The sequence below is a fragment of the Acinetobacter sp. AG3 genome, assembly GCF_022343575.1.
GTDB lineage: Bacteria > Pseudomonadota > Gammaproteobacteria > Pseudomonadales > Moraxellaceae > Acinetobacter > Acinetobacter guillouiae.
In genome coordinates this window covers 2,997,791-3,228,476 of the sequence record NZ_JAKQZD010000001.1, presented here as the reverse complement: position 1 = coordinate 3,228,476, position 230,686 = coordinate 2,997,791, and the positions used below count along the sequence as shown (strand labels likewise).

Here is a 230,686-nt window from a genome sequence, read left to right as displayed (position 1 = left end):
GCTTATGTACATATACTGAATGCTCTAACTCAGGTGATTGCGGCAAGTTAAAATTCGGTGTTACACAGTCGAGCAGTGGAATAATTGCTTGACCTTCAGGTGTTAGATCTAGACCTAAAGAAAGTTCTAAGCGATTTAAGGTGTCATGCAAAAATTGTGGCGCTCTGACTTCACGAAGGCAAATAAACTCAATATAGCGTTTGAGCATGGTGGTGCCTTCACTCAAAGCGATGACTTCTTGAGTATTGATCTCATGTGGGTTTTGCATCACTTTACGCATCACCGCTGCTGAGAGTTGCGCAATTTTAGCAACATGCGGCATATCGATGAGCATCAGCACATTTACACATTGTTCAAATTGAAGCAAAGCATCATCAATACCGAAGGGTAAAGTTTGGTCTTCAACTAAACTACTGACAGCAGATTCTACCTGTAAAATTGAATTATCGACTTCTTTTTTAATAATAAGTAATGCTGTCGGATCAAAATGTATAGATGTTTGGTAAGACATTGATCTGCACCTATCCTGGGTATCTGAATGTTTTATTTCATAGCCTCAAAATGAGGCTAATTTTCTAAGTTTTAATATAGCCGAAGAAGACCATCTTTACAGAAAAAATAGCCATCAATTTCAAATTTTATTTTGCAAAAATGCAGGCTTCCCCATGTTTTTCTTGAAATTGTTTGACCCAGTTCTCATGTGCTTCTAATTCTTCATCTGAAGGCAAAATGATTGGGGCATTGATTTCAATTTTTTTCCGAGTTGTATTTCTTTGCGCCTGATCAGTATGTGCAGAAAGAGCATCCATGTCAAAGGATACTTGGCCGCCTGTCATGGCAAGATAAACGTCAGATAAAATTTCAGCATCGAGTAAGGCACCATGGAAAGTACGATCTCGTTGCGGAATTTCATAACGGCGAACTAAGGCATCCAAAGAGTTCTTTTGTCCGGGATGTTTGCTTTTCGCCATTGCCAAGGTATCAGTCACTTCACATACTTCTGAGAGTGCCTGTAGACCACTGCGCTTGAACTCCATATCTAAGAAGTTCATATCGAAGCTTGCATTATGCGCAATAATTTCACTGCCTTTTAAGTAGTCAAATAAAACTTGCGCAATTTCGCTATATTTTGGCTTATCTTTTAAAAACTCATCGGTAATACCATGAATGGCTTCTGAATCGCCAACTGGTTTTTCTGGATTAATATAGATATGAATCGAACTGCCAGTCAGTTTACGATTGACCATTTCAATTGCGCCAACTTCAACAATTCGGTCACTGTCCTGATAATAGAAACCGGTGGTCTCGGTATCCAGAATAAACTGTTTAGGACCATGTAACTGGACCGTCGCAGGTGTAATCACAATTTGTGGATGAATATCTCGCATTGCGGGTTGGCTCATTGCTGGCTCATCATTTTCATTGATATCTTGGTTAGATGGTTCTTCCATCACAATTTCATGAGCTGGCATAACATCCTGCTGAGGGCTAATTTCCGATTCTATCATTTCATCTGATTCAATCAGGTCAAATCCAAAGGGATCGTCAAGCAGCCAGTCTTTTTCATGTTTTTTTTTATCATCAGCCACTGCCATAGGTTCAGTCAGTTTGGTTGGCGCAGTGGTGTTTTTTTTTGCGTCGAGTATTTGCTGTGTACCTAAATTCGCCAATTGATCTGCCATTTCATTGCCTGCATGTCCAGCATGGCCTTTAATCCAGTTCCATTCAATTTCGCGACCTTGGCAGGTTTGATCGAGTTTTTTCCAAAGATCTGGGTTTTTTACATCTTTCCAGTTTTTCTTTTTCCACCCTTCAATCCATTCGGTAATGCCACGTTTTACATAGTTGGAATCGGTCCAAAGCACTAATTTTGCTTCGGTTGGGCAAAATGCGATCCCTTCAATGGCTGCGGTAAGTTCCATGCGGTTATTGGTTGTATCCAGTTCACCACCACACAACTTATGTTCTTCTGTTTCAGTGATGATATAAGCGCCCCAGCCACCAGGACCCGGGTTGCCTTTACAAGCACCATCGACATAAAGTGTGATTGTTTGTGACATAGTAATAACCAATGAAAGTGAATTAAGAGTTGAACATCGTGGTTTAAGAATTTATTGTATACGCAAATCGGCGTTTTCTACGCATGAACTGAGATTTTTTTAATTTCTTGTAACATTTGTATGCAATTCGCATTCAAAATTTGCCTTGTAAGCGCGTTTAGCTCTACTAAAATGGCAATGATAAAATAATTTACTAAATGTTGTTCGGAACTCTTATGTTTAAACCTACCACAATGGTGTGGCAACCTACTGCGACTGTTTTCTTTAAATTATCCTTATTAACATCTGCATTCGCAGCATTAGGGTTGACTGCAGGGTGTTCTTCGACGTCGACAACATCAAAAGTTCAAACATCAAAGTCAGCAGGTATGTTGGATGCCAGCAGTCTGGATTCTTTAGAAGATCTACTTTCTGCAACTGATATACGCGCGGTAGAGGGCGATCGCCTATTGATTTTAAAACATGGTGACGTATGGAAGCGGATGTCAGTCGGTTTTAAAATGGATGAAAACCATTGGGATCCTCGTATCGATGCGCAACGGAGCTGGTTTGTTTCACGCCAACCCTATATTGACCGTCTCAGTGCCCGTGCATCACGCTATCTTTACCATACCGTGAAAGAAGCTGAACGTCGTGGTTTACCTACTGAATTAGCACTGTTGCCGATTATTGAAAGTTCTTATGACCCAGCAGCAACCAGTAGTGCAGCAGCAGCAGGGATGTGGCAATTTATCCCAAGTACAGGGAAAATCTATGGTTTAAGACAAACCAGTTTATACGACGGGCGTCGTGATGTGGTTGAATCAACACGTGCCGCTTATGAATTTTTAGGCAGTTTATATAATCAATTCGGTTCTTGGGAGTTGGCTTTGGCTGCCTATAACGCAGGCCCAGGGCGTATCCAGCAAGCAATTAACCGTAACCAAGCTGCGGGCTTACCAACAGACTATTGGTCATTGCGTTTACCGCAAGAAACCATGAACTATGTACCACGCTTTTTAGCCGTGGCGCAGATTATTAAAAGCCCATCTAAATATGGGGTGAGCTTACCGCCGATTGCCAATCGTCCGCACTTTAGAGAAGTTGCAGTTCCACCGGGCGTACAACTCAATCAAATTGCTTCAATTACCAATTTAAGTCGTGCTGAATTATATGCTTTAAACCCTGGTCATCGTGGTGAATTTGTTGACCCTTCGAGTACCTTACGTATTTTGATTCCTGCGGATCTTAGTCCAACCGTCGATGCAAAACTAAGAGCGTTAAAACCGGGTTCTGATAGCGGTTTATGGGCAAGCAATACTGCGCCAACCACAGCTACACGAACTTTAACGCCTACAGCGGTCACCTCGACAGTGACTCAATCAATTACACCAAGTAAAGCGACGCCACCTGCTTTAACAACAGCAAAAACCACCACGACAACCACAGGTTCATTGAGCACGCTCAAAAATACACCACAAGGCTCGGATGCATTAGCGCAATTTGCTGCCAATGCTGATATTCCAAGTGCGCCACGTATTCCTGTTGCTGTGACCAATGCAGCCAATGTGAAACCTGTTGCCGCAGAGCCGCCAATTTCTGCACGTGAAAAAGCACAAATTCTTGCCGCAGTAAAAGCTGAAGGTGAAAAAGAAACGGTTAAACAAGTTTTAGAACCTCAAGCCACCCAAGCTGAAAAAGAAGAAGTGGTTAAAGAGATTAAGGCGATTGCACCACAAGGGACAGAAGTGCTTGACCCGTATGATGGTAAAATTAAGCTGACTGCAATTCAAACCAGTCAATCGGTTGCAGAGGTTCAAGGTAAAGAAAATACGGTTGGATTCTCATATCCTAAAGGTTTAGCAGATACCACACCTGCAAACTCGGAAGAAGCCAAACTGAATCAAGATAAGAACTTTAAGAAAACTGAAACTGAAGTTGTGGTTGAACCACCAAGAGGTAAACGCAGTACTTATACCGTTTTGGCAGGGGATACTTTAGCAACGATCGCTTTAAAGAATGGCGTAAATTGGCGCGATATTGCCAAATGGAACCAAGTTGATCCAAACGGAACTTTATTTGTTGGGGCGACTTTGTATTTATATGATGCCAAACCACAAATTGATACCCCTGTGGTTTCTCGCAAAAGCACGGATTCAGCTCCAGCCAACTATGTGGTTAAACCAAATGACAGTTTAACCAGTGTGGCAAATCAGTTTGATTTATCTGTTTCACAATTGGCAAATTATAATAATCTGAATACCAACAGTAATTTATTTGTCGGTCAGAAATTAAAGCTTAAAGATGCTTCAGATGATAAATTATCTGAAATCAATAAAGCAGTGGTTCGTGCAGATACCTCTAAGCCTGTTGCTAAAATCAAGACCAAGGCTTATGCAGTTAAACGCGGCGAATATCTTAAAGTGATTGCCGATCGTTATGCTTTATCTGTACATGAACTCGCTGATTTGACTCCAGGGCTAGATACTTCAGGTAGCTTATTTGTGGGGCAAAAGATCAATGTACCACTCAATGAAGTCAATGAGCCAGAAGCTAAACTTGACTCTAAAGTGATTGATCAAAGTAAGTTTAAGAATGTGAAAGCTGAAACAAACTATAAAACTGAGAACTATAAAGTTCAAAGTGGCGACAGTTTATCCAGTATTGCAGTTCAGTCTAAATTAAGCTTGGCAGAATTAGCCGAGTTAAACAAAATTTCGACATCTAAAAACTTGCTTGTGGGTCAAATCATTAAGATCCCTGCTGGAACATCAACACCAGAAACCTATACTGTGCAATCTGGTGATAGCCTGATTGCGCTGGCAAATAAATATAATTTGCAAGTTAACCAAATAGCCGATTTAAATGGTTTAAAGAGCACATCTGGTTTGTTTGTTGGGCAGAAATTGAAATTGACTGGCACGCCTGAAACCAGCAGCAAAGAGAAAGCACAAGCGAGAAATGAGTCGAGATCAGAAGGCGCTAGCAAAGATATTCATGTGGTCAAATCAGGTGAAACACTGGCAAGCGTTGCAAAAAAATATAAACTGCAATTGTCTTATTTAAGTGAATTAAATGGTTTGTCGCGTAATCAGGCTTTGGATATTGGACAACGCTTAAAGCTTGATGGGGAATTACCCAGTAAATCCACGCTATCTAAAGAAAAAGAAGACCTAAAGGCGACTGCGAAAGCAACAGCTAAAGCTTCGAGTAAGAATACTGAAAGCTATGCGGTGAAGTCAGGTGAGTCGTTAAATGCGATTGCAAATCGTGTTGGCATGTCAGTTCAAGAACTGGCTGAATTGAATGATCTGAGTCCACGTGCGGGTTTACAACGTGGACAATCTATTCGTATTCCTAAAACAGTGACTGAATACAAAGTGAAAAGCGGTGATTCATTGATTCGTTTAGCCAGTAAATTTGGGATTGATACCAGTGCACTTGCTGAGATGAATGAATTAAAACCAAACGCATCATTACGCATTGGCAGCATTATTAAAGTTCCGAATCTTTAAGCGCCATTTTATTGGAGTGACGTTTAAAGCTTAACATTTCAAAAACTTTTTTGAATAAAGGAAAATAGGGGAATGCGCCTAAGTTTTGCATGTGTCAGCCCGATCGGGCTGGCATTGGGATTATGTGTTGCAAGCTTAAATGTTGATGCTGCTCTACAGACAACAGCATATATTGCTGTACATAATGCTCCACAGTATGACAAAGCTCAGGCAATGCCTTATGCCAATAGCAATGCACCCAAAGGCGGCTATATCAGTACAGCGAGTATAGGCACCTTTGATAATCTCAACAGTATGAATGGCAAAGGCAGTTCAACTGAAGGGATTAATTATCTGTTTGATAGCTTAATGGATAGCTCACTGGATGAGCCGGGTGTGTTATATCCGCTTCTCGCTGAAAAAGTCACTTATGATCCTGTTAAAACCAAATTTGTTATTTTCCATTTAAATCCTAAAGCCCGTTTTAGTGATGGTTCACCTGTCACGGCTGAGGATGTTAAATTTAGTTTTGATACCATTCAAAGCAAAGCCAATCTGGGCTTTCAAATGTATTTGTCTGATTTAGCCAAGACTGAGGTATTGTCTAAATACCAAGTGAAAATGACATTTAAATCAGACCACAATGCAGATATGCCCTTTATTTTGGCAAAAATTGCGATTTATTCAAAAGCAGATTGGAAAAATAAAGACTATAGCAAAGTGACCTTGCAGCCGATTTTAGGATCGGGGCCTTATCTGATTGAGCATATTGATTCTGGGCGCAGTATTAGCTATAAGCGCAATCCAAATTATTGGGCAAAGGACTTAGCCATCAATCGTGGTCGTTATAACTTTGATCACATGAAATATGTTTATTATCGAAGCCCTGAAATCGCTTTTGAAGGGTTTAAATCTGGACAATATCGCTTTTATCAAGAAAAAAATGCCCGTAACTGGGTCACTGAATATAATTTTCCTGCGGTAAAACAAGGTTTGGTGAAAAAATATATTTCTAAGATTGAAACACCAGCGCTCACGCAAAGTTTGGTTTTTAATACCCGAAAGGCGCCATTCAGTGATCTCAATTTTCGCCAAGCATTAACCTATGCTTATGATTTTGAATGGATCAACAAAGCATTGTTATATGGTCAAAATATTCGCTTGCAAAGCCACTTTCAAAACAGTGAGCTTGCTGCGACTGGAAAACCAAGCGCGAAAGAACTTGCAATTTTAACGCCTTATTTAAAGCAATTGCCCGCATTACAACGGCAAGGTGTATTGGCAGATTGGAAATACCCAGTTTCAGATGCCAGTGGTTTTAACCGACAGAATTTATTGATTGCACGTTCGATGCTATTAAAGGCGGGTTATCGTTTTCACAATGGACTATTGGTGGATAGACAAGGTCGCCCCATTCAAATTGAATTTCTGATTCATCAAGATGGTGCACTACGGACTTTGTTGCCTTATATTCGTAATTTAAAAAAACTTGGGATTCAGGCAAATATTCGTCAAGTCGATTTACCGCAATATACAGAACGTATGCGCCGTTTAGATTTTCAGATGACTGCTATCGATATGCCGCAATCCTTAACACCGGGTGCTGAACAGGCACAGATGTGGGGCAGTAAAGCTGCCGATGAAGTGGGCAATTACAATTATGCGGGTGTCAAAAGCCCAGTGGTCGATCAGCTGATTCAACAGATTATTTACGCACCGAACCGTGAACAATTGGTGCTTCGTACCCGAGCACTGGATCGGGTATTACGTGCAGGCTATTATCAAATTCTGACTTATGGCAATGATAAAAACTGGTATGCTTATTGGAATATGTATCAGCAACCCAAAGTTAAACCAAAATTATCCCTCGGTTTAGAATATTGGTGGGCAGATGCAGATCAAGCGAAAAAAGTAGAGCAATATTTAAAAAATCGAGCATTTTAAAAGCATAATTTTAAATCTTCATGGTTAAAACATCAGTGGCTCAACGTGAGTGATGTTTAAATTGACATATCTACCCTCATGAGGTCATAAGGAACATCGTTTCAATGGGCACATATATACTCAAAAGGCTGTTACTGATCATCCCGACATTGTTCTTTGTTCTCTTGATCAATTTTGTTGTGGTTCAAATTGCACCTGGTGGGCCTGTTGAACAAGCGATTCAACAAGCGGAAAACTTACAAGGGGTCAATATGACTGCTGGGGGGCTATCATCTTCGGTAAATAACCATGAGTATCGTGGTGCACAGGGCTTAAGCGAAGATATGGTCAATAAAATCAAACAGCAATATGGCTTTGATCGACCTGCACATGAACGATTCTGGTTGATGTTAAAAAACTATTTAGCTTTAGATTTTGGCACAAGTTTTTTTAAAGATAAGCCAGTGACTGAGCTGTTATGGGAAAAAATGCCAGTCACCATTTCCTTGGGTGCGTGGAGCACTTTTTTAATTTATTTAATCTCAATTCCTTTAGGGATTAAAAAAGCCAAACAACATGGCTTATTTTTTGATAAATCAACCTCATTACTTTTGGCTGTGGGCTATGCCGTTCCCGCTTTTGTATTTGCAATATTGTTGATCGTATTTTTTGCTGGCGGTTCTTATTTACAATGGTTTCCATTACAAGGCTTTGTTTCAGACAACTTTCACAGTCTCAATTTATTTGAAAAAATAGCAGATTATTTTTGGCACATGGCTTTACCTTTGCTGGCCATGGTGTTGGGCGGATTTGCAAGTTTAACCTATTTGACAAAATATTCATTTATGGAAGAGCTCAATAAGCAGTATGTGCTTGCGGCACGAGCAAAAGGCTTAACTGAAAATGATGTGTTATATAAACACGTGTTTCGCAATGCATTGTTGGTGATTGTTGCTGGCTTGCCTGAAGTATTGGTTGGGGTGTTCTTTGTTGGAAATCTACTGATTGAAATTATTTTTAACTTGGATGGCTTAGGCTTGCTGGGTTTTGAAGCCGTGCAACAACGTGATTATCCAGTGATTTTTGGTGCTTTGTTCTTTCTGACCTTATTTGGGCTGATTTTACGTTTAATCTGTGATGTGGTTTATCGTGTGATTGATCCGCGAATTGATTTTGAATCGAGAGGTGCAAAATAATGTCACCGATCATGCAAGCTCGAATACAGAAATTTAAGAAGAATCGCTTGGGTTTTGTCTGTTTCATCGTATTTATCGTTTTATTTATCCTTTCAATTTCTGCCGAATTTATTGCCAATGATAAGCCCTTATTGGTCAAATACGATCAGCATTATTACATGCCAGTTTTAAAGGCTTATCCTGAAACACATTTTGGTGGGGTCTTTGAAACAGAAGCTGATTATCGTGATCCGGTGGTTCAGCAGTTGATTGATGAAAAAGGTTGGTCGATTTGGCCACTGGTTCGTTATTCCTACCAAACTCCCAATTTAGATTTAGCCGTTCCTGTTCCATCACCACCCACCGCACAAAACTGGTTAGGTACAGATGATCAAGGGCGTGATGTATTTACCCGTATTCTTTATGGTCTACGCATATCACTGTTGTTTGGTTTGGCATTGACACTATTTGCTGCATTTATTGGAATTATTGTTGGGGCGATACAGGGCTATTATGGCGGATGGGTAGATTTAATTGGGCAACGTCTGCTTGAAGTTTGGGGTGGTTTGCCGACTTTATTTATGGTGATCATCTTGGTCAGTATATTTACCCCGAGTGTCTATTGGCTATTTCTGATTATGTTGATTTTTGGCTGGACAGAGTTGGTCGGTATAGTGCGCGCTGAGTTTCTTCGTGCCCGTCATTTAGATTATGTTCAAGCAGCACGTGCATTAGGGGTGAGTGATTTGATGATTATGTTCCGACATATCTTGCCCAATGTGATCAGTTCAAGTTTATCTCAACTTCCATTTATGCTGACTGCAAATATCACCGCACTTACTGCATTGGATTTTTTAGGTTATGGGCTTCCACCAGATGCAGCCTCCCTCGGTGAATTATTACTACAAGGTAAAAATAATTTAAATGCGCCGTGGCTGGCTTTATCCGGATTTTTTACTTTGGCCTTGGTGCTATCTTTATTGATTTATATTGGGGAGGCGACACGCGATGCATTCGATCCAAGACGTCAAAAATGATCAATCTTTGTTGTTGTCTGTCCAACATCTGCATATTGAAAATGAGCGTAAAGAGGTGCTGGTCAATAATCTTAACTTTGACCTACATGTTGGGGAAACTGTTGCGATTGTCGGGGAGAGTGGTTCAGGCAAATCAATTAGTGGTTTGGCATTGCTTGGCTTGCTTCCTGAAAATTTAACTGTGACTGGGCAAGCGTTATATGATGAGCAAAATCTATTGTCTCTTAATCAAAATGCGCAGTTGGCGATCCGTGGTAAAAAAATTGCCATGATTTTTCAAGAACCGATGACTGCACTCAACCCGCTACACAAGGTTGAGCGGATTATTGGTGAGACTTTACTTTTAGACGGGATGTCCAAGGAAAAAGTCAGAAAACGTGTCTATGACTTATTGTGTGATGTCGGAATGGATGAACCTGAGGATAAGTTGAATCGTTATCCACATGAGTTATCGGGTGGTCAGCGACAACGTGTTTTGATTGCATCGGTTTTGGCACAAAAGCCTGAAATTATTATCGCGGATGAGCCGACAACAGCCTTAGATGTCACATTACAATCGCAAGTTTTAAACTTATTACAACTGCTTATTCTAAACCATAAAATGGCCATGATTTTGGTTAGTCATGATTTGAATTTGGTACGTAAATATGCCAATCAAGTGATTGTGATGAATCAGGGGCAGGTTGAAGAAAAAGGCACAGTTCGAAATATTTTTCAAAACCCTAAAGCCAGCTATACCCAATATTTATTGGATCATGATTTTGGTGAAGCCAATGCTTTACCGCATAAACGTAATTTAGTTTTATCTCTACATCGTGTTGGGGTGAAATTTCCAATAAGAAAGGGCATATTTAATCGAGTTAAAGATTATTTTGTTGCCGTTCAACCACTCAATTTACGTTTAGATCGCGCTGAGTCCATCGGTATTGTCGGAGAAAGCGGTTCTGGTAAAACCTCTTTGGCGCTGGCAATTGCACGGCTTATACAGTGCTCAGGCAATGTTTTTCTACTCAATCAAGACTTGAACAGATTGAGTCAGCGTAAATTACGTCCGCTTCGATCCAATTTTCAAATTGTATTCCAAGATCCGTTAAGCAGTTTAAATCCACGTATGACTGTCGACCAGATTATTCGAGAGGGCTTGGCGTTACAACATCTAAAAGAAGCTGAAATGTTGATTCGTATCAATGAAATTTTAGATAAAGTAGAGCTCCCGATAACAGTTAAACAGCGTTATCCGCATGAATTGTCTGGCGGTCAACGGCAACGTGTGGCTTTAGCCCGTGCAGTGGTATTACGCCCTAAATTACTGATTCTCGATGAACCAACCTCAGCTCTTGATCGAACCACACAACGTGCGATTGTAAAATTACTGCGCCAGTTGCAACAGGATTATCAAATGAGTTATTTGTTTATTAGTCATGATTTACAGGTGGTAAAAGCACTTTGTCAGAAAGTTTTGGTATTAAAAGATGCTAAAGTTATCGAGTTTCAAGACACTCAAGCCTTATTTGATAAACCTTTAAATGACTATACCAAGCGATTAATTGCAGCGAGTCAGTATTAACGCTGTATAGATGGTTGTGGTTCAAAAAATATTCACATTAACAAAGTTGACAAAATGCATTGTCAGATTTACGCTTGAACTATTATAAATTTAAATTAGAGTAAAAGCTCTAATCACTAAAGAGATTTGACCATGAGCCATCTTGCACAAGCATTAGAAATAAAAAACACGCGATTTAAAAACCGAATCATTAAAGGTGCAATGAGTGAAGCATTGGCCAATCATGCAGGGCAACCGAACCAATTGCATTTAGGTTTATATGATGCTTGGGGGAAAGGCGGCTTGGGTTGTGCCATTACGGGTAATGTAATGGTGGATTTCCGTGCGAAAAATGAGCCGGGTGTTGTTGTAGTTGAAACGGAACGTGATCTTGCCAAACTGACTGAATGGGCAAATGTAGGTAAAAAGCACGGGATGGTACAATTGATTCAGTTATCACATCCAGGTCGCCAATGTCCAAAAGGACTCAATAAAGAAACAGTGGCACCTTCAGCAGTGCCTTTTAGTCCAATGCTGGCAACGACATTTGGTACACCACGTGCACTCAATGAAGCAGAAATTTTAGATATCATTCAACGATTTGCTGAAGCTGCGCGGATCTGTGAAAAAGCAGGTTTTGAAGGTGTACAATTACATGGCGCACATGGTTATTTAATCAGTCAATTTCTTTCACCATTGACCAATAAACGTCAAGATCAATGGGGCGGTTCGATTGAAAACCGCATGCGTTTCTTGTTAGAAATTTATGCTGCAGTGCGTGCTAAAACCTCAGAAAACTTTATTATCTCAGTCAAACTGAACTCTGCAGATTTCCAGCGTGGTGGAATCACAGAAGAAGAAGTGGTTCAAGTATTTAAAGCCATTGATACAGCAGGGATCGATTTGATCGAAATTTCTGGTGGTACCTATGAAGCACCAGCAATGGCAGGCGCAAAAGCGGATAAACGTAAGCAAAGTACGATTGCACGTGAAGCATATTTCTTGGATTTTGCAGAAAAAATTCGTAAAGAAGTTAAATGTCATCTTATGGTGACAGGTGGTTTCCGTACAGCACAAGGTATGAACGCGGCTTTAGACAGTGGTGCGTGTGAATTTATTGGGATTGCACGTCCTCTTGCGGTAGAACCTGAAGTCAGCAACAACTTGATTGCAGGTCAGGACGTTCGATACGCAGTAGAACAGATCAAAACAGGTATTCCTTTTGTTGATAAAATGGCGATCATGGAAATCCTGTGGTATGCCGCGCAGTTTAAAGCGATTGGAGAAGGGAAGAAGCCAAATCCTAAGCTTTCTCCACTCAAGGTTTTCTTTAATTATGCAAAAAATAATATCAAAGCGGTGATTCAAGGACGAGTAAACTCGCGAAAATCAGCTTAAGGTCATCGAGTATTGATCATTAAAAAGACCATTGTGAAATGGTCTTTTTAATGTGTGAACTTTTTTATTTAAAAAGATAAAGACTGAATAGTGAATTTTAAAAAAGCTGCCATAAGCACGATTGTCTGGCAGCTTTTATTGACCGTTTTTGAATCAATAGCACTGAGATTCAGCTCAAATTAATGCGCACAAAAAGCCATATTAAAATATTCAAATAATTCAGGCGTGTTCAACCACAGCATACTTGACAGCCCGAACAGAACAACAATAACCAACCAGATACTGAGCTTGAACCACGAGAATGAGTTAGTCATTAACCACAGCCTCTTCATTGACAAAGAAATGCACAATAACGCCGACTACACACAAGGCAATTGAGCATCCCCAAATGATGTTGTAGTTACCCGTTATATCATGATTTAAACCGCCTAGCCATCCACCAAAAAAAGAACCGATTTGGTGAGTGAAAAACACCAGACCGCTTAGCATGGTTAAGTATTTTACACCAAGCATATTGGCCACAATACCGTTGGTTAGAGGTACAGTCGAAAGCCATAAGATTCCCATAACGATACCAAAGGCGTAAACAGTCCAAATACTCAATGGCAGCATCAGAAATGCAACAATCGCAACGCCACGTAAACCATATAAACCCATAAGCAGATGCGGTTTGGAATACTTACCACCAAGCCAACCTGCGGTATAGGTTCCGATAATATTAAATAGACCAACTAATGCAAGAAAGATCGTTCCAGTGGAGGCATCAAAACCATGATCAATCAAATAACCTGGCAGGTGAATGCCTAAAAAAACCACTTGGAACCCACATACTGAGAAACCAAAGGCCAACCATAAAAAGGGTTTATGCTGAAAGGCAATTTTAAGAATCTGTTTAAAGCTTAAATTGGGTTTTATCGCTTGTTTAATTGCGTTTGGTGGGACATACATGGGGGCTTTAAGCATCCATGCCAATGGAACAATCAACACGATCAGCATTGCTGTAATGACCAGCGCAGATGACCAGCCGAAGTTTTTAATGAGAAGCAGGGTGGTTGGCAACATAATGAATTGCCCAAATGAACCTGCTGCACTGGCAATACCCATTGCCATACTGCGCTTGCTTGGATGCGCTGCTCGTCCTACGGCTGAAAGTAATACCGAGAATGAGGTTGCAGAGAGGGCTAAGCCGATAATTAAGCCGACACTGATATCTAGTAACAGTACATTTGAACTGATGGACATTAACAATAGACCAATGGTGTAGAGCACCCCGCCTATTGCAACAATCTTCTTACTCCCATATCTGTCTGCAAGCGCACCAGTAAAAGGTTGTACTGCGCCCCAGAATAGATTTTGTATGGCAATGGCTAAACTAAAAACTTGATGACTCCAACCAAACTCATGGCTCATGGGCACAAGATAAAGCCCAAAACCGTGACGTACACCTAAAGAGAGTGCCAAGATAAAAGCACTTCCAATAAGCATATAAATGAGTGGTTTAGAGAAACGCGTGTCGTCCTGTTGTACTGACATAAGCTATCCATTGAATCATCATATGAGAATTGTAGATGATTCAATGGGACTTAGCGATAGAATAAAAATTTATCAATCGATAAATTTTAGTGATCAATCAACACATTTTAATGAAAATAAATTTAGCTTTTAGAAACGATAACCCACACCGACATAAGTAATCAGAGGATCAATATCAATTTTGGTTTTAGCACCGATGAGCGATTTCCCTGTATTGTTGTCAACGACAGTGATTTTGACATCACCACTCATTGGTGCATAAGTGACAGAGCCTACTCCAAACCAACGATCATTAAAATCATAGGTTGCACCCAACGTAGCCATAGGCGCTATGGCATCGTCGGCTTTTACTTTAACGCGAGGATCAGCTGATGATGTTTTTCCTTCTAATGCTGCACCTGCCTGACCATCAAGAACATTTTGAACCATGTGGCCTGCAGCAATTAAATCTTTGTTGATACCAGAGTCAATTTTTACATTGGTAAAATGCGCATACATGACACCGACGCCGACATAAGGTCTAAGTTTATTTACACCAGATTTACCAAATTGATAATGTATTTCTGCGGCAGGTAACCATGCTGTTGCAGATGCAGCTTTTTTCGATTGCTCTAAATTGGTAATCGGGATTTGTGTATCTAAAGGAATACCACCAATGCCATTAATTAAGCCATTGGCAATTCCGCCAATGATCGGTGTATCCAGCTTACCTTCAGGTGTCGCAATACCAAGTACAGGGGCATTAATTTGGCCTTGTCCTTTAATATCAACTTTAGGGGGAATACCTGCTTTAAATTCTAATGAAATATTATCGGTAAAGAAGTAATTTGCCATGATCCCTAAGGTATCAACATTATCTGCTTTCAGTCCTGCATCTGCATTATTCCAGCTTTCTAAACTGGTAATATTGGCTTTACCACTCATGTTTGAGGTTAATGTTCCATTTTTAATTAAGCCTAAAGTTTCACCAAGTTTTGCCACACCCAATAACTTTTCTTTTTTGGCGGCACCTTCTTCGGTATTGGCAATTGCATTGGTCACAGTGTCAAGTTGCACATCACCAACCGCATAATCGCCTTTCTTAACACTGGTATTGATGTTTACACCATTGGGATTACCTTGCGGCATTGCATGTAGCCAACCTGCTGAAACAGAAAAGCGTTTAAATCCATCACCATCTTTCAGACTAAAATAGGGTGAATCTGCATGGGCCATCATCGGTAAAGTCATGCATGAGGTCATGATGCAAAGTAATGATTTTTTCATAGGTTTGGACTCCATGTCCGTAATTGATACTAATTTTTATGCGTTTTTATTATTAGAAGTTTTTGCTGTTAATTAATGTAGTCTTTACAAAGGCTTTTTTTAAGTGAATGTTCTTTTTTTAATGTTTTATTTATCATAAGTTTATAAATGTAATACAACTGTAATCGTGTTGTCATGATATTACATGCTAAAAATAGGCCATGATCTCGGTTAAAAATAACCATAAAACATTGACTTGGCAGATAAGGAAAAACTCAAGCCATAAAAAAAGGCCATATAAATATGACCTTTTGTTAAGCAGCATAAGTCATTTTAGTCAATGACTTTCGTTATTTTTGAAAACGAGATAGATCTTCTTCAGGGCGCGCAGTTAAAACTTCTACACCGTCTTTGGTCACCAGCAGGGTATGTTCATATTGAGCTGAAAGACTATGGTCTTTGGTCACCACCGTCCATTTATCACCCATTAAACGTGTTTGCCAAACACCCGCGTTGACCATTGGTTCAATGGTAAAGGTCATACCTTCTTCCAAAACCATACCTGAATTAGGTTGACCATAGTGAAGGACTTGTGGCTCATCATGGAATACTGTACCAATACCATGACCACAATATTCACGCACCACACTAAAGCGTTCTGATTCAACATATTTTTGAATCGCTGCGCCAATATCACCAATGGTTGAGCCCGGTTTCACCGTTTCCATACCACGGTACATTGCTTCTTGAGCAACTTTACATAAACGTTCAGCAATAATCGATGTTTCACCACCAACCACATACATCATATTGGTATCGCCGTGATAACCATCTTTAATCACAGTGACGTCAATATTGAGAATATCGCCTTTCTTTAAAATTTTACTTGCAGATGGAATACCGTGACATACCACATGATTTACAGATGTACAAATCACATGTTGGAATGCAGGGCGACCAGGTGCAGCGCCATAACCTAAACATGCAGGTATAGCGTCTTGTTTGTTGACAATATAGTCATGACAAATCGTATCCAATTCAAGTGTACTGACACCTGGTTTGATATGCGGTTTGATCATATCCAAAACTTCTGCAGCCAATCGACCTGCAACACGCATCTTTTCAATTTCATCTGCGGTTTTGATTAATCGACGTGGTGCTTCGTAAGTACTGTTCATGATCTTTAAAAACTTTTGGAAATTTGTATGTGACTATGGTATAAATAGCCGCCCAATTTATCAAATGCTTTCTGTGACTTTCTTTGTGAATGGTTTATGGAAATATTGATAAGGGTAATTTAAAAATCCGCACATATGTCGTCACATTACTCTGGGTGCCTGAAAGGGTGGAGAATGCGGACATATGGAGGCCTAACCCAAACTTTTAAGGTAAAGAAAATGGCAGATTACAACGTAAGCATGCGCGACCTTCTTCAAGCTGGCGCGCACTTTGGTCACCAAACTCGCTTCTGGAACCCAAAAATGCGTCAATACATTTTTGGTGCGCGTAACCGTATTCACATCATCAACCTTGAACATACTGTTCCTGCGTTAAATGATGCTTTGAATTTTGTTAACAATCTAGCAAGCAAAAAGAACAAAGTATTGTTCGTTGGTACAAAACGTGCTGCTTCTAACATCATTCGTGAACAAGCTCAACGCGCTGGTCAGCCTTATGTTGATCACCGTTGGTTGGGTGGTATGTTGACTAACTGGAAAACTCTTCGTCAGTCAATCAACCGTTTGAAAGATCTTCAAACTCAATCACAAGATGGTACTTTTGCTAAACTTACTAAACGTGAAGCATTAGAACGCGCTCGTGAAATGGAAAAACTTGAACGCTCTTTAGGCGGTGTTAAGAACATGGGTGGTTTACCTGACGCATTGTTCATCATCGACGTTGATCACGAAGCAATCGCGATTAAAGAAGCTAAAAACCTTGGTATTCCAGTAATCGGTATCGTTGATACAAACTCTAACCCAGATAACGTAGATTTCGTTATTCCTGGTAATGACGATGCGATCCGTGCTGTTACACTTTATGCTTCTGCAATGGCTGATGCAATTCTTGCTGGTAAAGAATACGCTCAAACTCAAGCGAATGCTCAAGCTAAAGGCGAAGAAGCTGCGAAAGAAGCTCCTGAGGCTTAATGCGTTTTGACGCAAGCTTGTCATTTTTGTGATTTAAAATGATGACAAATTGAGCGTCGAGAAAGCAAAACGGCCCAGAGGAACCTTTGGGCCGTTTTTGTTGAACAGATTCATATTCTACCGTATTTAGGAGAACAACATGACTGCAGTTACTGCGAGCATGGTAAAAGAATTACGTGACCGTACTGGTCTTGCAATGATGGAATGCAAAAAAGCATTAACAGAAGCAGACGGTGACATCGAATTAGCGATTGATAATCTTCGTAAATCAGGTCAAGCAAAAGCAGCTAAAAAAGCTGGTAACATTGCTGCTGATGGCGCGATCACAATTGCTCAAGAAGGTAACAAAGCAATTCTTTTAGAAGTAAACTGTCAAACTGACTTCGTTGCTAAAGACGAAAACTTTGCTGGTTTCTCTGCGAAAGTTGCTGCTGCTGCACTTGCTGCTGGTGTAACTGATGCTGCTCAAATTGCTGAATTGAAACTTGAAGATGGTTCAACTGTTGAAGAAGCTCGTATTGCGCTTGTTCAAAAAATCGGTGAAAACATCCAAGTTCGTCGTGCTGCAATTGTTGAAGGTGAAAACCTTGCAGTTTACAAACACGGTTTAAAAATCGGTGTTGTTGTTTCTTACACAGGTTCTGCTGAAACTGGTAAAGGTATTGCAATGCACGTTGCTGCGTTCAACCCAGTTGCTGTAACTGCTGAAGATGTTTCTGCTGATCTTATCGCGAAAGAGAAAGAAATTGCAGAAGCTAAAGCGATTGAATCTGGTAAGCCAGCGAACATCGTTGAAAAAATGGTGACTGGTTCAGTTGAAAAATACTTGAACGAAGTTGTTCTTGAGCGTCAACAATACGTAATCGACAACGACAAAAAAGTTGCTGAAGTATTGAAAGCGACTGCAACAACTGTAGCTCAATTCGTTCGCTTCGAAGTGGGTGAAGGTATTGAGAAGAAAGCTGAAATGAGCTTTGCAGAAGAAGTTGCTGCTGCTCAAGCGGCTGCTAAATAATTTTTACTCACTGAGTATAATTATTGAAAACCCCTCTTTTGAGGGGTTTTTTTTATCTGTAATTTAATTGAAGTAGATTTAGAAGAATTAATTCATACATATCTAAAAGATTATTCTTTTATAATTCCACCATGAACATTGATTAGACTCAAACTTTATGGCAAATAAAACACAACTTGGTATTGGTGCTGTAATTGCAGTGATCGTCGCAGCTTATCTGGGTGTTGATCTCAATCAACAAAAAAATCAAGCAACTGAACCCTCTAAAGTTGAATCGATCGATCAGCAAAACAATCATTCACAAGACAATACACAGCATGTGGATGAGCAGGGTAAAGATAACCAATTTAAAGATAAGCCGTCTGCCAATAGTCAAAATCAAAATGGTCTTGAGGTTATTCGAAAAGCCTATGATGCAAAACTCAGTAATGTTCAAGTACAATCCATCGGTCGAGTAAAAGCCGTGTTGCGTGATGATAATGAAGGTTCACGTCATCAAAAATTTATTCTTGCACTGGATAATGGCTTAACTGTATTGGTTGCACATAATATTGATTTAGCACCCCGTATCGATAATTTACGCAAAGGCGATACTGTTGAATTTTTTGGCGAATATGAATATAGCAACCAAGGTGGCGTAATGCACTGGACACACCATGATCCAAAGCGTCGTCATCAAGATGGTTGGCTAAAACATAATGGAAAAACCTATCAGTAATCTATTGGTTATTTTCTTATGTGCACAAAAGATCTTTGTATTTTCCATGTCTAATCGTATAGATAGCAATTTTGTTCTATACGCTTTTTATAAACATGCTATTTTAAAATTATTATCAAAAGTCTGAATAGAAAAAATGCAGGAGTGGGCAAGCTACTTTCACCTAAAAGAATTGGGTGGATTAGAGTTGTTAAAAGCACAGTATCACCATAAGCAATTTTCAAAGCATGTGCATGAAGGTTATTGTATTGGTGTGATTGAAGATGGTGCACAGAGTTTTTATCGGACTGGGCAGTTACATACAGCACCGAAGGGCGACATTATTTTAGTCAATGCTGATGAAATTCATACAGGTTCATCTGCTGTCGAGTCAGGCTGGAAATATCGTGCAATTTATCCAACGCCAGAAATGTTGTTAGATGCAGGGCAAGATTTTTTTAGTGTTAAAAATAGCGTACCGTGGTTCCCACAAGCAGTTGTGCAAGATGTTGGATTGGCACAGCAACTTTGTTTACTTTTTGATTTATTAGAACAAAAAGAAAATACTTTACTGAAAGAGAGTATGTATTTATCCACTTTAGCCCGCTTAATCAGTCGTTATGGTCGTGCCAAATTAACACCTGCTCAATTACCAGAAGCACAACGGAAAGTTGAAATAGTCAAAGATTTATTAAGCAGTTTTCCTGAGCATGATTATTCGCTCACTGATTTGGCGACATATGTAGGATTAAGCCCTTGGCATTTTTTACGTGAATTTAAAAAATATACGGGCTTACCACCGCATAGTTGGTTGGTTCAGGTCCGTTTACAGAAAGCGCGCCAATTATTAAAACAAGGTCAGAGTATTGCAATGACTGCCCAAAATAGTGGTTTTTCAGATCAAAGTCATTTTAATCGGCATTTTAAAAAAGCAGTCGGGGTTACACCTTCTCAATATTTAAGTACCTTAAATATTTAATAAATGTATCCGGGAATAGCCATTTAAACGTTTACAGCTCCTGACCAAATAGCAATTTCATTCAAGCGATCACTGAGCATTTATAAGATACTGCTTAAATTCTTAGATTTGGATTTTGCAAATGAGTGATCAATTTGAATCTTATACTGCCGAGATTGAGCCGAAGTCTAAACAAAATAAAAAGGCATTTTTCCAAGGTGTGGTCGATATTTTACCTTTATCTATTGCCGTACTGCCTTGGGGTATTCTGGCTGGATCAATGGCAATCAATGCTGGATTAAGCTTTGCACAAGCATTCTCAATGTCCGCTGTTGTATTTGCAGGTGCAGCACAGTTAGTAAGTTTAGGTTTAGTCATGTCACATGCATCGGCCTTGACGATTATGATTACGGTATTTTTCTTAACCAGTCAGCATTTAATATATGCGCTTAATTTTCGTCAAGATGTCAGTCGTTTTCCGTTTAAGCAACGTATATTAATTGGCTTCTTGCTGACAGATGAACTGTTTGCTGTCGGTATTGGCAAAGATAAACAACGCAGCTTTGCTTATTTGTTTGGTGCTGGGCTGTGTTTTTATTTGGCTTGGTGCCTATTTAGTGTGTTGGGTATTGTACTGGCTAAATCAATTCCAAATTTAGAAAGCTTACATTTAGATTTTTCAATTGTTGCGGTATTTATTTTGATTATTGTGCCTATGGTGAAAAATAGCGCAACTTTGGTAGGCGTTATGTGTACCTTGCTATCTGCCTGTATTTTTAAATATTTTCAATTTGAAGGGGGCATTGTGCTATCAGGGATTTTGGGGATGTTTAGTGCGATGTGTATGGCAAAGATCGTCGGAGTAAAAAATATAGGCGTAGCAAAATGACATGGACTTTATTGTTAACGTTGGCAGCCATTGTATTGATTAACCGCTACTTTTTCTTGGAACCTAAAATCGCCCTGAAATTACCTCGTGTGATTGGAAATATGTTGCAGTATTCAGCGCCATGTTTGCTGACTGCAATTTGTGCACCCATTGTATTTTTTAATGGAGATCAATTCCGTGCATTGCCTTTGGATGCCTATTTTTTAACAGCAATGATCTGTGTTGTTTTAGCGCTTATTTCTAAGAAAATTCTAGTCAATTTAGCTTTAAGTTTATTGTGCTTTTACGGGTTATTTTATCTGTTAAATTGAAAAAAATGGAGGGAAAAGCCGAATTGGATTTTCCCTCTGGTTTATTTGCGCTAAAAAGCCAGTTTCTGGCGTGTTTTCCATTTGGGTAGTACTTTACCAAGATAGGCATCCATACACCATACAGGGCCAATGAGGAGGAATTGAAGGTCTTTAAAGAAAGAAGGCTTTTTACCCTCGACTTTGTGACCATAAAATTGACCAATCCAAGCTAAAATAAACACCCCAATATAGAAACCAACACCAACAGGAAGTAAGTAAATGATCCATGCCATGACTGCAATTAATGCGGTCATTGCTACAGCAAGAACAATATCTAAACGGGCATAGAAAACGAGGGTAAGAACCAGAAGCAGTGCGGTAAGCAAGGCACTAAAATGTGCAAGAATCCCAATGATGGCAAATAAAATCGCGGGGACACAAGCCCAATGTATGGCTTTATTGGTTTTGTTTTGATGACTTTCGCTATATTCATCGAACCATTCGGTGATTGTTTTCATTTGGCGCTCCATGCATGTGGTTGGCTATATTTATTTTTGCTGAAAACAATATAAATCAGAATAATGTTTTGGTCAAAATAGCGGCTTTAAATAAAACCAAGTGCTGGTCAGGAGGATTTCAATGTGTGGCCTGATAGAAATTTAAAATATCACGTGCCCAAGTTTGATGTTCTGGTTTAAGTGTAACTTTGATTTCCTGAAAATTGGTGACATCGTTGCCATCACTTTCATCGGCATAATAGGCAATCCCATGTGTTTTGTTGGGATAGTTGGGAATTTGATAGCTAAAATACACTTTATTTTTATTGGCTTTGACGATGTTTAACAGATGGTTTTTATCTTCAATGGCTCCAAATTCATTGTCTAAACTGAGTTTTTTCACATTTGGGAAATATAAACTTGCGCTATGCATGGCACAGCCAGCACACGCGGATGAATTATAAATGGTGATGACTTCATCTTTTTTACGGCTTGCCAGCACAGCATACGCAACGCCAGAAGGTCCCATATCCGTGCTGATCACTTGCCATGATAGGGGGACAAGTACAGGACCAATACCGGGCAGTAAGATGATTTTAAAGTTTTTTGCTTGAGTTGCAGATAATGTATAACTGAACTGACATTTCACTTGTTGGGTATTGTTGATCTTACAGACGGCATCATCTTTGTAGAATCCTGTATCGTTAAAAGGATTGGGAATTGCAGCAATATAGGTATCCACGGTTACATTATTGCTGAGTGTGGCTGCGGGAAGTTGTTCAAGTTGGTGTTGTGGGTGAGGTGCTTGGTTGGTTTTTAGATCAGGAAAAGTGGCTTTGAAAATAGCGATATCTGCATAAGTAAAACCACTCAGGCCCAATAGTATGATTAAAAATTTCGAATTAAGCATGTCCTATCCCGACTATCCCTTACTGATCCTTATTGGGGACTTTGATAAATCAATTGACCTTCTTTATAGGTTGCCAATATTTTGATGTCTTTAATCTTTTGAGTGGGCACTTTTAATGGGTCTTGATCTATCACCACAAGATCCGCCAATTTGCCTTTTTCTAAGGTACCTTTGTCTTTTTCTTCAAAGTATTGGTATGCAGCCCAATCTGTGACTGATTTTAATGCAATATAAGGACTGACTTTTTGATCCTCACCTAATACATCTCCAGAACGGGTGGTACGATTGACGGTTGCATCAATTACCATCATATTTTTAGGAGGGATAACTGGAGCATCGTGGTGCTCAGTAAAAATCATATTTTTTCTTAATGCAGAACCTGTAGGGGAAATTCGGTTGGCACGTTCTGCGCCGAGTGTTTCGTGTTTATGCCAATCGCCCCAGTAATAAGTATGTAATGAGAAGAACGAAGGAATAAGCCCTAATTTCTTGGCTTGATCTAATTGATCCTCACGCATGGTTTGCGCATGAATAATCACATTGCGGCGATCTGCTTGGCCATATTGTGAATTGGCTGTTTCAATAGTTGCGAGATATTGGTCAATTGCAGCATCACCATTGGCATGTGCAAGAATTTGCCAATGATTCTTATAAGCCAGATTAATTGCATCTTGAACCATTTTTGTATCTGGGTAGGCTGGATAACCACGATAGTCTTTAGGTTTTCCCTCTGGTGGGATGAAGTAAGGCTGCGTTAGCCATGCGGTTTTGCCTTGTGGGGAGCCATCTAGGCTGATTTTAACCCCACCAATTCTAAAATGATTTTGATAATTGAGACTACTGCCATTTTTCAGCATGTAATCTTTTTCATTGATGATATCTGGATAAACCACGACATCAATATTCAATTGATTGATAGCCGCAAAACTTCGCCATAATTCAGCAGTACCATGATCTGCACGACCTTCTTGTACAGTGGTATAGCCATTTTTGATATAGGTATTCAGTGCTGTTTTTGCCATATTTTGCATGATTTCAGGTGGAACTTTGCTAAACGCAGTTGCCATTGCTGAAAAAACAGCAGCTTCTTCAAGTACACCATTGGGTTCTTGAGAATTTGCTTTACGACGAATAATCCCGCCAGTTGGATTTGGGGTATTTTTATTGATGTTTAAACGTTCAAGAGCCTTATGATTTACAGAGGCTAAGTGTCCTGACTGATGTAAAACAATAATCGGGTGATTGGTGGAAACCAAATCTAAATCATCTGCTGTAGGATGCCGTTTTTCTTTAATTTGGGCATCATCATAACCATTTCCAATAATCCAACCTGAGGTTGCTTTGATAAAGTCAGGATTGTTTTGTTGCCATAATGAAAGTTCATGAATCAATGATGCAATATCTGAAACGTTACCATCGGGCGTAGGGTAGAGATTTGCCACAGTTTGCTGTAGACCGACACTATTTAAATGGCTATGTGCATCAATAAAACCAGGCAGCAGGGTATGATGGTTTAAGTTAACCTCTTGGGTATTTTTTTGTTTTAACTTTTGCGCTTGTTTTAAATCACCTGCAAAGACAATTCTTCCATCCTTGACCAGTAGCGCTTCGACATAATGGGGTGACATGCCTTGCATGGTTAAAATTGAGCCACCGTAAAATAGCGTGTTTGTTTGCGTCAATGTTGCAAGATCAGCGGGTGTATTCGTGTTTGTTGGAGATACTGTGGTACATGCGCTAAGCGAGCCAAGGCCAATTACGCAGATGATGGGTGCAATTGCACGGACAAGTTTTGATGGGCTACTGATTTGAAACATGAATAATCCCCAAATTTGTTTTATTAAATATTGCTCAAAACAGATGAATTGAATTGTTTATTTTATTCAAACTAGCAAAGATTTTGATCTGCGTATAGGTTTGATATGTGTTTAAAAATGATAAGTGTTTTTACATTTGAACAATGATCTTGATTTATCCTAAACGATTTTTTATTTATATACAGCCTAAATAAATCTTTTTCTAAAATAAATCACAGATAACAGCGCCAGTGCTAAACCAATAAATGAGGGACCATAACCGATAGGAGCAGCAAGTAAGCCAACAATTACAGCTCCTGCTACAGCCCCGCCATAATTAAAAATATTCACCCGTGCGATAATTTCATCGCGTCGATTTTCATCTAAACGACCTGCTGCTGAAAATGTCAGCGGGACTAATGCGCCTACCGCAACACCAGCCATTGCAAAACCAGCAATGACAATCGCCAATGAATGTCCTAAGCCAGCTATGGCACAGCCTGTTGCACCAATCAGCGTTGTGATGAAGGCAACCCATGCAGCGCTTTTAAATTTTAAAAGATAATCCAGACTTAAACGGGTGAGTAAAATACCCATTTGGTATGCGGCATAACCCAATGGGGCGACTGTGGCTGAGCTTGCTAAAATATCTTTAAGATAAATTGAACTCCACGTGCTGATCGCTGAGTCGACAGTAAAGGCGATGAGAATGATCACACCAAAAATAAGCAATTGTTTATGCGGAATTGGTGATCGTTGTTGAGGATGTAGGGCAGCATTTTCTTTTTGTTGAAATAACCAACGTTTTGACACTTGCGATGTAATCAAACACATCATGACAGCAATGCACAATGCCGCAGTTGCCCCAAGTGTGGTTGAGACTGTCGCGGACATGATTAACGCACCAAGGAAAGCAGCAGCGGTATAACAGGCAAAGAAACCGCCCAAGGCGCTTTTTCCAAGTTTCTGTTCCATCATGACAGCTTGCATATTCAATGCCGCATCTAAACATCCGAGTCCAAGCCCATAAAGTAAAAAACTAGCGACCATGATCATGACACTGGGACTAAATGCTGCAATTGCAATACCGATGGCTTCAAATAGCAAGCCGATAACAATAGCCAGCCTTGAACCTAGTTTGACGGCAAGTCGATCTGCCAAAATAGAACCCAGTGCTGCGACAATACAGACGCCAAGGATAATAATCGACAGTTGATCATCTGAAAGTCTGAATCTGCTTTTGATTGTGGGAAGCGCGGTCATAACGCTGGCATAACCCAAGCCTTGCGTGGCAAAACCAAGTGCGATTACTTTTTGGGTTTTGCTGAGGGATGTATGCGCGAAGTTTGGCGTTTTGCTGTTCACGTCCATGCATGGCTCACTTTTTTACTTTTAGAATTTAAACTTCGGTTTTCGTTTTGCTGTTTAGTGATACATCCTGTATCGACTCGCATTTTATTTTATCTGGAATGCATTGAAAGAAAAGGGGCATAACTGGAAAGTTAAGGGGGCAATTCGGACATCTGTATTTTTATTTTTACAATAAAAAAGCCACTGGAAAGTGGCTTTTGTTAAATGCATGCAGTGATTTACGAGTTTGGACCATCTACGCGTTCAATATTAACGCGTGCTGTTCCTGAATTTGTAATACCTAAACGCTTAGCAGCGCCGTAAGAGAGGTCAAGTACACGGTTACCATGGAAAGGACCACGATCGTTGACTTTAACCACTACGCTTTTACCATTGTCTTTATTGGTTACACGAATAAAGCAGTTTAATGGCAAGCTACGGTGTGCAGCAGTCAAATCATTCATATCGAATGTATCACCGCTTGCGGTTTTACGGCCGTGGAACTGACGACCGTACCAAGATGCAACACCAGTTTGGCTAAATTTGCGAACTGTGTTTGAAGCAACTTCATTAAGTTTATCAATTACTGAAGGCTCATCTTCAGGAACTTGAATCTTTGCTGCAATAGTTTGACGACGGACTTGATCGCCAGAACGTTCAGTAATTGACAAACTGTTTAGGTTTGAAAAATGAGAGTTGAAATTTGTTGAATCTTTGCTAATCACACGAGAAGCTAGACTCGAACTATCCGAATCATTGTTTAAGTATGATGACTGAACCATTTCTGAGTTGACCTGCGTCATACTCAGACCCATGGTCAGGGCCATCATATATTTTAGTGAAGCATGCATCGTTTAACTCCTTGGAACCTCAATTTTAACTTTCTAAGTCGCTGAAAATTAACCATAGAGGTCTGTAAATTCACTTGTGCAACTGCATTTAACGGAAAGGATAATATTCAAGCTGGAATAAATGTGTCTAGCATTATTTAAGAAACAGTTACAAAAAGGACAAATTCTTACAGGTTTTGATTAAAAAATAACCAATATTGTAACAAGGTGTGAAAAAAGTATTAAATGTGATCAAATTAACATAAAAAAATCTTGACTTATTTATTGTTTAGGAGATTGCAAGTCTTAACGACTTACAATTTCGGTGCCTAAAAGCCATAAAGCGGTGGCATACATACGGCTTCTATTATATGTCGAAATCACTTGAAAATTAGGATAAGTAATATAATAAATAGGGCCATTGCTGTCCTGTAATTGGATCACATTAACCAAATCTAAGTCATCAATTTTGACGATTGGATTTAATGGAGAAATCCCTAAATTTTTAAGTGATCCATAGGGAACAGGCTGAGTTAAATCTTTTGCAATAACCGCTTCAGGATTGTTCCCTGTATAACGCGCTAAAAATGCAATAGGGCGATCACGCTGCCAGCCATGTTGAGCCAGATAGTTGGCAATTGAACCAATCGCATCGACCGCAGAGTTACGTAAGTCAACATGACCATTTCCGTCGTAATCCACGCCAAATTTAGACACATTACTTGGCATAAATTGCGGATAACCTACTGCACCTGCATAAGACCCAACAATCGAATTGGTTGGAACGCCATCTTTATATGACCATGCAATTAAAGCACCCAACTCATCTTGGAAATATTGCGCACGGCGGGGATAACCAAAACCGAGGGTTGCAAGTGCATCACGGGTGATAAAGGAGCCCTTATTTGAGCCATAACCTGTTTCCACCCCTAGAATGCCTAGGATGATTGCTTGAGGCACCCCAAACTGCTGTTCTGCGCGATTTAGTGTATCTGCATATTGTTGTTTAAAACGCACACCACGTTGGATGGTGCCTTCAGCTAAAAAATTAGTTTTGTATTGATACCAAGGCTTACTTTCACCTGGTCGTTCCATAATGCTGATGATATTGGGTAAATTGCGTGAGCCGTTCATTGCCCAATCAATTTGTTCGCTACTTAAACCATAGGTTTGCATGGTTTTGGCTTTAAAATTATTGTATTCAGGGTTGCTGGCAAAATCATTGGCTTGGCAGAAACTGGTCAGTGAAAATGCAGCTGCACAAAAAGTGATGTTTTTAACCTTCTGTAAAAGCCCAAAAGTAAACATAGGTTATATTTCCTAATTATTTATGATAAAAAAATTAACGATGTGTATGTATAGACATCACAATGCCAAAAGTGGCCATTAAAGTAATAATTGCAGTACCACCATAACTCATAAAAGGTAATGGCACACCGACTACAGGTAAAATACCACTGACCATGCCCGCATTTACAAATACATAAACAAAAAATGACAAAGCAAAAGTACCAGCAACCAAGCGCCCAAAATTATGGAAGCATTGTAGACTCATTTGAAAGGTTCTAAAGATAATACAAAAGTAAATGATGATCAGAAGTAGGATACCAATCAGACCAAATTCTTCAGAAAATGCGGCAATAATAAAGTCCGTATGACCTTCAGGTAAAAAATGTAAGTGCGATTGAGTACCTTCTAAATAACCTTTACCCATAAAGCCACCCGAACCAATCGCTGTTTTAGACTGAATAATGTTCCAGCCTGTGCCTAAGGCATCGGCTTCTGGATTAAATAAAGTTAAAACACGTTGTCGTTGATAGTCATGTAGTAGAAATTCCCAAGCGACTGGAATTACCACTGCAACAGCACTCACTGCACCTAAAATCATTTTCCAAGAAAGACCACTCAGAAATAGCACAAAAATCCCACTGGCTAAGATGAGCAGTGATGTACCTAAATCGGGTTGTTCTGCAATCAGGATAAAAGGAATGCCAATCATGATCAGTGATAAAAACACATTTTTAAAACTAGGCGGTAGAGGATTACGAGATAAAAACCATGCAATCATCAATGGCATACCAATTTTTAAAAACTCACTGGGTTGTACACTGCCAAAACCCGGAATCCCAATCCAGCGTTGAGCACCCATACGAACCTCACCAAACACTTTAACTGCGACTAAGCAAACCAGTCCAAACAAATAAAAGTAAGGTGCAAAAGCTTGATAAACTTTAGGGGGAATTTGGGCTAAACCACACATGACAAGAAAACCGATACCAAAGCTCATGGCTTGTTTGGAAACCAGCCCCATATCTTGTGCAGACGCACTATAAAGGACGGTTAAACCGAGCATCGCGTTTAAAATTAGAAATAAGCTCAACCAAGGGTCAATATGGAGTTTTTGCCAGCGTGAGGGGATCATGGCAGTACTTAGACCATCACGAGGAGATTGACGTAAAAATTTATATTGAGAGCTTGGTGCCATTGGTCTATTTTGTGCGGGAAATGTGTTTTGCGCATGCTATCACAATCCCCCCCGAAGGCAATGAATATCAATACTTTGCAACAAAATTATGATCTGAATTTTGTGATTATTTTGAGCGTGAAATATTTAAATTAGAAAATAGTGGGTTAAATAGATTGAATTAAATGGTTTTGAATTTGAAAAGGTCTTAGATGGATCTAGGGATAGTATTTTATATTGATTTTAAGTTTATGAATTTAATGGTTAATTACTACAGCTAAAAAGTATAACTCGATAAATGCAAAAAAAATGCCCTTACCAAGAAGGGCATTTTTTATATTTAAAAATCCAATTGAATTTTAACGATCAATTAAAAAATAAAGTATCGTAATATTCTGCAACAGCTGTGATTTCATCTTTATTTAAATTTGGAATCAACTTATCAATTGCCATATGCACTGCTTTGCCTACAGCAGATGCGCCAATATCCGCAGCCTTACGTTTGATCATACCCAAATCCAGCGTTTTATTAAAATCACGCATAAAATGGTTAATCGTCGCATCTGAGAATTGTTTGAATTGTTCAGACAATACAGCGCGATTTACATCCCCATTTGCTTGAACTTCAGCAAAACTATTTTTGAGATTGGTGACTAAACTTGCGTCTAAATTCACACCGACACGGAATTGGCCTTGTGGATCTTTAAATAGACTACGTTCTGAAAACTCTACAGACTGACGAACCACATCATTGTCTGCCTTACTTAACAATTGTTTAAGTAACACAGCAACAGTCGATTTGACATAGCCTGCTAATTTTTCAGCAGTATCTCGTTTGTCACTTGCAGGGAAGCGACGAACAAGTTCAATCAAAAGCGTATCAATAATTTCTTCATTAATGAGTAAGGCAGTTTGATCACGTAAAGGATAAAGTGGTTCGTTAGAGTTTTTTTTCTCAATACCGGTCTGAATGTTCTTTAATAGTTCTTCAGAAGGTACAAAACCAAAAAAAGGCATGTTTTCAACCTCAATGTTTATTGTCGCGCCAATCGAATTGGGCTTGGCATCCATGATTCATCAGATACACGACATGGGTTAATATCTAAACCGCCACGACGTGTATATGTTGCATACACCATCAGCTTTTCAGGTTTTAAATTTTGCCAAATATCGGCAAAAATTTGTTCCACGCATTGTTCGTGAAAACCGTTATGCTGACGATACGAGATAATATAAGCTAAAATACTACGATAACAAGGTTTTTCGCCTTGGTATCGGATAAAAACAGTGCCCCAATCAGGTTGTCCAGTCACAGGGCAATTGCTTCTCAATAAGTGTGAATACAGTTGAATTTCAACGCTTTCACCGTGTTGTGTATTTTCTTGATCAAAGGCCAAAAGGCTTGCATTTGGATGATTGACCAGCTGGTCAGGTTCTTGATCATCAATACAAATACCCGTTGGTTTGCTAATCTCTAAATCATCAACTTGAAATAAAGTTAGCGTCACTGGGGCTTGTGCAGCAGCAGATAAGTCTTTTTCAACGGTATTGATAAAAGCTTGATGAGAGTCAAACTGGGTAAAGTTCATACTATTAAAGTAGAGCTTTAACGACTTTGATTCAATCAAATTTGGTGATGTTGCTGGGAGTGCAATACGCCCAATGGCAACTTGCGGGATCCCTTTGCTATTGAGCCAAGAAATTTCGAATACATGCCACCAATCTTGACCTTTATATATACCCGCTACATCCGCATATTGCTCACGCGCTTGTGCACGCGCGATCGGGAAAAGAACTTCGGGTTGATAGGTAGTTGGGTAATCGGTTTCTTTACCCAATAAAGATTTTTCAACAGACATTATTCACGCATTCCTGAACCACGAGAAAGTAAATAGTAAGCAATCGCATACAGTACGCCACAGAATAGAGTCACAATAAGTAAAGACAATGAAACATTGACATCACTATGACCTAAAATTCCGAAACGGAAAGCATTGACCATATATACAATCGGGTTAATTAAAGACAGATTTTGCCAAAATGGACTTAAAGCACTAATCGAGTAAAACACACCGCCTAAGTAGGTGAGGGGTGTTAATACAAAGGTTGGGATAATCGAAATATCATCAAACGATTTTGCATATACAGCATTGATAAAACCACCTAAAGAGAACAAGAGTGAGGTAATAATAACGGTATATATCGTGACGAAAATATTATGGATATAAAGGTCAGTAAAGAACAAACTCATTGCAGTGACAATTGCCCCAACAAGAACACCACGAGCAACACCACCAATCACATAACCACACAAGACCATATGTAATGGAACTGGGCTCATGATCAGTTCTTCGATGCTTTTTTGGAATTTAGCACTAAAGAAACTTGAAGATACATTGGCATAACTATTTGTAATCACCGCCATCATGATGAGACCCGGCACGATGAATTGCATATAGCTAAATCCACCCATTTGCCCAATACGAGAACCGACCAAATTACCAAAAATCACAAAGTACAAGCTCATGGTGATCGCAGGCGGTAATAAGGTCTGCGGCCAAATGCGCATAAAACGGCGGATTTCTTTTTGAACTAATGTATAGAGTGCAATACGTAGTTGAGTAAAATTCATTCTACAACTCCTTCAAGATTTTTCTCAACCAGTTTCACAAATAACTCTTCAAGACGATTTGATTTATTGCGCATACTGCGAACACGAATGCCTTGCGCTTCTAAAAGTTGAAATAAATCATTTAAAGAATGCGCTTTATCCATCGTGACTTCTAAGGTCATGGGGTCAATCAGATTAAATTTCACACCAATGATATCAATCATGATCGGTTCAATCGGATTTTCTAAATCGAAAATAAAAGATTCTTCACTCAATTGGTTTAAGAACGCTTTCATCGAGGTATCTTCTTTGATAACACCACGGTCAATAATCGCAATCTGACGACAAAGCATTTCTGCTTCTTCTAAATAATGCGTGGTTAAAATGATCGAAGTGCCTTTTTCATTCATTTCTGTAAGGAAATCCCACATTGAACGGCGTAACTCGATGTCTACACCTGCAGTGGGTTCATCTAAAATCAAAAGTTTAGGTTCATGCATCATGGCACGCGCAATCATTAAACGGCGCTTCATACCACCAGACAACATACGCCCTTGAGTATTACGCTTATCCCATAAACCTAATTTTTCTAAATATTCTTCAGCACGTTGTTGTGCAATTTTAGGCGGAATACCGTAATAACCCGCTTGAGTGACTAAAATGTCAAAGATCTTTTCAAATTGACCGAAGTTAAATTCTTGAGGAACAACACCTAGACATTGCTTTGCATGTGAAGGATGGGTATCTAAATCATGACCAAAAATTTCCACAGTACCCGAGGTTTTCCGCGCCAAGGAACTGATAATACTGATTGTTGTCGATTTACCAGCGCCATTTGGTCCTAAAAGTGCATAAAACTCTCCTTCTGGAACAGTCAAATTGATTCCTTTGAGTGCTTGGAATCCATTTCTATAGGTTTTAGATAAATCTCTTAACGTCAGAGCATCAGTCATGAAATTCTCACTTGGTTTATGGAGTGTGTATTGTGAGCGATCTTTTTAAATAAACCAAGTAAGTTAGGAGGAATTCTGCATTGCAAATATGCAACATTGCTTAAAGCATGAGCATCAATCAAAAGAGTTGTTTTATAAATGCTTTACCTCGCGGTTTTTTTTGTTATGATGTGCCTTCTCAATTTAAGCGCCCATAGCTTAACTGGATAGAGTGCAGGTTTCCGAAGCCTGTGGAGTGGGTTCGAGTCCCGCTGGGCGTACCAGATTTATAAATAAAATCAATAGTTTAGTGAATATCTTGGCGTAAAATTGGCACATGATCACTGAAATCTCGTGATACGATAAGAAAATAATTCAGGAATTTCTTGCTCATATAAAATTTCTTGCATAGCCAAGCGACTAATTAAAGGCGCGAGAGTGACTGCTGCATGCATTGAAATGAGATAAAGTCCAGAGTCATCATTCATCGTACCAACAATGGGCATATCATCGAATGGGATAGGGCGCATTCCTACAGCCACGTGATCAACAGTTATAGATGATGCTAATGCTGGTGCTATCGTATTAAAATGTGCCTGAATAGTTTTTAAAGCATTTAGAGCGATCAGTTCTGGCGTATTGACTGCTGTGTCATCGATATAATCTTCTGCCGCTAAAAAATGTTCTGAATCAATCGAACGAATCTCCATCTCTGGTGTTGAGATAATATGCTGTGCGAATTGATCTGATTTTTCATGCTTAAAGCGAATAATAATAGCTGGCAAAGATGCTAAAGGTAATTCGATATTGATGGTTTGCAGTAAATCCTTATTAACCACTCCCGCTGTTAAAACGACTTTATCCGCAACATAATCCTTATCTTGAGTACGCACACCGATCGTTTGACCTGATCCATTTTGTAATATTTTAGAAACTTCCGTTTCTGGACAATAAGTTACACCTTTTTTAATGGCATCCTGAAGCAGCGTTTGAATCACCCAGATAGGATCTATCGCACCTTCTTCGCCAGCAAATGCAACCACATTCGGCGCTTTATCAAGCAAAGGTTCTTTTTTTGCAAGATTCTCTTTTGTTAAAGATTCGACATTAAAAGACTGCTCACTGTGGGATTGGATAAATTGTAATGTCTCTGCATTCGTTTCCTGCCAACTAATGGCACCTCGCCAATGAATTTTCAATGCGCCACGCATCTCTGCATCTAATCTTCGCCATTCATTCAAGGATTGTGATCGTAGTTTTTGGTAGGCATCAGGACGCCCATATGAAACATTAAGCCATGCAAAAGAATGTTGGGAAACACCGCTTCCTGCCTGCTTTTGATCTAATAATGTCACTTCTGCATCAGAATAAGTGACGAAATACCATGCTAGAGTAACGCCAACAATACCAGCACCAACAATAACAATCTCTTTTTCTTTCATTTTGAGCTTCTGTCGCATTAATAAATCAAATTTCATATTATTTTGAATATGATAAAATGATTCTATCAAAGAATTAAAAAATTGGAGTGATTTCATTCTTTGCGTTATTGGTTGCATTACAAATATTTTTATGAATTATTAAATAGTTATTTTTTTATTAATAGACTTCTTTTATAAGCCCATTTTAAAACATAGATCGAGATAAAATCCCCCTCATCCTAGCCTTCTCCCAGTGGTAGAAGGAACTTTCAATACCAATATGATTCACTCTACATGATCATTTTTTGATTTATGAAAGTTCTTTAATGTACCGTAAAATAAAATTGCATTGTTAAGTAGGTACAAAGATAAGAATATAAATCTCAGCTTATAAGAAAAATCCAGAAAAGCTAAAAAATGATGGCGGCGGCTTATACCTTTATAGATGGCTGAATTAGAAGATGAAGATATTGCCATTTTGACTATATAAGCCTTATCAAAAAAAATACACCATTCTAAGTATTTATATTTCCTCCAAGCTTTATTTGAACACTTACTTAAAAATCCAGTGATGAATATCCTGAGTCATATAGCTCATATCAATTAGCCAAAGCTATGTAAACAAAAATATTTATACCTCAATGTGGTGTACAGCAAAAAATTTTTACAGATAAGACATTGTTGTAGATGGATTGGAAATCCACTTAAGAGGGCAAAGACATGAACTTAGTCAAAATTTGGAATAAAGCAATCAAAGGTAAGCTCTATGTAGTGGGTGATATTCATGGTTGTTACGACTTGCTGATGAGTCGCTTGATTGAGATAGGCTTTAACTTTGAAAACGATTTATTGGTTGCTGTTGGTGATCTAGTTGATCGTGGTATTCAAAATATTGAGTGTGTGAATTTAATCGATCAACCCTGGTTTACTTCAATTCGAGGGAATCATGAAGACTTATGTATTAAAGGTTTGTTTAATGAGTCCTTTGGCCGTTGTCATATTGCCAATGGAGGAGAGTGGTTTTATGATTTGGATGCTCAAACTCAACATAAAATTATAAATAAATTTAATCAGTTACCGATTGCACTTGAAATCACACATCAAGGTCGTAAGTTTGGTTTTGTACATGGGCATATTGAGCAAAATGATTGGGATTTGTTTAAGTATAATCTTAATCATTTTGATGCTGTCAGATATGCAATTGAAGCTAAGCGATTACCTACAGACGCTGCAATGTGGGGCAGAGAACGCTTTGATTTAAAGAATCCAAAATATACTAAAGTTCAAGGTGTGGATCTGGTCATCATGGGGCATACCGTCACAACAACGCCCATCAAGCGAGATAATTGCTACTACATTGATACAGGTGCAGTGTATTGCGGAAGTCTGACAATTTTAGATTTGAGTAAGATTTAAGAGATGAGGATCGACATCACCATGAATATTATGGCTTGATCAATAAGCCTTTTACAATAGTCAAAAAATAAGCAGTTATAAAGGGTGATTTATAAGAGTTTAGTGTTATGCAAAACTTTCAAAAATCATACTTTTGCAAGAGCACGATGAATTTGTCATGGTAATTATTAACTTAATTGATTAAAATATGCACATAAGATCTGAAGTGGAGATCGGTTAATTATGTCTAAATCTAAAGTTCGCCATGTAGAGGTCAAAAAGGCTGCTATTGGTGAAAATGCAGATGTAAAAATTCGATACAGAAGAAATAAAAATCGTTTTTCTACAGCGTTGAGTTTGGCATTACAAGCAGAAAAACTTTCAAAATCTTTTCATGCAGAAAGAGCTATGCTTAAGGCAGTCACTTGCAAAGATTTATTTTCTAATTCATTTGACGTAAATGTACTATTTGATGATGAGGCTAAAGTTTGGGTGGCTCAATGTGATAGTTTGAGCTTGGTCACAGAGTCAAAAACATTTGAAGAATTAATAAGTAATGTAAAGCTTTTAGCTGCGGAATTGATAGAATTAAATGATATCTCCGTCGAATCAAACAAATTCACACTGAATTATAAAATAACAGAGTCTGTGGTGCTTTAATATGGGTGCTGGGTTCTACGATAAAGTTATTGAAATACTATTATTGTATGGTTGTAATTTTGAAAGACAAGGCAAAGGTAGCCATGAGATTTGGTACAGTCCAATAACAGATAGAAAATTCCCAGTAGCAGTTACAATTGAATCAAGACACACTGCAAATGGTATTTTTAAACAAGCGGGCATCGATGAAATATATCTAGTACTAACCCACTTAACCAAGTGGGTTTTTTATTGGAGCTAATTTTTGAATAATAAAAAATTCACACATCTTTGTGATTTAAATGGTCACTCAGCCAATTAAAATTTAAATATTTTGACTTAGAAATTTGCAGCTGCTTAAGAGGAGAATATCTCAGTAGGCAAAAACAATAGAAAGGTATGATGGTCGTATCAAAGAACATCAATCAAAGACGCGATTTTACAAAATAAAGCCTCTTATTCACCTTCATATTGAGTATTTTTCACCAATTAAAAGCAAGCTATAGCACTTGTTATATATTGCCACTGACAAATAAAATGAAACCCTAGTAAAATAGTAGGTATTCCTCCTATTACCGAATAATCGGTTTTTGCCTGCATTCTTTCCCCAAAGATGCAGGTTTTTTTTGCCTTAATGCTTCAATTATTCATAGCATAGCCTTAGTGGGCTGTTTTTTTAATAAAATCCTTAAGCGGTTAAGGATTTTGAATTTTGCTCAAAGTTCATAAAATAGAGCTGAATGCGGTAGTATAGTGATTAACGACAAGAGTAATCATTACGATGAATGAAACCTTTACATATTTGTATACCCACGTGGGTATATTTGGGTCCTTACCTACACACAAAGTATTTACCAGCGATAAGAGCAATAGAACAAAATTAATTTTTGCTGATAACACATTTATTTACAGTTTAATTTCTTCTTGGGCCTTAAGTAACTCTGATTTTGATAGTGGAAAAGTGACATGGAAAGAAGAGCCACAAGGCTATCTAGAAAATGAAATAAAAAAATTAGCGATTTATAAAGCGAATCATCCCTTATTTATCACTGAATCATAAGTTGATGTAGTCACTAGAGTGAAGTGACCGCTATTTTAAATATTGATGAAAGATAGAGCAAAATATTGAAGAATACCTTACAGAAATGTGAGGTATTTTTAATCGCTTAATTTTTCTTAACTCGCCAAAAAATGTCATAAATGAGTGTTATATTGTTTAAAACAATTGAGGGGAGCCAACATGGGTATCGATCTAAAAGAACTCAATAAGCAAATTGATGATTTTAAAGAAAGTAAGGATCCACAAAGATTAGTTATTGGTTATAAAACTTATTCTAAATTAATGAAAGAGAATAAGTTTTTAGATAAGATCAGCAAAGATGTGAATGACCCAATGATTAGATATTATAAAGAAATAAAGATAAAAATAGTCACAGAAAAGCATTTTTTTGAGATTGAGTAGCTGAATAAGCAATATAAGTTGAAATGAGTGGTAAATAATGAAGTTTGTGGTGAGGCGCTTAAAGCGTCTTTTTTTATAGCAAAAAATTGTTATAGATACTAAGAGGTATTTATAGACAGGGAAGTATCGATAAGAAAAGGTAAGAGAGAAGTAATTATTGCAAAATGTTTTACTATTTAAGCAGCTTACTAAGCGATAGATTTTAATGTGATTTATTTATCCATATTAATGATTGAAAATTTCACGTTATTAGTGTATAAAAAATCAACAACAATAAAATAAGGGTGATTACATGATATCTAAATCTATAAACATCGCATTCTTCTTTTCTATGTTTATTGTTCTTACTTTACTTATCCATTTATTTGGTAATATCCCTTTAGGGATATGGGTGTATAAGTAAATACAAATGGACCTAAAAGCTCATCACAAGGTGGGCTTTTATGAATTTTAATATGTTGAAATGTGTTGAAAATAATTTTTCTATTATGTTGCGGATCATATATTGATAGATGCTTAGAGATGCTTTGCTCTTTAACAACTTGGGTCATGGCATAAAAATTAACGATGTCTGGTGTTAAATATGATGTTGTGGATTTGGCAAAAGAGATTCAATCTAATCACTCCAAAATTCTCTGTTCTTATATTTTTCTATGCATACACAAAAACAATGCATAAAAGTATAAATATTGTGTGAATAGAATACTTAAATAGGGCTTTTTGAGATATATATTGAATAAAGGTTGTATTACTTGCCTTTAAGGCGTATAAAGTCACTTCGTTGATGCGGGATGGAGCAGTCTGGTAGCTCGTCGGGCTCATAACCCGAAGGTCGTTGGTTCAAATCCAGCTCCCGCTACCAACGAAAAAAGATTCAAAGTTTATAGCCTAGTTTGCTTCATGCTTACTAGGTTTTTTTATACTTAAAATTTATTGCATTGAATTTAAGCGCTTTAGAATAGCAAAGATATAAAAAGCGCACTCAATCAATCTGCTTATTTATGCTGGGTATTTGAAGATAAGTAGAATAGTGTTATTTAATGAGTTTTCACTTTTAGCTTAAGTATTCTATGGCTCAATCTAATCTATATAAATTACCTGCTAAATATTGGATGGGCCGAATAGCAATTGGATATGGCATTGGCTATTTTGAGGGAGCTGTTGGTGATAACTCTCCACATCGTCATCACGCACATCAGTTAAGCTTTGCAAAACAACAGGGAGAGCGGATTCAAGTTATTGCTGATGATTATTGTATATGGAGTAGTGGGGTCTATATCGCAGCAAATACTTTACATCATTTGCAACCAGGAACTTACTGTTCGATCTATATTGATCAAACACATTTTCTTGCTGATGTCATTCAGCATTATTTACAAGCTTACCTACAACCAGACTCGTCGATTATGATATTGCCTGAAAGTTTGGTGGCTATTCTTAGAGCATGTTTTATAGAACAAAATCAAACATTTGAATCTTTCCAAAAGCTTTTAAGTTATTGCAGTGAATCTAATTTCAAAGCTCAGTCAGTTAGAGAAGAGCGTCTTGCAAAATTTCTTATTCTCAACCATCAACAGAATTTGACAGTGAAACAAATCGCCATACAATTCAATCTTTCAGAAAGTCGTTTTAGTCATTGGTTTAGTGACAATTTTGGTATTTCTTATCGTAGTTATCGGAAATGGTTACGCTTATTACAAAGCTTTCAAGCCATAGATCAGGATATTAATTTAACCAGCATCGCTCACCACGCTCATTTTTCTGATCAGGCGCATTTTAGTCGAACCTGCAAACAAATGTTTGGCATTCAACCTTCACTATTAAAATTTATTCCATCCATTGAGCAAATGCCAATATTACTTTTGTCATATTAAAAGCTATAAGTGATATAGCGGTTTCGTTCAATTTTTCTATCCAGCCAGTCAGCATACTCCTAAAACGTATTCTGTTGAATGGAGTTATAAATGAGCGCTTTTGTTAAAATATCTCTGCGATATTTATTTTATCCGCTTTGTATGCTGTTAACCGTATGGATGATGATGTTCATCGTCTCAGGGCAAGTTCCGTATTGGCCAAGTTCAATATTATTCATCTTGCTAAGTGGCGTAGTGATTGCATGGGTTGAGTATTCTTTGCCTTATCAAGCAAAATGGCTGGATACACATCAAGATTTTGTTACAGATATCATCCATGCAATTTTTAATTTATTTTTGATCGTTTCTGTCTCAAAAATTATTGAATGGTTTGATCTTTTCCGATTTGTTCCACGATTATGGCCCGACCATATTTCGGTATTTTGGCAGATATTGATTGTTGCTGTGGTGATTGATTTTGGACTATGGTTCATGCATTACCTAAGCCACAAGTATCGGTTTTTATGGAAATTGCATGCGATTCATCATCAATCACGCCGTTTATATTGGTTAAATGCTGAAAAGCGGCATCCCCTGAGTGCAATCGTACTTGCTGGACCTAGTTTGATCATCCTCGCGCTTTTTGGGGCTCCAAGTTTGCTGATTGGTTGTTGGATGATATTTATGGCCGTGCATTTGTTTTTTCAGCATGCAAATATTGATTATCGTGTTGGTCCTTTCAAATATATTTTTGCTGTAGCTGAAGTACATCGCATCCATCATAAACATGGATTTGGTCGTAAGAATTTCGGAGAAGTGTTCATATTTTGGGACATCTTGTTTAGAAGTTTTCACTATGAAGATCAAAAAATTAAAGATGATCAAGTTGGTGTGCGTAGTCAAATACCCAACCAATATTTGGCTCAACTCCGCTGGCCATTTAAAAAGTAACCCTAAAGTAAGCATAAGAAAAATTGATGTATAGAACATTGGTATTTTTTTCTTGTGAAATAGAAAGCCAATTGGTTTTCTATCAATGATCGAGAAAGTAAGTTATTTGAGAAAGCTCTCAAATGAGAGCTGTTCTAAATAGATAAGTCATTCTTTATCCATAATAAAGTTAAATATGTATAAGAAGGCTTGATTATTTATTTTTTTCCTGTAAAGTAAAGCCAACTAGAAAAAAGTCATGTTTTGGTAAATCTTCTCTAAGTATCGCAGTTTTAGTCATAATCCTTCGTTTTATTCAGATTTTAAGTTCAATTCTTTATTATTTTCGACGTTATCACTAGTCATAAAATGGCTTAAAATTTTTAAATCTCAGTAGGATTGATTATGTCAAACTCAAATGTTGTTAAAGGTACAGTTAAATGGTTCAACGAAACTAAAGGTTTCGGTTTCATTCAACAAGAATCAGGTCCAGACGTTTTTGCTCATTTCAGCGAAATCGCTAACTCTGGCTTCAAAACTCTTGCTGAAGGTCAACAAGTTGAATTCAGTATCACTCAAGGTCCTAAAGGTCCTAACGCTGTAAACATTACTCCGCTATAATTCAGAGTAAGTTGTAAAAAAAGCACGATATCGTGCTTTTTTTAACGCTAAATTTTTATTTTAATTCATATTTATACATTTCAATTATTTCTATAACTTTTTATCCTAGTGTCAAAGCTATATTTATACTGAAACACCGGACCTATTTAAAAAATCCATCATTCACCTATCAGCAAAAAATTTAAGCAAATCTAATCAATTGCTGTGTAAAGCTTGCCTTTTCTATGCGGGGGGACTGTGTGGCTGCTGTGCTATTTCTAGATCAATAAACAAAAAGAAACCCGCATCATGCAGGTTAGTAGGGCCTTTCTTTATTGTCTATAGACCACTCTCTCCAATGGTCACGGATACTATACATCTGTTCTTTAATAATAAAAACGCAGTAAAATAGTCGAGATAAATGTATAGCGTCTTTCTGGTTGAATATGATTGATAAACCATAATAATTTAGATAAGTGAATAGAATCTAGTAGACTTTTCTTTGATGCCATATTTTAAAACGATTTAATTAAAAAATATTTAAAATCAGTTATATAGAATTTAATTTTTATCCTTCTTTGCGCGTAGCATTGGCTGGTGTTTTTCATTGTTTTATAGAGGCTGTATCTGTGAGCATACGAAGTCTCGATCATTGAGTGAATAAATTCTGATATTTGTAATATTGTAAAATTAAATAGCCGATGAATGGTATTGAAAGTGAGACTCTTGTTATGTAAATTAAGTTTAGCTAAACATATGTCACAAGTTTATATACCCACTTACTCTATCGGTGGGTATTTTTTTATACAGACAATGGAAGGGTTGACGATAATTTAATTTTAAAGTAAATTTAAATTGTTATTTTACTAATAATAAATAACAAAAATCCTTAGTCAGCGCAAAATTAAGGTAAAGCCTTACAGAAATGTAGGGCTTTTTTTATCAGCTCAGCGCAAGTTTAGAATAAATCCGTTTTTGAGGCTGATGATTGGTCTACATACTAGAGTGGACATTGGTCTTTAAAGCAGCTTTGCAAGTACCGAAGCAGGGGATTGTTTAATTGTATTCAAGTAAATGAGTATTATTGTTGAAGTATCAATATTGATGCATTTGCACTAATAGAAGCCAAAAGCTAGCGTACATCTGAACCAACTTAAGTAATGAATATTTTATTGATATGACAAGTAAAAATGAATTTGTTAAATTAAGTGAACGATACAAAGGATGGTAATGTGATGAAAAAATTAATTTTAGCTGGGAAGCTGGTTGAGGCAACCTTAGAGGGTGACCATGTCACAAGATTACTCATCGGAAATTTAGTCAGTTTTCTAATAAAAAATGGAACAGTGAATTATGAAGACTATTTTCAATTTACCCAACAAACAAAAAAATACTTGATTGAAACGTCTGAGGATAGCAGTGAATCCAAAGTAAAAATGATTGAAAGTATTTTTGATCTTCATCTTGATGATTTAAAGGAGATAAAAGCAATAGATCCTAAAAAACCTGTGTAGCATCAAGACGCAATCTTTTTGATAAGCACTTAAAATGTAAGTAAATAAAAATTTTTATAATAATTTACTGTTTTTGCAGTATATTGAATTGCGTTTGATGTACAAGCATAAATTTAATAATCATTGAATGTTTTGGTTAGCAGTTTTAGCTGTTTTTATTTAATTTTTTAAGGTGTTTTTTATGAATAAACTCGACATAAATGTAAAGGATCAATTTGGAAAGTGTTACGCAGTTGAGGCAACATTAGATGATGTTGTGATAAATCCAAATAAAACTCATGAACGTATCAAATATATTATTGTTGAAAATGAACTTTTGCGTCCTAACTTCGAAATGCTTTTTGAAAGCAGCAAGAATGGTAAAATTTATAAGATTTTGGAACCTATGATTTAAATCGAGCCACCTACGGGTGGTTTTTTAATCGCTTCAAGTTATATAGCGACTAAGGCAAATCTTCGCTGTTGATTTGAACATTGTATTGCAGCACGCTTTGGCTAATTTTTGTTACATAGTTTAATTTAATTAATAAATAAAGGCTGATATACTTTTTTTGAATTGCTGTGCGACTCACACATCATTCATGCGCCTCCAAAAAATAAGCCCACTTTTTAGTGGGCTTTCTAATGCTATATTAATGACTGGTTGAATTAAATTATTATTTGGGTAAGCGCTAAAGATGCCTTGATGAAGATAAAAGTATAATAGATCGCTATCGAAATATTAGGTTTTTAATCTTAAGTAAAAGGTTAAGCTGTTGTGTTTTGAAGTTAAAAGAGCATACGATAATCAGTCAACAATGAATGGTTTTAGCGTGTTCTGGATGCTCATCAATAATTCTTTTAAACATATATAGAATAAAGGTTGTATTCCTTGTCTTTAAGGCGTATAAAGGTGCTTCGTTGATGCGGGATGGAGCAGTCTGGTAGCTCGTCGGGCTCATAACCCGAAGGTCGTTGGTTCAAATCCAGCTCCCGCTACCAACGAAAAAAGATTCAAAGTTTATAGCCTAGTTTGCTTCATGCTTACTAGGTTTTTTTTATGCTTTTAAATCAGTTAGCTTTAGAAATTTATAATCAAAGCGCGGATAAATACCGTGAAAAAATGACAATTGAAGGCGCATTTCAACTTTGTTGTCTAAGTTAAAATAAAAATAATATGTAAAGTATGCTTTACATGGTGCGCTATTTGATCTAAATTTGTGTAAAGCTTACTTTACATGATTGCCGTATGAAAAAATATAGATCTCTGATTGAGTTTAGTGCATCAATACTGCTTTATGTTGTTGTGCTTATTTGTTCATTAAATTATTTAAAGAATGACGATATCCGTTATTCAACACAAATTTTTGTGACATTATTGCCGATAATTCCCTGTATTTTGGTGGGCTGGAGTGTACTCAGGCAATTAGCACGCTTAGATGAAATGCAACAACACATCCAATTACAAGCTTTTGCGCTCGCATTCGTAGGTACCGCACTGATTACATTTAGCTATGGATTTCTTGAAAATATTGGCTTTCCACATCTTTCTATGTTTTTTGTATGGCCTCTAATGGCAACGTTGTGGGGTGTTGGTATTGCAATTGGGAGCTGGCGTTATCGATGAAAAATATCTTATCTGAATTGAGAGCGCAGCAAGGTTGGTCTCAGCAACAATTAGCAGAATATTTGGGAGTCTCTCGCCAGACGATCAATGCGATTGAAAAACAGCGCTATGATCCTAGCTTACCTTTGGCATTTAAAATTGCGAAATTATTTAACCGATCAATTGAAGCAATTTTTAAAGATGAAGAAAGTTTTGACAATGAAAATGACGTTATAAAAGCAGAAAATTCTGCCGCTAAAAAATAGTGTATTTGAATATTTTTTTTAATATTATTTTATCGATTTGAGCAAGTACTACTAAGAAATGACCAATTTTTCTTATTGGGTTTAGTCAGTGAAATGGGCATAAGTGGTCCAGCTGAGCATAAATTTTTAAGTAAGCCTCCACTTCAGGAGGCTTGCTTTTGAGCAGACTTTCATTTGAAGCACATGAGTTTGACATGTGTATCTATAGTTACACTTTATAAAAAAATCAGTGAGCTATGGCTTAAAATCAATTGATTCCTAAAAATTGAAATGGCTTTGATGTTTTAAAATAAGCATTTGATTTCCCTGAATAGGTGATTGCTTGGTCTTTACCTAAGGTCAATTTTTTGGTTTGTCCATCTTTGAAATTAATCTCTTTTAAATCCACCCAAAATACATTGGGTGATACTGCAGATTCAAAAAAGTAAAGGCTTCTCTTATGGTCAACCACAGTACGCCAACGTGTAGAAGAAATATTTGGTTCTTCCGCTGTATTTAATCCAAAGGGTACAGAGACATTTCTGATTACACCAAAAACACTGGCGATAGAATGCTCAGGTGAAGCATTTTTAGGTATTGCATTGATATAAAATGATGCTCTTGCAAAGCGATCTGAGGCACGATTGGTTCCCGGTAGCATGACGGTTCCGCCGATTTGTTGCCAATAACTGTTCAGCGCCAATTGCTGATCAAAGATTGGGGAATTGGTCATCACCTGATATTTGCGGTTATGATGAATCACTTGCTTACCGTCAATGTACTCAATAATAGCACTATCACCAGATGCATCAGAAATAGAGAGGTGCAGGGTAGTGAGTCGTGTATCACCTGGAACAGTATCTGTAACAACAATAAAAGGCTGTTTTTCTAAAGCACGTACAGCTTCATCTACAGTTGCATAGTTGTCTAAAACATATTGTGCCCACAGTGAAATGCTCAGTGGTGGTTTGTTGTTCTTTTTCGGATCTGGATAATCAGATTCGACTAACCAGAGTAAGTTAGCCACTAATCCTTTTTCATTTACTCCATCTGTTGTGGATACGCCATAACCTGTTGCCACAACACTCCCATATTTAGACGCCCACTGAATAGAATTTGGACCAGCTAAGCCTGTACGTTTGACATTACTGGGTAAAATCCATAAATCTGTCCCTACGTCTTGTTTCCAGTCCATAGAGCGTGCAGTAATGACCTCATTATTGTCACCTAGATACACTACACGTGTACATGCAGTGCTGACTTCTGCTGCGACTAGAACGCCCGCAGCAAGTAATATCTTTTTCAAAGCATTATTCATTATCATTCCCTCTCAAAAAATTGGTAAATAAATGCCCAGAACAGGGCCTTGTTGTGGAATATTCCAATGAAAGTTATTGGATTTATAATTTTTTTCAAAAGCAAAGGCAGGTAAATTAATATTTAACTTTGTCGTAACATCAAAAGAATTGCTGAAGCATTTTGCAAAAGCAGGCTGATTCAAAATAATACCAATCGTTATAAATAAATATTTATTAAAGTTCATAAAATTTCACATTTTTTCTATGTGCTTAATTATTATACTAGCACTGATTTTTATATTTTAGATAGAAATATTTTAAAAAATTGTCCCCGCTAAAAAGGCGCTGACTTTATTGAATTTAAGATCTTTTAGCTTTATTGATTAATTTGTTCTATATTTATTATTTTAAATTACAGTAACTTGTGCGGATTCTGTGCTGTACATCTCTAGATGTTCAAGCCGATAGAAAAATCAAAATGTACGACATGATAAGTCGCTCTAAGATTGAAAAAGCACTGAATAAGTATTGTAATGGGCTCTCGTTATTTTCAGAATAAAGACTATGGCTAAAAAGCAAATAATTACATTTGATGAGTTTACGCGTGAACAGTTAATTTTTTCATTGAAAAAATATGCCTTAAAGGAACTAGACTTGGATCTAGGCAACTTTCCAGCACAGTTTTTATTTGATTTTATTGTAGACGAGTTTGGCCATCATTTTTACAATCAAGCGCTCAATGATACCCATGAATGGTTGGCAGAAAGATTCGCTCATTTAAATGAAGATTTATTTATTTTGTCTAAAGAAAAAGTAAACAAAGCAAAATAAACAACATCTTAGAAATCGTATCCAGCATGATTTCAGTACTTGATGTTATAAGGTCAGCAGTAAGGTTTCACTGATTTATGATCATTCATGCTGAGACGCTTTTAGAAAGCCCCATCTAAGTATTTTTGCATAGTGCTTACTCGGTTCTTTCGATAGAAGATTTATTAAGCCGATATCTGAAAAAAAGCTGATTGCTTATAGTGATCGCACCATCCAATTTAAATCCGAGTGGATAGAACCCTGTTCACTTTTTCCGTGTTGGCGTTAATAAAATCATGATCGAGTCAAAGCTCACCTCGTTAAAGGTCTGATTTATAATTTTATTAAAAATTTGTTTATCCATTCCTCAATATCGAGACTAACACTAAAGCGAAGTCGGCATCTCCATGTTCATTCTGTAATCCTCCCTAGATTGCTGGATCGCAAATATAGCGAGCAAGTGATGTTGCTTTTAGTTCTAGCCGATGTGCTCGATGAAGGCTTCTATTGACTCTCTAATTTTACTTTAAGCGCATGATTCATTCGTTCAAAACCGGGCTTGGTTTTGGTCTGTAAATTCTTTAGAAATGGTTTGACTAAAATGCCACTAAACGCTTCACTATGGATCAATTTGGTTTGATTATTGGATATTTGTTCTAATCTAAATTTATGTTCTCCATCAAATATTCCCTTCACCAATAATTTTCCGCGCCAGCTAAATTGTTTATTTTCCTGATTTTCAAGCACAAGCGCTTTAAAAGACATTTTACTTGTCGCATCATTTTGTATAGTGACATTGATCTTGCCACCTTGATGGGTTTCTCCTGAAACATTGATGATAAATGGATTCCAATTTTTATAATCTTCAAAATTTGTGAGGGTTTTCCAAACAGTATCAATGGGTGCATTGATTAAAATTTCTGTGGTTATTTCAAATTTCATATTTGCTCTTTTGACTCGCTTGTATTTTATCCAATATACACTTATTTCAACTTTGAATATCGCTAAAATTAACCTTACTTTGTTAAGAGGTCGGTTATATTAAGTTATTGAATAAAATGATAGTTGTTGGATTTTTCTGCATTGTTCTAAGCTACGTCTTGATATGATTCATTTTTTATACTTAAAAAGCAATCAGCATAAAGAATAAATTCAATATTTTAATCAATAAAAAGTAGCTTCGTTTAAAAACTATAAATTGTTGAGCACCTTATATGATTCTGCTCATAAAAGACTTTTAATTTATTGTGATATATTTCACTGAATTTTTTATTAGTTTGAATCGTGACTTGTTTTTGTGTAAACTAGACAGGTGATTTAGTGGTTTTATAGAGGTAATTATGATGATTTTTTATGATGGAGAGCATATTTTCCCAGAGCGTGCCAACGAATTTAAAAACTTTTTAAAGAAATACTTGATGGAACATCAAGCTGAATATTTATTAGAACAAAAAACATTTGTATACGATAGTGACTGTGACGAGTTTTTAGAGTCAGACATTCAGGAATTTTATAAAATTTGGTTGATGGCTTAATACATAACATCCTATTAAGTGAGTTCCAAAAAACTTAGCTTGTCAGAAAAGTGTAAAGTTTGTTCTTTAGGCTTGGGTTTTTACAATGACATAGCCACATCGTCTATATTTTAAGCATCATATTTTTTAATATGAAAATAATATTGATCTTAGGCCATCCTAAATATATAAATGAAAAGAAATATAATAAATACCTTAATAAATATTGTATATATCTGAAATAGTAAAGATTTAAAATATTTCGTGGTTAATTTCCCTGTAAATTAGAGTTTTATAATAAATATTTGTATTTAAATTATTTTATTCCATATTGTTAATTTTTCGTGTTTTAATTTATCGAAAAACAAGTCATTTATTCACATTTATATTCATACTTTTTTATACAGAATTAAAATTTAATCAGTGCTTTTTATGCCAGATAAAACATTTTAATTGTAGATTAATACTGGCCTAATCCTTTGTTTAAATTAAAAAAAGTTACAAATTATTATCATAAAATAATATTATATTATAATTTCATGATACTTTTTAAACATGAGGGTGCTTTAAAAGCGACTCATATTATCTCCACTTAATAAAAGGCATATATAAATGGCTAAAATTGACTTAACACCTTTAACTGAAATTGATGGGTTCACGGCAACAGCACTTGTTGATAGCACAAGTGGGTTATCATTGGCTTCTTATGGAACGGGAATTGATTTGGAACTTGCGGCTGCTGGAAATACGGAGGTTTTAAAAGCAAAAATGAAAACAGCAGAAGCTTTAAATTTACGTGATACGATTGATGATATTTTAATTACCTTAGGAAAACAGTATCACTTATTAAGACATCTAGATAAGAACAGTAACTTATTTTTATATTTAGTCTTAGATCGCCAAAAATCTAATTTGGCAATGGCACGACATGAACTCAGAATTTTTGAAAAAGAATTAGATTTCTCTTAAGTATCAATGTTTGGCTATTGCATCGCGTTGTTGTAATAGCCTTTTAGGTACTTTTTCGTTTTAAAATAAAAATATTCAATAACATTCACAATAATTTATAGCTGATTTATTGCTAAAATCAGAAAATAAGTAATTTAAATTCAATGGTATATATTGAGAAGTGTGTGTTATGTGATAAAAATTATCATTGAAAAAAATTTAAATGTTATTACAATTTTATTTCTAATAAATTTAAGGGAATAAGCTATGGAAAACAAAACAGCAAGATTAACAATTTTAATTGATCCAAATAAAAAACAAGCTTTTGAGGACTTATGTAATCGTCAGGATTTAAAGCCATCTCAGGTTGTTCGTCAATTGATCCGTGAATATTTAGATAAGCATGATGTTGAATATTCAACTCAATTACCCATAAAAAAAAGCAAATAGAGTACAGCTTTCTCTGTTTATAAATATTTTATCGAGCCGTAAGGTTTGTTTGATCTTTCTAATTTTTTTTAGCGCATAAAAATAATGCTTTAAAACGAAAATTATCATTGCGTGCGCCATATTTTTTTGATGATTAAAATTTTTAAGCAATCATATAGAATAAAATGAGCCACGCCCAAAAGTGGTATAAGCTGTTGAAAAATTTTAGTTGACAGACCTGTATATTTATTTTGCTTTAAAAGATCAGCGCATGTTAACTCCCTTATTTGTTATCAAATTATTTTTAAAAATAAAAATAAAAAACAGGAAAGTTTAAGCTAGGATTAGCTTCATCATGTTCTATAAATTTAGCCACTCATGGTCAAGCAAATCATCCATTATAAAGGTTTAATCTTTTTTGCCATGCTTATTGCATTTGGTCTTGGTATTTTGCTCAGTAAAGCAGAGCTCCCTTTATCACAAAAAGGAAATATTGAGACGGAATGTTTCGGTATACATATTCCTGAAAATTTAAAGTACACGCAGTCTAGACAATATTGTAGGTGTTTTAAAAGCAATTTGAATTACAGCAATAAAAGTAAAATCGAGAAAATGTGTTTAGATAAATAGAGGGAGAAGGGGGCTATCAATACCAATATGATTTACTCAACATGATTGCTTTTTGATTTATGAAAAGACATCTAATACTGCTGATGATATATAAATTTTAATGATGATCAATGCTATAGATGATCTCGTGTGGCAGATTTATAGGTTATTTTTATAAAATAATTTTTACGGGTTCGTTTTTATTTAATGTTATTTAGATTTTTTAAGGTTGATCAATATTAAATTATAGTCAATCAAACTTATCTATTATCTACCAATTAAAAAAATATTCAATTTCAAAATTGCTGTGATATCGTTCAATAATGTTACTGCATCTTGCAGATCAAAGCGCATCTGACTATATTAAAACTACAGTAGGTCGCTAAGACGCTACGAAGTAGTTGGACAGATCAATGACGGCTTGTTGAATTTGTGACTCCAGTTCAAATAAAAAATAAGCACTAGCTTTCCAACATAAAAAGCTCGCAGAAATGCGGGCTTTTCTTTTTCTGATTTTTGAAACGTCATGAAATAATTGAATCAAGCTGTATTTACACAAAGTATTCAAAGTAACTCTATATTTTATAAATAAAAAAAATAGTAATGTAGCTAATTTTTAACATTGCCATAAAATCTAACAACTTTAAGCTAATTTTTAGTTTGGCGCATGCTATAAGAAAACAGTATATAAAAAAGAGGACAGAAAAATGACTGAAATGATTACAGTAAGGGTCAAGGATCAATATAGTAATGAGCTGAATGCGATGGCTTGGTTAAATAAGCTGCAAGAGCATGAAGACACAGATAATTTATCATTGTTCCAAAAAATTGATCATATCGTTGTGGATGGTGAGAAAATCTTACCAAGTATTGAGTTGCTTTTTGAAAGCAAAGAAAGTGACAGTATTTATCGTGTGATTGAACAAGTCAGCTAATTTTTATCATCAATTAAAAAACGTGTTGGGTGAAAAAGCCCAACACGTTTTATTTTTAATCAGTTTAAAAGGCTTTGTGAATATTAAGCAGCTTTAAAATGATCGAGTGTAACGGCAACAAGATGATATAAGGCCAAGCGGTTTTTGTTTGCATGCTCAATTGCATTTTTTTCAATTTTAAACTTATCTTGAAGTGTCCCTCGAGAATAGCTTTCAACCAAAATATGTTGAGATGAAATAGGATCGCTTTTGATACGTAAATCTTTTTGATATTTAATATTGGATACAGCATTTAAACATTGTTCAAACGTTGGATAAAAATTTGAAAGTTCTAAAGCTGTTTGGTTGGTCGATTTTGTAAGGTATTGAGTCATAATTGTCTAATTGTTTTAAATCATTGGCGTGCCCATAATTCTACCGAATGCGTCTAAAACAGACAATGTGATTTTGTAAAGAGATATGAATGTCTGGGAATACGCTTAAGTCGGTTTAAAAATTAATCGGTATTTCTCTCATTTAAAATTGCAAAGTCGGGATAACATTGGCCTTTAAATCATCTCAATATACATAAAACTTTGATTTATTGGCGTTAGCTTATTTGGCTTTAAGATTTTGATATTCGGAAATAAATCAAAAATACCCTTAAATAAAAAGACTTAGAATGACTTTAAAGCACTTCATTTGTCATTCTAAGTGGATAAATTGAAATAAATATTTAGGATCGATTTAAGATGATTGTAGATGTTGGAGTGAATAATTAATTTGTTGCATGGTTTGGTTTAATTCTTGGGGAGAAATTCGACTTTCTTGAAGTGCGGTAATCCACTGCATTTGGCAAAATTTAATATCTCGAATTGATTTTGCCTGCTGTATTTGCATGACCAATTGTTTGGTCATCAAGCCGCAATGCGTCTGTAGCAGGGTAGACATTTTGTGTTTGATGTCATCAAAATTTATATAATTCAGCTCTGGCGTCGTTTCGGCATGCGCTACCAGTGTAGGTGTGACAGTGCTAACGCTTTGCTGGATGGGGTTTGGATCTGCTGATTTTGTATTTTGACTGGCCTGGGTATCGCTAATAATTGTTGGATTTTCAACTGCTTTAGGCGACGGTTTAAAGCCAATTTCAGTTGTCAGATTTGAAGGGGTGCGCTGATTTGATTGTTCAATCTTGGACGATTCTGATGTTATTTTTGACTTAACTTGAGGCGCACCATTCACTTGATTCTGAAAAATTAGACCAAGCTCTTCTAATTGTTGAATAAGTTCTGGTGTTGCAAGCCGTTGCTTTAGTGCACTATTCAAAATTTTAAAATCATCTGTGCCAATAAGAAGCAATAATTGTCTTTGGCGAGCAGTGAGTTGAATTGAGCGGTGTTTTAAAGTCTGAATTCCCAAGTCAGTTTTAAAATAGTGATCCATGAGTCAAATTATTCCCCAATAAATTGACCCTAGAGTAAAGAATGAAAATTACACTAATATGACTTTATTGTTACAAATCATCAGCTTAAAGTGTGACGATGTTTGCATTCTCTAAAGCTTTGCGTAAATAAGGATCAAGTTCATCTTGACGAAGTAACCATTGCACATAGTCTTTGGGTAATTCTGCAATCGCTGTTCCACGATGCTTGCCAAAGTTAATACTGCGTGGGATACGCGCATCTTCTGAGGCTTTATATAATTCTTCAATGCTTTGAATTTTGAGTTGATAAACAATATGCATGAGAATATTTGCAGTTAAAATAATATCGGCATCTGCACGATGCGCACCTTTTAACATTTCACGTGCTTTCTCACTGCCTTTACTGATCATATAAATCAGTGCTGATATATTGTGCGCTTCAGCATCAGGCCAAACAAGACGAGCAAGTGCCAGCGTACAAATGGCTTTGATATGAGCAGTATCTACGCCACATTGTTGGATCGCGCGAATATCATAATCAATATTATGCCCAATGATATACTGGGTGTGCTGAGGAAGTTCAAAGCTGGAAAAATCAGGTTGCCCGACAAGATCAGATTCTAGGATATGGTGAACCGCCATTGAGCCAAAAGAAACTTTTTCATTACCAATACTATAAAGTTGATCGAACATTTGTTCACGATCTAAGCTTAATTTCCCTTCTTGAATTTGAATCGGTGCATAAGCAATTTCAATGGGCAATCCATTGAGTGTATGAGTTTCAGTATCTAGAATAATTGCTTGCATACCTTTGTTCCTCAACAAATAGATAAGAAAGAGCGCCTTATTAAACTAGCTTTTTTAGACGCCAAATACAAATGAAACCCATCTAAAATCCAGATAAGTGCTGGCTTTTGCTTAAATCACACGCAGAATCAGTTTTTTTAGTGTGAATTGTCTTAAAAATACTTAAAATAAGTACTTAAAAATTGATTGAAATTTAAATCATGAAATTCATCATTGATAAGAACCCACTCATTGTTAAAACTGTGAAAAATATATTAAAACCTGAATATTATGAAATTAATTTATGCTGATTGGTCTATAAAAACCACATTAAATTCAGTTGATTAATAAATAAAAAATTGGATTGATGAGATAATTTAATATGTTTTAAAGATTAAATCTCATTTGATAAATTTATATTTATGACTTAATTGTAATAAAGCCTAGCTTAAAGATTGCCAGGTATTATGAAGTAATAACAACATAAACATTAAATTAAGATGAGTGATCTATTGGATCAGCGCTGGCAAACGATGGGTTGACCCTGCTGACGTGATAGAAAAAAGATAAAAAGGAAGAATTATATGAAATTAAAATTACTTTCAGTGTTATTGACTGGATCTACGCTATTTCTAACTGCATGTGGTGGTGATGACGATAAAAGTGATCATTCATCGGCAGGTTCAGATGTAGATGTAAACAATATTCAAAATCCAGTGGTCAATACACCAGTACCCTATAATATTAAAAATGATGTTCTTCCGCCCAATGCGGATGAGAGTGTGGTGATGACTTATAAAATGAAAGGCATCACGGGACAAGAAACTCAGGCAACTGCATTGGTCTTTACCCCTAAAACTGCACCGCCTGCTGGAGGTTGGCCAATTGTGGCTTGGGCACATGGAACGACTGGTGTTGCTGACAAGTGTGCACCGAGTAAAAATAAATTATTTGTGCCTATAGCCGATGTGCATACTCAAAAAATGGTCGATGACTTTGTTAAAGCAGGTTATGTGGTGGTTGCGCCAGATTATGAGGGTATGGGAGAACCGAGCGAGAAGGAGATCCATCCATTTTTAAATTTAAAAAGTGAAGCTTATTCAATTACCGATGCTGTGGTGGCAACCAAAAGTTGGTTAGGCAATAAAGCGTCCAACAAATGGGCGGTTGCTGGGATCTCGCAAGGTGGTCATGCAGCATTAGGTGCGGCACAGTATGCCGCCCGTGCCAATATGGACTATAAGGGTGCAGTTGCAATGGCACCAGCAAATAATCTGGAATTGATCGAAAACCTGTCAGAAATGGCTTTAGCAGATGCGGATGGGTTAATTCAGATCGGCGGTTATGCTGCACTGGATACTTTAACAGCTTATATGGCAGCGGGGATAAAGGCAGTCAATCCAAGCGAGGCTGTATACAGTATTATATTTAAAACACCAACAGATAAAATTGCTGAAAAAGCAGAAAGAGAATGTATTGCAGCAATGGGAACGGCTTTTATATTGCCAATGACTGCTTATAATATTAAGAACGGAAGTCTTAAAGGTTATCCGCGTAAAAAAGAAGGCTATAAGAATGATCCAATCGTAAGACAATTTTTGACTAAAGATTCACAACCGTTACAAACGCTGGTTAAAACCCCAATTATTATTTATCAGGGTGGTAAAGATACTGTTGTATTACCACAAGCAACGGATGCTTTGGTGGCTCAGGCACGTGCTATAACCACCAAAATTGATTATAGAACCAATTCGAGTTGGGATCATACGGGTTCATTTACCGCCAATGTTGATAATGGACAACTGCTAGAGGATATTAAGAGCATGCTTGCCAATTAAATTTTGTGTGTTTCAGTTCGAATAATAGGCTGCTTTTATCAGTCCTTTTTAAAAGCATAGACCAACAATAAATCCCCCTCATCCTAGCCTTCTCCCGTAAAGGGAGAAGGCACCTTCAATACCAATATGATTCATTTAACAGGATCATTTTTTGACTTTTAAATCCTCTGCTTTGCAAAGTGAATACTGCTTATTTTTTTAGAGAAAGGCGTTTTCTATGGCTAATCTGAATTGAGTCTGGTAAAAGTGACATTTTTCTGGTTTAGGCTTTGAGGAAAGGGAATGCTTTATTACCGGAATATCCAATCAAAAGAGGTTATGGTTTTGAATTTAATTGTATTTGGTCTCAATTTTTTTATGTATTTCCCTTGATAAATCTAAAGATTAACCAACTTGAATTGCTTGAAATTTAAACATGTTTTGTAACTATTGTTAAGATTTTTTTAAATTTAAACAATCAAAAGTATCTATTCTTACCGTCATAATTCACAATATTTACATAAAATGTGAATTGTAAATAAATTCTTTATAAATAAAAAAGTGAGTATAAGGCTATATGAATACGACAGTATTTTCGTGAATTTATAAGCAATTACTTAATTTTTTTAAATATTTTAAAATACTTAAAGGTCAAATGTAACTTGCTAAATTTTTATTTATGGCTAAATTATAATAAAGCTGAGCTTAAATATTGTGCAGTAGTGACGTAATTTAAAAAGTCATCAAGCAAAAGATCAGCGATCAAGGGGATCGTGTTAACAAATGATTTGTTAGCAATAAAGTGATAGAAAAAATGATAAACAAGGATGAATCATATGAAATTAAATTTACTCACCGTAATGTTGCTGGGATCTGGTCTATTTCTCACTGCCTGTGGCGGTAGTGATAACAAGGGGGATAATTCGACCACAAGTACAAATGTCAATGCAGATGTTAACAACATTCAAAACCCAGTGGTAAATACACCAGTGCCATATGTCCTTGAAGATTATGATAAGGAATATTATACCGTACCGAATGCAGAAGAAGGTGTGGTAATGACTTATAAAATGCAAGGTATCAAAGGGCAGGAAACTCAAGCTACCGCATTGGTCTTTACCCCTAAAACAGAACCACCCGCTGGAGGGTGGCCAATTGTGGCTTGGGCACATGGTAGTGTGGGGGTAGGAGACGATTGTGCGCCAAGTAGAAATCCAATTGTGAGAGGGGGCTTACTCCCAGATGTGCATACTCAAAAAATGATCGATAGCTTTGTTCAAGCAGGCTATGTTGTGGTTGCTCCCGATTATGAAGGGTTGGGTGAACCGAGTGGAACGGAAATCCATCCGTTTTTACATTTAAAAAGTGCAGCCTATTCAATTACCGATGCGGTGGTGGCAACCAAAAGTTGGTTAGGCAATAAGGCATCCAACAAATGGACAGTTGTTGGTGTCTCACAAGGTGGGCATGCGGCCTTAGGCGCGGCACAATATGCAGCCCGTGCCAATATGGACTATAAAGGCGCAGTTGCATTGGCACCCGCAAATAATCTGGAAATGATTGAAAGCTTATCAGATATGGCGGTGGCAAATAATAAGGATGTACAAGCTCAAATAAATAGCTATATGATACTAGATACCTTAACGGCCTATATGGCAGCTGGGATGAAAAGTGCTTATCCGACTGAGCCTGTCTATAGTATCGTATTTAAATCACCGACGGATAAAATTGCTGAGAAAGCTGAAGGTGGAAATCAATGTCTTATATTGATGGCTCTTAATTTTAGGGGACCAATGAGAACTTATGCTAGGAATAATGAAGGAAGTCTAGTTGGCTATCCTCGTAAAAATGAGGGGTATACCCAGCATCCGATTGTAAGGCAATTTCTGGATAAAGACCTACCACCACTGCAAACGCTTATTAAGACACCAATTATTATTTATCAGGGAGACAAAGACCTGATTGTATTACCGCGGGCAACAAATGCGATGGTGGCACAGGCACGTGCTCTAACCACTAAAATTGATTATAGAACCCATCCTGATTGGGATCACCTCACCGTATTCAGTGCCAATGTTGAAAATGGACAGTTGTTAGAAGATGTTAAAAACCTGTTAGCTAAGTAATTTTTGAGTGTGATTTAGTTCTAACAACAGACTTCTTTTATCAGTCATTTTTTAAACGATTGATCAACAATAAATCTCCTTATCCTAGCCTTCTCTCTTTCAGAGAGAAGGCACTTTCAATACCAATATGATTCATTTAACAGGATCATTTTTTGATTTTTAAATTCTCTGCTTTGCAAAGTGAATATTGCTTATCTTTTTTAAAGCAAGGCATTTTCTATGGTTAATCTGAATTGAGTCTCGTTAAAGTGGCATTTTTCTGGTTTAGAGTTTGAGGGAGGAGCTTTAATGCAGAAATATCAAATTGAGATAGGTTATGGTTTTGAATTTAATTGTATTTAGTCGCAGTTTCTATATGTTTATCTCAGATAAATCTAAGGATTAATCATCTTAAATTAGTTGAAATTTAAATATGTTTTATGGATATTGTTAAGATTTTTTTAAATTAAAACAATCAAAAATATATTTTCTTAACGTTATAATTTGCAAAATTTAGATAATGTGTGAAATATAATACACTTGCATATAAATGTAAAAGCAAGTGTAAGGTTGTAAAAATATAGCATTATTCTAGTGAATATGGTGCTAATTACCTAATTTTTTTAAATATTTCAGAATGCTTGAAGATCAAATTTCACTTGCCATATTTTTATTTATGGCTAAATTATAGTAAAGCTGAGCTTAAATATTGTGTAGTTGTGACGTAATTTAAAAAGTCATCAAGCAAAAGATCAGCGATCTAAGGGGATCGTGCTAACACATGATTTGTTAGCAATAAAGTAATAGAAAAAATGATAAACAAGGATGAATCATATGAAATTAAATTTACTCACCATAATGTTGCTTGGATCTGGTCTATTTCTCACTGCCTGTGGTGGTAGTGATAACAAGGGGGGCAATTCATCTACAAGTACAAATGTCAATGCAGATGTCAACAACATTCAAAATCCAGTGGTCAATACACCAGTAGCATATAAGTTTACACAAGACTACCCACCAAATGCAGCAGAAAGTGTGGTGATGACTTATAAAATGCAAGGTATCAAAGGGCAAGAAACTCAAGCAACTGCATTGGTCTTTACCCCTAAAACAGAACCACCCGCTGGAGGTTGGCCGATTGTGGCTTGGGCACATGGTACGGTGGGAGTAGGAGACGATTGTGCGCCAAGTAGAAACCGATTAATCGTGGAGGGTCTCCTCCCGGATGTACATACTCAGAAAATGATTGATAGTTTTGTTCAAGCAGGCTATGTGGTGGTTGCACCCGATTATGAAGGGCTGGGTGAGCCGAGTGGGAGAGAGCTACATCCCTTTTTAAATTTAAAAAGTGAAGCCTATTCGATTACCGATGCGGTGGTAGCAACCAAAAGCTGGTTAGGCAATAAGGCATCGAATAAATGGGCAGTTGTTGGTGCCTCGCAAGGTGGTCATGCAGCATTAGGTGCAGCGCAGTATGCAGCCCGTGCCAATATGGACTATAAAGGTGTTGTCGCTTTTGCTCCCGCAAATAATCTGGAAATGATTGAAAGCTTATCAGATATGGCTGTGGCACAGAGGGGGCTGTTTAATCAAATTTTAAGTTATTCTGTACTAGATACTTTAACTGCCTACATGGCGGCAGGGATGAAAAGTGTTTATCCGACTGAGCCTGTCTATAGTATCGTATTTAAATCACCGACGGACAAAGTTGCTGAGAAAGCGGAATCAGAATGTATTCTGGACATGGCTAATAGTATGTCGAACTCAATGTTTACATATTTGGGTAAAAACGAGAATTTAGAGAATTATCCACGAAAAAACAAAGGTTATACCCAGCATCCGATTGTAAGGCAATTTTTGGATAAAGACCTACCACCACTACAAACTGTGGTTAAAACCCCAATTATTATTTATCAGGGAGACAAAGATGTGATTGTATTACCACGGGCAACAGATGCTTTGGTGGCGCAGGCACGTGCTTTAACCACCAAAATTGATTATAGAAAAGGTCCTGATTGGGATCACCTCACTGTATTCAAGGATAATGTTGAAAACGGGCAATTGCTAGTGGATATTAAGACCTTGCTTGCTAATTAATTTTTGTGTGGGTTTTGCTTCTAACAATAGACTTCTTTTATCAGTCCATTTTAAAACGATTGATCAACAATAAATCCCCTCATCCTAACCTTCTCCCTGAAAGGGAGAAGGTACTTTCAATAGCGATATGATTCATTTAATAGGATCATTTTTTTATTTTTAAATTGATTGAAAATTAAATAATAAAAATAAATTCGGATTTAGCTCAGAACTATAGATAGGTAAATAGGCTAACCTGACTTGATATTTACTTGCGAGCGCTTCTACTTTATGTGACCAGCCTATTTTTTAAAGCATACAAAATATTTGGATAAGAGATAGCATAGCCAAAATTCTGCTCAAAAAGTGGCTCAAGGTCTTTCGCTTGAATAAAGGGCATCGTTTCTACAAAGCATTTTAAATGCTTGCACGTCTTTAAATTTATAAGGTCGATCTGCTTTTCAGAATACGGTCGCTTGGTATTTTTTTGAGATTTTCAAGTTGAATTCAATCATTTCGGGTCGTTCTTACGATGTTAAAGATGGCACAAGTTTTAGACTTATTCTGGCCTTTTTTATAGTCTAGCAAGCTTTTTACTCTTAGCTATATATTATTAAAATTTTTGAATAAATTAGTTCTTTTGGACGATTTAAGTTTATTCAATTTTGTTATCAAATATTCATTCAAAATACTAAAAAATATTATATGCAAGGATGAAATAAATGAAATTAAACTTACTCTCAATCATGTTGATTGGATCAGGTCTATTGCTGAGTGCCTGTAATGGTAGTGATGATAAGAGCGATAATCCATCTACAAGTTCAAATGTAAATACAGATATAAACAAGATTCAAAACCCAGTGGTGAACACACCATTACCCTATAAGTTTACAGAAGATTATCCGCCAAATGCCGCAGAGAGTGTGGTGATGACCTATAAAATGCAAGGTATCAAAGGGCAAGAAACTCAAGCAACCGCATTGGTATTTACCCCAAAAACTGTACCACCCGCTGAAGGTTGGCCGATTGTAGCTTGGGCACATGGTGCTGTAGGTGTTGCCGACAATTGTGCACCCAGTAGAAATCGATTAATCGTGGGAGGGTTTCTTCCAGATGTACATACTCAGAAAATGATCGATAGTTTTGTTCAATCAGGCTATGTGGTGGTCGCACCCGATTATGAAGGTTTAGGTGAACCAAGTGGTCAAGAAATACATCCATTTTTGCATGTAAAAAGTGAAGCCTATTCGATTACCGATGCGGTGGTAGCAACCAAAAGCTGGTTAGGTAATAAAACATCGAATAAATGGGCAGTTGTTGGAGCCTCGCAAGGTGGTCATGCAGCATTAGGTGCGGCACAGTATGCAGCACGTGCCAATATGGACTATAAGGGTGTAGTCGCAATGGCACCCGCAAATAATCTGGAAATGATTGAAAGCTTGTCAGATATGGCTTTGGCAGATAGGGCTGTGTTTGGTCAAATTTCAGGCTATGCGGCACTTGATACATTATTGGCTTTTATGGCGGCAGGTATGAAAAGTATTTATCCAACTGAACCCGTATACAGTACGGTATTTAAGTCACCAACAGATAAAGTTGCTGAAAAAGCAGAATCACAATGTCTGATAGACATGGTTAATAACTTTACCACGCCGATGGTTAATTACTTTTTACCGAAGGGGAATTTAACGGATTATCCACGTAAAAATCAGGGGTATACCCAGCATCCGATTGTAAGGCAGTTTTTAGATAAAGATTCGCAACCGCTACAAACTGTGGTTAAAACCCCGATTATTATTTATCAGGGCGACAAAGACCTGATCGTATTACCACGGGCAACAGATGCTTTGGTAGCACAGGCGCGCGCTTTGACCACCAAAATTGATTATAGAAAAGGTCCTGATTGGGATCACGTCACTGTATTCAAGGATAATGTTGAAAACGGGCAATTGCTAGTAGATATTAAAACGCTGCTTGCCAATTAATTGTGAGTGTGTTTTGGTTCTAACAATAGACTTCTTTTATCAGTTCTTTTTAAAAGCATAGATCAACAATAAATCCTCTCATCCTAACCTTCTCCCTGAAAGGGAGAAGCGGCTTTCAATACCGATATGATTTGTTTAGCAAAAGCATTTTTTATTTTTAAATTGATTGAAAATTAAATAATAAAAATAAATTCGGATTTAGATCAGGATTATAGGTAGGTAAATAGGCCAAGCTGACTTGATTTTTACTTGCGAGCGCTTTTACTTTATGTACCAGCCTAATTTTTTAAAGCATACAAGATATTTGGATAAGAGGCGGAATAGCCAAAATTCTGCTCAAAAAGTGACACAAGATCTTTAGCTTGAATAAAGGGCGTCGTTTCTACAAAGCATTTTAAATGCTTGCACGTTTTTAAATTTATAAGCTCGATCTGCTTTTTCAGAATACGGTCGCTTGGTATTTTCTTTGAGATTTTTAAGTTGAATTCAATCAATTCGGGTGTTTCTTGCGATGTTAAAGAAGGCACAAGTTTTAGATTTATTCTGGCCTTTTTATAGGGTCTGTTGGCAGAGATTATTAGAATAGGGGATAGGTACGAAAAGTTTCTGTGCATTTTTACTGTGTAGCAAAACTATTACTCTTAGCTATATATTATTATTAAAATTTTTGAATAAATTAGTTCTTTTGGACGATTTAAGTTCATTCAATTTTGTTATCAAATATTCATTCAAAATACTAAAAATTATTATATGCAAGGATGAATCAAATGAAATTAAATTTACTCTCAATCATGTTGGTTGGATCTGGTCTATTACTAAGTGCCTGTGGTGGCAATGGAAACAGTAATAATTCATCCACTGGTTCAAATGATGAAAAACCTATTGTAGAAAAGCCTGGTGAAGTCATCCCACCTGGTGAAGAAAAGCCTGGTGAAGAAAAACCGGGTGAAGAAAAACCGGGTGAAGAAAAACCGGGTGAAGAAAAGCCTGGTGAAGAAAAGCCTGGTGAAGAAAAACCGGGTGAAGAAAAACCTGGTGAAGAAAAACCGGGTGAAGAAAAACCACCTGAAGAAAAGCCAAATGTAGATGTCAACAACATTGAAAATCCAGTGGTGGGTACACCAAGCGCATATCAGAGTGCAGCAGAAAATCCACCAAATGCAGCAGACAGTGTGGTGATGACTTATAAAATGAAAGGCATCAAAGGAACAGAAACTCAGGCAACCGCATTGGTCTTTACCCCTAAAACTGCACCGCCAGCTGGCGGCTGGTCAATCGTGGCTTGGGGACATGGTACAACAGGTGTTATTGACCAATGTGCACCGAGTCGAATGAAATTAATCACCACTACCATTCTAGGCGAAGATCGATCTACTCATGATATGATCGATAGCTTTGTTAAAGAAGGTTATGTGGTAGTTGCTCCCGATTATGAAGGTTTGGGTGAGCCAGGTGGTCAGGAAATGCATCCGTTTTTGCATTTAAAGAGTGCAGCCAATTCAATTACCGATGCGGTGGTGGCAACTAAAAGCTGGTTAGGCAATAAAGTATCCAATAAATGGGTTGTTGCTGGAGCCTCGCAAGGGGGGCATGCCGCATTGGGTGCAGCAGAATATGCGGCGCGTGCCAATATGGACTATAAGGGTGCTATTGCTTTGGCGCCAGCAAATAATTTAGAAATGCTTGAAGACATAACAGAAAAGGATTTGGCGGGCAAGACTAGAAATCAGCAAATGCTCGGATATCCAGTGCTAGATGCCTTAACTTCCTTTATGGCTGCGGGGATGAAAAGTCTTTATCCAAACGAGCCTGTTTATACTAACTTATTCAACACACCGTATGATACCCCAGCTGCACGGGCAGAAGAACGTTGTCTTGCAGGGGTAGTGTTGGCTTTTACTGACCGGACAAATAGGACTGAAAGGCCATTAGGAGCTCCTATAGTCAACTTTATACGGCGTAAAAAAGCGGAATATAAAGATAATCCGATTGTAAGGCAATTTTTAGATAAGGATTCACAACCACTACAAACGCAAGTAAAAACCCCGATTATTATTTATCAAGGGGGGGCGGATACGATCGTATACCAACAGGCAACTGATGCTTTGGTGGCACAAGCCCGTGCTTTAAACACCAAAATTGATTACCGAACTGATCCGACTTGGAGGCACGTCACTATACATGCGACCCATGTTCAAAATGGAAACTTGTTAAAAGATATAAAAGCCTTACTTGCTGATTAATCTTTTGAGTATTGAGTACTTATTGTAACAATAAAAAATGCCCTTATTATTGGTTGATAAGGGCATTTTTGTGACCTATGTTTAAATCTCATAAAAAAGATTGTTAGAAAAATGATTATTTGATCTTGCTATTTATACTTCGCATGATTGTTCAATGTTTTCTGTAGAGGTGAGCGGTTAGCGTTGCGATAAGACATAAGTTAGAAATAAAATGAGAGTCAAAATAAGCTGTAGCTTGGGAAAAGATTTTATTAATTATTATGTTGTTGATTTTAAATATGAAAAACTTTAATACTTAAAAATTTAAATTTTGATATTGGTATCAAAGGCTAAAAAATGCTGTTGCTTTGCTTTCGATTTTGGAAGAAGACGCACATTTTAATCTATTGAATAATGTTTAAAAAATAATAAGAAAAAAACTTGTATAACAGATTTTTTTGACGTATTTATGAAAGAATTATACGTGCTCAGCCGTATATATAACTTTAAAAAAATTGTGCTTTAAGGAATAAGTCACATGAAAAAAAATGCATTATCAATTTTAATTCTAAGTTCAGGTTTGGTTTTATCCGGGTGTAATAACGGTGGTAGTGGGGGAAATTCGTATGAATCACCTTCAAATACGGATCTAAACACTATCGCAAACCCTGTTGTTGGCACACCTATAGCATACACCAAGACAGATTTTTCTACGGTGGCAGCAGATAGTGTAGTGATGACCTATAAAATGAAAGGGGTGAAGGGAACTGAAGTACAAGCAACCTCATTGGTATTTACTCCTAAAACTGCACCACCAGCTTCAGGTTGGCCTATCGTGGTTTGGGCACATGGTACAACTGGTGTCGCTGATATATGTGCACCAAGCCGTAACGCAATGAATGTTTATATTAAAGGAATGATTTCTAAATTCCTTGCAGAAGGCTATGTGGTTGTTGCACCCGATTATGAAGGTTTAGGCGAACCGAGTGGAACTGAACTCCATCCATTCTTAAATGTAAAAAGTGAAGGTTACTCGATTACAGATGCGGTGGTCGCAACACGTAACTGGTTAGGTAATAAAGTATCGAAAAAATGGGTGACTGTTGGGCATTCTCAAGGCGGTCAAGCAGCTTTAGGTGCTGCACAATATGCTGATCGTGCCAATTTAGATTATAAAGGTACAGTTGCAGTCGCGCCTGCTTCACAATTGAGTTTAATTTTAAATGCGGGGCAATTATCAGTTGCAGATGCACCACCAGCACAACAAATTCCAGTCTATGCATCATTGGATACATTTACAGCGTTGATTGCAGCGGGTTTACGTAATTCAAACCCAACTTTAGACTATAGCCAAGTATTCAAAGTGCCAACCGATGCAATCGCAAAAAATGCTGAATCCGTTTGTTATGATACACTTGGTCAACAGTTTGGCGTGGCAATGGGGCAATATGCGGCAGTCAATGGCTCATTGAAAAATTATCCAAGAACAACCGATACCTTTATGTCTTTGCCAGCCGTTAAAACTTTCCTAGAGAAAGACTCACAACCGTTGCAAGTGCTCGTCAAAACACCAGTGATTATTTATCAGGGGGGCGCAGATACTACTGTACCGAAAGTGGCAACAGATACTTTATACGGTACGGCGAAAGCACTGACGACGCAGGTGAATTACATTACCAATCCTACATGGGATCATAGTACGGCTTATGCCTTGAATATCGACAATATTGTGGCTGATGTAAAAGGAATGTTTGCAGCGCAATAACGATTTTAAATTGTAGATTTGAGCAAATGGCTTATGTTTTCAACATGAGCCATTTTTATTTAAAACGGAGCAAACTTCATTCTGTTTAATTACAAACTTCATGCTACAATACGCGCAATCTTAGCACGGCTTAAAAGCCCTAATTCATAGGACCTCGCTAATGTTCGCCAATATCTCTATTTCTGAATTTGATCCAGAAATTGCTCAAGCAATCACTCAAGAAGATGCCCGTCAAGAAGCTCATATTGAGTTAATCGCATCTGAAAACTATTGCTCACCAGCTGTTATGGAAGCACAAGGGTCAAAACTCACTAACAAATATGCGGAAGGTTACCCTGGCAAGCGCTATTATGGCGGTTGTGAATATGTTGATGTGATCGAACAATTGGCGATCGATCGTGCTAAAGCATTATTTGGTGCTGACTATGCAAATGTTCAGCCACATGCAGGTTCTCAAGCAAACTCAGCAGTTTATCTTGCTTTACTTAACCCAGGTGATACTGTTTTAGGCATGAGCTTGGCGCATGGTGGTCATTTGACTCATGGTGCTAAAGTCAACTTCTCTGGTAAATCATATAATGCTGTTCAATATGGTTTAAATGTAGAAACTGGTGAAATTGATTACGAAGAAGTTGAGCGTTTAGCTGTAGAGCATAAACCACGTATGATCGTTGCGGGTTTCTCTGCATATAGCCAAATTGTAGATTGGCAACGTTTCCGTGAAATTGCGGATAAAGTTGGCGCTTACTTATTTGTAGATATGGCTCACGTTGCTGGTTTAGTTGCTGCTGGTGTATACCCAAGTCCAGTGCAAATTGCTGATGTAACAACCACAACTACGCATAAAACTTTGCGTGGTCCACGTTCTGGTTTAATCCTTGCAAAAGCAAACGAAGAAATTGAGAAAAAACTTCAGTCTGCTGTATTCCCGGGTAACCAAGGCGGTCCATTGGTTCATGCGATCGCAGCAAAAGCAATTTGCTTTAAAGAAGCAATGATGCCTGAATACAAAGAATATCAAAAACAAGTGGTTGTAAATGCTAAAGCGATGGCTGAAGTATTGATTTCACGTGGTTATGATGTTGTATCTGGTGGTACAGAAAACCATTTATTCTTGTTGTCTTTAATTAAGCAAGATGTGACAGGTAAAGATGCTGATGCTTGGTTAGGCGCTGCTCATATTACGGTCAACAAAAATGCGGTACCAAATGATCCACGTTCTCCGTTTGTCACTTCTGGTATCCGTATCGGTACGCCAGCAGTAACAACACGTGGTTTTGGTGAAGCTGAAGTTCGCGACTTGGCAGGTTGGATTGCGGATATCCTCGATGCAAAAGGTGATGAAGCTGTTATCAATGCGGTTAAAGCGAAAGTTGAAACAGTCTGTGCAAAATTCCCCGTTTATGCTAAATAAGCATTAACTTGAGAAGGCCTCCTCTCAAGGGGGCTTTTTTTATGGTTGTTCAATAAGTTTAAAAGCTTAAACATTGCAGAAAATATCTGTTATAAAAGAAGTAGATTATTGGAGTTTATTGATACTTCGTTTCACGTTTCCGACAGACAGGTTGCATGCTGAAATTTACGGCTTGTGGCTTAATTCATTTATGAAATGTCAACAGACCCATTATAAACATCGCTGCTATACCCAAATGATGTGAAAGATCGAAGGAATTAGGCACATGGCTAGTAAACCAAATATTATTATTTCAGAACAAGATTTACATCGCTTAGAAACGATGTTGGAACATCAGTCGAAGTTGACTGTGACAATGCAGCATTTAGAAGAGGAATTGGCACGAGCAGATGTGGTTGCACCTCAAGATATGCCGCCCAATGTGGTGACGATGAATGCAAAGGTTTTAATCACCATTGCACCTTCTACGGAAGCAACCGAAATTACCTTGGTCTATCCGCATGATTTTCGTGGAGAGGCAGGGCAGGTCAATGTGGTTGCACCTGTAGGTACCGCAATTCTTGGCTTGGCTGAGGGACAGGAAATAGAATGGCCGCAGCCTGATGGTCACTTGATGAAAGTAAAAATTGAAAAAATATTATATCAGCCTGAAAGAGAAGGCGATTATCTCTAATACTTATCAAAATTAACCGCATTTAGCTGATTAAAATAAAAGCCCAGTCATGACTGGGCTAAATTTTGTATAAAAACTAAAGTTAAAACCCTGAAGTTCTTCCTTTGCTTGGATATTTAAATTGATGCTGGATATCTAATTTATAAATCTGCTTTGGATTTAAATCAATTTGCCATTGGTTGATATTGGGTTGCCCATTCCATTGTGTTGCGGTCGGTGGGATATTATAGGTTGATTGTGTGCTGAGTTTACCGTTCTGGCTTTGTGGTTCAGCTTCAAAAATTGTGACTTGAATTGGGTAGCTATGTAAGTTTTGCACTGAATATTGCTGTTTTCGGATGGTTTCAGATTGAGTACCTTTGACTGGATTTTTCTTATCGGTTAAATCAGTCACTTTAACTTGAATTTGATCATCTGTACCAAAGCTCATTTGAAGTGCTTCATCTGCGCTATTGCTCCAAGCTCTTTGTCCAATATAGTCGCCATCACGATAAAGTTTTACTGTTCCAGAAGGCCAATTTTGATCAAGTTTTGAAATTTCAGCGTTAATTGTCGCTTGAGTGCTTTGCTTAGGAATTGCCCAAACTGAAAGTTTTGCGGGATATTGTTCAGTACTTAAAGGTAAAAAGATTTGCTGTTGGCTGCTGGGAATGGAGGCTTTGGTTTCTGAACGGAATTCAGTGCTAAAATTTAAATCAGCCGCTTGAAATTGTGGAAATTGAGGCGGGGCTTTTTTGGCCTTAGCTGTCGACTTTTCATCATAACTCATTTCAGCTAAAGCCATAGGTGCTGGTGCAACGGGATAAATTGGTCGTACAGGTTCTGGTTCATAATAGTTGACCCACCATTGTTGTGGCTGCACTTGTTGAACGTAGTTTTGCGGTGTTGCTGTGGACAACGCCAATTTAACATTGTTCCAGTCTTCCCCAGTTTTTTGTGCAATCATTGCCATACGGGTGAGTTTAATTTGCTTGGTTTGGGTGTTTAATTCGGCTTTATATATCGGTTGCCAACGTGCATAAGGCACCATATAGCTAATTTTAATTTCACCACGTTGCGGGGCATTGACATAAAACTTAAGTGTGCGTTGGTTAAACTCGCTGTCGCCAATGGCATTTAAGTCTTGTTCAAGTTCTTGTAAACGTTGTTGTAACTTTTCTTTTTCAGCTTTGGCTTGATCAATCGCAATAAAGGCCTCATAGGCTTGTTTACGTACTTTTGGCGCAGAGCCTTTAATGACATTTTCTAAAAACTTATTTTGTAATTCAGCCGCTTGAATAATTGAGTTTTGTTCAGAAATTTTCTTTTTAATATCCTCTATATTATTGCGCAATTGAGAAGACTCATTTCCAGCAGGTTTATCCAGTGCGCTATCTGTATGTGAAACCGCATTGACTTCAATATTACTACTTTGATATTGCAGTTGATCGATATTGAAGTTTGCCGCAAGACCATTCAAGGTAACGAGTTGTTCTCCTGCTTGTACCGGGATGGTTCGTTCAATTTTTGCTAGTGTAGGATACAGTGTGACTTGTTGAATCGGTGAATTGGATAAGTTAAGTGCAAAGCTATATGTTGAAGGAATGCATAAAATGCTGAGTTGTAGTGCTGTTTTTATATTCATTATGCGAGGCCCTAAAATACCTGAGATCAGTGTTAATATTTAAAATGTAGCAGAAAGTGATACAAATCAAAATAGTGATTAAAAGAGAAAACCAGTTGGTGCGAAGTTGATGAAATAAAGTTATATTAATTTTCACTTGAATCCCGCGTTTCATTGTTTTTATTTTTGATGGATTATTCATGCAAATTTGGTATTTAGCAGATCAATTTAAACAAAACAAAAAATTTCAGTTACACTAAGTCATCCAAAATTTGAAGGGCTGAACATTGAAACAATCATGCACAATACGGGATAAGACGTTTCCTCCTGAATTAAAAACATGGTTGTATGCACAAGGTTCATTGACTCAGCAGTTGACTGATGTCGCGGGTGGTGTTTTTAAAGTTCAACCGATTCAAGAGCATTATCAAAGAATGAGTATGCTGGATAGTCAATGGATGTTGATGCCACAGCAACACACCTCATGGGTACGTGAAAGTTACTTATTTGGTTGTGATGCACAGCCATGGGTCAAAGCAAAAAGTATTTTTCCTATTCTCAGTATCCATGGCAAAGCACGTTTGTTTAAGCATATTCGAACCAAGCCGATCGGAAAGTTCTTATTTCAACGTACCAATCCACTGTGTGAACGGCGTGTTTTAAAATTAGCAGAAGGTTGGACACGTCAAAGTTGTTATACTTGGCATGGTTGTAAATTTATTGTTCAAGAAACTTTTTTACCTGCTTTTGAGCAATTTTTACAACAACAGCATATTTCAAAATAGAGTATTGAAGGACTGTCATGTCGATCGCGCAACACACCACTTGGCAACAACGCTTAGAAGCTTATTATTATCTGTGTCGTTTTGATAAACCAGTTGGGACAGAATTGGTTTTATGGCCGACCATGTGGGCATTATGGATTGCTGCAGAAGGTATCCCCGATATTGTGACACTGGTTGCAATGGTCTTGGGGACAATTTTTATGCGCGCAGCTGGTTGTGCGATCAATGATTTTGCTGATCGTAAAGTAGATGCACATGTGGAACGAACTAAAAATCGCCCTTTGGCTACTGGGGTGATCTCAGCCAAAGAAGCGATTTGGGTGTTTATTGGTTTGGTGGTCGCCAGTGCGTGTACTTTGTTTTTCTTACCGATCGCAACTTTTTATTGCGCGCTTGCAGGATTAGTCCTCGCCTTTATTTATCCCTTTATGAAGCGTTATACCCATTTACCACAAGTGGTCTTAGGGATGGCATTTTCTTGGGGCATTCCGATGTCGTTTACCGCAATGGGAAAACCTTTAGACTGGACCTGTTGGTTGCTTTATTTTGGCAATTTAGCATGGACGGTGGCGTATGATACCCAGTATGCAATTACAGATCGTGAATATGATTTAAAAATTGGTGTGAAATCAACTGCCATTCTTTTTGGAAAATACGATATTCAGATCATCTCTTTATTGCAATTGACCAGTGTCTTGTTGATTGGTACAGCATTGTATTTAGAAAATATATTGATTCCATTTGGCTTGATTGCCTTGTTATTGGTTGTTGCAGATTTTATTTATCAATGGACAAAAACCAAAGCGCGCGATCCACAACTATGCTTTTGGGCATTTAGACATAACCGTTGGGTTGGTTTAATCATTTTTGTTGGTATTTTTATTGCATTATTTTGATTTTAAATTATTAAAATAAACCACTGTTGGAATTTCATCTGTATTTATAATAATACGAAATATTGATGAAATTTCACGAGATAAAGAAAAATAATAATTTATAAATGTGAGTTATTTCTCCGTTTTATTAAAAAATATTGTAGCAAGACGCATTTATTTATGCTTAATTAAGGGTGAACACGGAGCTGTTCAAACAATAAAAAAATTGAGGAATTTGTAATGAAAGCAGTATTCAAACAGACCCTATTGGCAATGACTTGCGGTTCAGTATTATTCTTAACTGCATGTAATGATGATGATAACAAGGATAACTGGGGTTCAAATAAAGATTATGTGTCTGAAAGTACCTATAATTTAGGTCGCATGCCTGAGGCTGAATCAATCAAAGTCATGACCTATAATATGCCCTATGTACTTGGAGGAACTAAGAAAGCTACAGCTATGGTTTTTGTTCCAAAAACCAAGAGACCTACTGATGGTTGGAAGGTAGTGGTTTGGGAGCATGGTACTGTAGGTGTGGGTGATGGTTGCGCACCGAGTAGAAATGAAATTAGTGATCGATTTATACCGATGGCACAGAGCTTATTAAAAGAAGGCTATGTGATTCTCGCCCCTGATTATGAAGGCTTGGGCACGCCAGGTATGCATCCATATTTAAATCTAAAGAGCGAAGCAAACTCAGCAATTTATGCAGTGAAAGCATATAAAGAGCGTTATGGTAATAAAATCAATGGTCAATGGATGTCGGTCGGGCAATCTCAGGGCGGACAAGCGTCTTTAGGTACAGCAGAATTTTCCAATAATGATGCCAACTATAAAGGTGCTGTGGCAGGCGCACCAGCCTCAAGTTTGGGGGAAATTATTGCTGATGTTGCACCGAAAGCGATTCAAGGTATTCTTCAAGATGAGCAAACAGGGAAAAAACCAGTAGGTACTGCAGCTGGAGTTTATGCTACGTTATTGACCTATACATCTTTTGCTGTTGTTGGCGTGACTGCTTATGAGCCTAAGTTTAATTATCGAGATGTGTTTAAAGAGCGTTCAAAAAGTATTGTTGCATTAGCAGAAGGTTCAACGGGGGAGAACGGTTTATGCTTTGTTGATTTGCAGAAAAAATTTGTCGATGATATTAATGACTATACCGCTAAAAATGCAGGTAAAACCGTTTTAGATTATCCAGGCTTAATTGATAATTTCCAAGAGAATCCGACCTTGAAAAAATTCTTGGTAGATAATCAACCCGCAACGAAAAGAATTAATACACCTGTGATGATTATTCAGGGAACTGCTGATACGTCTGTGCCTTATACGGTTACAGATAAATTACAACAGGGCCTAAAAGCAATGGGAACAGATGTCACATTCTTAGCTGTGAAAGATGCAACGCATACTGGAGCGATTATGGAGAAGAATGCTGAACTGGTTGATTTTATTAAAAAACATATGCCGACTACGAAATAATTATTTTTAGAAAATTATTGGGTTTTCTTGGTAGTTAAATAGGGATTAGCAATTTATAGAAAAAGCAGGGTTTCCATCGAAACTCTGCTTTTTTTTATATTTATATATGCTCATTTATACGCTTTTAAAGAAGATTTGATTGGCTTTTGATCAAGGCTATTTACGAAGCATGATCACTATCTCTCTCAACTGGCATTCGAGAGCACATTTTTTTTGAGCTATTTCTATGATCCATAATGATGTATTTCTGCGTAATCCGTGGGATGGTTTAATGACTGATGTTGGCGTTTCTATTGCATGAATTTGGTTTAATCGAATTTAAATTAAAGATAAGTATTTGTATCTATATATTATTTTACTCTTTGGTTAAAAGTATCCTAGCAAGATACATTTTTTTATGTTTAATTAGTAGCTTGAACACGGAGTTGTTCAAACAATAAAAACTGAGGAATTTGAATGAAAACATTATTTAAACGAACATTATTGGCAATGACCTGCGGTTCAGTATTATTTTTAACTGCATGTAATGATGACGATAATAACTGGAATAACTGGGGTTCAAATAAGAATTATGTATCTGAAAATACATATAATTCAGATGTAATCAATGAGGCTACATCAGTCAAAGTGATGACTTATAATATGCCAAATGTACTTGGTGAAACCAAAAAAGCCACAGCAATGGTTTTCATTCCCAAAACAACACGACCTGCAGATGGTTGGAAAGTTGTGGTTTGGGAGCATGGTACAGTCGGTGTGGGTGATAGTTGTGCGCCAAGTCGAAATAAATTTAATCCGCGATTTAAAAATATGGCACAAAGCCTGTTAAATGAGGGTTATGTGATTATTGCCCCAGACTATGAAGGCTTGGGCACACCAGGTATGCATCCATATCTAAATTTAAAGAGTGAAGCAAATTCAGCGATTTATGCAGTGAAAGCATATAAAGAGCGCTATGGTAATCAGATCAATGGTCAGTGGATGTCTGTTGGCCAATCGCAGGGTGGGCATGGTTCTTTAGGAACTGCTGAATTTTCCAATACCGACTCCAACTACAAAGGTGCTGTCGCAGGCGCACCTGCCTCAAGTTTGGGTTATATTATTTCTGTCGTTGCGCCACAAGCAATTCGAGATATCCTTCAAAAAGAACAAGCTGGAACAGCCCCAGTAGGTACTGCTGTTGAAGTTTATGCTGAATTATTGGCATATGCTGCTTATACCACAGTTGGTGTGACTGCCTATGAACCTAAGTTAAATTATCGAGAAGTTTTCAAAGATCGTTCAAAAAATATTGCAGAATTTGCGGAAGGTTCAACGGGTGAAAATGGCTTATGTCTAGATGAATTGCATAATAAATTTGCCGATGATATCCGTGATTATATTGTTAAGAATGGCGGAAAAACTGTTTTAGACTATCCTGGATTAGTCGATAATTTCCAAGAAAATCCGACGGTAAAAAAATTCTTAGCTGAGAACCAACCTGCAACCAAGAAAATTAATAGTCCTGTGATGATTATTCAGGGAACTGCTGATATGGCTGTACCTTATCCTGTCACAGAAGCATTACAACAACGCTTAAAAGATATGGGTACTGATGTAACATTCTTACCTGTGAAAGATGCGAGTCATACTCAAGCGATTGTTGAAAAGAATCCTGAATTGGTTGCTTTTATTAAAAAGCATATGCCAACCACAAAATAATGGTTTAAGAGAAGCATCCAATCATTTGCTGTTCATAGCAGTTAAATAGAAAGTAAAAAAGCAGAGTTTTTTATTAAAGCTCTGCTTTTTATATGAATATGTAAAACTTAAATCATTAAAATAAAAAGGGAAAAACTTAATATACTTTTAACTAAGAATATAATTATAGTCAATCTGTCAAAAAACTCAGAAACAATAATATAATTATTCTTAACCAATATTTTTAATTAAATCAATAGTATGTAAAAAATTATTTGATTAAAAGTTAGCAATGCCACACTTTACATTTAAAGTTTAAATACCTTTGTGTAGGCGATGCCTCACTTTTCAGAGATGAAAAGGTGACAAAAATCTTTCGTTAGGCGAGGGGTACGTCCTGTACCCCCGCCCAACGGCGACATCCTGTCGCCACACGGTAGGACAACCATCTAGACGTTAAAAGTACAAAAAATGAATTAATAACCAACGGTTTCTAAAAGTTCAAACAAGAGATAAGCTTCATTTATGATCAAAGACTTAATTCAAATCACTTGTATGAATAATTAGGCGGTTTGACTATAAATAACGAAAAGGTTCAAGTCGCAAAAGAAATTGGTTAAGGGATAACACTAAACCCTCAGGGTTGAGGCAAGGAAATCAATGAAACATTTCCTCTTAAAATATAAAATGTGATCAATAATTTGAATAAATTAAAGGTTAAATAAATATGATAAAAACAAAATTAGTAGATAAGTTATCTATTTTATTTCCACAAGGAATGCACTATCAAGAAGCCGTTGAAATCAGCAAGACTTTATTTTGCTCCACTAGTTGGTTACCTGATGTATTAGAAGAAGAGCTTTGTTTAGATAATATTTGTGAGGTTTTTGCTTTTTTATCAAGTCAAGGTTTTATCATTTTTGAGAAAGATCAGAATAACTTTGAATTTTCAACAAAAAATATTGGATCAATATTATTCGTGAAATTTTAGACTTTCCTTTTAATATTAGTACCTTAACATGCGTTGTTTCAGTCATTGGTGTTTTGCTGAATGAACAAAGAAATAATGAGAGGTTTGATTATGCAAATTGCTGTTAAAAATTTAATAAAACTTGGTGTATTTCCAAAGTCCGAAGATGCGGTGAAGGATCCAAAAGGTATTGAGTATATTGATCATATTCAAGCATTAATTGATAGGATAAAGTTACCAGTGAGTAATGATGATGCGGTAGGCTTGTGTTCGATATTAAGGAATGATGAGGATGATTACTTTGGTTTAACACAAACTTTATTACAAAAAATAGAAACAGCACCTGATTGGCCAATTAAGGAGCTATTTGTTAATAACAATAATTACTGGATGAATGTACTTAAGCGTAGAGCAAGATTTGTATGGTAAATAATGCAGGCAAACGTTTTTCCAGTCATTAGATTGGATGGTCTAAAATTAAGATTCTGGCGTTTATGTAAAATAAGAGCTAGATTGTAGTAAATTATAATGTATATTTTTTAAAGTTTACTTATGGAAAAGTTTTATTATAAAAAGGTAGTATTTTTTAGATTAGATTATTACCTATTTAAAAATTATCTGCTTATTTTAAACATGGTGGAAATATGAAGAAAATGAGTTATATCGTGGCTTTTTTTCATTGTTAATGCTGTTTTTTATTTTTGATTTACAAGGTAATTTTCAAATATACTTGAAATACAAAAAGTATTTCAAAGCTTTGTATCTTGGAGAGAAAATGAAGAACAAAAACATGGTGTTGAGAAACTGTTCTGATATATCAATTCAGGAAGATTTACATAAAGCGTTTGAAAACATTCCAAAAGCTAATATTAGCTGTCTAAATAAATCGAAATTAATCTATATTGGCTCATATTATGGAGATCATGCAGTTGCTACATTTAGATGTTTTGATGACGATTTAGTTGTTGAGTATAGCTGGACTGATTTTCAGGAGTCTTGTTCAATTATCGTTTCTAAGAAAAGCTGGAATATTCCTGAAAAGATGACTGTTGAACATCTTAATTCACCTTAGTTTTTTAAAAAATCTAAAATTAATCAATTTATAAGTAGGTGATGAAATGGGAATGAGATTATTTGCTACATCTGTAACAGGAATAGAACCTTATTTTGAAAAACTTCATAAAATAAGTCGTTATTTTGACAATGAAAATAAAAAAGCACTATTTCATAATAATTATGGTGGAAATTTAATTCTATCGGTTTTAAAGGTTATCAGCGTGTATGAAGAGAAAGAGTTAAATCAAAACTTATTTGATACAGCAAAAAATCTAGAGAGAACGAAAGACATTGATGGTTATCCTGAAATTACTCTTATTTTTAATGTTTTAATTAGCCCTTTAGAGATAGAAAAGCTGTCAATCAACCAATTAAGAGATCTTTATTGTTCTTTGTTTATTGAGCGTATAAACAATCCATTGTTTAGGATACCTAAGACTGTAGATTATGATCAATTAAAATCTGACTTATTGGTATTAATTGAAGACCTTAAAGAAGTAGATTTGAATTCTATTCTCCTGTAAAACCCAATGGAGCGGGTTGGATGGAAGAACTTTATGGTTTTCTCCGAACCCTAGAGTAAAAAACGTTGGCGATAAAGCTGTCGTTAGATGTATAGTCAAAAAATAGGATGTTGATATGGTAGAATCATTTTGGCCAAGTGGAAACGATCAAACGATTATCTGTACTGATTTAAACATCAAAGAGTTTTGTAAGCTGTGGGGAAGTCCATTTATTCAAGATTATGAGGATGGATTAGGTTGGTTTGATTCTACATATCTTTATGATTCTCAATTAATAAATACGCCTATCATTTTTATTAAATATTTAGAATCATCTTATAGTTATACATTGATCATGATTGATGAGCAGATCAAAGATGTAAGGGCATATGAAGATTTTATTATTAATAAATATTTAATTAATTCTTATATAGATCGTAGAAAATCGGCGTATAAGGATAATTAATATCTTTATATAATCGTCGTTTAAAATTAATTTAATAGACACAATAAAACGTGTAGTTGTCAGATAGAAATAGTGATTATTTGTTAGATGCTTACCAATTTATCGAATTTAACACTCTACAAAAGCAGAGCTTCGATTTAAGCTCTGCTTCTTTAACTCAATGTATGGCCGTTTGTACATTTTTGACCGAAGATCTAACTGGTTTTTTACCAAATGAAAGGTGATTAAAGAAAATATTGAGTAATACTGCTGCTATACAGGTCGCGCTTATTCCTGAATGAAATAAAGTTTGGAATACTTTGGGAAAGGCATGAAAGAAATCAGGGCTGATTAAAGGAATTAAGCCGACACAGATCGACACAGCAACAATGATTAGATTGGATTGGGTTTGATAATCCACTTTAGATAATGTACGAATACCGCTTGCTGCAACACTACCAAATAAAACAATACCCGCGCCACCTAAAACAGGCATCGGAATCGCAGCAATTAAGCGTCCAAAAACCGGTAATAAACCCAGCACAACTAAAATAGCACCACCTGTTGCTACCACAAAACGGCTTTTCACACCTGAAATGGCAACCAGTCCTACGTTTTGGACAAAAGCACATTGCATAAATGAACCAAATAATGGCGCAATCGCAGAAGATAGCATGTCAGCTCTTAAACCATCTGCCAAACGATGACTATCCATTTTTGTATCAACAATTTCACCAATCGCTAATAGGCTGGCTGTTGTTTCAGTAAGGATCACGATGGTCACGATACACATGGTTAAGATCGCGGACATTTCAAAGCTGGGTAGACCAAAAGCAAATAGATGTGGGAAAGCAAATAAATCACCATTGCCCACTTTTGAAAAGTCGGCAACACCAAGCAGGATGGTAAAAATTGCACCAACAATAATTGAAATGAGTACGCCTAGGCGCGCCATTGTGGCTGAACCAAAGCGGCTCACCACAAGTAGTACACCGAGGGTAAAGGCTGCAATCCCTATATTTTCCAGTGAGCCCCATTCGGGTGCTTTAGGGTTACCACCCATAATCCAGCGGATTGCAACAGGTAAAAGTGAAATCCCAATAATGGTAATAATTGAACCCGTCACAATCGGTGGAAAGAAACGCACTATTTTTGAGAAAAAGGGGGTAATCAATATCCCGAAAATAGAGCTGACAATCACAGCACCAAAAATCGTTTGGATATTTCCCCCCGTTGTACCAATCGCGATCATGCTTGCGACAGCAGCAAATGAAGTGCCTTGTACAATTGGAAGTTTTGCACCAAACCACTTTAGTCCAAGTGTTTGTAGTAATGTTGCCAAACCACCCACAAGAATAGATGCCGTAATTAATAAGGCAATTTCAGCTGCATTTAGACCAATCGCCGTACCTACGACCAAAGGTGCTGCAATCAGACCACCATACATGGTGAGTACATGCTGTAAACCAAATGTCAGGTTCTTTCCCGCACTTAAAACTTCATCTTCAGGTTGAATTTTTTTAATTTCAGTATTCATCTTAAAACCTTTATGACTTTGCCATCCCTGCATTACAAAGAGCAATTTATATGCCAAATGGTCAATAACTGTGAGCAAAGTGCTTTAAGTGAAAGCTAAAACTTATGTGTTTGAGATTGATATTTAAATTATTTGTTCGTGCAAAGCCGATTATTTTATGGTGGATAATGCTTAGCGTGTTTAGATTGGCGCGATTCTAAAACGAAGCACTAGGCTTCTTTCATCTGTCCTTTTTTAAAGCATAGATTAAGATAAAGCACCCTCATCCTTATTTTCTTCAAAGGGGAGGAGAAGCTTTTAATAGCAATATGATTCACGCAACATGATCATTTATTTTAGCTTTTATGCAGTTGTGCTTGATGGGTTTGAGAATAGATAAAAAATTGTGCTGTACCTACAGCGAGTACACATGAGGCAAGTATAAATTGCTGATGATAGGAGATACCCCAATGTTGCAAGCTACTAAAACAGATTCCACCAACCAATTGAGTTACAGCAAAAGCTAATGTTGCTATGCTCCATAGTTTTTTATAGGCCACATGATAAAGGTGTAAAATGGTATATGAAGTAAGGAAAACCACAGCAGGATTAAGCAAACCAGTAAAAAAGGATGAGGTATAGGTAAGGATTGGATGGGTTGAAAAAATCGCAATAAAGATCGCTAAAACATATAGGCTATATAATATTTTTAATGCGGTAAAATTGCCAAATTTTCGTGCCAGTAAGTAAGCACTGATTGCACCTAAGGCACTGCCTGAACCATACAAAATCCAATTCAAGTTAATTAGATATAGATTAAGATGCAGGGTGTTTTTAAGATAATCAATCCAAAACAATGAGTGGGGAACATAGGCAAAAGCACTAGATGCATAGACAATCAGCAAACTAAAATACATGCCATTGACTGTTCCCGTTTGATTGTTTGCTACGCTGATATGATCTAGATGATTTTTAAACAGATTGAGTAAATAAACAATGATCAAACAAATGACAGCAGAGAATGCAAATAAAATCATCCAAGCAGATTGTGTGTTGATTCTGTCGAGATAAGGCAAAAACAGGGTTGCCAATAATACTCCGATGCCAATACCACTAAAGCCAATGAAGTTGATGGTTAAACGTTCTTCAGCTTTGCTGCAATGTGCAACGATACTCGGTGCTAGAATCATCAATAAGCCACCACTGATGCCAGAAATGACACGCCAAAAGACATACCAGCTTTCGGGAAGACCTGAAAAAGCACAACTGAGTAAACTCACCGTTCCAGAAAATGCCGCCAAAATGATATATCGAGGCATGGTAAAGTTTTGAGGCAGTTTCATTGCCCAAAATGCACCAATTAAATACCCCAACAAATTTGCACTGCTTAAGATACTGGCAAAACTGGAGTCCCAATGATAAGCAAGACGGGTAGAGGGCAATAATGCAGTATAGGAAAATCGGAGAATGCCAATGCCTAAACACATACACAGGCATAGAAAGATACTCAGCTGAATTTTATTCGATCCGATCTTGGTCATTGTGCAGATTATCCATTTTCCGTTAATTCACCTTAAGGTGAATTTAAAAAAATGACAATAAATAATCAGTATTTAGTTTGGGAATAATCAGGGCTTATTCACATAACTTAACCAGTTGGTAAAATCGGAGATTATTGCAGTATATGTATGATTAAGCCTATAGATTATAGATTGGCATCTACTGGGTCTCCGATCGTATAGTAATGTCCACCTGCAACATGATGTAGGCTTTTCCATTCAGCGCCAACTTCATGGTAATACCAGTGACCATTGCGAAATACACGATCATCCGCATACGCAGCGACGACTTTGCCTATAAATAAATCATGGCTTTGTTGATTATGCGGTTCAGGAATCAGTTCACAGATCAACCAAGCAGCGCAGCCTTCAACCGCAGGGAGCTGAAATCCCTGAAATTGGAAAAGTGGCGTATGGCAGTGTGAGAGTTTTTCAGGATCATTAAACTGACTGATTGAGCCTAATTGTTGTACCAGTTTAAGTTGTTTGAGTGTCGGTACTTGTAGGATGAAATGCCCTGACTTTTCAACTAATTCACGAGTTTTTGTACTTTTGTCTAAAACCACACTGACTTTGGCAGGCACAAGTTCTAAGGCACAAGCCCAAGCTGCTGCCATAACATTGTTTTGGTTTTCATACTGGGCTGAGACAAGTACGGTTGGACCGTGATTTAACAGGCGATAAGCCTTAGAAAGTTCAACAGTTTGGATGTGTGAATTCATGAGATGGCCTATATTCTGGGTGTTAGTCTTTATTTGTATAAGCTTATACAAAAAATTCATGAGTGCGCTAAAGTGATGTTTTTATTATTAATAGTGCATGTTGAGAAAACAACACTTAAATATCAAAAAATGCTAAAGACTATTGGATATTTCACAATAAGCTTATAATAAAACGATCAAAACTATTGGAACTCGAATGAACTATACGCTCATTTTGAATATTGTCATATTCATTGCCTTGATCATATTGCTGATGCAAACCAGAAAGACAGATTGGAGTCTGGCTAAAAAAGTGTTTGCCGGTTTATGTTTAGGTGTAATATTTGGGCTAGGATTACATTGGGTTTATGGTACAAATTCTGAAATTTTAACTGAGTCTATTCAATGGTTTAATATCGTTGGAAATGGTTATGTTAAGCTTTTGCAAATGGTGGTGATGCCATTAGTGCTGGTCTCGATCCTGAGTGCTGTGATTAAGTTACATAATGCATCCTCATTAGGCAAGATTAGTATTTTTAGTATTGGTACATTATTAATCACCACATTTATTGCCGCTTTGGTTGGCGTGTTTGTGGTCAATCTATTTGGATTAAGTGCGGCGGGTCTTGTACAGGGGACACTGGAAACAGCACGTCTTGAAGCAATTCAATCTGAATATATTGGTAAAGTTACAGACTTAAATGTACCTGATTTTATTTTATCTTTTTTGCCAACAAACCCATTTGCTGAACTCACTGGGGCACATCCAACCTCAATCATTAGTGTAGTGATCTTTGCTACGATGCTCGGTTTGGCCGGGCTTAACCTGATCAGAGATGATGCCGAAAAAGGGCAACGTATCGTCACTGCAATTGATACTTTGCAAGCGTGGGTGATGAAGTTAGTTCGATTGGTGATGACGCTTACACCTTATGGTGTATTTGCCTTGATTACGAAAGTCGTGGCAAGTTCTAAAGCCGCTGATATTGTTAATCTTGGTGGTTTCTTGGTTGCCTCTTATCTGGGTCTAGCCATCATGTTTGCGGTACATGCAATCGTATTATTGCTGACAGGCGTTAACCCAATCCGATTCTTTAAAAAGGTTTTACCTGTATTAACCTTTGCTTTTACCAGTCGTTCGAGTGCGGCAAGTATTCCATTAAATATTGAAGCACAAACTCGCCGTTTGGGTGTACCCGAGTCTATTGCCAGCTTTTCTGCTTCATTTGGTACAACGATTGGACAAAATGGTTGTGCAGGCTTATATCCAGCAATGCTTGCGGTGATGGTTGCCCCAACAGTGGGGATTAATCCACTTGATCCGATCTGGATTTTAACTTTAGCTTGCGTAGTGACTTTAAGTTCAATTGGCGTTGCAGGTGTCGGTGGTGGCGCAACCTTTGCTGCACTGATTGTTTTACCGATTATGGGTTTACCAGTGACTTTGGTGGCTTTGCTGATTTCCATTGAGCCTTTGATTGATATGGGGCGTACTGCGTTAAATGTTGATGGTTCGATGACTGCAGGTGTTGTGACCAGTCAATTGATGGGACAGACAGATCAAAGCATTTTACTTTCAGATGAGAGAGAAGAGTTAAAACATAGTTAACCTATTTTTCTATATTATTTAAATGCCATAAAAAGCACCTAAATTACATTTAGGTGTTTTTTTTCAACTCAAGTTTATTCATTAAACGCTGATTTATTAAAACAAGTCAGAGTATTCACGACTATAAATAGCAGTTTATAACGATCATATTGCTGATAAATATGATGGCCTGCTGGCGTTAAAAGGTTCTATTTTGCTGCTTGATTACACTCAGCCAATTCTTTGGAATTTTTTGTCCAAATTTTTCCAGCAGAATTTTTATAGAAGGTGATTTTCCCAATTCGGGAGACCAAACTTTGACATGAGTCTATTGAAAGTTGATTGCCCCAAGGACCAGACATCCGACATACAGTACCATCGCATTTCCAAACCACATTAGGGCCATTCTCTATCGGTACGGTAACTGTCCCTTTATGTGTGCTTCCAGCAATCCAAATGGTATCGGCTGCAAAAGTCAGTGGAGAACATAGGATTAGGCTGCTTATAACGACGCTTTGGAGTTTTATGCTTATTTTCATCGTGCTTATTCCATAATTATTGATCTAGGAAAGGTTATAAACTTCAAATGAATCTATAAAACAGTTGTATTTTAAATGGTCTATACGATCAAGCTCAAGTTTTAACTGTAACCATTTTAAAACATAGACTGTATCTGTAATCATTTTTAGTATCACTTAGAATAGATTAAAATGAGGAGTTTTGACAATGAAAATGTACCAAGTTGATGCTTTTACACAACAATTGTTTAAGGGCAACCCTGCTGCTGTATTGGTCTTAGATGACTGGCTGGATGATGCTTTGATGCAAAATATTGCCTTAGAAAATAATTTGGCAGAAACTGCTTTTGTAAAACGCATTGATGATGAAAATTATCAAATTCGCTGGTTCACACCACAAGTTGAAGTCGATTTTTGTGGGCATGCAACTTTAGCTTCAGCTTTTGTTTTATTTAAAGACTATAGCCAAGCGAAGACGATTCATTTTCATGTTAAAGATTTGGGTATTTTTATCATCCAGCAAGCTGAGGATGGAAAGATCCAGATGAATTTCCCGATTCGCCAGCCACAAAAAGTAATCGATTATCCAGAATTATTGAATCATGTCATTGATCAGCCTTTTAAAGAAGTCTATCTCAATGCGCAAGCGTATATTTTAGTTTGTGAATCTGCACAAGACGTGATAAATGCAACACCAAACTTAGCCAATATCCGAAAAATTGCAGAACAATATCATGTGAGTACCGCATTAACTGCGGAGTCTGCAGGCTATGATGTGACCATTACCGCAGCTTCAAACGATTATGATTATGTGGCTCGCTATTTTGCCCCGCATAAAGGGATAGATGAAGATCCTGTAACAGGTTCTATGCATACTGGTTTAGCGCCTTTATGGGCTGAGAAGCTGGGTAAAACACAACTTATCGGTTATCAGGCATCAGCGCGTGGTGGAAAATTGTTTTGTGCTCTTCAGGACAATCAACGTATCGAAATTTCAGGTTATGCACAGTTATTTATGCAAGCTGAGATTTTTATTTAAATTGATTTTAAGCTAGACATGTTCAAATCATTACAAAAGCCGTTGAAATAAACGGCTCTTTTTTCAAAACTTTACTATAAATTTTGTTCAGAATTTCTTAAGATGTTTAGCTTATAACTGTTTAAAATTTAAAAAATTCTGGATTCTCCTATGCTCATGCAGTTGAAAAAACTCACCTTGTCGCTTTGTATTCTTGGTTTTAGTGCGTCTAGTTTTGCTCAAGCCATCCTGGTTAAATCTGAACATAATATCGAAGAATATAAGCTAGAGAATGGCTTTAGAGTTTTACTTGCACCGAATGACAAAGAAAGTAAAGTCTTTATGAATACGGTTTATTTGACCGGTTCATTAAATGATCCACAAGGCAAAGGTGGTCTTGCACATTTACTTGAACATTTAGCCTTTAAAGGCACACAAGATGTAAAAGGCGAAGAATTTCAACGCCGTTTAGATCAATATACGTTAATGACCAATGCCAGTACCGATTATTATTCGACTAAATATACCAATATTGTACGTCCAGACCAAAATACCTTAAACGAAGTGATTTATTTAGAGTCACAACGTATGGACAAATTGGTGCTTCAAGAACAATTCGTTCCTTCAGAAATCAATATTGTGATGCGCGAACGCGAAGTGCGTATGGATCAGCCTTTTGCTGTGCTGATGGATCAAATGTGGAAAGCAGCCTATGGCAACAAGTCATTAGGTCGTTTACCGATCGGTGATCTTGCTGAACTACAGTCAATTAAAATGAATGAATTGAACAAATTCTATAAAGACTGGTATGCACCGAATAATGCGGTGATGGTGATTGCTGGTAAATTTGATAAAGCAGAAGTTTTAAAAGCCATTGATAAAAACTTTAGTGCGATAGCTGCACGTAAGATTCCTCAACAAGCAACAGTACCTTTACTTGATTCTTCAACCATAAAAAATCGTAATTTTGTGGTGAAAAAGGGCAGTGATCTTGCCAAATTCAATATTTATATGAATGGTAAGAATGAAAAAATTCAGCCGGTATTAGCACTTGCGCCATATTTATATACCTTACAACCGAGTGGTCATCTATATTCCAGCATGGTAGAAACTGGTGTCGCGACCAATGTCCAGTCAACAACATGGTTAGATGATGATTTTAACTTGGTATTTATGGGGGCAATATATGCACCAAACCATGATGCTCAAAAAATTGACAGTGCGTTGATTGCCGGTGTAGAGAAAAATAAAAGTTTTGATGATGTTGAATTAAAACGGGTTAAAAATCTGATCCAGAACGCCAATGAGAGTTTATTGACCAGTGCAGCAGCTGTTGGTGGTATGTTGAGTGATTATGTGGTGTCATCACATGGCAATTGGGCACAATATTTTAAAGATCAACAGGCCATTCAAAAGTTAAGCGTAGCTGAAACTAATGCAACTTTAAAAGCATTTTTAACTGAGCAGCACCGTTTTAATGGTGATATTCAACCGACACCTGAAGATCAGAAAAAGGCCTTGGAGCAAAAGCAAGCTGCTGAAAAACCAAAAACTTTAGATCAACAAGCTGCTGCTGTAGAACCGTTAAAAGATGTCAGTGTTTATCAAGCCGAAGTTGCTCAATATGTTGAAAAATCGAAACAATATTTAACTGCAACAGAGAAAAAGATTCAACGTGGCACTTTAAAAAATGGGATGAAGTATGCTTTATTCCCAACCTCGACACGTGATGATAAAACCTATGCAACCATTGAGGTTAATTTTGGTACAGCTGAATCTTTAATGAATAAGGCACAAATCCTCGATTTTACGGCTTATTTATTATTACGTGCTTCTGAGCAATATAGTTTACAGAACATTGCAGATAAAACCATTGAAGCAAGTGGTGGAGCAACGGCAACGGCATCGGATAACGGGATTACTATTCAAATTTCAGCGAAAAAAGAAAAATTTGAAGAGTTCTTTAAATATATCGTGTCGGTGATGAAGAGCCCTAAATTTGAACAATCACAATTTGATTTAATTAAATTACAAAGCTTATCTAGTTTGGATCGACCATATACTGAGCCTGAAACAGTATCCTCTTTAACCATTGCACGCTTACTTGAAACCTATCAGCCGGGTGATTTACGTTATCATTTTGAACCAGAGTTGGCTAAACAACAGATTCAAGCAGCAACCAACCAACAAGTTATTGATTTATATAAAACATACTTTGCAATGGACCATGCCTTTATTGCTATCACTGGGCAGTATGATGCAAAACCGATCAAGAAATTACTTGAGCAACAATTTGGCAATTGGTCAGCTAAACAACCTTATCAGCGTCTATCAACAGAATTTACCACGTATAAAGCGCAGAAAGTGCATGCCCTTTCAGAGCAGCGTGAGTTTGGTAGTTATCAAGCTTTGCAGACCTTGCCTGTAGGTGTAGACAATAAAGATGCCGCAGCACTGATTGTCTTTAGTTATATTTTGGGTGACTCGCAATTGTCTTCACGTTTAGGACAAGAGCTTCGTGAAAAAAATGCGTTGGTCTATGGTTTTGGTAGCCAATTAAACTTAGACTCTTTTAATGAAGCGGGTGCATTGTCGATCGAAGCCAATTACACAGCAGGTAAATCTGCTGAAGTATCGCAAGTGGTGCGTAAAGTGCTGAATGACTTATTAGCGACTGGAGTAACCAGTCAGGAGTTGGAAGCGGCTAAAGCCAATATCATGAAGCAACGTGTGACGTCTTTAGAAGATGAGCGTGTGATTCATCGTATGTTAAACAGCCAGCTTGAACGCAATAAGAAAATGGATAGTCGTGCTTTAAGAGATCAAGAGTTTGCTCAACTGACCAAAGCAGATGTGGATGCTGTGATTAAGAAGTACATTAAACCTGATCAATTGGTTGAAGTGATGGCTGACCAATATGGTCAAGCTCAGAAAAATCTAAATTGATGATTTAAATTATTGAATCACTCAAGGAAAGCCATACATGTGTATGGCTTTTTTTATAACGATACAAAATCAATAAAAATGAGCCATGGCAATGTCAATGATTGAAAATTTACTGAGTATATCGGGACAATAATTAGAACAAGTTTATTCTTAGTTATGAAATAATAGAAGCCTATATCTATACTGATCAAGCACATGATCAATCGAGAGCTTTGGATATAGATTATGATTCAGGTATTCCACATGTACACGATTCGAAAAGAAGTGTTATTGGTAAGCTTATTAGAGGTTCTGGAAGACCGTATGAACCTGATAAAGATAAATATGTTAGGTAAAAATTAGAGTTTTTTATGAGTTTAAAAAATTTATTAAAAATAATTCATGATGGTGTAATTGAAGGGGTATTCTTTGATAATAAACAAGATATCCTTATACTATTTGTGAGAATAGATTATGAGGTTAGATATGAATTAGTATTTAAAGGAGTTTTAGAATATAGGGTATTAGATTTTGGAAAACAAAACATTATTTCTAGAGTAATTAATTATCAAAAAGATAATTTTTGTCACGATGAAATATTTGAATTATTAAAATGGGTTTCTTCAAATTCTGATTCATCAACATATTGGTCGAATGATGAATTAAGAAAAATTGTCGAAAAAATTAAATCAAATGATTTAGCCCTACTTTATTTGGAACCTAGTGCTGGTGCAGAAATTGTAATTTTATTTTCAGATTGTATTGTAAAAATGCGAAATTAATATAATACAGTTTATGTTAGATATTTGAAATTTTTCCTTTATCAAGAATTGACAATAACTGGATTGAATATCAAATAAATCTGTGGGCTTTGGGATGTAAGAAATGACTGTTTGCAGGCTTACTTATAAATGGGCAGAGAGCAGAAAATATTATGACTTTAATCCAGTTGGCTAAGCTTAATGGTCTGGATATGCCTATTTAATAGATGTACTTTCAAGATTATTGACTCATGAAATGAAAGATATCGAAGAATTACTGCTGTATAAGTGGAATCCTGCTTGAACTTAAGTGAGGTTCAAAAAGCTGTACTAATTTATATTCATTAAATTCAAAAAAACCGAGGTATTCAACCTCGGTTTTCAATTTAACGCTGCTTGAAAAATAAATTATTTTTCAACAAAAGCGCGTTCAATCACGTAGTCGCCTAAAACGCCCATTTTAGGGGATTCTTTCAGACCGTGTTGGTCAAGGAGCTCGACAACATCGTCAAGGAATGCTGGGCTACCACAAAGCATTGCACGGTCAGTTTCTGGGTTAAAACGTGGCAAGCCAATTTTTTCAAATAAGGCACCAGATTCAATCGCAGTGGTTACACGACCTTGCGTATGGAAATCTTCACGGGTCACAGTTGGGTAGTAAACCAATTTGTCTTTAATACCCAGCTCTTCAAAAAACTCATTGTTTGGAAGTTCGTTGAGAATCAGGTCTTGGTAAGCCAATTCAGAAATAAAGCGTGTACCATGTACCACGATAACTTTCTCAAAACGCTCATAGGTTTCTGGATCGCGAATCGTTGATAAGAATGGTGCTAGCCCTGTACCCGATGAAAGAAGGTATAAGTTTTTACCCGGATTCAAATCATCAAGCACTAAAGTACCTGTAGGTTTTTTAGAAATTAGAATTTCATCACCAACTTTTACTTTTTGCAAAATAGAAGTTAAAGGACCATCAGGCACTTTAATCGAGAAAAACTCTAATTCTTCTTCGTAGTTAGCGCTTGCAATAGAATATGCTCGCATTAAAGGCTTACCATTGACTTCAAGACCAATCATCACAAATTGACCATTTTTAAAACGTAATGCAGTATCACGTGTGGTCTTAAAACTGAATAGAGTGTCATTCCAGTGGTGTACGTGAGTAATCTTTTCGACGTTGAAAGCAGCCATTAAAGGTCTCAATAAATTATCAAATTAGAACAGCCTGCTATTCTAATCTAAAATCATTCTCGATAAACTGAATATATTTAATTGAACTTATCAGAAAAAATGATTATGACTGAGTTAAGTCTCCCGATTATTGGGATTATGCGTTCTCCTTATGTTGAAAAATTTGGTATTCCTCGACAACCAAATCTGGTTCAGGTGGAGTCTTTTATCGAAATGCATGCACCCTACAATGTCTTGGAAGCATTTGAGGGAATCGAGGAATTTAGTCATTTATGGTTGATCTGGCAGTTTCATGACAATAAAAATCAACAAGATAAAGATAAATTCCGTCCTCAAGTGAGACCTCCACGTTTAGGTGGAAATAAAAAAATTGGTGTATTTGCAACACGCAGTATGTATCGCCCTGCACCGATTGGTTTATCTGTAGTACAACTTAAAGCTGTCAAAAAAGAGGGGAATGCTGTTCGTGTATATGTGACAGGCAGTGACCTTTTAGATGGTACGCCGATTGTCGATATTAAACCTTATATTCATTATTCTGATGCTGTGGATGCAGCGCAAAGTGGTTATGCCCAGTATGAACCTGTTCGTAAACAGGTTATTTGGTCTGAGCATGCACAGCAATTAAAAAGTAAATTTCTTCAAACAGCTGATATGGACCCAAAATATATCGCTGAACTTGAGTCTGTACTGGCTTTAGATCCTCGACCAGCTTATCAGCATGATGATGCACGTATTTATGGGATGCGTTTTGGGCAATTTAATATTAAATTTAGCTGTGCTGAAGAAGCGATCCTGATTCAGGGCATTGAGTCGTTTAATCATTGAAAACGTGATTCCATATCCTGCTTAAAACTTATGCGCTTTTGTCCGCTGTGATCGGAGCATCTCGGTTTAAAGAGCAGGATAGTATCTACAATTACTCTAAAACTGCTGTCTTGGCAAACTGCAGCAAATCTTGTTGTGATTTCAACAAAAGCCGTTGCTGTTCTGCGGCAATCCAGCCCAAAGCAAACCAGACTTGGGGTTCTGTTTTGACCAATTTTTTTAACACATCTTCAGCAACAATCAGGTCATTGTAGAGCCCTAAACTTTCTTGAGCAGGTTTAATGGCTTTTAAATATTTTTTGACTTGGCTTTTATCCGATAATGATGCAACAAACTCAATACTATAACGCAAACGCTTTAAGTTTTTACGAGTACGGTGCCGTGCTTCAATGTCTAAATTTAAATAGTTTTCTGCATCAATTTGAATTTTGTGATGTAATTGTCTAACTTTTTTAAATGCTGCTTTATGTACAGCTATTTGAGATTTTTCACTTGATTCTTGGGCAATAAATTGAATGAGGGATAGGACCAAATAATTAAAATTAAAAGATCTAAACAGTTTGGTTAATTTTTGCGAATCGACATCTTGTGGTTCTGGAAGTTTAAACTTAGGTGCACCAGCAGCTTCAAGCTGAGGTAATAACTCCTCTCGAATCATATCTAAATCACGAGCCGAACCGAGTTGCCTAAACAATTCAGTTAACTGGGTTTGCCAAGTGGGGTCGATATGCAAAGACCAATTGGAAAAGGTTTTTAAAGCACTTCTTAAGCGGCGAATTGCCACACGTGCCTGATGAATATGTTTGGAATTAAAGTTTCCAGATGCAATTGCTGTACTGTTGGGGAGTAGATGAGATAGACAATTATTCACGATCTTTTTTAATGCATTCTCAGGATGATCCTTTGAATCAAGAACAAGTGGCGTTTGCAACTGTACGGGATTGTCTGGAGAGTTTTGTGCAAGCTGAAAACCTTGCTGTGCTTTGCTACGGGTATCAAGCCATAAGTTATAGCGTTTCATCCGAGGTAAGATAAAAGAAATGAGATCTTGAACAGTGCCTTGTTTCAGTTCAAATTCTAATTCACGTAATGCGAGACGCTGTTGAAGGGCGATGATATGACCGTGATCATAACTGACTTCAATTTCACTATTTTGAAATTTAAATAAGCTGAGCTTTCTTTCGATGTCTGTTTGAAACTGGACTTCTAATCCGTCTTTATGTTGCTCTAATAAGTGTTTAATATTTTTAGCAATATGCTTATTGCTGAGATAATTTTTTAGATCTAATCCTGTTTCCGCGCTTCCGATGTTTTCCTCAAATTCTGCACGTTTAAGCCTTTGTTCTGTTGGAAGTTTGAGGGTTTGTACCCATTGCTGCTTTTCTTGATCATCTTCAAGGCGTTGACGAAGCGAAATGGAATTCTCAGACAAAATAAATTGTGCTGTATCATAGTATTTGGCTTGTAAGTGCTGAATATTGGTATCTTTTCTTTGAAACGCTTTAATGAGCATTTCTTGCTTTTCTTCAGGTATTTGGAATTTCAATTCAATTTCAAACATGCTTATCGTTCCATTCTTATTTTCTCGATTTTAATCCGATAAATTGTTTTTTTTGAGTTTTTAATGAATGATTACAAATTCGCAACGTGAATACTCACGCGACTACAAATATTCAATTTTATGCAGTATTTAAAGAGATGATTTTATTCAATAAAACCATCTCTTCTCGCTGCTGATTTATTTTAAAAATTTACGACTGACCAAGAACTGTTCCGTCGCTTCAAGCAGTTTTTCCGCATAAGCTTCTTGTTTTGCGGTAAGCCAGCCTAAGGCAAACCAATCACTGGCTTCAAGGTCGGTTTGTTGTAGGTAAGAAGATGATGAAGCAAGCACTTGATATTGCTCACATGCTTGTTGAGCATCATTTAAAGATTTCGCATATTTCTGTAAGTTCTTAACATCATAGATATTGGTTAGGATCGGAAAGCTAAATTTTAATTCATTTAAATGCTGAGCCAGCGCTTCTAGACTTTCAAGGTCAGATAGATCAGCTTCATTTAAACTTTCTTGTAACTGTCGATACTGATTTTGCAATGTATTTTGCGCAAACCATTTTAAGTCATGGGTTGGCGCTTTCGCAGACTGTCCTAAACTGAACATGAGTAATTCTAAATAGTGCTGCACATTTTGAGTCGATTTGACCAAATTGATGAGTTTTTCATTGGCATACAAAATATCCCGATCTAAACTTTGTGCTGTTTTCGGATTTTGCAGTAACGCACCTAATGTGCGTTGCATATGTTCAAAATGCTGTAAGTTTTTAAAATGACTCTCAAACGCTGAGAGTTGATGTGACCATTTATCCGTTTTGGTATCTGTCCAATCTTTAAATAGAGAAAGACTTAAATGTAAGTGGTGTAGGGCAGTCTGCGCTTGAATAATATGTTCAGGCTGGGCAACTTGTGCAGAAATCGCGGCAATATTTGGCAATAAATGTTGTAATTGACTGGCAATAAGCACACGTAAATTTTTATCTGCAGTGTCTTTTTTATTTAAAATGGTTTCTTTGCTGAGCTGTGCTGGGCTGACTTTTTGATCCACAGTCAATAAGTGTCCAAACTCAGCCTTGCTACGTACATCGAGCCATAAGTGATACTTTTTAACCCATTCAAAACTAAAGGCTAAAAGTGATTGAATTGAGCCACTTTTTAATTCAAATTCTACTTCATGAATTTCTTGTTTGGAGGTTTCAGTTCGGACTTCACCAATATCGAGACTGATTTCAATTTCAGCATCTTCAAACTGAATCACACGGATGGTACGTTGGATGTCAGTTTCAAATTGTAATTGGAGTTCGTCAAACTTATCCCCCAATGCATTTTTTAAAACAGCAAGTGCTTCGGGTTTATTCTGGTAAATATCAATATCTAAACTTGGGGCTTCAGCAAGCTCACCTAAATCAATATTGTCTTCAAAGCGTTGTAAATGGCTTTTAGTCGCTGCTTTTAATGTTTGTACCCAACGCGTCCCTTCTAAGCGTTGACGTAGTGCAGCGCCGTGTTGGGACATCTGACGATCAGGTGTGTCGTAGTATTTTGCTTGTAATTGAATAATTTGGGATTTTTTAGGATCTAATGCTTTAAGGAGTGCATTGCGGCGGGCTTCCGGAATTTGAAACTTTAATTCAACTTCAAGCATGTGAGGGTCCTAAGTGTTAATCATGGTTATTAGAGAGTTAAACATTCTTGAATGTTTAATCTGGCATTGTAACTTAAAATGTGTCATCAGAAGACTTGTATAGCATGCCATTTGAGTATTTTTTACCGCTATATCGTTACTAATTAAATATTTAGAATGACAAAATTTCCTATTTCGTGACTGGTATGGTCTGGGCAATACTTGAATTCGCAAATATAGATGAATTGTCAACAGACTTGATATTGAATTTGGCTGTTATTGCAGCATAAAATAAACTAAGCTGATTAAAAATAAAACAGGATGATTGATCATGAACGCGTATGTTGAGCCTAAATCGGAATTAGAGCAAAACCCGAAGTTTGAATTACCAATTAAAAACTATTCAGAATTTTATCGTTTTTATTTAACTGAACACCGTAGCATGATGAGTCGCCGTTTGCATGCAGCTGGAAGTAGTGTCGGTATTTATTTCTTTAGCAAAGCAATTCGTCAACGTAAAGCAAAATATGTGGCCTATGGACTGCTTTCTGGCTATGCATGTGCTTGGGTGGGGCATTTTGTATTTGAGAAAAATAAGCCAGCAAGCTTTAAGCAGCCTCTTTATAGTTTTATTTCTGACTGGCGTATGCTTTCCGATATTGTACGTGGCAATTTAAGTTTAAAAGACCGTAGTCTAGATAAAATTGAGAGCTAATCTTGCCAGCATGGTAAAAATTAAACAAAAAAGCTTAGAGATTTCTAAGCTTTTTTGTTTTTGTCACGTCTTCGCTGAGAAAACTTGCTTATAATCCATTTATTTGATTGTTTGAGAATATTGAATGCGCGGTCTTTACCTGATTACCAACGACGATCCAATCCAATTATTATTAGAAAAACTCGAAGCTGCTTTAAGCACTAAGCAAGTCGCTATTCTTCAGTATCGCCGTAAAAAAGTAGCTCAATCTGACCAAGCCAATGAAGTGAAGCAGATCAAGCAACTGTGTGAAAAGTATCAGACACCATTTTTGATTAATGATGATTTAGATTTAGCTGAACAATTTAGTTTAGGTGTGCATCTTGGGCAGTCTGATGGTGAAATTTCAGATGCAGTGCAACGTTTACCACAAGGTGTCATCATTGGGCGAACTTGCTTAAACTCAATTGAGTTGGCTGAAAAAGCAATCGCTGAAGGAGCAAGCTATGTAGCTTTTGGCGCAATTTATGCAACATCGACCAAACCAGAAGCAGGTAATATTGGTCTAGCAGCATTACAGCAGGCATCTAAAAAGTTTGATTTACCTATTTGTGCCATTGGCGGTTTAACGGTTGAAAATTCTCAAGCTGTGATTGAGGCTGGTGCTGACCTTTGCGCAGTGATTAGTGATATATTAGCTCTATCAGTTGAAAATATTCCTGCCCGTGTCGCAGCTTGGGCACAGTTATTTGCAGAAACTGCAAAATCTTAATTTGTATCGTGATTTTTTATATCATTTTGAAATTTTAGTATTCTACAGGATTGAGTCGATTTATGAGCCTATCTCCAAAACAAGAGCAATTGTTTAAACAAGCCAGTAAACATATTCCAGGTGGAGTGAATTCTCCAGTACGAGCGTTTAATGGGGTGGGTGGTACGCCAGTATTTATCGAAAAAGCCAAAGGTGCTTATTTATACGATGTCGACGGCAAGCGCTATGTGGACTATGTGGGTTCTTGGGGGCCGATGATTTTAGGTCATGCGCATCCCGATATTATCCAAGCAGTACAAGAAGCAGCAGTTGATGGTTTAAGCTTTGGTGCACCGACGGTACATGAAACCACACTGGCTGATTTGATCTGTGAGATCATGCCATCAATTGAATTGGTCCGTATGACCAACTCAGGTACTGAAGCAACCATGACCGCTATTCGTTTGGCGCGTGGTTATACAGGTCGTGACATGATTGTGAAATTTGAAGGTTGCTATCACGGACATTCAGATTCTTTATTGGTTAAAGCGGGTTCAGGCATGTTGACCATGGGTGAGCCAACATCAAAGGGTGTACCTGCTGATTTTGCCAAGCATACGGTGACCTTGCCATATAATGATATTGAAGCTGTTAAAGCTTGTTTTGCGAAATATGGTCAAGAGATTGCAGGGGTGATTGTTGAACCTGTTGCTGGAAATATGAATCTGGTTAAACCAATCAAAGGTTTCTTAGAAACGATTCGTGAACAATGTGATCAATACAAATCAGTATTTATTATTGATGAAGTGATGACCGGTTTCCGTGTAGCACTCGGTGGTGCGCAAGCATATTATAATGTAAAACCTGATTTAACGACTTTGGGTAAAATCATTGGTGCTGGATTACCAGTCGGTGCATTTGGTGGAAAACGTGAAATCATGGAATGTATCGCGCCTTTAGGTGGGGTTTACCAAGCAGGAACCTTGTCGGGTAATCCATTGGCTATGCGAGCAGGGATCAAAATGTTTGAAACCCTTCGCCAACCGAACTTCTACACTGATTTGTCTGCAAAATTAGATCAATTATTACAGGGTCTACAAGCGGCTGCGGATGAAGCTGGAATCCCATTCTTTACTCAACAAGCTGGTGGTTTGTTCGGCCTTTACTTTACTGATCAAACCGAAATTAGCAGTTTTGACCATATTTTAAAATGCGATATTGAAGCATTCCGTAAATTCTTCCACGGGATGTTAAATCGTGGTGTAAACCTTGCTCCATCTGCATTTGAGGCAGGCTTTATTTCAGCTGCACACAGTGATGAAGATATTCAGTTTACTATTGATATGGCTAAACAAGTCTTTGCTGAAATGCAAGCTTAAGGGGATTTAAGGCCGCTTCGATTGCTTGAATAAATGAGCAGAATGGACAGTCTTTTTGAATCAAGTTTGATTTAGAATAAAAGCCTGTAGTCTAAGGACTACAGGCTTTTTTGTGATTTTAGACATTATAATTCAGGAAGAAAATATGCAAACCAAACACTATTTAACCTTATCTGATGCAGAGTTTTTATTGAATAAAGCACATCAATATGCAATTGATCATGCTTTTAATGTCAGTATTGCCATCGTTGATGAAACGGGCAATTTATTGGCAATGAAGCGTATGGACGGCGCTTCTGCATTGACGTCGAAATTCTGTTTGGACAAAGCCAGATGCTCTGCATTAAGTCGTAGACCGTCGGGATCATATGAGACCCTTATCAAAAATGGTCAAATGGGATTTTTAACCATGCAGAGCGGCTCAGGGATGTTGGAAGGTGGTGAGCCTATTTTGTATCAAGGTCAGTTGGTTGGTGCAGTGGGTATTTCTGGAGTGAAATCATTTGAAGATGCTGAAATTGCACGACATGCAATTCAAGCCTTTCTTGCTCAATGTAATTAAACTTCTATAGTTAAAAAATTATGCGTATAGGTAAAGTCAGTAAATAAGTTTGAAGAGGTGTTTAAATAAACACCTCTTTTATCTTGTAAAATTACAAACGATAAAATTGTTTGGCATTATGGTGGAAGATATTTTCCAGTGCATTTTCATCATATTGCATCACGATATCACTAAACGCATCAATGATATTCACTAGACTGGTATTGACCCGATCCATTGGGAAATTAGAAGCAAACATTACCCGATAGGTGCCAAAACTTTCCAAAGCATGCAGAATCAGTGGTGCAACAAGATCAATGATTTGTTGCTTAGAGGCCAGTTGTTTTTTCTTATAAAATTGATGACCAAGCACTGGCATAAATAGACCAGACATTTTGGTATATACATTTGGATAAGCGGATAATTCAGCAATAGCATCTTGCCATTGATAAAAAATATTTTCACGTGCTGTTTTAGACAAGCCTGTATTTTGTCCAATTTTACCAAACAAGCCTGCTGGTGTACCAAAGTGGTCTAAAACAATTGAGGTTTCTGGGAACTTTTTTGCCAGCTCAATTACATCGGGAATTTGATGAGAATACACCCAAGCATCAAAACTCAGATTATGTTGCGCGAGTTGTTCAAAGCCTTTTAAGAACTTTTTCTCGGTATACAGGTGCGGGAGATCTGTCCAATTATGCACGCCTTTATCTTCATGAAAGGCAGCCATGCGGCGGATACCGCGCAAACGTTTAGATGCTTTTTGGTGTAACTTTAAAATCTTTTTGAAATTAGGATCGCACGGGTCGGCGGTAGCCACGATGCCACCAAGTTTTACAGTATTTTCATTAAAGGGTAAGGATTCAATAAATTCTGTTTCACCCACGACGCCTTTGCCTTTCTGTTTGGCCCAACTGGCTTCAATATGCACCACTTGTTCGACTGTATATGAGCCAAGATCATGTTTATAGTCTTGTGGTAAATAGGGGCGGGTGATGTGCTCAGTTAGTCCAACCGTTTCAATCAAATCTTTAGCTTTGACTAAACGCACCATTTTATCGAGTAGGAATGGACGCTTGCCCAAAAGCTTTACCGCAAATGCTGCTGCATGAGGGGTGTTGTAGGGATCCCACTGGTGAATATGTGGGTCAATGATTGGAAAATTCAAATCTTGCATATAACGTCCAAATTGTTATTTATTATCAAAATACAATACATGAATTTTATAAAAGGTGAATATTGTCACTTGGTAAAATTTAAGCGGTAAAGCCATTGGAGGAATCAGTTGATTTTATTATTTTGGGATGACCGCCATAAATTGTTATAAAAAAATAGCCTCATTGAAGAGGCTATTTTATCAATGCTTTGATTGATCTAAGATGAATTAATTCAATCAGTGTTGATGATCATGGCCATCATGATCATGTTTGTGGGTATGAAAATCTTCGTTTTTACGGAAACGGAGATAATTTTCAAACTGCTCACAATATTCATCATAATTGTCTTCAAGCATCATTTGGAATTGTTGCAATATATAAGACATGACTTGTTCTTTGGCGTCACGCATTTCATCACCATCTTTAAAGGTGTTTGCAGCAACCCAAGTATTAAAACGTGCAGTAGCGAAGAGCATTGCTGAGCTGACTTGTCCACGAAGTTCTTCTGGCTTAGGTTGCTGTCCTTTCGCTGGGCGGCAAAACTCATTGGCTTGTTTGATAAACTCATCCGCACGCTCAAAAAAAACAGCATTTAAAGCTTCTTCTTCGGTGACATCAGTAGCATCGATTTTTTGAGACATGACTTTTCCACATAGCGTATTTCATTGGTGGGCTATTATAGGCAATCCAAGGGTTAAACGAAACGCTTTACTTCTTCTGTATCTGAATTTGCAAAATAGCTGTCAAAATTTTCTTGATATTCATCAAGATGATCTTCAAGCATGAGTTTAAATTGTTCTACATAATAGTCTAAGATGACTTGGCGATCCGCTTTAAAATCTGGCGCTTGATTATAGGCACATGCCGCATGCCAAATACTATAACGGGCATTGGCATACATAAATGAAGCACTGATCTTTCCAGGATGTGCTGTCAAATGCGAAACTTGATGATTTTGATCTGCAAATTGATTGGCGAGAGCAATAAATTCATCAGCACGCTCATAAAAGTATTCGTCAGATTCAACTTCTTCAGTTTCTTCAAAAAAATCATTATTTTCGGACATTATCATTCCTTTTCATAGACTTGTTTCATTGATATAACTATAGCATACTCAAATAGCCTAAGCTTAATAAATACTCAAGGAGTAGATAATGCAAGATGCGATTGCCATACAAAGCTTGAAAAGTGATATTGCATTATTACGCCAAAATATTTGGCCACCTGTAGACTTGAGCAATGTTGAGGGTTTGCCAATTTATTATGGAACCCAATCCGCAGTAGAGGCCTACTATAAACAGTGGCTTGGATTGCTTGAAAGGGCACAAACCTTGTATCAACCTTTTATGCAGGATGAGGCTCTAGATGTGGCTCAATTACCCAGCCATTTAAATTTACCTTTGTTCTTTTTTCATGTAGATCGGATTCGAATTAATAAAACCCGTGCCAAAGAATCAAAAACTTTTCGTGGGATTGCTTCACTGGTTGAGAAATGTGGGCAATTTGAACCCAGCCAAATTAAAAATATGTCGCAGTGGTTAAACAGTGATGATAGCGCAGCCTTGGTTGCGCATCGTGAGTTTATTGATTTAAGAACCTATATTTTTCAGTTTGGACAAAGTGAATATACAAGAACACGATTTTATGTGAATGGTTTAGTGCTGAGCACTGAAAAAGATTTTGAATTGGTGGATGCCCGCGATAAGCCGCGCAAGCCACGTAATGATAGCTATGCTGATCCTTTGGCGGATAACAATCTCTGGAAAGTATTTGGTAAATATCGTTAGGCGGTTGTGAAATAGATGGTTGTAGATTTTGTTAAATAGGCTGTGATTTTTGACTTTGTTGTTTTTCTAGCTACAAAATGAAACGAGTAAATTATTTTAAGCACTGACTAAAAATAAGATTTAGTCAGTAGACTTCTTTCATAAGTCCTTTTTAAAACCATAAATCAACATAAAAGCGCCCTCATCCTAGCCTTCTCCCAAAGGGAGAAGGAACTTTCAATATCAATATGATTCACTTCACATAATCATTTTTGACTTATGAAAAATCTTTAGTGCTTTTATATAAAAGAATATCTTTTATTTTACAGCATCAATTGCAACACTTGCTGTTTTGTTAAACAGCGTACATTCTGACTTTAAGCCATTTAGATAAGCTTCTGCTAACTGTGCATTTATACTGTTTTTACCAAACTCAGCAACAGCATCTTGATAATCTCGTTCATATTGCTTAATTTGGTTTGCAAGTATGTCATATTCACCCGCAGTATAATAACTTGCTGGGTAATAGTCAGAGCTGATTTTAGCTACGGCATCAACTGATGTATTCAGTTGCATGTCTCTGGATAAATCTAAGTTGAATTTTCCTAGCGTCGTTGAAATATAACCATCTTTAAAATATTTTGATGGGTCGTAATTATTCAGACGAGAGCTTGAATAAAAATCAGCAAAGCTTGTATTTGTTGAAGAGGAAATTGATCGTAAACACGTTGATCCAGACGGGAATGTTTTGCCTTTAAGTTTTTGCACATAATATGAAGAATAAGCGCCAACTACTGAGCTAAGCGCTATATTTGAACCAGCATAATGCTCAAATCCATTGATATACGGACTAATTGTTTTGCCTGTTAAGTTCACTGTTTCAAATTTTTCAGTTAATTCCAATTGGTTATAGTTACGAGATGAATAGGGTGTAAATGTCCAAACTGTCGCTGTTTTCGATTTCAACGTTGCATATTGATAGCCCAAATCAGTTTTACTTTTAGGTGCATCATAGAGCCCATCTGTTGCTAGATAATCACTTAAAAGATCTGATGAAAGGAACTGTGTTGAACCATCAACGTTATATTCACCATTGATGTACATCTGCTTATTGTTAAAGCTAAACTTTACTTTAGTAAAGAGGTTAATGTCTTGAGTTGAAGCGCCAGTTTCATATCCAAACCATTCAGATTCGTTGTTTGTTGTATAATCCCCAGCATCTGAATCACCTCCACATGCGCTTAAAAATAATGAAGAAATGATGGTAATAGACAGTAATTTAATTTTCATGAATTATTCCAAATTATAAAATATTAAAATTTATGAGTATAAAAATTCTCGCTGTCATCATATTTAAACATTTTATTTTTTCAATGTTTTTTTGATGAAATTTTAAAATTCTCTTAATTTTTATAATTATATATTGATCGAAAACTTAAAATGATTTTGCTGCTTTTCAATTTCATCCTTGCAAAAAAAAGTGCTTTTAATATTGAAGAGCCCAAACAAAAACGATGATAAACATGGTCATATGCAAAATTTGAATTGGAGCAAAGATCAAGGCATAGCGGCTGCCACCACTTAAAAATGCATTGATCGATTTCGCAATGGCATGTGCAGCTAAACCTAAAACAAAGGCGAGAGATAAGATGTGATTACTCGGTTCTCCCTGAATGACAATCGTGGCCAAAGCGCCATGAATTTCAAATAATGAGGCCAAAAGCGTACCTGCAATTAAACCCGCATCACCCAATAAAAGATTTAGCCCATATACACCTGCCTGAATCAAGGTTAACGATGCTGCAATAATGGCTGCTTCTTTTAGACTAAACATACGACTATCAGTAAGTTGATTATTTTCAATCGGTTGTGTGTGACGCATAAACCATAAGGCAAAAATGGTCAGGATCGCGATAGCGATTAGACTGGGCAGTACAATGAGCTTGAACCATGTAATACTGACCCCAATCACAATAATCATGAGTTGTAGTAGGGTTGCCACGCAAGACATTAATGCTGCCCCAGCATTGGCTTTGGCATCTGCACGTTCATTTCTGACTTCTAATCCTAAGCTGGCAATGGTAGCGGTACTGGAAACAAAACCTGAAGCAAGCGAAGACAACAGCATGGCATTTTTTGATGACAATAATCGTTTGGCAATATGTGCAAGTGCTTGCACCGCCAAGATTAAGGTGAGTAATTTTAAAATAACATAGGGGTTAAGTACAGCACCCCACAAAGCTTTGTTTGGTGTCAGTGGCAATGCAATTAATAACAATGCCAGTAAGAAAATTCCATCTTTAAATTCAGATTCTGTAATCCATTTCCCTGCAATGCCATGCATAGAATGTTTAGTCATCAACAAGACGGTGAGGATGACCGATAAACCTGCAGCAAAAGAAATATTCCAAACGCACATTCCACCGATAAAATAAGTGAGGATAAATGCAATTTCAGTGGTTACACCGGGATCATCAGTTTGATTCTTTAAAGAATAAATGACGATACCACCTGTAATGAATGCACCCGCAATGCCAAAATAGGGACCAAACAAAAAGCAAACAGCGCCAAGTAAAGCGCAGATGGCAAATGACCTTAGACCCGCAAAACTATTTTGATTTTCACGTTGCTGACTTCGTTCACGTTCAAGACCGATAAGTAGACCACAACCCAATGCAGCCGCAATGATGGTGAGGAAATCGGTATAAGAGCCAAATGGAAATGGATATAGCGATATAAAATTCATAGTGCTCTCCAAATAAGACCATGAATTAATAGAATGATTTCAATGTATCGCAAAGTTTTAGAAAAACAAAAGTTTATTTTTTAGCCTTACGCTAAATACATTATTGAATTTAGAAAATCCAAGAAATACAACAATTAATTTTGTTATAGTAGATTGAGTTTCGGGGATATAACAATGCAATTTAATTTTGAAATCGATACAGCTTGGTGTTTAGAACAATTATTAAAAGATGGTCGTATTACAGAACGTGAAAAATTATTGGTACAAACCACGCATCGACTACGCGATCAGTTGAAGTGGCATCCTTTGCAATGGATAGCCAGCTTTAAGCTCGTCGATGCTAAAAATCCAGTGAAAAGACTGACTTTGACCACACTGACAGAATGGTTAGCTGAAAAAGCCGAACTCAATTCATTTACAATTGATCCGTTAAAGGCCGATGTGACTTCACTGACCAATGTTATGTCGCAAGAGTTTGCAATAAGAAATAAAATTTTAGCAGTTGAGGTCAGTGCCGATAAAATTCTGATTGGTACAGCGCAGCCTTTTATGACGGATTGGGTACATAATTTAGAGCGTAGTTTAAGCCCCAAAAAAATTGAAAAAGTAGTGTTAAATCCTGAGTTATTACAACGTTATTTAACTGAGTACTATCAAGTCAGTAAAGCGGTCAGCAATTCGCAAAAATCCAGTGCCTATGATAAAGAAAATAAAGGTGTAGAAGCACTTTTACAATTGGGTGATACCCAGAATCCTGATGCCAATGATCAGCATATTGTGAAACTGGTCGATTGGGTTTTACAGTTTGCTTTTGAGCAAGGGGCGAGTGATATTCACTTAGAACCGCGTAAGGAAAAAGGCAAAATTCGTTTTCGTATCGATGGGGTACTGCATACGATTTATAATATGCCAGCCAATACCTTAACCGCGGTTATTTCACGGATTAAAATTTTAGGTCGTATGAATGTTGCAGAAAAACGTAAACCGCAGGATGGGCGTTTAAAAACACGGACACCGAAAGGACAAGAAACCGAGTTACGTCTTTCAACATTGCCGACTGCTTTTGGTGAAAAGTTGGTAATGCGTATTTTCGACCCAGAAGTTTTGGTACGAAGTTTTCAACAATTGGGTTTTGATGAACATTTATTGGCACAGTGGCATGCTTTAACGCAACATAGTCATGGCATTATTTTGGTGACTGGCCCCACAGGTTCAGGTAAAACCACCACGCTTTATTCTTCGTTAAAACAATTGGCTACCGAACAAGTGAATGTCTGTACCATTGAAGATCCGATTGAGATGTTGGAGCCAAGTTTTAACCAGATGCAGGTCAATCAAGGGATTGAGCTCGGTTTTGCCGATGGTATCCGTGCGTTGATGCGTCAAGATCCAGATATTATTATGGTTGGGGAAATTCGTGACCAAGATACTGCCAACATGGCGATTCAGGCAGCATTAACAGGTCACTTAGTACTTTCAACCCTGCATACCAATGATGCACCATCAAGTTTGACACGTTTGCATGATTTAGGCGTGCAGCCTTTTTTAACCGCTGCAACGATTTTGGGAGTATTGGCTCAGCGTTTAGTGCGTAAGCTTTGCCCTCATTGCAAACAAGAAACCTTTATCAATGAACAAGAGTGGAAGCATTTGACATTTGGCTATCAGACCAAAATGCCTAGTTTTGTATATAAAGCAGTTGGATGTGAGGAATGCCGTCAAACAGGTTATAAAGGTCGTGTTGGGATCTACGAGTTTATGCCGATTAGCCTTGAAGCAAAGCAGCGAATTAGTGCGGGTGTGACTTTAGATGATTTAAAAATGCAGGCAAAAAAAGAGGGTATTGAACCATTAAGAATTGCTGGTGCACGGAAAGTATTGGAAGGGGTAACTACGCTGGAAGAAGTCCTTAGAGTTGTGCCTTTAAATTAATTTTGACTTAAAAGAGCAAATGAAGAAATCCTAAGATTCACCTCATGTTGGTTTGTTTTAATGCTTCTATCGAAACAATGAACCGATATGAGGACACAACAATGAACGTCATTGCGAAAACAATTTTAACCACAAGCTTGATTGGTTTAACAAGTTTTGCCACTGCAAACACAGCGATAAATCAATCAGCGCTTACACCAAGTTTAACCACAGTAAAACAGGCGTTAACATTAAAAGACGATACTAAAGTGCAGCTTCGTGGCAATGTGGTTAAAGCAATCGGTGATGAAAAATATCAATTCCGTGATAGCACAGGTAGCATTACTGTCGATATTGATGATGAATTATGGCAAGGTAAACCGATCGCGGCAAATGCTACAGTGACATTGTTTGGTGAGGTCGATATCGACTATAAACCTACGAAACGTGTAGAAATTGATGTAGATGCGGTGAATTTTTAATTATTTTATCCATTAAAACAAATCACAGCAGATTCTCGTTATATTCGCTAAGACTACATGTGTATGCATGTGGTCTTTACCTATGTTCAACAAGTATGAACAGCAACAAACTGCAGATTTTATTTTGATCAAGGCTTTATCTGCCTAAAAGAGAGATGGTCTATGCGAATTTTGCTCGCTGAAGATGATAGTTCACAAGCTGAAAGTATTAAATCTTGGTTGGAAATGGATGGCTACAATATAGATTGGGTCGAACGTGGTGATCATGCAATTTTAGCCATAGAACAGCATCAATATGACTGCATTTTGCTAGATCGTGGTTTGCCCAAAGCCACTGGCGATGAAATTCTTAAACTGTTAAAACGTCAATTTCCAGAAATTCCTGTGATTTTTCTTACAGCGAGAGATAGTATTCAAGATCGTGTGCAAGGTTTGGATCTCGGCGCAAATGATTATTTGGTAAAGCCTTTTAGTTTAGAAGAATTATCTGCCCGAGTACGGGCACAGCTCAGACAAACCCAAGTCACAAATTTACATGAAATAAAATATGAAAATTTAGTGTTAGATACTCAAGCGAAAACGGTATTTCAGGATCAGCAAGTTGTTCATCTCACTGCAAAAGAATTTCAAATTTTACATAAATTGATGCAAAAGCCTGAACATATTGTGACACGAGAGCAATTGGAAGAATCTCTTTATGCTTGGGGAGATGAAATTGAAAGTAATGCGATTGAAGTTTATATCTATCAATTGCGTAAGAAGATCGGTGGACATTTGATTAAAACAATCCGTGGCTTGGGCTATCGTATGAATAAAGAGCAAGATTGAGTATTTCACCGAGCACTTTGAATGATTTCAATAGGATGAATATGAGCCAAGCAGTATCACTACAAACTAAGCTGATTAAGACCTCCATGCTCAGTTCAATTGTGGCAGGTGTTTTTGCGCTGATACTTCTGGTCAGTCTTTCGATTTATCACAACATGAAGGTACAAGATGAAATCATGGATGAAGTTGCAGATATGCTTCTGATCTCAGATTTAAGTGCGACCTCTGGTTTTCAATTGGATGAGTTAAGTGATGAATTTGATATTCAATATCGATTGATGAATGGTCAGGTGATGTTGACCCAATCACCTGAATTTGATTTGCAACAAGGTCAAGCCAATCTTCTGTCTAAACACGAAGACAATGGATATGCATTTATTTGGGCAGAAAATAAGTTGTTACGTAGCTACCGAGCAATTGATCAGGATTCTCAGTTAAGCGTCTATGTTGTACAGCCCTTAAGTGTCCGTTTTAAAGACTTATTGCAAAGTTTTATCAGCTATCTATTGGTTTTATTGAGCTTATGGTTGGTGCAATGGCTGATTTTACATTTCTCAGTTAAAAAACAATTTAAATCCATTCAACTGCTTTCAACAGAAATTGCAGAGAAAAATGCCAATGATCTCAGCTTAATTCAGCAACAGCCTGCATTTAAAGAACTTGAGCCAATGGTCAATCAGCTCAATCAAATGCTTGCTCGACTGGATCAAGCTTTAATTGCTGAACAACGCTTTACCGCAGATGCATCACATGAATTGCGCTCGCCGCTTTCTGCGATACAAATGCGTTTGCAGTTATTACAACGCAAATATGCAGAGGTTCCTGAGATTTATCAGCAACTCAATAGTATTCAAAATGATGTGAATCGAGGAACGCTGGTTCTTGAAAATCTTTTGCTTTTAGCACGATTAGATCCAGCGGATGCCAGTGAATTACCGAAGACTTGGATAAGTCTAGAGCAAATGACTCAGCATGTGTTAAGTAGCTTAGATCCATGTATAGATGAAAAGCAGGTTCAGATTCATATTCAAAGCGAAGATGTTCAGGTCTATGTAAATGAAGAATTACTGTTTATTTGTATTCGCAATCTTGTCGATAATGCGATTCGTTATACGCCAGTACAGGGCAATATTTATATTCAGATTGGACCTTTAAACAATAGCAATAGCTTTGAAATTCAAAATGATGGTGAGGGTATTCCTCAAGATATCTTAGATCGTTTAGGTGAACGTTTTTACCGAGCGTTGGGGACCAAAACACAAGGTTCAGGCTTAGGTTTATCAATTTGTAAAAAGGTGATCGATCTGCATCATGGACAGATTCAGTTTGCTGCTTCCGAATATGGCGGTTTGAGCGTTTGTGTTTATTTACGTTAAAGCTGTACGATTGAATCGGTTATTTTTATTGAGTGTTTAGCATTTCATTGGATCGATTTATAGAGATAGGTTGTTGCATAAAAATCAACAGACAAGCATTAAAAATCAGCTGACAAAATTAAAAAGCAGTATGCGCTGATTCATACTGCTTGTTCCCACGTTTTTTGTTTTAACTTAATGTTTTTATAGTTATTTGGTCAAAATTAGACGATTGTTACGTGTTAAACGTAAGCGATATTCTTCTCCAGCATGCATGATGCGAATTTCGCGCCCTAATGCAAATAAGTTATTTGAATGTAACATCGGAAGGGATTGGTGAGCTTCAGTGTTACGTGTGAATAGGCTAAAAGGTGCGTTCATTATTGTTACTCCGTGTGGGGTGCTGTCTAAGTGATTTAAATGATAATCATTATCGAATAGGTCTGTCAACGATAATTTTTATCATTTATAAAATTTCTATAATTGCTTACAATTCATTAAAAATTCAGGTGTCGATTTTTATGTCTAAACCCAGTATTCATGTGGCTATCGCTTTATTACTTTATCGTGGGAAAGTGTTGGTCGGTTGGCGCAATGCAGATCAGCATCAGGGCAATAAATATGAATTTCCTGGCGGCAAAATTGAAGCAGGGGAAACGCCTGTTGAAGCATGCCGTCGAGAGATCTTTGAGGAAGTGGGAATTGGCATCCAGCAATGGCATGCTTTTGACGTGATCCATCATGTTTATGATGATGTTGAAGTGTTTCTCCATCTTTTTCATGCCACGGTTCCTGAACAATATTTGCATGATATTCAGAAACCTTGGACATGGTATGGACGTGATCAACTCTTCGCACTGAATTTCCCCAAAGCCAATCAAGCGATTATTCAACGCTTGTACTGGGCGCATCAAATTAAAATCTCCGACAATCTTTCAGCATTGAGCATAGAAAAAAGTCTAGATGACAACGCGCAACTTTTTTATTTTAGAACGACTGCAGATCAGGTTGCTGTAACACAAATTTCGCAGTTAGCTGCAAATGCCTTATCTCGTTTGATCGTCAATATAGAGCTATGGCAACAGTTGCCTGAGTATCTTCAAAAAAGTATAGCTGCTGTACATTATAAACAGCATCAATTGATGGATTTACACATCGGGCAGTTACCAATCGGTCTACGTTGTATAGCAGCATGTCATGATTTGGTATCTTTACAGCGAGCACAGAGCTTAGGCTTTGATGCTGTGATGTTAAGTCCAGTATTTGCAACCCAGACCCATCCTGAAGCCAATGCACTTGGATGGGAAAAATTTGCTGAATATGCAAAGACCTGTGATTTACCGGTCTTTGCATTGGGGGGATTAAGCCAAGCTGATTTAGCGATTGCACAACAGCATTATGCATACGGGATTGCTGGGATTCGAAATTTTTAATCGAGCAGAGATATTGGCTTAAACAGTTATAAGCGTTGTAACTGTTTTTGCGCTTCTGCGATGGTCTGTTGATTTTTTAATTGCTGAGCAGCCTGCAAAATAACATTCCAAAAGGTTTTCTTTTGGGATGGGCTTTGCGCATAACTTAAACCACGTCGCGCTAGAGATTCCGCATTTGCATATTGTTTCTTCTGATTGGCAATTTGAGCCAAATAAGAGAACACTTGTGCCGATTGTGGTGCTATACGTTGTGCATGGATTGCATAACGTTCAGCTTCATCCCACTGGCCTTTTTGATATGCGGTTTGAGTTTGTTGGATGAGCTGTTTAAAGGCTGGAATATTTTCCCCATCCTCAAATTTTTGCGTTTGAGGTTTGGATTGTGGCGCAATCACAACAGGAACTTTTTCACGTTTAATTTCAGGGCGTTCATAAGGGGTAATTTTTACCCCATCTGGTGTCGCAACCCGATGGTCAGGCTGTTCAGATTTTGGCTTTTCAACAGATTTGCTTGGTTTAGAATTTTGTTGGGGTGTTGTTTGACACCCAGCCAAAGTTAATATTCCACTTAAACTTAGAATATAAGCGATTGTGCTTACATTTCGTTTCATCACAAATTCCTATTTAAAAGCCAATTTACCCGTATATCCAACATGTTTAGATTAGTTGTTATAACTACCACTTGAGATCACATGACCTCTTGAGTCCTGATCTAAACTGTCTTCACTTTCGCGAATATAGTTTTCTATACTATCACTTGAATGCGGCTGTGAAGTGTTTTGTTGCGTATCAGGCGTGGATTGAGGATCGACTTGATAATATGGCATGCCGCACTCTGTCGCACGATTAGGGACTGTGTGACGTAATAATGGAATATATAGTGCGCCTTCACAGCCTTGTGCTGAAAGCTCCCCAGTACGAGAGTCAATCCATTGCCATGAAATATCATCTGTTTGACGTAAATTCACTGGTTTTTGACGTAACTGCTTCATGACATTGATCCAGACAGGTAATGCACCTGATGAACCTGTAAGCCCAGTGATTTTATTATTGTCTAAGCCTAACCACACCACTGCTAAATTATTGCCAGAATATCCAGCAAACCAAGAATCACGGGTATCGTTGGTTGTACCAGATTTGCCCGCAAGTTTGAGATCAGCAGGTAATGTGTTGTAAGCCGCTTTACCTGTACCCACAGACATGACTTGTTGTAAGCCAAAGTTTAATAAGAAGGCAGCAGAAGGGTCTATGGTTTGTTGTACATTTAAACCAAAACGTTCTAATAAACGACCATTAGAATCTACAACAGTACGAATGGCTTTGGTTGGATATTTAAATCCACCTGTTGCGAAGTTACCATAAATACTCATTACTTCCATGGGTGACATATCAACCGCACCAAGGAAAATAGACGGGTAGTTTGGAATCTTTGAGGTCACCCCAAATTTAGACAAGTTATTGCTAAATGTAGAGATCCCAAATTCGTTCCCTAAACGTACAGCAGACAAGTTATATGAGTTTGCTAAGGCTTGAGACATCGGAACATAGCCATGACCTGTTCCACTATAATTCTTTGGTGTCCAGGTTTGATTACCACTGACAGGTAAACTAATTGGCGCATCTTCAATTTGTGATGCCCAGTTATAACGACCTGATTCCAACGCACTTAAATAAATCACAGGTTTAAGTAAAGAACCTACTTGACGTTTAGCATCTACAGTACGGTTAAAGCCAGTAAAGTCTTGGGTTGAACCAACAGCGGCAATCAATTCGCCGTTTTCAGGACGGGTAACTAAAACAGCACCTTGTAGGTCTTTTAATCTTGCGGGGTTCGCATTGGCTAAACGGCTCACCGTTTCTCTAAAGCTCTTTTGCACTCTAGTTTGTGCAATTGGATCAAGTGTCGTAAAAATTCTTAAACCTTGATTGGTTAAATCTGATTCTTGGTATTCGGTTTTAAGTTGACGACGTACAATATCTAAGAAGTCTGGGAAGCTTGCTGTACCTAATGTTGGTTTACGCACCACATTGAGCGGACGTGCAATTTCTTTTTCATATTGTGCTTGGTCTAAGTATCCCATCACCAACATATTGTTCAGCACAATATCGCGACGTTTTTTTGCGCCTTCAGGATTTTTCCAAGGGTTAAATAGAGTAGGCCCTTGAACTAAACCAACCAAAAATGCTTGTTGTGAAATATTTAATTCACTGAGTGGTAAACCAAAATAGAATTGTGAAGCCAAGCCATAACCATTGACAGAGTAGTTACCACTTTGACCTAAATTCACTTCATTTAAATAGGCTTCTAAAATTTCGTCTTTGCTGTAATGAAGCTCCAATAACAGCGACATCAGGGCTTCATTCACTTTACGTTTTAAGGTCTTTTCAGGGGTTAAGAAAAAGTTCTTAACCAACTGTTGCGTCAGTGTTGAACCACCCTGACGTTTACCACCAGTCACATTACTAAGTAAAGCACGCGCTGTACCACGGAATGAAATACCATGATGACGATAAAAGTTTCTATCCTCTGTTGCGATTAATGCTTCAATCAAAGGCTTTGGAACTTTATTTAATTTGATCAGGACACGGTCTTCATTGTGTTGCGGGTAGATACCACCAATCAACATCGGTTCTAAACGTGCGATTCCTGTATTGGTTGGTTTGGTGGCTTTTACATCTGTAACTGTATCGCCAGCAAAGGTCACTTGTAGGACTTGTTCTGGATCTACACTGTCACCAAAGTCAAAGCCACGTGTATGCACGTAAATTGTATTCGGTTGGGTAATATAGGTTCCCGATTTGGTATAGCTATCACTGTTTTTATAACCGAGTAATTTGAGCTCTTGTTCAAACTCTATTTGGGCAATTGGCGCAGTTGCATAGATTTCTAACGGGCGAGCGAATACTTTCGCAGGAATATCCCAACGATTGCCTTCAAACTTATCTCGAATAACATTGTCGAGGCGAATTAAGTAGACGCTAAATGCGAGAAATACTGCAATAATTAATACACAAAAAATCAGTGCAATTAAGCCTATACCACGTTCGGTCTTCATATACAGATAATAATACCCAAATTTATTTTCGCTAATCATGCGAAGCTTTTCTTAATTTTGCAATAATAAATCTGTGAAATACACAAATTTAAAGGCTTTTTAAACATTCTCGTTATTTTTCGTATATGAATGATTTTATAAACATATACTGAGAGTGCTATTATATCTCAGAATTTCAGTGGAGCTACCGCATCTGTGCAAATTTCACCAAAGACCTTTCGTAATATCGGTTTAATTGGAAGACCAGATAAATCATCTGTGGTTGATACGCTTTGTCTTATACACGATCATTTATTAAGTTTGGGTCTGCATCCAGTTTTTGATACAGCTACAGCACAACTTGTACCTTATACCAATACACAAACTGTCAGTAAGAATCTGCTCGGTGAAGTGGTTGATTTGGTTATTGTGGTGGGTGGTGATGGTTCTTTATTACATGCTGCACGTGCATTGGTAAAATACAATATTCCTGTACTTGGGGTGAACCGCGGTCGCTTAGGGTTTTTAACAGATATTAAACCCACTGAAGTGCTGTTTAAGTTAGATCAAGTTTTAAAAGGTGAGTTTCAGCTTGATCGTCGCTTTTTATTGGAAATTGAAATTCGCAGTAAAAATGAAATAATTTATGATGCAATTGCTTTGAATGATGTGGTACTTCATTCTGGTAAATCTGTACATATGATTGATTTTGAGCTGAACATTGATGGGCAATATGTTTATCGTCAGCACAGCGATGGTTTAATTGTATCGACTCCGACAGGTTCAACGGCATATGCCTTATCTGGTGGTGGACCAATTTTACATCCAAGTATGGATGCGATTGCTTTGGTTCCAATGCACCCACATACGTTGTCATCAAGACCGATTGTGGTGGGTGGGCAAAGCGAAATTAAGATATTGATCCGTGAAAACCGTGTGTTGCCGATGGTCAGTGCCGATGGACAGCATAGCGTTTCATTAAATGTCGGTGATAGTTTGCATATTCGTAAACATCCCTTCAAACTAATACTTTTACATCCACCAGGTTATGACTTCTATATGGCTTGTCGTACTAAACTTGGCTGGAATCAAGATTTTGATTCTTTTCAGCGGGATTGACCATGAATATTGAACAGATGCTTTCTATTTTAGATGCTGACATTGTCGAGCGTTTAAAAACTGCGGTAGAAATTGGTAAATGGCCAAATGGTGTGGCGTTGACTGCTGAGCAACGTCAAACCTGTATGCAAGCAGTGATTGCTTGGGAACATCAGAATATACCTGAAAAAGAACGTACAGGTTATATCGATAAAGGGCATAAAGAAGAAGGTGAGGAATGTGATTCGCACGTGCCTGAGCCAGAATTTAAACCGATTCGTTTTATCTAACTGAGCAAAAGATCCCTTGAATCACAGAGTAGTTTCACTTTGTGATTCAAACACTCAATTTAAAAAACAATAATATTTAAACTGTTTCAATCATGATGCTATTAAAACGATAACTATGTTAAAACGATAAATATGTTAAAACGAGAAGTGCGTAATAAGGTGATAAAGATATTCAGAATGATAAAAATCTTAAAAACGATAAAGAGGTTAAAATGCTCAAGCTGCTCAAAACAATAACGCAACTAAAAACAATAAAGTTTGCCCGACTCAGTTTATTCTGTATCACTGCAATTTCGACCAGTGCATTCGCTGAGCAAACAAGTGATGCAAGACGTATTCAATGTTTATTAGATGTTACCGTAACCGCAAGTCAAAATTTCCAAACGCCAGTCACACAATATACATCAATTAAAAATGATGGTTATCCCATGCTGTTAATTGGTATCAAGATCCGTAATGCTTATACAGCCGACGCATCAAAAAAGATAAAAACCCATCATCTGTACTGTTTAAGTCTGATTGGTAAGCAAAAAGATGCTTATTTATCTGGTCCTTATCAACCCAATAATATCGATGTCAAAGTGGGTGATCAGTTGCAACTCATCAATATTCATTCTTCTGGGAAAAGTTATCCCTATTGGGCTGATTTTTATTTTATCCAAAAGCGTGATCAATAACGTTCACGCTTGTGTTTAAAGATGAAATTAGAAACGCGTGTTCCAAAGATACTTTGCTTTACTCATGGCTTCTGGATAGTTATTTACAATACCCATGGTATATAAAGCAATGCCCATTGTTTCAGTGATGGCAATTTCTCCATACTCATGTGCTTGTTGGCCTTCCCAAACCGATTTAAAAACAGCGAGATCAAGCTGTTCTTCTGTTGGGCTACGGTTATCGGTTAATTTAGGCAATTCATGTTCATAAAGTTCACCATCTTGAATACCACAGATAAGAGTTTTGGCATCAGGATTACGCTCAAACTCGCCACCTTCACCTTTAATCACAGCACTATTTTTATAACCTAATTGAAAGGCAGCTTGTTGGTGTGAACTACGATAAGCAGGGTGGAAAATTGCCTGTAAGGTTGCTTTGGCATTGAATGGATTAATCAAACGAGCCAGTGTGTGAATCGGGGAGCGTAAACCCATCACATTTCTAAGATTGATCAAATCTGCCAAGATCGGAGAAATTACATTTAAAGGCAAATAGGCAAAATTTTGGGTGTCTAGTTGCTGTTTGACTTGTGCTTCATTTTGGCAAATTGGAAAGCCCAAGTATTCTAAGACTTGTTCAGTATAGACACGGTTCATGGTATGGCCTGATGCACCATGCATCACGATTTTATAACCATGCTTTGAAAGTGTTAATGCTGCCAATAAAAACCACGGATAATGTTTGCGTTTACCCGCATAAGATGACCAATCTAAATCCACAGCAAGTGGTTGAAAATTCAATTGGTCTTTGGTCGCTTGGACAAAGCCTGTCAGTTCATCTACAGACTCTTCTTTGACTCGAAGCAACATTAAAAATGCGCCAAGTTGTACATCTAAGACTTCATTTTTCAAAATCATTGAAAAAGCTTGATAAGCTTCATCATAAGTTAATGATCGTGCACCATTTTTCCCTTTACCGACAATTCGCACAAACTGCGCAAAAGGATGTTCAAAGTCTTTATAAAGATTGCGTTTTGTATTCATGTCAAATGGATCAAGGGAGAGGATACAGTGGAATACACTATGCCATAAATGGATCTGAATCGTATAGATATAGACAATATTAGACTAAGGTCTAAGCATAAATTGCACAGATGTTAGGCGAAATTAACATTTGCATAGAGATTGATCATCAAAAATTAATTAAAATAGCCTTGAAGAGCGTTTTATTTTTTATCTCCTGTTCTGTATTTATTCTTTTGGCCAAGGTGCCAGCGAGAATAAATCTTAAACATCGTCATTCGTTGTCATTGTTTTGGAAAACTGTCGTTTTCTGAAGGGATTTTTATTTGCTAAAAACCGACTTCCCAGAAGTTTTTATCGAGGTTTTGGGCTGTGTCAGCAAATGGTAGCATTAACATTGGATATTTCTTCAAACAGAAATATAGAAAGAAGTAATTATCATGGCTAAGAAACCGCTGTATAAGTCACTCTATTTTCAAGTGATTGTTGCCATTATTTTGGGTGTGATTGTAGGGCACTACTTTCCAAGTGGTACTCAATTGATCAATGGTGTAGAGAAAAGTGTTCCTGGTTTAGGCGAACAACTCAAACCTTTAGGTGATGCTTTTATTAAGCTCATTAAAATGATTATTGCCCCTGTGATTTTCTGTACCGTGGTCAGTGGGATTGCGGGCATGGAAAGCATGAAATCAGTGGGTAAGACCGGTGGTATTGCACTTTTATACTTTGAAGTCGTGTCTACCATTGCCCTGATTATTGGTTTGGTTGTCATCAATATCGCCAAACCGGGCGTTGGTATGAATGTTGATCCTGCGACTTTAGATACCACAGGTATCAGTAAGTATGTGGAATCAGGTGCATCACAGTCTACCGTTGATTTCTTTTTGCATATCATTCCAAATACTGTTGTGGGTGCATTTGCAGAAGGTGAAATTCTACAAGTTCTTTTATTTGCCTTATTGTTTGGTTTTGCATTACATAAACTGGGCGATGCTGGAAAACCAGTATTAAGATTGATTGATCAAATTTCGCATGTGTTCTTTAACATTGTGAATATGATTATGAAACTTGCGCCAATCGGTGCTTTTGGTGCGATGGCATTTACCATTGGTAAGTATGGGATTGGTAGCTTAGCGCAACTTGCACAGTTAATTCTTTGTTTCTATATCACGTGTTTGTTGTTTATCTTTATTATTTTAGGTTCGATCAGTCGTTTCTGCGGATTTAGCATTTTAAAAATGATTCGTATGATCCGTGAAGAGTTGTTGATTGTATTGGGTACATCGTCTTCAGAATCTGTATTACCACGTATGCTGAAAAAGCTTGAAATTGCTGGCTGTGAAAAGTCTGTGGTTGGTTTGGTAATTCCAACAGGTTATTCATTTAATCTTGATGGTACCTCTATTTATTTGACTATGGCGGCGATCTTTATTGCACAAGCAACCAATACTCAACTGGATATTTGGCATGAAATTACCTTGCTTGCAGTCTTGTTGATTTCATCAAAAGGCGCAGCAGGTGTAACTGGTTCAGGCTTTATTGTCATGGCAGCAACTTTGGCTGCTGTAGGCAATATCCCAGTCGCTGGTTTGGCTTTGATTTTAGGTATTGACCGTTTCATGTCAGAAGCACGTGCATTGACTAACTTGGTGGGTAACTCTTTGGCAACGATTGTGGTTGCCAAGTGGGTCGGAAAGCTGGATGTTGATAAGCTCAATGATGCTTTAAATAACCCAGCTGAAGTGGATCGTAAAATGCTTGAAGAATCAAATCAACCTCAATTGGATTTGCAGAAGTCTTAATTTTATTGTGTTGTAAATCAAGGAAGCTCAGGCTTCCTTTTTTATTGCCAAAATTTAGATATAGCTTGTTTCATAAATGGTTTTATTTGCAAAAGACAGTAAGCTTTGTCTACTCTTATGCTGCTTTTGTGGACGTGAATTGTCGATTTGATTTAACAAGATTCGATCAGCAATGGCATAAGTCGTAATATTCTTATCGCCTACAATTATTAATAAATTTTGATCAGCATATAAATTAAAAACTTGTTGAGTTTGTTCGGGCATTTTCCAATAGTTTGCTGAATAATCATCATCCCACGTAGTTTTCGCGAGTGAAAGAAGATGTATTCCTGATCGATTTTTAGGTTCAGGTTTAAGGTCAAACTCTTCTTGATCCCACAGTTCAATATTCCAAATGGCAACATGCTGATCATCAAGCCAGCACATTACAGCATTCCAGTTTTCTCGATAACATAATGTTTGGACACTTGAGCCATCTTCACTTTCAAAAGGGTTATGTTTAAACCATTGTCTGAGTGACCAAACTTTGGGAGAAGCTACAGGATGCCATATCCAACCATCATCTAAAATATAATCATTGTTTGGACTGACATATAACGCGCCATGAAAGTAATCTAAATAGTGTTTAGGAGGTTCAGTTTCATAAGCTGCAATATAGTGCTCAGTCAAAAGCTGATTTGTGGTTAAATTAAATGCTTCAAGTCGATTCCAGTCACTTCTATAAATACAAATATCTTGTGAATTGAACTGTGCAAAAGCCAATGAGAAAGATACGGTATCTTCATAATAATTTTGACTATCAATGTGTAGAACTGTTTCCAGTGTTTGGGTATTTATTACAACTCCAAATTGCCCATGATCGACATAAACTGCGATAAATTTCCCATTGGCACTACATTTAATTTGGTATTTAGGGGTACCGTAATGACGGAGTTCTCGATTATTTAGAACTGGAAGCGGAAGGGGCGTTATGGATAACTGTTGTAATTGCTGTTGAGTTAAGTTGTAGCAATATAAATAGCCGCGTTGGGTGACGATATAAATTTTGCATGTATCTGAATCAATAGCTGTAATATCTAAAATTTCGCTATCTAAACCTTTTAAATTATAGTGTTTTGGTTTCATGTAATTCTCTTTTTAAAATATTTCTACTTCTTAAAACTGCGTATAGCATTGCCTCGCTCGATCAACGCGTGTTGCAAATGTTGAGCGTGTTTCTGATGAGCTTGCTGGCTCTCCATTAGTTGTTGTAGTTTGAGTGCAATCCACTCTTTTGCCACACGCTTATTGGCATGTTGGCTCCGTTCAGACATGACCTTTACACTTATTCCAGATGCAACATGAGTTGCATGGATAGCAGAGTCGGTTGTGTTGACATGCTGGCCACCAGCACCTGAAGCACGGCAGGCTTGAAAAGTGATGGTGTCATCTGCAGGGAGTTGCAACGGTGTATCAAATAGTGTGATGCCTACAAACCAGTTTTTACGTTTATGTTGTGGACGAATTGGACTTTGAAAAGTCCATTGAATTGTACCGAGCCAAGTATTGAGCCATGTTCGGGCATCCTCATTGACACTGAGCAGTACCGAGGAATAACCATATTGAGTCGTATGGCTTTCAATTGTTTGGAGACGGATCTTTTTTGTTTTGGCTTCTTTGCGTATTTCTTCAAGCGTATATTTTACAGCGAGTTCACATTCTGCGGGTCCAAGCGCAGCACTGAGTTGGACGATAGACAATATGAGTGTTCCTTAAAATTAATGTATAAATTCGAAAATCAAAAAAATGCATGCGAATAAACAGAAATTGTGAGATTCATTAAAATAAGCGTGATTTAATTTTGAATTATTGATTTTCAGCTAACTGATTATAGGAAAATATGTGAATAAAAAACAATCGAAATCGAATAAAAATATGCATTATCAAGCCTCTCACAATAAATGTTTAAGAAAATTCATGCTTAGCTGAATAATACTATTCGAGAAATTTTTGAAAATATGGCAGAATATGGGGTTTTAAAGATTTTAGAGGATTGGCAGCATGCGCTTTGTTGATGAAGCAGTCATTACCGTAGAGGCTGGCGACGGTGGCAATGGCGTAGCCAGTTTTCGCCGTGAAAAATTTGTACCATTTGGTGGCCCAGATGGTGGTGATGGTGGTCGTGGCGGCAGCGTATATATTCAAGCTGACGACGATACCAGTACCTTAGTAGATTATCGTTATACCCGTAAATTTCGCGCTGAACGTGGTAAAAACGGTGCTGGCGCAAACTGTGCTGGTCGTGGTGGTGAATCAGTTATTCTGAAAGTTCCAGTAGGAACAACCATTGTAGATACAGAGTCTGGCGATATTATTGGTGATTTGGTTGAAGATGGCCAAAAGGTTTTAGTTGCACATGGTGGCGATGGTGGTTTGGGGAATACTCATTTTAAATCATCGACTAACCGTTCTCCGCGTAAATGTACACATGGTATCAAAGGTGAATACCGTGAAATTCGTTTAGAGTTAAAAGTTCTAGCGGATGTAGGTTTATTGGGGATGCCGAATGCAGGTAAATCTACCTTTATCCGTGCAGTATCAGCAGCTAAACCAAAAGTTGCAGATTATCCATTTACAACAATGGTACCGAACTTAGGTGTGGTCGATGCGGATCGTCATCGTTCATTCGTTATGGCGGATATTCCAGGATTGATTGAAGGTGCAGCAGAAGGTGCAGGTTTAGGGATTCGCTTCCTTAAGCATTTGGCACGTACACGTATTCTTTTGCATATTGTCGATGTACAACCGATTGATGGTTCAGATCCTGCCTACAATGCCAAAGCGATTGTGGAAGAATTGAAAAAATTCTCACCAACATTGGCTCAATTACCGATTGTTCTTGTTTTAAACAAACTTGATCAATTAACTGATGATACTCAAGAAGAATGGTGTAATCATATTCTTGAAGAATTACAATGGGATGGTCCTGTATTTAAAACTTCAGGCTTGCTTGAGGAAGGTACCAAACCTGTTGTGTATTACCTCATGGATCAAATCGAGCAACAACGTGAGTTGGAAGACGAAGATCCAGAGTATGCAGCGAAAATGAAAGCATTCCGTGATCAGCTTGAAGCTGAAACACGTGAGCAAACGATTGCTGCAAAAGAAGCTTATCGTGAAATGCGTCGTCAACAACGTCTTGCTGGTATTTTGGCAGAGGAAGAAGATGATGAGGATGACGATGGCGAGGATGATGGCGAAATGGAAGTGTACTACGTACGCTAATTTCTAAGGGTATCTATCATTTCTAAAGATACCCATTTAGAAAAGAAAGACCGAGGACAAGATGATAGAAGTGGTAGATGGGCAACGTCAGCTCAAGGCTTTAAAACGTATCGTTGTTAAAATCGGATCATCTTTACTCACAGCAAATGGGCAAGGTTTAGATTTGGATGCAATTTCGCATTGGGCGAAACAAATTGCAGATCTACACAATGCAGGACACGAGATTATTCTTGTGTCTTCAGGTGCTGTGGCTGAAGGGATGGTTCGTATGAAGCTAGAGAATCGACCCACCGATTTACCCAGTCTACAAGCTTGTGCTGCCATTGGTCAGATGGGGCTAATTCATACGTGGTCAAGCGTGTTGGAAAAGCATTCTATCCAAACGGCGCAAGTCTTGTTAACTCATGATGATCTTGCGGATCGCCGTCGTTACCTTAACTCATGTGATGCACTGCAAAATTTAATTGATTGGAAAGTGATTCCTGTAATCAATGAAAATGACACAGTGTCTACTGATGAAATTCGCTTTGGTGATAATGATACGCTTGCAGCAATGGTTGCAGGGCAAGTTCATGCAGACTTACTGATCATTTTGACTGATCAGCAAGGGATGTTTGATTCAGACCCGCGTTCTAATCCAAATGCAAAATTATTCCATACTGTTCGCGCAATGGATGAAACCTTGTTTGATATGGCAGGCGGTGGTGGTAAGTTTGGTCGTGGTGGTATGTTGACCAAAGTTCGCGCTGCTCGTCTGGCTGCCAAGTCAGGTTGTCCAACGCTGATTGCCAGTGGTGAAAGTGACAATGTATTGGCTCGTTTAATGGCGGGTGAATTATTGGGTACTTTATTCATTACTGATGATGATCGTGTTACAGCACATCAACAGTGGTTAGCTGCACACCTTCAAACTGCAGGGCGTTTGGTTTTAGATGATGGTGCTGTCAAAGCCATTAAAGAAAACCATCGTAGTTTATTGCCTGTAGGGGTAAAAGCTGTTGAAGGGCATTTTGATCGTGGTGATGTTGTGGAATGTGTTGATCAGTATGGTCATCGAGTCGCGGTTGGACGGGTGAACTTTAGTTCGCGTTCTGCTGAAACTGTCAAAGGTTTAGCTTCGGATAAAGTGTATCAGGTGCTAGGTGAAGCACGTTCTTTAGAAATGATTCATCGTAATCACATGTCGATTTATTGATTAGCTTTAAGATTTCTAAGAAATATAACCCCGCTTTGGCGGGGTTTTTATTTGGGTGTGATTAATGGTGCTTTTTCGTTGTATAGATCGGATTTAAAAAATTTATGGCCGACCCATGCTATAACTGAACCCTAACTATTGAATAGGCATTGTTTGCGTTCGTAGCATTGGAATAGCAATACCCATATAAAGGTATGTTGAGCAAGCACATTTAATTTTTCCTCAAATCACGAGTCAACTATCATTTGGATAAACGGACACATTGATGTGTGACAGCTTTTGGACCTGAACCAAAGGTTTTTTCTATTTTTCCAGCACCCGTGGTCGTCACCCGAAATGGCATGGAACTTTCTTTACCGATTCTTGCCTGAAAACTTTTCGCAATAGTTTCAGCAAAATCTTCAGCCATACGATCTATTTTTGCTCCTAGTTGTGAGCGAGCTGCAGCTGGTGCATTTTTGCCTAGCATACTGGTAATAAAATCTGCCCGTTCTTTAGGGGCAATACGTCCTTCACGTAATTCCCAAGTTAAAACAAGAAGTTTTAAGGTGTCACCTTGTAAACGATATTGCGCTTTAGAATGGCTAATCACCTCAATGGGCATCAACTTTTCCCCTAAGGGAAAGTAAAAAATAGTTGAATCATCTCCTTCACTGATTCCATCTGCAGTCGTCATCACGGTATAGGTCTCAACCATTTTAAGTGGCTTACCTGCATTATATAGGTAGTGCAATTTCAGCTTGAGCAGTACATTGCCAAGATCCGAGCATTGGGGCAAGATCAGAAGCATAGAGGGAAGGTGTTGCTATCATACAACTCAGTAACAACAATATTGGGATATGCATCTTCATTTAAATTGCCACTCCGAACAAGACAAGCCCATAACGCCAGTGCCTTTTTGCTTTCCACGATTAATTAAACCACCAATTAGCCCCTGAGCACGAAAGGGTGGGGTTAAACTGATTTTGACAATCTGATCTGGTTTTGAAATCGTGACACGATCTTTTAGGATGTCATTCCAGTTCCGAAAAAATTCACGTTCTGAATAGAAATGAGTCGTGGTAATGGTATTACCATTTTGTGAAGTATTGGCACCATCATAATTCATATAACTGCCTGCACCAGCAGAAGCATGTTCAGCAACGATTAGATACTTGCCTGATTTGAGTTGTGAAAAACGAAACTCACCATCGCTATTGGTGCGCCCTTCAATACGCATCTGAGTAATCAGTGGAGAAATAATTACTGTATCTTCAGGACGAGATTTTTCGTACAGACTGAGAATTTCCTCAAGATAAGGCGTCACTGGATACAAAAACACTGCTTCGTTACGTAAATAATCACGGAAAGTTTGCCCATGTGATCTATTTGTAGTGCATGCTTTACCCATAATTGTTGCTGTCCCTGGTTCAAGAGCCAGTTGTGCTACACGCACATCTAACTCAGATTTAGGGCGTATTTCTCGACCAATATTTTTTGTGGCAGGGGGGGGCGCCACGTCCAGATGTGGTTTGTGTTGCAACGATGTTTGAAGATTTAACACTCGGTAAACTGGCGAGAAATCCGCACATCGCTGTACGCATCTGTGGTGTACTTTGTTGTTTTAAGCTGCTATCTCCTAAGCTACGTAATCCAACCATGTATTGATTCTCTGTCTTGGTCACGACAGCTGTCATTGCAAGCCAAGCGTCTCTAGCCTGTTTGTTTGGTAAGAAGGTGATCTCAGTCCCTGAGCGAGTTGTTTCCTCACTGTCTATACGGAAACCAGACTGCTCAACTGCTTGTTTGATCTGCTGTGAAATATCGTGCTCATTTGCCGAAGTGAGCAAAACGGTTGCTTGATAATCGACCATGCCATTTTGGCGATTGACAACAAAATTATCTTCACAGCTTGCTGGACGAGCCATTAATGATGATGTTGCTAAAATAGAGAGCATGGTCAAAATTATATTGAATCCATTAATTTTCAAAGTAAAATTCCTTTTCGTTAGTTTATTTTTTAAGTCTTAATTCAATGCCTATAGTTTGATTAATTTATCTTTATTTGTCTAAAGTGAGTTTTATATCACAATATTATAATGAAGTAATAATTTTTTTAAGATCGACCTTAAAAGTACGTTTGAAATAAAAAATTAACAATGGTAAAAGGAAGTAAAATCAAGTTTAAGTTTATTTTAAATTTTGTGGTAATGCTTTGATTATAAAATAACTATCAAGAAATTTTACCCAATTTATTCAGATCATATATATTTTGCAAGTCATTGATTAAATCTTTTAAGCAAATTTTTTTTCATCTTCTAAATAGGGTAAAACCTGATCCTTACCAACCATATATTGATAGTCGGCCAAATGAAGCATATCCAAATCTTCTTCACTGTTTCCATAGGCGAATATTTTGTCATATTGGTCTAAATCATATCTTTCTAAGATACGAAGTCGTTTTTGTTCGCAACTACAATCTGGCGTGGAATAGTTGCCAGTAAATTTACCATCTATGACTTCAGTACCGGTACAAATCAAATCGATATCTAAGATTTGGCAAATGATTTTGAGGTAAATATCTACAGATGCTGAAACCAAAACAACATCATCGCCATTCGTTTGATGTTTTAATAACTGCTGATAAAGGTTTTGATCCAGTTGTCGAACTAAGCGTTGAGCGTATTCGTTTGCAATATCTTGAATTTCATTGGCATCGGCTTGTTTAAACATTGCATTAAATAATTTGATACGCATGGAGTTGGCAGGATAGATATTTAAATAATAAGCCTGAATCCACGGTAAAATTTTAATGCCTTGCTTTACGATATGTCTTTTTGATAAAGCATAGAAAATAAACCCTGTGAAACTGTCTTTTTTACACAAGGTTCCGTCAAAATCAAATAATGCTAAATTTTTAAACGTTTTGCTCGGTGCATACATGTTTCATATCGTCCGTTTACGCGGCTTGCGTACCAGTTAGTATTATAATCACGACTCAATTTAGGCCCAGAAATGACAACTTCAGGCATTATCGCATACATTGGATCTTTGCCTGTTTTATTCTTATAAAGTTTAGTCACTGCAATATAGGTTTGAGTTTTTTCAAAATCTTGCTGCTTCTCGTCTTTTAAATCACTACGTAGTTGTCTCGGTGTAACTAAAATATTATTTTTTGAGAATAAAGCGGTGAGGGCTTTTTCTGTATCTGTAATTGCTGGACGCGGGGCGCCATTTTTATCATACGAGAGTAAATCACCATCAAGTGCCAGATCAGCTTCAGTGAGCTTATCAATCATTTTTTGAAAAGCGGCATTTCGGCTCGAATACATGCCTGAGTTATAGTCAGCAAAACGATAAATTGGTTTATCATAATCTGCTGGATACATCATTAAACGATGAATTCCATAGTATAAACCTCCAAATTGAGTATATAGATCATCACGTAATTCATTGATGTTCATACTGGTGCGTTTATGCTCTTTGGCATAATTGATATGAACCTGCATGGAACCTAATGTGGTGATTGGATTCATTTTTTCAGCAATATCTTGTCCAACAAATTTGGCCGCACCTGTCAGCGCACTCACATGATAATGCTTTGCCATATAATCAAAGATTTCACGGTAAAGTACGTCTAAATCTTTTTCAGTGCGGACACGACTCATTTGTTTTAAATAGTTATCATCAGGTGAGGGCTGATTTTTTAAAACATTCTCAAAATATGAAGCAACCGTGCCACCAATTGTGGTTCCAAGTTTATCTTCAAACTTTTCATTTAAACGTGTGGTGACTTCTTTTACCGCTTTATCCCCCAAACCAGGCACAACAGGATTGGCAACAAAGTTAGATTCCTGATCAACCACTGCAATGATGGTACAGATATTTTCTTTGTTGGTTGGGATTTTTAATTCATTGGAAATATCGTAGATGTCTTTTGCCCACGAGTCACGTTGATTGACACGATTTGGAATCAGTTTTCTGATTTGCTCTTGTTTTAATTGTTCATCATCTTCATTGGCAAACCACGAACCTTTACCACAAGCGACTAGGCTTAAAGAAAGAGCTAACACGCTGAAAGATTTAAGAAATGCGTGATGTCGAACTAATTTTTTCATGTCGAAGAAAACATACTCAGAAAATGATGAGCCACTATGGCAGATGCAGTATACTATGAAGGTCTAAAAATGTATGAATATATATGTATATTGGTCCTTATCAACTGTCAAATAATTTAATCGTTGCACCTATGGCCGGTGGGTTAGATGTTTTGCTGATTTTATTAAATATTAAGTAGTTGGATTGTTTTTTTGGTGCAAGGCGCAAATATGGTTCAGTAAATACAAGATTTTTCGATAGATCTTAAAAAATAGTATCTAAGAACAAAAAAATAGAGAGTGAAATTAATTATAAATTCACTCTCTAATTTAATCAAAATTCACTATTATTTAATACCTAAAATTTCTTCTTTTAGCTTTCTTTAAATAGTACTTGTTAAAAACAAGAATCCCAGGCAATAGTGAAAGAGAAAAACAGATTAGATTAAAAAAGAAATAATAATTATTTTTAGATATCAATTCCCTATAGCCATTAATTTCTGATCCAATAATCAGTGGAGCTCCAAAGAAAGGAATCATGAGTAGATAAACAATTATTCCCATTAAATCTCTTATTAAGCCTTTTTTGTGGCTTATATCCACAAGAATTTTTGAATATACATATACTATAAACATAAAATATAAACAAAAAATTAAAAAGAACAAAAATGCGTTAAACCATATCATGGAGCACATCCTACTTGTATATCGTTTGGTTTCAAACCACCACCAATGAATTCAGATGAGCCAACAACTGTACCTTCGAATACAGCACCTGCAAACATACCAGGGGTGCGGTTGTATCCACGAGTACCTAATGGTTTACCTATCATATTTACTCTAGTACCAAATCTACTTAATACATGATTTACTGGGCCGCCAGCTGCACCACCTACCATAGCGCCACCTGCAGCATAGAAATTATAATTTTCCATGGCCATAACATCTCGATTTTGTACAATATTACCAGTAGCTTGACCAGCCAAGCTTGCTACTCCTGAACCAATTGCTGCTCCTGCTGCTGCTCCTACAGCATGAGATGAGGTTGGCATTAAAGCACCTACTGCAGCACCTGTAGCAGCACCAACTAATACTCCTTGCCATCCGCCAGTGATTCCTCCACCAATTCCACCTGCAATTGCACCATATATTGCGCCAGGAATTCCCCATTGACCCTGATAATCTACAAAGCTAATAGGATTGTTACCGACATATGCATAGGTATTTGTACCGCCTGCAAGCCCTACAGGATCACTTTGTGTATAACGGCCAGTCGTTGCATCGTAATAGCGATTCCAGTTGTACCATAGGTTACTTTCCGCATCATAATATTGACCTGGGAATCCAATATTAAACTGCCCAATATTGCTTTGAATAACATAAGTGTCGTAACTAGTATGGCGTGATTCCCATACTATATCTTTGTTGGAATTAGTAAGTTTATGAGGTCTGCCTAAGTGATCATTATGAACATAGTTAAGCTGATTACCGCGAACCATACCTATAACTTGTCCACCTAGCCATATATATACTGTGTTTAAGGAACCATTTTGAGTTATAGCTAGGTCTGTTTCAGCTAATAAACGACCATCAGGAGAATGAACATAATTCACACTACCTGCATTACTACTTTTACGACTACGAAGATTAAATGCATCATAATCGTATGTAGTTATTGTTGAGTTATCATTTACAGTGTGTAGACGATTAAAACCGTCATAAGTGAAATTCAAATTTCCCCCATGACCTGTTTTTTGAGTAATATTTCCTAAATCATCATAAGCAAATGATTTAGGTTCAACATTAGTGGTATTTGATAATTTATTGCCTACATCAGTTTGATAAAAAGTATTCTGATTATTAATTGTACTTTTCGTTCGATTACTATTTTTGTCAAAATACCAGATTTGACTCAATTCGAAATTTTCAGAAAAAGAACTTGATAAGACCAATTGTCCAACTTCATCATGCTCATATATAGTTAAATCTTGAGTTTTGGTTCTATCGTAAATTTCACTTATTAAATTGTTCACATCATATGAATAACTTAAATTATTTAAACTAGTTAAGCGATAATTAGTATCGTAGTTTGCTACTCTTGTGAGACCATTTCCATAAGTCCAATTTTTAATTCCACCATATGGTTCATATTCAATACCACTTACTACTGTTTGTTCAACACCATTAATTCTGATTTTGACACTATTGACGCGACTCAAAGCATCATAACTATAAATAATTTTATATGCTTCATTTTGACGACTTTCACTTTCTAAGCGTCCATAACTATCATATGTCCAATACATTGGATAACTTACACCATTAATAGAAGTTGCTTGTACACTTATTTTTCCATCTTTAGTATATTCATAACCTTTTGCTGTCACCCCATCTGATGTTCCACACAGTCGTCCTGTTCCATTAGTACATTGGTCATAAATCCATGTCTGAACTGATGTTCCAGTAATTGCTTTTGTTCGACGATTTAATGAATCGTATGTATATGATGTTGTAATCCCATTTGATCTAGTTAATTTTATAATATTTCCATTCAAGTCATACTCGTAAAAACTGTTACCAGTATCAGGGCTTTTAACACTTAATAAGTTCCCAAATCCATCATAACTATATGTAGTTATGTTTCCATTTCCATCATGAACATATAATATATTCCCTGATTGGTCATAGATTGAGAAAATCATTGAGCCATCTGGTCGGTTTTCTTGAATTACATTATTATTTTTGTCATAAATATATCTAGTAACTTTATTTGAAGAATCAGTTTTTTTAACTATATTGCCATTAGCATCATATTCGTAACGAATGTTTTGGCTGTTATTTCCTTTACTAGCTGTTGTCCATCCTAATTGATTATGAGAGACGCTTTGACTAAAGCGACTGTTATTACCTTCTTTATACTCTACAGTTAATAATTTACCTAAGTTGGAATATGTATAAAATTGCCCACTAATAACTTGATCTCCTACGCCATGTGTAATATTTGATATGTTTCCAAAATCGTCATAATTTATGGTTTCTCTCATACCATCTTTTTCAATTTGGGTTATACCAAAAGGGCCATATTTATAATTTTCAATTCTATAGTTATTTTCTGATATTGTATTTTTTTTACTTACAATACGAGATCTAGCATCATATTGATACTCAATAATAGCTCCATTTGGATCAATGATTTTTCCGACATTTCCTAAATCATCATACTCACTATATTTTATTGTATGCCCTGCAGAATTAACCTGTTCAATCAAATTTCCTATTTCATCATAGGTGTAGGACATTGAATTTGAATTTTTTATGATAGAAACATTTTTGAGCATACCATTGTTATGTAAGTTATAACCATAGCCTGTAACACTACAAGTTGAAGTTCCTAATTTACTACATGAAGTAATATTTTTTATTCGGTTTTTTGCAGGTTCATTCTGTTGGTAATAATTATAATTTATTTCATGAATTATATTATTGTAATCTAGAATTTCAATTTTACTAAGCAAACTTGGTGAATTTAACCAGTAGTATTTTATAGTTTTATCACCTTTTTTTTCTTCCAGTAACCTACCATCCGAATCATGAGTATAAATAGTTTGTATATTATTCCAGTCAACTTTTGATTTGATATACCCATTATTATCATAAGTAATAGTGGAACTGCTGTCGGGACAATTATTTACACCACTTCTTTCAATTCGCGATAATTTACTTTTGCTGTTATCCGTATAAATATATTTAGATATTGCTCCTAAAGGATTCGTTACTATAGTGTAATTATCTCCATAATTTAAACTATAAGTTTGAGTTCCATTGCTTCGTCCACTCTGTGTAGCCTTATCTCCTGAATAAAGGTAATTAGTATACCTTTTATCATCAATAGATATACCTGTTAATTTATTCTCGCCCGCACCATTTTCTCCATAATGAAAAGTTTTACTTCCAAGATTATTTGGATAAATAATTTTAACTAAATTTCTTTTATCATTATATTTATATGTATAAATATTGTTAGCTGGATCAATAATTTGGGTTGTAGATGAATCAATTCCATTTATTCTTATTTTTTTCCCATTTGTATGGGTTATTGTAGTGCCATTTGTTGTAATATCTTGATTCCAACCTATGCCATGCATATTTTTTCGACTTTTTAATCTTCCAATATCTAACGTTGATAATCCACCACTAAAAACTTCATATGTCTCAACACTACCATCTAAGTTAGTAAAGGCTTGAGATAGTTTTCCTGGGTCTCTATATTCTGCAAAAGAGAGGTGGATCAGGAAATTTGAACAACACTTATAAGTGATATTTTGCTCCCCAAATGATGTTATAAACATCAATATATGGAGTATTTTATGGCACGTAGACCAAGAAGAAATCATTCAAATGATTTTAAAGCTAAGGTAGCACTTGCTGCGATTAAAGCAGAAAAAACACTTGCTGAATTGAGTGCTGAATTTGATGTTCATCAAAACCAAATTATCGACTGGAAAAATCAACTGATTTCAGCTTCCTCGCAAGCTTTCGATCAATCAAAAGCTCCAACAGAACCACCCATCGATCTAAAAAAACTACATGCAAAAATCGGTGAGCAGGCATTAGAAATTGATTTTTTAGAAGGTGTGTTGAAGAAACTGGGCCGCTTCAACCACAAAAGTTAATCGATGACTCACTTCAGATTTCAGTATCTAAGCAAGCTCAGCTGCTGAAAGTCTCCCGTGGTTGTTATTACTATCGCCCAAAACCTGTGAGTGCATCAGATCTGAAGCTGATGCGGTGTATGGATGAGTTACATATGCAATACCCTTTTGCAGGTAGCCGTATGATGCGTGATTTGTTGAATCGTCAAGGACATCATATAGGACGACGTCATACACGTACTTTAATGAAGAAAATGGGCATTAATGCGTTATATTGCAAACCAAATTTAAGCCAGGCTAATCAAGCTCACCGCAAATATCCATATCTGCTCAAAGGATTGGCTATTCAGCGCAGTAATCAAGTGTGGTCTACGGATATAACGTATATCCCTATGGCAAAAGGCTTTGTTTATTTATGTGCTGTGATTGATTGGCATAGCCGCAAGGTACTTGCGCATAGAGTATCGATTAGTATGGAGGTTACATTTTGCATAGAAACATTAAATGAAGCTATTGAAAAATATGGTCGACCTGAAATATTTAATACAGACCAAGGCAGTCAGTTTACCAGTGATGCATTTATTGATGTATTGAAATCAAATGGCATTCAAATCAGTATGGATGGTAAAGGTCGATGGGTTGATAATGTGATGGTTGAACGATTATGGCGGAGCGTTAAATATGAAGAGGTGTATCTCAAAGCCTACAGCAATGTTTTGGATGCGAAGAAGCAATTAAACGCATATTTTGAATTTTATAATTTGAAACGACCTCATTCGAGTCTGGACAAAATGACTCCAGATGAGTTTTACTATGACCAGCTACCACAACAAAATAAGGTAGCTTAACTAGAGCAGAGTATCACTTATAAATAAGCTTTTAGTTGTTCAAACATGTGGGACCACCTCTAAAGACAACTGCCCATTGGGAAGTACACGGGTCAATCTTACTTTTCTATTATCTGAGCTAAGGCCTGTTGGATACATCATAGTTGTATAATTATTTTTCCAGCCTGAGTCTAATGTGTACGAAATATTCGAATGAAGGATGTTGAATTTTATATCTTTGTTTTGAGAATGATAAAAATTTGAATATGATAATGGCATTTCCCATGCAGTCGTAAATATCAGTTCTTCATGCATTTTTTCCCCATTTGCTATCTCAATTGGATTAGGCGTGGTGCAATTAGTTGCTGAAGATATGATAGATGGGGAGGCATTAGGCATATTTGCAAATCCATAATCCCTATAGCTATTTTGCTGTAATAGTTGTGACATACTATTTATTTGAGAAATATCTAAATTTGGGGGACTTGTTGTATTCCCATAAAATACTAAAGGTGGCATTGTGTAATTAGCATATATATTTGAAGCTACTAGATTACAAACCATTAAAGTAGATATAATTTTTACATGTTTTGAAAAGTTCAAGTTTTATTACCTTATATTTAATAATTGAGTAAGTTGTGATGTTGAAACATCTTATTGGTAATGATAATCATTTGCTTTTATGTAGTCTAGTTTTTATACGAATTTATGTGCAAATTCATATTAAATTATTGTTTATAAATTCAATTTAGAATAATTAAGTTTGTATCTAAAATTTATCATTCAAAAAATGGTCTTCCTATAATCGAATTCCTATCATTCTCGGAAATATCTTTATTGGGGGATCATCTAGCTCTATGGTGATTTGAAGCAAATTTTACAAAGTTCAATAAAATTTATGAATTACTAAAAATAATAATATGATTAGGGGGCAGTTTGGTAAAAATGGGCAGCTTATCACTGAAGGAATTTGGTCGAAAAAAATTAGGATTGTTCTGATGAGTGAGTGTGATATGTCCTTCATAAATTTTAATTATTATGTACGTGTATGATTTTGGATGGTGCAAGGTGTAACCAGCCAAACATACTCAGCATGAACAAGTACCACTTTAATATAACTCATATCTTTTAAAGTAGTAGTTGGAGCAACACCTTCTACACCTTTCAATGGTTCACCCTTACGAAGTGAAATAACATGTTCTGAAAAATCTTGACGAGTTAATGAATAGATATTTTTCTCAGAAATCTCTAAACTAGCGATGTGAGTGAGTGCACCAGTCTTAGCACGTGTAAAACTATCCGCTTCTTCTAAATACTTATGAATAAACTCGACCAAAGTACGATGCTCCAATTCTGCTTTTGGATTGAGCGTCATTTCTGGGTTTAATTCGATTTCAGCTTCAGTTCTTTTAATCCACTCATCAGCTAATGATTTTTTGCTGAAAGTTTTTTAAAACTGTATAGGTGGATAGTTTTTACGTTGTAAGCATATTTAGGCACCATAACACAAAGTACCATCTTTATTGACTATCTAGTGGCTGTACCCATGCAAATTGCATCATAAATATTTTGCGGTGCAAATAAAGTGCAACAAATGAGCATTAGAAGTCAATAACAGGCGATTCAAAGAAGTTTAAAGAGGTCACAGAAATTGAGTCAAAACAACGTTATTACAGAATTGTTTGATAAATCAATAGATAAGAAACTTTGGGTCGCACCTATGGCTGGAGTCACAGACCGTCCGTTTAGGACACTGTGCAAATACTTTGGTGCTGGGCATGCGGTAAGTGAAATGATGACCTCTGATCAGACCTTACGTATGACCAAAAAGAGTTTATATCGGGCAAATTTTGATGGTGAATTAGCACCGATTTCAGCGCAAATTGCAGGATCTGAACCAGATCAGTTGGCTGAGGCAGCACGTTATCAAGTTGCAAATGGGGCGCAAATCGTCGATATCAATATGGGATGCCCAGCAAAAAAAGTTTGTAATAAACTGGCAGGTTCGGCATTGCTGAAAGATGAAGATTTGGTTGCCCGAATTTTAGATGCAGTGGTAAAAGCGGTTGATGTGCCTGTGACGTTAAAAACGCGGTTAGGTTTTTTAAATGGCCATGAGAATATTATCCGTGTGGCGAAACGAGCAGAAGAAGCTGGAATTGCAGCCTTAGCTTTACATGGTCGGACCCGTGAGGATATGTATTTAAATACGGCACGTTATAGTTTGATTAAAGAAGTCAAACAAATGCTCTCTATTCCTGTGATTGCCAATGGTGATATCGACAGTCCAGAGAAAGCTAAATATGTATTGGACTATACTGGTGCTGACGCGGTTATGATTGGGCGCGCGGCCCAAGGGCGTCCATGGATTTTTCGTGAAATTGCCCATTATTTAAAAACTGGTGAATATTTAGCAGCACCAGATATTCAAGAAGTAAAACACGTATTACTGGGCCATTTGTCTGAACTTTATCAGTTCTATGGTGAATACTCGGGTTGCCGAATTGCACGTAAGCATATTGCTTGGTACACCAAAGGCTTACATTCTAGTAATGAATTCCGTCAAAATATGTACAAAGTGGAAAGCACGATAGAACAAGCAAAAGTTGTTGAGGCTTACTTTAATCACTTGCTTGAACAAGGCAATACGATGAGTGATGTACAGGTTGAATCGCTAAATTTATTGGATGTGTAATCAAAAAGGTGTAATTAGTATGGAAGCGAACTCCCATACTGAATCAGCCAATCACTAAATGTTTTTTTAATGCATCGTTTAAAGGATAAATACGTTGTTTAGGCAAGAGCTTTTCAGCGTGTTTATACTGTCCTAGACGTCGAAATTGCGCGATCTTATTTACAAGAGGGGTGATATCTTGGATTGAGTGAATCGCGGTGTTGTTAAACGCTTGAATTAAAAAACGACTAATCCCAATTTGAATACTACGCTGTTCAAGCTTAGTTCCCTTTAAATTCCGTTCAGGATCCCACTGAATATGAACCTTGGCATTTTCAAAAGATTCAAACCAGTGTTCGCCATTTTTCTGCGCAGAGAGTGTCGGGTCGGTATGGATACTTTGCTGGAGTAAATATTCCCAAAAATCACGTTTGATACGGATTGCCAAAATATGATTTTGGTTGGATTTTGTTGCCCAATGACTTCTTTCCATTAGCCATAAAAATGAAGGTTTTATCCATGTCATTCTGTGAAAGGAAAAGGGCGAAACAAACTTTTGTTGTTGTACCGCCAATTGTGCAATTTGTTGGTTATAGGCTTGATAAACTGTAATCGTGTCACGGTCATATAGCGCACGTATTTGATGATATGCAGACATGATAAATCTCACTTGTATTTTGAATAAGTTGTTAAAAAATTTAAAACTTAATCAAATAAGTGGAAAATGATTCACCGATTGGCAAAAAATTTGATTTAACATGAGCATCAAGCTAGCTTTATTGATTTTGTCGCTATTCTAGTCAAAATGGCATTTTTATCAAGCTGATCAGGGTCTGTTGACATTTCATAAATGGCTTGCGTTGTAGGTTAAAATTGAGCATGAGACGTATACGTCGTAAAGCATGAAACGAAGAGAATAGCGAGACTATTTTCGAGTTTCATAACGAAGGCTGAGATAATTTTAGCCACAACCCTGAGCAAGAACAAAGCACTGCTTTGTTTGCAGCGCAAGGCGCAGCGGGGGACTAGTGTGTTTTTTGCCGCTACGTCGTTACGAACTACTTATTTAGAATGACTAAATTTCGTATTTCGCGCCTAGTACCGCCTAAAAAACACACGTAGTCGCAAACGTAGACGAATTGTCAACAGACCCTATATTTCATATACCCACAATGATGGTTTATTTAAGTCATGAATAAAGACTCTTTCAGAATACTGGCACAATACAATATCTGGGCAACCCAGCGTCTTTGTGAAAGTTTAAAAGCTGTATCCGATGATGATTTTAACAAAGATGTTGGTCTTTACTTTAAAAGCATTGTTGGCACCTTGAATCATCTATTGTTGGGTGAACATTATCTTTGGTATTCACGCTTTAAGCAGGGGATATCACCTGCAATTGCATTAAATACAATGATCCAAACTAAAAAGACAGCATTACTGGATGAATTACAAGAGAAGTCGAAAAATTGGATTGAGTTTCTAGAGCAGTTAGATGAAAAAACCTTAAATGCAGATTTAACCTATAAACGCGTTTCTGGACAACAACTGACTTTGCCTTATGCTGCGACACTTATGCATGTATTTAATCATGGCACACATCATCGTGGGCAAATTACTGCTGCAATGACAGGATTGGGGTATGCATGTCCTGAACTAGATTTGGTGTATATGTTGGTTGAACAAAGCCAAGCCTAATCAATATAAATAGAAGCTGTTACAGTTCAGCTTCTATTGACAGCTGAGTTGAGTATTAAGAATGGTTCATTTCCACAACCAATTGATTAACCAGATCCTGAGCCTCTAATTCACGAATCTGGCCAACATTACTTCCAGCCCAAAATGCACCAAAGCCAGTATCACCATGTTGCACCGCGAAAGCATTTAGCTGTTTTGCCAAATCATAAGCATAAGGGTAGGCGGCTACATGCGGGCGGTCGGGCTGATCAATCCTCGCTTGCCAATGATTGATGATACCGCGTGCTGGGCGACCTGAAATGCTTGAGGTAATTTGAGTGAGTGGGTGATCAAATAAGGCCTTGCGATATGCTACATTGGCGTTTGATGTTTTACATTGCACAAAAGCTGTTCCCAATTGTACAGCATCAGCACCAAGATTTAACATGGCTTTGGCTTGTTGCCCATTCATAATACCGCCTGCTGCAACGACAGGCAGCGAGCTATGTTTTTTGATAAGTGTGACTAGATCTGAGGTTTTAATTGCACCATCAATTTGAGCGTTAAAAATACCGCGATGCCCACCTGCTTCAATACCTTGAGCCACAATAATATCAATCCCAGCTTCTTCAATAGCCAGCGCTTCAGCCAGATTGGTTGCAGAAACTAGAGTGATGATACCGGCCTGTTTTAATTTTTGAATTTGATATTGATGCGGGATACCAAAATGAAAACTTACCGCTTTGGGTTGAGTGTCTAAACACAGGTTTAAAAAATCATCATTGTCTTTAAAGCTCGGGTAGATGCATTTTAATTCTGTGGGTGGATTTGCGCCAAATTTTTTAAATTCAGCAGCTAAATGTTGACTCCACAGCGTATTAGATTCAGTGTTTAATGCTGTTGATTCATGACAGAAAAAATTTAATTGAAAAGGATGTGGTGTTAACGCTTGGGTTTCTTGAATTTGTTGAAGTGCAGAATCTAGGGTATTTGCACCGAGCCCTAAAGCGCCTAAAGCCCCTTGATTTGATACTTCTGCTGCCAATAGTGGGGTAGAAACGCCTGCCATTGGTGCAAGTAAGATGGGATGTTTTATCCCTAATTGTTCTAATAAAGACATACTTAAGCTCCTTGAGTTTTAAGTTACTTTGCCCAAGCCAATTGGAATAAGCAAATTATGTTCGGTATTTATTATAAAAATATAATTCAAATACACCTTTAGAGCGTAGCTTATTTTATAGAGGCTTAGATCACATCGGAGTGACTTGGAACAGAGAACCAATCCAGCTTGAGAACGCCATTGCGATAATTCCCCATACCGCCACACGGAAACTACCCTTGAGTATTGATGTACCCGCAAAATAGCTGGATAAGGCACCGAGTATGACCAGAGATAAGATACCGACTACTAAAACAATTTTTTCTAAATATGCTTCGGAGCTAAACAGAATCGACAATGTTGGAAATAAGGCACCTATTGAAAACGATAACGCTGAAGAACCAGCAGCTTGTAATGGTCTTGCCGCAGTTGCTTCATTGATCCCAATTTCATCCCGTGCATGCGCTTCTAAGGCATCTTTTTCTGTGAGTTGAACGGCAACTTGATGCGCCAATTCGGGATCTAAACCGCGTTGAATATAAATGTGAGTCAGTTCTTTAAGTTCTAAGTGCGGGTTTTTTTCTAATTCGCGAGCTTCGATTTTTAAATCCGCCGCTTCAATATCTGATTGGGATTTGACGGAAATATATTCACCGGCAGCCATTGAGGTTGCACCTGAAATCAATCCCGCAATACAGGTAATCAATAGCGTGTGACTAGACGCACCACTCGCTGCCATTCCCATCACTAAACTGGTCACAGAAATGATGCCATCATTTGCACCCAAGACCGCTGCTCTTAACCAGCCTGTACGTTGTATAAAATGCTGCTCTAGGTGATGAGAATGTGGCATAAACAAAACTCCAAGTAACTGAAAGCTGATTCATTGATAATCTAAATATATGACAAATATAAAAAAGCTCCTATATTTAGGAGCTTTTTTTCAGATTAAAACTATTGGCTTGCTTTTTCTTTAACGTCCGCAGCACCTTTTTCAACAGCACCAGCGGCAGTTGCAGTGGCATCTTTAGCAGCATCAACAGTTGCATCGGCAGCATGTGCAGTTGCATCAGCGGCATGATCGACAGCAGTCGCAGTTGCATTTGCTGCATTATCCGCAGCTTTCGCCGTCGCATCAGCTGCATTTTGAGCGGCATGTTCTGCATCATGTTTTGCTTGTTCTACGGCATTTTCAGCATGTTCACCTGTGGTCGCCCCTGTTTCTGGCGCTTTATCTTTATTACAACCAACAAGTGCAATCGTTGCAATCAGACCAAGAGAGAGTAGAAGTTTATTCATTGTCTTGTACCTTTTTTAAATTAATTTTTGGCATCCAGCAGTTGGATGAAATAAATATAAACACAAAAAATAACCAAATCAAAAAATAAAATGTAAAGTTTTTATAAGATCAATTTATCTTATATCGAATAATAGCGCACAAATCTGCTTTTAATAAAAGCTTAATATAATATCAATACACTGCTTTTATAGTTTAACTGCCAATATCAATAAAATAAACAATGGTAAAATTTAAGCTTGTTTTAATGCTGTATCGTTAAAATTAAATCAAGATAAGGTGTAAGATCCACTCAATTTATGATATTAGTTATTTGAAAGTGACCTTGTTGAAAAAAATCTGACAATTTGAAGCTTTGTGGCGCAATATTAGTGCTCAAAAAATTAAATTAAAAGTGAAAAAACATGTTTACAAGCCAATAAAAACAGATAGAATTGAGTGTAAAATGTGAAGTATATCAAATAATTCTGTTGCTGGAAAAAGTCTGAAAAACCTGTGTTTTCGGCTTTTGAAAATGCTGAATTTACAAATTAATTTATGGGGTTTTCCTGAATATGCTTGACCTAAACACATCTCGAAAAGTACCTGATGATTTTGTAGCATATGCTGAAAAACAAATCAGGCAGCTTTTGAACTCTGTCAGTGGTGTAGAGTTCATCATGTTGTGTACTTCTGATGGGTTTGAAATTGCTTTAGTCAACAAGAAAAATATTAGCAATTCTGGAAAGATTGCCGCAGTGAGTAGTTCGATTTTAGCCCTAGTGACCGCATTTGTTTCAGAAATCAATCTTGTTGGATGTCAAACAATTACCTTAGATGCTGAGAACGGAAAAGCACTTTTGACAGCCATTCCTCATCCAAAGCATCCACTGGTTTTAGTGGCGATGACCAACAAAGATATTTTATTGGGACAGATGCTCTATGAGCTTAAATCCACCTCAGAATTACTGATGAGAAATATATAGATAAGCCATTGTGAAAAATGTAACTTTAGTTGCATTTTTTTTGAAAAATGAGATTTGTACTGGGTTTTTTCTATCTGGTATTTGTTGGGTTTTTTCAAAAGTTTTAAATAGTCAAATTAGTCATTTATTTTTTAAATTTCTATTGAATAGTTAATATTTTTTATGCTATTAAAATGAGTGTGGGAAATAATTAATTAAAATTGATTATCAAATAAAATTAAATGGGTATTCAAAAAAAGAATACTAATTTATCCATGTTAGTTAGAAATGAATATTTTTAGCTAAATAGTAAAGTGTTTTAGTAAAGCAAAATAAAAATTGAATTACTAAAGCGAACAACAATGTCGAAAGAAACGGGGATGCTCATGGCTCGTATTACACTAGATCAATTAACTGATATCGATGGTTTCGTTTGTGCTGCATTAGTAGATAGCGAAAGTGGTTTATCTTTAGCGACTGCAGGTGCAGGTTTAGACTTAGAATTAGCAGCTGCAGGTAATACTGAAGTTGTTCGTGCTAAGCGTAAAGTAGCAAAAGCACTGAAATTAGATGATGTAATTGAAGATATTTTAATTACATTAGGTAAACAGTATCATTTGATTCGCCCACTTGATTCAAATGAAAACTTATTCCTTTATCTTGTTTTAGATCGTTCTAAATCAAACTTAGCAATGGCTCGCCACGAGTTAAAAGCATTTGAAAAAGGCTTAGACTTTTCTTAATTTAAAAATTGAAAAGCATAAAAAACTCGTCTACGGACGAGTTTTTTCTTTGGCTATCCTGTATAACATAGATATCGTATTTAGAGTGTTGAGTGTAGATGTTAAAAGCTGGAATCTATAAACATTATAAAGGTAATTTATACCAAGTCTTTCATGTCGCAACACACAGTGAAACCCGTGAAAAAGTTGTGGTTTACCAATGTTTATATGATGATTATTCAATCTGGGTTCGACCTTATGAAATGTTTTGTGAGCAAGTCACATTAGAAAATGGCCAAGTCCAAGCAAGATTTGAATTTTTACATGAGGTTTGAGTTGTACTTGCTAGATTTTATTGAATGATAAAGTCGCGTAATAAACCGTAACGATGTAACTTGTCAAAAGCTATGTATTGTCATAGCAATGACGTAAATGATTGAAATAATAACAATGATAGTGAAAAGGAAGATCTAAACATGAGTTTAAGTAACCCATTTTTGCAACGATTGAATGAACTATATCAATCCTTTATTAAGTTTGATGCTACACAGTGTGATCGTATTAAACGCTATCGAAATATTGAACCTGAATCAGCATTGTTTTTAGCCATGCAAGTGAGAATTCAGCAGTCTAAGAAAATTTTAGAGATCGGGACATCAACAGGTTACTCTACATTGTGGCTTGCAGATGCAGCCAAAGTCACAGGTGCCAAGGTGACAACGCTAGAGATCGATGAAAAAAGAACTCAGCAAGCGCAACTGCATGCTCAAGAGTTACAGGTTGATGACGTGATTGATTTTTGGGTAGGGGATGCACAAAAATACTTGGAACAGTGTCAGGAACAATATGACTTTATTCTACTGGACGCTGAGCGCAATGCTTATTTAAATTACTGGATATATTTACAGAAGATGCTTGTAGAGCATGGTGGGGTATTGATTGTAGATAATGTGATATCACATGCTGCTGAAGTAAAGAGCTTTATCATGGAAGTTAAACGAGATGAAAGGTTTATGACCACAACTTTGTCGATTGGGTCTGGTCTGTTTGTGGTGACATTTAAAAACTAATCGAGTTTTTACATCAGGGAGAAATCTCCCTGACTTTGCTCTAAAAGCACAGTTCTAAAAAAACTATAAAATTGAAAGTCGCTTAAAATGTAAATCGTATTCTAGATATTTATGCACGAATGCTGTTTTATCACTACATCGTAGTAAATTATTGTATATAAATTCTGGGACAGGATGGTAAAGTTCACCAGAACCATTGTTATAAAAAATTTTTAAATACCGTGAAGAAGCATTGTACTTCCAAGAAGTCACGGTAATCATTGATCCCATAAGCAACCCCTTAAACTTTTGATTGTTTTACAGAAAAATGTATTCTGTATCTTTTGAAATTAGTCTATTCACTTAAAGAAATGTATAGTGGTTTTGTAAATAAAGCTGTTTATATTGTGCTAAAGATATTCGTATTTTGACATTACAGATTCTGGGCAAGATAAACACTTAAAAAATCATCAGTAAATGAGAAAATTAGTATTTTATTTTAGTCATTAATTAGTCATTAAGAGGTAGATCATGATTCTTGCAATAGACGTTGCCTATACAGATAACTCTGCACAAGTTGCTGGTGTAGTATTTGAATCTTGGGCGAGTTCAGTTGTATTGAATCATTACCATATCACCATCAAACCAATTGCTGACTATGAATCAGGTCAATTTTATAAACGTGAATTGCCGTGTATTTTAACGTTATTGGATTTGGTGAAAGAACCCATCGATATGATTGTGATTGATGGCTATGTCTATTTAGGCGCTGAACAAACAGCAGGTTTAGGACAGCACTTATATGCTGCCTTAGTTGATAAAATCCCTGTGATTGGGGTGGCCAAAAATGAATTTAGAGGAACACCAAAGGAATATGAAATTTTACGTGGACAAAGTGTTAAGCCATTATATGTCTCTGCCATCGGCATAGAATTAGTGCAAGCAAAACATAATGTACAGTCCATGTACGGGGAATATCGTATTCCTGAGTTACTCAAGCAAGTTGATCGTTTGAGTAGAACAACGCAAAAATAATTTTTTGCTATCCTATATTCAGTGGTTTAACTGTATTATCAATTGACTCATTTTTTGTTTTCTATAGAACAATATTTTATAAATTTAAGGAGAAACATCGATGGATCAGTCAGCGGCTCGTCAAAAAATTTCCATTAACTATATTGAATTTATGGTGAAAGATGTCGAACAAAGTAAAAGGTTTTATCAAAACTTAGGCTGGACTTTCACCGACTTTGGTCCTGAATATTGTGAGTTTGATTCAGGGGAGATAAAAGGGGGCTTTGCTCAATCTGATGATGTGCAAAGTTCTGGTGGCGCATTAATTGTTTTGTATAGTGCCCAATTAGAACAAAGCTTAATGTGTGTGAAAGAGGCGGGTGCAACCATCGTACAAGAGATTTTTAGTTTTCCAGGTGGACGTCGTTTTCATTTTAAAGATTTAGATGGATATGAAATTGCAATTTGGTCGCATTAAATAAAAATCTACAAACACAAAAAACCTATACATAAAATCTAATGCAAAAAAACCACGCTAAAAAGCGTGGTTTTTTTATGTGTTTAATCTAATTCAAGAATTAGATTTTACCAACTAAGTCGATTGAAGGAGCAAGAGTTGCATCGCCTTCTTTCCATTTAGCTGGGCAAACTTCGCCAGGATGACCGTGAACATATTGAGCTGCTTTAACTTTACGAAGAAGTTCAGAAGCATCACGACCAATACCACCAGCATTGATTTCGATGATTTGGATTTTACCTTCAGGATCGATAACGAAAGTACCACGATCAGCAAGACCAGCAGATTCAATTAAAACTTCGAAGTTTTTAGCAAGAACCCAAGTTGGGTCGCCAACCATTACATATTCAATTTTTTTGATTTCTTCAGAAGAATCGTGCCAAGCTTTGTGCGTGAAGTGTGTATCTGTAGAAACAGAGTAGATTTCAACGCCTAATTTTTTGAATTCAGCATAGTTGTCAGCAAGGTCACCAAGTTCTGTTGGGCAAACAAAAGTGAAGTCAGCTGGATAGAAGAAAACTACAGACCATTTACCTTTAAGATCGGCTTCTGTAACTTCGATGAATTGGCCGTTTTGGAAAGCTTGTGCTTTAAAAGGTTTAACTTCAGTATTAATTAAGCTCATCATTATCTCCATGATTGAGGTGTTTATCTAATATTTAACTAGAATAATGAATTTTAGATTATTGGGGAAATAGTATTTTTTTATCGCTAAGATCGGAAAATTAAATTAGCGTGCTCCAGATACATTTCACCAAAAACCGTTGTTTTGTCAGTATTTCATCAACTAAAGCAAATAAAGATGATGTTTGAATGACAAAGCATCCTTTTTTAATCTGTTACAAACATGATGCTTCTGGGGCTATATTTCAAGGGCGATTTCTAAAAAAGATATAAAATTTATTTCAATGTATAGAATTTGTTCATATAAGATAAATTGAATTTTAACTCCATCACATTTCAATGTTGTATAGCGTGCAAATGATATGGGTGGCTGCTGTTTTGTACTTAAGCATCACCTCAAGCTACCTGATTGATGTAGATCAACCGCAACAGATCTAGGTCTATATGAATATTTGCAGCCACAGACAGTTGCTAGTTGAGTAGACTTTAGCAGCTTTTAAATATTATTTTTATAATACATGTATAACGTAAACATGAATTCACTTTGATTGGACTATCTCTCCTGTGCTTTACAGCGTAAAATATTCCGTTCAATTTTAAGTATTAGGATAATGCATCTGTGCCAAATCAGTTAAATGTCGATCAATGGGTTATGGTACGAGATCGCCATCGTTTAAATCGACTGAAAAAAGGAAAAGATGCTCATCCTGAAAAATTCCAAGAACTGTTTGAGAAATCAAACCATCAAGTCAAAAAAAGATTAGCCAGTCTACCCACAATTAAACTCAATCAGGATCTACCAGTTACCCAGTATGCAGATAAACTGATTGAAGCGATTCAAAAGCATCAGATTATTATTGTTGCAGGGGAAACGGGTTCTGGTAAAACCACACAATTACCACAGATCGCAATGCTTGCAGGTCGTGGTTTAACTGGGATGATTGGTCATACTCAGCCTCGACGTCTGGCAGCACGAAGTGTATCGCAACGTATTGCTGAAGAAGTCGGTGAGAAGCTGGGTGAAAGCATCAGTTTTAAAGTGCGTTTTAATGAACAAGGATCAAATGATTCAATCGTTCGCTTAATGACGGACGGTATTCTTCTTGCTGAACTTTCTAATGATCGTTATTTAAATAAATATGACACGATTATTATTGATGAAGCGCATGAGCGTTCATTAAACATTGATTTCATCATGGGTTACCTGAAGCAACTGGTAAAAAAGCGCCCTGATTTAAAAATCATTATTACTTCAGCGACATTAGATGTGAATCGCTTTAGCGAATATTTTAATGGCGCACCGATTTTTGAAGTGGAAGGACGTAGCTTTCCAGTAGAACTGCGTTATCGTCCAATTTCTGAGATGACGATCGGCGGCAGTGATGATGATGACTTTGATGATTTTGAAGAAAATTTACCACGCGCAGTGGTACAAGCTGTAGAAGAATGTTTTAAGGATGCTGAATCTAAGGGGCATCCTGAACATGCGGATATTCTTATTTTTTCAAGCACTGAACAAGAAATTCGAGAACTACAAGAGACCTTACAAAAATTTGGTCCTAAACACACGCAAATTTTACCGTTATATGCACGTTTAGCTTTAGCCGAACAGCAGAAAATCTTTAATCCCTCTGGTGGTGGGCGACGTATTATCATCGCGACCAACGTCGCTGAAACAGCATTGACTGTACCGAATATTCGTTATGTGATCGACAGTGGCTTTGCGCGTATTTCTCGCTATAACTATCGTTCACGGGTGCAGCGTTTACCAATTGAAGCGATTTCTCAAGCTGCTGCAAACCAGCGTAAAGGACGGTGTGGTCGTATTGCACCAGGTGTTTGCATTCGCTTATACAGTGAAGATGATTTTCAAAGTCGTCCAGATTTTACTGAACCCGAAATTAAACGAACCAATTTAGCATCGGTTATTTTACAGATGCAAAGTCTCGGTTTAGGTGCTGTAGAAGATTTTGATTTTATTGAGCCACCAGACCATCGTTTGGTCAATGATGGACGTAAGTTGCTGATTGAATTAGGTGCTATCCATGAAGTGCAAAATTCAAATAATCTTCCTCAAGTGGTTGCACAAAGTGAAAGTGCAGTTTCCCAACAGGGAGCTGTAGCTGGTGCTAAAGCAAAAAACCTTGCTCAACCTGCTACTAAAAAAGCCGAACTTCAAAACAACAGTTTAACCAAAATCGGTCTACAAATGGCAAAAATGCCAATAGACCCACGCCTTGCACGGATGATTCTCGGTGGTGCTCATTTTGGGGTGCTGAATGAAGTTTTGATTATTGTTGCGGCGCTTGCAGTACAAGACCCACGCGAGCGTCCTGCTGATAAGCAAATGCAGGCGGATCAAAAACATGCATTATTTAAAGAAGCAGATTCAGATTTTCTATTTTATATTAAACTGTGGAATACACTGACTGAAAATCGTGAAACTTTGAGTGAAAGCAAAAGGCGTAATTTTGCCAAACAGCATTTTCTTAGCTGGTTACGTTTACGTGAGTGGAAGAAAACGCATGAACAATTACTGGATTTAGCACAGGGCTTAAAACTTTCATTCAATGAAAAGACAGCTAGTTATGAAAATTTACATCGTGCTTTATTGACAGGATTATTGTCTTTTATTGCCAATAAAACTGACGAACGTAATATTTTTATGGCAGTTCGTCAGCAAAAAGCCCGAATTTTTCCTGCATCGACCTTACATAAAACCAATACTCCATGGGTAATGGCATTTGAAATGGTCGAAACCTCACAGGTGTATCTACGCACACTGGCAAAAATTGAGCCTGAGTGGATTCTTTTAGCTGCACCTAACTTATTAAAACATCATTATTTTGAGCCACATTGGGCGAAAAAACCGGGTGTGGTCAATGCTTATGATCAGATTTCATTATTTGGGCTGATCATTGAACCGAAACGCGCCACCAATTATGAAAAAGTGGATCAGTTGGCTGCGCATGAAATTTTCTTAAGAGATGCACTAACCACAGGAAACTTGGGAACAACGCCACCATTCTTAAAACACAACCTATTAAAGCTTGAAGAAGTCGAGCGTGTGGAAGACAAACTGCGTCGTCGTGATTTGGTTGTCGATGAAGAAACCATTTATCAGTTTTATGCCGCAAAAGTGCCTACTGAAATTGCCAGTCGGCGTAGTTTTGAAGATTGGCGAGCAACAGTAGAACCGCAGAATCCTCGTTATCTGTTTGTTGATGATGATGATTTATGGATGAATGATCGTCCGACCACGCAACAATTTCCAGATTATTTACATAATGGACAATTACGTTTAGCTGCCAGCTATCGTTTTGATCCAAGTCATGATGAAGATGGCGCAACAGTAAAAATTCCGGTACAGGCCTTAGCGCAAGTTGATGAAAATATTTGGTCTTGGGGGATTCCGGGCTGGCGTTTGGATTTAATCGAAGCGTTATTAAAAGCCTTACCAAAAGATAAACGTCGTAATTTGGTGCCGATCCCAGATACAGCCAATAAATTGATCAAAGCAGTCGATGCGCAACATTTGCATCAGCATATTTTTGAGTTTTTGGCATTTCAATTACGTGGTGAACAAATTACCAGTAAAGATTTTTCTTTTGAACGTATTGATCAGTACTTAATTCCATTTATCAAAGTAATTGATGAAAAAGGCCGCGTGATTGAAAAAGGTCGTGATCTTGCCGAACTTAAAGCACGTTGTCGTACTGAAACACACAGTCCTGTCAAACAGTTAAAAGGTGAGTTTACTACTTTCCCTGAAAGCTTTGTATTTGAGGCCTCTCAGAAAGTAACCGGGGTTGTGGTTAAACAATATCAGGCACTGGTCCCAAGCAAAGACTTTGCTAAGTTAGAGTTGAAAGATGACTCTGGTATTGTGATTCAGACTTTTAATGATCAAAGTGAAGCGATTAAGCAGCATCGTGAAGGCGTGATTCGTTTGATTCATATGCAATTGGGGGATTTGATTCGTCAATTGAAAAAGCAAATTTCCAAGCCACTGGCATTGGCATATTCACCTTTGGGTGATAAAGCACAACTTGAGCAAATGTTGGTGTACGCAACATTACAAATGGCAATTCAAGATTTACCCATTAATGCTGAAGAATTTGCGATAGTCATGGCAGATGTGAAAAAGTCATTTTTAAGTCATGGTCAGGAAGCATTAAAGCTGATCAGTGAAATTTATATTCAATGGCAGGAAATACGCCAGCAATTGCTGATGTTGGATCAAGATGTATTTGCTAAAAATATGAATGATATTGAAGATCAACTGGATTTAATGAACTTATCCAATTTTGTTTATTCAAAATCTTCCGATATTTGGCAGGAATATCCACGTTATTTAAAAGCATTGTTATTGCGTTTAGATCGATTGCCGAATAATCTAAATCGTGATGATGCTGCAATTAAAGAAGTCGATCCTTGGATGGATAAACTGTTTAAGTTTAAGTCGGATGTTCGTGTTAAAGAAGTCTACTTCATGGTTGAGGAACTACGTATTTCATTATTTTCTCAACCGATGAAAACCAAGATGCCGATTTCGTCAACCAGAATACAAAAAGTATGGGAAAAGCTTGGAATCGGTTAGAATAGAAATAATTTGAAATATTTGTGAATTTAAAAAAGGAGTTTTACATGGGCATCCGTATTACAGGTACAGGTTTGTACCATCCTGAAGAAGTGATTACCAATGAAGAATTGGTGGATTGTTTAAATGCTTATGTGGAACAATTTAACAGTGAAAATGCTGAAAAAATTGAAGCGGGTGAAGTTGTTGCCCGTCGTGGTTCTAGTGCAGAATTTATTGAAAAAGCCTCAGGCGTAAAGCGTCGTTATGTAATTGAAAAATCAGGTGTCCTAGACATTAATCGCTTGCGTCCACGTTTAGAAGAACGTTCAGATGAAGAGCTTTCAATCCAAGCAGAGTGGGGCGTAATTGCAGCAAAACAAGCGATGGAAAATGCAGGCGTAACTGCAGCAGACATTGATGTGGTGATTTTGGCTTGTTCAAATTTACAACGTGCTTATCCTGCTGTTGCAATTGAAATTCAAACTGCATTGGGTATTCAAGGCTATGCTTATGACATGAATGTGGCGTGTTCAGCTGCTACATTTGGTTTAAAACAAGCCTACGATGCTGTAAAAACGGGTGCACGTCGTGTGCTATTGGTTAATGTAGAAATTACCTCGGGTCATACTGACTATCGTTCACGTGACTGTCACTTTATTTTTGGTGATGTTGCAACAGCTTCAATTATTGAAGAAACGGACAGCAAAACAGGGTTTGAAATCGTAGATACCCATTTGTTTACCCAATTCTCCAATAACATCCGAAATAATTTTGGTTTCTTAAATGGTTCAGAATTAACGTCTCGTGATGATAAGCAATTCCGTCAAGATGGCCGCAAAGTATTTAAAGAAGTGTGTCCATTGGTTGCGAAAATTATTTCTACACAATTGGAAAAGAACAGTATTCAACCTGAAAACGTAAAACGTTTTTGGTTGCATCAAGCCAATGCCAATATGAATGAATTAATTTTAAAACTCATTGTCGGCAAAGAAGTTGCAGAAGCGGATCCTGATTTGGTACCAATCATTTTAGATGAGTTTGCCAATACGTCTTCAGCAGGTGTGATCATTGCATTACATCGTAGTGCGGATCAGGTGAATGATGGCGAATATGGTGTGCTGTGTTCATTTGGTGCAGGTTATTCTGTGGGTTCAATCCTTGTGCAAAAGCATGTTGCTTAAATCATAATTTTATAAAATCTCCCTCCTTGTGCCGCGAAAAGCGCAGTTCAGCTACTTTGAAAAAAGGGGGGGAGATTGTCGAGGATTTAAGTTATTTTATTTGTGTAAAGCTCTTCCCTGAAAAAGGAGGAGTCATATGCTTAAGGCCAAGATCAAATAATGTTGAAAAGTATTTGTAGAGATACAGCATGACTGAAAAAACCTTGAAAATACGACACAACGCTAAATTGATTCGATTAATAAGCAGCTTACAGCGCTTTTACTTTCGTCCAACATTTTTAGGTACTGAAAATTTAGTGCCGAATAAACCAGCCATGTATGTCGGTAATCACACCATCTATGGTGTTTTAGATTCTCCGATTCTGATTGATTATTTATTTACAGAACATAAAATCGCAGTGGTCAGTTTAGCTGATCATATGCATTTTCATATTCCGATTTGGAAAGAAGTGGTTAAACGTGTCGGTGGGGTTGATGGTGTACAAGAATATGCCAAAGAAGCGATGCGACAAGGTTATTCGATTCTGGTTTTTCCAGGCGGCGGTCGAGAAGTCATTAAACGTAAAGGTGAAGCCTATCAACTGATCTGGAAGCAACGCTTTGGTTTCTTAAAGTTGGCTCAGGAATTTGGTTATGAAATTGCTCCTTTTGTGGCTTTAGGTGGTGATGAAGTTTTTGATTTAGCTTTTGATGTAAACGTGCTGCTTAAACAAAAGTGGTTTAATAAAATATTATCAAATCCCAAAATAGGTTCATTGCTTAGACAAGGTGAAGTTATTCCTTCGATTCCGAAGCATATTATTCCAAAGCGAATCCCTTTTTATTTTAAATTTATGCCACGGTTATCTATTGACCAGATAGAAAACATGGACGATATGATTGTATTTCGTGATCAATTACAAGCGAGCATTTATACTGAAATTGAGGCGTTAAAGTCCTATCGAGCACATGACTTAGAACAAAAAATCTAGAACAAAAAACAATCTTTGAGATCGCATAATGTTTGAACTGCAAACCAATTTTAAACAGATACTTAAGCTCTTCAATCCGCGAACTCAACCCATTCAAAGTACTGTGACTTTTCTTCAAGATCCCTATTATCTCGAATTTTTAGGACAGTGTAGCGATACTGAAATTACCCCTGATATTGATTTATTTGGCTATGAAACTACGATAAAGGAAAACCAGTATTTCGCAGAGCATGTGGAAAATTTATCCCAACAACTATGGAAAATTGGTCGTACAGGTCAAGGTGATGAATGGTTTTTAGATCGGAATAGTTTTGATATTTTATTCTATGATCATGATTTAGGTATGGACTTAGATGAGAATTTAAAACGTGATCAGTTTCAGTCGATGCAAATCAACTTTTTTCAATTTTTACAATTTGCTTTACTTCTGCAAGCGTTGGAACAACACTTGGATAAAAATCCATTATCTACGATTGAGTTAGAGCAATTTCAAGATACCGTGAATTGTATCCATCCTGAACTTTTTTCACGTTATCCATTTGATTATTTATAAGTTATAAGCGTTACAATTGAACGATAAAATGAGTTTACTCACAATATAGAGGAATAAAAATGTATACAGCTTCATGCCTTTGTGGTGGTATTCAACTGAGAATTCATAGTGAAATCCCTCAAATATTTGTCTGTCATTGTCAGCAATGTCAAAAAGCCCAAGGTTCTGCATTTGTGGCGATTGCTCCTATTCAGACAAAAGATTTAGAGATTGTTCAAGGACAGGCTTTGTTTCAAGAATATTATGCCACTGAAAATAAAAAGCGAACATTCTGTAAAAGATGTGCATCCCCATTATTTAGTGCGCGTTTAGACCTACCTGATGTCGTGAGATTACGTGTAGGCATTGTAAATGAGCCTGTTCAAGGCAAGATTGTTTCACATGCGTTTACTAATAACAAAGCTGCTTGGTTTGAAATTTTGGATGATGCCCCACAATTTGCTCAAGCGCTTTGTTAAAGAGTGAAGTTATATATGAACAACAAGAATGCTGGATATTTATTGTTTAAATAAGATTTTGTGCGCTATCTTACTTATTTTTAAGTATCTGAATTTTATATTTTTATAAATAATTCAGAAATCAGTTTAAGTCGTTTGTATATATAAATACCTTCTGTATAATTTTCAAAAAATACACTTTAAATCAATAGAAGGTATAAATGACAAGAATAGTCGTCGCTGCAAAACAAGACAAAATATTACTACAGGATTCTCAAGCAAAAACGGTCAGTTTAGATCAGCCCGCTATTATTCAAATTGGTGTCACACAACAAGATGTGAAAACACTAGAGCGATTAGGCGATAAGCTGATTATTAGTTTAAATAATGGTGAGCAAATTGTTTTAGAGGGTTTTTTTCAAGCCAATTCAACCACAACGCATTCTCTAACGTTCCCCAAAGCAGATGGAAGTTTCTCACTTGCTCACTTTGATGCCAATGGAAAATTTACAGACTATAGCGGTTTGCAAAAACTTGACACTTTACTCTATGAGGGCGCCAATACCGCGGCTGTTCAACAAGTCTCTGCCTACGAAGATTCAACCCCTGAGTTTTCATTTTCAAATCTATTTTCTTCAAGTGCAGTGAAAGCAGGCGTTGGTCTTGTTTCTGCAATTGGTTTAGGTTTGGCATTGCTTGATGATGGGGGCAGTAATCAATCAAAGGGTATTACCGACATTATTGCACCGAAAACGCCGACGGCAACTTTGAATGCAGAGGGGACTGAAATTAAGGGTACCGCTGAAGCGGGTGCGACTATTTATGTGATTGATAAAAACCAGAAAGTGATTGCCACAGCAGTGGTCGATAAAGATGGAAATTATTCTTTGACATTGCCAGAGGCTTTGCTAAACAACAATACTTATTATATCAATGCAAAAGACAAAGCTGGAAATGCCTCAACCTATACCTCGGTTGTTGGCACGAAAGATACCATTGCACCCAATGAGCCTCAAGGGCAGTTAAATGAGCAAGGAAATATTGTTACTGGTAAAGCAGAAGCGAATGCCACAATTAATGTATATGACCCAGCAGGTCACCTGATTGGTACTGCTAAAGCCAATGCACAGGGACAATTTTCTGTTGCCATTTCTCCTGCTTTAACCACAGGCCAGATTGGTACAGTCGAAGCGATTGATGCATCTGGAAATAAATCAGAAAAACATAATATTGAAGTGGGTAAAGATACTATCGCACCTGATCAACCCAAGTTTGAGGTATCTAAAGAAGGGACTTCAATACACGGAACCGCAGAAGCAAATGCTAAAGTGATTATTCAAGATTCAACAGGTGTGGTGATTGCAACGGGTACGGTAGACGCCAATGGTAAATTCAATATCACCATTTCTCCTGCTTTAGATGCAAGCAAGACTGGCAAAATTATTATTGAAGATGCTGCTGGAAATAAGTCGAGTGCTGTAGAAATTAAAGCTGGACAAGATGTTTTAGCGCCAGATAAACCCGTGGCCAATTTAAATGCTGAAGGCACTGTGATCACGGGTACCGCTGAAGCAAACTCCAAAATTTCAGTCTATGACAGTGCAAATAAATTATTAGGCACAGCAACAACGGATGCAAATGGAAATTATTCTGTCACACTTTCAACAGCTTTGACCGAAGCAAAAGTTGGCAGTGTATATGCAACAGATGCAGCTGGAAATCAGTCAGCGCTTAGCTCTGTAACAGGTACCAAAGATGTAACCGCGCCTGCTAGTCCGAAAATCACAGATGTGGTTGATGATGTGGGGGCAACTGTAGGCTCTGTTGCTGCAAATGGGACCACAGATGACAAGCGCCCTGTGATTTCGGGAACCGGAGAAGCTGGGGCAACTTTGATTATTTATGACAATAATCAGGCGATTGGAACGGTCACAGTCGGTGCAGATAGTAAATGGTCATATAGTTTTGCTTATGATTTAACTCTGGGGAGTCACAGTATTACCACTGTACAAACGGATAAAGCAGGGAATACCAGTTTAGTGAGTGATGCACGAACATTTACTGTAGTCGAAATCGCCGCAAAAATGGCAGTTTTTGATGAAGCGTCAGCTTTTCATGCTGATTTAGCTGATTCAAATATTAACTCAGCTAAAAGTGCTGATGCGATTGGATCAGGTGTCTTACATTCTGAGCCAGAAAGTAGCGCTCAAGTATTCGATCAATCGACACCAATAGAAAATCAATTCTCGCAGCTCCATTCAAATGTTTCAGATTTAGATCATACCGCTATAGCTGGCAGTTCAGCTATTCTCAGTACAAGCATAGCGACTGTACTGCAAGATGCGCTTGAGAATACCAAAGTTGACGATATCAAGGTAGCCAATACCAATTCTTATGACAGCACGGCTATTTCAGTCGATGAATTATTGGCAAAGACTTCAGTCAATGATTTAACTACAAATCAGATTGATGATGTGCTTGCTCGAACAATTGATCAAAGTGCTACAACCGTTGTCGATGATGCTAAAAATACTGAATTGGTCGCTTTCAATAAAGCCGAAAATCTATCAGCGCAAGATATACCTGTATTGCAATCTGATCTGATCAAAGATTTGTTTGATCCACAATTACTAACCTTTTGATTGAAAATAACCAGATAAGCACCTACGGGTGCTTTTTTATTGAAACATGGTTTTATAGTGCTTGTTTAGCTTAAAACTGATGCATAGGGCTTTCTTTCCAATAAACGCTGAATAATTTCATTCAGCGTTTATTGGGTTATCTATAACGTGAATTAATACGTGCAAAATACCCAATTTCAGGTATATCTCTCTATTCCCCCATTTGATCTAATGATTGATATTTGATTAAAAAGTAGATTTGGGGATTATCATGAACAAAATTTATAAAGTTATTTGGAATTCACAACTTAGGTGTTGGCAAGCCGTTTCAGAATTGGCGAAAAATCATAGCACTTCACAAAGTACTGTAGACCATAAAAACGCACTGAAGGGCGGTGTTCACAAAGCATCAGGGATAAATTTAATCCGATTGGCTTTTTTGGGGCTGGCTTTATTGCCGTTATCGATTTATGCCGCAATTTCTAATACTGAACTGCCTACAGGCGCCAATATCACGCAAGGTTCAGCCAACATTTCCCAAAATGGCAACGTTTTAAATATTCATCAAAATAGTCAAAACCTTTCGACCAACTGGAATACTTTTAATATTGGTAAAGATGCAACGGTTAATTTTAATCAGCAAAACCAGTCATCTATAGCCATTAATCGGGTTTTGGATAGCAATGCATCGCAGATTATGGGGCGTTTAAATGCCAATGGGCAGGTGTTTTTACTCAATCCAAATGGTGTGGTTTTTTCTAAGACAGCTCAAGTGAACGTTGGTGGTTTGGTTGCTTCAACTTTAAGTTTGAACGATGCGGATATCCAAAATGGAAAATATACTTTAAAAGCCAATGCCAATAGCACAGCAACGATAGAAAATAACGGTAGTATTCAAACTTTATCAGGTGGAACTGTTGCGCTGATTGCGCCCAATGTTAAAAATACTGGCTCTATTGTGACACCGAATGGCGTTACTCATCTCACTGCTGCCAGTCAAGTCACTCTTGCTTTACAGGATGGTTCACTCACCCAGTACCAAGTTGATCAAGGGGTATTAAAAGGCTTGGTGGACAATGGTGGTGCAATTCTTGCCGATAATGGGGCTGTATATTTAACTGCAAAAGCCAAAGACAGTTTAAGTAAAGCCGTGGTCAATCATAGTGGGATTATTGAAGCCAATCGCTTAAGCCAAAATGCCAAAGGTGAAATCATTCTGTTAGGTGATATGCAAAATGGTGAAACAAATGTCAGTGGCCTGCTTAAAGCTGAAGGGAAAAATGGTCAAGATGGCGGCTTTATTGAAACCTCCGCAGCTCAAGTAAAGATTGAGAATAGTACGGTGGTGTCCTCTCATTCTGAGGGCGGGAAAATCGGAAACTGGTTGATCGACCCTACCGATTTCAGTATTAATTCGGGTAATGCATCAGCAAGCAGTAGCGGCATAGGCGCAACCACTTTAGCAAGCAGTCTTGCAACCAGTAATGTCATATTGCTAACTAGCTCTACGGGTAACCAAAAGGGTGATATCAATGTTAATGCTGATGTAACTTGGGGGAGTGCGACCAGTCTGACTTTAAATGCACAAAATGACATCAACATTAATGCCAACATCACAGCGACCAATAACAGTGGCAAACTTAATTTGATATATGGACAAAACACGGCCAATACCAGCGCAAATTATTATATTAACAATGGCGCAAAAATAAACTTAAAGGTTGGGCAGAATTTTAGTACCCAAAAAGGCACGGCTGCTACCATTAACTATCAAGTCATTACGGCTTTGGGTGCACAGGGTTCGACAACAAGTCAAGATTTACAAGGGATCAACGGGAACCTGAGTGGTAATTATGTGTTGGGTGCAGACATAGATGCCAGTAGTACGGGGCTGTGGAATGGTTATACCGGATTCGACCCAATTGGCTTTTATAATGCAAATTTGAGTCCAACGGATCTCTCACAACAGGCTTTTCGTGGACGGTTTGATGGATTAGGTCATGCGATTAGTGGATTAAGTATTGACTCTATGTATCAGGGCATTGGACTGTTTGCGATTACGCATCAGGATGCACTTATACAAAATGTTGGACTAAATAATATAAGTTATTCAGGTTATGGAAAAACAGGCGGGATCGTGGGGATTAATCTAGGCACGATTAATAATGTTTATGTCAATGCAGGCTTAGTCACAGGTAATACCGAGCACTATGGCGGATTGGTGGGGTGGAACTATAATTCAGGAAATATCTTAAATTCTTATGCCAATGTGACTGTAAAAGGAAAATATTCGAATAATAATTATATTGGCGGTCTGGTTGGTTATAGTGATGGTGTTGTAAGTTCTTCTTTTGCAACAGGTGCGGTGACAGGAAATAATTATGTTGGCGGTTTAATTGGTGGTATATCAGGACAAATTAACAATTCTTATGCAACAGGTACTGTTATTGGAAGTCAGTATGTTGGAGGATTGGTGGGTTTCAATGGTGGCAGTGTTGACAAAAATTATTCTTCAGGAAGTGTAACTGGGGGGCAGTATGTTGGTGGTCTTGTTGGTGGTGGTAATGGTATAACCACAAATAGTTTCTGGAACACCAGTACTTCTGGGAGAACAAGCAGTGCGGGTGGTGTAGGAAAAACCACAACAGAACTTCAGCAAATTTCAACTTTTGCAGGTTGGGATATTGATGATGCAGGTGGTACAGGAAAAGTTTGGCGTATTTATGAAGGACGATCTGCGCCATTACTACGTCATTTCCTAAAGCCCTTGGTCACAGAAATTGTCGCTAATTTTTCGGACAAAATTTATGATGGATCGATAGCTTCTGGAACGCTGGCTTCAGGGCTGAATTATAAAACAACCAGTAAAAATGCAGGGATTTATAGTTTAAATGATGGCTCAATTCTGATTAGTGGTGTTCCAATCGCGGCAAATACAACACAGTTTGGCGATGATGTAATTTATAAAGAAAATGGTGGTTCAGGTTCATTAACAATCGCGAAAAGAGATTTAAATATTAATGGCTTGAGCGCTGCTGACAAGGTCTATGATACATCAAAAGTAGCAACCTTATCGGGTACTGCGGGAGTGACAGTGCTGTCAGGTGATTCAGTGACACTTTCGGGTATTGGATTTGGATCATTTACTGATAAAAATGTGGGCAATAATAAAAATGTGATTGTGTCGGGTTATACGCTGACTGGAACAGATGCTTTAAATTACACCTTGCTACAGCCGACAAATCTTAAAGCCAATATAACGCCTGCAGTTTTAACCATTAATGGAATAAGTGTTGCAGATAAAACGTATGATGGTTTGGCTATTGCGACCTTAAATGGCACTGCTTCAATCAATCCGTTTGCTGGAGACTTTGTTGGATTGACTGGTAGTGGTATAGGCACATTTACAGATAAGAATGCAGGAATCCGGTCTGTGATCGTAACAGGCTATAACTTAACAGGTGCGGATGCTGGAAATTATATTTTTAGTCAGCCTATAGGTTTAAGTGCCACAATTCACAAAGCGCAAGCCATTGTGAAGGCCAATAGTTTAAATACCGTCTATAACGGTAAAGATCAAACGGCTGCTGGCTTTAGTGCTATAGGTTTAGTCAATGGTGAAACTGAATCTGTATTGTCAGGTGTTTCTGCAACTGTCACAGGCAAAGATGCAGGCAAATACACCAACACAGTAACAGGTGTAGACAAGAACTATGATCTGACACTTATTGATGGCTCATTAGATATTGCCAAAGCGAAAGCCACCGTAACAGCCAATAGTGTAACAACGACCTATAACGGTAAAGATCAAACGGCTGTTGGCTTTAGTGCAACAGGCTTGGTCAATGGCGAAACTACAACTGTATTGTCAGGTGTTTCGGCAACTGTCACAGGTAAAGATGCTGGTAGTTATGCCAATACAGCCACAGGTACAGATAAGAACTATGAGCTCAGTTTTGTTAATGGCTCTTTGGATATCGCCAAAGCTAAAGCGACAGTAACAGCCAATAGTGTATCAACCACCTATAACGGTAAAGATCAAACAGCTGCTGGCTTTAGTGCAACAGGCTTGGTCAATGGTGAAACTACAACTGTATTGTCAGATGTTTCGGCAACTGTCACAGGTAAAGATGCTGGTAGTTATGCCAATACAGCCACAGGTACAGATAAGAACTATGAGCTCAGTTTTGTTAATGGCTCTTTGGATATCGCCAAAGCTAAAGCGACAGTAATAGCCAATAGTGTATCAACCACCTATAACGGTAAAGATCAAACAGCTACTGGTTTTAGTGCGACAGGTTTGGTCAATGGTGAAACAGAATCAGTATTATCAGGCGTAAGCGCAACGGTGACTGCTAAAGATGCAGGCAAATACAACAATACAGTAACAGGTGTAGACAAGAACTATGATCTGACGCTTATTGATGGCTCATTAGATATTGCTAAAGCTAAAGCCACCGTAACCGCCAATAGCGTATCAACCACCTATAACGGTAAAGATCAAACAGCTGCTGGCTTTAGTGCAACAGGCTTGGTCAATGGTGAAACTACAACTGTATTGTCAGGTGTTTCGGCAACTGTCACAGGCAAAGATGCAGGCAAATACACCAACACAGTAACAGGTGTAGATAAGAACTATGATCTGACGCTTATTGATGGCTCTTTGGATATTGCGAAAGCGAAAGCCACCGTCACCGCCAATAGCGTATCAACCACCTATAACGGTAAAGATCAAACGGCTGCTGGCTTTACTGCGACAGGTTTGGTCAATGGTGAAACTGAATCTGTACTCTCAGGTGTAAATGCAACGGTGACTGCTAAAGATGCAGGTCAGTACACCAACACGGCAACGGGTCTAGACAAGAACTATGAGCTAAGCTTTGTTGATGGTTCATTAGATATTGCTAAAGCTAAAGCCACTGTGACCGCCAATAGTGTATCAACTACTTATAACGGTAAAGACCAAACTGCTGCTGGCTTTAGTGCAACAGGTTTGGTCAATGGTGAAACAGAATCAGTACTCTCAGGTGTAAGTGCAACGGTGACTGCTAAAGATGCAGGCAAATACAACAACACAATAACAGGTGTAGACAAGAACTATGATCTGACGCTTATTGATGGCTCTTTGGATATTGCTAAGGCCAAAGCCACCGTCACCGCCAATAGTTTAAATACGGTTTATAACGGTAAAGATCAAACAGCTGTTGGTTTTAGTGCGACAGGTTTGGTCAATGGTGAAGATACATCGGTACTCACAGGCGTTTCAGCAACCGTAACAGGCAAAGATGCAGGTCAATATACCAATACCGCAACAGGTATAGATAAAAATTACGATTTAAGCTTTGTTGATGGTTCCTTAGATATTGCGAAAGCTAAAGCCACTGTAACAGCCAATAGTGTATCAACCACCTATAACGGTAAAGATCAAACAGCTGCTGGTTTTAGTGCGACAGGCTTAGTCAATGGTGAAACTGAATCGGTATTGTCAGGTGTTTCAGCAACGGTGACTGCTAAAGATGCAGGTCAATATACCAATACCGCAACAGGTCTAGACAAGAACTATGAGTTAAGTTTTGTTGATGGTTCATTAGACATTGCCAAAGCTAAAGCCACTGTCACCGCCAATAGTTTAAATACGGTTTATAACGGTAAAGATCAAACAGCTGCTGGTTTTAGTGCGACAGGTTTGGCCAATGGCGAAACAGAATCGGTACTATTAGGTGTAACTGCAACGGTTACTGCTAAAGATGCAGGTCAATATACCAATAGTGCAACGGGTATAGACAAGAACTATGAGCTAAGTTTTGTTGATGGTTCATTAGACATTGCTAAAGCTAAAGCCACCGTAACTGCCAATAGCATATCAACCACCTATAACGGTAAAGATCAAACTGCTGCTGGTTTTAGTGTGACTGGTTTGGTCAATGGTGAAACCGAATCGGTATTGTCGGGTGTAAGTGCAACGGTGACTGCTCAAGATGCAGGTCAATACACCAATACCGCAACAGGGCTAGATAAAAATTACGATTTAAGCTTTGTTGATGGTTCATTAGACATTGCTAAAGCTAAAGCCACCGTAACCGCCAATAGCGTATCAACCACCTATAATGGTAAAAATCAAACGGCTGCTGGCTTTACTGCAACAGGCTTAGTCAATGGTGAAACTGAGTCGGTCTTATCAGGTGTTTCATCAACGGTGACTGCTAAAGATGCTGGCCAATACACCAACACGGCAACAGGGCTAGATAAAAACTACGAGCTAAGCTTTGTCGATGGCTCATTAGATGTTGCTAAAGCTAAAGCCACTGTGACCGCCAATAGTTTAAATACAGTCTATAACGGTAAAGATCAAACGGCTGTTGGCTTTAGTGCAACAGGCTTGGTCAATGGCGAAACTACAACTGTATTGTCAGGTGTAAGTGCAACGGTGACTGCTAAAGATGCAGGTCAATACACCAATACAGCAACGGGTCTAGACAAGAACTATGATCTTAGTTTTATTGATGGCTCTTTGGATATTGCTAAGGCTAAAGCCACTGTTACGGCTAATAGTGTATCAACTACTTATAATGGTAAAGATCAAACGGCTGCTGGCTTTAGTGCGACTGGTTTGGTCAATGGTGAAACTGAATCAGTACTCTCAGGTGTAACTGCAACGGTGACTGCTAAAGATGCAGGTCAATACAACAATACCGCAACGGGTCTAGATAAGAACTATGATCTTAGTTTTATTGATGGCTCATTGGATATTGCTAAGGCTAAAGCCACCGTAACCGCCAATAGTGTATCAACTACTTATAACGGTAAAGATCAAACAGCTGCTGGCTTTAGTGCAACAGGTTTGGTCAATGGTGAAACTGAATCAGTACTCTCAGGTGTAAGCGCCACGGTGACTGCTAAAGATGCAGGCAAATACAACAACACAGTAACAGGTGTAGACAAGAACTATGATCTGACGCTTATTGATGGCTCTTTGGATATTGCTAAGGCCAAAGCCACCGTCACCGCCAATAGCATATCAACTACTTATAATGGTAAAGATCAAACGGCTGTTGGCTTTAGTGCAACAGGTTTGGTCAATGGCGAAACTACAACTGTATTGTCAGGTGTTTCGGCAACTGTCACAGGTAAAGATGCTGGTAGTTATGCCAATACAGCCACAGGTACAGATAAGAACTATGAGCTCAGTTTTGTTAATGGCTCTTTGGATATCGCCAAAGCTAAAGCGACAGTAACAGCCAATAGTGTATCAACCACCTATAACGGTAAAGATCAAACAGCTGCTGGCTTTAGTGCAATAGGCTTGGTCAATGGTGAAACTGAATCGGTATTGTCAGGCGTAACTGCAACTGTCACAGGTAAAGATGCAGGTCAGTACACCAATACCGCCACAGGTATAGACAAGAACTATGATCTGACGCTTATTGATGGCTCATTAGATATTGCGAAAGCTAAAGCCACTGTGACAGCCAATAGTTTAAATACAGTCTATAACGGTAAGGATCAAACTGCTGCTGGTTTTACTGCAACAGGCTTGGTCAATGGTGAAACTGAATCTGTATTGTCGGGTGTAAGTGCAACGGTGACTGCTAAAGATGCAGGCAAATATGTTAACACCGCAACAGGTCTAGATAAGAATTATGATTTAAGCTTTATTGATGGTTCGTTAGATATCGCTAAAGCTAAAGCAACAGTAACAGCAAATAGCGTATCAACTACTTATAACGGTAAAAATCAAACAGCATCAGGCTTTAGTGCTTCTGGTTTAGTCAATAGTGAAACTGAATCAGTACTCTCAGGCGTTTCAGCAACTGTGACTGCTAAAGATGCTGGTCAATACACCAATTCCGCAACGGGGATAGACAAGAACTATGACCTTAGTTTTATTGATGGCTCTTTGGATATCGCTAAAGCCAAAGCTACTGTGACCGCCAATAGTTTAAATACGGTTTATAACGGTAAAGATCAAACAGCTGCTGGCTTTAGTGCAACAGGTTTGGTCAATGGTGAAACCGAATCGGTATTGTCAGGTGTTTCAGCAACGGTGACTGCTAAAGATGCAGGCAAATATACCAGCACGGCAACGGGTCTAGACAAGAACTATGAGCTAAGTTTTGTTGATGGCTCATTAGATATTGCTAAGGCTAAAGCCACCGTAACAGCCAATAGTGTATCAACTACTTATAACGGCAAAGACCAAAACGCATCTGGCTTTACTGCGACAGGTTTGGTCAATGGTGAAACTGAATCAGTACTCTCAGGTGTAAGTGCAACGGTTACCGCTAAAGATGCTGGCAAATACACCAATACCGCTACGGGTCTAGACAAGAACTACGAGCTAAGCTTTATTGATGGCTCATTAGATATCGCGAAAGCTAAAATTAACCAAGTGACAGGCATTACCGCCAATAATCGTATTTATGATGCAACCACCAATGCAACATTAAATACTGGATCAGTGCAATTCACTGGTATGGTTGCAGGCGATGAATTAAAAGTGGCTTCAGCAACTGGACAGTTTAGCGATAAAAATGTGGGTATTGCAAAACAAGTCTCGATTCAGGGTGTCAGTTTAAGTGGTGCAGATGCACACAACTACGAGTTGGTGAATAACACTGCACAAACTACGGCAGATATTCGCCAAGCCAATATTCAAAACATTGCTGGAATTACGGCCAACAATCGTACTTATAATGGATTAACTGCCGCTGAGCTTAATCTCCGCAACGCACAATTCAACGGCATCTACGCTGGGGATAATTTAAACGTTGCAACAGCAACAGGACAATTTGACAGTGCGACCACAGGGCAAGCAAAAAATGTATCGATTACAGGTTTAAGTCTAGGTGGCTTAGATGCTCAAAACTACAAACTTGTGGATACCACCGCTGTGACCACAGCTGATATTTATCTGTTAACCCCTGCAGCGTATTTACAAGCCATACAATTCAAACGACCGCGTTATTTGCCTGAAACCAATAACGTCTTAAATACAGTTGATTTAGATGTACGCCAAGGTGGAGTTAACACTGCAGGTATTCAAATTTTGGCAGGGGAGCACTAATTGATGAAACAACAACACAATATTTTGGCAACATCTGTGGCTGCTTGTCTGATGCTTTTGACCAGCAGTAACCATGCAGCGCCAGCACCTAATGCGGGTCAACTGCTACAACAACAGCAACAAGGACAAAGCCTTGAACCACAGGCTGCTGTTCAGGTAGAAAGTTCAGCAAGCAATAACGTACCTAATTCACCTGATATCCAAATCTCTGTACGCAAAATTGAAATCACTGGAAATAGTCGTTTTAGTACAGCGCAATTGCATCACTTAGTGGCGGATGCCGAAGGTAAACAATTGAGTCTTCAGCAACTTTGGCAAATAGCCCAAAAGATTACCACTTACTACCAGCAACAGGGCTATGCCTATAGTCGGGCTTATCTGCCTCAGCAGAATCTAAGTCAGGGTGTAGTACGTATCAATGTACTCGAAGCGTATTATGATCAAACCCAGATTGATAATCAAAGTCGAACGCAAAACTGGCTAATTGAACAAACCGTTGCACCACTTAAACAAGGTGAGCGGATCAACAGTGACCAGATGCAACAACAACTCAAACTGCTCAATCGTTTAAATGGAGTCAATACCCGAAATGTTTTGACCCCTGGTGCAACAGTCGGAAGTAGCCAACTCAATGTTGAAGTACAAAATGCAGCCATGTTGAATGGTTATATTGGCGCAGATAACTTTGGTAATCGTTATACCAGTCAAGTGCGTGGAACCGCTGGAATTTCTGCCAACAACCTTGCAGGCTTAGGCGATGAACTGAGTTTAGATGTAATGACTGCAGGCAAACGCATGAACTACGGGCGCGTGGGTTATGCCTTTACCTTTACAGGAATGGGTACTCGGGCAGGCGCAAGTTATTCTTATCTAGATTATGAACTTGGAAAAGAGCTAAAAAACATTGGCGCAGAAGGGAGTGCTGCACAAAGTAGCGTATTCATTAGCCAACCTGCCTTACTGACCAATAATGCAGAAGTCCTTCTCAGCTTACAATACGATCATAAACAACTGAAAGATGATATTCAGCTCAATCAATATTACAAACATCGAAATATTGACGTGGTGACTGCCCGACTGGATGGCTCGCAGTTTGATCAATTCTTGGGTGGAGGCTTAACCCAATATGGTGCCTCAACCAGTTATGGTCGTGTGAAATTTAAAAACGATGATGCCGCTGCTTTAGATGCGCAAACAGCGAAGACAGCTGGAGACTACTATACAGCTACATTGAATTTGTCACGCTTACAAAACCTAAGCAATAAGGGCACGCAAGGCTATTTGGGAATTTATGGACAATACAGTCCTTATAATCTAGACAGTGCAGAGCAATATCTAGGTGGTGGTCCATTTAATGTTCGTGGTTATGAATCGAGTCAATTTGCAGGCTCTACAGGTTATTTGGCCACGGCAGAACTGAGACAAAGTTTATTTGCCGATGCAAAGCATCAGCTAACAGCGAAAGTATTTATCGATACAGCAGAAGTCACGTTAAATGCTAAGCGTTGGGCAGGTGTGACAGGCGATAATCAAGTTCAAATCAGTAGTGCAGGTTTAGGTTTGAACTGGACGAGTGCGTGGAATATTCAAGCCAATGCGGAAGTTGCTTTTCCAATTGGAAATACGCCAGAGCAGTTGCAAGACCGCGATAATCACCAGTACTGGTTGAGTTTAAGAAAGACTTTCTAATTTGAGTAAGGGAAAACCCCCTCCTTTGGAAAAGGAGGGTTGGGGAGGATTTGAACAACCTGTGTCGAAACTTCATAAGGGAGCGGATTTACAATCTGAGTAAAAACTTAGCAAAGGGGATTTAAAAACCTAGCTGGTGAGAATAAAACTTACACAGCCACACTTTACATTTAAAGTTTAAATTCTTTTGCGTAGATGAAGTCAAACCTTGTGCTGCAAACAAAGCCGATTAATATTCGTTGGGTGACCGCTACACTATCTATGATTAAATGATGCAAAAGCAAAATGATTAAATTGATATAAGTTGGAATGCCATTGATGAGTAATGGATATTTTTATCATGATTATTTGTATAGGCTTGTATATACAAATAACATCGACTCAAGATACAATGAGTTAGAATATTTTGTATGAGTTTTAGCCAATGTCAAGAGCGTCAAAGCACAATGATCTAGACTTATCTCTAGAAGAAGATAGTCCTGTTCCTTTGTATTTGCGCGTGAAGCAAATGATTTCACAAAAAATTTATGAAGGAACATGGACTGTAAATAAAAAAATTCCTTCAGAAAGTGAGTTGGTGAATTTACTGGGTTGTAGTCGTATGACGGTCAATCGGGCATTGCGCGAACTGACCAGTGAAGGTTTATTGGTGCGCATACAAGGTGTTGGCTCTTTTGTCGCTGAAGGGCAAGGTCGTACAGCATTATTTCATGTGAATAATATTGCAGAAGAAATTATTGCGAGAAATCATAAACATCATGCTGAAGTATTGGTACTTGAACAAATTCAAGCCAATGAAGAACAAAGTCGATTAATGCAAATTCGAGAAGGACAACGACTATTTCACTCGATCATTGTGCATTATGAAAATGATGTGCCTGTGCAGATCGAAGATCGTTTAGTTGATCCCGTACTGATTCCAGATTATTTGGCACAAGATTTTAAAACTATCACGCCTAATGCCTATTTAATGTCAAAAGCACCTGTTACTGAAGGTGAGCATGTGGTTACTGCGATTCTTGCTTCAGCACAAGAATGTAAATGGTTAAAAATCAATAAAACAGAGCCTTGTTTATTGATCCGTCGTAGAACATGGTCCAATAAACAACTGATCTCCAGTGCAAGACTGATTTATCCTGGCAGTCGCTATTATTTGGAAGGTAAATTTACCCAATGATTGAGCTTTTAAAAGCCAGCCATTATAAAAAAATGCGATGGAAAAATGGGGAAGGCTATACGCTTGAAATCGCCCGTAGCGTCGGTGAAAGCTTAGCTGAGTTTGATTGGCGGATTTCGATGGCTGATGTGAAAACATCGGGTGATTTTTCCAAGTTTAATGGGATGAATCGCTTTTTGACGGTATTGGAAGGTCAAGGTCTTTCACTGCGTATAGATGATGATTTTAAGCACTTAAAAACATTGCAGTCTGTCGAGTTTCGTGGAGACAGTGTGGTCAGTTGTGAATTGCTGGCAGGGTACATTCGAGATTTTAATTTGATTTATAATCCGAAAAAGTTTGATGCACAGTATCAGTGGATTTTCTCTCCAGAAGCCTTAGAAATACCCATATTATCTGACGTGATGTTTATTTTTAATCAGAGTGTTGAAGCTTTGGTTATCGAAATTGATCAACAGATTTTTCATTTGGAACATCAAGACAGCCTTAAACTTGAAAATGAAAAATCATTGAAAGCTATCACATTAAATCATCAATTTTTAAAGCAAACTTGTCTAATACAACTCACAGAAATCTAAATTTTATTGATTTTACTTAAACGCATACAACCTGAAGTTGTCTGCGTTTTTTGTTTTTATGAAAAATAAATCTATTTATTTTATATGTTTATATTTTTTTTTAAAAATAATTTAAAAAGCATCTTTTCAATATTAAAGATTTGTGTAGTATATAGATGTATATACAAGTTAGTACATTGCTATACAGTGAATGCAGTTTAATTTGCTGGTTTAAACTCAAAGGAAGGAGTCCTATTGTGACAACAATGACAACAAAATTTCGTGATGTAGAAATTCGCGCACCTCGTGGTACTAAGCTCAATGCAAAAAGTTGGTTGACTGAAGCTCCACTGCGTATGCTGATGAATAATCTTGATCCTGATGTCGCAGAGAATCCAAAAGAGCTTGTTGTTTACGGTGGTATTGGTCGTGCTGCACGTAATTGGGAATGTTATGACAAGATTGTTGAAACACTTAAAACTTTAGAAAATGATGAAACTTTATTGGTTCAATCAGGTAAACCCGTCGGTGTGTTCAAAACACATAAAGATGCACCACGTGTTCTTATTGCTAATTCAAACTTAGTTCCACATTGGGCAAATTGGCAACATTTCAACGAGCTAGATGCTAAAGGCTTGGCAATGTATGGTCAAATGACCGCAGGTTCTTGGATCTATATCGGCAGCCAAGGCATTGTACAAGGCACCTATGAAACTTTTGTTGAAGCTGGTCGCCAGCACTACAACGGTGACTTAACAGGTCGTTGGGTGTTGACTGCTGGTTTAGGTGGAATGGGAGGGGCTCAGCCTTTAGCCGCGACATTGGCAGGCGCTTGCTCGCTTAATATTGAATGCCAGCAAGCCAGTATTGATTTCCGTTTACGTACACGTTATGTCGATGAACAAGCTATAGATTTAGATGATGCTTTGGCGCGTATCGACCGTTATACCAAAGAAGGCAAGGTGATTTCGATTGCGTTACATGGCAATGCAGCTGAGATTTTACCTGAATTGGTTCGCCGTGGCGTTCATCCGGACATGGTGACGGATCAAACCAGTGCACATGATCCACTCAATGGCTATTTACCAATTGGTTGGACATGGGAAGAATATCGCCAACGTGCCAAAACTGAGCCAGAAGCAGTGGTAAAAGCTGCAAAACAATCTATGGCAAAGCATGTACAAGCGATGTTGGATTTCCAAAAAATGGGTGTTCCAACCTTTGACTATGGCAATAATATTCGTCAAATGGCGCAGGAAGAAGGCGTAGAAAACGCATTTGATTTCCCAGGTTTTGTACCTGCCTATATCCGTCCATTATTCTGTCGTGGTATTGGACCATTCCGTTGGGTTGCACTTTCAGGTGATCCAGAAGATATCTATAAAACAGATGCAAAAGTTAAAGAATTGATTCCAGATGATGAACATTTACATCGTTGGTTAGACATGGCAAGAGAACGGATTAGCTTCCAAGGCTTACCAGCACGTATTTGCTGGGTTGGTTTAGGCTTACGTGCAAAATTAGGTCTGGCATTTAACGAAATGGTACGTAGTGGTGAGCTTTCAGCGCCAATCGTCATTGGTCGTGATCATTTAGACTCAGGTTCAGTTTCCAGTCCAAACCGTGAAACTGAAGCAATGCAAGATGGTTCTGATGCTGTATCTGATTGGCCATTGCTGAATGCTTTACTTAATACAGCTGGTGGTGCGACTTGGGTTTCATTACATCACGGTGGTGGTGTAGGAATGGGCTTCTCTCAACACTCAGGTGTCGTGATTGTTTGTGATGGTACGGATGAAGCAGCAGCACGTATTGCTCGTGTGTTGACCAATGACCCAGCAACAGGCGTGATGCGTCATGCAGATGCTGGTTATGATATCGCTGTTGAATGTGCCAAAGCGCAAGGTTTGAACTTGCCAATGATCACCAAATAAAAGACAAGGACATTACGATGCTTTTTGCAATTGTGTAAACAGCATCGTAAGAGAACAATATACCGCAAAACAGGACGTCAAAATGGAACTCTTAATTCAACCAGGCAAGCTCACACTCGCAGATCTTCGCCAAGCGTATTTAAATCCAATCAAAGTTAAACTGGATGACAGTGCTTATGCTGGCATCAATGCAAGTGTTGCATGTGTCGAAAAAATTGTGAATGAAGGACGTACAGCATACGGTATCAATACTGGCTTTGGCTTACTCGCTTCAAGTAAAATTGCCCCTGAAGACTTAGAACAATTACAACGTTCATTGGTACTTTCTCATGCCGCTGGTGTGGGTGAGCCTTTAGATGATGCGATGGTTCGCTTAATTATGTTGTTAAAGGCCAATAGCTTGGCACGTGGTTTTTCTGGTATCCGTCCTAAAGTGATTGATGCAATCCTTGCTTTGATCAATGCAGAAGTTTATCCGCATATTCCATTAAAAGGTTCAGTCGGCGCTTCAGGTGACTTGGCACCCCTTGCACATATGTCTCTGGTTTTACTCGGTGAAAGTAAAGCACGCTATAAAGGGGAATGGTTACCAGCAGTTGAAGCACTTAAAATTGCAGGTTTAGAACCGATTACTTTAGCGGCCAAAGAAGGTTTGGCACTTTTAAATGGTACACAAGTTTCAACAGCATACGCATTACGTGGTCTATTTGAAGCAGAAGATTTATTTGCTGCTGCGACCGTTTGTGGTGGATTAAGCGTTGAAGCTATGCTCGGTTCACGTGCACCATTTGATGCACGTGTCCATGAAGTTCGTGGTCAGCGTGGTCAAATTGATGTTGCCGCTGCATATCGTGACTTATTGACTGAATCAAGTGAAATCGCACATTCACATGAAGATTGTAGCAAGGTTCAAGACCCGTACTCACTGCGTTGCCAACCTCAAGTGATGGGGGCTTGTTTAACGCAAATTCGCCAAGCGGCAGAAGTATTAGCGATTGAGTCGAATGCCGTTTCAGATAACCCATTGGTGTTTGCGGCAGAAGGTGACGTCATCTCAGCAGGTAACTTCCATGCTGAACCCGTGGCAATGGCTGCTGATAATTTGGCCTTAGCGATTGCTGAGATTGGCTCACTGTCTGAACGTCGTGTTTCGATGATGATGGATCGCCATATGTCACAGCTTCCTCCATTTTTGGTTGCCAATGGTGGGGTGAATTCGGGCTTTATGATTGCTCAAGTAACAGCCGCTGCGTTGGCCAGTGACAATAAAGCACTTGCACATCCTGCCAGTGTTGATAGTTTACCGACCTCTGCAAATCAGGAAGACCATGTTTCCATGGCGCCTAATGCAGGAAAACGCTTGTGGTATATGGCTGATAACGTTCGCGGCATTCTCGCAGTTGAGTGGTTAGGTGCATGTCAAGGACTTGATTTCCGTGAAGGATTGAAAAGCTCTCCTAAACTTGAACGTGCCCGCAAAATTCTGCGTGATCAAGTGGCGTATTACAGTGAAGATCGTTTCTTCGCGCCAGATATCGAACAAGCAAGTGAATTGCTCGCAAGTGGTTGTCTGAACCAACTGCTGATTGCGAAGCTACTACCGAGCTTGTCTGAAGTGTGATCAATAAAACGGTCACATGGAGTGACCGAATCTAACTAAATTTCCTCAAGGATTGGAGATTATAATGTCACAACACTCCACATTACAGCGGGGGTTAAACACCCGTCATATCCGTTTTTTGGCATTGGGTTCAGCGATTGGCACGGGGCTTTTCTATGGATCAGCAACGGCAATTAAAATGGCAGGCCCGTCTGTTTTAATTGCTTATATGGTTGCAGGGATTGCAATTTATATTGTGATGCGAGCATTAGGGGAAATGGCTGTTCATAACCCCGTATCAGGTTCTTTTAGTGAATATGCCTCGAATTATCTTGGCCCTTTAGCTGGTTTTACTACAGGCTGGACCTACGTCTTTGAAATGATCATTGTCGCCTTGGCTGACGTGACTGCTTTTGGTATCTATATGGGGTTTTGGTACCCCGATGTGCCACGATGGATCTGGATTTTATCGCTGATTATGTTCTTAGGTGCAATTAACCTGATCCACGTTAAAGTCTTTGGTGAAGTCGAGTTCTGGCTGTCCATCGTCAAGGTCAGCGCTATTGTCGCCATGATTTTGGGTGGTTTTGGTCTAATGATCTATGGCTTTAATGCAGATCACACCGGCTTTGTACCTGGTATTCAAAACTTATGGATTCATGAGGGTTTTATGCCCAATGGGATTATGGGTTTAGTTGCCTGTTTATCTGTTGTGGTATTTGCATTCGGTGGCATCGAAATCATTGGGATCACAGCGGGTGAGTCACAAGATCCGAAAACGTCGATTCCACGTGCAATTAATGCGGTTCCTGTACGTATCTTACTTTTTTATATTCTGACAATTTTTGTATTGATGTCGATTTTCCCATGGAATCAAATTGGTAGCCAAGGCAGTCCATTTGTACAAATTTTTGAAAATTTAGGCATCAAATCTGCAGCAACTGTTTTAAATATTGTGGTCATTACAGCTGCAATTTCCGCGATCAATAGTGATGTATTTGGTGCAGGGCGTATGCTGTATGGTATGTCTAAGCATAAACAAGCACCTCAAGTGTTCCAGAAACTCTCACGTAATGGTGTTCCTTGGATGACTGTTGTAGTGATGGCTGGTGTGTTACTTGTCGGCGTCGTGCTTAACTATCTGATCCCTGAAAATGTATTTATTATCATCGCCTCAATTGCAACATTTGCAACAGTTTGGGTGTGGTTGATGATCTTACTTTCTCAAGTGGGTATGCGTCGTAAATTGTCTAAATCAGAAATTAAAGCATTAGATTTCCCCGTGATTGGCTGGCCTTATGCACCTGCATTTGCCATTGTATTTATGCTGTTTATTTTAGCCATGATGGGGTATTTCCCAGACTCACGACCTGCACTTTATGTCGGTATAACATGGTTAGTTCTACTTTGGATTGCTTATACGATATGGGTGAAGCCCAAGCAAAACTCAGTAAAAGATAAACCAGATCTTCAACAAAACGTCGAAATGGAAAGCTGATACTGAAGCTGCCCAAGCGTGATTAACGCATGGGCAGCAAGAGGAAATGTCAATGAAAAAACTTTGGACAAATTGTCATATTGCAACTATGCAAGATGGGCAATATTCCAGTATTGAATCTGCTGCAATCGTCACTTTAGCGCAACATATTCACTGGATTGGCGCAGAAAAAGATGTTCCTGTAGATGACTATGCTGAGATCATTGACCTCAATGGCGCATGGGTGACTCCCGGTTTAATTGATTGTCATACGCATAGTGTATTTGGTGGAAATCGTAGTGTTGAGTTTGAAAAACGTTTGCAAGGTGTCAGTTATGCGGAAATCGCAGCGAGTGGCGGTGGTATTGCAAGCACTGTACGAGCAACACGTGAAGCAAGTGAGGAACAGCTCCTTGCTTCGGCACTCAAACGTATTCGTTGTATGCTTAAAGATGGTGTAACCACCATTGAAATCAAGTCGGGATATGGTCTGGACTATAGCAATGAACGTAAAATGCTCCGTGTGATTCGTCAAGTCGCTCAAACTTTACCGATGACCGTAAAAAGTACGTGTTTGGCAGCGCATGCTTTGCCACCTGAGTATCAAGATCAAAGTGATGCTTATATTGAGCATATCTGTACCGAGATGTTACCCAAACTGCATCAAGAAGGTTTAGTCGATGCAGTCGATGCTTTCTGTGAACATTTGGCATTTTCTCCTGCGCAAGTTGAACGTGTTTTTAAAGCAGCTCAAGCATTAAACTTACCAGTTAAATTACATGCAGAACAACTTTCATCTCTCGGTGGTTCAACACTTGCTGCGCGTTACCATGCTTTATCCGCAGATCATTTGGAATACATGACCGAAGCTGATGCCAGAGCCATGGCTGCTTCTGGCACAGTTGCTGTGTTATTGCCGGGGGCATTCTATTTTCTAAGAGAAACCAAGTACCCACCTTTAGACAGTTTGCAGCAACATGGTGTGCGTATCGCATTATCCAGTGATTTAAATCCAGGAACATCACCAGCCTTGTCATTACGTTTAATGCTGAATATGGGCAGTACATTATTTCGTTTAACACCAGAACAAGCACTCGCAGGTGTCACAACCTATGCCGCTTATGCACTTGGCTTACAAGACACGCATGGCACATTAGAACAGGGTAAAGTGGCGGATTTTATTGCTTGGGATATTGAGCATCCTTCTGAGATTGTGTATTGGCTTGGCGGTGATTTATCAAAACGAATCATCCAACATGGAAATGAAATCTTGATCTCAGCTTGAGATTAATTTTTATAGAGTGATATTAATAATGAATCATTCATTTAAGTGGCAAGGACGACAAGATGGGGAAGGTGATGCTCATCTTCGTCTCCATCAAGTGATCAATACCAGTCATCAGGCATCTTTTGCTTTTATTGGCTTTAGTTCAGATGAAGGTGTTAAACGCAATCATGGACGCTTAGGTGCAGCTGATGCACCAGACATGATTCGTGCGCAATTGGCAAATTTACCTGTACATCAACCTGTGACCATTATCGATTTAGGCACAGTGCTTTGTGATCATGCTGAACTTGAAATAGCACAGGCAGAATTGGCGCATCAAGTCGAACGTAGTTTAAATTCCGATATGAAACCGATTGTGTTAGGCGGTGGGCATGAAGTTGCCTTTGGCAGTTTTTCTGGTTTATTTCAATACATTCAAAATAATCATCTGAATAAGAAAATCGGCATTATTAACTTCGATGCACACTTTGATTTGCGTGAAGCTGAACAGGTCACTTCAGGCACACCTTTTTTAAATGCAGCTAAACTAGCAGAACAGTTTGATCAAGAATTTAACTACATGTGTATCGGCGTTGCCAAGCATTCAAATACTAAAATTTTGTTTGACACAGCAGAGCGTTTAAACTGTAATTATATTTACGATTATGAATTAAAACTGCAAAATGTTGAAAATTTAATCTTAAGAATAAATAATTTTATTAAAAAAGTAGACTATTTGTATATTACGGTTGACCTTGATGTATTTAACGCTAGCATTGCGCCGGGTGTCAGCGCACCTGCGGTGAAAGGAATCGATTTATCTATTTTTGACCCATTATTAGAAGCCATTAAAAAAACTGGCAAGATCAAAGTTTTTGATGTGGCTGAATGTAATCCGCGGTTTGATTTGGACAACAGAACTGCCAAATTAGCCGCTTATATCATTTTTAACTACATATTTGATTGATGATTCAAGTGACTTCATCAAAAGGATAAGCAAAGTATGTCTAATTTATCTTATATCTCTCAAAATAACGGTCCATGGTCTACCTACCTCGAACAAATCGAGCGAGTTACACCGTATTTAGAACATCTGAAAGATTATGTCGACACGTTAAAGCGACCAAAGCGTGCTTTGATTGTCGATGTACCAATTGTGATGGATGATGGCACAATCCGTCATTTCGAAGGCTATCGCGTTCAACATAACTTATCGCGTGGTCCAGGTAAGGGCGGTATTCGTTACCATCCAGATGTAGATCTCAATGAAGTGATGGCACTTTCTGCATGGATGACCATTAAAACTGCGGTTTTAAATCTACCTTTTGGCGGTGCAAAAGGTGGTGTTCGTGTTGATCCTCGTCAGCTTTCTCCTCGTGAGTTAGAGCGCTTAACTCGTCGTTATACCAGTGAAATTAGCCATATCATTGGCCCACAAAAAGATATTCCAGCGCCGGATGTTGGTACCAATCCCAACGTTATGGGCTGGATTATGGATACATATTCTTCGGGTCAAGGCCATACCGTAACAGGTGTTGTTACAGGTAAGCCAATTCATTTAGGTGGTTCTTTAGGACGCATTAAAGCAACAGGTCGTGGTGTATTTATTACCGGTCAACAAGTTGCTGCAAAAATTAAACTTCCTTTAGAGGGTGCACGAGTTGCTGTCCAAGGTTTTGGTAACGTTGGTAGTGAAGCTGCATATCTATTTGCCGATTCAAAATCTATTATTGTAACGATTCAAGACCATACAGGGACGATTTACAACCCTCAAGGTATTGATTTGGCAGCTTTAAAAACCTATTTAGAAAGCAATCAAGGTGTGGGTGGCTTTGCTGGTGCTCAAGCGATTAGCGATGAGGATTTCTGGGATGTTGAAATGGATATCTTGATTCCTGCCGCATTGGAAGGTCAAATCACGGTTGAACGCGCACAGAAATTAACAGCGAAATTGGTACTTGAAGGTGCAAACGGTCCAACTTATCCAGAAGCAGATGATATCTTAATCCAACGTGGTATCACGGTTGTACCTGATGTGATTTGTAATGCGGGTGGTGTAACGGTCAGTTATTTTGAATGGGTTCAAGATATGTCGAGCTACTTCTGGTCGGAAGAAGAAATCAACCAAAGACTCGATAAATTAATGGTTCAAGCGATTAATGACGTATGGCAGACATCAAATGACAAAGTATGTAGTTTAAGAACGGCTGCCTTTATTTTAGGTTGTGAGCGTATCTTAAAAGCACGTATGGAACGCGGTATTTTCCCGGGCTAATTTATTTGTTGTAAGCGTGACCTTAGCGTATCTTCGCTAAGGTCATTTTTTTATCTGTTTAAAATGTATTTTAACGGTCTATTTAAACAGCGAATTTACACAATCCATTGAATAATAATTATCTTATATAGCGTCTTGTATTGCACAGTAATAACATCTCAACGATCTGAGTTCATCTTAGCAGCAACTTTGTACTGCCTTATTTTGCATATAGATTTGTGCTGTTAATTAGATAGAGTAGTCAAACCACCTCATTGTTTATACACATTATTTCTATAAAACCTTTGTTGATAAAAGAGGATTATGTTTTTGTGTGAACTTTTAGAAACTGTTGGTTATCAATTCATTTTTTTGTAATTTTGAATCCTAGATGGTTATTCTACCGTGGGGCGACAGGGATGTCGCCGTTGGGCGGGGGTACAGGACGTACCCCTCGCCAAACATGAGCAAAAACAAAGCACAGCTTTGTTTGCAGCGCAAGGTTTGGCTTTCCTAAGAAAAGTGAGGCATCGCCTGCGCAAGGGTATTTAAACTTTGAAAGTAAGGTGTGGCATTGTAAGCCTTCTTACAATCAAATAATTTATTTTTCCATGTAATTGATTTAATTGGAAATAATTAATTAATAGAAATTATATTTATGCGTCTGAGTTTTTCTAACAGGTTGACTATAGAAACACATTCTAACCTTACGCTACTGCTTGTGCTTTAAGCAAAGAAAAACTTTGTTCTCGTTCAGCATGCAATGTAATAAAAATTCATAGGCTTAATTCTAGCAATGTCGAATTATATGGATAAACCTAAGTATAGTCTGAATAAAATGGCTTAAATTTTGTAAAGTATTTGCCTTTTTATGGTTTTAATTTCACATGAATTAAACTATAAAGTATAGCTAGTATGTGAATAAATTATAGACACTTTTGCAATAAACCTTTTTAAAAAGTAGTTAAGAATATGAATAAAATATACTCAAAATACATCTATATTTTGAGCATTGGTAGCTTATGTAGCTTTGCGACTTTGTTATCAGCTGCACCGACATTGCAATACTCAAAAACCTACCAAAGCTGTATAAATACAGCAAAAACCACAGAGAACAAGCAACTGTGTATCAGTGCAGAGCATTTAGGTCAGAATGAAAGATTAAATCAGGCGGTAAAAAAACTAGCACCTAAGCTCTCAGCATATCAACAAAGCAGATTAACTGATGCTCAAGCAGAGTGGCGATCTTTGCAAAATTTTAAAGATGATCAATGTGATCAAGCTGCATTTGATGATGAAAATGCAGTTAAACCTTCGGGTAAAAACTTAACTGCATTGGATTGTGACCGACAGTCGCTTGAACGTGTGGCTGAACGCGCTTATGAATTGGAACAAGGCAATGTGCGGGCTGAGTATTATCTTGATCCATAATTTATGATTGCTCATGATGTCTAAAGCATCGAAGTGTTTTATAAAAAAATTTTATTGGTTTTAGTGTAGATAAATCACCAGCGTAAGCAAAAGGAAACTTTCTTATGATCAGTAAACAACAATTGACAACCAGTACAAGCAATAGCCGACAGCACCAGAATAGGGCGGCTAAACATAGAGCCGCAGCTATTTGGGCTGTATTCACATTCGGCTTGTTACTCACGGGCTGTGTTTCAACACCTAATCCTGTACAACAGGCTGCTGATAAATTGGTTGGGAAACATGTAAATAAAGCAATCGGAATCTTTGGCTCACCAACTTATCGCGTCCCCGCGAGTAAATTAGGTGGCTCTGCAATGTGGGAAAATTCGATTGTTTCACAACGTGTCGTACAGCAATTTGTACAAACGGGGACTGAATATGCAGGTCAGCGTGTCGTTGGCCAAACCGGCGGACAAGGGGTTGTTGGCGCTATTTATGAAAATCAATATCGTCCAACAGGGTACTATCAAAATGCCGTACAAGAGCATGCTCAATACCTTTGTAATATCACAGCACTGACGGGTCCAGGTGATATTATTACGAGTATTATGGTGATCGGATGTAAACAGAGCAAAGATGGTTTGTGATCCTTAAAAGCCAAATATAGCTTTAATCTGACAGATATACGATAAAATGGATAACTGTCAGATACGGTTGGCGAGAGTATCATTTTTAGAAGGCAACGATGATCAAAATATTCTGTTCAAAGGCGCATACATCCATTGAGCAAAATAATTCTTATTCATGTGTCTTTTCTATTTATTTTTCCCTAAATTTTTCTAGGGTGGAACAGTTAAAATAAACATAGGTAATGGTGTGATTTAAATCATTTTAAGCATTTCACTCAATAGAACATATGACTTTCGAAATACACTAAAATGATGTGCAACTTCAAGCAATTCTTAGTTAGCCTCATGATATCTGTAGTGCCTATAGTAAAGGCATATAGCCATGGGGAAATAAAATAATACAGGTATTTTTCTGGTTTAATTTACAGCTTATTCAGTTTATTTTTATGAGGCAATATATTCGTCATTTGCTCATTTTCGCATGGTTTATATACTGATTTAAAGTCGCTAAAACACCATTGACCAAAGCCAAATGATTATCTTCAAGAAATTTTCTTAAAAATTATGTGAAGGGAAACCATTTAAAAATCATGAAAATAAATTAAACAATGGTAAAAATATTGTAGTAATACTAAGTAAAAAAGAATAAAATTCAATCAAATTCTGTTTTGCAAATGACCTCATGAAACTGAAAAAACTCATATTTTGTTTAAAGTTAAATCTGAGAAAACTTATTCTTTTTTTAGCAATATTCAGCATCGCCATTCTATTTATTGCTTCACTTTTCGTGAATTATTCTATTCAAAAAAAAGAACTATTAGATACTTCTCTTTCAGTAAATATGGAATATGCCACTAAGATTGCCCAAAAAACGGATTCTCAAATTCAGACTGTATTAAAGCAGTTAAATTATAGTGCCACTTTACTGGGGGATTCATTTAATGACGAGCAATTTAAACAGTCAGAAGTAGACCGACTTAAATTTCAATCGAATTACTTTGACAGTGTGATTATTTCAGATAAATACGGACATGTACTGAATTATTCACCGTCAAAAATTGCCATTAATAAAAATGTGGTGAATACAACACTTGGATTTAAACAATCCATTGAAACGCAAAACACGGTGATCACAAGCCCATATTACTCAATTAAAAACAATTTAATTGTTTTTATTTCACAGCCTATTTTTGATAAAAACAAAAAGTATCTGGGCTTTATTGGTGGGGCAATTTATTTAAAAGAAAAAAATATCATTAATGAATTATTAACACTGAGCTTTAACTATAAAGACAGCTATATGTATGTATTGGATAGCAATAGAAAAATTATTTTTCATCCCGATGCGAGTCGAATCGGTACTCTTGCAACAGACAATACCGGCCTTAACTATATGTCTACTCATATGATTGGAAAAATAAGACTGATTAATAGTAAAGGGGTAGATAATTTAGCGGGTTTTGCCCGAGTAAGCCATACTAACTGGATCATTGTTTCGCAACAACCAACCCATAAGCTTTTAGAAAAAGTTCCATATCTGATTTATAAAATTATTGCTTATATGCTTGGTTTTTATATTTTAATCTTTTTGATTATTTGGAAGATATCATATTATATCTCAGCACCATTAAACCGCTTAGCAACCATGGCGAGCCATCTCAATAATCCAGAGACCGCAACTCAAATTAAAAATGTAGATGCCTTATATTATGAGGTGAGAAATTTTAAACGCTCACTGTTACAGAGCTCTTCAAATTTTAAGAAAAAAATATCTACACTCAATCATTATGTAAATACAGACCCATTAACAGGATTTTATAACCGTAGAGGGATGGAGTTACATATTGAACGCTTAATGAAAAATGACGCACCATTTGCAATTATTGCTGTGGATATCGATTATTTTAAAAAAATTAATGATCAATATGGACATGAAAAAGGTGACTTGGTCCTGACCAAGACTGCACAAAATATTAAAGATTGTGTGAGAAGTATTGATGTTTGTTGTCGGATTGGTGGAGAAGAATTTGTGATTCTAAGCCCTATCGATAGCCAAAATTTAACCATTAATATTGCAGAACGGATTCGGCAGGCATTAGAAGTAACGCCAATCGGAGAAATACCTGCGATTACCGTGTCGATAGGAATAGCGCATTGGCCTGAAATTTCTACCGACATCCATAAGGTGTTTAAAGCTGCCGATGAATATTTATATCTGGCAAAAAAAGATGGGCGAAATTGTATTCGTTATAAAAAATAGCATTTAAAATTGCAAACTTATCTTCAATATTTTATCTCGTTAAAAACTGCCCATAATTTTGGTTATGGGCAGTTTTTGAGTAAATTTAAGTATTATTTCAATCTTAGGATGAAAAGTGAAAAACTGTGTTGAGGCTATATCTCCGTCCAAGGGTGAGATTGATGTCTTCACAAAATAACCATAACCCGTAGGATTGAATGAGATAAAGAAAACAGTTTAATTTATATTCTGTTGATTGCTATAAATCAGGCTGATGGCTTAGCAACTCCGCCAATGATTAATTCAATAATCGAATCGCCATAATTTTTTAAACCTTTCAGATCTTCAGGGTTGGCTAAAAAGCGTAAAGCCCCATTGGTAATCATCCCAATGATATTATGCCCAGTATTTTCACAATCTAAATTCTCACGAAAAAAGCCAGAATCTACCCCGTGCTTTAAATAGTTGGCAGTAAAAATACCCGCCATTTGCATCAAGTTTTGAATAAATCTGGTCATTTCAGCATCTATTGAGGTTGCTTCAAGTAATAATAATTTTAGAGTTAGAGGATTCTCTTGTGCAAAAAGACGGAAGCGTTCAGAAATTCGCTGACATTGTTCACGGTACTCTTCAATATTATTCACTGCTTGAGGTGCATTTTCACCGGTGAGCAATGCCATGATTTTTTGCATGGTATCAGAAATAACATGCTGCAAGATATCACGTTTATTTTCAAAATGGCGATAAAAAGTACCATGACCAATGCCTAAGCGTTTGGCTATATCTGAAATCGCTGTTTGATGGTATCCACGCTCAGAAAATTCTAAAAACGCAGCTTCTAAAATATCAGCTTGTAATTGGATACGTTGGCGTTCTGCACGAGTTAAAGTTGGTTCATTCATAGGCAAAGAATACCAAATAAATATTCAAAATTGTTAAACAATGAAAATTGACAAGTCATTCCGTTTTTGACATTGTATTCCTATTGTTTATATTCTAAGCGATTTTCAACATGGAACAAATGAAAAAAAGTATCAAAGATAAAAACTTTTATAAAGTGATTATCGTGGGTGGTGGTTTTGCTGGTCTTGGTGCCGCAATCAAATTAAAACAAGCAGGGATTGAAGATTTCATATTGCTGGAAAAGGCTGCTGAAATGGGCGGGGTCTGGCGTGAAAATACCTATCCAGGTTGTGCCTGTGATGTACCATCGGCGCTCTATTCATACTCTTTTGAACAAAACCCTGCATGGTCACGAGTCTTTGCACAGCAAAAAGAAATTAAACAATATTTATTTGATGTGGTCGATAAGTACAAGGTCATGCCACATGTGCATTTGAATCGTGAAGTTTTACAAGCACAGTGGTCCGATGTAGAAAATTGCTGGATTATCCAAACCGAACAGGGCGAGTTGCGCTCTCAATTTGCAATCCTTGCTTGTGGCCCTATGCATGAACCTGTATTGCCTGATGTTAAAGGTATTGAAAGCTTTAAAGGAGAAATTTTCCATTCTTCACAATGGCGGCATGATTTGGACTTAACAGCTCAACGAGTTGCTGTGATTGGTACAGGTGCTTCGGCCATCCAGTTTGTTCCGCAGATTCAACCCCAAGTTAAACAACTGACGATCTTTCAACGTACTGCACAATGGATTTTGCCAAAGTCAGACATGCCATTACTTGCACCTGTTCGTGCCATGTTTAAGCTGTTACCGCTGACTCAACAGCTGATGCGAGGCTCAGTCTATGGAATTTTTGAAACGATAAATGGTGGAATTCAAAGTCCTGCGGCAATGAAGCAATTCCAAAAATTAGCCAAATGGCATTTAACTTACCATATTAAAAATCCGCGCCTACGAGAAAAATTAACCCCCAATTTTATTATTGGTTGTAAACGTATTTTACAATCCAACAATTGGTATCCCGCTTTAGCACAAGACAATGTGGAGGTGATTGCCAGTGGTTTATCTGAAATTAAAGGGAATACCTTAATTGCAAGTAATGGTGAACATTGTGAAGCGGATGTGATTATTCTAGGTACAGGGTTTGAGATTGCAGAACCACCCATTGCCAATCGTGTCTATAACCGTTTTGGGCAGCGTATGTCAGATGTTTGGCAGGGGAGTCCTGAAGGCTATATGGGGACAATGATAGAAAATTGTCCAAACGGCTTTCTGATGTTTGGCCCAAATGTCGCTGTGAGTTCCTCAGCATTTATTATCATTGAAGCTCAGCTTGATTACATTATCGATGCTTTGAAACAGGCAATTCAATTGGGCATCAAGACCATTGAACCAAATCCCAAAATCACCAAAGTTTTTAATGAAAAAGTCCAAGCAGCTTTGCAAACCACGGTATGGAATAAGGGTGGATGTCAAAGCTATTTTATCGATCGCAATGGACGTAACAGTACAGTTTGGCCATGGTCAACCTATAAACTTCGAGAAAAGATGAAACATTTTAATTTAGCTGAGTATCTGATTGATCATCAACCTGAGCCAAGCACAAGCTTAAAGCAAGAAGATGTTGTATGAGAAAGAGATTTTAACTTTCATCATATTCAAACCTAAATAAAGAGGATGGATATGAAATTTACCAAGATTTTAAATAAAGGATAACGCAATGTTTAAAAAACAAAAATTAAAAGACAAAGTGATTGCGATTACTGGTGCCGCACGTGGTATTGGTTTAGCTACCGCGGAAGTTTTAATTGCACAAGGTGCAAAAGTCAGTATCGGTGATCTCGATTTAGCACTTGCTGAAAAAGAAGCACAACGTATTGGTGCCAAAGCTTTTAAAGTGGATGTGCGTGATCGTGAATCATTTGCCCAATTTATTCAAAACACCATTCAACATTATGGCAGTCTTTATGCTTTAGTGAATAATGCTGGGATTATGCCGATGGGGGCTTTTCTGGATGAAGATCCCGCTTTAGCAGATGCACAAATTGATATTAACTTTCGTGGTGTCATCATTGGTATGCAATTGGCACTCCCTGAATTGCTTAAATATAAACAAGGCCATATTGTCAATATCGCATCACTTGCAGGGCGTTTTGCCTTACCTGGTTCTGCGGTTTATTCTGGAACTAAATTTGCTGTGATTGGTCTCACCGAAGCGGTTGCAGGTGAGTTTCGTGATTCAGCTATTCAGTTCACTGCAATTTTACCCAGTAAAGTACTGACAGAGCTCACCGCTGGGACTGAAAATGCGGCAAAAACGATTCCAGCAGTGACACCGCAACAGGTTGCCAATGCAGTCGTGAGTGCTTTGATTAAGCCTCGGTTATTTATTGCAGTACCTGATTACTTACAAGCAGTACATGGTGCTTATGCTTTATTACCACAATGGGTACAAACAGGCGCACGCCGTATCTTGGGGGATGATGGTATCTTGACCAAACTTGATCATTCTGCCCATTCAAGTTATGCCAAGCGAATTCATAAGTTGGCAGAATAATTGCTTATCAAAAAGAAACTTTTTAAATTAGTGCATTTGACTCAAAGTAAATACTCCACTTTGAGTCGTTTTTTATGGGTGTGGCTAAGATGGATATCATTGGATATATGTTGATGCGTATTACTATATAGCTGGTTCGGCTACATCTTATTGAAAAATTTTAAATTTATATTAGGTTGCTTGGTTTTATCTTTTGGAGCTCAGCATGATTTGTGTTGCTAAGCCAAAAAACACCGTACCCATAAACCATTTTTGTACTTTTAACCAAAGTGCGTGACGATTTAAAAATTGGGTAAATGAACTGGCAGTAAAAATCAACAGCATGTTGACGAGTAGGCTAATCACAATTTGCACAAAACCCAAACTAAGTGTTTGCACTAAAACATCGCCTTGGTGTGGTTTGATAAATTGTGGCAATAAAGCTAAGTACATCATCGCAATTTTAGGATTGAGTAGATTGGTCAAAAAGCCCATCAAAAATAGTTTTGAATTAGAATAAGACTGTTGACTGGCGATCTCAAAAGGTGAGTGAGGAGAGCGAATTGCTTTCCAACCAAGATAAATCAAGTAGAGCGCACCAGCAATTTTTAAAACATCGTATGCAATTGGAATCGTCATTAATAAAGCGGTGATCCCAAAAGCAGCACACAGCATATAAAATACAAAACCGAGCGCTGTGCCGCCCAATGAAACCATTCCCGCAGTTTTGCCCTGACATAAGGACCTTGAGATCAGGTAAATCATATTTGGGCCAGGGGTGAGTGCCATACCTAAGGCAATCAAGGCAAAAGCGAATAAAGTAGAGTCCATATGTGTAATATCAATTATTCTGTAGGGTGATGTTTTGTTGAATACATTCAGCCAGTTTGACTTTATCTTGTGGATGTAAGGTAATGAAGTAAGCACCTACACGATATTGCTCATTATCAGCAGGTTCTGAGTACGCAATTTGTGCCGTTGCTGCAATATGGAAGAAATTTTCAGGATGACTCAGGGTGACATGAATAAAGCTACCTTGTTTCATGTATTGTTGACTGGTAAAACTGAAGCCACTTTCAGAAAAATTGACTTTTTGTGGCGTTGGTAACATGGTTTGTACAATAGAATCGTAAAGAGAACCAGTAATAAGGTTTAACTTTTGGTTGAATAAGGATAAGATTCGAGCAATTTGTTGATCTTTTTCATTTAATTGTTCTAATTCGTAGTGAAGTGCATGATCAAATTGATCTAATTCTGCAAGTAGTAGAAAATAGCGCGGTAATACAAAATTAGCATCATATGGATCGTTCAGCGCAACTTCTTCAGAAATGATTTGATAGTTGATCCTTAACGCAGCATCGATTCGTGACATGACACGACGTTCATTTGCTTCATTTTGATGCTGTAACGCTTCCATAAAACACCTCGGACTAGAATGGTATGTTTAAACCAATCTCGCTGTATATAGGGTTGAGATACACTCGCGCACGGCGTAGTAATCACTTTATTTCTTTTATCGCTTTGGTTTCCATGATCGGTCTAACCTTAGGGGTTGCTGTACTGATTACAGTTTTATCTGTTATGAATGGTTTTGACCGAGAGTTAAAGAACCGTGTTTTAGGTATGATACCTCAAGCCACTGTTTCTTCAACACAAATTCTAACAGACTGGCCTGTGCTTGCAAAGAAAATTGAACAACATAAGCATGTAACTGGTGTTGCTCCATTTACACAACTACAAGGTATGCTTACCGCACAAGGACAAGTCGCTGGGATCATGGTGACCGGTATTGAACCTCAATATGAAAAGAAGGTTTCAATTATCCAAAATCATATGGTGGAAGGTAGCATAGATCAACTAAAAAAAGGTGAATATGGCATTGTTCTAGGCAAACAAATGACTGATGCGTTAGGCCTTGGTCTAAATGACAATGTTACCTTGGTTTTACCTGAAGCAACCCCTTCGCCAGCAGGCGTTGTACCACGTTTTAAACGTTTTAAAATCGTCGGTATTTTTAGTATAGGTGCAGAAGTTGATTCGAGTTTAGGTTACATCGCACTCAATGATGCATCTACACTATTACGTCTACCTGACGGTGCGCAAGGTGTGCGTATGAAACTGGATGATATTTTCCAAGCGCCACAGGTTGCCAATGAAATTGTTCGTGAGTTACCGAGCGGTTTCTATGCCTCAGATTGGACCTATACGCATGGTAATTTATTCAGCGCAATCCAAATGGAAAAGGCAATGGTCAGTCTATTGTTATTCCTCATCGTGCTTGTTGCTGCATTTAATATTGTGTCTTCATTGGTCATGGTTGTGACGGATAAAAAATCAGACATCGCGATTCTAAGAACATTAGGTGCGTCACCAGCAACAATTACCCGCATTTTTATGGTGCAAGGGACTGTGATTGGTGTGGTTGGAACGGTTGCTGGTGCAATTTTGGGGATTATCTCTGCATTAGGAATCAGTAACTTTATTGGCTGGTTGAATACTGCATTTGGATTACATTTATTCGATGCTTATTTTATCAACTACTTACCTTCTTATTTAAGATGGCAAGATGTAGTGGTGATTGTCAGCTTGTCCTTGGGGCTAAGTTTTATTGCAACCATTTATCCTGCATTGCGAGCAGCTAAAATTCAACCTGCGGAGGCGCTTCGTTATGAATAGTGCTACACAAAGTCCATTGGTTTTAGAGGCACAAAATATCTATAAAACGTTTACGGATGGTAAATCGCATGTAGACGTGATTACAGGTTTATCTTTGCAAGTTGGGCAAGGTGAGTTTGTCTCTATTGTAGGTTCAAGTGGTTCAGGTAAAAGCACACTCTTACATATTTTGGGCGGACTTGATCGTCCGACCCAAGGTCTTGTCAATTTAAATGGCAAACGTTTTGATAACTTAGGTGAAGCTGAACGCGGCTTTTTACGCAATGAACATTTAGGTTTTGTTTATCAGTTTCATCATTTATTGCCTGAATTTACTGCGCTTGAAAATGTCGCGATGCCGTTGATGTTAAGAAAAGATGCCGAATATAAAAAGGTTAAAGAACGTGCTGAATATTTGCTTGAACGGGTTGGATTATCACATCGTTTAACGCATCAACCTGGTGAGCTATCGGGGGGTGAACGTCAACGTGTGGCTTTAGCACGTGCCTTGGTCACACAACCGAAGTTGATGTTAGCCGATGAGCCGACAGGGAATTTGGATCGCAAAACAGCAAAATCTATTTTTGAATTACTGCGTGATTTGCGTGAGGAATTTAATATGGCTATGTTGATTGTGACGCATGATGAGCAACTGGCAAAATCAGCTGATAGAATCCTACATATGCAAGATGGTATCTGGATCGATGGTTAAGTCAGCATTTATTTTGATGATATCATGCTGAATTGATGTATAATTTTTAAACTTAAGCCCAATCCGATTGGGCTTAATCAATAAATAAACACTGAAAACAATAAATAGAAAACTATGTATATGTACATTGCTTTAATCGGATGGATATTGGGTATCTCGTTTATGGGATATTATTCACCCGCTTATTTAAATCTCTTGATGTGGATCAGCTTAGCATTAAGCCTAGTGTTATGTGTATGTCGATGCTTAAACTATAGCTTGATCAATTCTGTTGTATTTAAGTTGGTTTCTCTCAGTGTAGTGGGGATATCAAGTGGTCTCCTTGGTTTTTATTATGCAGATTCCGCACTCGAAAAAAGATTAAGTTTACGTGATACACCACCTCATCAAATTGAAAAAATTATTTATATTTCTAACATAAATAGCATTAAGCAAACAGACTCATCCTCCAATACTCAATTGTCAAAAGCTCAACAGCGTATCCAACAAAAAGTATTGCTACTCGAACCCAACAAAGTCAGACAAATGTTGATGTATCTGGATGGCTCACAGTCTGAAATGATCCAGCTGGGACAATATTATCGGGTTACAGGGCACATCAAACCGATTCATGGTTATGCTGTAGCTGGGGTGTTTGATAAAGAAAAATGGTTTCTACAAGAAAATATTCTGGCTGTATTCAAGCCCCACTCGGTTGAACATATCGATGAAAATCAAGTGAAGCAATTGGGCTATAGCAGCTTTGTTGAGCAACAAAATAGTGTGCGATATAGAATTCAACTTAGTATCGAGAACTTACGTTTAAAGTTTCGCGATTTAATTGCCGATTCTTCATTAAAAAATAAGGGTTTAGTCCTCGCATTATTGACAGGGGATGAAAGTCTCTTGGCAAATGAAACTCAAGACCTGTTTAAGACCATGGGTATTTCCCATTTACTTGCAATCTCTGGGCCGCACGTATTAATTTTTGCAACATTGTTTTGCTTTCTATTTAATTCAATCATTAAAAAAGTTTATCCACAGATTTTTTTAAATATTCCACAACTTTATTTATTGGTTTATCCATTTTTAGCCTGTGTGGTGTTTTATAGTGCTTTTGTTGGTTTTGAAATTCCTGCATTAAGAACCATGCTAACAGTCTCAATTCTAAGCGTTATTATTTTATTCAAGCAAAAAATTCAACCACTTAAACATTTATTATTGACGGCCAGTATTTTATTGCTGCTTGATCCTTTTAGTATCTTATCTTCTGCTTTCTGGCTGTCCTTTGGTTCATGTTTTATTTTGATTCGCGTCTATCAAACGGTTCAACAACATGCTCTCCCAACTGTAGAGACATGGAAGACCAAGACTAAGCTATTTATACGGGTATTGATTGATTCACAATGGAAAATATTTATTGCATTACTGCCAATGGTGCTGTGGATTTTTCAACAATTTTCGTGGATTACACCCTTGAGCAATTTGCTTGCAATTCCGATGATTGGCGCACTGATTGTTCCCATTGAAGTTTTGGCCGCATGTATAAGTATGCTATTTGAACCTTTGGGATTATGGCTTTTCACGATTTCTGATCTTTTATTGTCTATGTTGCTGTACCTACTGGAAAGATTAGATCAGCTACTCAATTTTAAATTGAATTGGTGGGCATTTAATTCTCTAGAAATCGTTTGTATTGCTTTGGCTGTGTTTATTTTATTTTTGCCCAAAGGTGTGCTGCCAAAATTTTGGGCAATACTCTGTTTAATCCCCTTAATGATCTCGCATAAGAGTTCTGTAATATTTCAACTGGATATCATAGATGTTGGGCAAGGGCAGGCCATTTTTTTAAACCTACCCCAACATAAAATGCTGATTGATACAGGCGGTTCATTTGATGAAGCAAGATTTAGTATCGGCAAAAATGTCATCATTCCATATCTGATGCGACAAGGAATTGCCCAATTGGATCAGGTGGTTTTGACGCATTTAGATCAAGACCATAGTGGTGCATTTGCAGAAATACAGAAAGTGATCAAAATGAACAAAGTCTATTCAAATGAAACAGATACACGTTTTAACCTACATGACTTTGACTATTGCCATCAAGGACAATATTGGCAATATGAAGATGTTCGAATTTCAGTTTTGGCACCTGATAAAAATAGCCTAAGTAAAGCTGCCTATGATCGAAATGAACTGTCTTGTGTGATCTATATCCAAGTCCCTCAGTCAAAGTCATATCAAAACTTTTTATTGATGGGGGATGCAGGATGGGAAACCGAATTTAAGCTGTTAACACAATATCCCGATTTAAAGGTCGATGTCTTAGTACTGGGTCATCATGGCAGTAAAAATAGTTCTTCTTATGCCTTTTTAAAGCAGTTACAACCTAAACTTGCGATTGTATCGGCTGGATATGCCAACCGTTATGGCCATCCACATCCGATTGTATTGAAACGGTTAGACGTGTTGAACATTCCAGTCAAAACCACGATTGAACAAGGTTCTATTCAATTTAAGCTAAATCCGCAAGGGCAGATGGCGATGACCGGTAATCGCCAAACTTTAAAGTGGCTCACTTTCAGTGATCGCATCATTGCGGACTGAAGTGACCATTTCCATCGCTTCTTTATTGGGTACATTATAAATTTGTTTGAGTTTTGGATGAGCTTTAAAGCGTTTATAACTCCAGTGGTAGTGTTCTGGATATTGGCAGATTAATTTTTCCAGCGCAGTGTAAATGATATGCGTACCTTGATTGGCATCCACCTGATAGATCTTTTCATCAATCGGCTGAACCACCATATCAAAACCCTGATGGTCATTTCGGATCGCATATAAGAAAAGTGCTTTGGATTTGGTCTTTTGGATCAGTTTGGCACTTAAATTACTCGAAGAGAGTGGAATCCCAAAATATTTAATCAGTTCTCCACCTTGGTGAGGTGAATGGTCAGGCAAAATCACGGTTGTACCACCTTGTTTTAACGCCCTAAATATTTGTCGTACCCCAGACTCATCTGTTGGAACCAATGTGGCATTTTCACGACTTCGCGCTGCACGTACAAAACGATCTGCACTTTCATCCTTAATCGGTTCATACATAATGGTCATTTGGGTATATTGGGCAAACCATGCATTCATAATTTCCCATGTACCGAAATGAGGCACGATCAATACCAGCCCTTTTTTTTCAGCAATGGCCTCATGAAAATAGTGTTCACCTTCAACATGATGAATACGATCGATATTTTTTTGATTGGAACTCCCCCAAACCGTAAAGAACTCCATATAAGATTGGAGTTCATTACGAATCGCCTGTTCTGTAATTTTCTCGCGTTTAGGTTTATCAAGATCTGGAAAGCAAATTTCAATATTTAGACGAATGGTTTCAGATGTTTTTGTGATATGTAATAAATTGACCAGTCCTGCCAAAATACGCGCGATAAAACGCGCGATTGGGATCGGCAGTCGGCTGAAAAAATTGAGGAGTCGCGAAGTTGTAGTCTTATGTTTATCAGTCATCTGGATCTAAAATTAATGCAGAAGTTAAGTAATGGTGAGATTTAGCAAATTATTATAAGTTAAATCGTAATGATTAAATAGATTATACGGATTCCGTGTATATAATGAAGCATGAATAATTAATTTGGATGGTATAAATGTCAGATTGGCCGCCGAAACCTCAAAATGACAATACAAATTTGAATTCCTCTGCGGGCCAACAGCCTACAGGACAGGAATGGAAGATCTTAGAGAAAGCTGTTCTTGCTTCAGTTGAAGAACAACGTCGTACTCGTCGTTGGGGAATCTTCTTTAAAATACTCACTTTTCTTTATATTCTGTTTGTCTTAGTTGCACTGGGTAAGAGTTGTTCATTATCTGGTTCAGACGATGCAACAATAACCTCAGAGAATCATTTAGGCGTCGTCAATATTGTTGGTACGATTGATTCAAGCAGTCAAGGCGTAAATAGTACTGATACGATTAAATCATTAAAGAAAGCCTTTGAAGCAAAGTCTGCCAAAGCTGTTGTATTGAATGTGAATTCACCTGGTGGATCACCAGTTCAGTCTGATGATATTTGGCAAGAGATTCAGTATCTTAAAAAACAGAATCCAGAGAAAAAAGTCTATGCTGTGATTGGTGATATGGGTGCTTCAGGTGCTTACTATATTGCATCAGCAGCAGATGAAATTTGGGTAAATCCATCGAGTTTGGTGGGGTCAATCGGTGTAATTATGCCGAACTATGGTGTAAATGGTTTAGCCCAAAAATTAGGTGTTGAAGACCGTACCATGACTTCGGGAAGTAATAAAGACATACTCAGTATGACCAAGCCGATTAATCCAGAACAACGTGCGCATATTCAAGCTTTATTGGACAATGTTCATGATCACTTTATCGATGCTGTGAAAAAAGGCCGTGGTGAAAAGCTGAAATCGAAAGATCCAGCGATCTTCTCTGGCTTATTCTGGACAGGTGACCAAGCCATTAAATTGGGTATCGCAGATAAAGCAGGAAATATCGAAACATTGAAACGCGAATTAAAAGTGAAAAAGACAGTCAATTATACAGTTGAGCGTAGCCCATTTGATTCCGTTCTAGGCCGTTTAGGTTCAGAAATGGGGAATGGCTTAGGTGAAGCTGTGAGCCAAAAACTGGGTATGAACCAAGATGTGAAAATGCAATAGTCTAGGTTTTATGGATCAGTAAACAGTAATATAGCGGTAGCATTGCTGTTTACTGATCCAACCTGTATGAAGTAAAACAAAGTGTATGAAAAAAAGAAAAATGAAAAATTAAGCCAAGCACAATCTTAAAGCTCTATTTTCTTGTTAGCTTAAGCCTTTATAACAGCTTTAAACCTGTTTAATTCATTTGAGTGGCATCGCTAAGTGTAAAATAAGAGCACGGAGTTCACTTAAAATGTTTAACTGAATCCTATTTATCGGCTACAGTATTTTCAATTCATCATATTTAGAGTGTAAAGCAAGACATGGTTAGCCTATCTCACATGAAACCTGTTATTCATTTTGCCCATGCCAATGGTGTGCCATCTCAAGTCTATACCAAACTGTTTGATTTACTGAAAGATCAATATGATGTGATTTATGTTTCTCTGTTAGGTACAGATCAACGTTATCCTATTGATAACAATTGGTCGAATTTTGCAGATCAAGTGATTGATAGTATTGTGCAACAGTCTAATGGACGTAAAGTAATTGGTTTAGGTCATTCATTAGGCGCTGTGGCAACTTTTTTAGCCTCATTTAAGCGTCCAGATTTATTTGAACAAGCGATTTTATTGGATCCTCCTTTGATTATGGGGACCGCCTCCTTTATTTTTAATCTTGCAAAGAAATTTTATCCTCAAAAAATCGATGCAATGACACCAGCGCATCTCAGCATACGCCGTCGAGATCATTGGGAATCACGTCAACAAGCCGCAGAGTTGTTACGTCCAAAGGGGTTTTATCAACATTTTGATGCAGATTGTTTTCAGGCTTATATCGATTATGCGCTAACAGAAGACCATGTTCGTGGTGGCGTAACTTTGACTATTCCTAAAGAAGTTGAAGTTGCAATTTTTAGAACAGGTCCTTCTTATTGGTGGTTACCGCATCCACAGCCACAAGTTCCTGTACATTTGGTGATTGGTTCAGAAAGTCCTTTTTTAAAACGTAAATTTCCACAAATAGCTAAAAAGAAATTTAATATTCCTTTTACCCTGACGGCTGGAGGACATATGTTTCCTTTGGAACATCCAGTTGAAACTGTTGAATTAATTAAAAAGCTGATTCAACAAAATTTATCTAATACCCATTAATCAGTCGTTGAATGAGTGGCAGGTTGTACCTCTCGCTAAATAAAGGTTTTTTATTACGGCCTAGCGCTAAAAAGTCAGCTGTTTTTCCCATAAATTGATTCAAATCTTTTTATGTCAAACGTAGCAGTTCAAGCGACTGTGCTGCTATAAACCTATTGTTATATAAGGTTACTACACAGACAAATTTCGTTTAGCCATAAAAAATGCATCCGAGGATGCATTTTTTCGACAGTATTTTAAATCAAGCAATACTTAAAGCTGGCAAAATTGAATTGGCTGTTTAAGTGCTTGTCCCTTATATAAAACCTGACCATTTTCCAAGTGTTGAATGGTGCCATTACAGATCCACTCAACTGCTTGAGGATAAATTAAATGCTCAAGTACATGTACACGTGCTGCAAGGGATTGCACATTATCATGTAGATCGACTGTTAAAACACCCTGAGTCAACGCTTGTCCAGCATCTAACTCAGCAGTGACATAATGCACAGTACACCCGTGTAAAACATCACCGGTATTTAAAACACGTTGATGTGTATGCATGCCTTTGTAATAGGGCAATAGTGAAGGGTGGATGTTGACCATTTTCCCTTCCCATGCTTGGACAAATTTGGCACTGAGAATACGCATAAAACCAGCGAGAATGACTAAATCAACATCCCAATCCAGTAATTGTTGATGCATGACAGCATCAAAAGTTTCACGATCAGGATAGTGTTTATGCTCAATCACCGTGGTTGCAATGCCTGCTTTTGCAGCGCGTTCTAAGGCAAACGCTTCAGGTTTATTGGAAATGACCCCCACGATTTGCCCTGAAAGATTGGCATCAATCAAGGCTTGAAGGTTACTTCCACTGCCTGAGACAAGTACAGCAATTTTAATCATGTGAGAGACTTATGCAAAAATCACACGAATTTTTTCATCTGCGCCTTCAATAGAAGCCGCATTTTCTTGAATATGACCAATTGTCCATGCTTTTTCGCCTTGAGCAGTCAAAACTTCAATAGTTTTGTCAGCATCAGCAGCATCAACTGCGATGACCATACCCACACCACAGTTAAATGTACGGTACATTTCAAATTGTTCTACAGCACCTTCACGTTGTAAAAGTTTGAACAATTCAGGCCATTGCCAAGACGATTCATTAATCACCGCTTGAGCACCATTTGGAAGTACACGAGGTAAATTACCAGGTAAACCGCCGCCTGTGATGTGTGCCATTGCATGGACATCAACTTGTTTGCACAGTTCAAGTACTGGTTTTACATAAATACGTGTTGGTTCCATTGCAACATCTGCAAGCGGACGACCATCTACAATTTGAGTTAAATCGACGTTTTTCACGTCTAAGATTTTACGAAGTAAAGAGTAACCGTTTGAGTGTGCACCAGAAGAGGCTAAGCCGATAAGAACATCACCTGCTTTTACTTTGGTACCATCAATGATTTTGCTTGCTTCAACCACACCCACAGAAAAGCCTGCGAGGTCATAGTCTTCACCTTCATACATTCCAGGCATTTCAGCAGTTTCACCACCGACCAATGCGCAGCCTGCAAGCTCACAACCTTTACCAATACCCGTCACAACATTTGCAGCAACATCAACATTTAAATGTCCAGTTGCGTAATAATCGAGGAAGAATAGAGGTTCAGCACCACATACAAGAAGATCGTTTACACACATTGCAACCAAGTCTTGACCAATCGTGTCATGACGATTTAAGTTCAATGCTAAACGTAATTTTGTACCGACACCATCTGTACCAGATACAAGAACAGGTTCTTCATAACCTTTAGGGATTCTGCAAAGTGCGCCGAAGCCGCCTAAACCACCCATTACTTCAGGGCGTGTTGTACGTTTAGCGACAGATTTGATTCGATCGACAAGTGCGTCGCCCGCTTCAATATCGACACCAGCGTCTTTATAGCTTAAACCAGTGTTTGGGGTAGAAGTTGAGTTGCTCATAATTGAAGTCTCCGCATTCGCGCGGGGATTATACCCGAATATACGAAACTCTTATGTTATTTCTGCACTAAAATGCTATCTTTATGAAAATATTTTCCCCTCCATAACGAATAAATTTGAAAAAGGCGTGATTCGATGCACGATCGGACTTTAAAACGAATTTTTATCCTTGCTGGAATTGCTTTAGTTTTATGGATTTTATATTTATTAAAACCTGTAGTGATTCCTTTTGTTGCGGCTTTTCTGGTTGCCTATTTATTTAGTCCAGTGGTGGATAAGCTGTCAAAAGTTTTACCAAGGTGGCTCTCTATTTCGGTGGTCTTTATTGGAATAGGCGTGTTACTGACTTGGGCAATATGGTTTGTTGTGCCCTTGGTTTGGAAACAATTAATTTATGCCCGTGACAGTATTCCTGCGGGAATCCATTGGGTGAATTCTACTTTCCTACCGTGGTTATCCAACAATTTCAATGTTGAACATATGGAATTGGATACAGACCAAATTTCTAAAGTAGTAATGGAGTATGTTCAGACCAACTATAGTGCGGACAGTATCCAAGCGATGGCTTTAAAAATTGCCCAATCTGGACTGAGTTTTATTTCGATCGGCGGAACAATTGTTTTAATTCCAATTATTGCATTCTATTTCTTGCTTGATTGGAAGCGGATGTTGGAACACTTAAAAAGTTTTATTCCTCGTCAATATGAAAGCAATGTACTTAAAATTGTTGGTGAATGTCATAGTGTTTTGGGAGCTTTTGTCAAAGGACAGTTCCTTGTGATGATTTTATTGGGAATCGTCTATGCCGTAGGCTTGCAGTTGGTGGGTTTAGAGGTCGGATTAATTATTGGTATGATTGCGGGGCTGTGCAGTATCATTCCATATCTTGGCTTTGGTGTCGGAATTATTGCGGCAGTGATTGCCTGTTTTTTCCAGTTCGGCTTAGATCCAAAACATTTATTAATGGTTCTGGCTGTATTTGGTGTAGGGCAGCTCATCGAAGGATATATTCTTCAACCGTTCTTATTGGGCGATAAAATTGGTTTATCTCCTGTAGCTGTGGTATTTGCAGTACTTGCGGGGGCTCAGTTGGGTGGCTTTGTCGGGATGTTGATCGCACTGCCAGTTGCAGCTGTTATCGTGGTTTTACTCAAGCATCTCAAAGATTTATATCAAGAAAGTCAGTTCTTTAAAGCAGAAGATACTTTAGTGACCATACAAAATAATGGCACTACTGAAACAATTTCAGTCGAAAGCGACAAAGTTGATCTTGATATTGAAGTTAAAAACACGCAAGATACTGATCAATCGATTAAAAATGATCAAAATCCACTTTAGGAATGATTTGAATATATGCGTCAATTACAGTTGGATATAGAACCACAACTGGATGCCAGAATTAGTGATTTTTCTGGGCCAGGTTGGGGACCTGTAATTGATGCTGTGCGTCAGCTTCATGCAGGGCTGATGAATCGTTTCTACATCTATGGTGGTGCTGGAACTGGAAAAAGTCATTTACTCACGGCGATTTGCGATTCTTATTTAGAGATTGGCAAATCTGCGATTAAAGTATCGTTGTTAGAATTACTTGATGCGCCCATCGAGGCAATTACCTCATTAGAAAGCTATGATTTGGTTGCCTTGGATGATATCGAGGCCATTAGTGGTGTACCACATTGGCAAAAAGCAGTATTTCATCTGATTAATAACAATAACGAAGATGGCGGACAGTTGGTGTTTTCATCACGATTTGCGCCGATAGAATTAAAGCTAGAATTACCAGACCTACAATCTCGCCTTACTCAGGCAGTCAGTGTAAAAGTACCGAGTGGACAGTCCTATGCAGATCGACATGCTTTATTGCATTCTGTGTTGGAACGTCGGGGTGTACATTTTGACCCACAAATAACGGAATATTTGCTATTACATGGGCCACATCAAACGAGTACACTACTTCAGTCTGTTGAACAGCTAGAAAAGTTATTAAAGGGTGAGAAGACGAAATTATCTCATGCAACTTTAAGACAGCTCTATGCATTGATTGATGAATATCGACAATAGTTGATTTTTACTATTGTTGAGTGCGCGTAACACAAGAAGTGAAGTCAATAGATCGGCCGATGAAAATTCTTGAGAATTTTTATTGTGTGTGACAAAGTACGCAAAAAGGACTGATAGCAAAGCGTAATGCTGGCTAATAAGAAATAATTAAAAGAAATCAAGGAGACTATAATGCTCAAACGGGGCATAGGCTTAGGATTATTATGTATTACTGGTCAGGCATTTAGTGCAAATATTACTGTGACTACCACAGACGATATTGTAAAAGCTGATAATCAGTGTTCATTAAGAGAAGCAGTTGAATACGTCAATCAGGGAATGCCTGAAGCTGGCTATAATGGTTGTGGTGGCGGCAAAGAGGTGACTGCAAAAATTATATTACAAGGCAATAAAGAGTATTCACTGAATAAGCAAATCCGAATATTAAAGGATGTCGCATTTGGTTCGACCTATGAAAGTAACGTAAATAATACACAAACGCTTGTAGGTAAAAACAATGCCATTATTAAAATGGTTGGAAAAGAACGTTTATTTCAGATCGAAAAAGATATAGATGAGAAAGCAGAGACACCACCTGCAATGCTGAAAGTTTCATTTGATGAAATTACCCTGAAAGGCTGTGGCCAAGATGTATGTGCTAAGCAAGGCGGTCTGATCTATAACAAAGAAGCATTGGGGATAAGTAATAGCCAGCTTTTAGATGGTCATGCTGAAGAAGGTGGTGCAATCTATAACGCAGGTATTTATGCAGCGAATACTTCATTAAGTATCGTTGGTATTAACAAGACCTTAATCAAAGGCAATAAAGCAGAAAAAGGTGGTGTAATTTATACCGAATTACCTGCATTTGTTATCACACAATCATTGATTCGAGATAATGAGGTTACTGATGCTACAAGTTCAAATTTTGAAACAAAAAATCAATTTTCTGAAGATGCATTAAAAGCCTTTGGCTCTACTGCGCCCTATGGGATTGAAAATAGTACGATTTTTAACAATAAAGGCTATGTGGTTAAAGTCTACGATGCTATGCAGCTCAACAATATCACCATGATCCTCAATAGTATGGGCCTTATTGTAGACGCCCCTCAAAAGAAAGGTTTTGTCGCAAATAGTATTATTGCCAAAAATGGTACACAAGATTGTACGATTGTGTCTGGTGGTGAAGCAGAACAGATCAGCAATAACCTCTATTCTTCAGGATGCAATGGTTTTAAAGCGACAGCATTGGGTAATGCGCAACTGATTGCTGGAAGTACCACAGAAGGAAAATGTGACTTTAGTACTAATGGGATTTTATGCCCATTTGCTGAGTCACCGAGTGTAGCCTTAGGTTATTTTTTACCAAGAATTTTACCAAGTTATAACTCGGCTGAAGATTCTGTGATTATTAATCACGGTCCAGAACCTCAAGATAAAATAACAGCTTGTTCGACTCTTGATCAGCGAAGTAAACAGAGAAATTCCAATTCAGAATTATGTGATCGTGGTGCGATTGAACTGGTGATTGATCTTGGAAACATTTCGACCGTAGGGCAAGATATTTTATATGGTGAAACAGCTAAATTTTCAATTTCTGATCAATTACAAGATGGTGAACTTGTTAGTGCTGAAAAGTGTAAACAAATTTTTAATCGCGAATTGGATGATAATGGTAAGCCTTGGCAAATAGGTTGTTTAAAGATTATTCAAACCAATACACCATCTAAAGGCACCATGACGATAAATCAGGCAGGTGATATTGTGTATACACCGAACGGTCAATGGCAAGGTTCTGATGAATTTAAAATTAATGTGGTGACATCGACCACAAGTTTTAATAAATCGGATAATCCTTATATTACGATTCCTGCACGAATTGTACAAAGAAAGCCAGATGATTTTAAAAACTATAAAGTAAAGACCTCTGGTGGAAGTTTAGGATTTCTTTCAATCATTGGACTGATTGGTTTAGCTGGCTATCGACGGATCAAGTATAAGTAAAGGATTGCACATGAAAAATTATAAAAAAGGATTTCTGACACTTGTTGTATTGTCGACCATGTCTTTGATGGCGGCAGAAGATAAAACGATTTATGTAACCACCTTTGATGATGAGGATGGGACAAATCCTGACAAGTGTTCATTAAGAGAAGCATTACACGCCGCTGCCACACATAAAGCTTATGGTGGCTGTAGTGCAGGACAGGTTTATTCAACAGTACCCAATGTAATTCAGTTGGAAGCAGGTGAATATAAGCTGACTAAAGAATTAAGACCCAACTCAGATGTTTCTATCATTGGTAAAGAACCAGGTGATTATAGTCGCCCAGATGTATTGACCAATAATTTCCCTGCTGCAACCCCATTAAAAACTACAATTTCAGGTCAAGGAAATTCACGTATTTTCAATACCATTTATGAAAATAAGCCGAGTCTAACGCTGAATGATGTAATTTTAAAAAATGGCTCGAGTTTAAATGACAGCAATAATAATGTGGGTGGAGCAATTTATGCTGGCGGTGCACTCACCTTAAATAATGTAAATATTATAGATTCCAATGCGAAAGCAGGTGGGGCAATTTATTTAAATGATGTTTCAAGTTCTCTGACCATAAATTATGGTGTATTCCAGACCAATAAAGCGGAACTGGGCAGTGTACTTGGAATGACCTGTGCTGATAATTTAGAGTTTACCAAACGTAATATCGCCGTGAGTGGGGTAACATTTATTGGCAATGGTGCTGCAGATAGTTTAAGCATGCTTAATTTTTGTGGGCAACCTGCAGTGACCTTTTCTGCAAATACGATTACTGACAATATCGCAAGTGCAAGTCAAGGTCGTATCATTCAATTTAGCCAATTGACACCACAAGGAAAAGTTAATTTTAGTGATAATTCTTCTTTATCACTGATCAGTAATACCATCGTCAATAATAATGCTTGGGCAACATTATTGTATGGTTATAATGGTATAAAAGCATTAAGTAATAATATTTTGGCTTACAATACTGGAAAATCTTGCCGTTATGCAAATGGTGATGTCAGTAAAGTTGAAGGTTCGCGTGTAGTGCTTGTATACAATGCTTTAAAATTGGCTGCTGGTGATGATCAATGTGAGGTTGCAGAGGAAGTAAGGAAAGAGGATAAAGATCATACATTTGATGTGAGTAATATTGCATTCACAACTATTTTAAATGAGTTAGAACCACCAAGTGAATCTACAGGCTTTATGCCGATGTATTTTCCTAAAAATTTAGGCACAGACAAAGACTTGGTTGATATTGGTTATACGGGCTGTAGTGGCGTTGATCAGCGTGGTGTTACACGCGTGATTGCGGAGAACTCAAATGGTCCCAATGACGTGGCAAACTCATGTGATATTGGCTCGACAGAGGTTTTACGTCTCACTGCCAATAACCTGAGTGCAAGTAATACTTCGGTTGTTGTGGCACTTAATTCTTATCAAAACATATTGGATAATTATAATAAGTTGATTGCAGATCCAGCGACCAAACAAGAATATATTCCTTTTTATAAAATCCAATCAGAGTTGTATAGTAATTTAATCAAATACACCAAATCAGACCAGAAATATCGCACGATCTTTGTCGATCCTTTTGTAGCCAATTTGCCTGCGGAAATTATAACCAAAGACGCTAATGGTAATGATGTGCGAGTGGTAAAACATTTAAGTGCGGACAATTATAATGTGATTGTAGAACCACTTGGTGTCGGAGTATTAAATGATAAGAAACAATTTGTAGGTAAAAAAGAGCCAAAATTCGATTGTGTATGGAATAAAGACTTAAAGAGAATTATGTTATGGCGTATAGATGACAATGTTACACCATCAGGTGACAATGAATTCTGTAGCTATAAACTAGAGTTAAAGACAGATCAAAGCATTAGCTCTTCAGCCTATATCATTGGAAGCTTTACCAATATTGCACCTATTGCTAAAGATGCAACATTTAATATTGAACAAGGCTCAACCAAAGCGATTGATGTAGATCTACTGCAATATGCAAATGATGATGGTGATGGTAATGCTGCTGCGTTAACAGAGAAGCCGAATAAACCAAAATTTTATGTCAATACAGATGGGGTTGAATTGCCAATTCGAATTGGAACAAATATCGATCCTGTGGTCATTACCGCGGATCGTAGTGGGCCTTGTCCTGGTAGCGATAATAAATATACCTGCTATGGTGGCAAAATCCATATCCAACTTAGAAATACACTTGATCCATTTAGTTATAAATTTACCTATTATGTGTATGATGCGGATGGAAAAATTTCTACTCCTGAAAATAGTAGTGTTGAAGTGGCTACTGTTACTTTGAAAAACTCAGGTACTGCGCCAGGAAGCCCACGGGTCAGTGGCGGTGGTTCATTGGGTTGGTTGAGTCTTCTTGGGCTGTTAGGGCTGACAGGTTATCGTCGTTATCAAGCGAATAGACAGTCAAAGCAATAACAGGAAACTCAATATACCTAAAATAATCGTTTTAACACATTGTGTTATAGCAAAAAGCCAGTTTATAAAAACTGGCTTTTTGCTATCTGTATGTTTTTTGCTATTTGTATGGGCTTTCTTCCTAATTTGTATTATAAGTTTTAAATAGAAAGGGTTTGTTGATTGATTTCCCTTAAATCATTGAAAAGTTATTCATTTTGAACTGATATGAAGCAATTTACTGTACTTACACCGCTTGAACAGATCTCATGTAGTTCTGATGAATTACTTTCGATTAAAAGAAATGATTTGGTTCCACTACTCGACAATCAAACACGACTGAATTTGTATGCTGATCAGTTGATTCAAGCACAATCGGTACTGTTAAAAGCCATTGATCCGAGTTTGACGCAAAAGCTGAGTCAAATTATTGCACAAATTATTCAGCAATTATCTGCATCCAAGAAAAAGCTAAATCAACGTAAATTCAATGCGATACAAAAATGGTTGGGTTTGGATTTGGAGTTTAGTGTTGGACAAGTCAAATATTTAAATGATTTGGAAAGTTTAATTGATGAAGCCAAACATTTGAGTCAAAGATTACAAATCGAAATTCAAAAGTCGGAAGCAAGATTCCAACAAGCCAATGGCTTAAGAGAGCAAATGGCGAAATATATTCGTGCAGCGCAGGAATTTTTACATGAATATCCTGCTTTTGTACAACATCGTCATCCCTTGGATAATTTTGCAGATCGGCTGTCTAAGAAAGTCAATACGCTACAAACACTACAAGCCAGTAATGATATTGCGTTAGCACAAATGCAGTTAACACAACAGCTTTCATTGAGCTTACTTGATCGCTTTAATGAAGCTCAGCATGTCCTGATTCCTGCATGGCAATATCATGTCAAACAGAGTAGTGCGCAGAATTCTTTTACAACGACTGAAGAATTGGATAAAAGTCGTGATAAATTAATTCAATCATTAAAGAAATCATTAGAAAATAAATAGGATAGAAGTATGAGTGATTCGAATCATCAAGCATTAACTGAACAATCTAATACGCCGTTGGAATTACAAAAGTTTGAACAATTGAATTTGAAAGAAATAGGTTTAAACACCGAAGATTTTAATGAGGTTGTTAATGCGCATAAAGACCTAGCCAATATTAATCATGCATCCGTAGCTGAATATGGTAAAAATATTGCGACCAAAACATCCTCATATACAGATGAATTACTCAACTTAGTCAAAAATAAAGACTTAGATGTGACTGGGCAAAAATTAAATGAAGTTGTGCAAGTTGCTCAGCAATTGAATACATCCAGCATTTTGAATCAATCAAAAAACTCAGGATTTATTGGAAGCATACTCAGTAAGTTTAAAGGTGCTAAGAAAAGTTTCGATCAACATTTTAATACCACCAAAGAGCAAATAGATTCATTGGTCAAGGAAATTGAAACATCGCAAACAGGTTTAAAAGCACGGGTGGATACATTAGATCGTATGTTTAATGGAGTGCAAGAGGAATATCGACAGTTGGGTATTTATATTGCCGCAGGTCGAATCAAGCAAGTTGAAGTACAGCAAGAAATTGCCACTTTATCTCAGCAAGAGCAAGATCCTAAAACCAATCAGCGTGTTTATGACCTTAACCATTTAGCCAACAATCTAGAAAAGCGGGTTAGTGATTTACAAGTCTTGCAACAATCTGCAATGCAAACCTTACCGATGATTCGTATTATTCAATCCAATAATATGATGTTGGTCGATAAATTTTATGCGATTAAAAATATTACGTTACCTGCATGGAAAAACCAGATCAGCTTGGCGATTTCTCTAAATGAGCAACGTAATAGTGTACAACTTGCCAACACGATTGATGATGCAACCAATGAGCTATTAAAACGCAATGCAGATTTACTTCATCAAAATTCTGTGGATACTGCCAAAGCCAATCAACGTTCAGTGATTGATATTGAAACGCTTGAACATGTTCAAAATACCCTGATTAAAACTGTAAATGATGTCATTCAAATTCAGAAAGAGGGCATGCAAAAACGTGAAGAGGCTTCGACTCGGATTAAAGCGCTTCAATCGAATTTGCAACAGTTGGTATTAGATACCAGTACACATCAATCCTAAGCCAAAGCTTAAATCTTGGCACAATCTCATCTAAAGGTGTAAAGGTTGACTGAAAAAACTCAATATCCTGTAGATATTCAACAGATCGAGCATGGATTAAAAATACTTCAGCATCGAAAACGGAATTTGATGGTTTCGGCTGTGGTTTTATCCTCTGTGGGTATCGCAAGTTTAGTTTCTGTTTTTTTTCAACAGGAATTGGTTTTTAACTTGTTTGGTGTAGCACAACAGGTTCATCAATTGCACTTGCCATATATTCTAGATCAGCAGTTAAGAGAATATATTCATCAACCAGACTACCTGATGAATGCATTGTCATGGTTGGGCTGGTTGATCTTAAAATTAATTGTGTCTTTTATTGGCGCATTTATTATTGTGGGTGTATTAAAAAAAATTCGCTTTTTAAAAGTCCGCTTTCAATCTTTTATCCTTAAATTTGTTGCATGGCTTTTATCCTTGATTGTGCTCTGGTCTGGTTTGACTTATGTGCAATATGATCTGAAAGATGATGAAGACAAAGAGTTAAAATCATTTATAAAATATGATCAAAACATTCAGCAAAGCGCTATTTATCAATATCTGCAAAGATCGGATGCGCCTGAAACAGTACAAAGCTATTTATTGGCACAAACCGCATTGATGCATAAACCAGTTGATAAGGTCGTGGCTACGGTTTACACAGAAAAATTGATTAAAGCGGAGCAATCTGATTCGCGCTTTTTAGAATACGGCTTTAAACCTGAGCAATTATGGACAATTCAACATCAGGTATTTAATCGAGCGCTTTCCCCGATTGCGCAAGGTGTTGAAGCGCAAGTGAGTCGTGCAAGCTTTTGGTCGAACATTGTTGAAAAGGTTTTATGGGGAATTTCAGCACTCAGTTTATTTTTTAGCTTGATGATTTATTGGGTAGCAAGTCGAATTGCGAAACGTTTACATCGAATTGGTCATCGTATCGGTTAGTGCAACGCACAAAGCTTATACTTTGTAAAAATTCTGATAAAAAAGCACTTTTGTGATGAGCAAAAGTGCTTTTTTATTGCTGTAAAAATTAAATCTCGTTGTCCTAAGCGACATCTTTCGCTCGGTTGGTAATCAGGTCTTTCAGTTCTAAGGTATCAAAGGTTTTATCCCAAATTTCACCGTCTACAATATAGTAAGGCGTTGGATGTTTACCGAAACCTTGTACATAGTGGGTAATCTCAGTTTGTTTATCTGCGATTTCCTTATGTTGAATAGAACGTAGAACTTTCGTGCCATCCAAGCCCATACCTTCGATGATTTGTTTCAGTACTTCAGGGTTGGCAATGTCTTTACCATGGGCGAATATGGCGTGGAATAAAGCCTGCGTTAACGCGAATTGGTCAAAGATATTGTCTAAAGCCAATATCGCTTGATGGGCTAAACGGCTATTGGGCATACGCTTCATATGCTCAATATCTACGGTTAAATCTTGACTATAAGCAGCAAATTTTGCCATATCAAGTTTACGATTGGCTTCTTTGGTTCCATATCTTTCAGTCAGGTATTGATAAACATCTAAGCCTTGTTCTGGAATTTCTGGTAAAACTTGCACAGGTAATAATTCGATTTTTTTCGCCATGGGTTGATTCCAATGTTGTTTGAGTTTTTCAAACGCCACATAACTCATTGGATAGACGATATCGAATACGAACTCTATTTTCATTGTTTTACCTCTTCACTTATTTATACAGGAATTGTGAATAAGTACACCTTGTTGTACTTAATTGGAGAAACCACAACATAAATTTAGCTTAAAACTTTGTGGCTTGGCTGCGCATGATTTTTTGTAGAGAGATGGTCGAAGAAATATTATTTTTGTTGAAAATTAATCTAATTTTAAGTTTCGAGGAAGTCGGGGGATGTCTATTGATTTTCTAGCCAATGCCCATATATATACCAGCATTAAAGAATTTAAATTTGAGAATAGGGGGATATGCTGATGAGAACGTGGCTGATTTTTGTTAAACTAAAAAACCGATTGATTTAATAAAAACAAACTGTTTTATCTATTTTTTAAATAGACGTAATATACATTCAACGAAAGAAATTTACTCCCTTGGAGATTGTTAGCATGTTAGATACAAATACTTCTGCTCAATTAAAAACATTGTTAGAGCGTCTTGAGAGCCCAATTGAAATTGTTGCTTCTTTAAATGGTTCTGATAAGTCAGACAAAATTAAAGAGTTGGTGACTGAAATTGCTGCGCTGTCAGATCAAGTGACTGCACGTTTCGATGGTCAGAATGATCGTAAACCGAGCTTTGGTATTGCAAAAGTAGGTGAACAACCTCGTGTATTCTTTGCTGGTTTACCGATGGGTCATGAGTTTACCTCGTTAATTTTAGCTTTATTACAAGTATCAGGTTATGCGCCAAAAGTTTCTGATGAAATCTTGGCTCAAGTTAAAGGTTTAAACCTGACTGCAAATTTTGATGTATTTGTTTCTTTAAGCTGTCACAACTGCCCAGATGTTGTTCAAGCACTTAACTTGATTGCAATTAATAATCCTGGCACTACAGCGACCATGATCGATGGTGCATTCTTCCAAGATGAAGTTGAAGAACGCAAAATCTTGGCTGTACCTATGGTTTTCCAAAATGGCGAACATATTGGTCAAGGTCGTATGACTTTGGAAGAAATCGTTGCGAAATTGGACAGTGGTGCTGCGGCTAAAGATGCTGAAAAGCTGAATGCTAAAGACGCGTTTGATGTATTGGTGATTGGTGGTGGACCAGCTGGTGCAACATCTGCGGTATATGCTGCACGTAAAGGGATTCGCACAGGTATTGTTTCTGAGCGCTTTGGTGGTCAGGTCATGGACACCATGGATATTGAAAACTTTATCTCAGTACAAAAAACACAAGGTCCTAAGTTTGGTTCAGATATGGAAGCGCATGTACGTGAGTACGGTGTGGACATTATGAACTTACAAAAAGTGAAAAACATTGTTGGTGCGGATCAAACAACTAATGGTTTAGTTGAAGTTGAACTGGAAAATGGTGCAAAACTTGAATCAAAAACGGTCATCTTATCTACAGGTGCACGTTGGAGAGAGATGAATGTACCAGGTGAGAAAGAGTACAAAACACGTGGTGTTGCGTATTGCCCACACTGTGATGGTCCATTATTTAAAGGCAAGAAGGTTGCCGTGATTGGTGGGGGTAACTCTGGTGTAGAAGCAGCAATTGATCTTGCAGGTATTGTTGAACATGTCACATTGATCGAGTTTGATACTCAACTTCGTGCTGACCAAGTGCTTCAAGATAAATTGAATAGTTTGCCAAATACCACGGTGATATTGAATGCGTTGTCTACAGAAGTGATTGGTGATGGTTCGATTGTGACAGGGTTGAAATATAAAGACCGTGCAACTGATGAATTGCATACTATTGAACTTGCGGGAATCTTTGTACAAATTGGTTTATTACCAAACACAGATTTCTTAAAAGCAACTGCTGTAGAACTTTCAAACCGTAATGAAATTGTGGTGAATGATCGTAATGAAACCAATGTAAAAGGTGTATTTGCTGCGGGTGACTGTACAACAGTGCCTTATAAACAAATCATCATTGCCGCTGGTGAGGGTGCAAAAGCCTCTTTATCTGCATTCGATTACATCATTCGTTCAGGTCAATAATCTTTTAATGATTACACGTTGAAAAGCAAGCCAAAGTGCCGTAATGATAACTTTGGCTTGTCTTAACATTTATCTCATGTTTTACCCTTGATAGGAATTGAGTTGCTAACAGCTCAATTCCTTTTTTTGTGTTGGAGATTGAATACTATTGAAGAGAGCTTGCGAAAATAAGCTTTGTTAATGTTGCAAATCTTGAACAAGTGCAATGGTTTTTTGTTCTGCAGCTTGGATCGATTGTGCTAACAACTCGCCACCAAATTCCTGATACTCAATTGCGATTTCATGAAATTTTTCGATACCTATAAAATTGAATGCTGTTTTTATTGCGGGTTCAGCATGATTGGGAAATGGCGCATCAGCTGAATCAAAGTCATGCCCACCACGGGCAGAAAGGATAATCATAGTTTTTTGATGATCCAAAAGCCCTGAGTACGGTTGCTCTTTGCTAAGATCAAATGAGTAGGTTTTATTCATTCTCACGATGTGATCAATATAGGCTTTTAGATGAGCAGGTGTGCCAAAGTTATACATCGGTACGCCAAGCACAATAATATCTGCCCAATGTAATTCTTCGATAAACTCATTGCTCAGTTGTAGGCGTTGTTGTGCCTTTTCTTCAGATTCTGCATAGCCAAATTCAGAAATGATCCACTCTTCATCAATATAAGGGGGTGGATTTCGACCTAAATCACGATGTTTAACTTGCACAGATGAATCAATTTCATTCCATTGATCAATAAATAATTCGGTTAAGCGTCGGCTTAAAGAACCATGTGGGTGTGTACCTGAAATACCTGTTCTTAAACTAGTATCTATTTTTAGTATATTTGCCATGATCATTACTCAATTTGTTGTTTGTTCAAATTGATTTTTATAGAATATGAAAAAAACAACAAACGATAAAAATACATGTTATAACTGAATATAATTCATTTATATTTTACACGGTGATCTTCGGTGGTTTTGCATAATTCCTTGGAGCAATTGTTGGCCTTTCAGCATGTCGCTGAACAACTCAGCTTTAAAAAAGCAGCAGACCAATTGTTTTTAACAGCTACCGCCTTAAGCCATCGTATCAAGAAGCTGGAACAGCAATTGAATATACAGTTATTCGAACGACGTACACGCTCGATTAGCCTAACGCCAGAAGGAGAGTATTTGCTTAAGCATGTACAGTCAGGTTTTGGACAGATTCAAACTGCTTTGTTTCAACTTGAGCAAAATAAACAAAGATTATTTACCATTACGACAACACCATCCTTTGCAAGTGAGTGGATTATTCCCTATTTGCCAGAGTTACAAAGTCGCTTTCCCAATATTATGTTTCGGGTACATGCGAGTTATGACCTCATCAATATGACGTCTGGTCTCTATGATTTGGCGATTCGGTATGGTTCAGGGGGCTATCAAGATGTTGATGCAGAATTATTTGCAGTTGATGAATATGTAGCTGTCGGGCATCCCTCTTTGAATATTGCAACTATGAACTGGACGACTGTGCCATTGATCCACTTTACCTGGGGAGACGAATACTGTCCAAATCGAGTCAATTGGCAGAAATGGTTTGAAAAACAAGGCTTACATATTCAAGCAGGGCAAGCGCAGGTATTTTATACGCAAGAAAGTCATGCAATTCAGGCTGTATTGTCTGGACAGGGTATTGCATTATTAAGCCGCATTTCGATTGCCAATGATTTACAACATGGGCGACTGAAAATTGTATCGCCATGTGTTGAAACGGCATGGAATTACTATTTTTTAACTTTGCCAGATGCTGATTTTATTGTAAATGAAGTCAAACAGTGGTGTAAGGAGAAGTTTTCGCAAAATTTTGCCCATGAATAAAGATCTATGAATTTTTTTCGTCGCTTAGCTTTTTGCTTATATTGCCTATCTTGAAATTAAAATCAAAGGTGATTTTTTAAATAAGAAAAAAGCCAAAGTGTTCCCCAAATACACCTTGGCTTTTCCCTAATGTTGTTGTTTTCCCCTTTTCATGAGCTGTGTTGCCATACAGCTCAGCTCCATTTTCTTTATTGTTATTATTATCTGAACCTATGCATTAACTAAGCAAAATACGTTCCAAGATTAGAATTGGTGTCGCATTTTGTCTTAACCAAACAAACTTAGATAATGAAAGCGATTTAATAATTGCGCTTTGCTTTCTATATGTTGTGGATTTTGAACAATACATTCAATTGGACAGACATCCACACAGGTTTGATGCTCATAAAATCCGACACATTCAGTACAACGCTGTGTATCAATTTCATAGAACTTTTCTCCCTCAAAAATTGCCTGATTGGGGCATTCTGGTACACACATATCACAATTGATGCACTGGTCTGTAATCATTAAAGCCATTTCGATATCCTAAACTGCTTGGTAAGCCAATGATGATGCTGAAATATCAGCAGTCGAATTTGGTAAGTTTCTAATTAATAAGGCATATTGCATATCAATATCAGCAGGAATTGGAATTTCTACAATATATCCTGAGCCTCTTGCATCTATGATCGGTTGTCTGTTTTTATCTAAAATTTCTTGAAGAATAAATGTGATGTTGCCAGATGTGGTCATGAGTTCCATAGAGTCACCCACAACAAAACGATTCTTTACCTCAATCTTGATGTAATCATCGTTGCGTTCAAGCACTTCACCAACAAATTGCTGATGGTCAAACTGAGAAGATCCCGTTGCATAGTTTTGATATTCGGCATGGACATGACGACGTAAGAAACCTTCGGTATAACCTCGATTGGCTAAACCTTCGAGTTGTGACATTAACGCCCGATCAAACGGTTTTCCTTGTAGCGCATCATCAATCGCTTTGCGATAAATTTGTGCTGTTCTGGCGCAATAAAAGTAAGATTTGGTGCGTCCTTCGATTTTTAAGGAATGGATGCCCATCTTGGTTAAACGGTCTACGTGTTGAACTGCACGTAAGTCTTTAGAGTTCATAAAGTAAGTGCCATGTTGGTCTTCTTCAGCAGCAAACATGTCTTCTCTATGACGTTGTAATAAAACCGGTTCGCCAAATTGATGTTGTTGTATGGCGTGTTGCTCGTCGGCATCTTTATTGTTGCAACAGTCTGATGCTGTCTCCAGTTGTTGGACTGGAATGACATCCCCAGATGCATCTTCTGTTGCTTCGTGAATATTGTATTCCCAGCGACATGCATTGGTGCAAGCGCCTTGATTAGCATCACGTTTATTCATATATCCTGAAAGTAAGCAACGACCGGAATAAGCCATACAGAGTGCACCGTGGACGAAAACTTCGATTTCCATATCGGGTACATTCTGTTTAATTTCTTCAATTTCCTCGATAGATAACTCACGTGACAAAATGACACGGGTGAGTCCCATATTTTTCCAAAATTTTACGGTTGCCCAATTGACCGCATTTGCCTGTACAGACAGATGAATGGATATTTGTGGGAAGTTTTCTCGAACCAACATGATCAAGCCAGGATCTGACATGATCAGTGCATCAGGTTGCATGGCGACCACAGGTTCAAGATCACGAATAAAATTTTTTAATTTAGCATTATGCGGTTGAATATTCACCACTACATAAAATTTTTTGCCTAAGGCATGCGCTTCAGCAATCCCTATCTTTAAATGATCATGATCAAACTCATTATTACGAACTCGCAAGCTATAGCGAGGTTGACCTGCATATACCGCATCGGCACCGTAAGCAAATGCATAACGCATATTCTTCAATGATCCAGCTGGTGATAGGAGTTCAGTAATGTGTGAGATGCTCATATAAATTTAAAAGGCATACTAAAAATATGGTTTTATTGTAAGGGTTTGAAAATAAGATTCAACCTAGTAAAACACTCAGGATTAATTGGATGAATTTTTATTAAAAAACTTAATATTCAATATCTTATGTTTAATTAATCGGGTTTTTTGAAAACCCTAAAAAATTATTTAAGCCTTTTTAATTGCTGATCGATAATAATTTCACCATCTTCTTTACTAAAAGCAGCACGTTGTGGCGCAGATAAGAGATCTAAAACCAATTCAGAGGGTCGACATAAACGAACACCCAATTCAGTCACCACAAAGGGGCGGTTGATTAAAATCGGGTATTGCAACATGAAATTAAGCAGCTGATCGTCAGTCCATTCTGTTTGATCTAGTTTTAAGGTTTTATAAACATCAACATTTTTACGTATTGCATCTCGTACCGACAAAGCAGATTGCTGAATCAACTCGATGAGTTGTGCCTTGCTTGGCGGATACTGTAAATATTCGATCACTTCTGGTTCAATACCAGTATTTCGAATGAGTGCAAGGGTATTGCGTGAAGTCCCACAGGCAGGATTATGATAAATCTTAATTTGAGATGACATCGATCGACTCTCTGTTAAAAAGCAATATTGCATTTATATATGGATATGCGTATATTCGCAATAGTGAATATGCTAAACCATAAAATTGAGTAATTGCGATGGATCAACCCGATTTCTTTAAGTGCTTATCTGACCCAACTCGTTTGGATATTTTAAAAATTGTGTTGGCACAGGGGAACGTTTGTGTTTGTGAAATCACTGAAGCCTTAAATTTAAGCCAGCCAAAGATTTCTAGACACTTGGCTTTGTTGAGAAATTTGTCCATTTTACTTGATCAACGCAAAGGCCAATGGGTGTATTACCGTTTAAATCCTGAATTACCAGAATGGGCCAATGCAGTATTAAACATAATTGCAGCGCAAACTGCGAATTCAGTTATGGGTGGTTCAGACTTGATCCAAATCAACAGCTGTTGTGAGTAAGCTGTCATGAATTCAAATCAGCCAACTTCGCGGCTTTCTTTCTTAGATCGCAATTTAACTTTGTGGATCTTTATTGCGATGGGATTGGGGATCTGCATCAGCGTATATTTCCCGCAGGCTTCTGTGGCTTTAAATCGTTTAAGCCTAGATTCAGTCAATATACCCATTGCGATAGGTTTAATTTTGATGATGTATCCGCCACTTGCCAAAGTGGATTATGCGACCTTAGCTGTAGTCTTCAAAGACAAACGAACTTTGACTTTGTCTTTGCTACAAAACTGGTTAATCGCGCCGTGCCTGATGTTTGCTTTAGCGATCGTGTTTTTACATGCTTATCCTGAATATATGACGGGTTTAATTCTTATTGGTTTAGCCCGTTGTATCGCGATGGTCTTGGTATGGAATAACTTAGCAGGTGGTGACAATCAATATGTCGCAGCTTTAGTCGCTTTTAATAGTATTTTCCAAATTGTCTTTTTTAGTACTTATGCTTGGTTGTTTTTAACAGTTCTACCACCGTATTTTGGTGTAGCAGGAAAAGTTATTGATGTCAGCTTTTGGACGATTACACATGCGGTTTTCATCTATTTAGGTATCCCATTTTTATTGGGCTTTCTAAGTCGGATCATTCTGGTTAAACGCAAAGGATTAGACTGGTATCAACAAACGTTTATCGCTAAAGTCAGTCCACTGAGTTTATTGGCATTGTTATTTACCATTGTGGCGATGTTTAGTTTAAAAGGGGCGGATGTAGTTAGCCTACCATTCGATGTATTGCGAATTGCCATCCCATTAACTCTGTATTTTGTGGTGATGTTTTTCCTGAGCTTTTTTATGAGCAAGTGGATGGGCAATGATTATCCTAAAACTACAGCGATTTCTTTTACCGCAGCGGGAAATAACTTTGAATTGGCACTTGCTGTTGCGATTGCAACATTTGGATTGGCTTCACCTGTCGCATTTACCACAATTATTGGTCCTTTGGTAGAAGTTCCAGTATTGATTGCGTTGGTTAGTGTTTCGCTATGGCTGCGCAAATCTGTTTTTAAATCAGCACATCGACTCAATCAGCAGAGGGAATAGCCGAGAGACTCATTTAACACAATATAAATTATTCCGATGCTTCAAGTTTTTTGACAATCTGACAATGATCAATGGTGGTGTTCGAGGAGCAGGATTGACGTAATTCATGCAGTTGCGATTTAAAATGTTGTAATTCATATATTCGAGTTTCTACATGTCGAATATGTTCTTCAATCAATTGGTCAATGATTTTACAGCCTTGTTCAGGATGTTGTAGATGCTCTAAAAGTTGAGTAATTTCATGTAAGGTCATATCTAATGCGCGGCAACGTTTAATAAAAATAAGCCGCTTTAATGTTTCATCATCATAATATTTATAATTATTATCTGCACGATAACTGGATCTGATCAGATTTTTTTTCTCATAAAACCGCACAGTATCCGTCGACAGCTGAGTTTTTTTAGCGAGATCACTAATTAAGTATTGCTGCATGCTTTATTTTCCTGAATCAACTTGACCTTGGACTAACTCCATAGTTTTAAATAGCAGTATAGCTGAATTTTTCATCATTGTTGAAGCATGTGCTGATTTTCTTTAAAGCACCAACTTGACTGAAAAAAATAAGCAGATAAGCCCATTTATATTGAATCAAGGAGAAGTGTCATGGCGTGTACATGTAGTCATGAACCTGCACCACAGAAACCGAATAGCAAGTTTAGAACGGCTTTGTGGATTGCACTGTTTATTAACCTTGCCATGTTCTTTGTTGAATTGATTGGTGGGGCGTATGCACATTCTTCTGCACTTTGGGCCGATTCTCTGGATTTCTTTGGTGATTCCATCAATTATGCCGTTTCTTTAGCGGTATTAGGCGCAACGCTGTATTGGCGAGCGACTGTTGCCTTGTTTAAAGGGGCAATCATGGCAATTTTTGGTTTTGTCGTGATCGGCAAAACGATCTATGCCTATACGAAAGGGATTCCGCCAGAAGCGATTACCATGGGAGCGATTGGTATACTGGCTTTAATCGCCAATGTGATTTCAGCCCTTGTGCTTTATGCTTTTAGAGATGGCGACTCCAATATGCAGTCTGTTTGGCTGTGTAGTCGTAATGATGCGATTGGAAATGTCGCCGTAATCTTTGCAGCTATTGGGGTTTTTGGTACAGGAAGCATGTTGCCAGATATTATTGTGGCTGTGATTATGGCGACTTTAGGCTTAACCGGCGGTTATCAGGTGATGAAGAGAGCACTACAAGAACGTAAACAAAATATGCCAACTCAACACGTCTTACAATGACGCTCAACGACTCCACAATAAAGTATTTTTGATCTCAGTAATGGGATCAAAAAACCATCATGAAGTAAGCGTTTAAATTTCAGTTATACGCATTGCCATTTTGCTCCAGAAATTATTCCAGAGTGCTAAATACTCAGACTGGACTTGGTCCAAATACTGTTGGTCGTTTTGATCATAGCATTGTATCAGTAGGGTCCAAATGTCATCTTGATGGTTGTCATCATTGGCAAGGGTCGCGTCATTTTGATCAGCCAGACCATGACAAGCATAATAACCTTCAATAAATTTACTGTTGTAAATCGACATGTTGTTACGGAGTGCTTCACTAAACTTTATGACTTGCAGCTCTGTACAAGCCAAAATAAGCAATAATTCTGTATAAGAATTGATGTGTTGGTGAATAAATTGGGCCAATGCGAAAGCTTCTATTTCAGTCTGTTGCTGATCCAATGGATCTAATTCCAACTGCTGCATCAATTTTAAAAAATAAACCAGATGTGATTTGGATGCAGCACTTTTTTCGAGTTGGTGTGTATTGAAACCCAGTTCATCAATTAAGTTTAGCGACAGTAAATAGCGTGCATATATTTTCGCTGCAATCCTATTTTCTGGATGAATATTATGGTTTTTTTCGAGGCTAACGGCTTGATAAATTACCATGCTAAGTGCATCTGTAAAATTTTTAACAATCGCCGTAAAATAATTAATATGAATAAATTTAAGTTGTTCAAGCGTCAGCTGGCTTTGATTCAACTGGACTAATATTGGGTGCTTAAATAAAACATGACAGTGTGTTTGTCGCTTTAAATTTGCGATAGCTTGAGTATTTTGCTGCCATAATTCAGGTTGCAAGGAATTTTGAATGAAATGCAGCAACTCGAAACGAGTATGTTCAGATTGCGTGAAAGATAATATGCTCATATGCTGCATTAAAATTTTAATTTTGCCGTTTTTATAATAGTAAAAAACAAATTGTTTTGCTAGTATTTATACAGGTTTAATATTTTATATTTCATATACTTGCCTTTGTAGTCTTGATGTTTTTTTATAAAAACTCAGTATTCATATGAATTTAAGATATAATTCTTAGCATACACTTGAAGTAATTCGTATTTATGTGCTGTTCTTATAAGCTAATGCTTTAATTTTAATCTTAAATTTTTGTACATCAGGTAAAAACAAATGTCAAAAAAAGAGGACATCATTAATACAGCGTTGAATCTCTTTAATACATATAGTTATAATTCTATCGGTATAGACCGAATTATTAGTGAGTCTGGCGTTGCAAAAATGACTTTTTATAAATATTTTCCATCTAAAGCCAAATTGATTGAAGAATGTTTGGTCACGAGAAATCTCAATTTGCAAGAATCATTAGATGCTGCAATCGCTAAATGTGATCCACAAGATTATTTATCTCATATTAAAGCCATTTTCACATGGTACAACGCATGGTTTCATAGTGAAGATTTTAATGGTTGTATGTTCCAAAAAGCCGTAGAAGAAATTTCAAAAGTTTATCCGTCATCACTTCAACCTGCAACTGACTATAAAGAGTGGTTAAAAGGGCATTTGAGTAATGCGTTGCGTCATTTAGGTGTTAAACAAGATATTCAACTTGCTTCTTTCTTGTCGAGTCTTCTTGACGGAATGACGATTCAAGCGCAAATAGATCCTCAGCAAGTGTGTTTGGATGATTATTGGAGACGGGTAGAGACCCTGATTCAGATGGAATTGGCTCTAGCCCAACCGAGTTCAGTTTAACCTTTAAGTTTGTTGAATAATCGCAGATTGCAAGCGTAATCATTATTTGCGCTTGTTGATCTGTTTAATTTTTCCTTAAAACTTGAAAATAAAAAAGCGCGATCACTTGAAGTGAATCGCGCTTTGCTGATAAGTTTTTTATATACCTGATGATTTATTGTCATAACAATAAATTATCAGGTAAAGAGATGCTTGAAGCATCTTCTTATATTTATTCTTATACCCTCTGAATGCACATGTCATTCGTTTTTTTCAGCAAATTATACAGACTTGTCTGTTTAGTTGGATTATAAAGATTTTGTTGTTTTTTACAACAGAATCTTTGTGAATTTGTTTGTTTTTTTATCAATCGGCTTAAATATTAAAAAAAATATCTAATTTTTGGTACTTTGCGTTTAATTTTATGGGTGCTGATATCGTTTAAAAGCCAGTTCTTGATCTTGTAGATTAGGCTAGCAGACTTCTATTGATCTTTAAATGGCAGTAAATTGCTATACGCGAAGCATGTGGTCAAGAATTTGAAAATTGAAATGAATAATTGTAAATAAATATTAGAGATAAAAAGTCAAAGACCATGAAAAGTGCTTATGCTGTTTGGAATATCAATATTTAAGCATTAGTGATTCATTCTTCGGGCTAAAATTCTAGGATCATTGCTATTGAGGATTTGTTCAATTTTGCCATTAGGGTGCTGAAGAATCGTTTGATCATGCGTATAGACTTTGCCATTACGAGCAATCGCATTTTGATCATTGGGCGGGGTAAATAACCATGTTTCATCTTGTGTAAAAGGATGAACCAGTAAATTGAATTCAGTATTTGCTGGATATTGAATACCGCCTAAGGTTAATTTTTCTGCCAGTGTGCCATTTTCAATCCCGATGAGTTGTTTATTTTGATCCAAATAGACATTTGCCCATTGTAGGGAAACAGCTTTGTATTGGGTGAGGGGATTGTGAATCCGCCAGTAATCTGTAGAAACAAAGTTGTCTGGATATTTTTGATATTTAGAACGCTCGATACCTGCCTGTGCCATAAGCGTAATATTGTCTAGCTGCGTATCTTGAGCAAGATTACAGTGCTCTAAACCAACGATGTTGCCAGCATCATCTAAATAGACTTGAATATAGCTCATCAGCTGACAATTCCAACCTTCGATCGTATCCTTACCTGTCCCCATTAAGGTGGTGGAACGATCATCAAAAAGTTCCAAATCAATACCACGAGGAATTTTCATGCTGTTAATTTGTAGCTTTCCAAATAATACGGGTTGGGGAAATTTGGCTTGTCTCAATGAGGACAATTGATTGGGTGCAAATAATTCAAGTTCAGTCCCTTGTGGCATTTGGATGCCTAAAATTTTCTCAGGCGAACTTAATGTTTTATGTAGGGAATGATGCTCTTTTTCAATCTCATTTTTTGTATATAGAACAAGAAAATAAAGTGCCAAGCTCAAAAAAACGCAGAGTACACTACAGACAAATAAAGACTGAATAAAAATATTGCCATGCCTAAGGGCATTTCTGAATTTTGAGCTAAATATTAATCCAATCGCAAAGAGACTAAAAATAATGGTCCCAAAGCCGGCGACAAAGAAAATCCAAAGATAGTTAAAAGAAAGTGGAATCATGCTACTGAGAATCGTATTTTTATATTTGCTAAGATTCAGGATATTGTATGCAATATCCTGAATTATTTTCAATCAATCAAAAATCTTATGAAGCGCTTGGAACGGTAAAGTCACTACATCAAAAGCGACAGCAAAAGGGAATAACACCAGTTTATCTGCAGTTTTACTGCCAGCCTTTGAGTAATCTTTGACCTCTTGAGTGGTATAGATACTGACTTGATAGGGTTTACTCAGTGCTTTTAGTGATGAAATATTAGAAGCAGAAGGGTAAACCAGACCAGATAAGGCAATGTTAAAACAGAAACGTTGTGCTTTTAGACGTTGATCACTTGAAGTGGTACATTCTTCTGCACCATTTTCAATAAAGAATGCACGATCTTGTTTAGTGACATCTTCCGAAAGTTTGACATATTTGAGTGGTAGGATTCCTGAAAAATGCCCATCATTTTTTTCTGAATTGAAGGTCAGCGCTTTATCAATTTGAATAAATTTTGGATCAAGTCCTGTGATCACTTTGACAAATCGAGTACCACCACTGGTGATGACATAACTATTTTTTTGTCCTGCAATAACAATGCTGTCAGAAGGTAGTGCAGAAATTGCTTGTGATGGTTTGCCAAATGCTAAAACCGTATCATTGACCAATACGGTTTGAACATTACGGGTACGGACACCGTTGTCTTTCTTTAAAAGGGTTGAAGTTGCACAGCCGGTCATGGCAAATGCGGAAATAATACAAATGGACAATGTAGATTTATAATTTAATTTATTCATATTTTGCTCATTTAATCTTAAGGTATTGTTTATACCATTAAAAAAATAGGGTGTTAAGTTTTTAGCCTACCAAAAAATAGACAATAATTTATTTTTTCAATGAATTAATCCAATTTCTCCACAATTGATTGGCAAAATGTATCTAAAGTTTTTGATTGTCTTGTAAATTGCCAATGAATTTAAAGCAATTGTACGATTTATTATTCTTTCTTTAGAATAATCGAATAAATCAGATAATTTTGATTGTAATTTCATTCCAAGATTCTTAGAATTGCCTGCTTGTTTGCGTGATCATTGGAACTGAACTTTGAGTAATTTTCTAACCGAACACCTGATCCATCGTGATGATGATTTTATGGTGATCCATAAGCCAGCAGGTATACTCACAGTTCCAGGAAAAACAGCAGATTTACAAGATTGTGTTATCAACAGATTATTAAAAATCGAGCCTAAGACTTTACTCATTCATCGTTTAGACCGCGATACCTCTGGAATTTTGGTATTCGGACTGAGTAAATGGGGACAAAAAAGTATTTCTAGACAGTTTCAAGAACGTCAAACCTCTAAAACCTATCAAGCTGTTGTTGCTGGCACTTTACATGGTGAAGGCACAGTTGATGTTCCTGTGATTTATGATCCAGAACATCCACCCTTACATATTGCTGATCCAGAACATAATAAGCCTGCATTAACACATTGGAAAGCAATCCAACATTTTCAAATTCAAGGACAGGCTGTAACCCGTGTTGAGTTAACTCCAATTACAGGACGGTCACATCAGTTACGCGTGCATATGCAATATTTAGGACATCCTATTATTGGTGATACTTTATATGCAACTGTAGAACAACAGCAGCTTATGCCACGACTTTGTCTACATGCACAACAACTGAGTTTTCATCATCCTAAAACAGAGGAGCTTGTACAATTTGATTGTCCAGTTCCGTTTTAGTTTAGATTTTTAAGTTGAAATTAAGTCGCTCAAAATTTAATGAGCTTTATGTCAAAAAGTATTGCGTAATGGGTATAAACTTTGTTCAAATATTCTCCTGATTTGAGCAACCGTGTTTTAGCCCTAACATGAGATAAAGGTGGAAAAATTGCAACAATTTGCTATAGGTCAACGTTGGTTATCGGACACAGAAACTGAGTTAGGTTTAGGTGTATTGATTGACGTCGATGAACGTTCAATCAGTATTCTTTTTCCAAAAAGTGACGAAACTCGTGTCTATGCACGTAATAATGCCCCATTATCTCGTATTGTTTTTAATATCAATGATGAAGTTCAAGACCAAGAAGGCATCAAGTGGATTGTCGAGTCTTTAGACGATCGCAGTGGTGTGATTCGTTACAATGTTATTCGTACATTGGATAGTGGTGAACAAGAGAAGAAAGCATTAAACGAAACGCGTATTGGCGCACAAATTCAATTGTCAAAGCCTTTAGAACGTTTATTGGCAAGCCAAATTGACTATAAAGAATGGTATGACTTACGTATTGAAGCGATGCAAATGCAAGCCAATATGCAAACGTCACCATTACGTGGTTTGGTTGGCGCGCGTGTAGGTTTGATTCCACACCAGCTGTATATTGCCCATGAAGTGGGTAAACGATTTGCACCTCGTGTACTACTTGCAGATGAAGTCGGTTTAGGTAAAACAATCGAAGCGGGACTCATCATCCATCAACAACTCAAAACGGGTCGTTCTGAGCGAATTCTGATTCTTGTACCAGATTCATTACAATATCAATGGATGATTGAAATGCGTCGTCGTTTCAATTTGAATTTCTCATTGTTTGATCTGACTCGTACAGCTTCAATCAAAGAGCATGATCCTGAACTCAATCCATTCCTGACTGAACAATGTATCATTGCTTCAGTAGATTTAATGATTGACCATGATGATTTACGTGAGCAAGCCATTGAAGCTGGTTTTGATCTGTTAGTGGTCGATGAAGCGCATCATTTGATGTGGAGTGAAGAAGAAGGCGGTAATGACCGTTATGATCTGGTTGAAGAGCTTGCTGAAAAAACTGAAGGTGTGCTGCTTTTAACGGCAACACCTGAACAGTTAGGTGTAGAAAGTCATTTTGCCCGTTTACGTTTACTTGATCCACAACGTTTTAGTTCGCTTGATCGTTTCCTTGATGAAGAAGAGCAATATCATCACACTGCTAAAATTGCTGAAGTGTTGATGTCAGATTTGCCACTTGAAGCGGAACATTTGGCAGCGGTTGAAAAATTATTAGGTCATCCGATTGAAGATCAGCCTGAACATCGTTTCCGTGCAATTCATGAACTTTTAGACCGTCATGGTACTGGTCGTATCTTGTTCCGTAATACCCGTGAAGCAATTCAAGGTTTCCCTGGACGTGATTGCCAACCTGCACCATTGCCAGCACCAGAAAACTGGTCTAAAGATGGAAAATTACGTGAGCAAATGTGGCCAGAAGAACTGCAACTTGATGGCGCATGGATGGAAACAGACCCACGTGTTATGTGGTTGATGGAACGATTACGTTCTGATTTAAAACATAAAAAAGTACTGCTGATCGCACGTAGTGGTCCAGTTGTTGAAGCACTTGAAAACGCTTTACGCATCCACGCGGGTATTCGCACCGCAATGTTCCATGAAGGCATGAGCTTATTGGAACGTGACCAAGCAGCGGCTTATTTTGCTGAAGATTCTTATGGTGCACAGATTTTACTGTGTTCTGAAATTGGTTCAGAAGGGCGTAATTTCCAGTTTGCTTCTGATCTTGTGTTGTTTGATTTGCCAGCAAATCCAGATGTACTTGAACAGCGTATTGGTCGTTTAGACCGTATTGGTCAAGAAAATCGTATTCAGATTCATGTGCCTTATCTTGTCGGTACAGCGCAAGAGCGCATGTTCCGTTGGTATAATGAAGCGTTGAATATTTTTAGTAATATTTCGCCTACAGCACAAACCTTACAAGAAAACTTTATTGTCGATTTAAAAGATTGCTTATTGGATGATAAAGGCCAAGCCTTTGAAGAGCTTCTTGAAGCGGTCAATGTACAGCGTCAAGCGCTTGAAGTTGAATTGCAAGATGGTCGTGACCGTTTATTGGAATACAATTCATGTCGTCCGATCGTGGCACAAGAAATTGTTACTGCGCTTGAAGACTATGATGACAATACTTTGTTGCCAATGTTTATGAAGCGGTTTATGGCATCGACTAACATTGACTTTGATGAGCAAAGCAATGGTACGGTGATTATTAAACCAACCGATCAAATGCAAGTGCAAGGTTTGGATATCGACGAAGAGGGCATGACTGCAACCTTCTATCGTGATCAGGCACAGATCCGTGAAGACGCGCAATATTTAACACTTGAACATCCGTTTACTGAAAGTGTGATGGAAATTATCCGCACTCAATCTTTTGGTAGTACCAATGTTGCGATTCTAAAAACCAATGCACTTAAACAAGGCACGATCTTGTTAGAAGTTTGGTTTAAAGTGGATGTGGTCGCACCTAAGGCATTAAATTTACCTTCAAGTTTGCCGACACAATTGATCCGAGTGTTATTGACTGAAACGGGTCAGGATATTACTGCCAAGCTTGATCCAGAAATTATTAAGCCGTATTTACACCATTTAGATAGCAACAGCTGTCGTCAAGTGGTAAAAGCACGTCGTGAAGTGATTGAAGAACGCTATGCACAAGCTTTAGATATTGCTAAAGGTGTTTTACCGCAGTTAAAAGAACAAGCTAAAGAAATTTATGGTAGCAAATGGCAATATGAAATTGATCGTTTAAGCTATTTAAAACAATTTAATCCAAGTATTCGTGCAGATGAAATTGAACGTTTACAGAAATTCCAGAAAGAAGGTTTAAGCCTATTGGAAGGTGTTTCTGTAACACCAGAGGCGATTCAGGTATTGGTCGTGGTTAAACCTTAATTTAGCGCAATTTTATCTAGATTCTAAAAGCTCCTTCGGGAGCTTTTTTGATGTATATATTATCCAGATTTAAATAGTCAATTATTGGGTCATTTTTATTTATTTGATTTTAAATGTAAAAATTATATCAATTTATAAAAATTAATTCCTATTATTGAACCATTTATATGACCATGTCTTGTGTGGGGGCTATAGACCATTCATCAATTTCACCACACCATAGAAACCCCATGTATCATTGAATGAGATCTACTTTACAACAATAATCAATGAACGATTTACAGGGAGTTTGTTGTATACATTGCAACCGTTTTTATGCTATTTAAATAGTGTACTTTGATCTCGATTTTTTCTTTTAGAGATAAAGTTTACCCACCCATGTAATTTGATCATTCAGTATTGTGTATCCAAATAGACAAGTTCGAAAGCAACGGTCTATAGCCAAGATAAAAACTTAAAATAATGGAAGAAATGATATGGAAAACAAGGATTTTGTTGAGTTTCATGATACCCATGTGCACTATCTACTTCATTGGGAAAAGCAATTACCGCAAAAAGATGTGTTTGTACAACCATTGGCCAATGGCAATGCAGTGCATTACACATGGTCGGAAGTTGCACAACAAGTTCGCAGTATGGCGAGTTATTTACAGTCTTTAAACTTGCCTGAAAAGAGTGCGATTGCAATTTATGGTAAAAATAGTGCGCATTGGCTTATGGCAGATTTAGCGATCTGGATGTCAGGTCATATCTCAGTCCCACTCTACCCAACACTCAATGCGGAAGGTGCAGCTTATGTACTCAACCACAGTGAAGCAAAACTCTTATTTATTGGAAAATTGGACGGTAAAGCGGATAGCTGGAATGAGGTAAAAACAATCATTCCGCAAGATTTAGCTTGCGTGCGTTTGGCATTATCACCTGAATTCGATGCACCGCAATGGAATGATATTGTGCAATCTGTTGCCCCACTAGAAAACCCAATCTTGCCCAATAAAAATGATTTAGCGACCATCGTTTATACGTCTGGTAGTACGGGTGTACCTAAAGGAGTTATGCAAAGTTTTGCGACACTTTTATCGGCTGCTCGTGAGCTCAGATTAACTTATCAAGTGACAATATCTGATCGAGCCTTATCTTATCTACCACTTGCACATGTTGCAGAACGTATTTTTATTCAATCTTCATTGATGGTTTGCGGTTTTACCGTGTATTTTGCAAATTCAATTGAAACCTTTGTTGAAGATTTGAATCGTGCCAAACCTACATTATTCTTTTCGGTACCGCGCTTATGGACCAAGTTCTATTTGGGCGTTAATGAAAAAATACCGCTCCATATACAAAAGGTTTTATTTAAAATACCTGTGTTAGGTAAGTTGGTTAAAAAGAAATTACTCACTAAACTCGGGCTAAATCATGTCCGTTATGCATTTACTGCTGCGGCACCGCTACCTACAGATATTATTTTATGGTATCGAAATTTAGGTTTAGAGTTACTTGAAGTCTATGGCATGACTGAAAATTGTGGTTATTCGCATGTGACACGTGTGGGGCAGTTTGCCAGTGGTTATGTGGGGCATGCCCAACCTAAAGTGGAGTGTAAAATTGATGAAAATGGTGAAATTCTGGTAAAAAGCCCAGGAACCATGTTGGGCTATTATAAAAATCCTGAAAAAACTGCAGAAGATATGACCGAAGATGGATTTTTACGTACTGGGGATTTGGGCGAGATCGATGCAGAAGGGCGGTTAAAAATTACGGGTCGAATTAAAGATATTTTTAAAACAAGTAAAGGCAAATACATCATGCCAGTTCCGACTGAGCAAAAAATCGGAAATCAGGCATTAATTGAATCTGTATGTATTGGTGGTTCAAGCCAACCACAACCAGTTGCTTTTATTATGTTGGCTGAAGATATTCGTAACAGTCTGAAGCAGAACCCGAAGCGAGATGAAATTGAAAACGCCTTAAAAGCATTAAGAGTGAAGATCAATGAAGAACTGGAGCCTCATGCAAAAATCAGCTTTTTTGTCGTAGTCAATGAACCATGGACCATGGAAAATGATTTACTTACCCCAACGATGAAAATTAAACGTAATAAAATTGAAAGTCGCTATGAGCCATTCTTAGACGCTTGGGCACAACAGAAACGAGAAGTGGTCTGGGAATAAAAGTTTTTAACTACATTGGTATTATTAGCAAAAAAGCCTGAATTGTAATGTTGATCAACTCAGGCTTTTTTTAATTTTCTTCTTTTACAAAGTAATACTTCATACCTTTAAAAGAAGGGTTTCTTGATGACTCAAATGAACTATGTTTTAAATCATTTCAGCTTGTTTAAGTTCTAACTTGAGATAGGCATAGAAAATGGGTGCAACAATTAAACCCGCTAAGCCAAAGAACGACTCAAAGACTAACATTGCCAATAACACCTCCCATGACGCTGCATGGATTTTTGTGCCAATAATTTTGGCATTAATAAAGTATTCCAGTTTATGGATAAAAATCAGATAAAGTAATGCGATACCAGCGGTAGATACTGAAATGGTTAAACCTGCCATAACAATAATGGTATTGGAGAGTAAGTTTCCGACAATTGGAATTAATCCAAAAATAAAAGTCAGGATCACTAAGGTATTGGCAAAAGGTAAATGTATATCAAAAACAGGGAGGATCAGGTGAGAGAAAATCAAAAATAAAAAGGTATTGATTAACGAAATTTTAAACTGAGCAAACACCACATTTTTAAAAGATGAAGAAAGGTTTTCAATACGTGTGATCATGGCACGCTTAAATTCTGGCTGATCCGGCTGTGGGCGCAGTTGGTTTAATGAGACAAGGATCCCTACAATCATACCAATCAACATCGTGGCTAAATTATGTAAAAAGCCTGTTCCGGTACTTTTTAAGGTGGATAAATTATCTTTGATTAAATCAAAGGTTTGATCTTTTAATTCAGTGAGTGAATAAGGAATAAATCCTGGAATATATTGTGCCACTTCAAGTTGTAGTTTTTGTAAGGTCTGATCGACTTGGTCACTGATGGCATTGATTCCCGCACCTTGCAAATCGTGTTGAACAAAGCTGATTAACCCAGTAATGCTGAGCACAATCAAAGAAATAATAAAAATGGCAAGAATAATGCTAATGGTCAAGCGCGCTCTTTGACCATCAATATATCTTTCTGTAATGCTACCTAAACTATTGATGATTTCAAAAACAACAAAACCTGCAAAAAATGACGCTAAGAGATGCAAGGGAATCAGTAAAGACAAAAAGATCAGCATGAGTAAGTAACTTGCAATAATACTTTGACGATCATTTAACAGTTTCATGTGAATAGAGCTCAATTATACAATTGATGTATAGGGGAATATAAAAATACCAAGTTAGATTTATATCACTCTAACTCGCGGCGAGATAGCTATTTTTAAATACAAAGCTTAATTCAATGTGAAAATATTTGGCCTGAATACTGGGTGAAAAGTCTTTAAAAAACGTTATAGAAAGATAAAAGATCACTATCGTGGATTGATCAGAAAAATTTTACTGTTGCGTACATTGAGCAGTACATAGAGCGCTATTAAAGCGAGTGATTCAAATGAATCACGTCATGCATATTATATAAGCCAGCGGGTTGAGACATACACCACATTGCGGCACGAATTGCACCAGTCGCAAAGTTCATCCGATTGCTTGCAATATGTTTGATTTCGACCTGTTCCCCATGACCATAAAATATTGTGTTATGTTCACCAACAATGTCACCACCACGTATAGCTTGTAAACCGATCTGTTGGGGTGTTCGCTCAGTAACCTGAGCATGGCGTTGATAGACCGCTAAATCGCTGAGCAATTGTGCTCTGACTTGAGCAATCGCTTCTGCGTACATCAATGCAGTACCTGATGGCGCATCTATTTTTTGTCGATGGTGTGCTTCGATGATTTCAGCTTCAAATCCTGTACCTAATAATTGGGCAGCAACTCGAACCAGATCAATACTAAGATTGACGCCAATGGAATAATTGCCTGAATGCACGATAGCAATATCTTGTGCGGCTTGAGCAATGTGTTGATTTAATTGCTCAGATAAACCAGTGATACCAATAATCATCGGCTTTTTAGCGTGCTGACAAATTTTTAAATGTTGCGATAATGCTTCTGCTGTAGTGAAATCAATCACCACATCACAATGCTGAATGACGTCTTCCAAACGATCTGAAATGAGCACATTTAATGGTGCTATATTGAGATACTGTCCTAGTTCCTGACCAATCGCTGCACTTGCAACTCTTGCTGTAGCAACAGTGATGTTTGGTCCCGCATTGAGACAGGCCTGAACTAGCATTTGTCCCATGCGGCCAGTCACACCCAGTATGCCTACACGAATATTTTGTTGATTGTGACTGATCATAGGGTCTTGATACTTGTATTTAATAGGCTATGAAAGAATAGCTATTATTTAATTTGCGCTTCGTCTAAATGACGCGAACCTTCGAGTAACATACGAATCATCACCATGGTTTGTTCAGCGACTTCTTTACGTTCAGCAATCGGTAAATCAATCACCTTGGCACCCATATTAAATACCAGCTGAGTAATTGCTTTGGCGACTAAATCAGGATGGGTTAATTTACTGTGATTGATGCGTTCTATTCGAATCAAATCTTCTTGGAGTTCTTGTTGGAAATAATTAAGTTGTTTGTCTACAGCAAGTTTATATTGCTTTGATCCTGTATAACCTTCACGCAGTAGTAAACTGAGGTTACCTTCATCGGCATCTAGTTGTTCAATAAATACTTCAACTGAACTGCGAATAATACTGCTTTGTCTGATTGCCTTGATTCGAGCTTCATGCAAAATTTGACGAAGCACCACACCTGAACGATCAATCAGTTCAATCGCCAACTCATCAATATCTTTAAAGTGACGATAAAAACTATTTGGCGCAATCCCAGCTTCACGAGCAACTTCTCTTAAACTTAAAGAGGAAATACTTTTTTGCGGTCCAATCAAATTTAAGGCGGCTTGGAATAATTCTTCTTTGGTAATTGTCGCTTTGCGTCCAACAGTACGTACAGAAACTTTTTCAAGCTCATGAATTTGATCTTGAAGGGTAGCTGGGTTCTGAGGTAATACGGACGTTGGATTCATAAAGTATCAAATAGTTAAAATATTTTTTTCATTATAGCCTTTGTCATTACATAAATGAAATGTCTAGATACAATACACGCGTATATACAAATATATATACATGTGTATAATAATTAAAAATCACTCAGATGGTGAGCCTAGTATGCACGCTATTGAAAAGCAAAAATCTCCCGTAAACGCTATATTTGATATGGTGTTAGGTACTCATACGACTAATTTTTGGCTACAGAAAATTAATCCATTGTGGTCAGTTCAACAAGCTTTGGGGAAAATTGTTGAAAAAGAACAATCCGCCGCAGATACGATCAGCTTAACCATCAAAATTAACCGTTTGTTTAAAATGGGGTTAGCCGGGCAGCATCATCCAATCACTATCGAAATCAATGGTCGTCGTTATGAACGTACCTATAGTCTGACTCAATTAGATACGCAACATGTATTACTCACGGCAAAAAAAGTAGAAAAAGGCATTGTGAGTAACTGGTTGTTTGAAGATGCCCAAGTGGGTGAGGTGATTGAATTTGGTCGACCTTATGGTGATATGTTATTGCCTCAAGTTGTCAGTCCATTGATTCTGGTCGCTGCGGGCAGTGGTATTACGCCGATGTATAGCTTGATTCAGGCATTGGCAGCGAACCAGCAGCTTGATCGTCAGCCAGTACATTTAATGTATTGGGTTAAAAAAAATGCAGACGTTGCCTTTAAACAACAGTTTGAGCAATTAGCCCAACAGTATCCCGATTTTAAATTTGATGTGTTCTATACCCAAGAAATACCTGCGGATGCACGTTTAAATAATGAATATTTACATATCATTAAAAATCTTGAGCAAAGCACAGTGTATGTATGTGGTCCTTCAGGTTTTGTGGCAACAGCTGAACAATTATTTGAACAGGCCAAAGTACTCAAAAGCGAAGCATTTAGCCTAAGCCCCGTGATTTCTGATGACACAGGTTTTATCAATGTCACATTAACCAAATCTAATAAAGTGGTTGCAATCCCTAAAGGTCAAGCCATTTTAGTTGGCTTAGAACAACAAAATATCAAACCAGAACATGGTTGCAGAATGGGGATTTGCAATAAATGCGCGTGTAATAAAGCACAGGGTGCCACAAAAAACTTAGTCAATGGTCAAGAAAATTTTGAACCGAATAATTTACTGAGAATTTGTGTGAATACTGCCAAAACTGATTTAGTTATTGATCTTTAAGCGAGTTTTATCATGAATATGCCAGTTAAAATTCAATATTTTAAAAACACCAAAAACCGTGAACTGACCCAGACTGAGCTGGATGCTTTAGCGCGCGAGCTGGATGCGATTAAGCAAGAAGTCTTAGATGATATTGGTGAAAAAGATGCCAAATATATCAAAAAAGTTTATGCCGCTATTCGTTATAGCAGTATTTTAGGCCGAGCATGCTTATTTGCGGGTTGGTTCCCACCAGCATGGTTACTTGGTACTGGTTTACTGAGCTTTGCCAAGATCATGGAAAACATGGAACTCGGTCATAATGTCATGCACGGACAATATGATTGGATGAATGATCCACGCTTTAAAGGTACAACTTACGAATGGGATATTGTTGGAACCTCTGACAACTGGCGCCAGACCCATAATTATAAGCATCATACCTATACCAATATCAAAGGGATGGATGATGATATTGGCTATGGTTTATTGCGTTTATTCCCTGAACAACGTTGGAAACCGGGTTTTTTATTGCAACCTTTATATGCAATTCCGTTCTGTCTATTGTTCCAATGGGGCGTTGCGATTCAAAACCTTGAAATTGGTAAATTGGTTTATAAACGTAAAACGTGGGCGCAATTTAAAGAAGAGTGGAAGCCGACTCAAAAGAAAATTGGTAAACAGTTTTTTAAAGATTATCTTTTCTTTCCTGTGATTGCTGGCCCGGCAGCTTTACCTGTATTTACAGGTAATTTAGTTGCTAATGGTATCCGTAATATTTGGACATTTAGTATCATTTTCTGTGGTCACTTTACCAAAGATGTCGAAGTGTTCCCTAAAACTGTTTTACAGGATGAAAGTCGTGGACATTGGTATATGCGCCAGATTCGCGGTTCTTCGAATTTAACTGGTTCAGAAGCATTTCATATTTTGACAGGTCATTTGAGCCATCAAATCGAGCATCATTTATTCCCTGAAGTACCTGCTCGTCGCTATCGTAAAATGGCGCCTAAAGTTGAAGCGGTATGTAAAAAGTATGGTTTAAACTACAACAATGCAAGTTTGTTTAAGCAATATGGTCAAGTCCTTGGACGTATTGTGAAATATGCATTTCCATTTAAAAAATAGTTGATTTGCTAAAGCTAAAGCCACTTTTAAGTGGCTTTTTTATTGTCAATGATTGGGTTTTTCAGTAAAGTTTATTTGACTGTTATTAAGATAAATGAGAAGAACATGATTCAAAAACAATTAGAAAATATACAAAATTGGTTAGTGCAACATGCTGCAAAGATCGCAAATCAATCACTCAATCCTGCGGCAAGTATTTCAGATATAGAACAATTTGAACAAAGGCTTTCTAAACATTTACCTGATGATTTTAAACAGTTGTACTGTTGGCATAATGGGATGAATGAAGAGGAAAATTTAGGCAGTTTATTTTATGGTATGGAGTTTTTATCGCTGACCAATATTGAAAATAAACGTGCTGATCTTGCGGATCTCGTTGATGAGTTGTTTGTTCTTCAACATGCTGACCCACAAATCAATCCAACCAATGCCCACCATCGGGATTGGGTCCAGTTTGCGCACGATGGTGGGCGCACAGGTTTGTATGTGGATTTAGCACCCACCGCCGTTGGTCAAATTGGCCAAGTAATCTTTATTGATCATGAATATGATGTTGGTATTCTAGTCGCCAACTCGATTACCGATTTACTTCAACAATTTTCAGATGATTTAGACAATGACTTATATCAGCTGAATGAAGATGCTTTAGAAGATGAAAATGAATTTTTAGAAAGTGATGCAGCTATTGATTTGGTCAATTGGCATATGAGTGAACGCTGGGCGCGCCCTGATTTTACTTAGCTTTTTTGAGAAAAATCATTTTATAAAATTATGTTTGAACGCTTCACTCATAAAAAGTGTATCAATAGCGATTATTGCTAGACACTCAATTTTGAACGCATTACATTTCTAATCGAATCAATTTTACAAAATCAAGTAAGCTCTAATTTTTAAACGAGCAAAATGATGGATCATAAAATAACGGTTGATGAGGTTGTAGCACGTTCAGTAAAAATCAGAGAACGTTATCATGAGCTAGAGCGAATAAATCATCATGCTGAATGGACAGTGCAAGAGGATGCGTTGGCATTTTTATCTGATGCTGGATTGGTTGGCAGATTAGTCATGGCGCAGACAGGGAAGTGGCTACACAAAGGCGATGCTCAACAAGAGTTGCAGCATAAGTTAGGTGAATGTGTTTGGTGGTTAGCCATTATTGCCAATGAATTAGATATGGATTTAACTGAAGCCACACAATACTTTTTAGATAAAGCTGAAAAGATTTGAATCTTTGGAAAAACTTCCATAGGAAGTTTTTTTAGAATCTTAGTTTAGAAGCCCGCATTTTGGTGGGCTTCATTCAATTTTTATATTTAGTATGAATGACTAACCGATAAATAAGTCATAGCCCATTCGGCCAATTAAAAATACCAGTAAAATTAAAAAGAAAATACGAATAAAACCACTTCCATATTTAAATGCTAAAGCTGTACCCGCAAGTGAGCCTAAAACATTGCAAACTGCTAAAATGATGCCAGCCATCCATAAAATATGCCCAGAAGGGATAAAGAAAAACATGGCAGCAATATTGGTGGCGACATTGACCAATTTGGCAGATGCAGAAGCATTTAAAAAATCAAAAGCAAATACTTTCACAAACAGAAAGAGTAAAAAACTGCCTGTCCCAGGGCCAAAAATTCCATCATAAAATCCAATTAAGGCGCCAAAAAATAAACCTAACGCAATTTCTTTCTTACCCGTCTGTAACACAGTATGGACTTTACCTAAGTCTTTTTTGGCAAAGGTGTAGATCGCAATCAAGATCAGTAAAAAGAATACGATATAACGCATCAACTCTTTAGGTATCAACGAAACTGACATTGCACCTAAAAAAGAAAATATAAATGCTGCCAACATTGTGGGTAATATAAGTTTCCAATTGATCGTAACTTTCTTAAAGTAAGCAAATGCAGAAGATACAGTCCCTGCCATGGCAATGATTTTATTGGTTCCAAAAACTGTGGCGAGACTTTGATTGGGAAAGGCATGCATTAGTGCTGGGAGTAGCACTAATCCACCTCCACCCACCGCAGCATCAATTAAACCCGCACAAAAAGCGAAGAAGCCTAAACTCAGAAGTATTGTCTCGTATTCCATTACAGATTGTTCTAACTGCTATTTTAAGAGAATAATCATAGAATATATTCAAATAAAAGTAATTAAAAAGCGCTAATCTCAATCTATGAGATTAGCGCTTTAGTTTTAAATGCTTTGTAAATCTACAAGTTTTTCAAAAAATTAGAAATCAACAGAAGTTTGTAGATAGAAAGTACGTGGCTGTCCTACGTATTTACCACCTGTAGAGTCAGATGAGCGAGTAAAGTATTCTTGATCAAATAGGTTTTTAATCCCACCAGCAACTTTTAAACCGTAAAAATCTTGTCCAAAATCATAACCAGTACGTACCGCAAAAGTTGAGTAACCCGGGATATCACCAGTACGACCATCTGCCGTTTCAACAGTTTGGTAAACATTACCTGAACCTGGCGCATGTTGTTTAGATTGAGCAAACATATCTGCATTGACAGACCATTTGTCAAAGCTATAACCAAGGCCTAAATTTCCAACATGTCGTGAATAAAAAGGTAAGTCCTTACCAGCAAATTTACCTGCTTCAGACTCAGCCTTTGTAAATGTATAATTACTATAGACTTTTAAGCCTTGAAGTGAGTCATAGAGGTTGCCAAAGTCATAACTTAGACCGAGTTCTATGCCTTTATGAGTCGTTGCGCCTAAATTGGTCCAGATGCCTGTACCAATAACGTCTGTACGCTCTAGAGATAGCTCTTTATCAAAGTCTAAATAGAACACTGTAAATTCAGCATTTAAACCATTGCCGATGTATTTTGTACCGATTTCATAGTTGTTGGATTTTTCAGGATGTAAACCATCTAAAGTGGTAACAGCACTGATTCCTTCAACTTTAGCTAATTGGTTATATTGTTGAGGACCAAAAGAAACCGCTGCATTGGCAAAGACATTCCATTGTTCATTGAAATTATATTGCACTGCAAGGCTTGGTAAAAATTCATCAGAATTTATTTTTGGATGTACTGTATTGATGAATTTACCATTTTGGTAGGCGGTATAATCATTATGGGTTTTAATAGACTCAAATCGTACACCCGGAGTGATGGTCAGTGCACCGAGACCAAAACGGTTATCAATATATACGGCATGCGCTTTGGTTCCACCTTCACTGCTGGTGTTGGCAAGGCGTTCGCCTGGCGTTCCTGTTACAGTATTATATGGCGCTGTACGACCCGAAAACTCTGAACTGTCTTCTTGTAAATAGCGATAACCAACTGTGACTTCATTATTCATATTGCCTAAAGTGTAGGCACGTGAATAACGTGGTTCAATGCCAAAATATTTATAATCACGCGGTGAGTTGCTGATAATGCTATTGGCTTTATTACTTTTATCTGGCGATTCAAGATCACTGGTACGGAATGAGTCGACATAATAACCAAGGATTTCAAAGTTATTGAGTTCATCTTTATGGCTGTATTTAACAGAAACATCTGAACGACGGCCAGCAAAATAGTTACGGTATTGGTTTGACTGGTATGGGTTTTTGGCATAATCCGCAGTCGTTAAGCCTTCTGGCATTTCGCCACGACCTTCATAATGATGCAAATTAAGTGCAATCGAATCTACATCTGTAAACTGATATGACGACTTTAACATGACGTCATCGATATCTATGTCGTTATTGGCTTCGCGATAGCCATTTCCTTTGGTTCCTGAATAAAGTAGCGCAAGACCTAAACCATTATCCATAGTACCGCCGATAAAGAGGTTTGGGCTGTACTTGAGTTGGTCGGTACCTGTGGCGAATTCTGTGGTTAAACCAACAGAGCCTGATAGTTTTTCAGGGATTGCACGGGTATTAAAGTTGATGATTCCCCCCACGTTTTGAGGCCCAAAGCGGACTGAACCTGCGCCACGAACAACGTCTACAGATTCAATATTACCCATTGAAACAGGTGCCATAGACAATTGTGGTTGACCATAAGGCGCGAAGGATAATGGAACACCATCCATCAACACAGTGGAGCGCGGTGAGAGGCGAGAGGTTAAGCCACGTACACCCAGATTGAGTGAGACATCACTACCCCCTGTGCCATTGCTGTCCTGAACCTGAACCCCTGGCACTTGTTTTAGCGCATCACGGATAGAGGTCACCGCAGATTCGTCCATTTTTTTACGATCGATAATGGTACGTGCACCTGCATGCTTGTGAACTTTTTCAGCATTGGCTGCTTCAAGCCAGTTTCCTTCAGCTTGTACGGTGATTGTTTTAAGTGTTTGTGTTGAAGTTTCTTGATTGTCTTCGGCAAAAGCAGCATTGGATATAAAGCTAAGTGAAACAGCAATTGCAAGGCTGAGATGTGAGGGTTTAAACAGGGCGAAGTCAGGTGTTCTATGGCTTGAAATTTTCATAAAGAGATAGGCATTTGAAATTGTGCGTATCTTAATCTCTTCAAGCATATTTTTAAATCAGGATGAT

At 37.6% G+C, this 230,686-nt stretch carries 198 protein-coding genes, 3 tRNA genes and 1 pseudogene (1 of these 202 only partly in view); 126 read left to right on the top strand and 76 right to left on the bottom strand.

Annotated features, from left to right (window positions below; translation table 11 throughout):
• Both L3V46_RS14930 and dnaQ read right to left on the bottom strand, forming a co-directional pair.
• Positions 1-511, bottom strand: the 5' end (the start) of a protein-coding gene (locus L3V46_RS14930) for a hypothetical protein (protein WP_034614264.1). Its footprint begins 1,133 nt before the window's first position; the window shows 511 of its 1,644 coding nt (coding positions 1-511); its start codon is at positions 509-511; the stop codon falls past the left edge of the window.
• Positions 512-638: 127 nt separating this feature from the next.
• Positions 639-2,060, bottom strand: a complete 1,422-nt coding sequence (gene dnaQ, locus L3V46_RS14925) for a DNA polymerase III subunit epsilon (protein WP_239046130.1) — start codon at positions 2,058-2,060, stop codon at positions 639-641.
• A gap of 215 nt (positions 2,061-2,275) precedes the next feature.
• Here dnaQ and L3V46_RS14920 point away from each other — a divergent pair, with 215 nt between their 5' ends.
• The 6 genes from L3V46_RS14920 (at position 2,276) to L3V46_RS14895 (ending at position 12,612) form a co-directional block, all read left to right on the top strand.
• Positions 2,276-5,554, top strand: a complete 3,279-nt coding sequence (locus tag L3V46_RS14920) for a LysM peptidoglycan-binding domain-containing protein (protein ID WP_239046129.1) — start codon at positions 2,276-2,278, stop codon at positions 5,552-5,554.
• Between the two features lie 72 nt (positions 5,555-5,626).
• On the top strand, positions 5,627-7,477 hold the full coding sequence (locus tag L3V46_RS14915) for an extracellular solute-binding protein (RefSeq protein WP_239046128.1): 1,851 nt from the start codon (positions 5,627-5,629) through the stop codon (positions 7,475-7,477).
• Between the two features lie 104 nt (positions 7,478-7,581).
• Positions 7,582-8,652, top strand: a complete 1,071-nt coding sequence (gene yejB, locus L3V46_RS14910; RefSeq protein ID WP_239046127.1) for a microcin C ABC transporter permease YejB — start codon at positions 7,582-7,584, stop codon at positions 8,650-8,652.
• On the top strand, positions 8,652-9,668 hold the full coding sequence (locus L3V46_RS14905) for an ABC transporter permease (protein ID WP_239046126.1): 1,017 nt from the start codon (positions 8,652-8,654) through the stop codon (positions 9,666-9,668). The genes yejB and L3V46_RS14905 overlap by 1 nt, the downstream gene beginning before the upstream one ends.
• Positions 9,640-11,235, top strand: a complete 1,596-nt coding sequence (locus L3V46_RS14900) for a dipeptide ABC transporter ATP-binding protein (RefSeq protein ID WP_239046125.1) — start codon at positions 9,640-9,642, stop codon at positions 11,233-11,235. The genes L3V46_RS14905 and L3V46_RS14900 overlap by 29 nt, the downstream gene beginning before the upstream one ends.
• A gap of 132 nt (positions 11,236-11,367) precedes the next feature.
• Positions 11,368-12,612, top strand: a complete 1,245-nt coding sequence (locus L3V46_RS14895; protein WP_034614284.1) for an NADH:flavin oxidoreductase/NADH oxidase family protein — start codon at positions 11,368-11,370, stop codon at positions 12,610-12,612.
• 306 nt (positions 12,613-12,918) lie between these two features.
• Here L3V46_RS14895 and L3V46_RS14890 read toward each other — a convergent pair whose 3' ends face one another.
• From L3V46_RS14890 to map, 3 genes are all read right to left on the bottom strand, one after another.
• Positions 12,919-14,145, bottom strand: a complete 1,227-nt coding sequence (locus tag L3V46_RS14890; protein WP_239046124.1) for an MFS transporter — start codon at positions 14,143-14,145, stop codon at positions 12,919-12,921.
• Between the two features lie 129 nt (positions 14,146-14,274).
• Positions 14,275-15,411, bottom strand: a complete 1,137-nt coding sequence (locus L3V46_RS14885) for an OmpW family outer membrane protein (protein WP_004820002.1) — start codon at positions 15,409-15,411, stop codon at positions 14,275-14,277.
• A 329-nt stretch (positions 15,412-15,740) separates the two neighbouring features.
• Positions 15,741-16,568: a type I methionyl aminopeptidase gene (map, locus tag L3V46_RS14880; protein WP_004722029.1), complete on the bottom strand. Its 828-nt coding sequence runs from the start codon at positions 16,566-16,568 to the stop codon at positions 15,741-15,743.
• A 219-nt stretch (positions 16,569-16,787) separates the two neighbouring features.
• On the opposite strand from map, the gene rpsB reads away from it, so the two are divergent.
• The 6 genes from rpsB to L3V46_RS14850 all read left to right on the top strand — a co-directional run bounded on the left by rpsB (position 16,788) and on the right by L3V46_RS14850 (position 21,410).
• A complete protein-coding gene (gene rpsB / locus L3V46_RS14875; protein ID WP_004722027.1) occupies positions 16,788-17,540 on the top strand; it encodes a 30S ribosomal protein S2 in 753 nt (250 codons plus the stop codon).
• Between the two features lie 139 nt (positions 17,541-17,679).
• Positions 17,680-18,555 (top strand): translation elongation factor Ts, encoded by an 876-nt coding sequence (tsf, locus tag L3V46_RS14870; protein ID WP_004722025.1) that lies wholly within the window; start codon positions 17,680-17,682, stop codon positions 18,553-18,555.
• A 157-nt stretch (positions 18,556-18,712) separates the two neighbouring features.
• Complete coding sequence (locus L3V46_RS14865) at positions 18,713-19,273, top strand: DUF3465 domain-containing protein (protein WP_239046123.1); 561 nt, start codon at positions 18,713-18,715, stop codon at positions 19,271-19,273.
• A 136-nt stretch (positions 19,274-19,409) separates the two neighbouring features.
• The gene (locus tag L3V46_RS14860) at positions 19,410-20,231 is read left to right on the top strand and encodes an AraC family transcriptional regulator (RefSeq protein ID WP_239046122.1); all 822 of its coding nucleotides are present in this window, start codon (positions 19,410-19,412) and stop codon (positions 20,229-20,231) included.
• Positions 20,232-20,352: 121 nt separating this feature from the next.
• Positions 20,353-21,099, top strand: a complete 747-nt coding sequence (locus L3V46_RS14855) for an AzlC family ABC transporter permease (protein ID WP_239046121.1) — start codon at positions 20,353-20,355, stop codon at positions 21,097-21,099.
• On the top strand, positions 21,096-21,410 hold the full coding sequence (locus L3V46_RS14850; RefSeq protein WP_239046120.1) for an AzlD domain-containing protein: 315 nt from the start codon (positions 21,096-21,098) through the stop codon (positions 21,408-21,410). Before L3V46_RS14855 ends, L3V46_RS14850 begins: the two co-directional genes overlap by 4 nt.
• 50 nt (positions 21,411-21,460) lie before the next feature.
• Here the strand turns inward: L3V46_RS14850 and L3V46_RS14845 are convergent, their stop codons facing one another.
• The 11 genes from L3V46_RS14845 to L3V46_RS14795 form a co-directional block, all read right to left on the bottom strand.
• Positions 21,461-21,907, bottom strand: a complete 447-nt coding sequence (locus tag L3V46_RS14845; RefSeq protein ID WP_004722016.1) for an Mpo1-like protein — start codon at positions 21,905-21,907, stop codon at positions 21,461-21,463.
• A gap of 118 nt (positions 21,908-22,025) precedes the next feature.
• Positions 22,026-22,796 (bottom strand): DUF4850 domain-containing protein, encoded by a 771-nt coding sequence (locus tag L3V46_RS14840; RefSeq protein ID WP_239046119.1) that lies wholly within the window; start codon positions 22,794-22,796, stop codon positions 22,026-22,028.
• Positions 22,797-22,825: 29 nt separating this feature from the next.
• On the bottom strand, positions 22,826-24,613 hold the full coding sequence (locus L3V46_RS14835) for an amidohydrolase (RefSeq protein ID WP_239046118.1): 1,788 nt from the start codon (positions 24,611-24,613) through the stop codon (positions 22,826-22,828).
• 186 nt (positions 24,614-24,799) lie between these two features.
• Positions 24,800-25,963 (bottom strand): MFS transporter, encoded by a 1,164-nt coding sequence (locus L3V46_RS14830; RefSeq protein WP_239046117.1) that lies wholly within the window; start codon positions 25,961-25,963, stop codon positions 24,800-24,802.
• Between the two features lie 218 nt (positions 25,964-26,181).
• Positions 26,182-26,793, bottom strand: coding sequence for a septal ring lytic transglycosylase RlpA family protein (locus L3V46_RS14825; RefSeq protein WP_004722011.1), 612 nt, complete (start codon positions 26,791-26,793; stop codon positions 26,182-26,184).
• A 285-nt stretch (positions 26,794-27,078) separates the two neighbouring features.
• Positions 27,079-28,080 carry a lytic murein transglycosylase B gene (mltB, locus tag L3V46_RS14820; RefSeq protein WP_239046116.1) on the bottom strand — a complete coding sequence of 334 codons (1,002 nt, stop codon included), beginning with the start codon at positions 28,078-28,080 and terminating at the stop codon, positions 27,079-27,081.
• Positions 28,081-28,114: 34 nt separating this feature from the next.
• Positions 28,115-29,257 carry a rod shape-determining protein RodA gene (gene rodA / locus L3V46_RS14815; RefSeq protein ID WP_004722007.1) on the bottom strand — a complete coding sequence of 381 codons (1,143 nt, stop codon included), beginning with the start codon at positions 29,255-29,257 and terminating at the stop codon, positions 28,115-28,117.
• A gap of 345 nt (positions 29,258-29,602) precedes the next feature.
• Positions 29,603-30,253, bottom strand: coding sequence for a hypothetical protein (locus L3V46_RS14810; RefSeq protein ID WP_004820022.1), 651 nt, complete (start codon positions 30,251-30,253; stop codon positions 29,603-29,605).
• Positions 30,254-30,270: 17 nt separating this feature from the next.
• On the bottom strand, positions 30,271-31,095 hold the full coding sequence (gene queF / locus L3V46_RS14805) for an NADPH-dependent 7-cyano-7-deazaguanine reductase QueF (protein ID WP_239046115.1): 825 nt from the start codon (positions 31,093-31,095) through the stop codon (positions 30,271-30,273).
• Complete coding sequence (locus L3V46_RS14800) at positions 31,095-31,868, bottom strand: ABC transporter permease (protein ID WP_004820027.1); 774 nt, start codon at positions 31,866-31,868, stop codon at positions 31,095-31,097. Before L3V46_RS14800 ends, queF begins: the two co-directional genes overlap by 1 nt.
• Positions 31,865-32,800, bottom strand: a complete 936-nt coding sequence (locus L3V46_RS14795; RefSeq protein WP_239046114.1) for an ABC transporter ATP-binding protein — start codon at positions 32,798-32,800, stop codon at positions 31,865-31,867. Before L3V46_RS14795 ends, L3V46_RS14800 begins: the two co-directional genes overlap by 4 nt.
• Before the next feature lie 187 nt (positions 32,801-32,987).
• On the opposite strand from L3V46_RS14795, the gene L3V46_RS14790 reads away from it, so the two are divergent.
• Positions 32,988-33,063 (top strand) — tRNA-Arg (locus L3V46_RS14790).
• Between the two features lie 57 nt (positions 33,064-33,120).
• Here L3V46_RS14790 and L3V46_RS14785 read toward each other — a convergent pair.
• Entirely contained in the window at positions 33,121-34,317 is a 1,197-nt protein-coding gene (locus L3V46_RS14785; RefSeq protein ID WP_239046113.1) for an FAD-dependent oxidoreductase, read from the bottom strand.
• A gap of 603 nt (positions 34,318-34,920) precedes the next feature.
• Here L3V46_RS14785 and L3V46_RS14780 point away from each other — a divergent pair.
• From L3V46_RS14780 to L3V46_RS14715, 14 genes are all read left to right on the top strand, one after another.
• On the top strand, positions 34,921-35,616 hold the full coding sequence (locus L3V46_RS14780; protein WP_239046112.1) for a metallophosphoesterase: 696 nt from the start codon (positions 34,921-34,923) through the stop codon (positions 35,614-35,616).
• Between the two features lie 222 nt (positions 35,617-35,838).
• Positions 35,839-36,255 carry a DUF1902 domain-containing protein gene (locus L3V46_RS14775; RefSeq protein WP_239046111.1) on the top strand — a complete coding sequence of 139 codons (417 nt, stop codon included), beginning with the start codon at positions 35,839-35,841 and terminating at the stop codon, positions 36,253-36,255.
• 1 nt (position 36,256) lies between these two features.
• Complete coding sequence (locus L3V46_RS14770; RefSeq protein WP_239046110.1) at positions 36,257-36,496, top strand: type II toxin-antitoxin system HicA family toxin; 240 nt, start codon at positions 36,257-36,259, stop codon at positions 36,494-36,496.
• A 519-nt stretch (positions 36,497-37,015) separates the two neighbouring features.
• Positions 37,016-37,294: a hypothetical protein gene (locus L3V46_RS14765; protein WP_034614323.1), complete on the top strand. Its 279-nt coding sequence runs from the start codon at positions 37,016-37,018 to the stop codon at positions 37,292-37,294.
• A gap of 180 nt (positions 37,295-37,474) precedes the next feature.
• A complete protein-coding gene (locus L3V46_RS14760) occupies positions 37,475-37,696 on the top strand; it encodes a hypothetical protein (RefSeq protein ID WP_096733586.1) in 222 nt (73 codons plus the stop codon).
• Between the two features lie 785 nt (positions 37,697-38,481).
• Positions 38,482-38,558, top strand: a tRNA-Met gene (locus L3V46_RS14755).
• Between the two features lie 208 nt (positions 38,559-38,766).
• A complete protein-coding gene (locus L3V46_RS14750) occupies positions 38,767-39,570 on the top strand; it encodes an AraC family transcriptional regulator (RefSeq protein ID WP_239046109.1) in 804 nt (267 codons plus the stop codon).
• A gap of 90 nt (positions 39,571-39,660) precedes the next feature.
• Entirely contained in the window at positions 39,661-40,500 is an 840-nt protein-coding gene (locus tag L3V46_RS14745; RefSeq protein ID WP_239046108.1) for a sterol desaturase family protein, read from the top strand.
• A gap of 384 nt (positions 40,501-40,884) precedes the next feature.
• Positions 40,885-41,100, top strand: coding sequence for a cold-shock protein (locus tag L3V46_RS14740; RefSeq protein ID WP_004721990.1), 216 nt, complete (start codon positions 40,885-40,887; stop codon positions 41,098-41,100).
• Between the two features lie 1,214 nt (positions 41,101-42,314).
• Positions 42,315-42,593 (top strand): hypothetical protein, encoded by a 279-nt coding sequence (locus L3V46_RS14735; RefSeq protein ID WP_239046107.1) that lies wholly within the window; start codon positions 42,315-42,317, stop codon positions 42,591-42,593.
• 181 nt (positions 42,594-42,774) lie between these two features.
• Positions 42,775-42,987, top strand: a complete 213-nt coding sequence (locus L3V46_RS14730) for a hypothetical protein (RefSeq protein WP_004721987.1) — start codon at positions 42,775-42,777, stop codon at positions 42,985-42,987.
• A gap of 510 nt (positions 42,988-43,497) precedes the next feature.
• A tRNA-Met gene (locus L3V46_RS14725) sits at positions 43,498-43,574 on the top strand.
• Between the two features lie 247 nt (positions 43,575-43,821).
• Positions 43,822-44,199 carry a hypothetical protein gene (locus L3V46_RS14720; protein ID WP_004820043.1) on the top strand — a complete coding sequence of 126 codons (378 nt, stop codon included), beginning with the start codon at positions 43,822-43,824 and terminating at the stop codon, positions 44,197-44,199.
• Positions 44,196-44,444, top strand: coding sequence for a helix-turn-helix transcriptional regulator (locus L3V46_RS14715; protein ID WP_239046106.1), 249 nt, complete (start codon positions 44,196-44,198; stop codon positions 44,442-44,444). The genes L3V46_RS14720 and L3V46_RS14715 overlap by 4 nt, the downstream gene beginning before the upstream one ends.
• A 247-nt stretch (positions 44,445-44,691) precedes the next feature.
• On the opposite strand, the gene L3V46_RS14710 is transcribed toward L3V46_RS14715, so the two are convergent.
• Both L3V46_RS14710 and L3V46_RS14705 read right to left on the bottom strand, forming a co-directional pair.
• Complete coding sequence (locus L3V46_RS14710; RefSeq protein ID WP_239046105.1) at positions 44,692-45,741, bottom strand: linear amide C-N hydrolase; 1,050 nt, start codon at positions 45,739-45,741, stop codon at positions 44,692-44,694.
• Positions 45,742-45,753: 12 nt separating this feature from the next.
• Entirely contained in the window at positions 45,754-45,966 is a 213-nt protein-coding gene (locus L3V46_RS14705; protein ID WP_239046104.1) for a hypothetical protein, read from the bottom strand.
• Positions 45,967-46,285: 319 nt separating this feature from the next.
• Between L3V46_RS14705 and L3V46_RS14700 the strand changes: the two genes are divergently transcribed.
• Positions 46,286-46,552 carry a DUF2164 domain-containing protein gene (locus L3V46_RS14700; RefSeq protein WP_004820051.1) on the top strand — a complete coding sequence of 89 codons (267 nt, stop codon included), beginning with the start codon at positions 46,286-46,288 and terminating at the stop codon, positions 46,550-46,552.
• 483 nt (positions 46,553-47,035) lie between these two features.
• Here the strand turns inward: L3V46_RS14700 and L3V46_RS14695 are convergent, their stop codons facing one another.
• Positions 47,036-47,473, bottom strand: a complete 438-nt coding sequence (locus tag L3V46_RS14695) for an SRPBCC domain-containing protein (RefSeq protein WP_239046103.1) — start codon at positions 47,471-47,473, stop codon at positions 47,036-47,038.
• Between the two features lie 398 nt (positions 47,474-47,871).
• Here L3V46_RS14695 and L3V46_RS14690 point away from each other — a divergent pair, with 398 nt between their 5' ends.
• The 4 genes from L3V46_RS14690 (at position 47,872) to L3V46_RS14675 (ending at position 50,966) form a co-directional block, all read left to right on the top strand.
• Entirely contained in the window at positions 47,872-48,066 is a 195-nt protein-coding gene (locus tag L3V46_RS14690) for a hypothetical protein (protein ID WP_004721972.1), read from the top strand.
• Positions 48,067-48,657: 591 nt separating this feature from the next.
• Positions 48,658-49,014 (top strand): roadblock/LC7 domain-containing protein, encoded by a 357-nt coding sequence (locus L3V46_RS14685; RefSeq protein WP_239046102.1) that lies wholly within the window; start codon positions 48,658-48,660, stop codon positions 49,012-49,014.
• 246 nt (positions 49,015-49,260) lie between these two features.
• Positions 49,261-49,443 (top strand): CopG family transcriptional regulator, encoded by a 183-nt coding sequence (locus L3V46_RS14680; protein WP_034618273.1) that lies wholly within the window; start codon positions 49,261-49,263, stop codon positions 49,441-49,443.
• Between the two features lie 1,295 nt (positions 49,444-50,738).
• Entirely contained in the window at positions 50,739-50,966 is a 228-nt protein-coding gene (locus tag L3V46_RS14675) for a hypothetical protein (RefSeq protein WP_004721965.1), read from the top strand.
• Between the two features lie 83 nt (positions 50,967-51,049).
• Here the strand turns inward: L3V46_RS14675 and L3V46_RS14670 are convergent, their stop codons facing one another.
• The 3 genes from L3V46_RS14670 to L3V46_RS14660 all read right to left on the bottom strand — a co-directional run bounded on the left by L3V46_RS14670 (position 51,050) and on the right by L3V46_RS14660 (position 53,175).
• The gene (locus L3V46_RS14670) at positions 51,050-51,340 is read right to left on the bottom strand and encodes a hypothetical protein (RefSeq protein ID WP_004721964.1); all 291 of its coding nucleotides are present in this window, start codon (positions 51,338-51,340) and stop codon (positions 51,050-51,052) included.
• Between the two features lie 352 nt (positions 51,341-51,692).
• Entirely contained in the window at positions 51,693-52,388 is a 696-nt protein-coding gene (locus tag L3V46_RS14665; protein WP_239046101.1) for a hypothetical protein, read from the bottom strand.
• Positions 52,389-52,473: 85 nt separating this feature from the next.
• On the bottom strand, positions 52,474-53,175 hold the full coding sequence (locus L3V46_RS14660) for a DUF3820 family protein (protein WP_239046100.1): 702 nt from the start codon (positions 53,173-53,175) through the stop codon (positions 52,474-52,476).
• Positions 53,176-53,738: 563 nt separating this feature from the next.
• On the opposite strand from L3V46_RS14660, the gene L3V46_RS14655 reads away from it, so the two are divergent.
• From L3V46_RS14655 to rnk, 8 genes are all read left to right on the top strand, one after another.
• Positions 53,739-54,992 carry an alpha/beta hydrolase gene (locus L3V46_RS14655; protein ID WP_239046099.1) on the top strand — a complete coding sequence of 418 codons (1,254 nt, stop codon included), beginning with the start codon at positions 53,739-53,741 and terminating at the stop codon, positions 54,990-54,992.
• Positions 54,993-55,807: 815 nt separating this feature from the next.
• A complete protein-coding gene (locus L3V46_RS14650) occupies positions 55,808-57,097 on the top strand; it encodes an alpha/beta fold hydrolase (protein WP_239046098.1) in 1,290 nt (429 codons plus the stop codon).
• Between the two features lie 813 nt (positions 57,098-57,910).
• Positions 57,911-59,173: an alpha/beta hydrolase gene (locus L3V46_RS14645; RefSeq protein WP_239046097.1), complete on the top strand. Its 1,263-nt coding sequence runs from the start codon at positions 57,911-57,913 to the stop codon at positions 59,171-59,173.
• Positions 59,174-59,874: 701 nt separating this feature from the next.
• Positions 59,875-61,137: an alpha/beta hydrolase gene (locus L3V46_RS14640; protein ID WP_239046096.1), complete on the top strand. Its 1,263-nt coding sequence runs from the start codon at positions 59,875-59,877 to the stop codon at positions 61,135-61,137.
• A 767-nt stretch (positions 61,138-61,904) separates the two neighbouring features.
• The gene (locus tag L3V46_RS14635; protein WP_239046095.1) at positions 61,905-63,380 is read left to right on the top strand and encodes an alpha/beta hydrolase; all 1,476 of its coding nucleotides are present in this window, start codon (positions 61,905-61,907) and stop codon (positions 63,378-63,380) included.
• A gap of 517 nt (positions 63,381-63,897) precedes the next feature.
• On the top strand, positions 63,898-65,124 hold the full coding sequence (locus L3V46_RS14630) for an alpha/beta fold hydrolase (protein ID WP_034612276.1): 1,227 nt from the start codon (positions 63,898-63,900) through the stop codon (positions 65,122-65,124).
• 160 nt (positions 65,125-65,284) lie between these two features.
• Entirely contained in the window at positions 65,285-66,538 is a 1,254-nt protein-coding gene (gene glyA / locus L3V46_RS14625) for a serine hydroxymethyltransferase (RefSeq protein WP_004820090.1), read from the top strand.
• A gap of 265 nt (positions 66,539-66,803) precedes the next feature.
• Positions 66,804-67,211: a nucleoside diphosphate kinase regulator gene (gene rnk, locus L3V46_RS14620; RefSeq protein ID WP_004820092.1), complete on the top strand. Its 408-nt coding sequence runs from the start codon at positions 66,804-66,806 to the stop codon at positions 67,209-67,211.
• Between the two features lie 82 nt (positions 67,212-67,293).
• Here the strand turns inward: rnk and L3V46_RS14615 are convergent, their stop codons facing one another.
• Positions 67,294-68,835: a DUF4139 domain-containing protein gene (locus L3V46_RS14615; protein WP_239046094.1), complete on the bottom strand. Its 1,542-nt coding sequence runs from the start codon at positions 68,833-68,835 to the stop codon at positions 67,294-67,296.
• Between the two features lie 266 nt (positions 68,836-69,101).
• On the opposite strand from L3V46_RS14615, the gene L3V46_RS14610 reads away from it, so the two are divergent.
• The 9 genes from L3V46_RS14610 (at position 69,102) to L3V46_RS14570 (ending at position 76,631) form a co-directional block, all read left to right on the top strand.
• Positions 69,102-69,599, top strand: coding sequence for a chorismate lyase (locus L3V46_RS14610; RefSeq protein WP_239046093.1), 498 nt, complete (start codon positions 69,102-69,104; stop codon positions 69,597-69,599).
• Positions 69,600-69,616: 17 nt separating this feature from the next.
• Positions 69,617-70,495, top strand: a complete 879-nt coding sequence (gene ubiA, locus L3V46_RS14605) for a 4-hydroxybenzoate octaprenyltransferase (RefSeq protein ID WP_239046092.1) — start codon at positions 69,617-69,619, stop codon at positions 70,493-70,495.
• A gap of 219 nt (positions 70,496-70,714) precedes the next feature.
• Entirely contained in the window at positions 70,715-71,956 is a 1,242-nt protein-coding gene (locus tag L3V46_RS14600; protein WP_239046091.1) for a lipase family protein, read from the top strand.
• Positions 71,957-72,412: 456 nt separating this feature from the next.
• The gene (locus tag L3V46_RS14595) at positions 72,413-73,657 is read left to right on the top strand and encodes a prolyl oligopeptidase family serine peptidase (RefSeq protein WP_239046090.1); all 1,245 of its coding nucleotides are present in this window, start codon (positions 72,413-72,415) and stop codon (positions 73,655-73,657) included.
• Positions 73,658-74,363: 706 nt separating this feature from the next.
• Positions 74,364-74,627 carry a hypothetical protein gene (locus L3V46_RS14590; RefSeq protein WP_239046089.1) on the top strand — a complete coding sequence of 88 codons (264 nt, stop codon included), beginning with the start codon at positions 74,364-74,366 and terminating at the stop codon, positions 74,625-74,627.
• Between the two features lie 60 nt (positions 74,628-74,687).
• Positions 74,688-75,035 carry a hypothetical protein gene (locus L3V46_RS14585; protein ID WP_239046088.1) on the top strand — a complete coding sequence of 116 codons (348 nt, stop codon included), beginning with the start codon at positions 74,688-74,690 and terminating at the stop codon, positions 75,033-75,035.
• Between the two features lie 346 nt (positions 75,036-75,381).
• Positions 75,382-75,678, top strand: coding sequence for a hypothetical protein (locus L3V46_RS14580; RefSeq protein WP_239046087.1), 297 nt, complete (start codon positions 75,382-75,384; stop codon positions 75,676-75,678).
• Positions 75,679-75,724: 46 nt separating this feature from the next.
• Positions 75,725-76,186: a hypothetical protein gene (locus L3V46_RS14575; protein ID WP_239046086.1), complete on the top strand. Its 462-nt coding sequence runs from the start codon at positions 75,725-75,727 to the stop codon at positions 76,184-76,186.
• Between the two features lie 115 nt (positions 76,187-76,301).
• A complete protein-coding gene (locus tag L3V46_RS14570; RefSeq protein WP_239046085.1) occupies positions 76,302-76,631 on the top strand; it encodes a hypothetical protein in 330 nt (109 codons plus the stop codon).
• A 157-nt stretch (positions 76,632-76,788) separates the two neighbouring features.
• On the opposite strand, the gene L3V46_RS14565 is transcribed toward L3V46_RS14570, so the two are convergent.
• The 3 genes from L3V46_RS14565 to L3V46_RS14555 all read right to left on the bottom strand — a co-directional run bounded on the left by L3V46_RS14565 (position 76,789) and on the right by L3V46_RS14555 (position 80,407).
• Positions 76,789-78,147: a nucleobase:cation symporter-2 family protein gene (locus tag L3V46_RS14565; protein WP_239046084.1), complete on the bottom strand. Its 1,359-nt coding sequence runs from the start codon at positions 78,145-78,147 to the stop codon at positions 76,789-76,791.
• A gap of 335 nt (positions 78,148-78,482) precedes the next feature.
• Positions 78,483-79,667, bottom strand: a complete 1,185-nt coding sequence (locus tag L3V46_RS14560) for a YbfB/YjiJ family MFS transporter (RefSeq protein ID WP_239046083.1) — start codon at positions 79,665-79,667, stop codon at positions 78,483-78,485.
• 164 nt (positions 79,668-79,831) lie between these two features.
• On the bottom strand, positions 79,832-80,407 hold the full coding sequence (locus L3V46_RS14555; RefSeq protein WP_239046082.1) for a flavin reductase family protein: 576 nt from the start codon (positions 80,405-80,407) through the stop codon (positions 79,832-79,834).
• A 196-nt stretch (positions 80,408-80,603) separates the two neighbouring features.
• Between L3V46_RS14555 and L3V46_RS14550 the strand changes: the two genes are divergently transcribed.
• Positions 80,604-81,995 (top strand): L-cystine transporter, encoded by a 1,392-nt coding sequence (locus L3V46_RS14550; protein WP_239046081.1) that lies wholly within the window; start codon positions 80,604-80,606, stop codon positions 81,993-81,995.
• A gap of 188 nt (positions 81,996-82,183) precedes the next feature.
• Here the strand turns inward: L3V46_RS14550 and L3V46_RS14545 are convergent, their stop codons facing one another.
• Positions 82,184-82,513 carry a hypothetical protein gene (locus tag L3V46_RS14545; RefSeq protein WP_151802511.1) on the bottom strand — a complete coding sequence of 110 codons (330 nt, stop codon included), beginning with the start codon at positions 82,511-82,513 and terminating at the stop codon, positions 82,184-82,186.
• 187 nt (positions 82,514-82,700) lie between these two features.
• Here L3V46_RS14545 and L3V46_RS14540 point away from each other — a divergent pair, with 187 nt between their 5' ends.
• From L3V46_RS14540 to L3V46_RS14525, 4 genes and pseudogenes are all read left to right on the top strand, one after another.
• Positions 82,701-83,531, top strand: a complete 831-nt coding sequence (locus tag L3V46_RS14540; protein WP_004820123.1) for a PhzF family phenazine biosynthesis protein — start codon at positions 82,701-82,703, stop codon at positions 83,529-83,531.
• Positions 83,532-83,681: 150 nt separating this feature from the next.
• Positions 83,682-86,456, top strand: coding sequence for a pitrilysin family protein (locus tag L3V46_RS14535; RefSeq protein ID WP_239046080.1), 2,775 nt, complete (start codon positions 83,682-83,684; stop codon positions 86,454-86,456).
• Positions 86,457-86,806: 350 nt separating this feature from the next.
• Positions 86,807-87,217 (top strand): hypothetical protein, encoded by a 411-nt coding sequence (locus tag L3V46_RS14530; protein WP_034612234.1) that lies wholly within the window; start codon positions 86,807-86,809, stop codon positions 87,215-87,217.
• Positions 87,208-87,500 (top strand): annotated as a pseudogene (locus L3V46_RS14525) (transposase domain-containing protein); the annotation flags it as partial. The gene L3V46_RS14530 and the pseudogene L3V46_RS14525, both read left to right, overlap by 10 nt.
• A 104-nt stretch (positions 87,501-87,604) precedes the next feature.
• On the opposite strand, the gene L3V46_RS14520 reads toward L3V46_RS14525, so the two are convergent.
• On the bottom strand, positions 87,605-88,384 hold the full coding sequence (locus tag L3V46_RS14520; protein WP_004721908.1) for a ferredoxin--NADP reductase: 780 nt from the start codon (positions 88,382-88,384) through the stop codon (positions 87,605-87,607).
• 99 nt (positions 88,385-88,483) lie between these two features.
• Between L3V46_RS14520 and tsaA the strand changes: the two genes are divergently transcribed.
• Entirely contained in the window at positions 88,484-89,212 is a 729-nt protein-coding gene (gene tsaA / locus L3V46_RS14515) for a tRNA (N6-threonylcarbamoyladenosine(37)-N6)-methyltransferase TrmO (protein ID WP_239046079.1), read from the top strand.
• A gap of 91 nt (positions 89,213-89,303) precedes the next feature.
• Here tsaA and L3V46_RS14510 read toward each other — a convergent pair whose 3' ends face one another.
• Both L3V46_RS14510 and L3V46_RS14505 read right to left on the bottom strand, forming a co-directional pair.
• The gene (locus L3V46_RS14510) at positions 89,304-90,773 is read right to left on the bottom strand and encodes a CHAD domain-containing protein (protein WP_239046078.1); all 1,470 of its coding nucleotides are present in this window, start codon (positions 90,771-90,773) and stop codon (positions 89,304-89,306) included.
• Positions 90,774-90,950: 177 nt separating this feature from the next.
• Positions 90,951-92,411, bottom strand: coding sequence for a CYTH domain-containing protein (locus tag L3V46_RS14505; RefSeq protein ID WP_034612221.1), 1,461 nt, complete (start codon positions 92,409-92,411; stop codon positions 90,951-90,953).
• A 310-nt stretch (positions 92,412-92,721) separates the two neighbouring features.
• On the opposite strand from L3V46_RS14505, the gene L3V46_RS14500 reads away from it, so the two are divergent.
• The 4 genes from L3V46_RS14500 to L3V46_RS14485 all read left to right on the top strand — a co-directional run bounded on the left by L3V46_RS14500 (position 92,722) and on the right by L3V46_RS14485 (position 95,776).
• Positions 92,722-93,105 (top strand): DUF962 domain-containing protein, encoded by a 384-nt coding sequence (locus tag L3V46_RS14500; RefSeq protein ID WP_034612218.1) that lies wholly within the window; start codon positions 92,722-92,724, stop codon positions 93,103-93,105.
• 124 nt (positions 93,106-93,229) lie between these two features.
• Positions 93,230-93,856 (top strand): thiamine phosphate synthase, encoded by a 627-nt coding sequence (thiE, locus tag L3V46_RS14495; RefSeq protein WP_239046077.1) that lies wholly within the window; start codon positions 93,230-93,232, stop codon positions 93,854-93,856.
• Positions 93,857-93,918: 62 nt separating this feature from the next.
• On the top strand, positions 93,919-95,214 hold the full coding sequence (hemL, locus tag L3V46_RS14490) for a glutamate-1-semialdehyde 2,1-aminomutase (protein WP_004721899.1): 1,296 nt from the start codon (positions 93,919-93,921) through the stop codon (positions 95,212-95,214).
• Positions 95,215-95,359: 145 nt separating this feature from the next.
• The gene (locus L3V46_RS14485; RefSeq protein WP_239046076.1) at positions 95,360-95,776 is read left to right on the top strand and encodes a heme-binding protein; all 417 of its coding nucleotides are present in this window, start codon (positions 95,360-95,362) and stop codon (positions 95,774-95,776) included.
• 91 nt (positions 95,777-95,867) lie between these two features.
• Here the strand turns inward: L3V46_RS14485 and L3V46_RS14480 are convergent, their stop codons facing one another.
• From L3V46_RS14480 to L3V46_RS14470, 3 genes are all read right to left on the bottom strand, one after another.
• Positions 95,868-96,932, bottom strand: coding sequence for an amidohydrolase family protein (locus tag L3V46_RS14480; protein ID WP_151957025.1), 1,065 nt, complete (start codon positions 96,930-96,932; stop codon positions 95,868-95,870).
• A gap of 216 nt (positions 96,933-97,148) precedes the next feature.
• Complete coding sequence (locus tag L3V46_RS14475) at positions 97,149-97,553, bottom strand: DUF3144 domain-containing protein (protein WP_004820141.1); 405 nt, start codon at positions 97,551-97,553, stop codon at positions 97,149-97,151.
• Between the two features lie 53 nt (positions 97,554-97,606).
• Positions 97,607-97,978 (bottom strand): DUF3144 domain-containing protein, encoded by a 372-nt coding sequence (locus tag L3V46_RS14470; protein ID WP_004820143.1) that lies wholly within the window; start codon positions 97,976-97,978, stop codon positions 97,607-97,609.
• Positions 97,979-98,066: 88 nt separating this feature from the next.
• Between L3V46_RS14470 and L3V46_RS14465 the strand changes: the two genes are divergently transcribed.
• Positions 98,067-98,699, top strand: coding sequence for a hypothetical protein (locus tag L3V46_RS14465; RefSeq protein WP_239046075.1), 633 nt, complete (start codon positions 98,067-98,069; stop codon positions 98,697-98,699).
• Between the two features lie 297 nt (positions 98,700-98,996).
• Here L3V46_RS14465 and L3V46_RS14460 read toward each other — a convergent pair whose 3' ends face one another.
• Positions 98,997-99,968: a hypothetical protein gene (locus tag L3V46_RS14460; RefSeq protein ID WP_239046074.1), complete on the bottom strand. Its 972-nt coding sequence runs from the start codon at positions 99,966-99,968 to the stop codon at positions 98,997-98,999.
• A gap of 196 nt (positions 99,969-100,164) precedes the next feature.
• Complete coding sequence (locus L3V46_RS14455; protein ID WP_239046073.1) at positions 100,165-101,424, bottom strand: MgtC/SapB family protein; 1,260 nt, start codon at positions 101,422-101,424, stop codon at positions 100,165-100,167.
• A 174-nt stretch (positions 101,425-101,598) separates the two neighbouring features.
• Here L3V46_RS14455 and L3V46_RS14450 point away from each other — a divergent pair, with 174 nt between their 5' ends.
• The 4 genes from L3V46_RS14450 to L3V46_RS14435 all read left to right on the top strand — a co-directional run bounded on the left by L3V46_RS14450 (position 101,599) and on the right by L3V46_RS14435 (position 106,021).
• A complete protein-coding gene (locus L3V46_RS14450; RefSeq protein WP_239046072.1) occupies positions 101,599-103,356 on the top strand; it encodes a GspE/PulE family protein in 1,758 nt (585 codons plus the stop codon).
• A gap of 101 nt (positions 103,357-103,457) precedes the next feature.
• Entirely contained in the window at positions 103,458-103,817 is a 360-nt protein-coding gene (locus L3V46_RS14445) for a NirD/YgiW/YdeI family stress tolerance protein (RefSeq protein WP_004820153.1), read from the top strand.
• Positions 103,818-103,979: 162 nt separating this feature from the next.
• Positions 103,980-104,645 carry a response regulator transcription factor gene (locus L3V46_RS14440; protein ID WP_239046071.1) on the top strand — a complete coding sequence of 222 codons (666 nt, stop codon included), beginning with the start codon at positions 103,980-103,982 and terminating at the stop codon, positions 104,643-104,645.
• 41 nt (positions 104,646-104,686) lie between these two features.
• Entirely contained in the window at positions 104,687-106,021 is a 1,335-nt protein-coding gene (locus L3V46_RS14435; protein ID WP_239046070.1) for a HAMP domain-containing sensor histidine kinase, read from the top strand.
• A 189-nt stretch (positions 106,022-106,210) separates the two neighbouring features.
• On the opposite strand, the gene L3V46_RS14430 is transcribed toward L3V46_RS14435, so the two are convergent.
• Positions 106,211-106,381, bottom strand: a complete 171-nt coding sequence (locus tag L3V46_RS14430; RefSeq protein WP_004721884.1) for a hemin uptake protein HemP — start codon at positions 106,379-106,381, stop codon at positions 106,211-106,213.
• A 140-nt stretch (positions 106,382-106,521) separates the two neighbouring features.
• Between L3V46_RS14430 and L3V46_RS14425 the strand changes: the two genes are divergently transcribed.
• Positions 106,522-107,433: an NUDIX domain-containing protein gene (locus L3V46_RS14425; protein WP_239046069.1), complete on the top strand. Its 912-nt coding sequence runs from the start codon at positions 106,522-106,524 to the stop codon at positions 107,431-107,433.
• Between the two features lie 26 nt (positions 107,434-107,459).
• Here L3V46_RS14425 and L3V46_RS14420 read toward each other — a convergent pair whose 3' ends face one another.
• On the bottom strand, positions 107,460-108,044 hold the full coding sequence (locus tag L3V46_RS14420; RefSeq protein WP_004820161.1) for a hypothetical protein: 585 nt from the start codon (positions 108,042-108,044) through the stop codon (positions 107,460-107,462).
• A 51-nt stretch (positions 108,045-108,095) separates the two neighbouring features.
• Complete coding sequence (gene mrcB, locus L3V46_RS14415) at positions 108,096-110,489, bottom strand: penicillin-binding protein 1B (protein ID WP_239046068.1); 2,394 nt, start codon at positions 110,487-110,489, stop codon at positions 108,096-108,098.
• A 159-nt stretch (positions 110,490-110,648) separates the two neighbouring features.
• Here mrcB and L3V46_RS14410 point away from each other — a divergent pair, with 159 nt between their 5' ends.
• From L3V46_RS14410 to L3V46_RS14400, 3 genes are all read left to right on the top strand, one after another.
• Entirely contained in the window at positions 110,649-111,587 is a 939-nt protein-coding gene (locus L3V46_RS14410; RefSeq protein ID WP_042140791.1) for an NAD(+) kinase, read from the top strand.
• Positions 111,588-111,589: 2 nt separating this feature from the next.
• A complete protein-coding gene (locus tag L3V46_RS14405; protein WP_004721875.1) occupies positions 111,590-111,856 on the top strand; it encodes a DUF1315 family protein in 267 nt (88 codons plus the stop codon).
• 212 nt (positions 111,857-112,068) lie between these two features.
• Positions 112,069-112,533, top strand: a complete 465-nt coding sequence (locus L3V46_RS14400) for a hypothetical protein (protein WP_239046067.1) — start codon at positions 112,069-112,071, stop codon at positions 112,531-112,533.
• A gap of 27 nt (positions 112,534-112,560) precedes the next feature.
• Here L3V46_RS14400 and L3V46_RS14395 read toward each other — a convergent pair whose 3' ends face one another.
• Positions 112,561-113,556: a glycosyl transferase family protein gene (locus L3V46_RS14395; protein ID WP_234622824.1), complete on the bottom strand. Its 996-nt coding sequence runs from the start codon at positions 113,554-113,556 to the stop codon at positions 112,561-112,563.
• Between the two features lie 419 nt (positions 113,557-113,975).
• On the opposite strand from L3V46_RS14395, the gene L3V46_RS14390 reads away from it, so the two are divergent.
• Positions 113,976-115,337, top strand: a complete 1,362-nt coding sequence (locus L3V46_RS14390) for a dicarboxylate/amino acid:cation symporter (RefSeq protein ID WP_096733633.1) — start codon at positions 113,976-113,978, stop codon at positions 115,335-115,337.
• Between the two features lie 54 nt (positions 115,338-115,391).
• Here L3V46_RS14390 and L3V46_RS14385 read toward each other — a convergent pair whose 3' ends face one another.
• Complete coding sequence (locus L3V46_RS14385; protein ID WP_239046066.1) at positions 115,392-116,462, bottom strand: hypothetical protein; 1,071 nt, start codon at positions 116,460-116,462, stop codon at positions 115,392-115,394.
• A 23-nt stretch (positions 116,463-116,485) separates the two neighbouring features.
• Positions 116,486-117,076: a peptide chain release factor H gene (gene prfH / locus L3V46_RS14380; protein ID WP_239046065.1), complete on the bottom strand. Its 591-nt coding sequence runs from the start codon at positions 117,074-117,076 to the stop codon at positions 116,486-116,488.
• Positions 117,077-117,377: 301 nt separating this feature from the next.
• On the opposite strand from prfH, the gene cgtA reads away from it, so the two are divergent.
• Positions 117,378-118,601: an Obg family GTPase CgtA gene (gene cgtA / locus L3V46_RS14375; protein ID WP_004820174.1), complete on the top strand. Its 1,224-nt coding sequence runs from the start codon at positions 117,378-117,380 to the stop codon at positions 118,599-118,601.
• A 61-nt stretch (positions 118,602-118,662) separates the two neighbouring features.
• Complete coding sequence (gene proB / locus L3V46_RS14370; protein WP_004721861.1) at positions 118,663-119,796, top strand: glutamate 5-kinase; 1,134 nt, start codon at positions 118,663-118,665, stop codon at positions 119,794-119,796.
• A 241-nt stretch (positions 119,797-120,037) separates the two neighbouring features.
• Here the strand turns inward: proB and L3V46_RS14365 are convergent, their stop codons facing one another.
• The 6 genes from L3V46_RS14365 to L3V46_RS14340 all read right to left on the bottom strand — a co-directional run bounded on the left by L3V46_RS14365 (position 120,038) and on the right by L3V46_RS14340 (position 128,221).
• The gene (locus tag L3V46_RS14365) at positions 120,038-120,574 is read right to left on the bottom strand and encodes a hypothetical protein (RefSeq protein WP_239046064.1); all 537 of its coding nucleotides are present in this window, start codon (positions 120,572-120,574) and stop codon (positions 120,038-120,040) included.
• A gap of 69 nt (positions 120,575-120,643) precedes the next feature.
• Complete coding sequence (locus L3V46_RS14360) at positions 120,644-121,294, bottom strand: carboxypeptidase-like regulatory domain-containing protein (RefSeq protein WP_239046063.1); 651 nt, start codon at positions 121,292-121,294, stop codon at positions 120,644-120,646.
• Positions 121,245-121,766, bottom strand: a complete 522-nt coding sequence (locus L3V46_RS14355) for a hypothetical protein (protein ID WP_239046062.1) — start codon at positions 121,764-121,766, stop codon at positions 121,245-121,247. The genes L3V46_RS14360 and L3V46_RS14355 overlap by 50 nt, the downstream gene beginning before the upstream one ends.
• Before the next feature lie 304 nt (positions 121,767-122,070).
• Positions 122,071-122,718, bottom strand: a complete 648-nt coding sequence (locus L3V46_RS14350; RefSeq protein ID WP_239046061.1) for an HAD-IB family hydrolase — start codon at positions 122,716-122,718, stop codon at positions 122,071-122,073.
• Positions 122,685-123,893, bottom strand: a complete 1,209-nt coding sequence (locus tag L3V46_RS14345) for a DUF1615 domain-containing protein (protein WP_096733637.1) — start codon at positions 123,891-123,893, stop codon at positions 122,685-122,687. Before L3V46_RS14345 ends, L3V46_RS14350 begins: the two co-directional genes overlap by 34 nt.
• Before the next feature lie 662 nt (positions 123,894-124,555).
• Entirely contained in the window at positions 124,556-128,221 is a 3,666-nt protein-coding gene (locus L3V46_RS14340; protein WP_239046060.1) for an RHS repeat-associated core domain-containing protein, read from the bottom strand.
• 18 nt (positions 128,222-128,239) lie between these two features.
• On the opposite strand from L3V46_RS14340, the gene L3V46_RS14335 reads away from it, so the two are divergent.
• Positions 128,240-129,372 (top strand): IS3 family transposase gene (locus L3V46_RS14335; RefSeq protein WP_223235881.1). Its coding sequence is split into 2 segments (ribosomal slippage): positions 128,240-128,492 and positions 128,492-129,372, totalling 1,134 coding nucleotides; the frame shifts between segments, so codons are not numbered across the junction.
• Positions 129,373-129,411: 39 nt separating this feature from the next.
• Here the strand turns inward: L3V46_RS14335 and L3V46_RS14330 are convergent.
• The gene (locus L3V46_RS14330; protein WP_239046059.1) at positions 129,412-129,954 is read right to left on the bottom strand and encodes a hypothetical protein; all 543 of its coding nucleotides are present in this window, start codon (positions 129,952-129,954) and stop codon (positions 129,412-129,414) included.
• A 433-nt stretch (positions 129,955-130,387) separates the two neighbouring features.
• Positions 130,388-130,726 carry a hypothetical protein gene (locus L3V46_RS14325; protein WP_234622829.1) on the bottom strand — a complete coding sequence of 113 codons (339 nt, stop codon included), beginning with the start codon at positions 130,724-130,726 and terminating at the stop codon, positions 130,388-130,390.
• Positions 130,727-131,029: 303 nt separating this feature from the next.
• Between L3V46_RS14325 and dusB the strand changes: the two genes are divergently transcribed.
• Complete coding sequence (gene dusB, locus L3V46_RS14320; RefSeq protein WP_035371138.1) at positions 131,030-132,046, top strand: tRNA dihydrouridine synthase DusB; 1,017 nt, start codon at positions 131,030-131,032, stop codon at positions 132,044-132,046.
• A gap of 43 nt (positions 132,047-132,089) precedes the next feature.
• Here the strand turns inward: dusB and L3V46_RS14315 are convergent, their stop codons facing one another.
• Positions 132,090-132,683, bottom strand: coding sequence for a DUF4291 domain-containing protein (locus tag L3V46_RS14315; protein ID WP_239046058.1), 594 nt, complete (start codon positions 132,681-132,683; stop codon positions 132,090-132,092).
• A 533-nt stretch (positions 132,684-133,216) separates the two neighbouring features.
• Here L3V46_RS14315 and L3V46_RS14310 point away from each other — a divergent pair.
• Positions 133,217-133,723: a DinB family protein gene (locus L3V46_RS14310; protein ID WP_234622832.1), complete on the top strand. Its 507-nt coding sequence runs from the start codon at positions 133,217-133,219 to the stop codon at positions 133,721-133,723.
• A 55-nt stretch (positions 133,724-133,778) separates the two neighbouring features.
• Here the strand turns inward: L3V46_RS14310 and L3V46_RS14305 are convergent, their stop codons facing one another.
• From L3V46_RS14305 to L3V46_RS14295, 3 genes are all read right to left on the bottom strand, one after another.
• The gene (locus L3V46_RS14305) at positions 133,779-134,822 is read right to left on the bottom strand and encodes a nitronate monooxygenase (RefSeq protein ID WP_096733639.1); all 1,044 of its coding nucleotides are present in this window, start codon (positions 134,820-134,822) and stop codon (positions 133,779-133,781) included.
• A 130-nt stretch (positions 134,823-134,952) separates the two neighbouring features.
• Complete coding sequence (locus L3V46_RS14300; protein WP_239046057.1) at positions 134,953-135,654, bottom strand: VIT family protein; 702 nt, start codon at positions 135,652-135,654, stop codon at positions 134,953-134,955.
• Positions 135,655-135,755: 101 nt separating this feature from the next.
• Positions 135,756-136,100, bottom strand: a complete 345-nt coding sequence (locus L3V46_RS14295; RefSeq protein ID WP_004820201.1) for a hypothetical protein — start codon at positions 136,098-136,100, stop codon at positions 135,756-135,758.
• 552 nt (positions 136,101-136,652) lie between these two features.
• Between L3V46_RS14295 and L3V46_RS14290 the strand changes: the two genes are divergently transcribed.
• From L3V46_RS14290 to L3V46_RS14275, 4 genes are all read left to right on the top strand, one after another.
• Positions 136,653-137,063 (top strand): hypothetical protein, encoded by a 411-nt coding sequence (locus L3V46_RS14290; RefSeq protein ID WP_004721835.1) that lies wholly within the window; start codon positions 136,653-136,655, stop codon positions 137,061-137,063.
• Positions 137,064-137,428: 365 nt separating this feature from the next.
• The gene (locus L3V46_RS14285; RefSeq protein ID WP_004721834.1) at positions 137,429-137,785 is read left to right on the top strand and encodes a hypothetical protein; all 357 of its coding nucleotides are present in this window, start codon (positions 137,429-137,431) and stop codon (positions 137,783-137,785) included.
• A gap of 98 nt (positions 137,786-137,883) precedes the next feature.
• A complete protein-coding gene (locus L3V46_RS14280) occupies positions 137,884-138,099 on the top strand; it encodes a DUF1653 domain-containing protein (protein WP_004820203.1) in 216 nt (71 codons plus the stop codon).
• A gap of 141 nt (positions 138,100-138,240) precedes the next feature.
• Entirely contained in the window at positions 138,241-138,834 is a 594-nt protein-coding gene (locus L3V46_RS14275; protein ID WP_034612124.1) for a class I SAM-dependent methyltransferase, read from the top strand.
• 63 nt (positions 138,835-138,897) lie between these two features.
• On the opposite strand, the gene L3V46_RS14270 is transcribed toward L3V46_RS14275, so the two are convergent.
• Positions 138,898-139,104 (bottom strand): KTSC domain-containing protein, encoded by a 207-nt coding sequence (locus L3V46_RS14270; protein WP_004721830.1) that lies wholly within the window; start codon positions 139,102-139,104, stop codon positions 138,898-138,900.
• Positions 139,105-139,344: 240 nt separating this feature from the next.
• On the opposite strand from L3V46_RS14270, the gene L3V46_RS14265 reads away from it, so the two are divergent.
• Complete coding sequence (locus L3V46_RS14265) at positions 139,345-139,848, top strand: endonuclease V (protein ID WP_239046056.1); 504 nt, start codon at positions 139,345-139,347, stop codon at positions 139,846-139,848.
• Positions 139,849-139,948: 100 nt separating this feature from the next.
• Positions 139,949-140,305 (top strand): VOC family protein, encoded by a 357-nt coding sequence (locus L3V46_RS14260; protein ID WP_234622836.1) that lies wholly within the window; start codon positions 139,949-139,951, stop codon positions 140,303-140,305.
• Positions 140,306-140,405: 100 nt separating this feature from the next.
• Here the strand turns inward: L3V46_RS14260 and ahpC are convergent, their stop codons facing one another.
• Positions 140,406-140,969 (bottom strand): alkyl hydroperoxide reductase subunit C, encoded by a 564-nt coding sequence (gene ahpC, locus L3V46_RS14255; protein ID WP_004721823.1) that lies wholly within the window; start codon positions 140,967-140,969, stop codon positions 140,406-140,408.
• A 618-nt stretch (positions 140,970-141,587) separates the two neighbouring features.
• On the opposite strand from ahpC, the gene L3V46_RS14250 reads away from it, so the two are divergent.
• The 19 genes from L3V46_RS14250 to L3V46_RS14160 all read left to right on the top strand — a co-directional run bounded on the left by L3V46_RS14250 (position 141,588) and on the right by L3V46_RS14160 (position 176,634).
• Positions 141,588-145,568, top strand: coding sequence for a DUF3418 domain-containing protein (locus tag L3V46_RS14250; protein ID WP_239046055.1), 3,981 nt, complete (start codon positions 141,588-141,590; stop codon positions 145,566-145,568).
• Positions 145,569-145,615: 47 nt separating this feature from the next.
• The gene (locus tag L3V46_RS14245; RefSeq protein ID WP_239046054.1) at positions 145,616-146,731 is read left to right on the top strand and encodes a beta-ketoacyl-ACP synthase III; all 1,116 of its coding nucleotides are present in this window, start codon (positions 145,616-145,618) and stop codon (positions 146,729-146,731) included.
• A gap of 188 nt (positions 146,732-146,919) precedes the next feature.
• On the top strand, positions 146,920-147,702 hold the full coding sequence (locus tag L3V46_RS14240) for a lysophospholipid acyltransferase family protein (protein ID WP_239046053.1): 783 nt from the start codon (positions 146,920-146,922) through the stop codon (positions 147,700-147,702).
• Between the two features lie 28 nt (positions 147,703-147,730).
• Entirely contained in the window at positions 147,731-148,255 is a 525-nt protein-coding gene (locus L3V46_RS14235) for a hypothetical protein (RefSeq protein WP_239046052.1), read from the top strand.
• A 59-nt stretch (positions 148,256-148,314) separates the two neighbouring features.
• Positions 148,315-148,713 (top strand): GFA family protein, encoded by a 399-nt coding sequence (locus tag L3V46_RS14230; protein ID WP_004820216.1) that lies wholly within the window; start codon positions 148,315-148,317, stop codon positions 148,711-148,713.
• A 200-nt stretch (positions 148,714-148,913) separates the two neighbouring features.
• Positions 148,914-151,334: an Ig-like repeat protein Blp2 gene (blp2, locus tag L3V46_RS14225; protein WP_239046051.1), complete on the top strand. Its 2,421-nt coding sequence runs from the start codon at positions 148,914-148,916 to the stop codon at positions 151,332-151,334.
• Between the two features lie 250 nt (positions 151,335-151,584).
• Positions 151,585-160,377 carry an MBG domain-containing protein gene (locus L3V46_RS14220; RefSeq protein WP_239046050.1) on the top strand — a complete coding sequence of 2,931 codons (8,793 nt, stop codon included), beginning with the start codon at positions 151,585-151,587 and terminating at the stop codon, positions 160,375-160,377.
• Between the two features lie 3 nt (positions 160,378-160,380).
• Positions 160,381-162,066 carry a ShlB/FhaC/HecB family hemolysin secretion/activation protein gene (locus L3V46_RS14215; protein WP_209826471.1) on the top strand — a complete coding sequence of 562 codons (1,686 nt, stop codon included), beginning with the start codon at positions 160,381-160,383 and terminating at the stop codon, positions 162,064-162,066.
• Between the two features lie 424 nt (positions 162,067-162,490).
• Positions 162,491-163,243, top strand: coding sequence for a histidine utilization repressor (gene hutC / locus L3V46_RS14210; RefSeq protein ID WP_004721807.1), 753 nt, complete (start codon positions 162,491-162,493; stop codon positions 163,241-163,243).
• Entirely contained in the window at positions 163,240-163,821 is a 582-nt protein-coding gene (locus L3V46_RS14205; protein WP_239046049.1) for a HutD family protein, read from the top strand. Before hutC ends, L3V46_RS14205 begins: the two co-directional genes overlap by 4 nt.
• Positions 163,822-164,066: 245 nt before the next feature.
• Positions 164,067-165,734 (top strand): urocanate hydratase, encoded by a 1,668-nt coding sequence (hutU, locus tag L3V46_RS14200; protein WP_239046048.1) that lies wholly within the window; start codon positions 164,067-164,069, stop codon positions 165,732-165,734.
• 82 nt (positions 165,735-165,816) lie between these two features.
• The gene (gene hutH / locus L3V46_RS14195; RefSeq protein WP_239046047.1) at positions 165,817-167,355 is read left to right on the top strand and encodes a histidine ammonia-lyase; all 1,539 of its coding nucleotides are present in this window, start codon (positions 165,817-165,819) and stop codon (positions 167,353-167,355) included.
• 64 nt (positions 167,356-167,419) lie between these two features.
• Complete coding sequence (locus L3V46_RS14190; RefSeq protein ID WP_239046046.1) at positions 167,420-168,832, top strand: amino acid permease; 1,413 nt, start codon at positions 167,420-167,422, stop codon at positions 168,830-168,832.
• A 52-nt stretch (positions 168,833-168,884) separates the two neighbouring features.
• The gene (hutI, locus tag L3V46_RS14185) at positions 168,885-170,096 is read left to right on the top strand and encodes an imidazolonepropionase (RefSeq protein WP_239046045.1); all 1,212 of its coding nucleotides are present in this window, start codon (positions 168,885-168,887) and stop codon (positions 170,094-170,096) included.
• 28 nt (positions 170,097-170,124) lie between these two features.
• Complete coding sequence (hutG, locus tag L3V46_RS14180) at positions 170,125-171,045, top strand: formimidoylglutamase (protein ID WP_239046044.1); 921 nt, start codon at positions 170,125-170,127, stop codon at positions 171,043-171,045.
• A 36-nt stretch (positions 171,046-171,081) separates the two neighbouring features.
• Positions 171,082-172,353 (top strand): Glu/Leu/Phe/Val dehydrogenase, encoded by a 1,272-nt coding sequence (locus tag L3V46_RS14175; protein ID WP_004721791.1) that lies wholly within the window; start codon positions 171,082-171,084, stop codon positions 172,351-172,353.
• Positions 172,354-173,304: 951 nt separating this feature from the next.
• Complete coding sequence (locus L3V46_RS14170; RefSeq protein ID WP_239046043.1) at positions 173,305-173,763, top strand: lysozyme inhibitor LprI family protein; 459 nt, start codon at positions 173,305-173,307, stop codon at positions 173,761-173,763.
• A 104-nt stretch (positions 173,764-173,867) separates the two neighbouring features.
• Positions 173,868-174,392: a hypothetical protein gene (locus L3V46_RS14165; protein ID WP_239046042.1), complete on the top strand. Its 525-nt coding sequence runs from the start codon at positions 173,868-173,870 to the stop codon at positions 174,390-174,392.
• Between the two features lie 664 nt (positions 174,393-175,056).
• Positions 175,057-176,634 (top strand): sensor domain-containing diguanylate cyclase, encoded by a 1,578-nt coding sequence (locus L3V46_RS14160; RefSeq protein ID WP_034617569.1) that lies wholly within the window; start codon positions 175,057-175,059, stop codon positions 176,632-176,634.
• 245 nt (positions 176,635-176,879) lie between these two features.
• Here L3V46_RS14160 and L3V46_RS14155 read toward each other — a convergent pair whose 3' ends face one another.
• Positions 176,880-177,515, bottom strand: a complete 636-nt coding sequence (locus L3V46_RS14155) for a TetR/AcrR family transcriptional regulator (protein WP_004820248.1) — start codon at positions 177,513-177,515, stop codon at positions 176,880-176,882.
• Positions 177,516-177,625: 110 nt separating this feature from the next.
• Between L3V46_RS14155 and L3V46_RS14150 the strand changes: the two genes are divergently transcribed.
• The gene (locus L3V46_RS14150) at positions 177,626-179,146 is read left to right on the top strand and encodes an NAD(P)/FAD-dependent oxidoreductase (RefSeq protein ID WP_239046041.1); all 1,521 of its coding nucleotides are present in this window, start codon (positions 177,626-177,628) and stop codon (positions 179,144-179,146) included.
• Positions 179,147-179,234: 88 nt separating this feature from the next.
• Entirely contained in the window at positions 179,235-180,071 is an 837-nt protein-coding gene (locus L3V46_RS14145; RefSeq protein WP_239046040.1) for an SDR family oxidoreductase, read from the top strand.
• A 186-nt stretch (positions 180,072-180,257) separates the two neighbouring features.
• Here L3V46_RS14145 and L3V46_RS14140 read toward each other — a convergent pair whose 3' ends face one another.
• Both L3V46_RS14140 and L3V46_RS14135 read right to left on the bottom strand, forming a co-directional pair.
• Complete coding sequence (locus L3V46_RS14140) at positions 180,258-180,881, bottom strand: LysE family translocator (protein WP_239046039.1); 624 nt, start codon at positions 180,879-180,881, stop codon at positions 180,258-180,260.
• Between the two features lie 10 nt (positions 180,882-180,891).
• Positions 180,892-181,467 carry a PilZ domain-containing protein gene (locus L3V46_RS14135; protein WP_004820257.1) on the bottom strand — a complete coding sequence of 192 codons (576 nt, stop codon included), beginning with the start codon at positions 181,465-181,467 and terminating at the stop codon, positions 180,892-180,894.
• 23 nt (positions 181,468-181,490) lie between these two features.
• Between L3V46_RS14135 and L3V46_RS14130 the strand changes: the two genes are divergently transcribed.
• The 3 genes from L3V46_RS14130 (at position 181,491) to L3V46_RS14120 (ending at position 186,006) form a co-directional block, all read left to right on the top strand.
• Positions 181,491-182,726: a lipoprotein-releasing ABC transporter permease subunit gene (locus L3V46_RS14130; RefSeq protein WP_004721775.1), complete on the top strand. Its 1,236-nt coding sequence runs from the start codon at positions 181,491-181,493 to the stop codon at positions 182,724-182,726.
• Positions 182,719-183,417: a lipoprotein-releasing ABC transporter ATP-binding protein LolD gene (lolD, locus tag L3V46_RS14125; RefSeq protein ID WP_239046038.1), complete on the top strand. Its 699-nt coding sequence runs from the start codon at positions 182,719-182,721 to the stop codon at positions 183,415-183,417. Before L3V46_RS14130 ends, lolD begins: the two co-directional genes overlap by 8 nt.
• Positions 183,418-183,537: 120 nt before the next feature.
• Positions 183,538-186,006 carry a DNA internalization-related competence protein ComEC/Rec2 gene (locus L3V46_RS14120; RefSeq protein ID WP_239046037.1) on the top strand — a complete coding sequence of 823 codons (2,469 nt, stop codon included), beginning with the start codon at positions 183,538-183,540 and terminating at the stop codon, positions 186,004-186,006.
• On the opposite strand, the gene L3V46_RS14115 is transcribed toward L3V46_RS14120, so the two are convergent.
• Positions 185,965-186,921 carry a lysophospholipid acyltransferase family protein gene (locus L3V46_RS14115; RefSeq protein ID WP_239046036.1) on the bottom strand — a complete coding sequence of 319 codons (957 nt, stop codon included), beginning with the start codon at positions 186,919-186,921 and terminating at the stop codon, positions 185,965-185,967. The two genes, L3V46_RS14120 and L3V46_RS14115, sit on opposite strands and share 42 nt — an antisense overlap.
• A gap of 137 nt (positions 186,922-187,058) precedes the next feature.
• On the opposite strand from L3V46_RS14115, the gene sppA reads away from it, so the two are divergent.
• Positions 187,059-188,090, top strand: coding sequence for a signal peptide peptidase SppA (gene sppA / locus L3V46_RS14110; RefSeq protein WP_034613188.1), 1,032 nt, complete (start codon positions 187,059-187,061; stop codon positions 188,088-188,090).
• A gap of 323 nt (positions 188,091-188,413) precedes the next feature.
• A complete protein-coding gene (locus L3V46_RS14105) occupies positions 188,414-189,226 on the top strand; it encodes an alpha/beta hydrolase (protein ID WP_239046035.1) in 813 nt (270 codons plus the stop codon).
• 252 nt (positions 189,227-189,478) lie between these two features.
• Here L3V46_RS14105 and purN read toward each other — a convergent pair whose 3' ends face one another.
• Entirely contained in the window at positions 189,479-190,111 is a 633-nt protein-coding gene (gene purN, locus L3V46_RS14100) for a phosphoribosylglycinamide formyltransferase (protein WP_004721762.1), read from the bottom strand.
• 9 nt (positions 190,112-190,120) lie between these two features.
• Positions 190,121-191,191 carry a phosphoribosylformylglycinamidine cyclo-ligase gene (gene purM, locus L3V46_RS14095; RefSeq protein ID WP_004721761.1) on the bottom strand — a complete coding sequence of 357 codons (1,071 nt, stop codon included), beginning with the start codon at positions 191,189-191,191 and terminating at the stop codon, positions 190,121-190,123.
• A gap of 135 nt (positions 191,192-191,326) precedes the next feature.
• Here purM and cxpE point away from each other — a divergent pair, with 135 nt between their 5' ends.
• The 7 genes from cxpE (at position 191,327) to L3V46_RS14060 (ending at position 200,795) form a co-directional block, all read left to right on the top strand.
• Positions 191,327-192,529 carry a chloramphenicol efflux transporter CxpE gene (gene cxpE, locus L3V46_RS14090; RefSeq protein WP_004721760.1) on the top strand — a complete coding sequence of 401 codons (1,203 nt, stop codon included), beginning with the start codon at positions 191,327-191,329 and terminating at the stop codon, positions 192,527-192,529.
• Between the two features lie 15 nt (positions 192,530-192,544).
• Positions 192,545-193,252 (top strand): DnaA regulatory inactivator Hda, encoded by a 708-nt coding sequence (gene hda / locus L3V46_RS14085; RefSeq protein WP_004721759.1) that lies wholly within the window; start codon positions 192,545-192,547, stop codon positions 193,250-193,252.
• A gap of 171 nt (positions 193,253-193,423) precedes the next feature.
• Positions 193,424-195,235 (top strand): rhombotarget A, encoded by a 1,812-nt coding sequence (gene rbtA / locus L3V46_RS14080; protein ID WP_239046034.1) that lies wholly within the window; start codon positions 193,424-193,426, stop codon positions 195,233-195,235.
• Positions 195,236-195,245: 10 nt separating this feature from the next.
• Positions 195,246-197,708 carry a CSLREA domain-containing protein gene (locus L3V46_RS14075; protein ID WP_239046033.1) on the top strand — a complete coding sequence of 821 codons (2,463 nt, stop codon included), beginning with the start codon at positions 195,246-195,248 and terminating at the stop codon, positions 197,706-197,708.
• Positions 197,709-197,915: 207 nt separating this feature from the next.
• Complete coding sequence (locus tag L3V46_RS14070; RefSeq protein ID WP_004820275.1) at positions 197,916-198,698, top strand: hypothetical protein; 783 nt, start codon at positions 197,916-197,918, stop codon at positions 198,696-198,698.
• A 9-nt stretch (positions 198,699-198,707) separates the two neighbouring features.
• Positions 198,708-199,832 (top strand): toxic anion resistance protein, encoded by a 1,125-nt coding sequence (locus tag L3V46_RS14065; RefSeq protein WP_239046032.1) that lies wholly within the window; start codon positions 198,708-198,710, stop codon positions 199,830-199,832.
• Positions 199,833-199,877: 45 nt separating this feature from the next.
• The gene (locus tag L3V46_RS14060; RefSeq protein ID WP_239046031.1) at positions 199,878-200,795 is read left to right on the top strand and encodes a hypothetical protein; all 918 of its coding nucleotides are present in this window, start codon (positions 199,878-199,880) and stop codon (positions 200,793-200,795) included.
• 103 nt (positions 200,796-200,898) lie between these two features.
• Here L3V46_RS14060 and L3V46_RS14055 read toward each other — a convergent pair whose 3' ends face one another.
• Entirely contained in the window at positions 200,899-201,519 is a 621-nt protein-coding gene (locus tag L3V46_RS14055) for a DsbA family protein (protein WP_004721747.1), read from the bottom strand.
• Positions 201,520-201,927: 408 nt separating this feature from the next.
• Between L3V46_RS14055 and ahpF the strand changes: the two genes are divergently transcribed.
• Positions 201,928-203,493: an alkyl hydroperoxide reductase subunit F gene (ahpF, locus tag L3V46_RS14050; protein ID WP_004820281.1), complete on the top strand. Its 1,566-nt coding sequence runs from the start codon at positions 201,928-201,930 to the stop codon at positions 203,491-203,493.
• Between the two features lie 177 nt (positions 203,494-203,670).
• Here the strand turns inward: ahpF and L3V46_RS14045 are convergent, their stop codons facing one another.
• Complete coding sequence (locus tag L3V46_RS14045) at positions 203,671-204,327, bottom strand: NAD(P)H-dependent oxidoreductase (protein WP_004820284.1); 657 nt, start codon at positions 204,325-204,327, stop codon at positions 203,671-203,673.
• 153 nt (positions 204,328-204,480) lie between these two features.
• Between L3V46_RS14045 and L3V46_RS14040 the strand changes: the two genes are divergently transcribed.
• On the top strand, positions 204,481-205,338 hold the full coding sequence (locus tag L3V46_RS14040; RefSeq protein WP_239046030.1) for a LysR substrate-binding domain-containing protein: 858 nt from the start codon (positions 204,481-204,483) through the stop codon (positions 205,336-205,338).
• 267 nt (positions 205,339-205,605) lie between these two features.
• Here L3V46_RS14040 and L3V46_RS14035 read toward each other — a convergent pair whose 3' ends face one another.
• The 3 genes from L3V46_RS14035 to arsC all read right to left on the bottom strand — a co-directional run bounded on the left by L3V46_RS14035 (position 205,606) and on the right by arsC (position 207,860).
• The gene (locus L3V46_RS14035; RefSeq protein WP_004721738.1) at positions 205,606-205,857 is read right to left on the bottom strand and encodes a YfhL family 4Fe-4S dicluster ferredoxin; all 252 of its coding nucleotides are present in this window, start codon (positions 205,855-205,857) and stop codon (positions 205,606-205,608) included.
• A gap of 9 nt (positions 205,858-205,866) precedes the next feature.
• Positions 205,867-207,267 carry a tRNA 5-hydroxyuridine modification protein YegQ gene (gene yegQ, locus L3V46_RS14030; protein ID WP_239046029.1) on the bottom strand — a complete coding sequence of 467 codons (1,401 nt, stop codon included), beginning with the start codon at positions 207,265-207,267 and terminating at the stop codon, positions 205,867-205,869.
• Between the two features lie 164 nt (positions 207,268-207,431).
• A complete protein-coding gene (gene arsC, locus L3V46_RS14025; protein ID WP_239046028.1) occupies positions 207,432-207,860 on the bottom strand; it encodes an arsenate reductase (glutaredoxin) in 429 nt (142 codons plus the stop codon).
• A gap of 98 nt (positions 207,861-207,958) precedes the next feature.
• Between arsC and L3V46_RS14020 the strand changes: the two genes are divergently transcribed.
• A complete protein-coding gene (locus L3V46_RS14020; protein ID WP_151801968.1) occupies positions 207,959-208,282 on the top strand; it encodes a metalloregulator ArsR/SmtB family transcription factor in 324 nt (107 codons plus the stop codon).
• Between the two features lie 6 nt (positions 208,283-208,288).
• The gene (gene arsB / locus L3V46_RS14015; RefSeq protein ID WP_239046027.1) at positions 208,289-209,365 is read left to right on the top strand and encodes an ACR3 family arsenite efflux transporter; all 1,077 of its coding nucleotides are present in this window, start codon (positions 208,289-208,291) and stop codon (positions 209,363-209,365) included.
• 28 nt (positions 209,366-209,393) lie between these two features.
• On the opposite strand, the gene L3V46_RS14010 is transcribed toward arsB, so the two are convergent.
• A complete protein-coding gene (locus L3V46_RS14010; RefSeq protein WP_004721728.1) occupies positions 209,394-209,798 on the bottom strand; it encodes a Cd(II)/Pb(II)-responsive transcriptional regulator in 405 nt (134 codons plus the stop codon).
• Between the two features lie 171 nt (positions 209,799-209,969).
• On the opposite strand from L3V46_RS14010, the gene L3V46_RS14005 reads away from it, so the two are divergent.
• Positions 209,970-210,605 carry a cation transporter gene (locus L3V46_RS14005; RefSeq protein ID WP_004820297.1) on the top strand — a complete coding sequence of 212 codons (636 nt, stop codon included), beginning with the start codon at positions 209,970-209,972 and terminating at the stop codon, positions 210,603-210,605.
• Between the two features lie 72 nt (positions 210,606-210,677).
• Here L3V46_RS14005 and L3V46_RS14000 read toward each other — a convergent pair whose 3' ends face one another.
• Complete coding sequence (locus L3V46_RS14000; protein WP_034613234.1) at positions 210,678-211,526, bottom strand: hypothetical protein; 849 nt, start codon at positions 211,524-211,526, stop codon at positions 210,678-210,680.
• A 261-nt stretch (positions 211,527-211,787) separates the two neighbouring features.
• Here L3V46_RS14000 and L3V46_RS13995 point away from each other — a divergent pair, with 261 nt between their 5' ends.
• A complete protein-coding gene (locus tag L3V46_RS13995) occupies positions 211,788-212,369 on the top strand; it encodes a TetR/AcrR family transcriptional regulator (protein WP_004721722.1) in 582 nt (193 codons plus the stop codon).
• A 616-nt stretch (positions 212,370-212,985) separates the two neighbouring features.
• Here the strand turns inward: L3V46_RS13995 and L3V46_RS13990 are convergent.
• Both L3V46_RS13990 and L3V46_RS13985 read right to left on the bottom strand, forming a co-directional pair.
• On the bottom strand, positions 212,986-213,714 hold the full coding sequence (locus tag L3V46_RS13990) for a hypothetical protein (protein ID WP_227504284.1): 729 nt from the start codon (positions 213,712-213,714) through the stop codon (positions 212,986-212,988).
• A gap of 357 nt (positions 213,715-214,071) precedes the next feature.
• Complete coding sequence (locus L3V46_RS13985) at positions 214,072-214,773, bottom strand: hypothetical protein (protein ID WP_034617784.1); 702 nt, start codon at positions 214,771-214,773, stop codon at positions 214,072-214,074.
• Between the two features lie 307 nt (positions 214,774-215,080).
• Between L3V46_RS13985 and L3V46_RS13980 the strand changes: the two genes are divergently transcribed.
• The 3 genes from L3V46_RS13980 to L3V46_RS13970 all read left to right on the top strand — a co-directional run bounded on the left by L3V46_RS13980 (position 215,081) and on the right by L3V46_RS13970 (position 220,873).
• Positions 215,081-215,725 carry an RluA family pseudouridine synthase gene (locus tag L3V46_RS13980; RefSeq protein WP_004820305.1) on the top strand — a complete coding sequence of 215 codons (645 nt, stop codon included), beginning with the start codon at positions 215,081-215,083 and terminating at the stop codon, positions 215,723-215,725.
• Positions 215,726-215,864: 139 nt separating this feature from the next.
• Complete coding sequence (gene rapA / locus L3V46_RS13975) at positions 215,865-218,702, top strand: RNA polymerase-associated protein RapA (RefSeq protein WP_034617785.1); 2,838 nt, start codon at positions 215,865-215,867, stop codon at positions 218,700-218,702.
• Between the two features lie 476 nt (positions 218,703-219,178).
• The gene (locus L3V46_RS13970) at positions 219,179-220,873 is read left to right on the top strand and encodes an AMP-binding protein (protein WP_034617787.1); all 1,695 of its coding nucleotides are present in this window, start codon (positions 219,179-219,181) and stop codon (positions 220,871-220,873) included.
• Positions 220,874-221,020: 147 nt separating this feature from the next.
• Here L3V46_RS13970 and L3V46_RS13965 read toward each other — a convergent pair whose 3' ends face one another.
• From L3V46_RS13965 to fabR, 3 genes are all read right to left on the bottom strand, one after another.
• A complete protein-coding gene (locus L3V46_RS13965) occupies positions 221,021-222,037 on the bottom strand; it encodes an AI-2E family transporter (protein WP_004820310.1) in 1,017 nt (338 codons plus the stop codon).
• A 248-nt stretch (positions 222,038-222,285) separates the two neighbouring features.
• The gene (dapB, locus tag L3V46_RS13960) at positions 222,286-223,116 is read right to left on the bottom strand and encodes a 4-hydroxy-tetrahydrodipicolinate reductase (RefSeq protein ID WP_239046026.1); all 831 of its coding nucleotides are present in this window, start codon (positions 223,114-223,116) and stop codon (positions 222,286-222,288) included.
• Positions 223,117-223,160: 44 nt separating this feature from the next.
• Entirely contained in the window at positions 223,161-223,856 is a 696-nt protein-coding gene (gene fabR / locus L3V46_RS13955) for an HTH-type transcriptional repressor FabR (protein ID WP_004721706.1), read from the bottom strand.
• Positions 223,857-223,998: 142 nt separating this feature from the next.
• Here fabR and L3V46_RS13950 point away from each other — a divergent pair, with 142 nt between their 5' ends.
• From L3V46_RS13950 to L3V46_RS13935, 4 genes are all read left to right on the top strand, one after another.
• Positions 223,999-225,066, top strand: a complete 1,068-nt coding sequence (locus tag L3V46_RS13950; RefSeq protein ID WP_239046025.1) for a ferredoxin reductase — start codon at positions 223,999-224,001, stop codon at positions 225,064-225,066.
• 12 nt (positions 225,067-225,078) lie between these two features.
• Positions 225,079-226,173 (top strand): fatty acid desaturase, encoded by a 1,095-nt coding sequence (locus L3V46_RS13945; protein ID WP_004721703.1) that lies wholly within the window; start codon positions 225,079-225,081, stop codon positions 226,171-226,173.
• 105 nt (positions 226,174-226,278) lie between these two features.
• Positions 226,279-226,914, top strand: a complete 636-nt coding sequence (locus tag L3V46_RS13940; protein ID WP_004820316.1) for an SMI1/KNR4 family protein — start codon at positions 226,279-226,281, stop codon at positions 226,912-226,914.
• 165 nt (positions 226,915-227,079) lie between these two features.
• The gene (locus L3V46_RS13935; protein ID WP_004721698.1) at positions 227,080-227,400 is read left to right on the top strand and encodes a hypothetical protein; all 321 of its coding nucleotides are present in this window, start codon (positions 227,080-227,082) and stop codon (positions 227,398-227,400) included.
• 99 nt (positions 227,401-227,499) lie between these two features.
• On the opposite strand, the gene L3V46_RS13930 is transcribed toward L3V46_RS13935, so the two are convergent.
• Positions 227,500-228,270, bottom strand: a complete 771-nt coding sequence (locus L3V46_RS13930; RefSeq protein ID WP_004820319.1) for a TSUP family transporter — start codon at positions 228,268-228,270, stop codon at positions 227,500-227,502.
• Positions 228,271-228,411: 141 nt separating this feature from the next.
• Entirely contained in the window at positions 228,412-230,619 is a 2,208-nt protein-coding gene (locus L3V46_RS13925; RefSeq protein ID WP_239046778.1) for a TonB-dependent siderophore receptor, read from the bottom strand.
• Positions 230,620-230,686 lie beyond the last annotated feature (67 nt).

What these genes read in the sequence shown, in the direction of transcription:
- dnaQ (WP_239046130.1), bottom strand. Translation starts at nt 2,060, where the DNA reads ATGTCACAAACAATCACACTTTATGTCGATGGTGCTTGTAAAGGCAAC.
- L3V46_RS14920 (WP_239046129.1), top strand. Translation starts at nt 2,276, where the DNA reads ATGTTTAAACCTACCACAATGGTGTGGCAACCTACTGCGACTGTTTTC.
- L3V46_RS14915 (WP_239046128.1), top strand. Translation starts at nt 5,627, where the DNA reads ATGCGCCTAAGTTTTGCATGTGTCAGCCCGATCGGGCTGGCATTGGGA.
- yejB (WP_239046127.1), top strand. Translation starts at nt 7,582, where the DNA reads ATGGGCACATATATACTCAAAAGGCTGTTACTGATCATCCCGACATTG.
- L3V46_RS14905 (WP_239046126.1), top strand. Translation starts at nt 8,652, where the DNA reads ATGTCACCGATCATGCAAGCTCGAATACAGAAATTTAAGAAGAATCGC.
- L3V46_RS14900 (WP_239046125.1), top strand. Translation starts at nt 9,640, where the DNA reads ATGCATTCGATCCAAGACGTCAAAAATGATCAATCTTTGTTGTTGTCT.
- L3V46_RS14895 (WP_034614284.1), top strand. Translation starts at nt 11,368, where the DNA reads ATGAGCCATCTTGCACAAGCATTAGAAATAAAAAACACGCGATTTAAA.
- L3V46_RS14890 (WP_239046124.1), bottom strand. Translation starts at nt 14,145, where the DNA reads ATGTCAGTACAACAGGACGACACGCGTTTCTCTAAACCACTCATTTAT.
- L3V46_RS14885 (WP_004820002.1), bottom strand. Translation starts at nt 15,411, where the DNA reads ATGAAAAAATCATTACTTTGCATCATGACCTCATGCATGACTTTACCG.
- map (WP_004722029.1), bottom strand. Translation starts at nt 16,568, where the DNA reads ATGAACAGTACTTACGAAGCACCACGTCGATTAATCAAAACCGCAGAT.
- rpsB (WP_004722027.1), top strand. Translation starts at nt 16,788, where the DNA reads ATGGCAGATTACAACGTAAGCATGCGCGACCTTCTTCAAGCTGGCGCG.
- tsf (WP_004722025.1), top strand. Translation starts at nt 17,680, where the DNA reads ATGACTGCAGTTACTGCGAGCATGGTAAAAGAATTACGTGACCGTACT.
- L3V46_RS14865 (WP_239046123.1), top strand. Translation starts at nt 18,713, where the DNA reads ATGGCAAATAAAACACAACTTGGTATTGGTGCTGTAATTGCAGTGATC.
- L3V46_RS14860 (WP_239046122.1), top strand. Translation starts at nt 19,410, where the DNA reads ATGCAGGAGTGGGCAAGCTACTTTCACCTAAAAGAATTGGGTGGATTA.
- L3V46_RS14855 (WP_239046121.1), top strand. Translation starts at nt 20,353, where the DNA reads ATGAGTGATCAATTTGAATCTTATACTGCCGAGATTGAGCCGAAGTCT.
- L3V46_RS14850 (WP_239046120.1), top strand. Translation starts at nt 21,096, where the DNA reads ATGACATGGACTTTATTGTTAACGTTGGCAGCCATTGTATTGATTAAC.
- L3V46_RS14845 (WP_004722016.1), bottom strand. Translation starts at nt 21,907, where the DNA reads ATGAAAACAATCACCGAATGGTTCGATGAATATAGCGAAAGTCATCAA.
- L3V46_RS14840 (WP_239046119.1), bottom strand. Translation starts at nt 22,796, where the DNA reads ATGCTTAATTCGAAATTTTTAATCATACTATTGGGCCTGAGTGGTTTT.
- L3V46_RS14835 (WP_239046118.1), bottom strand. Translation starts at nt 24,613, where the DNA reads ATGTTTCAAATCAGTAGCCCATCAAAACTTGTCCGTGCAATTGCACCC.
- L3V46_RS14830 (WP_239046117.1), bottom strand. Translation starts at nt 25,963, where the DNA reads ATGGACGTGAACAGCAAAACGCCAAACTTCGCGCATACATCCCTCAGC.
- L3V46_RS14825 (WP_004722011.1), bottom strand. Translation starts at nt 26,793, where the DNA reads ATGCATGCTTCACTAAAATATATGATGGCCCTGACCATGGGTCTGAGT.
- mltB (WP_239046116.1), bottom strand. Translation starts at nt 28,080, where the DNA reads ATGTTTACTTTTGGGCTTTTACAGAAGGTTAAAAACATCACTTTTTGT.
- rodA (WP_004722007.1), bottom strand. Translation starts at nt 29,257, where the DNA reads ATGGCACCAAGCTCTCAATATAAATTTTTACGTCAATCTCCTCGTGAT.
- L3V46_RS14810 (WP_004820022.1), bottom strand. Translation starts at nt 30,253, where the DNA reads ATGCCTTTTTTTGGTTTTGTACCTTCTGAAGAACTATTAAAGAACATT.
- queF (WP_239046115.1), bottom strand. Translation starts at nt 31,095, where the DNA reads ATGTCTGTTGAAAAATCTTTATTGGGTAAAGAAACCGATTACCCAACT.
- L3V46_RS14800 (WP_004820027.1), bottom strand. Translation starts at nt 31,868, where the DNA reads ATGAATTTTACTCAACTACGTATTGCACTCTATACATTAGTTCAAAAA.
- L3V46_RS14795 (WP_239046114.1), bottom strand. Translation starts at nt 32,800, where the DNA reads ATGACTGATGCTCTGACGTTAAGAGATTTATCTAAAACCTATAGAAAT.
- L3V46_RS14785 (WP_239046113.1), bottom strand. Translation starts at nt 34,317, where the DNA reads ATGAAATCACTCCAATTTTTTAATTCTTTGATAGAATCATTTTATCAT.
- L3V46_RS14780 (WP_239046112.1), top strand. Translation starts at nt 34,921, where the DNA reads ATGAACTTAGTCAAAATTTGGAATAAAGCAATCAAAGGTAAGCTCTAT.
- L3V46_RS14775 (WP_239046111.1), top strand. Translation starts at nt 35,839, where the DNA reads ATGTCTAAATCTAAAGTTCGCCATGTAGAGGTCAAAAAGGCTGCTATT.
- L3V46_RS14770 (WP_239046110.1), top strand. Translation starts at nt 36,257, where the DNA reads ATGGGTGCTGGGTTCTACGATAAAGTTATTGAAATACTATTATTGTAT.
- L3V46_RS14765 (WP_034614323.1), top strand. Translation starts at nt 37,016, where the DNA reads ATGAATGAAACCTTTACATATTTGTATACCCACGTGGGTATATTTGGG.
- L3V46_RS14760 (WP_096733586.1), top strand. Translation starts at nt 37,475, where the DNA reads ATGGGTATCGATCTAAAAGAACTCAATAAGCAAATTGATGATTTTAAA.
- L3V46_RS14750 (WP_239046109.1), top strand. Translation starts at nt 38,767, where the DNA reads ATGGCTCAATCTAATCTATATAAATTACCTGCTAAATATTGGATGGGC.
- L3V46_RS14745 (WP_239046108.1), top strand. Translation starts at nt 39,661, where the DNA reads ATGAGCGCTTTTGTTAAAATATCTCTGCGATATTTATTTTATCCGCTT.
- L3V46_RS14740 (WP_004721990.1), top strand. Translation starts at nt 40,885, where the DNA reads ATGTCAAACTCAAATGTTGTTAAAGGTACAGTTAAATGGTTCAACGAA.
- L3V46_RS14735 (WP_239046107.1), top strand. Translation starts at nt 42,315, where the DNA reads ATGAAAAAATTAATTTTAGCTGGGAAGCTGGTTGAGGCAACCTTAGAG.
- L3V46_RS14730 (WP_004721987.1), top strand. Translation starts at nt 42,775, where the DNA reads ATGAATAAACTCGACATAAATGTAAAGGATCAATTTGGAAAGTGTTAC.
- L3V46_RS14720 (WP_004820043.1), top strand. Translation starts at nt 43,822, where the DNA reads ATGAAAAAATATAGATCTCTGATTGAGTTTAGTGCATCAATACTGCTT.
- L3V46_RS14715 (WP_239046106.1), top strand. Translation starts at nt 44,196, where the DNA reads ATGAAAAATATCTTATCTGAATTGAGAGCGCAGCAAGGTTGGTCTCAG.
- L3V46_RS14710 (WP_239046105.1), bottom strand. Translation starts at nt 45,741, where the DNA reads ATGAATAATGCTTTGAAAAAGATATTACTTGCTGCGGGCGTTCTAGTC.
- L3V46_RS14705 (WP_239046104.1), bottom strand. Translation starts at nt 45,966, where the DNA reads ATGAACTTTAATAAATATTTATTTATAACGATTGGTATTATTTTGAAT.
- L3V46_RS14700 (WP_004820051.1), top strand. Translation starts at nt 46,286, where the DNA reads ATGGCTAAAAAGCAAATAATTACATTTGATGAGTTTACGCGTGAACAG.
- L3V46_RS14695 (WP_239046103.1), bottom strand. Translation starts at nt 47,473, where the DNA reads ATGAAATTTGAAATAACCACAGAAATTTTAATCAATGCACCCATTGAT.
- L3V46_RS14690 (WP_004721972.1), top strand. Translation starts at nt 47,872, where the DNA reads ATGATGATTTTTTATGATGGAGAGCATATTTTCCCAGAGCGTGCCAAC.
- L3V46_RS14685 (WP_239046102.1), top strand. Translation starts at nt 48,658, where the DNA reads ATGGCTAAAATTGACTTAACACCTTTAACTGAAATTGATGGGTTCACG.
- L3V46_RS14680 (WP_034618273.1), top strand. Translation starts at nt 49,261, where the DNA reads ATGGAAAACAAAACAGCAAGATTAACAATTTTAATTGATCCAAATAAA.
- L3V46_RS14675 (WP_004721965.1), top strand. Translation starts at nt 50,739, where the DNA reads ATGACTGAAATGATTACAGTAAGGGTCAAGGATCAATATAGTAATGAG.
- L3V46_RS14670 (WP_004721964.1), bottom strand. Translation starts at nt 51,340, where the DNA reads ATGACTCAATACCTTACAAAATCGACCAACCAAACAGCTTTAGAACTT.
- L3V46_RS14665 (WP_239046101.1), bottom strand. Translation starts at nt 52,388, where the DNA reads ATGGATCACTATTTTAAAACTGACTTGGGAATTCAGACTTTAAAACAC.
- L3V46_RS14660 (WP_239046100.1), bottom strand. Translation starts at nt 53,175, where the DNA reads ATGCAAGCAATTATTCTAGATACTGAAACTCATACACTCAATGGATTG.
- L3V46_RS14655 (WP_239046099.1), top strand. Translation starts at nt 53,739, where the DNA reads ATGAAATTAAAATTACTTTCAGTGTTATTGACTGGATCTACGCTATTT.
- L3V46_RS14650 (WP_239046098.1), top strand. Translation starts at nt 55,808, where the DNA reads ATGAAATTAAATTTACTCACCGTAATGTTGCTGGGATCTGGTCTATTT.
- L3V46_RS14645 (WP_239046097.1), top strand. Translation starts at nt 57,911, where the DNA reads ATGAAATTAAATTTACTCACCATAATGTTGCTTGGATCTGGTCTATTT.
- L3V46_RS14640 (WP_239046096.1), top strand. Translation starts at nt 59,875, where the DNA reads ATGAAATTAAACTTACTCTCAATCATGTTGATTGGATCAGGTCTATTG.
- L3V46_RS14635 (WP_239046095.1), top strand. Translation starts at nt 61,905, where the DNA reads ATGAAATTAAATTTACTCTCAATCATGTTGGTTGGATCTGGTCTATTA.
- L3V46_RS14630 (WP_034612276.1), top strand. Translation starts at nt 63,898, where the DNA reads ATGAAAAAAAATGCATTATCAATTTTAATTCTAAGTTCAGGTTTGGTT.
- glyA (WP_004820090.1), top strand. Translation starts at nt 65,285, where the DNA reads ATGTTCGCCAATATCTCTATTTCTGAATTTGATCCAGAAATTGCTCAA.
- rnk (WP_004820092.1), top strand. Translation starts at nt 66,804, where the DNA reads ATGGCTAGTAAACCAAATATTATTATTTCAGAACAAGATTTACATCGC.
- L3V46_RS14615 (WP_239046094.1), bottom strand. Translation starts at nt 68,835, where the DNA reads ATGAATATAAAAACAGCACTACAACTCAGCATTTTATGCATTCCTTCA.
- ubiA (WP_239046092.1), top strand. Translation starts at nt 69,617, where the DNA reads ATGTCGATCGCGCAACACACCACTTGGCAACAACGCTTAGAAGCTTAT.
- L3V46_RS14600 (WP_239046091.1), top strand. Translation starts at nt 70,715, where the DNA reads ATGAAAGCAGTATTCAAACAGACCCTATTGGCAATGACTTGCGGTTCA.
- L3V46_RS14595 (WP_239046090.1), top strand. Translation starts at nt 72,413, where the DNA reads ATGAAAACATTATTTAAACGAACATTATTGGCAATGACCTGCGGTTCA.
- L3V46_RS14590 (WP_239046089.1), top strand. Translation starts at nt 74,364, where the DNA reads ATGATAAAAACAAAATTAGTAGATAAGTTATCTATTTTATTTCCACAA.
- L3V46_RS14585 (WP_239046088.1), top strand. Translation starts at nt 74,688, where the DNA reads ATGAACAAAGAAATAATGAGAGGTTTGATTATGCAAATTGCTGTTAAA.
- L3V46_RS14580 (WP_239046087.1), top strand. Translation starts at nt 75,382, where the DNA reads ATGAAGAACAAAAACATGGTGTTGAGAAACTGTTCTGATATATCAATT.
- L3V46_RS14575 (WP_239046086.1), top strand. Translation starts at nt 75,725, where the DNA reads ATGGGAATGAGATTATTTGCTACATCTGTAACAGGAATAGAACCTTAT.
- L3V46_RS14570 (WP_239046085.1), top strand. Translation starts at nt 76,302, where the DNA reads ATGGTAGAATCATTTTGGCCAAGTGGAAACGATCAAACGATTATCTGT.
- L3V46_RS14565 (WP_239046084.1), bottom strand. Translation starts at nt 78,147, where the DNA reads ATGAATACTGAAATTAAAAAAATTCAACCTGAAGATGAAGTTTTAAGT.
- L3V46_RS14560 (WP_239046083.1), bottom strand. Translation starts at nt 79,667, where the DNA reads ATGACCAAGATCGGATCGAATAAAATTCAGCTGAGTATCTTTCTATGC.
- L3V46_RS14555 (WP_239046082.1), bottom strand. Translation starts at nt 80,407, where the DNA reads ATGAATTCACACATCCAAACTGTTGAACTTTCTAAGGCTTATCGCCTG.
- L3V46_RS14550 (WP_239046081.1), top strand. Translation starts at nt 80,604, where the DNA reads ATGAACTATACGCTCATTTTGAATATTGTCATATTCATTGCCTTGATC.
- L3V46_RS14545 (WP_151802511.1), bottom strand. Translation starts at nt 82,513, where the DNA reads ATGAAAATAAGCATAAAACTCCAAAGCGTCGTTATAAGCAGCCTAATC.
- L3V46_RS14540 (WP_004820123.1), top strand. Translation starts at nt 82,701, where the DNA reads ATGAAAATGTACCAAGTTGATGCTTTTACACAACAATTGTTTAAGGGC.
- L3V46_RS14535 (WP_239046080.1), top strand. Translation starts at nt 83,682, where the DNA reads ATGCTCATGCAGTTGAAAAAACTCACCTTGTCGCTTTGTATTCTTGGT.
- L3V46_RS14530 (WP_034612234.1), top strand. Translation starts at nt 86,807, where the DNA reads ATGAGTTTAAAAAATTTATTAAAAATAATTCATGATGGTGTAATTGAA.
- L3V46_RS14520 (WP_004721908.1), bottom strand. Translation starts at nt 88,384, where the DNA reads ATGGCTGCTTTCAACGTCGAAAAGATTACTCACGTACACCACTGGAAT.
- tsaA (WP_239046079.1), top strand. Translation starts at nt 88,484, where the DNA reads ATGATTATGACTGAGTTAAGTCTCCCGATTATTGGGATTATGCGTTCT.
- L3V46_RS14510 (WP_239046078.1), bottom strand. Translation starts at nt 90,773, where the DNA reads ATGTTTGAAATTGAATTGAAATTCCAAATACCTGAAGAAAAGCAAGAA.
- L3V46_RS14505 (WP_034612221.1), bottom strand. Translation starts at nt 92,411, where the DNA reads ATGCTTGAAGTTGAATTAAAGTTTCAAATTCCGGAAGCCCGCCGCAAT.
- L3V46_RS14500 (WP_034612218.1), top strand. Translation starts at nt 92,722, where the DNA reads ATGAACGCGTATGTTGAGCCTAAATCGGAATTAGAGCAAAACCCGAAG.
- thiE (WP_239046077.1), top strand. Translation starts at nt 93,230, where the DNA reads ATGCGCGGTCTTTACCTGATTACCAACGACGATCCAATCCAATTATTA.
- hemL (WP_004721899.1), top strand. Translation starts at nt 93,919, where the DNA reads ATGAGCCTATCTCCAAAACAAGAGCAATTGTTTAAACAAGCCAGTAAA.
- L3V46_RS14485 (WP_239046076.1), top strand. Translation starts at nt 95,360, where the DNA reads ATGCAAACCAAACACTATTTAACCTTATCTGATGCAGAGTTTTTATTG.
- L3V46_RS14480 (WP_151957025.1), bottom strand. Translation starts at nt 96,932, where the DNA reads ATGCAAGATTTGAATTTTCCAATCATTGACCCACATATTCACCAGTGG.
- L3V46_RS14475 (WP_004820141.1), bottom strand. Translation starts at nt 97,553, where the DNA reads ATGTCTCAAAAAATCGATGCTACTGATGTCACCGAAGAAGAAGCTTTA.
- L3V46_RS14470 (WP_004820143.1), bottom strand. Translation starts at nt 97,978, where the DNA reads ATGTCCGAAAATAATGATTTTTTTGAAGAAACTGAAGAAGTTGAATCT.
- L3V46_RS14465 (WP_239046075.1), top strand. Translation starts at nt 98,067, where the DNA reads ATGCAAGATGCGATTGCCATACAAAGCTTGAAAAGTGATATTGCATTA.
- L3V46_RS14460 (WP_239046074.1), bottom strand. Translation starts at nt 99,968, where the DNA reads ATGAAAATTAAATTACTGTCTATTACCATCATTTCTTCATTATTTTTA.
- L3V46_RS14455 (WP_239046073.1), bottom strand. Translation starts at nt 101,424, where the DNA reads ATGAATTTTATATCGCTATATCCATTTCCATTTGGCTCTTATACCGAT.
- L3V46_RS14450 (WP_239046072.1), top strand. Translation starts at nt 101,599, where the DNA reads ATGCAATTTAATTTTGAAATCGATACAGCTTGGTGTTTAGAACAATTA.
- L3V46_RS14445 (WP_004820153.1), top strand. Translation starts at nt 103,458, where the DNA reads ATGAACGTCATTGCGAAAACAATTTTAACCACAAGCTTGATTGGTTTA.
- L3V46_RS14440 (WP_239046071.1), top strand. Translation starts at nt 103,980, where the DNA reads ATGCGAATTTTGCTCGCTGAAGATGATAGTTCACAAGCTGAAAGTATT.
- L3V46_RS14435 (WP_239046070.1), top strand. Translation starts at nt 104,687, where the DNA reads ATGAGCCAAGCAGTATCACTACAAACTAAGCTGATTAAGACCTCCATG.
- L3V46_RS14430 (WP_004721884.1), bottom strand. Translation starts at nt 106,381, where the DNA reads ATGAACGCACCTTTTAGCCTATTCACACGTAACACTGAAGCTCACCAA.
- L3V46_RS14425 (WP_239046069.1), top strand. Translation starts at nt 106,522, where the DNA reads ATGTCTAAACCCAGTATTCATGTGGCTATCGCTTTATTACTTTATCGT.
- L3V46_RS14420 (WP_004820161.1), bottom strand. Translation starts at nt 108,044, where the DNA reads ATGAAACGAAATGTAAGCACAATCGCTTATATTCTAAGTTTAAGTGGA.
- mrcB (WP_239046068.1), bottom strand. Translation starts at nt 110,489, where the DNA reads ATGAAGACCGAACGTGGTATAGGCTTAATTGCACTGATTTTTTGTGTA.
- L3V46_RS14405 (WP_004721875.1), top strand. Translation starts at nt 111,590, where the DNA reads ATGAATATTGAACAGATGCTTTCTATTTTAGATGCTGACATTGTCGAG.
- L3V46_RS14400 (WP_239046067.1), top strand. Translation starts at nt 112,069, where the DNA reads ATGCTCAAGCTGCTCAAAACAATAACGCAACTAAAAACAATAAAGTTT.
- L3V46_RS14395 (WP_234622824.1), bottom strand. Translation starts at nt 113,556, where the DNA reads ATGAATACAAAACGCAATCTTTATAAAGACTTTGAACATCCTTTTGCG.
- L3V46_RS14390 (WP_096733633.1), top strand. Translation starts at nt 113,976, where the DNA reads ATGGCTAAGAAACCGCTGTATAAGTCACTCTATTTTCAAGTGATTGTT.
- L3V46_RS14385 (WP_239046066.1), bottom strand. Translation starts at nt 116,462, where the DNA reads ATGAAACCAAAACACTATAATTTAAAAGGTTTAGATAGCGAAATTTTA.
- cgtA (WP_004820174.1), top strand. Translation starts at nt 117,378, where the DNA reads ATGCGCTTTGTTGATGAAGCAGTCATTACCGTAGAGGCTGGCGACGGT.
- proB (WP_004721861.1), top strand. Translation starts at nt 118,663, where the DNA reads ATGATAGAAGTGGTAGATGGGCAACGTCAGCTCAAGGCTTTAAAACGT.
- L3V46_RS14350 (WP_239046061.1), bottom strand. Translation starts at nt 122,718, where the DNA reads ATGTATGCACCGAGCAAAACGTTTAAAAATTTAGCATTATTTGATTTT.
- L3V46_RS14345 (WP_096733637.1), bottom strand. Translation starts at nt 123,893, where the DNA reads ATGAAAAAATTAGTTCGACATCACGCATTTCTTAAATCTTTCAGCGTG.
- L3V46_RS14340 (WP_239046060.1), bottom strand. Translation starts at nt 128,221, where the DNA reads ATGTTTATAACATCATTTGGGGAGCAAAATATCACTTATAAGTGTTGT.
- L3V46_RS14325 (WP_234622829.1), bottom strand. Translation starts at nt 130,726, where the DNA reads ATGACGCTCAATCCAAAAGCAGAATTGGAGCATCGTACTTTGGTCGAG.
- L3V46_RS14315 (WP_239046058.1), bottom strand. Translation starts at nt 132,683, where the DNA reads ATGTCTGCATATCATCAAATACGTGCGCTATATGACCGTGACACGATT.
- L3V46_RS14310 (WP_234622832.1), top strand. Translation starts at nt 133,217, where the DNA reads ATGAATAAAGACTCTTTCAGAATACTGGCACAATACAATATCTGGGCA.
- L3V46_RS14305 (WP_096733639.1), bottom strand. Translation starts at nt 134,822, where the DNA reads ATGTCTTTATTAGAACAATTAGGGATAAAACATCCCATCTTACTTGCA.
- L3V46_RS14300 (WP_239046057.1), bottom strand. Translation starts at nt 135,654, where the DNA reads ATGCCACATTCTCATCACCTAGAGCAGCATTTTATACAACGTACAGGC.
- L3V46_RS14295 (WP_004820201.1), bottom strand. Translation starts at nt 136,100, where the DNA reads ATGAATAAACTTCTACTCTCTCTTGGTCTGATTGCAACGATTGCACTT.
- L3V46_RS14290 (WP_004721835.1), top strand. Translation starts at nt 136,653, where the DNA reads ATGCTTGACCTAAACACATCTCGAAAAGTACCTGATGATTTTGTAGCA.
- L3V46_RS14285 (WP_004721834.1), top strand. Translation starts at nt 137,429, where the DNA reads ATGGCTCGTATTACACTAGATCAATTAACTGATATCGATGGTTTCGTT.
- L3V46_RS14280 (WP_004820203.1), top strand. Translation starts at nt 137,884, where the DNA reads ATGTTAAAAGCTGGAATCTATAAACATTATAAAGGTAATTTATACCAA.
- L3V46_RS14275 (WP_034612124.1), top strand. Translation starts at nt 138,241, where the DNA reads ATGAGTTTAAGTAACCCATTTTTGCAACGATTGAATGAACTATATCAA.
- L3V46_RS14270 (WP_004721830.1), bottom strand. Translation starts at nt 139,104, where the DNA reads ATGGGATCAATGATTACCGTGACTTCTTGGAAGTACAATGCTTCTTCA.
- L3V46_RS14265 (WP_239046056.1), top strand. Translation starts at nt 139,345, where the DNA reads ATGATTCTTGCAATAGACGTTGCCTATACAGATAACTCTGCACAAGTT.
- L3V46_RS14260 (WP_234622836.1), top strand. Translation starts at nt 139,949, where the DNA reads ATGGATCAGTCAGCGGCTCGTCAAAAAATTTCCATTAACTATATTGAA.
- ahpC (WP_004721823.1), bottom strand. Translation starts at nt 140,969, where the DNA reads ATGAGCTTAATTAATACTGAAGTTAAACCTTTTAAAGCACAAGCTTTC.
- L3V46_RS14245 (WP_239046054.1), top strand. Translation starts at nt 145,616, where the DNA reads ATGGGCATCCGTATTACAGGTACAGGTTTGTACCATCCTGAAGAAGTG.
- L3V46_RS14240 (WP_239046053.1), top strand. Translation starts at nt 146,920, where the DNA reads ATGACTGAAAAAACCTTGAAAATACGACACAACGCTAAATTGATTCGA.
- L3V46_RS14235 (WP_239046052.1), top strand. Translation starts at nt 147,731, where the DNA reads ATGTTTGAACTGCAAACCAATTTTAAACAGATACTTAAGCTCTTCAAT.
- L3V46_RS14230 (WP_004820216.1), top strand. Translation starts at nt 148,315, where the DNA reads ATGTATACAGCTTCATGCCTTTGTGGTGGTATTCAACTGAGAATTCAT.
- blp2 (WP_239046051.1), top strand. Translation starts at nt 148,914, where the DNA reads ATGACAAGAATAGTCGTCGCTGCAAAACAAGACAAAATATTACTACAG.
- L3V46_RS14220 (WP_239046050.1), top strand. Translation starts at nt 151,585, where the DNA reads ATGAACAAAATTTATAAAGTTATTTGGAATTCACAACTTAGGTGTTGG.
- L3V46_RS14215 (WP_209826471.1), top strand. Translation starts at nt 160,381, where the DNA reads ATGAAACAACAACACAATATTTTGGCAACATCTGTGGCTGCTTGTCTG.
- hutC (WP_004721807.1), top strand. Translation starts at nt 162,491, where the DNA reads ATGTCAAGAGCGTCAAAGCACAATGATCTAGACTTATCTCTAGAAGAA.
- L3V46_RS14205 (WP_239046049.1), top strand. Translation starts at nt 163,240, where the DNA reads ATGATTGAGCTTTTAAAAGCCAGCCATTATAAAAAAATGCGATGGAAA.
- hutU (WP_239046048.1), top strand. Translation starts at nt 164,067, where the DNA reads ATGACAACAAAATTTCGTGATGTAGAAATTCGCGCACCTCGTGGTACT.
- hutH (WP_239046047.1), top strand. Translation starts at nt 165,817, where the DNA reads ATGGAACTCTTAATTCAACCAGGCAAGCTCACACTCGCAGATCTTCGC.
- L3V46_RS14190 (WP_239046046.1), top strand. Translation starts at nt 167,420, where the DNA reads ATGTCACAACACTCCACATTACAGCGGGGGTTAAACACCCGTCATATC.
- hutI (WP_239046045.1), top strand. Translation starts at nt 168,885, where the DNA reads ATGAAAAAACTTTGGACAAATTGTCATATTGCAACTATGCAAGATGGG.
- hutG (WP_239046044.1), top strand. Translation starts at nt 170,125, where the DNA reads ATGAATCATTCATTTAAGTGGCAAGGACGACAAGATGGGGAAGGTGAT.
- L3V46_RS14175 (WP_004721791.1), top strand. Translation starts at nt 171,082, where the DNA reads ATGTCTAATTTATCTTATATCTCTCAAAATAACGGTCCATGGTCTACC.
- L3V46_RS14170 (WP_239046043.1), top strand. Translation starts at nt 173,305, where the DNA reads ATGAATAAAATATACTCAAAATACATCTATATTTTGAGCATTGGTAGC.
- L3V46_RS14165 (WP_239046042.1), top strand. Translation starts at nt 173,868, where the DNA reads ATGATCAGTAAACAACAATTGACAACCAGTACAAGCAATAGCCGACAG.
- L3V46_RS14160 (WP_034617569.1), top strand. Translation starts at nt 175,057, where the DNA reads ATGAAACTGAAAAAACTCATATTTTGTTTAAAGTTAAATCTGAGAAAA.
- L3V46_RS14155 (WP_004820248.1), bottom strand. Translation starts at nt 177,515, where the DNA reads ATGAATGAACCAACTTTAACTCGTGCAGAACGCCAACGTATCCAATTA.
- L3V46_RS14150 (WP_239046041.1), top strand. Translation starts at nt 177,626, where the DNA reads ATGGAACAAATGAAAAAAAGTATCAAAGATAAAAACTTTTATAAAGTG.
- L3V46_RS14145 (WP_239046040.1), top strand. Translation starts at nt 179,235, where the DNA reads ATGTTTAAAAAACAAAAATTAAAAGACAAAGTGATTGCGATTACTGGT.
- L3V46_RS14140 (WP_239046039.1), bottom strand. Translation starts at nt 180,881, where the DNA reads ATGGACTCTACTTTATTCGCTTTTGCCTTGATTGCCTTAGGTATGGCA.
- L3V46_RS14135 (WP_004820257.1), bottom strand. Translation starts at nt 181,467, where the DNA reads ATGGAAGCGTTACAGCATCAAAATGAAGCAAATGAACGTCGTGTCATG.
- L3V46_RS14130 (WP_004721775.1), top strand. Translation starts at nt 181,491, where the DNA reads ATGTTTAAACCAATCTCGCTGTATATAGGGTTGAGATACACTCGCGCA.
- lolD (WP_239046038.1), top strand. Translation starts at nt 182,719, where the DNA reads ATGAATAGTGCTACACAAAGTCCATTGGTTTTAGAGGCACAAAATATC.
- L3V46_RS14120 (WP_239046037.1), top strand. Translation starts at nt 183,538, where the DNA reads ATGTACATTGCTTTAATCGGATGGATATTGGGTATCTCGTTTATGGGA.
- L3V46_RS14115 (WP_239046036.1), bottom strand. Translation starts at nt 186,921, where the DNA reads ATGACTGATAAACATAAGACTACAACTTCGCGACTCCTCAATTTTTTC.
- sppA (WP_034613188.1), top strand. Translation starts at nt 187,059, where the DNA reads ATGTCAGATTGGCCGCCGAAACCTCAAAATGACAATACAAATTTGAAT.
- L3V46_RS14105 (WP_239046035.1), top strand. Translation starts at nt 188,414, where the DNA reads ATGAAACCTGTTATTCATTTTGCCCATGCCAATGGTGTGCCATCTCAA.
- purN (WP_004721762.1), bottom strand. Translation starts at nt 190,111, where the DNA reads ATGATTAAAATTGCTGTACTTGTCTCAGGCAGTGGAAGTAACCTTCAA.
- purM (WP_004721761.1), bottom strand. Translation starts at nt 191,191, where the DNA reads ATGAGCAACTCAACTTCTACCCCAAACACTGGTTTAAGCTATAAAGAC.
- cxpE (WP_004721760.1), top strand. Translation starts at nt 191,327, where the DNA reads ATGCACGATCGGACTTTAAAACGAATTTTTATCCTTGCTGGAATTGCT.
- hda (WP_004721759.1), top strand. Translation starts at nt 192,545, where the DNA reads ATGCGTCAATTACAGTTGGATATAGAACCACAACTGGATGCCAGAATT.
- rbtA (WP_239046034.1), top strand. Translation starts at nt 193,424, where the DNA reads ATGCTCAAACGGGGCATAGGCTTAGGATTATTATGTATTACTGGTCAG.
- L3V46_RS14075 (WP_239046033.1), top strand. Translation starts at nt 195,246, where the DNA reads ATGAAAAATTATAAAAAAGGATTTCTGACACTTGTTGTATTGTCGACC.
- L3V46_RS14070 (WP_004820275.1), top strand. Translation starts at nt 197,916, where the DNA reads ATGAAGCAATTTACTGTACTTACACCGCTTGAACAGATCTCATGTAGT.
- L3V46_RS14065 (WP_239046032.1), top strand. Translation starts at nt 198,708, where the DNA reads ATGAGTGATTCGAATCATCAAGCATTAACTGAACAATCTAATACGCCG.
- L3V46_RS14055 (WP_004721747.1), bottom strand. Translation starts at nt 201,519, where the DNA reads ATGAAAATAGAGTTCGTATTCGATATCGTCTATCCAATGAGTTATGTG.
- ahpF (WP_004820281.1), top strand. Translation starts at nt 201,928, where the DNA reads ATGTTAGATACAAATACTTCTGCTCAATTAAAAACATTGTTAGAGCGT.
- L3V46_RS14045 (WP_004820284.1), bottom strand. Translation starts at nt 204,327, where the DNA reads ATGGCAAATATACTAAAAATAGATACTAGTTTAAGAACAGGTATTTCA.
- L3V46_RS14035 (WP_004721738.1), bottom strand. Translation starts at nt 205,857, where the DNA reads ATGGCTTTAATGATTACAGACCAGTGCATCAATTGTGATATGTGTGTA.
- yegQ (WP_239046029.1), bottom strand. Translation starts at nt 207,267, where the DNA reads ATGAGCATCTCACACATTACTGAACTCCTATCACCAGCTGGATCATTG.
- arsC (WP_239046028.1), bottom strand. Translation starts at nt 207,860, where the DNA reads ATGTCATCTCAAATTAAGATTTATCATAATCCTGCCTGTGGGACTTCA.
- L3V46_RS14020 (WP_151801968.1), top strand. Translation starts at nt 207,959, where the DNA reads ATGGATCAACCCGATTTCTTTAAGTGCTTATCTGACCCAACTCGTTTG.
- arsB (WP_239046027.1), top strand. Translation starts at nt 208,289, where the DNA reads ATGAATTCAAATCAGCCAACTTCGCGGCTTTCTTTCTTAGATCGCAAT.
- L3V46_RS14010 (WP_004721728.1), bottom strand. Translation starts at nt 209,798, where the DNA reads ATGCAGCAATACTTAATTAGTGATCTCGCTAAAAAAACTCAGCTGTCG.
- L3V46_RS14005 (WP_004820297.1), top strand. Translation starts at nt 209,970, where the DNA reads ATGGCGTGTACATGTAGTCATGAACCTGCACCACAGAAACCGAATAGC.
- L3V46_RS14000 (WP_034613234.1), bottom strand. Translation starts at nt 211,526, where the DNA reads ATGAGCATATTATCTTTCACGCAATCTGAACATACTCGTTTCGAGTTG.
- L3V46_RS13995 (WP_004721722.1), top strand. Translation starts at nt 211,788, where the DNA reads ATGTCAAAAAAAGAGGACATCATTAATACAGCGTTGAATCTCTTTAAT.
- L3V46_RS13990 (WP_227504284.1), bottom strand. Translation starts at nt 213,714, where the DNA reads ATGCCACAAGGGACTGAACTTGAATTATTTGCACCCAATCAATTGTCC.
- L3V46_RS13985 (WP_034617784.1), bottom strand. Translation starts at nt 214,773, where the DNA reads ATGAATAAATTAAATTATAAATCTACATTGTCCATTTGTATTATTTCC.
- L3V46_RS13970 (WP_034617787.1), top strand. Translation starts at nt 219,179, where the DNA reads ATGGAAAACAAGGATTTTGTTGAGTTTCATGATACCCATGTGCACTAT.
- L3V46_RS13965 (WP_004820310.1), bottom strand. Translation starts at nt 222,037, where the DNA reads ATGAAACTGTTAAATGATCGTCAAAGTATTATTGCAAGTTACTTACTC.
- dapB (WP_239046026.1), bottom strand. Translation starts at nt 223,116, where the DNA reads ATGATCAGTCACAATCAACAAAATATTCGTGTAGGCATACTGGGTGTG.
- fabR (WP_004721706.1), bottom strand. Translation starts at nt 223,856, where the DNA reads ATGAATCCAACGTCCGTATTACCTCAGAACCCAGCTACCCTTCAAGAT.
- L3V46_RS13950 (WP_239046025.1), top strand. Translation starts at nt 223,999, where the DNA reads ATGCACGCTATTGAAAAGCAAAAATCTCCCGTAAACGCTATATTTGAT.
- L3V46_RS13945 (WP_004721703.1), top strand. Translation starts at nt 225,079, where the DNA reads ATGAATATGCCAGTTAAAATTCAATATTTTAAAAACACCAAAAACCGT.
- L3V46_RS13940 (WP_004820316.1), top strand. Translation starts at nt 226,279, where the DNA reads ATGATTCAAAAACAATTAGAAAATATACAAAATTGGTTAGTGCAACAT.
- L3V46_RS13935 (WP_004721698.1), top strand. Translation starts at nt 227,080, where the DNA reads ATGGATCATAAAATAACGGTTGATGAGGTTGTAGCACGTTCAGTAAAA.
- L3V46_RS13930 (WP_004820319.1), bottom strand. Translation starts at nt 228,270, where the DNA reads ATGGAATACGAGACAATACTTCTGAGTTTAGGCTTCTTCGCTTTTTGT.
- L3V46_RS13925 (WP_239046778.1), bottom strand. Translation starts at nt 230,619, where the DNA reads ATGAAAATTTCAAGCCATAGAACACCTGACTTCGCCCTGTTTAAACCC.